The 230,686-nt window shown below is 62.0% G+C and carries 192 protein-coding genes, 2 pseudogenes and 1 riboswitch (1 of these 195 only partly in view); of the genes and pseudogenes, 114 read left to right on the top strand and 80 right to left on the bottom strand.

Annotation, left to right across the window (positions count from 1 at the left end; translation table 11 throughout):
- Positions 1 to 118, bottom strand: partial view of a manganese catalase family protein gene (locus ABQX22_RS06010; protein WP_349797491.1) — the 5' end (the start) only. 458 nt of this gene lie to the left of the window's left edge; 118 of the gene's 576 nt are visible here — the first part of the coding sequence; it begins with the start codon at positions 116 to 118; the stop codon falls past the left edge of the window.
- A gap of 273 nt (positions 119 to 391) precedes the next feature.
- On the opposite strand from ABQX22_RS06010, the gene ABQX22_RS06005 reads away from it, so the two are divergent.
- Genes ABQX22_RS06005 through ABQX22_RS05995 form a run of 3 tightly spaced genes read left to right on the top strand, consistent with a single transcriptional unit; the run spans position 392 to position 3,714 of the window.
- The gene (locus tag ABQX22_RS06005; RefSeq protein ID WP_349797489.1) at positions 392 to 712 is read left to right on the top strand and encodes a DUF485 domain-containing protein; all 321 of its coding nucleotides are present in this window, start codon (positions 392 to 394) and stop codon (positions 710 to 712) included.
- Positions 713 to 762: 50 nt separating this feature from the next.
- The gene (locus ABQX22_RS06000) at positions 763 to 2,574 is read left to right on the top strand and encodes a solute symporter family protein (RefSeq protein ID WP_349797488.1); all 1,812 of its coding nucleotides are present in this window, start codon (positions 763 to 765) and stop codon (positions 2,572 to 2,574) included.
- Positions 2,575 to 2,628: 54 nt separating this feature from the next.
- A complete protein-coding gene (locus ABQX22_RS05995; protein WP_349797485.1) occupies positions 2,629 to 3,714 on the top strand; it encodes a carbon-nitrogen hydrolase family protein in 1,086 nt (361 codons plus the stop codon).
- On the opposite strand, the gene ABQX22_RS05990 is transcribed toward ABQX22_RS05995, so the two are convergent.
- The 4 genes from ABQX22_RS05990 to ABQX22_RS05975 all read right to left on the bottom strand — a co-directional run bounded on the left by ABQX22_RS05990 (position 3,628) and on the right by ABQX22_RS05975 (position 7,262).
- A complete protein-coding gene (locus ABQX22_RS05990; RefSeq protein WP_349797483.1) occupies positions 3,628 to 4,533 on the bottom strand; it encodes a LysR family transcriptional regulator in 906 nt (301 codons plus the stop codon). The genes ABQX22_RS05995 and ABQX22_RS05990 overlap by 87 nt on opposite strands.
- A 288-nt stretch (positions 4,534 to 4,821) precedes the next feature.
- Positions 4,822 to 5,004 (bottom strand): hypothetical protein, encoded by a 183-nt coding sequence (locus ABQX22_RS05985; RefSeq protein WP_349797481.1) that lies wholly within the window; start codon positions 5,002 to 5,004, stop codon positions 4,822 to 4,824.
- Positions 5,005 to 5,071: 67 nt separating this feature from the next.
- Positions 5,072 to 5,941, bottom strand: a complete 870-nt coding sequence (locus ABQX22_RS05980) for an isocitrate lyase/PEP mutase family protein (RefSeq protein ID WP_349797479.1) — start codon at positions 5,939 to 5,941, stop codon at positions 5,072 to 5,074.
- Between the two features lie 187 nt (positions 5,942 to 6,128).
- Complete coding sequence (locus ABQX22_RS05975; protein ID WP_349797535.1) at positions 6,129 to 7,262, bottom strand: MFS transporter; 1,134 nt, start codon at positions 7,260 to 7,262, stop codon at positions 6,129 to 6,131.
- 222 nt (positions 7,263 to 7,484) lie between these two features.
- On the opposite strand from ABQX22_RS05975, the gene ABQX22_RS05970 reads away from it, so the two are divergent.
- Positions 7,485 to 8,237: a carbon-nitrogen hydrolase family protein gene (locus tag ABQX22_RS05970; protein WP_349797477.1), complete on the top strand. Its 753-nt coding sequence runs from the start codon at positions 7,485 to 7,487 to the stop codon at positions 8,235 to 8,237.
- A gap of 1 nt (position 8,238) precedes the next feature.
- Here the strand turns inward: ABQX22_RS05970 and ABQX22_RS05965 are convergent, their stop codons facing one another.
- The 3 genes from ABQX22_RS05965 to ABQX22_RS05955 all read right to left on the bottom strand — a co-directional run bounded on the left by ABQX22_RS05965 (position 8,239) and on the right by ABQX22_RS05955 (position 10,984).
- Entirely contained in the window at positions 8,239 to 8,640 is a 402-nt protein-coding gene (locus tag ABQX22_RS05965) for an ester cyclase (RefSeq protein WP_349797475.1), read from the bottom strand.
- A 257-nt stretch (positions 8,641 to 8,897) separates the two neighbouring features.
- Complete coding sequence (locus ABQX22_RS05960; RefSeq protein WP_349797473.1) at positions 8,898 to 9,380, bottom strand: GNAT family N-acetyltransferase; 483 nt, start codon at positions 9,378 to 9,380, stop codon at positions 8,898 to 8,900.
- A gap of 269 nt (positions 9,381 to 9,649) precedes the next feature.
- Positions 9,650 to 10,984: a Gfo/Idh/MocA family protein gene (locus tag ABQX22_RS05955; protein WP_349797471.1), complete on the bottom strand. Its 1,335-nt coding sequence runs from the start codon at positions 10,982 to 10,984 to the stop codon at positions 9,650 to 9,652.
- A 174-nt stretch (positions 10,985 to 11,158) separates the two neighbouring features.
- Between ABQX22_RS05955 and ABQX22_RS05950 the strand changes: the two genes are divergently transcribed.
- Together ABQX22_RS05950 and ABQX22_RS05945 are read left to right on the top strand one after the other, a co-directional pair.
- Positions 11,159 to 12,520: an MATE family efflux transporter gene (locus ABQX22_RS05950; RefSeq protein ID WP_349797469.1), complete on the top strand. Its 1,362-nt coding sequence runs from the start codon at positions 11,159 to 11,161 to the stop codon at positions 12,518 to 12,520.
- A gap of 20 nt (positions 12,521 to 12,540) precedes the next feature.
- A complete protein-coding gene (locus tag ABQX22_RS05945) occupies positions 12,541 to 13,200 on the top strand; it encodes a TetR/AcrR family transcriptional regulator (RefSeq protein WP_349797468.1) in 660 nt (219 codons plus the stop codon).
- 16 nt (positions 13,201 to 13,216) lie between these two features.
- Here ABQX22_RS05945 and ABQX22_RS05940 read toward each other — a convergent pair whose 3' ends face one another.
- The 3 genes from ABQX22_RS05940 to ABQX22_RS05930 all read right to left on the bottom strand — a co-directional run bounded on the left by ABQX22_RS05940 (position 13,217) and on the right by ABQX22_RS05930 (position 17,682).
- Positions 13,217 to 15,976 (bottom strand): glycoside hydrolase family 3 protein, encoded by a 2,760-nt coding sequence (locus ABQX22_RS05940; protein WP_349797466.1) that lies wholly within the window; start codon positions 15,974 to 15,976, stop codon positions 13,217 to 13,219.
- A complete protein-coding gene (locus ABQX22_RS05935; protein WP_349797464.1) occupies positions 15,973 to 16,215 on the bottom strand; it encodes a hypothetical protein in 243 nt (80 codons plus the stop codon). Before ABQX22_RS05935 ends, ABQX22_RS05940 begins: the two co-directional genes overlap by 4 nt.
- Positions 16,216 to 16,863: 648 nt before the next feature.
- Complete coding sequence (locus ABQX22_RS05930) at positions 16,864 to 17,682, bottom strand: DUF1206 domain-containing protein (protein ID WP_349797462.1); 819 nt, start codon at positions 17,680 to 17,682, stop codon at positions 16,864 to 16,866.
- Positions 17,683 to 17,853: 171 nt separating this feature from the next.
- Between ABQX22_RS05930 and ABQX22_RS05925 the strand changes: the two genes are divergently transcribed.
- Together ABQX22_RS05925 and ABQX22_RS05920 are read left to right on the top strand one after the other, a co-directional pair.
- Positions 17,854 to 18,063, top strand: coding sequence for a DUF2986 domain-containing protein (locus tag ABQX22_RS05925; protein WP_349797460.1), 210 nt, complete (start codon positions 17,854 to 17,856; stop codon positions 18,061 to 18,063).
- Between the two features lie 48 nt (positions 18,064 to 18,111).
- Complete coding sequence (locus tag ABQX22_RS05920; RefSeq protein ID WP_349797458.1) at positions 18,112 to 20,526, top strand: DUF3772 domain-containing protein; 2,415 nt, start codon at positions 18,112 to 18,114, stop codon at positions 20,524 to 20,526.
- 72 nt (positions 20,527 to 20,598) lie between these two features.
- Here the strand turns inward: ABQX22_RS05920 and ABQX22_RS05915 are convergent, their stop codons facing one another.
- Complete coding sequence (locus ABQX22_RS05915; RefSeq protein ID WP_349797456.1) at positions 20,599 to 21,474, bottom strand: SDR family oxidoreductase; 876 nt, start codon at positions 21,472 to 21,474, stop codon at positions 20,599 to 20,601.
- A 147-nt stretch (positions 21,475 to 21,621) separates the two neighbouring features.
- Here ABQX22_RS05915 and ABQX22_RS05910 point away from each other — a divergent pair, with 147 nt between their 5' ends.
- Positions 21,622 to 22,512 carry a LysR family transcriptional regulator gene (locus tag ABQX22_RS05910; protein WP_349797454.1) on the top strand — a complete coding sequence of 297 codons (891 nt, stop codon included), beginning with the start codon at positions 21,622 to 21,624 and terminating at the stop codon, positions 22,510 to 22,512.
- Positions 22,513 to 22,626: 114 nt separating this feature from the next.
- Here ABQX22_RS05910 and ABQX22_RS05905 read toward each other — a convergent pair whose 3' ends face one another.
- Together ABQX22_RS05905 and ABQX22_RS05900 are read right to left on the bottom strand one after the other, a co-directional pair.
- Entirely contained in the window at positions 22,627 to 23,040 is a 414-nt protein-coding gene (locus ABQX22_RS05905; RefSeq protein ID WP_349797452.1) for a response regulator, read from the bottom strand.
- A gap of 97 nt (positions 23,041 to 23,137) precedes the next feature.
- A complete protein-coding gene (locus tag ABQX22_RS05900; protein WP_349797450.1) occupies positions 23,138 to 23,668 on the bottom strand; it encodes a hypothetical protein in 531 nt (176 codons plus the stop codon).
- Positions 23,669 to 24,185: 517 nt separating this feature from the next.
- Here ABQX22_RS05900 and ABQX22_RS05895 point away from each other — a divergent pair.
- On the top strand, positions 24,186 to 24,776 hold the full coding sequence (locus tag ABQX22_RS05895; protein WP_349797448.1) for a cupin: 591 nt from the start codon (positions 24,186 to 24,188) through the stop codon (positions 24,774 to 24,776).
- Positions 24,777 to 24,839: 63 nt separating this feature from the next.
- Here the strand turns inward: ABQX22_RS05895 and ABQX22_RS05890 are convergent, their stop codons facing one another.
- The 3 genes from ABQX22_RS05890 to ABQX22_RS05880 all read right to left on the bottom strand — a co-directional run bounded on the left by ABQX22_RS05890 (position 24,840) and on the right by ABQX22_RS05880 (position 28,145).
- Complete coding sequence (locus tag ABQX22_RS05890; protein ID WP_349797446.1) at positions 24,840 to 26,477, bottom strand: methyl-accepting chemotaxis protein; 1,638 nt, start codon at positions 26,475 to 26,477, stop codon at positions 24,840 to 24,842.
- Between the two features lie 213 nt (positions 26,478 to 26,690).
- The gene (locus tag ABQX22_RS05885) at positions 26,691 to 27,812 is read right to left on the bottom strand and encodes a metallophosphoesterase (protein WP_349797444.1); all 1,122 of its coding nucleotides are present in this window, start codon (positions 27,810 to 27,812) and stop codon (positions 26,691 to 26,693) included.
- 96 nt (positions 27,813 to 27,908) lie between these two features.
- Positions 27,909 to 28,145 (bottom strand): hypothetical protein, encoded by a 237-nt coding sequence (locus ABQX22_RS05880; protein ID WP_349797442.1) that lies wholly within the window; start codon positions 28,143 to 28,145, stop codon positions 27,909 to 27,911.
- A 236-nt stretch (positions 28,146 to 28,381) separates the two neighbouring features.
- Between ABQX22_RS05880 and ABQX22_RS05875 the strand changes: the two genes are divergently transcribed.
- The gene (locus ABQX22_RS05875; RefSeq protein WP_349797440.1) at positions 28,382 to 28,645 is read left to right on the top strand and encodes a hypothetical protein; all 264 of its coding nucleotides are present in this window, start codon (positions 28,382 to 28,384) and stop codon (positions 28,643 to 28,645) included.
- Between the two features lie 409 nt (positions 28,646 to 29,054).
- Here the strand turns inward: ABQX22_RS05875 and ABQX22_RS05870 are convergent, their stop codons facing one another.
- From ABQX22_RS05870 to ABQX22_RS05850, 5 genes are all read right to left on the bottom strand, one after another.
- The gene (locus ABQX22_RS05870) at positions 29,055 to 29,846 is read right to left on the bottom strand and encodes an ABC transporter ATP-binding protein (protein ID WP_349797438.1); all 792 of its coding nucleotides are present in this window, start codon (positions 29,844 to 29,846) and stop codon (positions 29,055 to 29,057) included.
- A complete protein-coding gene (locus ABQX22_RS05865) occupies positions 29,843 to 30,859 on the bottom strand; it encodes a FecCD family ABC transporter permease (RefSeq protein WP_349797436.1) in 1,017 nt (338 codons plus the stop codon). The genes ABQX22_RS05870 and ABQX22_RS05865 overlap by 4 nt, the downstream gene beginning before the upstream one ends.
- Entirely contained in the window at positions 30,856 to 31,869 is a 1,014-nt protein-coding gene (locus ABQX22_RS05860; protein WP_349797434.1) for an ABC transporter substrate-binding protein, read from the bottom strand. The genes ABQX22_RS05865 and ABQX22_RS05860 overlap by 4 nt, the downstream gene beginning before the upstream one ends.
- Positions 31,870 to 32,009: 140 nt before the next feature.
- A riboswitch (cobalamin riboswitch) is annotated at positions 32,010 to 32,205 on the bottom strand.
- Between the two features lie 43 nt (positions 32,206 to 32,248).
- The gene (locus ABQX22_RS05855; RefSeq protein WP_349797432.1) at positions 32,249 to 33,421 is read right to left on the bottom strand and encodes an epoxide hydrolase family protein; all 1,173 of its coding nucleotides are present in this window, start codon (positions 33,419 to 33,421) and stop codon (positions 32,249 to 32,251) included.
- A 53-nt stretch (positions 33,422 to 33,474) separates the two neighbouring features.
- The gene (locus ABQX22_RS05850; protein ID WP_349797430.1) at positions 33,475 to 34,119 is read right to left on the bottom strand and encodes a TetR/AcrR family transcriptional regulator; all 645 of its coding nucleotides are present in this window, start codon (positions 34,117 to 34,119) and stop codon (positions 33,475 to 33,477) included.
- Between the two features lie 111 nt (positions 34,120 to 34,230).
- Between ABQX22_RS05850 and ABQX22_RS05845 the strand changes: the two genes are divergently transcribed.
- The gene (locus ABQX22_RS05845; protein ID WP_349797428.1) at positions 34,231 to 35,436 is read left to right on the top strand and encodes an MFS transporter; all 1,206 of its coding nucleotides are present in this window, start codon (positions 34,231 to 34,233) and stop codon (positions 35,434 to 35,436) included.
- A 15-nt stretch (positions 35,437 to 35,451) separates the two neighbouring features.
- On the opposite strand, the gene ABQX22_RS05840 is transcribed toward ABQX22_RS05845, so the two are convergent.
- Together ABQX22_RS05840 and ABQX22_RS05835 are read right to left on the bottom strand one after the other, a co-directional pair.
- Complete coding sequence (locus tag ABQX22_RS05840) at positions 35,452 to 36,015, bottom strand: nucleotidyltransferase family protein (protein WP_349797426.1); 564 nt, start codon at positions 36,013 to 36,015, stop codon at positions 35,452 to 35,454.
- A 62-nt stretch (positions 36,016 to 36,077) separates the two neighbouring features.
- Positions 36,078 to 36,968: a LysR family transcriptional regulator gene (locus ABQX22_RS05835; protein WP_349797424.1), complete on the bottom strand. Its 891-nt coding sequence runs from the start codon at positions 36,966 to 36,968 to the stop codon at positions 36,078 to 36,080.
- Between the two features lie 132 nt (positions 36,969 to 37,100).
- Here ABQX22_RS05835 and ABQX22_RS05830 point away from each other — a divergent pair, with 132 nt between their 5' ends.
- Complete coding sequence (locus ABQX22_RS05830; RefSeq protein WP_349797422.1) at positions 37,101 to 37,529, top strand: (R)-mandelonitrile lyase; 429 nt, start codon at positions 37,101 to 37,103, stop codon at positions 37,527 to 37,529.
- 355 nt (positions 37,530 to 37,884) lie between these two features.
- Here the strand turns inward: ABQX22_RS05830 and mapR are convergent, their stop codons facing one another.
- Positions 37,885 to 39,294, bottom strand: coding sequence for a GntR family transcriptional regulator MpaR (gene mapR, locus ABQX22_RS05825; protein ID WP_349797420.1), 1,410 nt, complete (start codon positions 39,292 to 39,294; stop codon positions 37,885 to 37,887).
- A gap of 158 nt (positions 39,295 to 39,452) precedes the next feature.
- Positions 39,453 to 39,938, bottom strand: a complete 486-nt coding sequence (locus ABQX22_RS05820) for a GlcG/HbpS family heme-binding protein (protein WP_349797418.1) — start codon at positions 39,936 to 39,938, stop codon at positions 39,453 to 39,455.
- A gap of 218 nt (positions 39,939 to 40,156) precedes the next feature.
- Between ABQX22_RS05820 and ABQX22_RS05815 the strand changes: the two genes are divergently transcribed.
- Entirely contained in the window at positions 40,157 to 40,852 is a 696-nt protein-coding gene (locus ABQX22_RS05815; RefSeq protein ID WP_349797416.1) for a tRNA (adenine(22)-N(1))-methyltransferase, read from the top strand.
- Positions 40,853 to 41,123: 271 nt separating this feature from the next.
- On the opposite strand, the gene ABQX22_RS05810 is transcribed toward ABQX22_RS05815, so the two are convergent.
- Entirely contained in the window at positions 41,124 to 42,212 is a 1,089-nt protein-coding gene (locus tag ABQX22_RS05810; protein ID WP_349797414.1) for an NADH:flavin oxidoreductase/NADH oxidase, read from the bottom strand.
- Positions 42,213 to 42,309: 97 nt separating this feature from the next.
- Here ABQX22_RS05810 and ABQX22_RS05805 point away from each other — a divergent pair, with 97 nt between their 5' ends.
- A complete protein-coding gene (locus tag ABQX22_RS05805; RefSeq protein ID WP_349797412.1) occupies positions 42,310 to 42,609 on the top strand; it encodes an ArsR/SmtB family transcription factor in 300 nt (99 codons plus the stop codon).
- Positions 42,610 to 42,689: 80 nt separating this feature from the next.
- Here the strand turns inward: ABQX22_RS05805 and ABQX22_RS05800 are convergent, their stop codons facing one another.
- Both ABQX22_RS05800 and ABQX22_RS05795 read right to left on the bottom strand, forming a co-directional pair.
- Positions 42,690 to 44,321 carry a methyl-accepting chemotaxis protein gene (locus ABQX22_RS05800; RefSeq protein WP_349797411.1) on the bottom strand — a complete coding sequence of 544 codons (1,632 nt, stop codon included), beginning with the start codon at positions 44,319 to 44,321 and terminating at the stop codon, positions 42,690 to 42,692.
- A gap of 156 nt (positions 44,322 to 44,477) precedes the next feature.
- Positions 44,478 to 45,443, bottom strand: a complete 966-nt coding sequence (locus tag ABQX22_RS05795; protein WP_349797409.1) for an endonuclease — start codon at positions 45,441 to 45,443, stop codon at positions 44,478 to 44,480.
- Between the two features lie 217 nt (positions 45,444 to 45,660).
- On the opposite strand from ABQX22_RS05795, the gene ABQX22_RS05790 reads away from it, so the two are divergent.
- A complete protein-coding gene (locus ABQX22_RS05790; RefSeq protein WP_349797407.1) occupies positions 45,661 to 45,975 on the top strand; it encodes an RcnB family protein in 315 nt (104 codons plus the stop codon).
- 30 nt (positions 45,976 to 46,005) lie between these two features.
- Here the strand turns inward: ABQX22_RS05790 and ABQX22_RS05785 are convergent, their stop codons facing one another.
- Positions 46,006 to 47,010 carry a LacI family DNA-binding transcriptional regulator gene (locus tag ABQX22_RS05785; protein WP_349797405.1) on the bottom strand — a complete coding sequence of 335 codons (1,005 nt, stop codon included), beginning with the start codon at positions 47,008 to 47,010 and terminating at the stop codon, positions 46,006 to 46,008.
- A 67-nt stretch (positions 47,011 to 47,077) separates the two neighbouring features.
- Entirely contained in the window at positions 47,078 to 48,040 is a 963-nt protein-coding gene (locus ABQX22_RS05780; RefSeq protein WP_349797403.1) for a site-specific integrase, read from the bottom strand.
- A 183-nt stretch (positions 48,041 to 48,223) separates the two neighbouring features.
- On the opposite strand from ABQX22_RS05780, the gene ABQX22_RS05775 reads away from it, so the two are divergent.
- Positions 48,224 to 49,237, top strand: a complete 1,014-nt coding sequence (locus tag ABQX22_RS05775; RefSeq protein WP_349797401.1) for a DNA-binding protein — start codon at positions 48,224 to 48,226, stop codon at positions 49,235 to 49,237.
- 461 nt (positions 49,238 to 49,698) lie between these two features.
- Here the strand turns inward: ABQX22_RS05775 and ABQX22_RS05770 are convergent, their stop codons facing one another.
- Both ABQX22_RS05770 and ABQX22_RS05765 read right to left on the bottom strand, forming a co-directional pair.
- On the bottom strand, positions 49,699 to 51,150 hold the full coding sequence (locus ABQX22_RS05770) for an MmgE/PrpD family protein (RefSeq protein ID WP_349797399.1): 1,452 nt from the start codon (positions 51,148 to 51,150) through the stop codon (positions 49,699 to 49,701).
- A gap of 73 nt (positions 51,151 to 51,223) precedes the next feature.
- Positions 51,224 to 52,714 carry an MmgE/PrpD family protein gene (locus ABQX22_RS05765; RefSeq protein ID WP_349797397.1) on the bottom strand — a complete coding sequence of 497 codons (1,491 nt, stop codon included), beginning with the start codon at positions 52,712 to 52,714 and terminating at the stop codon, positions 51,224 to 51,226.
- 107 nt (positions 52,715 to 52,821) lie between these two features.
- On the opposite strand from ABQX22_RS05765, the gene ABQX22_RS05760 reads away from it, so the two are divergent.
- From ABQX22_RS05760 to ABQX22_RS05735, 6 genes are all read left to right on the top strand, one after another.
- Entirely contained in the window at positions 52,822 to 53,733 is a 912-nt protein-coding gene (locus ABQX22_RS05760; RefSeq protein WP_349797395.1) for a LysR family transcriptional regulator, read from the top strand.
- A gap of 295 nt (positions 53,734 to 54,028) precedes the next feature.
- Complete coding sequence (locus ABQX22_RS05755; RefSeq protein WP_349797393.1) at positions 54,029 to 55,291, top strand: MdtA/MuxA family multidrug efflux RND transporter periplasmic adaptor subunit; 1,263 nt, start codon at positions 54,029 to 54,031, stop codon at positions 55,289 to 55,291.
- Positions 55,288 to 58,485: an efflux RND transporter permease subunit gene (locus tag ABQX22_RS05750; RefSeq protein WP_349797391.1), complete on the top strand. Its 3,198-nt coding sequence runs from the start codon at positions 55,288 to 55,290 to the stop codon at positions 58,483 to 58,485. Before ABQX22_RS05755 ends, ABQX22_RS05750 begins: the two co-directional genes overlap by 4 nt.
- Positions 58,482 to 61,607: an efflux RND transporter permease subunit gene (locus ABQX22_RS05745; protein WP_349797389.1), complete on the top strand. Its 3,126-nt coding sequence runs from the start codon at positions 58,482 to 58,484 to the stop codon at positions 61,605 to 61,607. The genes ABQX22_RS05750 and ABQX22_RS05745 overlap by 4 nt, the downstream gene beginning before the upstream one ends.
- Positions 61,608 to 63,029 carry an efflux transporter outer membrane subunit gene (locus tag ABQX22_RS05740; RefSeq protein WP_349797388.1) on the top strand — a complete coding sequence of 474 codons (1,422 nt, stop codon included), beginning with the start codon at positions 61,608 to 61,610 and terminating at the stop codon, positions 63,027 to 63,029.
- A gap of 850 nt (positions 63,030 to 63,879) precedes the next feature.
- Positions 63,880 to 66,000, top strand: a complete 2,121-nt coding sequence (locus ABQX22_RS05735; RefSeq protein ID WP_349797386.1) for a TonB-dependent siderophore receptor — start codon at positions 63,880 to 63,882, stop codon at positions 65,998 to 66,000.
- Positions 66,001 to 66,429: 429 nt separating this feature from the next.
- Here the strand turns inward: ABQX22_RS05735 and ABQX22_RS05730 are convergent, their stop codons facing one another.
- From ABQX22_RS05730 to ABQX22_RS05715, 4 genes are read right to left on the bottom strand one after another with little or no spacing between them, the layout of a single operon-like run.
- Positions 66,430 to 66,765 carry a DUF7693 family protein gene (locus ABQX22_RS05730; RefSeq protein ID WP_349797384.1) on the bottom strand — a complete coding sequence of 112 codons (336 nt, stop codon included), beginning with the start codon at positions 66,763 to 66,765 and terminating at the stop codon, positions 66,430 to 66,432.
- A gap of 39 nt (positions 66,766 to 66,804) precedes the next feature.
- Complete coding sequence (locus ABQX22_RS05725; protein WP_349797382.1) at positions 66,805 to 68,253, bottom strand: short-chain fatty acid transporter; 1,449 nt, start codon at positions 68,251 to 68,253, stop codon at positions 66,805 to 66,807.
- Between the two features lie 60 nt (positions 68,254 to 68,313).
- Entirely contained in the window at positions 68,314 to 69,252 is a 939-nt protein-coding gene (locus tag ABQX22_RS05720; protein WP_349797380.1) for an ornithine cyclodeaminase family protein, read from the bottom strand.
- Positions 69,253 to 69,276: 24 nt separating this feature from the next.
- Positions 69,277 to 72,702: a molybdopterin-dependent oxidoreductase gene (locus ABQX22_RS05715; protein ID WP_349797378.1), complete on the bottom strand. Its 3,426-nt coding sequence runs from the start codon at positions 72,700 to 72,702 to the stop codon at positions 69,277 to 69,279.
- Between the two features lie 99 nt (positions 72,703 to 72,801).
- Between ABQX22_RS05715 and ABQX22_RS05710 the strand changes: the two genes are divergently transcribed.
- From ABQX22_RS05710 to ABQX22_RS05645, 14 genes are all read left to right on the top strand, one after another.
- On the top strand, positions 72,802 to 73,719 hold the full coding sequence (locus tag ABQX22_RS05710) for a LysR family transcriptional regulator (protein ID WP_349797376.1): 918 nt from the start codon (positions 72,802 to 72,804) through the stop codon (positions 73,717 to 73,719).
- A gap of 216 nt (positions 73,720 to 73,935) precedes the next feature.
- Positions 73,936 to 74,664 (top strand): GntR family transcriptional regulator, encoded by a 729-nt coding sequence (locus ABQX22_RS05705; RefSeq protein ID WP_349797374.1) that lies wholly within the window; start codon positions 73,936 to 73,938, stop codon positions 74,662 to 74,664.
- Positions 74,661 to 75,422, top strand: coding sequence for an ABC transporter ATP-binding protein (locus tag ABQX22_RS05700; protein WP_349797372.1), 762 nt, complete (start codon positions 74,661 to 74,663; stop codon positions 75,420 to 75,422). The genes ABQX22_RS05705 and ABQX22_RS05700 overlap by 4 nt, the downstream gene beginning before the upstream one ends.
- Position 75,423: 1 nt before the next feature.
- Complete coding sequence (locus ABQX22_RS05695) at positions 75,424 to 76,194, top strand: ABC transporter permease (protein ID WP_349797370.1); 771 nt, start codon at positions 75,424 to 75,426, stop codon at positions 76,192 to 76,194.
- An 18-nt stretch (positions 76,195 to 76,212) separates the two neighbouring features.
- Entirely contained in the window at positions 76,213 to 77,196 is a 984-nt protein-coding gene (locus ABQX22_RS05690) for an ABC transporter substrate-binding protein (protein WP_349797368.1), read from the top strand.
- A gap of 29 nt (positions 77,197 to 77,225) precedes the next feature.
- A complete protein-coding gene (locus tag ABQX22_RS05685) occupies positions 77,226 to 78,230 on the top strand; it encodes a quinone oxidoreductase family protein (RefSeq protein WP_349797366.1) in 1,005 nt (334 codons plus the stop codon).
- Between the two features lie 92 nt (positions 78,231 to 78,322).
- Positions 78,323 to 78,745, top strand: coding sequence for a PaaI family thioesterase (locus ABQX22_RS05680; RefSeq protein ID WP_349797364.1), 423 nt, complete (start codon positions 78,323 to 78,325; stop codon positions 78,743 to 78,745).
- Positions 78,746 to 78,748: 3 nt separating this feature from the next.
- Entirely contained in the window at positions 78,749 to 79,537 is a 789-nt protein-coding gene (locus ABQX22_RS05675) for a VOC family protein (protein WP_349797362.1), read from the top strand.
- Positions 79,534 to 81,054, top strand: a complete 1,521-nt coding sequence (locus ABQX22_RS05670; RefSeq protein ID WP_349797360.1) for a class I adenylate-forming enzyme family protein — start codon at positions 79,534 to 79,536, stop codon at positions 81,052 to 81,054. The genes ABQX22_RS05675 and ABQX22_RS05670 overlap by 4 nt, the downstream gene beginning before the upstream one ends.
- A 47-nt stretch (positions 81,055 to 81,101) precedes the next feature.
- Positions 81,102 to 82,163, top strand: a complete 1,062-nt coding sequence (locus ABQX22_RS05665; RefSeq protein ID WP_349797358.1) for an ABC transporter substrate-binding protein — start codon at positions 81,102 to 81,104, stop codon at positions 82,161 to 82,163.
- Positions 82,160 to 83,467 carry an acyl-CoA thioester hydrolase/BAAT C-terminal domain-containing protein gene (locus ABQX22_RS05660; RefSeq protein WP_349797356.1) on the top strand — a complete coding sequence of 436 codons (1,308 nt, stop codon included), beginning with the start codon at positions 82,160 to 82,162 and terminating at the stop codon, positions 83,465 to 83,467. The genes ABQX22_RS05665 and ABQX22_RS05660 overlap by 4 nt, the downstream gene beginning before the upstream one ends.
- The gene (locus ABQX22_RS05655) at positions 83,464 to 84,222 is read left to right on the top strand and encodes an ABC transporter ATP-binding protein (protein WP_349797354.1); all 759 of its coding nucleotides are present in this window, start codon (positions 83,464 to 83,466) and stop codon (positions 84,220 to 84,222) included. Before ABQX22_RS05660 ends, ABQX22_RS05655 begins: the two co-directional genes overlap by 4 nt.
- Positions 84,215 to 84,991 carry an ABC transporter permease gene (locus tag ABQX22_RS05650; protein ID WP_349797352.1) on the top strand — a complete coding sequence of 259 codons (777 nt, stop codon included), beginning with the start codon at positions 84,215 to 84,217 and terminating at the stop codon, positions 84,989 to 84,991. The genes ABQX22_RS05655 and ABQX22_RS05650 overlap by 8 nt, the downstream gene beginning before the upstream one ends.
- 187 nt (positions 84,992 to 85,178) lie before the next feature.
- The gene (locus tag ABQX22_RS05645; RefSeq protein WP_349797350.1) at positions 85,179 to 90,389 is read left to right on the top strand and encodes a DUF4011 domain-containing protein; all 5,211 of its coding nucleotides are present in this window, start codon (positions 85,179 to 85,181) and stop codon (positions 90,387 to 90,389) included.
- Between the two features lie 123 nt (positions 90,390 to 90,512).
- On the opposite strand, the gene ABQX22_RS05640 is transcribed toward ABQX22_RS05645, so the two are convergent.
- The 5 genes from ABQX22_RS05640 to ABQX22_RS05620 form a co-directional block, all read right to left on the bottom strand.
- On the bottom strand, positions 90,513 to 94,388 hold the full coding sequence (locus ABQX22_RS05640; RefSeq protein WP_349797348.1) for a CHASE domain-containing protein: 3,876 nt from the start codon (positions 94,386 to 94,388) through the stop codon (positions 90,513 to 90,515).
- Between the two features lie 56 nt (positions 94,389 to 94,444).
- Complete coding sequence (locus ABQX22_RS05635) at positions 94,445 to 96,124, bottom strand: putative bifunctional diguanylate cyclase/phosphodiesterase (RefSeq protein ID WP_349797346.1); 1,680 nt, start codon at positions 96,122 to 96,124, stop codon at positions 94,445 to 94,447.
- A 476-nt stretch (positions 96,125 to 96,600) separates the two neighbouring features.
- Complete coding sequence (locus ABQX22_RS05630) at positions 96,601 to 96,951, bottom strand: hypothetical protein (protein WP_349797344.1); 351 nt, start codon at positions 96,949 to 96,951, stop codon at positions 96,601 to 96,603.
- 115 nt (positions 96,952 to 97,066) lie between these two features.
- Positions 97,067 to 97,987, bottom strand: coding sequence for a CDF family Co(II)/Ni(II) efflux transporter DmeF (gene dmeF, locus ABQX22_RS05625; RefSeq protein ID WP_349797342.1), 921 nt, complete (start codon positions 97,985 to 97,987; stop codon positions 97,067 to 97,069).
- Between the two features lie 18 nt (positions 97,988 to 98,005).
- The gene (locus ABQX22_RS05620) at positions 98,006 to 98,281 is read right to left on the bottom strand and encodes a metal/formaldehyde-sensitive transcriptional repressor (RefSeq protein WP_349797340.1); all 276 of its coding nucleotides are present in this window, start codon (positions 98,279 to 98,281) and stop codon (positions 98,006 to 98,008) included.
- Positions 98,282 to 98,528: 247 nt separating this feature from the next.
- Here ABQX22_RS05620 and ABQX22_RS05615 point away from each other — a divergent pair, with 247 nt between their 5' ends.
- Complete coding sequence (locus ABQX22_RS05615) at positions 98,529 to 99,116, top strand: LysE family translocator (RefSeq protein ID WP_349797338.1); 588 nt, start codon at positions 98,529 to 98,531, stop codon at positions 99,114 to 99,116.
- Here ABQX22_RS05615 and ABQX22_RS05610 read toward each other — a convergent pair.
- Complete coding sequence (locus ABQX22_RS05610; protein WP_349797337.1) at positions 99,058 to 99,918, bottom strand: helix-turn-helix transcriptional regulator; 861 nt, start codon at positions 99,916 to 99,918, stop codon at positions 99,058 to 99,060. The two genes, ABQX22_RS05615 and ABQX22_RS05610, sit on opposite strands and share 59 nt — an antisense overlap.
- 38 nt (positions 99,919 to 99,956) lie before the next feature.
- Between ABQX22_RS05610 and ABQX22_RS05605 the strand changes: the two genes are divergently transcribed.
- Positions 99,957 to 100,445: a GNAT family N-acetyltransferase gene (locus tag ABQX22_RS05605; RefSeq protein ID WP_349797335.1), complete on the top strand. Its 489-nt coding sequence runs from the start codon at positions 99,957 to 99,959 to the stop codon at positions 100,443 to 100,445.
- Between the two features lie 66 nt (positions 100,446 to 100,511).
- Here ABQX22_RS05605 and ABQX22_RS05600 read toward each other — a convergent pair whose 3' ends face one another.
- Together ABQX22_RS05600 and ABQX22_RS05595 are read right to left on the bottom strand one after the other, a co-directional pair.
- Positions 100,512 to 101,798, bottom strand: a complete 1,287-nt coding sequence (locus ABQX22_RS05600; RefSeq protein ID WP_349797333.1) for a CitMHS family transporter — start codon at positions 101,796 to 101,798, stop codon at positions 100,512 to 100,514.
- Positions 101,799 to 101,903: 105 nt separating this feature from the next.
- Positions 101,904 to 102,830, bottom strand: a complete 927-nt coding sequence (locus ABQX22_RS05595) for an SMP-30/gluconolactonase/LRE family protein (protein ID WP_349797331.1) — start codon at positions 102,828 to 102,830, stop codon at positions 101,904 to 101,906.
- Between the two features lie 316 nt (positions 102,831 to 103,146).
- Between ABQX22_RS05595 and ABQX22_RS05590 the strand changes: the two genes are divergently transcribed.
- The 4 genes from ABQX22_RS05590 (at position 103,147) to ABQX22_RS05575 (ending at position 107,573) form a co-directional block, all read left to right on the top strand.
- Positions 103,147 to 104,088, top strand: a complete 942-nt coding sequence (locus tag ABQX22_RS05590; protein ID WP_349797329.1) for a hydroxymethylglutaryl-CoA lyase — start codon at positions 103,147 to 103,149, stop codon at positions 104,086 to 104,088.
- The gene (locus ABQX22_RS05585) at positions 104,085 to 105,284 is read left to right on the top strand and encodes a CaiB/BaiF CoA transferase family protein (protein WP_349797327.1); all 1,200 of its coding nucleotides are present in this window, start codon (positions 104,085 to 104,087) and stop codon (positions 105,282 to 105,284) included. Before ABQX22_RS05590 ends, ABQX22_RS05585 begins: the two co-directional genes overlap by 4 nt.
- A gap of 85 nt (positions 105,285 to 105,369) precedes the next feature.
- Positions 105,370 to 106,689, top strand: a complete 1,320-nt coding sequence (locus ABQX22_RS05580) for an MFS transporter (RefSeq protein WP_349797325.1) — start codon at positions 105,370 to 105,372, stop codon at positions 106,687 to 106,689.
- Between the two features lie 119 nt (positions 106,690 to 106,808).
- Positions 106,809 to 107,573, top strand: coding sequence for an IclR family transcriptional regulator (locus ABQX22_RS05575; protein ID WP_349797323.1), 765 nt, complete (start codon positions 106,809 to 106,811; stop codon positions 107,571 to 107,573).
- On the opposite strand, the gene ABQX22_RS05570 is transcribed toward ABQX22_RS05575, so the two are convergent.
- Together ABQX22_RS05570 and paoC are read right to left on the bottom strand one after the other, a co-directional pair.
- The gene (locus ABQX22_RS05570; RefSeq protein WP_349797321.1) at positions 107,563 to 108,516 is read right to left on the bottom strand and encodes a LysR family transcriptional regulator; all 954 of its coding nucleotides are present in this window, start codon (positions 108,514 to 108,516) and stop codon (positions 107,563 to 107,565) included. The two genes, ABQX22_RS05575 and ABQX22_RS05570, sit on opposite strands and share 11 nt — an antisense overlap.
- A gap of 33 nt (positions 108,517 to 108,549) precedes the next feature.
- Complete coding sequence (gene paoC, locus ABQX22_RS05565) at positions 108,550 to 110,760, bottom strand: aldehyde oxidoreductase molybdenum-binding subunit PaoC (protein WP_349797319.1); 2,211 nt, start codon at positions 110,758 to 110,760, stop codon at positions 108,550 to 108,552.
- A gap of 374 nt (positions 110,761 to 111,134) precedes the next feature.
- Here paoC and ABQX22_RS26890 point away from each other — a divergent pair.
- Positions 111,135 to 111,272 (top strand): annotated as a pseudogene (locus ABQX22_RS26890) (MASE2 domain-containing protein); the annotation flags it as partial.
- On the opposite strand, the gene ABQX22_RS05560 reads toward ABQX22_RS26890, so the two are convergent.
- From ABQX22_RS05560 to ABQX22_RS05520, 9 genes are all read right to left on the bottom strand, one after another.
- On the bottom strand, positions 111,229 to 112,164 hold the full coding sequence (locus ABQX22_RS05560) for an alpha/beta fold hydrolase (RefSeq protein ID WP_349797317.1): 936 nt from the start codon (positions 112,162 to 112,164) through the stop codon (positions 111,229 to 111,231). The pseudogene ABQX22_RS26890 and the gene ABQX22_RS05560 overlap by 44 nt on opposite strands.
- A gap of 151 nt (positions 112,165 to 112,315) precedes the next feature.
- Complete coding sequence (locus ABQX22_RS05555) at positions 112,316 to 113,686, bottom strand: LLM class flavin-dependent oxidoreductase (RefSeq protein ID WP_349797315.1); 1,371 nt, start codon at positions 113,684 to 113,686, stop codon at positions 112,316 to 112,318.
- Positions 113,687 to 113,734: 48 nt separating this feature from the next.
- Positions 113,735 to 114,703, bottom strand: a complete 969-nt coding sequence (locus tag ABQX22_RS05550; RefSeq protein WP_349797313.1) for an ABC transporter substrate-binding protein — start codon at positions 114,701 to 114,703, stop codon at positions 113,735 to 113,737.
- Positions 114,704 to 114,711: 8 nt separating this feature from the next.
- Positions 114,712 to 115,545 (bottom strand): ABC transporter permease, encoded by an 834-nt coding sequence (locus ABQX22_RS05545; protein WP_349797311.1) that lies wholly within the window; start codon positions 115,543 to 115,545, stop codon positions 114,712 to 114,714.
- Positions 115,542 to 116,324, bottom strand: coding sequence for an ABC transporter ATP-binding protein (locus ABQX22_RS05540; RefSeq protein WP_349797309.1), 783 nt, complete (start codon positions 116,322 to 116,324; stop codon positions 115,542 to 115,544). The genes ABQX22_RS05545 and ABQX22_RS05540 overlap by 4 nt, the downstream gene beginning before the upstream one ends.
- Entirely contained in the window at positions 116,321 to 116,881 is a 561-nt protein-coding gene (locus ABQX22_RS05535; RefSeq protein WP_349797307.1) for a carboxymuconolactone decarboxylase family protein, read from the bottom strand. The genes ABQX22_RS05540 and ABQX22_RS05535 overlap by 4 nt, the downstream gene beginning before the upstream one ends.
- A gap of 161 nt (positions 116,882 to 117,042) precedes the next feature.
- Positions 117,043 to 118,641: an ABC transporter substrate-binding protein gene (locus ABQX22_RS05530; protein ID WP_349797305.1), complete on the bottom strand. Its 1,599-nt coding sequence runs from the start codon at positions 118,639 to 118,641 to the stop codon at positions 117,043 to 117,045.
- 26 nt (positions 118,642 to 118,667) lie between these two features.
- Positions 118,668 to 119,519, bottom strand: coding sequence for an ABC transporter permease (locus ABQX22_RS05525; RefSeq protein ID WP_349797303.1), 852 nt, complete (start codon positions 119,517 to 119,519; stop codon positions 118,668 to 118,670).
- Positions 119,516 to 120,505 (bottom strand): ABC transporter permease, encoded by a 990-nt coding sequence (locus tag ABQX22_RS05520; RefSeq protein WP_349797300.1) that lies wholly within the window; start codon positions 120,503 to 120,505, stop codon positions 119,516 to 119,518. Before ABQX22_RS05520 ends, ABQX22_RS05525 begins: the two co-directional genes overlap by 4 nt.
- Positions 120,506 to 120,844: 339 nt before the next feature.
- Here ABQX22_RS05520 and ABQX22_RS05515 point away from each other — a divergent pair, with 339 nt between their 5' ends.
- The 5 genes from ABQX22_RS05515 to ABQX22_RS05495 all read left to right on the top strand — a co-directional run bounded on the left by ABQX22_RS05515 (position 120,845) and on the right by ABQX22_RS05495 (position 128,408).
- The gene (locus ABQX22_RS05515; protein WP_349797298.1) at positions 120,845 to 122,023 is read left to right on the top strand and encodes an acyl-CoA dehydrogenase family protein; all 1,179 of its coding nucleotides are present in this window, start codon (positions 120,845 to 120,847) and stop codon (positions 122,021 to 122,023) included.
- Positions 122,024 to 122,208: 185 nt separating this feature from the next.
- The gene (locus ABQX22_RS05510; RefSeq protein ID WP_349797296.1) at positions 122,209 to 124,746 is read left to right on the top strand and encodes a TonB-dependent receptor plug domain-containing protein; all 2,538 of its coding nucleotides are present in this window, start codon (positions 122,209 to 122,211) and stop codon (positions 124,744 to 124,746) included.
- Positions 124,747 to 124,832: 86 nt separating this feature from the next.
- Entirely contained in the window at positions 124,833 to 125,999 is a 1,167-nt protein-coding gene (locus ABQX22_RS05505) for an LLM class flavin-dependent oxidoreductase (protein ID WP_349797294.1), read from the top strand.
- 170 nt (positions 126,000 to 126,169) lie between these two features.
- Positions 126,170 to 127,231, top strand: a complete 1,062-nt coding sequence (locus ABQX22_RS05500; protein ID WP_349797292.1) for an LLM class flavin-dependent oxidoreductase — start codon at positions 126,170 to 126,172, stop codon at positions 127,229 to 127,231.
- Positions 127,224 to 128,408: a JmjC domain-containing protein gene (locus tag ABQX22_RS05495; protein ID WP_349797290.1), complete on the top strand. Its 1,185-nt coding sequence runs from the start codon at positions 127,224 to 127,226 to the stop codon at positions 128,406 to 128,408. The genes ABQX22_RS05500 and ABQX22_RS05495 overlap by 8 nt, the downstream gene beginning before the upstream one ends.
- Here the strand turns inward: ABQX22_RS05495 and ABQX22_RS05490 are convergent.
- From ABQX22_RS05490 to ABQX22_RS05475, 4 genes are all read right to left on the bottom strand, one after another.
- On the bottom strand, positions 128,405 to 129,997 hold the full coding sequence (locus ABQX22_RS05490) for an ABC transporter substrate-binding protein (protein WP_349797288.1): 1,593 nt from the start codon (positions 129,995 to 129,997) through the stop codon (positions 128,405 to 128,407). The genes ABQX22_RS05495 and ABQX22_RS05490 overlap by 4 nt on opposite strands.
- Before the next feature lie 249 nt (positions 129,998 to 130,246).
- Positions 130,247 to 132,790 carry a TonB-dependent receptor plug domain-containing protein gene (locus ABQX22_RS05485; RefSeq protein ID WP_349797286.1) on the bottom strand — a complete coding sequence of 848 codons (2,544 nt, stop codon included), beginning with the start codon at positions 132,788 to 132,790 and terminating at the stop codon, positions 130,247 to 130,249.
- Positions 132,791 to 133,048: 258 nt separating this feature from the next.
- Entirely contained in the window at positions 133,049 to 134,281 is a 1,233-nt protein-coding gene (locus ABQX22_RS05480; protein ID WP_349797284.1) for an SfnB family sulfur acquisition oxidoreductase, read from the bottom strand.
- Positions 134,282 to 134,329: 48 nt separating this feature from the next.
- Complete coding sequence (locus ABQX22_RS05475; RefSeq protein WP_349797282.1) at positions 134,330 to 135,919, bottom strand: ABC transporter substrate-binding protein; 1,590 nt, start codon at positions 135,917 to 135,919, stop codon at positions 134,330 to 134,332.
- A gap of 399 nt (positions 135,920 to 136,318) precedes the next feature.
- On the opposite strand from ABQX22_RS05475, the gene ABQX22_RS05470 reads away from it, so the two are divergent.
- The 4 genes from ABQX22_RS05470 to ABQX22_RS05455 are packed head-to-tail and all read left to right on the top strand — an operon-like array spanning position 136,319 to position 141,124.
- Positions 136,319 to 137,245 carry an ABC transporter permease gene (locus ABQX22_RS05470; protein WP_349797280.1) on the top strand — a complete coding sequence of 309 codons (927 nt, stop codon included), beginning with the start codon at positions 136,319 to 136,321 and terminating at the stop codon, positions 137,243 to 137,245.
- A 3-nt stretch (positions 137,246 to 137,248) separates the two neighbouring features.
- The gene (locus ABQX22_RS05465; RefSeq protein ID WP_349797278.1) at positions 137,249 to 138,268 is read left to right on the top strand and encodes an ABC transporter permease; all 1,020 of its coding nucleotides are present in this window, start codon (positions 137,249 to 137,251) and stop codon (positions 138,266 to 138,268) included.
- Complete coding sequence (locus ABQX22_RS05460; protein ID WP_349797276.1) at positions 138,265 to 140,055, top strand: ABC transporter ATP-binding protein; 1,791 nt, start codon at positions 138,265 to 138,267, stop codon at positions 140,053 to 140,055. The genes ABQX22_RS05465 and ABQX22_RS05460 overlap by 4 nt, the downstream gene beginning before the upstream one ends.
- A gap of 46 nt (positions 140,056 to 140,101) precedes the next feature.
- Entirely contained in the window at positions 140,102 to 141,124 is a 1,023-nt protein-coding gene (locus ABQX22_RS05455; RefSeq protein ID WP_349797274.1) for an aldo/keto reductase, read from the top strand.
- Between the two features lie 143 nt (positions 141,125 to 141,267).
- On the opposite strand, the gene ABQX22_RS05450 is transcribed toward ABQX22_RS05455, so the two are convergent.
- Complete coding sequence (locus tag ABQX22_RS05450; protein WP_349797272.1) at positions 141,268 to 142,491, bottom strand: MFS transporter; 1,224 nt, start codon at positions 142,489 to 142,491, stop codon at positions 141,268 to 141,270.
- 389 nt (positions 142,492 to 142,880) lie between these two features.
- On the opposite strand from ABQX22_RS05450, the gene ABQX22_RS05445 reads away from it, so the two are divergent.
- From ABQX22_RS05445 to ABQX22_RS05415, 7 genes are all read left to right on the top strand, one after another.
- Complete coding sequence (locus ABQX22_RS05445; protein WP_349797270.1) at positions 142,881 to 143,873, top strand: ABC transporter substrate-binding protein; 993 nt, start codon at positions 142,881 to 142,883, stop codon at positions 143,871 to 143,873.
- Complete coding sequence (locus ABQX22_RS05440) at positions 143,866 to 145,590, top strand: FAD-dependent oxidoreductase (protein ID WP_349797268.1); 1,725 nt, start codon at positions 143,866 to 143,868, stop codon at positions 145,588 to 145,590. The genes ABQX22_RS05445 and ABQX22_RS05440 overlap by 8 nt, the downstream gene beginning before the upstream one ends.
- A gap of 25 nt (positions 145,591 to 145,615) precedes the next feature.
- Positions 145,616 to 146,038 (top strand): 2Fe-2S iron-sulfur cluster-binding protein, encoded by a 423-nt coding sequence (locus tag ABQX22_RS05435; RefSeq protein WP_349797266.1) that lies wholly within the window; start codon positions 145,616 to 145,618, stop codon positions 146,036 to 146,038.
- A gap of 61 nt (positions 146,039 to 146,099) precedes the next feature.
- A complete protein-coding gene (locus ABQX22_RS05430; protein ID WP_349797264.1) occupies positions 146,100 to 147,167 on the top strand; it encodes an ABC transporter substrate-binding protein in 1,068 nt (355 codons plus the stop codon).
- 106 nt (positions 147,168 to 147,273) lie between these two features.
- Positions 147,274 to 148,095: an energy transducer TonB gene (locus ABQX22_RS05425; protein ID WP_349797262.1), complete on the top strand. Its 822-nt coding sequence runs from the start codon at positions 147,274 to 147,276 to the stop codon at positions 148,093 to 148,095.
- 84 nt (positions 148,096 to 148,179) lie between these two features.
- Complete coding sequence (locus tag ABQX22_RS05420; RefSeq protein WP_349797260.1) at positions 148,180 to 148,899, top strand: MotA/TolQ/ExbB proton channel family protein; 720 nt, start codon at positions 148,180 to 148,182, stop codon at positions 148,897 to 148,899.
- Position 148,900: 1 nt separating this feature from the next.
- On the top strand, positions 148,901 to 149,302 hold the full coding sequence (locus ABQX22_RS05415; RefSeq protein ID WP_349797258.1) for an ExbD/TolR family protein: 402 nt from the start codon (positions 148,901 to 148,903) through the stop codon (positions 149,300 to 149,302).
- A gap of 146 nt (positions 149,303 to 149,448) precedes the next feature.
- Here the strand turns inward: ABQX22_RS05415 and ABQX22_RS05410 are convergent, their stop codons facing one another.
- Complete coding sequence (locus ABQX22_RS05410; RefSeq protein WP_349797256.1) at positions 149,449 to 150,066, bottom strand: TetR/AcrR family transcriptional regulator; 618 nt, start codon at positions 150,064 to 150,066, stop codon at positions 149,449 to 149,451.
- A gap of 116 nt (positions 150,067 to 150,182) precedes the next feature.
- Here ABQX22_RS05410 and ABQX22_RS05405 point away from each other — a divergent pair, with 116 nt between their 5' ends.
- The 4 genes from ABQX22_RS05405 to ABQX22_RS05390 all read left to right on the top strand — a co-directional run bounded on the left by ABQX22_RS05405 (position 150,183) and on the right by ABQX22_RS05390 (position 153,382).
- Positions 150,183 to 151,397, top strand: a complete 1,215-nt coding sequence (locus tag ABQX22_RS05405) for an MFS transporter (RefSeq protein ID WP_349797254.1) — start codon at positions 150,183 to 150,185, stop codon at positions 151,395 to 151,397.
- A 40-nt stretch (positions 151,398 to 151,437) separates the two neighbouring features.
- Positions 151,438 to 152,415, top strand: coding sequence for an alpha/beta fold hydrolase (locus ABQX22_RS05400; RefSeq protein ID WP_349797252.1), 978 nt, complete (start codon positions 151,438 to 151,440; stop codon positions 152,413 to 152,415).
- A gap of 14 nt (positions 152,416 to 152,429) precedes the next feature.
- Positions 152,430 to 152,942 (top strand): VOC family protein, encoded by a 513-nt coding sequence (locus tag ABQX22_RS05395; protein WP_349797250.1) that lies wholly within the window; start codon positions 152,430 to 152,432, stop codon positions 152,940 to 152,942.
- 146 nt (positions 152,943 to 153,088) lie between these two features.
- On the top strand, positions 153,089 to 153,382 hold the full coding sequence (locus tag ABQX22_RS05390; protein ID WP_349797248.1) for a YciI family protein: 294 nt from the start codon (positions 153,089 to 153,091) through the stop codon (positions 153,380 to 153,382).
- Positions 153,383 to 153,470: 88 nt separating this feature from the next.
- Here the strand turns inward: ABQX22_RS05390 and ABQX22_RS05385 are convergent, their stop codons facing one another.
- Positions 153,471 to 154,439 (bottom strand): AraC family transcriptional regulator, encoded by a 969-nt coding sequence (locus tag ABQX22_RS05385; protein WP_349797246.1) that lies wholly within the window; start codon positions 154,437 to 154,439, stop codon positions 153,471 to 153,473.
- Positions 154,440 to 154,541: 102 nt separating this feature from the next.
- Between ABQX22_RS05385 and ABQX22_RS05380 the strand changes: the two genes are divergently transcribed.
- The 8 genes and pseudogenes from ABQX22_RS05380 to ABQX22_RS05345 form a co-directional block, all read left to right on the top strand.
- A complete protein-coding gene (locus tag ABQX22_RS05380; protein ID WP_349797244.1) occupies positions 154,542 to 155,792 on the top strand; it encodes an MFS transporter in 1,251 nt (416 codons plus the stop codon).
- A 279-nt stretch (positions 155,793 to 156,071) separates the two neighbouring features.
- The gene (locus ABQX22_RS05375; RefSeq protein WP_349797242.1) at positions 156,072 to 156,494 is read left to right on the top strand and encodes a hypothetical protein; all 423 of its coding nucleotides are present in this window, start codon (positions 156,072 to 156,074) and stop codon (positions 156,492 to 156,494) included.
- A gap of 1 nt (position 156,495) precedes the next feature.
- The gene (locus tag ABQX22_RS05370) at positions 156,496 to 157,161 is read left to right on the top strand and encodes an amino acid ABC transporter permease (RefSeq protein WP_349797240.1); all 666 of its coding nucleotides are present in this window, start codon (positions 156,496 to 156,498) and stop codon (positions 157,159 to 157,161) included.
- Positions 157,142 to 157,801, top strand: coding sequence for an amino acid ABC transporter permease (locus ABQX22_RS05365; protein WP_349797238.1), 660 nt, complete (start codon positions 157,142 to 157,144; stop codon positions 157,799 to 157,801). The genes ABQX22_RS05370 and ABQX22_RS05365 overlap by 20 nt, the downstream gene beginning before the upstream one ends.
- Positions 157,798 to 158,559: an amino acid ABC transporter ATP-binding protein gene (locus tag ABQX22_RS05360; protein ID WP_349797236.1), complete on the top strand. Its 762-nt coding sequence runs from the start codon at positions 157,798 to 157,800 to the stop codon at positions 158,557 to 158,559. The genes ABQX22_RS05365 and ABQX22_RS05360 overlap by 4 nt, the downstream gene beginning before the upstream one ends.
- The gene (locus tag ABQX22_RS05355; protein ID WP_349797234.1) at positions 158,556 to 159,392 is read left to right on the top strand and encodes a transporter substrate-binding domain-containing protein; all 837 of its coding nucleotides are present in this window, start codon (positions 158,556 to 158,558) and stop codon (positions 159,390 to 159,392) included. The genes ABQX22_RS05360 and ABQX22_RS05355 overlap by 4 nt, the downstream gene beginning before the upstream one ends.
- Before the next feature lie 339 nt (positions 159,393 to 159,731).
- Positions 159,732 to 159,965 carry a MotA/TolQ/ExbB proton channel family protein gene (locus ABQX22_RS05350; RefSeq protein WP_349797232.1) on the top strand — a complete coding sequence of 78 codons (234 nt, stop codon included), beginning with the start codon at positions 159,732 to 159,734 and terminating at the stop codon, positions 159,963 to 159,965.
- Positions 159,966 to 160,027: 62 nt separating this feature from the next.
- Positions 160,028 to 160,378 (top strand): annotated as a pseudogene (locus ABQX22_RS05345) (ExbD/TolR family protein); the annotation flags it as partial.
- 23 nt (positions 160,379 to 160,401) lie between these two features.
- On the opposite strand, the gene ABQX22_RS05340 reads toward ABQX22_RS05345, so the two are convergent.
- Positions 160,402 to 161,811: an MFS transporter gene (locus ABQX22_RS05340; RefSeq protein WP_349797230.1), complete on the bottom strand. Its 1,410-nt coding sequence runs from the start codon at positions 161,809 to 161,811 to the stop codon at positions 160,402 to 160,404.
- Positions 161,812 to 161,855: 44 nt separating this feature from the next.
- Positions 161,856 to 162,545, bottom strand: coding sequence for a GntR family transcriptional regulator (locus ABQX22_RS05335; protein WP_349797228.1), 690 nt, complete (start codon positions 162,543 to 162,545; stop codon positions 161,856 to 161,858).
- Between the two features lie 294 nt (positions 162,546 to 162,839).
- Here ABQX22_RS05335 and ABQX22_RS05330 point away from each other — a divergent pair, with 294 nt between their 5' ends.
- Genes ABQX22_RS05330 through ABQX22_RS05285 form a run of 10 tightly spaced genes read left to right on the top strand, consistent with a single transcriptional unit; the run spans position 162,840 to position 174,353 of the window.
- Positions 162,840 to 164,126 carry an OprD family porin gene (locus tag ABQX22_RS05330; protein WP_349797226.1) on the top strand — a complete coding sequence of 429 codons (1,287 nt, stop codon included), beginning with the start codon at positions 162,840 to 162,842 and terminating at the stop codon, positions 164,124 to 164,126.
- A gap of 41 nt (positions 164,127 to 164,167) precedes the next feature.
- On the top strand, positions 164,168 to 165,898 hold the full coding sequence (locus ABQX22_RS05325; RefSeq protein ID WP_349797224.1) for an ABC transporter permease: 1,731 nt from the start codon (positions 164,168 to 164,170) through the stop codon (positions 165,896 to 165,898).
- A gap of 2 nt (positions 165,899 to 165,900) precedes the next feature.
- A complete protein-coding gene (locus tag ABQX22_RS05320) occupies positions 165,901 to 166,992 on the top strand; it encodes an ABC transporter ATP-binding protein (RefSeq protein WP_349797222.1) in 1,092 nt (363 codons plus the stop codon).
- A gap of 41 nt (positions 166,993 to 167,033) precedes the next feature.
- A complete protein-coding gene (locus ABQX22_RS05315; RefSeq protein WP_349797220.1) occupies positions 167,034 to 168,080 on the top strand; it encodes an ABC transporter substrate-binding protein in 1,047 nt (348 codons plus the stop codon).
- The gene (locus tag ABQX22_RS05310; protein WP_349797219.1) at positions 168,077 to 168,808 is read left to right on the top strand and encodes a class II aldolase/adducin family protein; all 732 of its coding nucleotides are present in this window, start codon (positions 168,077 to 168,079) and stop codon (positions 168,806 to 168,808) included. Before ABQX22_RS05315 ends, ABQX22_RS05310 begins: the two co-directional genes overlap by 4 nt.
- Positions 168,805 to 169,779, top strand: coding sequence for an ABC transporter substrate-binding protein (locus ABQX22_RS05305; RefSeq protein WP_349797217.1), 975 nt, complete (start codon positions 168,805 to 168,807; stop codon positions 169,777 to 169,779). Before ABQX22_RS05310 ends, ABQX22_RS05305 begins: the two co-directional genes overlap by 4 nt.
- A 29-nt stretch (positions 169,780 to 169,808) precedes the next feature.
- The gene (locus tag ABQX22_RS05300) at positions 169,809 to 170,963 is read left to right on the top strand and encodes an acyl-CoA dehydrogenase family protein (protein WP_349797215.1); all 1,155 of its coding nucleotides are present in this window, start codon (positions 169,809 to 169,811) and stop codon (positions 170,961 to 170,963) included.
- Positions 170,964 to 170,972: 9 nt separating this feature from the next.
- The gene (locus tag ABQX22_RS05295; RefSeq protein WP_349797213.1) at positions 170,973 to 172,301 is read left to right on the top strand and encodes an LLM class flavin-dependent oxidoreductase; all 1,329 of its coding nucleotides are present in this window, start codon (positions 170,973 to 170,975) and stop codon (positions 172,299 to 172,301) included.
- The gene (locus ABQX22_RS05290; protein WP_349797210.1) at positions 172,291 to 173,643 is read left to right on the top strand and encodes an MmgE/PrpD family protein; all 1,353 of its coding nucleotides are present in this window, start codon (positions 172,291 to 172,293) and stop codon (positions 173,641 to 173,643) included. Before ABQX22_RS05295 ends, ABQX22_RS05290 begins: the two co-directional genes overlap by 11 nt.
- Entirely contained in the window at positions 173,643 to 174,353 is a 711-nt protein-coding gene (locus ABQX22_RS05285) for an SDR family NAD(P)-dependent oxidoreductase (RefSeq protein WP_349797208.1), read from the top strand. Before ABQX22_RS05290 ends, ABQX22_RS05285 begins: the two co-directional genes overlap by 1 nt.
- A gap of 46 nt (positions 174,354 to 174,399) precedes the next feature.
- On the opposite strand, the gene ABQX22_RS05280 is transcribed toward ABQX22_RS05285, so the two are convergent.
- From ABQX22_RS05280 to ABQX22_RS26885, 3 genes are all read right to left on the bottom strand, one after another.
- A complete protein-coding gene (locus tag ABQX22_RS05280; RefSeq protein ID WP_349797533.1) occupies positions 174,400 to 175,023 on the bottom strand; it encodes a carbohydrate porin in 624 nt (207 codons plus the stop codon).
- A 312-nt stretch (positions 175,024 to 175,335) separates the two neighbouring features.
- Positions 175,336 to 176,082: a LacI family DNA-binding transcriptional regulator gene (locus tag ABQX22_RS05275; RefSeq protein ID WP_349797206.1), complete on the bottom strand. Its 747-nt coding sequence runs from the start codon at positions 176,080 to 176,082 to the stop codon at positions 175,336 to 175,338.
- Positions 176,083 to 176,297: 215 nt separating this feature from the next.
- Entirely contained in the window at positions 176,298 to 176,636 is a 339-nt protein-coding gene (locus ABQX22_RS26885) for a hypothetical protein (protein ID WP_441005245.1), read from the bottom strand.
- A 557-nt stretch (positions 176,637 to 177,193) separates the two neighbouring features.
- On the opposite strand from ABQX22_RS26885, the gene ABQX22_RS05270 reads away from it, so the two are divergent.
- Positions 177,194 to 177,493 (top strand): hypothetical protein, encoded by a 300-nt coding sequence (locus tag ABQX22_RS05270; protein WP_349797204.1) that lies wholly within the window; start codon positions 177,194 to 177,196, stop codon positions 177,491 to 177,493.
- A gap of 202 nt (positions 177,494 to 177,695) precedes the next feature.
- Here ABQX22_RS05270 and ABQX22_RS05265 read toward each other — a convergent pair whose 3' ends face one another.
- The 3 genes from ABQX22_RS05265 to ABQX22_RS05255 all read right to left on the bottom strand — a co-directional run bounded on the left by ABQX22_RS05265 (position 177,696) and on the right by ABQX22_RS05255 (position 181,216).
- Positions 177,696 to 179,096 (bottom strand): MFS transporter, encoded by a 1,401-nt coding sequence (locus ABQX22_RS05265; protein ID WP_349797202.1) that lies wholly within the window; start codon positions 179,094 to 179,096, stop codon positions 177,696 to 177,698.
- Between the two features lie 226 nt (positions 179,097 to 179,322).
- Positions 179,323 to 180,231 (bottom strand): NAD-dependent epimerase/dehydratase family protein, encoded by a 909-nt coding sequence (locus tag ABQX22_RS05260; protein ID WP_349797200.1) that lies wholly within the window; start codon positions 180,229 to 180,231, stop codon positions 179,323 to 179,325.
- Between the two features lie 37 nt (positions 180,232 to 180,268).
- Positions 180,269 to 181,216: a LysR family transcriptional regulator gene (locus ABQX22_RS05255; protein WP_349797198.1), complete on the bottom strand. Its 948-nt coding sequence runs from the start codon at positions 181,214 to 181,216 to the stop codon at positions 180,269 to 180,271.
- Positions 181,217 to 181,439: 223 nt separating this feature from the next.
- Between ABQX22_RS05255 and ABQX22_RS05250 the strand changes: the two genes are divergently transcribed.
- The 3 genes from ABQX22_RS05250 (at position 181,440) to ABQX22_RS05240 (ending at position 185,839) form a co-directional block, all read left to right on the top strand.
- Positions 181,440 to 182,513: a fumarylacetoacetate hydrolase family protein gene (locus tag ABQX22_RS05250; RefSeq protein ID WP_349797196.1), complete on the top strand. Its 1,074-nt coding sequence runs from the start codon at positions 181,440 to 181,442 to the stop codon at positions 182,511 to 182,513.
- Positions 182,514 to 182,567: 54 nt separating this feature from the next.
- On the top strand, positions 182,568 to 183,971 hold the full coding sequence (locus ABQX22_RS05245; protein ID WP_349797194.1) for an MFS transporter: 1,404 nt from the start codon (positions 182,568 to 182,570) through the stop codon (positions 183,969 to 183,971).
- An 80-nt stretch (positions 183,972 to 184,051) separates the two neighbouring features.
- On the top strand, positions 184,052 to 185,839 hold the full coding sequence (locus ABQX22_RS05240) for an IlvD/Edd family dehydratase (protein WP_349797192.1): 1,788 nt from the start codon (positions 184,052 to 184,054) through the stop codon (positions 185,837 to 185,839).
- 87 nt (positions 185,840 to 185,926) lie between these two features.
- Here ABQX22_RS05240 and ABQX22_RS05235 read toward each other — a convergent pair whose 3' ends face one another.
- Positions 185,927 to 187,093: a cystathionine beta-lyase gene (locus ABQX22_RS05235; protein WP_349797189.1), complete on the bottom strand. Its 1,167-nt coding sequence runs from the start codon at positions 187,091 to 187,093 to the stop codon at positions 185,927 to 185,929.
- A gap of 220 nt (positions 187,094 to 187,313) precedes the next feature.
- On the opposite strand from ABQX22_RS05235, the gene ABQX22_RS05230 reads away from it, so the two are divergent.
- The 3 genes from ABQX22_RS05230 to ABQX22_RS05220 all read left to right on the top strand — a co-directional run bounded on the left by ABQX22_RS05230 (position 187,314) and on the right by ABQX22_RS05220 (position 190,157).
- A complete protein-coding gene (locus ABQX22_RS05230) occupies positions 187,314 to 188,513 on the top strand; it encodes an MFS transporter (protein ID WP_349797187.1) in 1,200 nt (399 codons plus the stop codon).
- Between the two features lie 60 nt (positions 188,514 to 188,573).
- Positions 188,574 to 189,593: an MsnO8 family LLM class oxidoreductase gene (locus ABQX22_RS05225; RefSeq protein WP_349797185.1), complete on the top strand. Its 1,020-nt coding sequence runs from the start codon at positions 188,574 to 188,576 to the stop codon at positions 189,591 to 189,593.
- A 93-nt stretch (positions 189,594 to 189,686) separates the two neighbouring features.
- Positions 189,687 to 190,157, top strand: a complete 471-nt coding sequence (locus tag ABQX22_RS05220; protein WP_349797183.1) for a helix-turn-helix domain-containing protein — start codon at positions 189,687 to 189,689, stop codon at positions 190,155 to 190,157.
- Between the two features lie 29 nt (positions 190,158 to 190,186).
- Here the strand turns inward: ABQX22_RS05220 and ABQX22_RS05215 are convergent, their stop codons facing one another.
- The gene (locus ABQX22_RS05215; RefSeq protein ID WP_349797181.1) at positions 190,187 to 191,008 is read right to left on the bottom strand and encodes an NADPH-dependent oxidoreductase; all 822 of its coding nucleotides are present in this window, start codon (positions 191,006 to 191,008) and stop codon (positions 190,187 to 190,189) included.
- A gap of 217 nt (positions 191,009 to 191,225) precedes the next feature.
- Between ABQX22_RS05215 and ABQX22_RS05210 the strand changes: the two genes are divergently transcribed.
- The 4 genes from ABQX22_RS05210 to ABQX22_RS05195 all read left to right on the top strand — a co-directional run bounded on the left by ABQX22_RS05210 (position 191,226) and on the right by ABQX22_RS05195 (position 194,394).
- The gene (locus tag ABQX22_RS05210; protein WP_349797179.1) at positions 191,226 to 191,531 is read left to right on the top strand and encodes a hypothetical protein; all 306 of its coding nucleotides are present in this window, start codon (positions 191,226 to 191,228) and stop codon (positions 191,529 to 191,531) included.
- A gap of 177 nt (positions 191,532 to 191,708) precedes the next feature.
- A complete protein-coding gene (locus ABQX22_RS05205; protein WP_349797177.1) occupies positions 191,709 to 192,056 on the top strand; it encodes a hypothetical protein in 348 nt (115 codons plus the stop codon).
- A 117-nt stretch (positions 192,057 to 192,173) separates the two neighbouring features.
- Entirely contained in the window at positions 192,174 to 193,559 is a 1,386-nt protein-coding gene (locus ABQX22_RS05200; RefSeq protein ID WP_349797175.1) for a carboxylesterase/lipase family protein, read from the top strand.
- 163 nt (positions 193,560 to 193,722) lie between these two features.
- Positions 193,723 to 194,394 carry a hypothetical protein gene (locus ABQX22_RS05195; RefSeq protein WP_349797173.1) on the top strand — a complete coding sequence of 224 codons (672 nt, stop codon included), beginning with the start codon at positions 193,723 to 193,725 and terminating at the stop codon, positions 194,392 to 194,394.
- 115 nt (positions 194,395 to 194,509) lie between these two features.
- Here ABQX22_RS05195 and ABQX22_RS05190 read toward each other — a convergent pair whose 3' ends face one another.
- A complete protein-coding gene (locus tag ABQX22_RS05190) occupies positions 194,510 to 195,430 on the bottom strand; it encodes a LysR family transcriptional regulator (protein ID WP_349797170.1) in 921 nt (306 codons plus the stop codon).
- Positions 195,431 to 195,615: 185 nt separating this feature from the next.
- On the opposite strand from ABQX22_RS05190, the gene tcuA reads away from it, so the two are divergent.
- From tcuA to ABQX22_RS05170, 4 genes are all read left to right on the top strand, one after another.
- Positions 195,616 to 197,070 carry an FAD-dependent tricarballylate dehydrogenase TcuA gene (gene tcuA / locus ABQX22_RS05185; protein WP_349797168.1) on the top strand — a complete coding sequence of 485 codons (1,455 nt, stop codon included), beginning with the start codon at positions 195,616 to 195,618 and terminating at the stop codon, positions 197,068 to 197,070.
- Positions 197,057 to 198,214, top strand: coding sequence for a tricarballylate utilization 4Fe-4S protein TcuB (gene tcuB / locus ABQX22_RS05180; protein ID WP_349797166.1), 1,158 nt, complete (start codon positions 197,057 to 197,059; stop codon positions 198,212 to 198,214). The genes tcuA and tcuB overlap by 14 nt, the downstream gene beginning before the upstream one ends.
- 54 nt (positions 198,215 to 198,268) lie before the next feature.
- Positions 198,269 to 199,570: an MFS transporter gene (locus tag ABQX22_RS05175; RefSeq protein WP_349797164.1), complete on the top strand. Its 1,302-nt coding sequence runs from the start codon at positions 198,269 to 198,271 to the stop codon at positions 199,568 to 199,570.
- Positions 199,571 to 199,695: 125 nt separating this feature from the next.
- The gene (locus tag ABQX22_RS05170) at positions 199,696 to 200,979 is read left to right on the top strand and encodes an MFS transporter (protein ID WP_349797162.1); all 1,284 of its coding nucleotides are present in this window, start codon (positions 199,696 to 199,698) and stop codon (positions 200,977 to 200,979) included.
- A 24-nt stretch (positions 200,980 to 201,003) separates the two neighbouring features.
- On the opposite strand, the gene ABQX22_RS05165 is transcribed toward ABQX22_RS05170, so the two are convergent.
- Complete coding sequence (locus ABQX22_RS05165; protein WP_349797160.1) at positions 201,004 to 202,242, bottom strand: LysR family transcriptional regulator; 1,239 nt, start codon at positions 202,240 to 202,242, stop codon at positions 201,004 to 201,006.
- Between the two features lie 116 nt (positions 202,243 to 202,358).
- Here ABQX22_RS05165 and galB point away from each other — a divergent pair, with 116 nt between their 5' ends.
- From galB to ABQX22_RS05100, 13 genes are all read left to right on the top strand, one after another.
- The gene (gene galB, locus ABQX22_RS05160) at positions 202,359 to 203,099 is read left to right on the top strand and encodes a 4-oxalmesaconate hydratase (RefSeq protein ID WP_349797158.1); all 741 of its coding nucleotides are present in this window, start codon (positions 202,359 to 202,361) and stop codon (positions 203,097 to 203,099) included.
- Positions 203,096 to 203,812 (top strand): 4-carboxy-4-hydroxy-2-oxoadipate aldolase/oxaloacetate decarboxylase, encoded by a 717-nt coding sequence (locus tag ABQX22_RS05155; RefSeq protein ID WP_349797156.1) that lies wholly within the window; start codon positions 203,096 to 203,098, stop codon positions 203,810 to 203,812. The genes galB and ABQX22_RS05155 overlap by 4 nt, the downstream gene beginning before the upstream one ends.
- Positions 203,813 to 203,815: 3 nt before the next feature.
- Complete coding sequence (locus ABQX22_RS05150) at positions 203,816 to 204,892, top strand: 4-oxalomesaconate tautomerase (protein WP_349797154.1); 1,077 nt, start codon at positions 203,816 to 203,818, stop codon at positions 204,890 to 204,892.
- 127 nt (positions 204,893 to 205,019) lie between these two features.
- Positions 205,020 to 207,122, top strand: a complete 2,103-nt coding sequence (locus tag ABQX22_RS05145; RefSeq protein WP_349797152.1) for a TonB-dependent siderophore receptor — start codon at positions 205,020 to 205,022, stop codon at positions 207,120 to 207,122.
- A 399-nt stretch (positions 207,123 to 207,521) separates the two neighbouring features.
- Positions 207,522 to 208,271: a FadR/GntR family transcriptional regulator gene (locus ABQX22_RS05140; protein WP_349797150.1), complete on the top strand. Its 750-nt coding sequence runs from the start codon at positions 207,522 to 207,524 to the stop codon at positions 208,269 to 208,271.
- Between the two features lie 141 nt (positions 208,272 to 208,412).
- Positions 208,413 to 209,990, top strand: coding sequence for an ABC transporter substrate-binding protein (locus ABQX22_RS05135; RefSeq protein ID WP_349797148.1), 1,578 nt, complete (start codon positions 208,413 to 208,415; stop codon positions 209,988 to 209,990).
- 13 nt (positions 209,991 to 210,003) lie between these two features.
- A complete protein-coding gene (locus tag ABQX22_RS05130; protein ID WP_349797146.1) occupies positions 210,004 to 211,053 on the top strand; it encodes an ABC transporter permease in 1,050 nt (349 codons plus the stop codon).
- On the top strand, positions 211,050 to 211,892 hold the full coding sequence (locus ABQX22_RS05125) for an ABC transporter permease (RefSeq protein ID WP_349797144.1): 843 nt from the start codon (positions 211,050 to 211,052) through the stop codon (positions 211,890 to 211,892). The genes ABQX22_RS05130 and ABQX22_RS05125 overlap by 4 nt, the downstream gene beginning before the upstream one ends.
- Positions 211,889 to 213,562 carry an ABC transporter ATP-binding protein gene (locus tag ABQX22_RS05120; protein ID WP_349797142.1) on the top strand — a complete coding sequence of 558 codons (1,674 nt, stop codon included), beginning with the start codon at positions 211,889 to 211,891 and terminating at the stop codon, positions 213,560 to 213,562. Before ABQX22_RS05125 ends, ABQX22_RS05120 begins: the two co-directional genes overlap by 4 nt.
- 105 nt (positions 213,563 to 213,667) lie before the next feature.
- Positions 213,668 to 215,359 carry a GMC family oxidoreductase gene (locus ABQX22_RS05115; protein WP_349797140.1) on the top strand — a complete coding sequence of 564 codons (1,692 nt, stop codon included), beginning with the start codon at positions 213,668 to 213,670 and terminating at the stop codon, positions 215,357 to 215,359.
- Between the two features lie 11 nt (positions 215,360 to 215,370).
- Complete coding sequence (locus ABQX22_RS05110) at positions 215,371 to 215,580, top strand: hypothetical protein (protein WP_349797138.1); 210 nt, start codon at positions 215,371 to 215,373, stop codon at positions 215,578 to 215,580.
- Entirely contained in the window at positions 215,577 to 217,025 is a 1,449-nt protein-coding gene (locus ABQX22_RS05105; RefSeq protein ID WP_349797136.1) for an amidase, read from the top strand. The genes ABQX22_RS05110 and ABQX22_RS05105 overlap by 4 nt, the downstream gene beginning before the upstream one ends.
- A 15-nt stretch (positions 217,026 to 217,040) precedes the next feature.
- Positions 217,041 to 218,063, top strand: coding sequence for an alpha/beta fold hydrolase (locus tag ABQX22_RS05100; protein WP_349797134.1), 1,023 nt, complete (start codon positions 217,041 to 217,043; stop codon positions 218,061 to 218,063).
- Between the two features lie 235 nt (positions 218,064 to 218,298).
- Here ABQX22_RS05100 and ABQX22_RS05095 read toward each other — a convergent pair whose 3' ends face one another.
- Together ABQX22_RS05095 and ABQX22_RS05090 are read right to left on the bottom strand one after the other, a co-directional pair.
- The gene (locus tag ABQX22_RS05095) at positions 218,299 to 219,222 is read right to left on the bottom strand and encodes a carbon-nitrogen hydrolase family protein (protein ID WP_349797531.1); all 924 of its coding nucleotides are present in this window, start codon (positions 219,220 to 219,222) and stop codon (positions 218,299 to 218,301) included.
- 11 nt (positions 219,223 to 219,233) lie between these two features.
- Positions 219,234 to 220,493 carry an MFS transporter gene (locus ABQX22_RS05090; protein WP_349797132.1) on the bottom strand — a complete coding sequence of 420 codons (1,260 nt, stop codon included), beginning with the start codon at positions 220,491 to 220,493 and terminating at the stop codon, positions 219,234 to 219,236.
- 136 nt (positions 220,494 to 220,629) lie between these two features.
- On the opposite strand from ABQX22_RS05090, the gene ABQX22_RS05085 reads away from it, so the two are divergent.
- Positions 220,630 to 221,640 carry a LysR substrate-binding domain-containing protein gene (locus tag ABQX22_RS05085; RefSeq protein ID WP_349797130.1) on the top strand — a complete coding sequence of 337 codons (1,011 nt, stop codon included), beginning with the start codon at positions 220,630 to 220,632 and terminating at the stop codon, positions 221,638 to 221,640.
- A gap of 93 nt (positions 221,641 to 221,733) precedes the next feature.
- Positions 221,734 to 224,244, top strand: a complete 2,511-nt coding sequence (locus ABQX22_RS05080; RefSeq protein ID WP_349797128.1) for a PAS domain-containing protein — start codon at positions 221,734 to 221,736, stop codon at positions 224,242 to 224,244.
- 9 nt (positions 224,245 to 224,253) lie between these two features.
- Here ABQX22_RS05080 and ABQX22_RS05075 read toward each other — a convergent pair whose 3' ends face one another.
- Together ABQX22_RS05075 and ABQX22_RS05070 are read right to left on the bottom strand one after the other, a co-directional pair.
- Positions 224,254 to 225,396, bottom strand: a complete 1,143-nt coding sequence (locus tag ABQX22_RS05075) for a sensor histidine kinase (RefSeq protein WP_349797126.1) — start codon at positions 225,394 to 225,396, stop codon at positions 224,254 to 224,256.
- 62 nt (positions 225,397 to 225,458) lie between these two features.
- Positions 225,459 to 225,782 carry a helix-turn-helix domain-containing protein gene (locus ABQX22_RS05070; RefSeq protein ID WP_349797124.1) on the bottom strand — a complete coding sequence of 108 codons (324 nt, stop codon included), beginning with the start codon at positions 225,780 to 225,782 and terminating at the stop codon, positions 225,459 to 225,461.
- 705 nt (positions 225,783 to 226,487) lie between these two features.
- Between ABQX22_RS05070 and ABQX22_RS05065 the strand changes: the two genes are divergently transcribed.
- Together ABQX22_RS05065 and ABQX22_RS05060 are read left to right on the top strand one after the other, a co-directional pair.
- Positions 226,488 to 226,736 (top strand): hypothetical protein, encoded by a 249-nt coding sequence (locus ABQX22_RS05065; RefSeq protein WP_349797122.1) that lies wholly within the window; start codon positions 226,488 to 226,490, stop codon positions 226,734 to 226,736.
- Positions 226,737 to 226,795: 59 nt separating this feature from the next.
- Positions 226,796 to 229,498 carry a beta-glucosidase gene (locus tag ABQX22_RS05060; protein WP_349797120.1) on the top strand — a complete coding sequence of 901 codons (2,703 nt, stop codon included), beginning with the start codon at positions 226,796 to 226,798 and terminating at the stop codon, positions 229,496 to 229,498.
- A gap of 98 nt (positions 229,499 to 229,596) precedes the next feature.
- Here ABQX22_RS05060 and ABQX22_RS05055 read toward each other — a convergent pair whose 3' ends face one another.
- Positions 229,597 to 230,169: a TetR/AcrR family transcriptional regulator gene (locus tag ABQX22_RS05055; RefSeq protein ID WP_349797118.1), complete on the bottom strand. Its 573-nt coding sequence runs from the start codon at positions 230,167 to 230,169 to the stop codon at positions 229,597 to 229,599.
- Between the last annotated feature and the right edge of the window lie 517 nt (positions 230,170 to 230,686).

The following is a 230,686-nucleotide window of genomic DNA, read 5'->3' as shown; positions in this document are numbered from 1 at the left end:
CTTGGGTCAAATAAGCGATTGCCATCGGTAACTCGCCTTCACTGCCGGCAAATTGTTGAAGCAGAAGCCCGAACAATACTTCGTTAAAACCCCGTTGACGGGTTTGCTGGATGTCCATGCCTGTCTCCTTAGGCACCATTTATAAAACTGCTCACTTACTGTAGACGGGCAAAGTGCCAGAGGCACGTTGTGCCGATAAACGTTGAGCGCGTCCCCCCGCGCAAGTGGCATCGTGGCTTGCAAATCTGCAAGGGCCATTGCGCAATCCGCTGTTTTTCGCCCCAGGCCTTGTCCGTATGCTGAAACCAGAGCGCCCATGAAGGCGTCGCCCCCCGCACTGATACCCTCTTTCTAAAAAGCTGCCGTCACCCGATACCACTGGAGAGCGCCTATGGCCGCCCGTGACCCCGACGTCTGGCAGATCCTCGATCAAAGCGAAGCCCTGACCCGCATCAAGCGTGAGAAAAACAGCCTGTCGTTGACCCTGCTGCTGATCGCCACGGCGTACTACACGCTGTTGCTGCTGGGCCCGACTTCGTTGAAGGCCGTGTTCAGTCTGCCCCTGGCGGGCGAGTTGAACGTCGGCACCGTGTTTGCGCTGTCGCAGTATCCGTTCTGCGGGTTGCTGGCCTGGATCTACCTGCACAAGATGCGCGCCGTGGACCGTCAGGTCGCGTTGCTGGTCAAGCAGTTCAAGCAAGGGGATCTCTGATGAAAACGGTTCATTGGCGCGCGCTCGTCAGCGGAGCAGTCCTGGCCTCCGTGTCCTTACCATCGATGGCGCAAAGCAGCGTGGTCAGCAGTCAGTTTCGCGGCATGACCTTCGCCGTCTTCGGCGCGTTGGTAGCCCTCACCCTGGCCGTGACCTGGTGGGCGGCACGTCGTAATCGGTCGGTGGGTGATTTCTATACCGGCGGCGGCGGGATCTCCGGCCTGAAAAACGGCCTGGCGATTTCCGGTGATTACCTCTCGGCGGCTGCGTTTCTGGGGGTCTCGGGCCTGATCGCGTTGTACGGGTTCGACGGCATTCTGTACGTGGTGGGGTTTTTCGTCGGCTTCATCCCGGTCCTGCTGCTGATTGCCGAACCCTGTCGCAACCTGGGGCGCTACACCCTCAGCGACGTGCTGGCGTTCCGTAACGGCTTTCGTTCGTCGAAGACCGCCGGGGCGATTTCCAGCGTCTGCGTGGCGATCTTTTACCTGATCCCGCAAGTGGTCGGCGGTGGGGTGATCATCAAGGCGTTGGTGGGCATAGAATACGAAGTCTCGGTATTGCTGGTGGGCGCGTTGATGCTGGTCTACGTGCTGTTCGGCGGCATGCGCGCCACGACCTGGGTGCAACTGATCAAGGCCGTTTTGCTGATCGGCAGCTGCTTTTTGCTGGTGATTTTTTCCTGGGCGCCGTTTGGCTTCAACGTGCCGCACTTCATGGACGGGCTGTTGCACAGCGCTGCGCTGACCGCTCACATGCAGGGGATGTTTCCGGCGCAACTGGCAGGTGTGGATCTGAATCGGCATTTCTTCCAGCCAGGGCTGTACCTGAAAAACCCCATGGAGCAGCTGTCGCTGGGGATGGCGCTGGTGCTGGGCACGGCGGCCATGCCTCACGTGCTGATGCGCTTCTTTACCGTGCGTGACGCCGTCACGGCACGCAGCTCGGTGCTGTGGGCCATGCTCGGCATTGGCGTCTGCCATGTGTTGATCGTGTTCATCGGCTTTGCGGCGGCGTACTACATCGGCTCGCCCACCATCGCCAGCTTCGACAAGGGCGGCAACCTCGCGGCGCCGTTGCTGGCGCAATACCTGGGCGGCGGGACGGACAGCTGGGTCGGCAACTTCATGCTGGCGTTCACCGCCGCTGTCGCGTTTGCCACCATCGTCGCGGTAGTGGCCGGACTGACCCTGGCGGCGGCATCGGCGCTGGCCCATGACATCTACGTCGGGGCGATCCGTCAGGGCGACGCCACCGAACGCCAGCAGGCGATTGCCGCCCGGATTGCGACGCTGTTTGTCGGCGTGCTGGCGATTGTGGTCAGCCTGCTGGCCAAGGGGCAGAACGTCGCGCATCTGGTGGGCCTGGCCTACGCTGTCGCGGCTTCGGCGAACCTGCCGGCCTTGCTCCTGACCCTGTACTGGAAGCGCTGCAACACTTGGGGTGTGCTGGCCGGCGTGATCGGCGGCACGACGCTGGCCATCGTGCTGGTGCTGGTCTCGCCGAACATGACCTATCCCGCCCAGGTGCGGCAGACCGCCCTGACCAGTGTCGCGCAACTGCAGCAAGCGCTGGACGCACTCCCGGACGAGCATTCCCCCCAACGCAATGCGCTGATCATCCAGCAAGACCAGGCGCGTGCCACTGCTCAGGCCATCCCGGAAAACGCCACCAGCATGATGGGTCTGCGTGAGCCGCTGGTGTCGCTGCGCAATCCCGGGCTGATCTCGATTCCCGCGGGGTTCCTGCTGGTGGTTGTGTTCTCGCTGCTGTTCCGCGACCCGCGCTCGCAAGCGATGTGGGCGCAGATGTCAGTGCGCCAACACACCGGCATCGGCATCGCCAACGCCGAAGCACATTGATCCCTGCGCGGGTGCCCGTCGCCCGCGCCTTGTTTTCATTCCTGTGGAGTTCCCATGGCTCAATTGCCTTCGCTCAAAGCCGCCGCCTGCCATGCCGCGCCGGTGTTTCTCGACAAAACCGCCACCACCGCCAAAGCCCTGAACCTGATGCGTGAAGCGGCAGCCAACGGCGCGGACCTGGTGGTGTTCCCTGAGTCGTACATCCCGGCGTTTCCGGTGTGGGCGGCGTTGTGGGCACCGATCCTCAATCACGACCTGTTCGAGCTGATGGTCGAAAACAGCCTCTACCTCAATGGCCCGGAGATCGTCGCGATACGCGCTGAAGCCAAGCGCCTGGGCGTGTTCGTGTCCATGGGCATCAGTGAGCGCAGTCACGTCAGCATCGGCTGCATCTGGAACAGCAACCTGTTGATCGGGGACGACGGCGCAATCCTCAACCACCATCGCAAGCTGGTGCCGACGTTCTATGAAAAGCTGATCTGGGCACCGGGAGACGGCGAGGGCTTGCGGGTCAGTGACACGCGCATCGGCAAGATCGGGGCGCTGATCTGTGGCGAGAACACCAACCCGTTGGCGCGTTATGCCCTGATGGCCCAGGGCGAGCAGCTGCACATTTCCTGCTGGCCCGCGCTGTGGCCGACCCGTCGGCCGGACACCGGCAGCAACTTCGACAACGTCGCCGCAAACCGCATCCGCGCTGGCGCCCATTCGTTCGAGGCCAAGGCCTTCGGCATTCTGTGCGCCGGTTACATGGACGCCACCATGCGTGATTTCCTGGTGGACCGGGACGCTGACGTGGCGCAGATTCTCGACAACACGCCACGGGGCGCGACCTTGTTCGTCGACCCGACCGGGACCCAGATCGGCGAGATGCTGCAGCAGGAGGAGGGCATTCTGTATGCCGACATCGACCTGAACAAATGCATCGAGCCCAAGCAGTTTCACGACGTGGTGGGGTACTACAACCGTTATGACGTCTTCAATGTCAGCGTCACCCGCAAGCGCGACGAACCCGCCGTATGGAACGACGCCCCGGTTTCCCGGGAGCGGACGTCAAACGGGCTGGGCGAACAGCGGGTCCTTGAGCAACAGGTGTTCGAGGAAGCTGACCGCCGCCTTGACGCGGGGTACGTAGCGTAATTCCCGGTGCACGCTCAGCCACAGGTCGCGGGTGACGTGGATCTCATCGCTCAGTAACCGACGCAGGCCAAAGCGCTGGGCGTCGGCGAAGGCGGGAAGCAGCACGATGCCCGCACCGGCGGCGGCGGCGAACATCTGTGCCAGCATGCTGGTGGACTGGAACACGAGATTGGGTTTTTCCACCGCGTCCTCCAGCCAGCGCACCGCGTCGATCTGGATCAGATCATCGATGTAGCCAACAAACCGATGCTGGGCGAGGGCCTCAGCATTGGCTGGCTCGCCGTACTGTTCCAGGTAGCTGTCGGCGGCGTACAAATGCAGCGAAAACCGGCCCATGTGCTCGGCGTCCAGGCCCTTGCCGTGGGGCTTGAAAAACCCCAGGAACACGTCCGCTTCACGCCGGGTGACATACAGCTGCTGGGTCGAAGTCACCAACTCCACCGTCACCCCGGGGTATTGGCGATTGAACTCCAGCAGCCGACTGCTCAGGTACAGCGAGGCGATGCCCTCCATCGTCCCGATCCGCACCGGCCCCTGAAGCGCCGAAGACTGCTGATCCAGCGAGGCACTCAGCGCCGCGAAACCGTTGTCCATCGATTGCGCCGATTCCAGCAATTGCTGGCCGAAACTGTTGAGCGCCAGTCCCGTGTGGCTGCGCTCGAACAGACTCGCCCCCAAGGTGTATTCCAACTGAGCGATGCGCCGGCTGACCGTGGATTGATCGATGTGCAGCTTGCGTGCAGCCCTGGACAGATTCCCGAGCCTGGCCACCGCCAGGAAAATCCGCAGGTCATCCCAATTGAGTTGATCAAGTGACATTGAATGCGCCGACTGAATGAAGGAGGAGCGGCCTGTTGAAGGCTTGGCTGGGGGTGATGATAACTGGAGTCGTTGGTCTGGAGGGGCTGACGCGGCGTTTCACTCGCGGGCTAGGAAATATGAAAATAAATGTGACGGTAAATGGGGTTTTTCTTATGCAAAACCGGCCACGAAGCCCGTCATTCAAGGGGGCGCTTCACAGCGATGTGTGAAATCAAATGTGAACGCACCTCTGTCCAAAGGCATTTGATCATCCCGTGAATTGATCAATGCAAATCCCGCTAACCCTCAAGACTTGCCCGCCGGAACGCTCGGCTCCACCAGGCTCAGGTGCCAGCCGTCGGCGTCGTGCTGGTAGATGGCGACCAGGTAGCCATTTTCTTTGTGCAACTGACCGTTCTTGCCGGGCACCTTGACTGAAAAGCTGGACACCGAGTAACTGCCGTCGCCTTTGACGTGCACCTCTTTCACCGAGATGGCGTGGCCTTGGGCGCCGGAGGCGAAGCGTTTGACGTAGTCATCGTGCCCGGCGCGGTGACTACTCCTTCACATCCATGAATTCCCGGGCCCAGGCCACGTAGTTTTCAGGCTGGGTGTAGGTGTGGGTCAGTTCGGTCGCGCTCAGGTTCGAGGTGCTGTGGGTGAGCTGGCGCTGGGCCCGGAGGCTGTCGTACGTCGCCTTGATTGCCGCAAAGTACGCGGCATGGCCCGCCACGATCACCCGTACGCCCAGTTTGGCCAGACGCTGGCTGTCGTTGAGCTTGGGGTTGCCGTAGGTTACCAGCATCAGCGGCACGGTGAGCTTTTCCGAAATCTGCTCCAGGTGCTCGAAGTCGTCGATGCCGACGATGCAGATGCCGTCGGCACCGGCTTTTTCATAGGCCATGGTGCGCTTGATGATGTCCTGGACCGGCAGCACCCCGGCGTTGGTCCGGGCAATGATCGACAGCTCAGGATCGACCCGGGCCTCAAGGGCGGCCTTCACTTTGCCGATGCCTTCGTCGATGGTAATCAGGTCGGTGGACTTGCGACCGAATTGCGCTGGCAACAGCGTGTCTTCAATGGTCAGCGCAGCGACACCGGCGCGCTCAAGTTCTTCGACGGTACGCATGACGTTAAGGGCATTGCCGTAGCCGTGATCGGCGTCGGCGATGAAGGGCAACTGGCAGACGCGGCCAATCCGCGTGGCTTGCTCGACGAACTCACTCAAGGTGATGAGGGCGAAGTCTGGCGCGGCCAGGACCTGCAGCGATGCAACCGATCCGCCGAGAATGCCGACCTCGAACCCGAGGTCCGCAGCGATGCGCGCCGACATGGGATCAAACACCGAGGCGGTTTCTACACACGCCTGGGAGGCACACAGTGCTCGGAAATTGCGGCGCAGGGCGCAGTGGGAAATTTTGGGCATGTGGGTTCCTTGTTTCGGCCATCATCGAAGATAACAACAGAAGGTAACAATAAACGTCAATACAGCAGCGCGGCCAGACGCGCAGGCGTGAACCATGCGCTGATGACGCCGCAGTCTTAAAACCGACTGCAGCGATTCTGAAGGAAAACCGCGCGCAACGGGTGAATTCCCCGCCATCGCCTGCGCCTTATTCCCCGCCTTTCATCCTTCGTGCGATCAGGTAGACCCCAAGCCCGACCAGTGCCGTGGCGGCGCCGATATAGCCGGTACTGGTCCACCCCAGTCCTGCGCTGATGGCCATGCCGCCGAACCACGGCCCCAAGGCATTGGCCAGATTGAACGCAGCATGGTTGGACGCCGCCGCCAGACTGGGCGCTTCATGGGCGATGTCCATCAGGCGGATCTGCAGGGGCGCCGCCAGCGCCACCATGGTGCCGACCAGGCCGATCGCCAGCAACAAACTCCACAGCGAAGCGGCCGCAAAGGTGAAGAACAGCAGCACGGCCATGGACCACACCAGCAGGATGCCCACCGCGCGAAACTGCAGGCGGTCGAACAGTTTGCCACCGGCAATGTTGCCGATGATGCCGCCCAGGCCGAAGGCTGCAAGACCAAACGGAATCCACTGCGGCGTCACCTGGGTCACTTCCAGCATGGTCGGCGCCAGGTAACTGAACACGCAGAACATGCCGGCAAAACCGATGGCGCCGATGGCCAGCGCCATCCACACCTGGGGCTTGGTGAACGCGCGCATTTCCTTGCGCGGGTCGCTGCGCGGTTCGTCGCGACGGTCCGGGACGAAACGCCAGACCAACGCGAGGGTGGCGATGGCGATCAGTCCCACCAGGGCAAAGGCCGAACGCCAGCCCCAGAATTGACCGAGAAAGGTCGCGATGGGATTACCCAGCAGCATCGCCAGGGTCAGCCCCATCATCACCCGCGCGACGGCGCCGGCCCGTTTATTGGCCGGGACCATGCTGGACGCCACCACCGCTGCAATACCGAAGTAGGCGCCGTGGGGCAGGCCGCTGATGAAACGGAACGCCATCAGGCTGCCGAACGTGGGGGTAAACGCGGTAGCGAGATTGCCCAGTGCGTAGAGCGCCATCAGCACCAGCAGCATCTGTTTGCGCAACAGCTTGGCGCCGAGGATGGTCAGCAGCGGCGCACCGACCATCACCCCCAGCGCGTAGGCGCTGATGGCATGGCCCACTTGCGGTTCGGTCAAGTGCAGGTTGGTGGCGATGTCGGGCATGAGGCCCATGATGGCGAACTCGCCGGTGCCGATGGCGAAGGCACCCACGGCCATGGCGGCTTCCATTTTCGCGGCGGCGCGTGCGGGCAATATCAGCCCGGGGTTTTGCTGGAGGGACATGCGTCGTTCCGTTCTAGAAATGGCAGGGCAATTGCCGCCGATGCTAATCAAGCAACGGCGAAGGCGTCTAGAACAACTTTGGCGGGGAGAGTTCCGTTTACCCTGACATCCCGCGATGGTAAGCGATCCAGGGTCACGTTAGGATCATGCCCTTTTGCGGAGACGTTCATGTCGGCCCCCGTTTTTGCAGCCGCCCAATGCGCCGTTCAAGCCGGCGATCTCCCGGCCAATGTGGCGCTTCATCTGGCGTTCATGCGCCAGGCCCGGGAGCATGGGGTGACGTTCCTGCTCTTTCCCGAGTTGTCGCTCACCGGCTATGAACCGACCCTGGCTCAGGCGCTGGCGCAGGATATCGGCAGCCCGCTGCTTGCGCCCTTGCGAAGCCTCGCACGAGAAGCCTCAATGACGACGGTGGTGGGGTTGCCCTTGCGTCGAGCCGGTCGTGAAAAACCGCAGATCGCCGCATTCGTGCTCCAGTCCGATGGCGCCCTGGGGGTCTATACCAAGCAGCATCTGCATCCGGGTGAAGACCAGTATTTCAGCGCTGGCGAGGGAGGCGACCTGATGCTCATCGCCGATGTTCCGGTCGCCCTGTCCGTGTGCGCCGATTTCAGCCAGCCGGCTCATGCAGCGAGCGCGGCCGACCATGGCGCACAGGTCTATGCCGCCAGCGTGCTGATCGGTGAAACCGGCTACCCCCACGACAGCGCCTTGTTGCAGCACTACGCCCAGCGCCACGGCATGGCCGTGCTCATGGCCAACCACGGCGGCCCGACGGGCGGATGGGCAGCGGCGGGGCGGAGCGCGTTCTGGGACGAGCAGGGGCAATGCGTGGCTTCCACGGGCGGTGTGGGGGATCGCTTGCTGGTGGTGTCCAGAAAACCGCAGGGGTGGGCCGGGGTGGACGTCTGTCTGAAATAGCCTATTCAGGGTCCCCCGTTAACTGCTGTTCGACCGCCGCTTTATCAATGACCGACCACACATGGGCAATCTTTGCGTCGACGAATTCATAGAAAACGTTCTCGGAAAACTTCACCCGTCTGCCATTGATGGGCAGCCCGAAGAATTCTCCCTTGGGGGTGACGTTAAAGTTCAGGCGGCTGGCGAGGGTGGGGGGGGCTGACACCAGAAGCTGTATGCGGAAGACCAGGTCGGGGATCTCGCGAAAGTCCCTTTCCAGCATCGCACGATAGCCATCAAGGCCGACCGTGGTGCCGTTGTAGGTGACGTCATTGCCGACAAAGTGTCCAAGTTGCTGCCAGTCCTGGCGGTTGAGGCAATCGATGTAGCCGCGGTAGGTGTCGGCCAGTTCGTCTCGTGTCATGTTTGTACCCTCTCTTTTAGTGAAGACACACTACCCGCTCTGTAGGAGCGAATTTATTCGCGAGGCGCCGGTACAGATACTGAAGGTGTGTCGATTGCGAGGCCCTCTCGCGAATGAATTCGCTCCTACAGCGGCCTCGGCGGTTCATGAATCCCGTGCCAGCGGGCCTGTCCGCGAAGGCCCCGTGACACCCGGTGCACTGTTGTCGCCTGGCAGAGCTTTGCGATCACGTTCGCGCCTACAGGATTGATAACCGGTCAGACGCGCATTCCCATCTCCAGGGCGCGCGTTTCGAATCCGAGCTCCCCATACAGGCGAATCGCATGTTCGTTGAAGGTCCACACCGCCAGCCTGATGTCTTCGGCGCCTTGGTCGACTGCCCAGTCGCGGACGTGCTGGATGAGGCCGCGGCCGATACCGTTTCCCCAGAATTGTTCTGCAACGCACACCGAGCCGATGCGGACGAAGGGCAGCGGTTGCAGCAGCGGCCCGGTGCCGGACGAGAGGCTGGCGGTGATGAAGCCCGCCGGGCGCGCACCGATGTGCGCGATGAACACCGCGTGAGCCGGGTCAACCAGGGCATTCATCCAGTGCGGCAGGTCCCGCTGATAGTCGAGCGTCGCAGCAGTGTAGATATCCGGACGGGCCGCGTGATGGATCTTGTTGAGCAGTTGCCCCAGTTCGCAGATTGTCAGGGCGTCGGTTTCATTAGCGGTCCGGTAGCGAATGACGTTGTCCATTGTGTGCAGTGCTCCGTGCGTGGGTGGCCTTCACCGCCGTCTGCTCCAGTGGCGAGCTGAAAATCGTCGTCAGATCATAGAGCATGCGCCTCGGCAGCTCCTACTCGCGTCGTCCGTGCGCCACAACTGTGTGGGTTGACCCGCACCCGTGGGAGCGGACCTGTGCGCGAAGAGGGCGGTACGTCGACACAATTCCATCGGCTGAAACACCGACTTCGCGGGCAAGCCTCGCTCCAACAGTTCCAGATTTCACGTTTGATACATGGCCGTCAGGACGGCGTCGGCGGTGCCCCGCGGAAGGCATCTGCCCCGGTCACCCGCGCCAGTTGCACCGGTTTGCCGATCCGCGCTGATTCGTAGATCGCTTCCATGATGCGTTGGTCCTGCATACCTTCTTCCCCCGGGGTCCAGGGCTTTTTGTTAGTGGCCACGCACTCGGCGAAGTGGTCCATTTCCAGCGCGAACTGGTTTTTCGCTTTGGTGCTGATCTGCTCGATACCCGGCGCGACAAACGCATCGGTGTCCTCGGCGATGCGGCTGCGTTTGAGCTGCAGTCCCTGGTAGGCAAACGCCGGGTCCATGTCCGCCCAGCCCTTGTCGCCCAGTACCCGGTACCGTTTGGAGGTGAAGGTCGCGTAACTGCAGGTGCATTGCACGCGCACGCCGCTGGGGAAGCGCATTTGCCAGAGCATGGCTTCCTCCACTTCATCGAAGCGCGCATCGCCTTCGCTGCTGTACTGGCTGGCGGAGACTTCAACCGGCTCTTCACCCAACAGAAAGCGTGCGGTGTTCAAGCAATACAGGCCAATGTCGGGCAGGGCGCCGCCGCCAGCCAGCGCTTTGACGTGGCGCCATTGACGGACATTGTCCTTGGACTGGTTCTGACAGTTGGCCATGTCGATGAGCTTGATCTTGCCGAGCACCGATTCCCCACGGACCCACGCCATGACTTGCCGGTTAAGCGGTTCGTACTGGATGCGATAGGCGATCATCAGCAACCGGTTGGCCGCCGTGCAGGCGTCGATCATGGCCTGGCAATCGGCAACCGAGGTGGCCATGGGTTTTTCGCACAGCACGTGCTTGCCGGCCTGGGCAGCGCGCACCGTGAACTCCCGGTGCATGGCGTTGGGCAGCACGATGTACACCGCGTGGACGTGGGGGTTGTCGCGCAGCTGATCGAACGTCTGATAGTCGTAAATCGAAGATTCCGGGACGTCATACATGGCCGCGACGCGTTTGGCCTTGTCCCGGTCGCCGCTGACCAGTGCCGTGACCTTGCAGCGCTTGGACGACCCCAGTGCCGGCAGGATTTCCTCCAGGCTCAGGCGACCGAGGCCGACAATGGCGATGCCCAGGCGCCCGTCCTGGCCCAGTTGCACGGGCATGTCGGACTTCTCGGTCTTGTCTTCCTGCATGGCCGGCAGCTTGACGGCGTTGGGCAACGCTTTGGCGGGTGGCGCGGCGGCGGTGCCTGCCGGGGGAGCGGTGGCCGCCTGGACTGATTGGGCGGTCAGGCCCAAGACGCCGACGGCCGCCACGGCGGAGCCAGTCAGGCGCAGGAAACGACGACGTTCGGGGAGGCTTTTGGAATCTTCAGTGTTCATCGGATGATCCTGCCGGGGGGAGTGTGCTTTATAGAAGCGCACGGACCGCCTATCGTTCAGCGCATCTGCCGAGCGTCATGATGTGTGGTTTGCGCTGGCCCACCCGGCTAGAATCCCGCCCCATCAAGCTTCGTCACCCATTCGGGCGCAGCATCGGTGGTTTTGGGAGTGATGATGGTGAGTGCCCGCGCGACGTTTACCGAAGGTTCGGTAGTGCGCCATGTTCTGGTGATGAGCAGCACCAGCGCGTTGAGTCTGCTCGCGGTTTTTCTGGTGGACATCCTGACCCTGGTCTATGTCTCCATGCTCCACACGCCCGTGCTGCTGGCCGCGGTCGGAATCGCCAAAGTCATGATCTTTTTCAACAGCGCCGTGGGCACCGGGTTCATCATTGCGGCGGCGACGGTGCTGTCCGAGCGCATCGGTCACCGGGCGACGAAGGCGTTCTCGCGGCTGACGACCCACCTGATGGTCATGCTGATCGTGGCCTCGGGTCTGCTGGCCGGGTTGCAACTGGCCCTGGTGCCCCAGATCAGCCACTGGCTGGGCGCCGACGCCGCCACTTACGACGCCGCTCAGACGTTCATCTGGCTGACATTGCCGTTCAGCGTGCTGCAGTCGGCCATGCAGATGTCGGCGCAGATTCTGCGGACCACGGGGGACAGCCGCCGGGCCTTATGGGTGGTGCTGTCCGGCGCGGTGACGCTGGCAGTGGCGGACCCGTTCTTCATTTTTGTGCTAGACCTGGGCCTGACCGGCGCGGGACTGGCGTATGCCTTGTCGGCGTGCGTGTCGCTGGCGGTCGGGCTGTACTGGGTGCGCCAGCAGGTGGGCCTGGCGCTGCAGATCCACCTCAAGCTGTTGCGTCTGCACACCGCCCGCACCCTGAAAATCGCGCTGCCCGCGGTGATTGCCAATATGGCGACGCCGGTGGGGCTGGCGTACCTGGTGTCCACCATCGGCACCTACGGCACCTCGGCATTGGCGGCCATGGCGGTATTGGACCGGGTGCTGCAGTTCTGCTATTGCGCGTTTTTCGCGTTGCCGAGTGCCTTGGCCCCGGTGCTGGGGCAGAACATCGGCGCCCGGCGCGATGACCGGGTCAGGTCAGCGATTGCCTTCAGCCGCCGGCTGGTCGTGTCCTACGGTGTGGTGATCTGGGTTTTGTTGATACTGTTGGCCGGTCCCATCGCCGACCTCTATGAACTGGAGGGAATAGGGCGGCAACTGTTCCTGACTTTCTGCCAGGTAGGGGGCGGGCTCTGGGTGCTCATCGGCCTGGACTTCATCGCCATTGCCGTGTTCGTGACGATGGAGCAGTCCTGGCTGGTGGCGGTGTTTGCCTGGGTTCGGGGCACCCTGGGCACGGTGCCGTTCGTGTGGGCCGGCACGCATTTTTTTGGCGGCAGAGGGGCGTTCCCGGGCATGTTGGCCGGCAATGCCGTGATCGCGCTGACCTCGATTTCCCTCGCTGCGGTGATCGCCAACCGCTTTTTTGAACGCAGGGCCAGGCCCATGGGCAGTGGCACACCATGAATCAGGGCAAGTTGGAATCTATGTCAGTCGACGAATCAGGGATCGAATCAGACGCGCTCGACGCGCTCGACGCGCCCAAGCGGCGCCGCGCGCCCAAGGGTGAAATGCGCCGAACCGCGTTGCTGGACGCCGCAACGGTGATCTTCGCCCGGGACGGTTTCTCCAACGCATCAATGAAAGACGTCGCACTGCTGGCGGGGATTACCACGGTGGGCCTGCTGCATCACTTCCCCAATAAAGGCGCGTTGCTCGGCGCGTTGCTGGAACGTCGCGATCAGCGAGTAACGTCGCGGTTCAAGGACTTGACCGTGGAGTTGACTCTGGACGGGTTCATCCGGTTTCTGGAGATGGTCATCGGTTTCAGCGTGGCCGACGCGGCGGAGTGTCAGGCGGCGTTGCTGCTCAATACCGAAAGTCTGTCGCCTGCGCATCCGGCCTGGGCGTGGCACCGGGAACGGTTTCACATGACCCATGCTCACGCACGAGGGCATATAACGGCATTGATCGAGGCGGGGGAGATCAGGGACGATCTGGATGTGACGGCATTGGCCCAGGAGATCTTTTCAGTCATGGACGGTTTGCAGATTCAGTGGCTCAGAAGCCCTGAGGACGTGGACGTGAAAGCGGTATTCGGTCATTACCTGCGGCGGTTGCGCGCAGACATTCAAGCTCGTCCCTGAGCTTGAACGGTTCGGCTTAGTAGCGTTGCGCGGCTGAAACCTGTACCGCTTTACGCAACGGCACGGGCAGCGGGTTGCTGTCGGCCGTGGTGAGGTGTTCGGCGAACAGGGTGATCAGCGTGCGATCCAGCGGCAGGTTTTCCGAGTCCGGACCGACCAGAATCTTGAACTTGCCCGCGTCGACATCCCAGCTGTCGGTCTTCTCGACGTAGTGAGCCAGCGAACGCGAATCGATGGGAATGCTCACTGTCTTGCTTTCGCCCGGTTGCAGGTAAACCTTGGTGAAGCCCTTGAGTTCTTTCTCGGGACGATCAACCGAAGGCGCTGCGGGGTGGACGTAGAGCTGCGCCACTTCGAAGCCTGCCTTGTCGCCGGTGTTGGTCACCTTGAACGTGACGTCGATGGTGTTGCCCGGCGCCAGCACGTTGGTCGACAGCTTCAGGTCGCTGTAGCCGAACGTGGTGTACGACAGACCAAAGCCGAACGGATACAGCGGCTTCGCATGCTTCTTGTCATACCCGCGATAGCCCATGTACAGGCCTTCGCTGTAGGTCATTTCAGTCAGTGCGTTGTCGCCACGGTAAGCCGACGGGTCCGGGTAGGACGCATAGCTTGGGTTGTCTTCAATCTTCTTGTCGACGGTGATCGGCAGTTTGCCCGATGGATTGACCTTGCCGAACAGGATCTCGGCCAGGGCTTGACCGGCTTGCTGACCCGGGAACCAGGCCTGCAACGATGCGCCGACCTTGGTGGCCCACGGCTGCATGTCCGGAACGCCACCGCCGTGCATGACCACGATGGTATTAGGGTTGGCCTTGGTGGCGAAGCTGATCAGCTCAGCCTGTTGGTCAGGCATTTCGAAGCCATGGTCCGCGGCTTCGCCTTCATGCTCGTTGCTGGTGCCGGTGGCGATAACCACGGCATCGTATTTCGCCAGGTCCTTGGGTGGACGCAATGACGCCCAGCTCATCTGCACGCCCGCCAGGCCGCCCAGTGCCGGGGTGAAGTTGCTGCCGCTGCGGCTGTATTCAAGCTTCACGGTGTACGGCTTGCCGGCCACCAGTGCCGGGGTTTTACCCGAGGTGGTCAGGGCGTTCACGACATCCGGTGAAAACTGGACACCGTCGCTTTGCAGCACCAGCTCATCGTTGATCCACAGCTTGTACGGGCCGTCTGCGCGCACTTTGAACACGTGGGCGCCGGAGATCGTTGGCTTGATCACGGAGGTGAAGCGGGCCGAGAACGCGCCAGCGGTCGGTGTGAAACCGGACACGGTGGTGTTGCCGGCGTCAGTTTCGTTGGTGCTGGTGGTCCAGTTCAGGTTGACGCCGGGCTCGACACGGGTCAGCGCGGGGCTGCCGGAGAAGCTGGCATTGGCGTAGTACTCGGCCTTCACGCCGGCGTTGCTGACGGTGCTGTTGCCCGTGGTGGGCTGGTACCAGGCCGCGGTTTTCGCGTTCAGGCTCATTTCCGGCAGGAACGTGACATTCGTGCTGTTGGAGGCCAGTTGCTGCAAGCCGCTCAGTTCCGTCACGTAGCTGTCAGGCGGCGCGTTGGCGGTACCGAAGGGCGAGCCTGGCGCGTCGTAGGCCCAGTTGCCGATGACCGCGATCTTCGCCGACTTGGCCAGTGGCAACAGTGGTTTGCCTGCCGTGGTGTTGGCGTTGCGCAACAGTACAATGCCTTCCCGTGCGGTGTTCAACGCAGCGCGCTGGCCATACTCGGGGTGGTCCAGGGTCTGGGCGGTGTTCATGTTGTCTTGCAGGTCATAGCTGACGACGGCGCGCAGGTTGCGCTTGACCTTGTCATCGATGACGTTCTGGGTCAGTTGCCCGCTCCAGATCAGCGGCAGCAGGTTGGCCTCGGTGAATTGCAGGCCCGACGGCATGTCCAGGTCAGTGCCTGCCCATGCGCCCTTGAACGGATCGTGGACCGCGTTGAAGTCGCTGATCACGTTGCCCTGGAAGCCCCATTCGCCTTTGAGCACTTCGGTAATCAGGTGATGGTTTTCGCAGGCGTAGTCGCCGTTGATCTTGTTGAAGCCGCACATGATCGACGCCACGTTGGCGTTCTTGACCATCGACTCGAAGCCCGGCAGATACAGTTCGCGCAGGGTCCGTTCGTCCACCTTGACGTTGAGGCCCTGGCGATTGGCTTCCTGTTCGTTGGCCAGGTAATGCTTGCCGCTGGCCTGGATGCCTTGCGCCTGGATCGCGTTGACGATGGCGGGGGCGAGCACGGCGCCGAGGAACGGGTCTTCGCCGCTCACATACTCGGCGGCACGGCCGTTGTACGGGGTGCGGTACAGGTTGACGCCCGGGGAGAGCATCTGTTGCCCGCCCGAGATGCGGGTTTCATAGGCGATCGCCAGACCGAATTCCTTGGCGCGGTTGATGCTCCAGGTCGCGGCAATGGCGGGCTGCGACGGGTATTGCGCGCCGAAGGTCTTGTTGTTGACGTGCACGCCCATGGAGGAATCGTAGGCGACGGTGCCCTTGATGCCCCACTTGAGCAGCGACGGGACCATGTGGCCGTCGTTGACGCGGGTGAAGTTGATCTTTTCCGACTGGCTCATGTTGTCCAGGATGGAACTGACGCGTGCTTCAACTGCGTTGCCCGTGGCGGGGGTGACAGTCGCGGCCAGGGCGACGTTGGCCTGCACGACGCTGAAGGCCAGCAGGCTCAGGGCCATGGTGTGTTTCAAAGCTGACAAGGGCAGCGTCCTCTGTGGTCGGGTGCGCGCAGGCAGGCCGACGGGGTCGTGAAGGGTGTTCATGGTTTCTGCACCTGGGCAGGGGCGTCCCCGGTGTCGACCGGCGCATCCAGCAGAGCCGATGAAGCGTTGGCTTTGGCGGTCGGCGTGGTGACTTTGTCGACGCCGGAGATCTGATCCCGCTTGGCCTCGACTTGAGCGCGAGTGTCCTGGCCGGCTGATGAAGTGCCCGCCGCGAGGGCGCAGACGCTATAAGCGCCAATGGATAACGCACAGAAAAAAGACAACGTGAGTCTAGTCATCGATTGGATCTCGACTGAAGAGGTAGCAAGTTAATGAGTCAACAAAAGTGCCTGGGGAGTCAGGGCGGTTGTTAAGTCCGGAGAATCTACCCATAAGTTCAGCGTTTGAACATTTATTTATTTATTATCGATTTGCGCGAGAAATATAGTGGGTTTTTCGTGCGGAGAGGCGACAGCGGTATTCGCTTTTGAAATCAAAATACCGCATTTAAAGCAATTTATCGTCTCATAACGCCTATAAATCAGTATGAGTCGGCTATTTGTGATTCATAAAAGCTATTTTCATGACATCAGTAAACCTAATTGCAGTTAGGTTTAGTAATCTGGTAAGCTTCACGGCGGGCCCGGCCAGAGACGTTTCAATATCGGCTTTTATGATTGTCCCGATACATTTATTGGCGCCATTAGTTAGTGGGATGTTGTGCTCTTATTTTTAAATTTTGCTCATGAAAATCTGACTCATTAACTTCTTTACATAGCCCGTTGAAAGTTTCCCGTCCGCGGTTCATTGCATCGCTGTGTGCACGCGAGACTCGAAGCGGATTGTCGTGGTGCTGGCTTTTGATTCTGGCCGAAGGCCGTAGGAGCGCGGCTTGTCCCGCGATGGGCTCCTACAGCGAGTGCATGGGGGAGAGGTATTGATGGGGGCTAAACGGGCTGCGTCATCCCTGGCACGTCCATGTTGATCCGGCGCCAGGCGGCTTCGGCAAAGCTGTAGACCGAGAACGCGATCAGCCCCAGCGCCATCACCATCAACACGAACGCGCCGGCGGGCAGGTTTTGCAGCGCATTCAGCGCATCCTTCATGCCCGGTGGGTGCATGGCCTGATAGCTTGAACCGCTGATGGCCAGCAGTACGGCGATCTCGATGAACACCACGCCGCGCGCCATCAGGCCGAACCGTGAGACCGGGCGCACGTACTTCATCACCTCTTCATCCGCTTCGAAATACTTCTCGAACGACGCTTTCCAGCCTTTGATCAGGTGAGCAATGCCCACGCCCAGCGGAACGAGGGCGATGACGTAGACCAGCAGGTTCGAATACGGCCAGGACAAGATGTAGGCCAGTAAGTCTTCAGTCTTACCGCCGCCCGACCCGCCGGAAGATTTGAGGCCGCTGATCAGCAGGCCCAGCGCAAAAAATGCCAGGGCGCCGTTGACCACACCCCCTGCCAGCAGGCCTGCGCGAATTACCAGGCCTTTGAATTCCCGTCCGTGATGGTCGACATCACGGGTGGCCTGCAAAAAGCGCCAGGCGGCAAACGCCAGCAGACCGGCTACCACCAACCCCACCAGCACGTAGCCCAGCGGCTGGCTGAGCAAAGCTACCAGCCCGCTGTGGCTGTCTTTGGGCCGGGTTGAATCCTGAGCGGCCAGCAGCGCAAAGATGCCCATGATCAGATAAATAACGCCACGTGCGGCATAGCCACTGCGGGCAAGCAGCACAAGGCTGTGGTTCGGGGACATGTCTAGCTCCGGAAGAAGTAATAGACAAGCAGACCCGATGCGGCGCGAGGGGTTCGATGGTTTCGTCCAGAGCAAAGCGCTGGTGGGGGTTGCAGAGGGCTGAGGAGTGCTTATGGCCCATGCAGCCAAGCTGATATGATCCGCGCACTTGCACATTGCGTAGAACACACCATGAACCGTCGTAAAAAGCTCAATCAGATCCTGAGAACCAACGCCAAGAAGGCCAGCGCCAAACTGGCGCCAGCCAGCAAGAACCGCTACGTCAGCAAGGCGGACCGGGCAAAGCTGGCCGAGGAGGCCGTTGCCGACGATCAAGGTGGGAACGCACCGGGCGCCGTGCACACCCCTGTAGGAGCGCGCTTGCCCGCGAAACCCAAGTGACAGGCGATCAAATGCACCCGCTGCAACGCCCCCCATCAGGTAATGAGAATGCAGGACGTCATGCTGAAACGCTTTTTTACTGGACTGCTTACCCTGTTGCTGTTGTGCGGCGCCTTGCCCGCCCTCGCTCAGCCAACCCCGCCCCAGGCCGCCGACGCCGCCACGGCGCCGCTGCCCGAGGAGGGCGCGACGCTGGAGCAACTCAACGATCAGCTCGATTCGATCCGCCAGAAAGTCTCGGTCAAGGCCAACGATGACCTGCTGTCGAGCCTGCGTCAGGCGGCGCTGGAGGTACAGAAACAGGCTGACACGCTGACAGCCAGACAGGCCGTCGACATTGAGCACCTCAATGATCAACTGAACATTCTCGGCCCGGTGCAGCCTGACGAGCCGCAAACCATCAGCAGCCAGCGCAAAGCGTTGACCACGCAGAAGAACGCGCTGGTCGCCGACGAACGCCAGACCAACACCCTGAGTCAATCGGCCCGGGACCTGGCCACGCAGATCTTCAGCCTGCGCCGCAGCCTGTTCGATTCACAAATCACCACCCGCACTGCCAGCCCGCTGAGCACCGATTTCTGGTCGACGATGATTCGTCCCACCGACGACGACCTGGGCCGCCTGAACAACCTGCTCAACGACGTGCACAGCGCCGTCAGCACCGCGCTGGCTCCGGGCAAACGCCTGTTTTTCATCACGGTGCTGTTGGGTGCGGTGTTTATCTGGGTGGTGGGCCGACGCCTGATGGAACGGCTGCTGATCTGGCTGATGATCCGCTGGCTGCCGGAAGGCCGGCTTCGACGCAGCGCGCTGGCGCTGACCGTCGGGCTGTCCACGGTGCTGACCATCGGCGCTGCCACAGCCTTGCTGCGTTGGGGGATCGACAGCAATGCCGTGCTGAGCAACGACGTGCTCAATCTGCTTGACCAGATGCAGACCCTGATTATCTTCTGCTCCTTCATCGTCGGCCTCGGTCGCGGTCTGTTGATGTTGTCTCACCCGTCCTGGCGCCTGCCGCAGATCCCGGACCCAATCGCCTCGGCCATCGGACGTTTCCCGGTGTTCCTGGCGCTGGCGCTGATGATCATCGGCACCCAGGAACGGATCAACAGCGTGATCGCCAGCAGCCTGGCGCTGACGGTGGCGGTCAACGGCCTGACGGCCCTGGCGGTTTCGCTGGTGTTTTTCTACGCCTTGCTGCGCTACCGCCGCGCCCGTCGGCGTGCCGGGCTGGAACGTCTGCCCGGTTTCGCCGGTCTGGTCCCGTTCGTGGTCACGGTCTGGGTCGGGCTGAGCCTGCTGGCGTTGCTGGCCGGCTACCTGACGCTGGCGTACTTCCTGACGGTCAAGCTGCTGTGGATGAGCGTGGTGGCGGCCACCGCGTACCTGCTGATCGCCTGCTTCGGCGATATCTGCGAAACCCTGCTCTCGCCCAAGCAACCCGGCGGCGTGGCATTGGGCGCGGCGTTGGGCCTGTCCCCGCGTCACCAGGCCCAGGCCAGCACACTGCTGGCGGGGATCGGCTGTACGTTGCTGCTGCTGACCGCAATCCTGCTGGCGTTCATGCCCTCGGGTTCCAGCCCCGGCGAGTTGCTCGAAGGGTTCACCCAGCTGGATTTGGGCAATAAGCCCCTCGGCGGGCTGACCATCGTCCCCAGCGATATTCTGCTGGCCCTGGCGATTCTCATCGCCGGCATGCTGGGCCTGCGGGTGTTCAAGGAGTGGCTGGGGGAACGGCTGCTGCCGGAAACCAACATGGACGCCGGCATGCGCGCCTCGCTGGTGACCCTGGTCGGCTACATCGGCGCGGTGCTGCTGGGCATCGTGGTCATGTCCACGCTGCACATCAGCCTCACCAACCTGACCTGGGTGGTCAGTGCGCTGTCGGTGGGGATTGGTTTCGGCCTGCAAGCCATCGTGCAGAACTTCATTTCCGGCCTGATTCTGCTCACCGAGCGGCCGGTCAAGGTGGGGGACTGGGTCAGCCTGGCAGGCGTCGAAGGCGACATCCGCCGCATCAACGTGCGCGCCACGGAAATCCAGATGTCCGATCGTTCCACGGTGATCGTGCCCAATTCCCAGTTCATTACCCAGAACGTGCGCAACGTGACCATGGGCAATGCCCTGGGCGTGGTCGGCATTACCCTGACCCTGCCGCTGGACACCGACGTGCTGAAAATCCGCGAACTGCTGCTGGAAGCCTTCAGCGAGCACGAAGCCATCGTCGATGAACCGGCGCCGTCGGTGTCGTTCAAGGACCTGACCAACACCGGGCTGATCATCAGCGCCAGTGGTTACGTCAACAGCCCGCGCTCGGTGGGCGGCGCCCGCAGTGACTTGCTATTCACCGTCCTCGGGCGCTTGCGTGACCTGGGCATTGCTTTGTCGGCGCCGCAGAGCATGGTGCTGATCAATGACACCCTGGTCAAAGTGCCGGACGCCACCGACAACACGCCGGCATAACGCTCGCGATGACGGGGGCGTCGGGATACCGCCCCCGTCAACGCGTGACCGCCATCGCTCGTCCTGTAGCGTTCACGCCTGCCACTGCCGTGCGGTTTCTTCAGCGAAGGCGCGGTAGGTCCGAGGCGCGCGGCCCAGCAGTCCGGTCAGGCGCGTCAGGTCCTGATCGGATGCCACGGCGCCGTCCTGCTGGTAACGACGCATCATCGCGCGCATGTCGTAGGCCATCCACGACGGCGCCCACGCTTTAACCGCCTGCTCGAAACTGTCGAGATCGTCGCCTGCGTAGCGGATGTCGCGTTGCAGCACCTGGGCCCAGAGATCGGCCAACGCCGGGCCGGTCAGGGCATCGGGGCCGGACAGTTCGTAGGTTTCCCGTGGCAGTGGCGAAGTGGCACGCTCCCGGCGCAGCAACTCGACCACGGCGGCGTCGGCGATGTCGCGCACATCCACCATCGACACGCCCTTGTTGCCCACCGGCGAAACATACAGGCCGGCCTGTTGCAGCGGGTCCTTCAAGCCCGCATCGTTCTGGAAGAAGTAAGAAGGCCGCAGGACGGTGGCCGGCAGGTCCAGCTGCTCGATCATCATTTCAACCGCGTGCTTGCCAATGAAGTGCGAGACGTCGGTGAATTGCGCGCTGTGGGTGACGGACAGGTAGACGATGCCCCGGACGCCGGCTTCGCGGGCAAGGCCGAGGGTATTGATCGCCTGGGTCAACTCGTCGGCTGACTTACTGACCAGCAGGAACAGGGTGTCGACGCCCCGAAGTGCGTCGCGCATGGCGTCGGCGTCCAGCAGATCGCCTTTCACCGCACTGACGCTGTGCGGGAAGCGGGCCTTCTCAGGCGAGCGGGTCAGTGCGCGCACGTCAGCGCCGCTTTTGGCCAGTTGATTGATCACTTCAGTGCCGATACGGCCTGTGCTGCCAGTGACGAGAATGGACATGGTGTTCTCCAGAATAATCGATAGGGGTCGGAGCGCTTACGTCGCCTTGAGGGCGTGTCGCGCTGTCTGAGGCCTACGTTAGGAGTTCCTGATGTGTGCGCATAGCTGCTAATTTATGGACAGTTCGTCTCATAAATGGAACGGTTTATGGATTTGCAGGGCCTGGCAGGCTTCAATCTGGTGGTGCGGCACGGCGGATTCGGCGCGGCAAGCCGGGCCACCGGTCAGCCCAAAGCAACGCTGTCGCGCCGGGTGCGTGACCTGGAAGAGCACTTGGGCGTGCGCCTGATCGAACGCGGAGGTCGACCGTTGCGGCTGACGGAGGAGGGTGCGGTGCTGCATGCGCAGACGGACGCGCCGTTCGAGGTCATCAATGACGCGCTCGATGACATCCGGGCCGGCCTGGGTCGCCCGAGCGGGCGTTTGCGCATCAGCGCGCCGTTGCTGTTTGCCAGCACGGCACTGGGGCCGCTGGCGGCACAATTCGTCGCGGCCTATCCCGACGTTGTCCTTGAGGTCAGCACCGAGGACCGGTTCGTGGACCTGATGGCCGATAACCTCGACATCGTGATCCGCGCCAATCCGCGACCCGACGACACGCTGGTGGGGCGCTGTTTCATGCGCAACCGATTGGTCCTCGTCGCGCCGCCGGATCTTGCTCGCCCTACAAACAGGGAAGGTGACCCGGAACGCGTTACCTTCGCGGCGGTCATGCGCACCGGCACAGGGGACCACGATGTCTGGACGATCATCGACACGGATGACGCGGTGCCGAGGCTGTATCACCCCAAAGCCGTGCTGCGCCTGTCGTCACCGTTGACCATCCGCGATGCGGTCCTGGCCGGTGCGGGCGCGGCGCTGGTGCCGCGCACCGTGGTGGCAGAAGAACTGGCCAGCGGCCGGCTGGTCAGTTGGGGCACCGCCACCGGGCCCGAGATCGAAGTCTGGGTGCTGCATGCATCCCGGCGCCTGGTAAGCCCGAAGGTCACGGCCTTCGTCAATTTCATCTGTGACTACTTTGCCCCTGCAGGGGGATGACAGCGGCCAGTCTGCGCACGCTGGTTTTTGCATAGGGCGCCCCCGACACGCCGGGAGGGTCGGGGCTGCCGAAGGCCAGGGTATGCCGATATGCAGATTGAGATCGAGGTCCGGTCAGCGGGACTGGCGCACGACCAGCGCGTTGCGGATGCAGGTGACCATGTCGTGGTTCGCGAACGGTTTGCGGACAAACCACGCGGCGTGACCGATGCCAGCGCTTTGAAGGGTTTCCACACCTGACATGACCACCACCGGGATCGGCGGCCATGCGCGCAGGGCTATATTGACCAGGTCAGCGCCATCCTTGTCTCCAGGCATGTTGATGTCGGTCAGAATCAACGCCACAGCGGCAGATTCCTGGTGCAGAAAATCCAGTGCCAGGTCGGCGCTCTCCATGGATCGAGTGAGAAATCCTTCGCTTTCCAGTACCTCACACAACAGCTCTCTGATGATGTCCTCGTCTTCAACGACCAGTATGAGCAGGCCCTTTTGAAGCGCCATGTTGGCCATAGCCGCCTTTGTATGCATCGTTGGCGCCTTATTCGGTTGGCCTGTTAAATCAGGGTTATTCGTTTGAGTGGTAAGGGCTCAGCTAATTCAGCGTATTTACGGGGAAAGTGATGACTTATCGAACTGCCATGGCCGCTCTCGCAAAGCAGTCGATCGCCGCAGGGTCTTCGGCATTTGCCGTGAGCCGGGCGATGGGGTTACCCGGCGGAGAATAAATAGTCATCTCGTGATGGTTAAGGGGTTCAATCTCGATACGGGACCCGTCTTCAAGATAAAACGCCTGGTCTGCATACTTGCCCGCCATCTGTTGGTAGTAAGGCGGTGCACTTAAGCAGCTTCGCAACTTGCCGCTTTCATAGACCTCGACAAACAGGGTCCCGCCGGCCAGGCGCCCGCCCCACAGTTTCGCCAGGGTCTGCGGCGGCCGTGCGGCCTCCACCGATTGGTAATCGACCAACGACAGGCCCGGCGGGCGGGCGCAACCCGAGGTGGACAGCCCTGCGCTGATTAATCCGAGAATAACGACAGCCTTGATCCCTGAACTAAGTGCTGACATATGATTTTTCAGACTGCCTGAAACGGGAAATAAGAAAACCAAACCGGAATTGGCGTCGAACGCGCAGGATAGAACTAACAGGAGCGGCATTGAAAGCCTATGGCCACACTTCATGACCAGCGGCTTCTACAATCAGGATTGTTGTATAAGGATGAGCCATGAGTTGTACAACATCTCTGTTAGGAAACACGTAACTGCTCCATAAAAAGTACGCTGCAGATCGGTTAGTTGAAAATGAGCGGCAGACTAAAAGGTTTTTTCTTATGGGCGTGCACTGAATGAATCGGTTGGCCACTCAAAATGTGGCAGGTATGGCGAAAGGCTTACACGCAATCGAGTGCAATCGCCGTTTACAGGTCACGCGTGCTGGCGCAACCTGAGCTTGTCAGCCGCAGCACAAGCAGTGCTGGGGAGGTAACGGATTATGACCAGGGCCTGGATGGCCGCCAACAGGATGTTGGACTGGTTCTGATGAAAAAAACGACCCGCTTCGGCGGGTTTTTTTATGCCTGCCTTTTGTGCCGCACAGGCAACAGGTGCGATGCGCCTTGTTCAATGGCGCGCCGTTCATCACGCTGATGCTTTTACCGGAAAGGGGGTTCGAACCATGGCGCTGAACCGACGTCAGTTCAATACATTCACCCTGCTGAGCCTGCTCGGCACAGGAGCACTGACCATGAACCAAGCGCTGGCTGCGCCCGCTGTACAGACACTGCTGCTCAAGGCCAACGGCGGCATCCCCAATAATCCGACGCTGCCGGTGCTGATTTATCCCGCTGCGCTGGACGTGAACAGCAGCGACCCGGCGTCGTTGTTCGAACGCACGTTCACCGCCAATGGCTGGCCACCGCAATGGCGCTACGGGGTGTTCACGTATCACCACTACCACACCCGTGGTCACGAGGTGTTGGGCGTGTATGCCGGCAACGCGCGATTGATGCTGGGAGGGCCGGACGGCCACGTGATCGAGGTCAAGGCCGGGGATGTGTTGCTGCTGCCGGCAGGGACGGGGCACTGCAACCTGGGTTCCAGCGACGACTTCAGCGTGGTCGGCGCCTACCCGCCGGGGCAGGAGGGCGATATCAACCGCGACCCGGCCACCCCTGCCCAGATCCAACAGATCGCCCACCTGGGGTTTCCCCCCACCGATCCGGTGCTGGGGGACAAAGGCGGGGTCGTGGCGTATTGGCGTGGGTGACCGTGAACATCCGTGCGATTGATTATGAAGCGAACGGGGGACAACGCTTAGCCTTCGTAACGATCAGGCGCGCTTCGCAGCATTGAAGAACGCCACTTTCTGTGCCAGACGATCGGCCAGCTGAGTCAATTCGCGGCTCGCGGTGGCGACCTGATCGGACCCGGTCGCGGACTGTACGGTGGAGCTGTGAATCCGGTTGATGTTGAGCGCGACATCTTCGGCCACGGCGCTTTGCTGAATGGAAGCGCTGGCGATCTGTGCGTTCATGTGGTTGATCGCGCCGACTTCCTGACTGATTTTGGACAGCGCGCCCTGGGCGTTGCGTGTTTGCTCCACGGTGCGGCTGGCCAGTTCGCAGCTGTCGCGCATGGTCTGCACGGCGGTGTCGGTGCCGCTCTGCAGGGTGCTGATCATGTCTCGAATGTCTTGGGTCGACTGCTGCGTGCGGTTGGCCAGCGAGCGAACCTCATCCGCCACCACTGCAAACCCGCGGCCATGCTCGCCGGCCCGCGCCGCTTCGATGGCCGCGTTGAGGGCCAGCAGGTTGGTCTGGGAGGCGATGGAGTTGATCACGTCGATCACCGTTTCAATCTGCTCGCTCTGTTTGGACACTTGCTCGACGGTACGGGTGGTTTCCACCAGAGAGGTTGCCAATTGCTCGATGGCCTGCGTGGTGCCAGCGACCAGTTGGTTGCCGCTTTCGACTTCAGTGTCGGCCTGGCGTGCGGCGTCGGCGGCCTGGGCGGCGTAGCCCGACACCTCGCTGGCGGTGGCGGCCAGTTGCGTGATAGCGGTCGCGACCTGCTCGGCTTCCCGGGTCTGCAGGCCTATGTGTTCGTTGTTGGTGGTCGACGTGGCGGACAACAGCGTCGAGGAATCGGTGACTTCCTGGGCGGCATGACGCACTTGGGTCATGGTGTCGGCCAGGCGGCTGAGCGCGGTTTTCAGCACGCCCATCACGCTGTCGGGGTAGGGCGTCACGATGGTCTGTTGCAGATCGCCTGCCGCCAACCGCTGGATCGCCTGGGCGACCTCGGCAGGTTCGGCGCCGAGGGTGGATTTGACGAAGCGGATAATGACCACCGACAGAATGATGCTCAGCAGCAGCGCCACCCCGGTGACCAACAGCATCAGCCCCTGGAACTGGCTGGCGGTGGTCTGCACCGACCCCAGCTGGGATTTGATCGATGCTTCTTCGTAGTCGATCAGCGCGTTGGTGCGTTTGAGCCATTCGCTGTAGTTCGCCGAGGTCTGGCTCAGCAACAGGGCACGTGCCCCGGCGATATCACCGCCACGGCGCAGCGCGATCAAGGCGTCGGTGCTGGCCAGGGTCTGTTTCTCGATGTCCTTGATGCCGCGCAGCAGCGCCTGCTCTTGTGGGGAAACCCCCGGGCCCTGGAACAGCTGATCCATGGCGGTGGCCGACTCGATGTACGCCTTACCCAGCTCGTTGACTTCGTTCAGGTGCTGCTCAAGGTCTGCTGCGTTGTCCACCAGGATCGCATCACGAATGGCGATGGCACGGTTGTGCACGCTGCCGCGAAAGTTGATGGCGTAGCGCTGGACCTTCGCCGCGTTCTGGCTGACGTCTTCCAGCGTGGTATCGATGAACCCCACCCGCTGGATGCCGACGGCGGTGATCACGATGAGTAATGAAACAACGGCGGCAAAACCAAGGCCTATGCGAGCGCTAAGGGACACGGGGGTTTTCATGGGCAGGACTCGAGAGAGCACGAAGTGGAAGAGCGCGATATCAAAGCGCCAGTTTTATCGGACGACGCCACGGTAGAGGCAGGGCAGAACCACTGCCTAATTAATCGTCGCTACGGTAGACATAGCGAAGGGCTATGGAATTCCTTATGAATGGGGTCGGCCGGCGCAGCGTGAACATGAGGGGTCGCTGCGCCTGCCGCGTCAATCAGTGGCCCGATGCAACGTAATGCGGGTCAATTCCGACGGCCGGCCCAGCCGAATAGCAAATCCGGGCCAGAGCGCCGTGCCGTTGTTGACGTACAGCTGCATGCCATCGACTTGATAAAAACCGGACACGTAACCCGCGTTGGCCAGGGCGACCACGCGGTCAAGGCCGAGAATCATCCCGCCATGGGTATGACCGGACAACTGCACCGCGACGCCTTTGCTGGCTGAGAACTGCGCGTTTTTCGGCTGGTGGTCGAGCAGAATGATCGGCAGATCCTTCGGCGCGCCGTTCAGCGCCTGTTGAAGATCCGGTGCCGGGAAACCGGTGGCCGGAGCTGTCAGGTCGGTGACGCCGGCCAGCACCAGCTGTGCGCCGCCCCGTTGGAGCAGCGTGTGACTGTTCGCCAGCGGGACCATGCCCAGCGAGACGAAGTGCTGCATCCATGCCGCGTTGTCGAAGAAATACTCGTGATTGCCGGGGATCACGTACACCCCGTCCGGGGCACGCAGGTCACGCAAGGGCGCAATGTCCCGCGTGCGGTTCTCGATGGAGCCGTCGATCAGATCGCCGGTCACGACAATCAGATCGACGCCCAGGGCATTGGACTGCTCCACGACTGAACGCGTCCAGGGCTCATTGAACAGGCGGCTGATGTGCATGTCGGTCAGTTGCAGAATTTTGTAGCCTTCAAATTGCGCCGGCAGGTTTTTGATCACAAAGGCGATGTCTTTCACCGGCGGGACGCGCATTGCCTGCTGGACGCCGATGGCCGCCAGCATCAGCGCCGCCGTGCCGATCGCATAGCGCAAGCCTGTCGGTACGGTCAGCCACTGCTGGCGGATCAGCATCGTCAGCAACATCCCCAGGTCGACAATGATCTGCAGCACCGCGATCAACAGAATTGCGCCAAACCCCCAGTTGAAGAGCATCACGACGATGCGCGGAAATTCCGGGGAGAACACGCTGCCGGATGAAAATTTGGCGAACAGGTGATATTGCGAGGCGAGCAGGAGCAGCAGCGCCACGGCAATTTTGGTCGAAAGCGTCCACGGCATCGGCCAGATAAACCGGACCATGACGTACAGGCACGGCATGCTGAACATCACGTGAAACATCGGCGTCTTCCTTCTGTCATTGAACGTTTTCGGCCGCAGCGTCGCGCTCACCGATGCTGAATCGGCTACGCAGGCTGCGGCGGCAGGGAACAGGGATTATTGGCGGGCGCTGGCTTCGGCGGCCAGGCACTCCAGGGCGAACTGTTCGGTGTAGGTCATCTGAATCGGCGTGGTCTCGCCCTTGACGGTCCGTTCGCCCTCGAGGATGTACCGGATGCGCTTGTCGGTGACGCCGATGCGCTTGGCGATCCAGGAAGGTGTCTGGCCGATGCGCGAGATCAACTTGTCGGCGTACTCGGTGGAGGGGTTGTAGCGTTCTGCGTTGGGTGTCATGTGACGTCCGGATGAAAGGTGGGGGTCGCGGTGCGTGCGCAGAGTATGCCGCACCGCGCGCCGATGATTGGAGTGTTTCGCGACCGCCAGGCGCATTCCGACCGTGTGACTGCGCCTTTACCCCGCGTAGTGGTGGCCGTTGCGCCAGCCGCGACGCCGCTGGTCATCTCGATAGAACATCACGTCACTGCCCGGCGACAAAGGGCATATGCCTTTACATGAGCCCGGGGTTTGCCATGAACAGAACACTGATGAGCTGCACCTTCGCTGCATTGTGCGGCGTTTCCGCCTTGACGATGGCTCAGGGCGAAACGGATGACAAAGCGGCAACGCCCAACGCCGGGCCCAGCCTGAACAGCGCCAAGTCGCAGCCCGGCGAGGCTTCGCCGGGGGAAAAGCAGGCCGAGCGCCCGCAACTGCCAAAGGACCCCGGCGGCAGCGCGACCGGCGGCAAGGGTTCGGACGCTAAAAGTGAAGCCGGTAGCAACGCCGGCAGCTGAAATGGCCCGGCGCCACACTGCGGGGGCGGGTTGGAACAATAATGTGGGAGCGGACCTGTCCGCGAAGGCGGCGTTCAGGCGCTAGAGATGGGTTAATGCACCGGCCTCTTCGCGGACAAATCCGCACGGATTGGCGTCAGTCCGGGCGTCGGGGCATCGCTTTTGATTCTGGCCGCAGGCCGTGGGAGCTGACTTGTCTGCGATGGGCCGGGGTCGCGTCCGACCGCGAAGCGGTCCTGACGTCATGCGCCCGAGGTGTGTCAGGCAGACCGCGTTGACAGGGTTTGGGGGCAGCTTCGCGCCCCATCGTCGGCAAGCCGGACTCCCACGCCTTCGGCAGAAGCAGAGGCCTGACCGTTGTTGGAGCGAGCGGCAGCTCCCGCAATCGATCTTCATCCCCTCCAAACCATCAAACAGCCCGGAATCTCAGGATCTGCGTGCCGTCGTACGGGTCCGTCAGGTAATGCGCGTGCACGCCGAAGGTCGCCTGCAAACGCTGTGGGGTGAGCACGTCCATGGGTGTGCCGAGCGCCACCAGCCGTCCGCGTTCAAGAATCGCCAGACGGTCACAGGTCAGGGCCTGGTTGAGGTCATGCAGGGCGATCACGGTGGTCACCGGCAGCGCGTGGACCACGTGCAGAATGCCCAACTGGTGCTGGATATCCAGATGATTGGTCGGTTCGTCCAGCAACAGGATCTGCGGGCGTTGCGCCAGGGCGCGGGCGATGTGCACGCGCTGACGTTCGCCGCCGGACAGGCTGTGCCAGCTGCGGTGTTTCAGGTGGACCGCGTCGACGTCATGCAACGCTTGCTGAACGATGGCGTCATCCTCACTCGACCACGGGCTCAACGCGGACAACCACGGCGTTCGGCCCAGGGCGACGGCATCGAACACCGAAATGGCGTCCAGGGTGTCGGCCTGCTGTTCAACCACGGCCAGGGTTTGCGCGATGCTGCGCCGGGACAGGGTTTTGAGCGGCTGGCCGCCCAGGTGAATCTCGCCCCGGCTGGGGACGCGTACCCCCGCCAGCAGTTTGAGCAGGGTGGACTTGCCCGAACCGTTGGGCCCGACGACCCCCAGGGTTTCGCCACGTCGAATGTCCAGGCCGACGTCCTGCAACAACACAGCGTTACGGACCTGAAAGCCCAGGCCGGAACAACTCAAGACCGATTCCCCGCTCATGGGTGTGGCGTGATTCATCGGGCATTCCTCCGGCCGATCAGGATCAGCGCAAACACTGGCGCACCCACCAGCGCCGTGATCACGCCGACCGGGATCACCTGGCCTTTGATCAGCGTGCGCGACAGCACATCGGCGGCAATCAGGAACACCGCACCGCCCAGTGCGCTGGCCGGGAGCAGCCGTGTGTGCCGGGTGCCCAGCAGCAATCGCACGGCATGGGGAATGACCAGCCCGACGAAACCGATAGAGCCGACGATCGATACCATCACCGCGGTGACCAGGGCGGCGCAGCTGATCAGCAGAAATTGCACGCGCCGCACCGGAATGCCAAGGGAGGCGGCCGAGTCGGCGCCGAAGGTGAAGGCATCCAGCGCCCGCCGATGCCAGAGACACACCGCCAGCCCCGCCAATGCCACCGGCACCGCCAGCCACACCGACGGCCAGCGCACGCCGCTGAGATTGCCCAGCAGCCAGAACATGATGCCGCGGGCCTGTTCGGAGCTGGCCGATTTGGTGATGAGAAACGCCGTCAGCGCATTGAACAGCTGCGAGCCGGCAATCCCCGCCAGAATGATCTGGCCGTTGCCACCGGGTGACTGACTGGCGCGCGCCAGCAGGACCACCACGGCGAAGGCCGCCACCGCCCCGGCAAAGGCGCCCACCGACAGCGAAATCAGCCCCGCCCCCAGGCCCAGCAACGCGACCATCACCGCGCCGGTGGACGCCCCGGCGGAAATTCCCAGCAGATAGGGATCGGCCAGCGGGTTGCGCAGCAGCGATTGCAGGATCACGCCGCAGGTGGCCAGCCCTGCACCGCAGGCCGCCGCCACCAGGGCGCGGGTCAGGCGGTAATTCCAGACGATGCCTTCGTCGATGGGGTCGAGCACATAACCCGCCGCCCATAGCTTGTTGGCCAGCACCTGGAGCACGACCTGAGGGTCGATGCGGGTTTCACCGATGGCGACACCGGCGATCACGGCCAGCAGCAGGATCAGCAACGCCAGCAGCGTACGAGTCAGGGTCCCGGTCATTTCGGCAGGTCGTAGTCGTTAAGGGCCGCTGCCAGGGTTTCGAGGCCGTCGAACATTCTCAGGCTGGCCTGCATGGCCATGGCGTCGAGGATGATGATGCGGTTTTGTTTGACCGCGTCCATGTTGCGGGTCACGGGGTCGCTGCGCAGGAATGCCAGCTTCTTCTGGTAGTCATCGGCCGGGAAGCGGCGGCGGTCCATGCGCGCAATGATCAGGAAGGTCGGGTTGGCCTTGGCGATGGTTTCCCAGCCCACGGTCGGCCATTCCTCGTCGGACTGCACCACGTTACGCACGCCAAGGGTGTTGAGCATGAAGTCCGGAATGCCCTTGTGCCCGGCGACATAGGGGTCGATGTCCAGGCTGGCACTGGAGAACCAGAACAGCGCGCTGGTCTGCTTCAAATCGTTGGTTTTCGCCGTGGCGATGGACTTGGCCATGCTGGCTTTGAGTGCCGCGTTCAGTTGCTGGCCTCGGTCCTGCACATCGAAAATCTCGGCCAGCTGGCTGATGCTTTTGTAAATGCTGTCGACGCGGAACGCCTCCAGCCGCGTGCCGTCGGCACCGACCCGATTGTCCTTGGCTTCGCAGTCGGAAGGCATCAGGTAGGTCGGGATCTTCAGTTCGTGAAACTGCTCCCGGGTGCCGACCACGCCTTGCGGGCCCACCATCCACTCCAGTTCCACCGCCACCAGCCCCGGACGCTGCCCGATCACCGACTCGAAACTCGGTTCGTTGTCGGCCAGCCGCGGGATCTTGTCGTTCTCGGTCTTGTACGTGGCCAGCACGTCGTTGAACCACAGCGAGGTGCCCACCACCTTGTCGCTCAAGCCCATGGCGTAGAGCATTTCTGTGCCGGCCTGGCCGATGGTCACGGCGCGGGTCGGCGCCTGCTGGAAAGTCAGCGTGCTGCCGCAGTTCTCGACCGTCAGGGGATAGTGAGTCGGCGCGGCGTGGGCGAGGGTGGACAGGCCCAGTGTGCAGGCCAGGGTGACAAGGCGGGGCAACAACATGACGCAATCTCCGGTCGACCGTACAGGGCAGGGGTACGGACCGGAAACACATCATCGAACGCTGCCGTCAACGGCAGAGAAGTGCCGGTCACTGAGGTGACACACGGCGCAAGGATGTCCTTCCCGGACACCCCGCCGGTTAGTGATTTGCTTGGCCGGCAGGTCTCCTGACTGGTGCGTCGTCGCCTGGCTCCGGCCTTCCCGGAAGCGATTCCAGTGGCAGTTCAGGAGCAGGCTCAGCACCTACAGTTGCGGGGGCAGTTCCGTTTGATGCCGCGCAAGGCATCACGGATTCCCTATTAATCCCATGTGGAAACCGGCGCCGGCATGGTAGTCGATCGCAGTGTGTTTCACCATTCTTGCAGCCGTGTCTGGGGATTCATCGAGCCTGCGGCGCCTGATCCCGCAGCGGCCTGAAAAAGCGTCGAATCTCCTCGGCCAGCAAATCGGGCTGCTCCAGCGCCGCGAAATGACCGCCGCGCGGCAGGTGTTCCCAACGCTGCACATTGAACACGCGCTCCACCCAACTGCGTGGGGGCATCGGCAGCTCCTTGGGAAAGACCGCCACGCCCAAGGGGGTCTGTACGCGCTCATTGGCCGGGAACACCAGCGGGTTCAGGCGGTTTTCCTTGTACAGCCGCAGGCTCGCCTGAATGTTGCCACTGAACCAGTACAGCGAAATGTCGCTGAGCAGCGTGTCGAACGGCACCACCTGTTCCAGGTTGCCGGAGTGATCCACCCACGCCTGGAATTTCTCGACGATCCACGCCGCAAGGCCTGCCGGGGAGTCGGAAAGGGCGAACGCCAGGGTCTGGGGTTTGGTGGCGTGCAGCGCGGCGTAGGCACCTTCGCTGGCCGAAAATTGACTGCCGCGATTGAGGAAGTCCTGTTCCTGCTCGCTTAACGGTTGTTGGTCGTCCCCCAGGGGCGGCCTGAAACTGCCGGGGATGAAATTGAGGTGGGCGCCGATCATGCGGGCGCTGTGGCGGCGGGCGAGCCACATGGACACGCCGGCACCGATGTCCCCGCCCTGGGCGCCAAACCGGTCGTAGCCCAGCTCGCCCATCAGCGCTGCCCAGAGGTCAGCGATCTGCTGCGTACTGGTCCCGGCGCCGGTCGGGGCGGGGGAGCAGCCGTAGCCCGGCAGGGACGGCACAACCACATCAAATGCATCGGCTGCGTCACCGCCATATTTCGCCGGATCCGTCAGGCGCGGGAGGATGTCTTCCATCTCCAGGAACGAGCCCGGCCAGCCATGGGTCAGGATCAGCGGCATCGGTCTGGGCCCGACCCCGCGCTGGTGCACGAAGTGAATCGCCTGGCCGTCGATCTCTGCCATGAACTGCGGCAGCTGATTGATGCGCTGCTCCTGGGCACGCCAGTCAAATTCATCGGTCCAGTAACTCAGCAGCCGCTGAAGGAACACCGCGGCGGTGCCGTCATTCCAGCTGTCGCTGGTCAGCGTGTCGGGCAGACGCGTCGCAAGCAGGCGCCGATGAAGGTCGTCCAGTTGCTCGGAAGGTACGGACAGCGTGAAAGGACGGATGGCCATGTCAGCTACCTGGTGGGAGGAAAGAGGGTAGGGTCGGCAGTAACGTCTGGCAGTCAGGTTTGCTGACTTTCCACCGACAGTGGGCCGGTGACACGCAACGCATCCCATAAACCCATGAGCTGCGTCACTGCCTGGTCGATCTGCTCGAAAGCCACGCCGTCCCGGGCCAACACCGACATCCCCAGCATGAAACTGTCGTACACGCTGGCCAACGCGTCGGGCATCACGGTGGTCGGCAGTTCCCCGGCGGCAACGGCGCGCTCGACACAGGCCAGGATACCGGCCCGGTTATCGGCCCGGGCCTGCGCGAGCGGCGCGGAGATCGCTTTGCTCTCCTCGGTGCAGGCGCTCAAGAAACCCAGCGCCACCAGGCAGCCCTTGGGATGGCCGGCCTCCCACTGCATCTTCGCCGAGCGCCGGAGCGTGCGTTCGATGGCTTCCCGTGGCGGCAGGCTGCTGTCGAACAGGCTGTCGGTGACCCGGCCGTGGGTCTTCAGATACCGCTCCATCACTTCAACGAACAGCGCCTGCTTAGAGCCAAACGCCGCGTAAAAGCTGGGTGCTGTGATACCGCCGCCGATGTGGGCCTTGAGCTGGCTGAGCGAGGTCGCGTCGAAGCCATGCTCCCAGAACAAATGCAGTGCCTGATCAATTGCCACGTCACGGTCGAAGCTGCGCGGACGTCCCATCTGTGCCATGGAAAAGCCTCCTCTGAGTCATATAGATACTAGTCGATACATAAATGATTGACTACCCGGTGACCCCTCCCTATATTTATATCGATCGTTATATTAATGGGAGGAATTCGAATGACCACCGATGAACAGCAGGCAGAAACGCTTCCGCTGGGGGCCTTGTTGGCGCTGGCAATGACCGGCTTCATTTGCATCGTCACGGAGACCTTGCCGGCCGGTTTGCTGCCGGAGATCAGCAACGGGCTGGCCATCTCGCCGTCGTTGGCGGGGCAGATGGTGACGGTCTACGCGCTGGGTTCATTGCTGGCCGCCATCCCGTTGACCATTGCTACACAGAGCTGGCGCCGCCGGACCGTCCTGCTGACGACGATCGTCGGCTTTCTGGTCTTCAATTCCATCACCGCGTTGTCGTCCCACTACGGGGTGACGCTGGTTGCGCGGTTCTTCGCCGGCGTGTCGGCAGGGCTGGCCTGGAGCCTGATCGCCGGGTACGCGCGGCGCATGGTGACGCCTCGTTTGCAGGGGCGCGCACTGGCCGTGGCGATGGTGGGAACACCCATCGCCTTGTCGCTGGGCGTGCCGCTCGGGACTTGGCTGGGTGGGTTTATGGGCTGGCGCATGGTGTTCGGATTGATGTCCGGATTGACCCTGGCGCTGATCGCCTGGGTGCTGATCAAAGTGCCCGATTACCCCGGTCAGTTGGCGTCACAGCGCATGGCACTGCGTCAGGTCCTGTTCACCCCGGGGGTGCGCTCGGTGCTGGGGGTGGTCTTCACCTGGATGCTGGCTCACAACATTTTGTACACCTACGTCGCGCCCTTTGTGTCCAGCGCCGGGCTGACCTCTCACGTTGATCTGGTATTGCTGTCATTCGGCGTCGCCGCGCTGGCCGGCATCTGGGTCACGGGGCGGCTGGTGGACCGGCACCTGCGAAGTACGGTGCTGGTCAGCCTTGGCGCCTTTGCGGCGGTGTCGATTTTCTTCGGCCTGTTCTCAGCCTCGGCGGTGGCCGTTTACGCCGGGGTCTTCGTCTGGGGCCTGACCTTTGGCGGCGCTGCCACGCTGCTGCAAACAGCCCTGGCCGACGCCGCCGGCAAGGGCGCCGATGTGGCGCTGTCCATGAACGTCGTGGTGTGGAACAGCGCCATCGCCGGCGGTGGACTGCTGGGTGGCGTGTTGCTCGGTCAATTTGGCGTGGGGGCCTTTCCCGCGGTGTTGCTGGCGCTGCTGCTGATCAGCCTGGTCATTGCCTTCCGCGCACGGGACCACGGTTTTCCCCAAGGTCAACGGCATGGCACTCAGGTGGTTGCGGGGCATTGAGGTGTGGCGGGGTCGTCACGCGGGTGGCAACGTGCGTAACCACTCCCATCGCACTTGATAGCTCCGGGCTTTTTTGACGAACAGCTCGGGCTGGGGGAAATGCGAATTCATGCGCAGAATCCCTTGCTCAAGTTCCGCCAGCCCGTAAGGGGCATAGAGCTCGCCGCTGTCGATGTCCAGACCGATGCAGGTGCAGCTGATCAGGAAGCGGTCGATGCCTTCTTTCGCTGAATGCAGGGGAGGGTAGTCGCCGCCGAAGCGATCCTTGAACCACAGGTGCACCCGCGCCTGATTCCTCAGCTCCACCTTCACGCCCAGGTCCTGGAACAGCGCATCGGCGGCGACAATCACCGCGTTTTCGGCTTCCCAAGACAGGTCTTGATCGAAGTAGAAAACGTCGTAATCGTTCACCCCCGACGCCACCGGCCGATCCCCGATCCGGTTCCACACCGCCTGGAACAGACAGCCGGCGGTGAGCATGCATTGGTTCAGCTTCAGAGACGGCAGTCGCGAGACGATCTGTGCATTGATCGGGTTGGACATCGCGATATCGATGAGGGCGGGGACAGTCAATGTCATGCAACGCTCCTGGTGCGCGTTCGCCAACGTCGATGATTGGCTAACCGGCTTTCGCATACGAGTCAACCGCCACGCAGGGCGGCAATCACCCACCGCACCGCCAGTGAAGACTCGCGGCGGGTGGCATAGAACGCGTGGTGCCCAATGAACGTGGGAAACCAGTCCTCCAGCACCCAGCACAGGTTTCCCGCCTGCACCTGCGGTTCCACCAGAGCCTTGGGCAGGTATGCCAGGCCGAAGCCTTTGAGGGCGGCGTCCAGCATCTGGTAGGCATTGTTGAACACCAGCTGCCCGTTGACCCGCACTTCGGTGTGCTGCGTGCCGTTGCTCAGTTCCCACGGCATGAGTGAATCCCGGGTCGGCAGCCTGAGGTTGATGCAGTTGTGGGTCATGAGGTCCTGGGGTGTCTGCGGTGCTGGACGGCCTTGCAGGTAGGCCGGCGCCCCGACTATCGCCAGGGTTTCGTCGGCGGCGATGCGCACCGCGATCATGTCTTTTTCGACCTGATCGCCCAGCCTCACGCCAACGTCGATGCGCTCGGCGACGATGTTCGTCAGGCCGTAATCATTGATCATTTCCACGCGCAGTTCCGGGTGCTCGCGCAGCAGGCTTTGCAGCCTGGGCCAGACATACTGGTTGGCGGCGTAGTCGGTGGCGGAGATACGCACCGTGCCCACCGGCCGCTCACGCAGTTCGGCCACGGCCAGCAGTTCGGCTTCGATCTCTTCCAGTTTGGGCGCTACCGAATCCAGCAGGCGCTGGCCGGCTTCGGTGGGCGAGACGCTACGGGTGGTGCGGGTCAGCAGCAACATCCCGAGCTTGGTTTCCAGCGCGGTGACGGTACGGCTCAGGGACGACTGGGAGACGCCCAGTTGCGCGGCGGCGCGGGTGAAGCTGCGTTCCCGGGCCACGGTGAGGAGGGCGACCAGGTTGTTCAGATCGGGCGTGGCCATTTATCCGCCAGTGCATGAGTGTATGCACATTTTGCCACCTAGTGACGGAGTCATGAAAGCCTTAGATTGGCCGCCAGGCCTATCCAGGGGTTCGGCATGTGCGCCGGGCCCTCATTTTACGGAGTGACTTACATGACCCAGGCAGACCAGACCATCATCCGCGCCGGCAGCAAGCCCTCGGTCAAGGGGCCCGACACCTGGTTCACCGGTTCGGTGCGTATCGACAACATGTTCCAGGCTGTGGCGCCGGGCCGTGCCACAGGTGCCATCGTCACCTTTGAGCCTTCCGCGCGGACCTTCTGGCACGCGCACCCGTTGGGTCAGGTGCTGGTGGTGCTGACCGGCGTCGGCTGGACCCAGTGCGAAGGCGGCCCGCGCACCGAAATCCGCGCCGGTGACGTCGTCTCCTGCGCCTGCGGAAAACGCCACTGGCACGGCGCCGCCGACACCACCGCCATGTCTCACTTTGCCGTCACCGAAACCATCGACGGCAAGAACACCGAATGGATGGAGCCGGTGACCGACCAACAGTACCTGGGCGGCCCGCTGGTAACCGAATAAGGGTGCCAGCAATGGCTGTGTTTCAGCCGCCGGTAATGGGTTGGACGTGCGGGCGTCTTCGCGGACAGGCCCGCGCCTACGGCGCCGCCGTCTGCCGCTGATCCGCTTTTTTATCGTCATTCTGAGTCTGTTATCAAACGTGCCGCTGCCCGATCATCGCAGCGGTTTCCACGTGATCCGGACGCACGTTTCGACGTTGTTTCCTGCCTGCGAAACCGTTCCTGATACTCAACGACTCAGAGGTTTTCATGGGCAAACTCGCACTGTGCTTGCTTGGCTTTTTAGCGCTTACCATCGGGATTGGTTTACTCGCGACCATTCCGCCGGTGTGACCGGATCTGTGCGGGGACTGAGCTCAGAACGTGGCGATGAGCCTCCCCAGCACTGCCATCGCGTCCTCGCTGCGTTTGTCCCACGGGTGTCCGTAATTGAGCCTCACGCAGTGACCGAAACGCTCGGTGGCCGAGAATATCGGGCCCGGGGTGATGCTGATGCCTTGCGCCAGGGCCTGCTGATAAAGCTGCAGCGAATCCACCCGCTCCGGGAATTCAAACCATAAAAAGTACCCGCCCACCGGCTGGCTGACCCGGGTGTCCGCGGGAAAGTAGCGTGCGGCGGCAGCCAGCATGGCGCTTTGCTGGATCTCGAGGCTGTCACGCAGTTTTCGTAGATGACGATCGTAGCCGCCGTGTTGCAGGTAATCGGCAATGGCGGCCTGGGCCGGCACTGAAGGAGAAATCGTCGTCATCAGTTTCAGGCGGTTGATCTGTTCGGTGTAGCGCCCGCCAGCCACCCAGCCGATGCGGTAACCGGGCGCCAGGTTTTTGGAAAATGAGCCGCAATGCATCACCAGCCCCTCCTGATCGCAGCGCTTGACCGGGTGAGGCGCTTTGGTCCCGAAGTAGAGCTCGGCATACACATCGTCTTCAATCAGCGGGATCTGGTGCGTTTGCAACAACCGGTACAGCGCCTGTTTATCGGCCTGCTCCATGCTCGCGCCGAGGGGGTTCTGGAAGCTGCTCATGAACCAGCACGCCTTGATCGGCAGGCGATCAAAGGCGTCCTCAAGGGTCTTGAGGTCCACGCCGCCACGGGCCTGCACCGGTATTTCAACGGCTTTGAGTTTCAGGCGCTCCAGCACTTGAAGGCAGGCATAGAAGGCCGGCGCCTCGATGGCGACCAGGTCGCCTGGCTGGGTCACGCACTGAAGACACAGGTTGAGGGCTTCCATGGCGCCGTTGGTAATGACCAGCTCGGCCATCGGCAGTCGCACCCCGTTGATCATGTACCGCAGCGCAATTTGCCTGCGCAACTCGGCGTGGCCAGAGGTGATGTTGCTGATGAGCTCGGTCTGGTCCAGTTCGCGCACAGCCTTGGCCATCGAGCGCGCGAGCCGGGGAAGGGGGTACAGGGCCGGACTGGGAAACGCGGAACCGAAGGGCACGGTGCCAGGGTCTTTCAGCGAGGACAGCACCGAGTAGATCAAATCGCTGACCCTGACCTCTGCGCCATCACTGGGGTGGTGGATCGGTTGAGGTTCGGTCATGCCCTGCGACACGTGATCGCGCACGTAGTAGCCCGAACGGGCCCGGGCCTGGATCAGGCCCCGGTCTTCGAGCAGGTAATAGGCCTGGAACACGGTTGAGGGGCTGATCGCGTATTGCTGGCTGGCCAGCCTGACCGAAGGAATTTTATCGCCGGGTGCCAACAGGCCGTTACGGATCATCTCGGCGATGGAGGCGGCGAACTGTTCATAGCGTTTCATCGGCAGCCACGTCTGTTTTCAGGCGCACAGAATGAGCTACCCGCGATGAGATTACGATGGCTCGACGGCCGACAGCCGTCGGGCCATACGCTGATCCTGTGGCGGGCGACCCGCAGGGCGGATCGAAGCGGCCCGGCCCGCGCGGTCGCCGCCAGGCGTCACGGTTGCAGCGATTTCAACGCCGCCAGGGCGATTTCATCGTCGTGGGCCGGGGTGTCGGCGCTGATGCCGATGGCGCCTGCCACCTGGCCTTCAAGCCGAATGGGCTGGCCGCCTTTCATCATGACCAGGCCTGCGGTGATGGCTGCAGCACGTCCGCCGTTGATGCCTTTTTCCAGATCGTCGGACGGGCGTTTGAACAACGCCGAGGTTTTGGCTTTACCCTGCGCCAGGTCGACACCCGAGACCACCGGTGCGCCATCCATCCGCGCCGTCAGGATTGCCCAGCCGCCGTCATCGACCACCGCGACTGCGCACGGCCAGCCGTGTTCACTGGCGAATTGCTGCGCGGCCTGGACCAGATGGTTGGCGGTTTCCAGGTTCAAGGTTGCCTTGTGAGTAATGGCGGTGGCCGTTGACGCTGCACTGGCCATGGGGGCGACGACACCAGCCAGGATTAGCACGATAAAGGGTTTCAGGAACATGGTGGATCTACCTGCAATGGGTTGAACACCAGCTTAGCGCGAACCCACAGCAGGTAATCACAGTGATGCGGTCCTATCATTACCTCACAGGTAATACGACTTGGCTGGCGCGGGTATGGCCAGCACGCTGGCATAGAACCCGCGGGACCGGGCAGGATCGTGTATAACGCCTGCGGCCCAAACGTGGGCGGGGTTTTTCGGGCGGGAAGGGGCAGTCGTTGAACGAACACACATTGTCCAGGCGCCTTGAGCGGGTGGCGGCGCAGGTGCCTGAGGGGGCGCGCCTGGCGGATATCGGCTCCGATCACGGCTATCTGCCGGTAGCGTTGATGCGCCGGGGCGTGATCACGGCGGCGGTGGCCGGGGAAGTGGCGTTGACGCCGTTTCGGTCGGCGACGCGTACCGTGCAAGAGAACGGCCTGGAGCAGCAGATCAGCGTGCGTCTGGCGGATGGGCTGGAAGCGGTGGAACCGGCGGACGGAATCACGGCCATCAGCGTCTGCGGCATGGGCGGCGAGACCATTCGCGACATCCTCGACCAGGGCAAGACGCGCCTGAGCGGCCAGGAGCGGCTGATTCTGCAGCCTAATGGGGGCGAGCAGCCGTTGCGACAGTGGTTGATGGACCATGATTACCGCATCGTCTGCGAGGAGCTGCTGCGGGAGAACCGCTTCGATTACGAAATCATCGTCGCCGAACCTACCGGACCCGTGCAGTACAGCGCCGAGGCACTGTACTTTGGGCCACTGCAGATGCAGGCCCGCAGCCCGACGTTTTTGCGCAAATGGCAGCGGATGCTCAAGCAGAAGCAGCGCACGCTTGCCAGCTTCGCCCACGCGCGGCAGGCGGTGCCCGCAGAGAAAGTCCAGGAAGTGACCCAGCAGGCGCAGTGGATCCGCGAGTTGCTGGCCTGATCCGCCATTACCACCGGGTTGGCAGTGGGTCGCGATTAGCGCAGCGCCGTAGTTCAACCTGTGGGAGCGGACCTGTCCGCGAATAGGCCCGTCCATTCGACACCTCTCTGGTGACTAATGAATCGCCTTCGCGAACAAGTTCGCTCCTACAGAAGGTGCGTGTCTTGCGCAGGGACTGTTTATGGTTCCCGCGCTCTGTCTGCTAACCCGATCACGGCGCACCCACGCAGCGCGCGGGTACGATCAGAAGCGATGGACGCAGGCTTGCCTGTTAGTAACGCTCAAGCCAGTGGGCGTACGGCGCTGGCAGGGTCCAGGACGCTTTTTCGACGCCCAGTTCCTTGGCGGCAAAGTACGGCCAGTGCGGATCGGCCAGGTGGGCGCGTCCTACCGACACCAGGTCCAGCTGACCCGATTCGACAGCGGTGTGTGCCAGTTGCGGCGTGCCGAAACCCCAGGCGGACGTTACCGGCAGGCCGGTTTCGCGGCGCACGCGTTCGGCGATCGGGCCCATGAAGGCCGGGCCCCACGGAATGTTGGTGTCAGGGATGGTGAAGCCGACGCTCACGCTCAGCAGATCCAGGCCGCCGTCTTTGAAACGACGCGCCAGTTCGATGGATTCCACCAGCGTCTGCTCGTCGCGGCCGTCGTATTCGATCACGCCCAGGCGCGCGGTCAGTGGCAGGTTTTCCGGCCAGACTTCACGCACGGCCGCCAGGGTTTCCAGCAGGAAACGGCTGCGGTTGTCGAAGCTGCCGCCGTAGGCGTCGGTGCGCTGGTTGGAGTGCTCGGAGAAGAAGCTCTGGGCCAGGTAGCCGTGGGCAAAGTGCAGCTCGATCCACTCAAAGCCTGCATCCCGTGCCCGGCGGGCTGCGTCGACGAAGTCCTGACGCACGCGGGCGATGTCTTCCAGGGTCATGGCCTCTGGCACTTGCGGCAGGTTGGCGCCGAAGGCGATGGCGGAAGGGGCCAGGGTCTTCCAGCTGCGCGGGTCGGTGGCGGCCATGTGGTCGTCGCCTTCCCACGGACGATTGGCGCTGGCCTTGCGACCGGCGTGGGCGATCTGTATGCCGGGCACGGAGCCGGCGGCCTTGATCGCCTTGACCACGGGCACGAAGGCCTGGGCGTGTTCGTCGCTCCAGATACCGGCGCAGCCCGGGGTGATGCGGCCTTCAGGGGAAACGGCAGTAGCTTCCACCACCACCAGACCGGCGCCGCCGCGGGCCATGCCGGCAATGTGCACCTGGTGCCAGTCGTTGATCACGCCGTCGTCGGCCATGTACTGGCACATCGGCGGAATGGCGATTCGGTTACGCAGGGTGACGTCTTTGAGGGTGAACGGTTCAAACAGGGCGGACATCGTGTTACTCCGGAAGAAAGGGAATGATCAGTCATTTCGCTTGTTCGATAGTATTCGAAGTATGGCGTAAATTGAAACCCCTGTTATCATGCCGGCCATGCGCCCCTTCAAACACCCATCGCCCTCCGACTTCGCCCTTGAGCGTGTTCTTCTCGCCCTCAGCGACCCTGTCCGCCTCGAAATTGTCCGCTGCCTGGCGGCGGTCGCCGAGGCGTCTTGCGGCGAACTGGACGGCGGACGGCCCAAATCCAGCATGTCCCACCACTTCCGGGTGCTGCGCGACGCCGGGCTGGTGCAGACCCGCAACGTGGGCACGACGCACATGAACGCGCTGCGCAGTGAGGAACTGGAGGAGCGTTTTCCGGGCCTGCTGAACAGCATCCTCGCGCAAGCCTGAGCCAACCCGCTAAAACCAAACGCCCGCCATGAAGGCGGGCTTTTTTGTGGTGAATCACCTGAACGGTCGAGCAATCGCGCTTACGTTCTGAACTGCATGACCAACTGGTTGAGCCCTACCGCCAGTTGCGACAATTCGCTGCTGGCCGCCGACGTCTGGTTGGCAGCTGCCGAGGTTTGCATCGACAGGTCACGCACGCTGGTGAGGTTGCGATCCACTTCCCGCGCGACTTGCGCCTGTTCTTCGGTCGCGGCGGCAATGTTCAGGTTGCGTTCGTTGATCTGGACGATGGCCGCGGTGATCTCACCCAGCGCCAGGCCGGCGGCTTCGGCCACGTCCAGGCTGGCCCGGGCCCGGTCGCTGCTCTGACCCATGGCCGTCACTGCCTTGTTGGCGCCGGTCTGGATCGAGGCGATCATCTTCTCGATCTCGGCGGTGGACTGTTGTGTGCGGTGCGCCAGGGCCCGGACTTCGTCGGCCACCACCGCAAAACCGCGCCCTGCATCGCCTGCGCGGGCGGCTTCGATGGCGGCATTGAGCGCCAACAGGTTGGTTTGATCGGCGATGCTGCGGATCACGTCCAGCACGCCGCTGATGCTGCGCACTTCCGTGGCCAGCCCGTCCATCTCAACCGCCGAAGCGCCCACGGCTTCATGCAGTTCGTTGATCACGCTGACGGTTTCGTCCACCCGCTGGCGACCGTTTTTCGCGGCGTCGCTGGATTCCGTGGCGGCGGTCGAGGCAAGGGCAGCGTTACGCGCCACTTCTTCCACCGCTGCACTCATCTGATTGATGGCGGTGGCGGCCTGGTTGATTTCATCGTTCTGGCGCTGAACGCTGTGCAGGGAGTCGGCGGTCACGGCGGTCATTTCTTCCGACGTGGACGCCAGCTGATGAGAGGACTCGCCCAGCTTCTCCAGGGTGAGGCGCAGGTTCTGTTGCATGACCGACAGGGCCGCCAACAGCCGGCCCGGCTCGTCGGAGCCGTCCACGGCAATCGGTTTGCTCAGGTCATTGGACGCAATCTGCTGAGCCACGGTCAGCGCCTTGGCGATGGGGGCCACCAGGCTGCGGGTGAACACGGCCGCCAGGGCCAGGGTGGCGACGAGGGCGATCAGAATCGCGGCGATCACCACATTGCGCGCCTGGTCGTAGGTGTCGTCGGCTTCGGTGTTGGAGCGCTCCATCTTCAGCTTCGCCAGGTGGGAGATGGTCGCGATGTCCTTGGCCAGCAGATCGGCCGCCTGAGTCTGCTCGCCGGTGGGCTGGGTCATGGCGGTGATGAGGTCATCGCGATTTTGCGCCACCGCGTCCAGGAAGCGGCTATGTACGGCGAGATACGCCAGCATGTCGCGCTCCATCTCCTGGTAGGCGGCCTGGCCTGTTTCGGTGAGTAACAGCGGTTTGAGGCGTTTGACGTCGGCGTCGAGGACGCTGCGGCCCTGATTGATGCGAGCCAGGGAGCTGTCGGCCGACGCTTTGGTCTGCGCAGCCCGCAGGCCGGTGTTGCCCAGGCGGATGGTCAGCAGGTCGGTCTTGATGTCGGCGATGACCATCAGGGTGGGCAACACGTTGTCTTGCAGGCCCTGCCGCGCGTCCTGGAGCTTGGACGATTGCAGCAGGGAAAATAAGCCAAGGGCGGTGATGAGAACAGCGAAGAACCCGAAACACATCAGTGATCGGGGGGCAATGTTGAGGCTTCTGAGGTTCATGTTCGGGCGGTCCGTCAATATATGGATACCACGCTATCGACCTGAACCGTTTCAGCTTGAAGGCATATCGGCAACATTTTTGGCGCAAATGCACTTCGCCCCCCGAAAACGCTGCGCTACCGCCTGATCCCTTCGTATCTCATATCCGTTCGGATCTCATTTGCAGTTGCCGGCTTTCTGATAACCCGCCGCCCGCGCCGCCGCTTCGGAGCCGAAGCTCACCCGATTCTTTGCCGACACCTTGTCGTAACTGGGGCAGCCCACAGGCAGGTGGTACAGATGGCTGTTCTTGTTGCCGATGATCGCGGTACCGGCAGCAGAACTGACCACTTGCGGTATTGAAGCGGCGCCTGGCGTTTTGCCGGGCAGGGCGCTGACCACGCCTTCTCCCACGGGCTTATAGCCTTGAGTCCACGTCCGTTGGCCGGTCACGAACGGATTGCCATGGCCCATGATCGCGGCAATCCGCGTGTTTCGTTCCCGCTCCCAGGGCGTGGCCGGAAATTGCTTGTCCCAGGCCATGAGCAGCTGTTGCTGCTGGCGCGACATGTTCAGCTTGTACTGATCGAACATGTAGAACGTGGTCCGGGCGACCAGCCCTTTCACTTCGTCCCGAGGCTCGGCGGCGCGCTGCTGGAAATCAATCCGGGTCTTGCATTGGCCGTATTGCGGGGCCACGCCCGTGGCCATGCCGTAGTTGAAATTGTTGCGGTCGCCGTTCACTTCGCCCACGGCCGGGTACAGGTTGAACAGGTCGGCCTCCATGGCGCGAAAGACCGGGTCGTCCTGGTCGCAGTGCTCACGGCCGCCGTTCTGCCAGCATTGGCGCTGGTGACCGAATGTCCAGGCCGGCACGATGTGTTCCCATTCGGTGCGGTCTGAGCGGGTTTCCTGTTTTCTGGGCTCAAGCCCGCAGGAGGCGGGGTCGATACGACCGCCGGATTTACCCACCCACGTCCATTTGCACCCGCAATACAGATCGCCCATGGCGCTGCTGCCCTGGTCCGGATAGACCTTTTGTCGGGCGACGACCTTGGCTTCAGAGAAGGTGGCGGGGGGTGTGGCAAAGGCGGGGAGGATGACCGACAGCGACAGGGTTAACGCAAGCAGAAATCTGTTCATGGGGACCGCAGTGGCAAAGTGAGCCGCGCAGTATACCGGTGCCGTGGGCCATCGCTGGCCATTGTGTTTCAGGGTGGACTGTTCACGGCCCGTGCCGCAGGGGTGACTTCAGATTCAGGGAAACTTTCGGCACGGCAGGGGTCGGTAGGTGAGCAGGCCGGATCCGCGTGACGCGGTTCAGCCCTTCATCTAGCCAATCGAGCAAGGAACCCCCCTGATGACCCGTCAAAAACACCTTCCCCGTCTGGCGTTCGCCGCGCTGTGTGCCCTGAGCAGCGTCGTCTTCGCCGCCGAGCAGCCGTCGGTGACCATTGACCGTCCCGGCGCCGGGTTAAAAGAGTTGAAGAAGGGCGACAACCTGCCCGACCAGTACCAGCGCGAAAGCCTGGGGCTCAAGGATTGGCAAAAGCGCCACCTGAGCGCGCCCGGCAAGAACCAGCAGTGGGTCGAGGTGTACGACAAATACGCGCTGGTGGATGTCCCGACCGGCACCATCGTGGAAATGATTGAAAAGTCCAAAGCCGGCCATTGATTCGGCACCATCGTGCGCGCCGGCCGGGTGTCATGCCGTGCTCGGCGCTGCACTGCTGCTGCGCACCGCCAGGGTGAACGGCAGCACCACCCGCCGTTCGCCGATGTCCCGCCCCTCGATCAGGGCGATGAGCAGGTGCACCGCCTGTTCACCAAACGCCTCCGCCGGCTGGGAAACGGTTGTCAGCGGCGGGTCGCTGTAGGCTGCCATCGGAATATCGTCAAAGCCCACCACCGATATGTCCTCGGGCACCCGCAACCCGGCCTGCTTGATGCGCTTCAAGGCGCCGATGGCCATTTCGTCGTTTTCGCAGAACAGCGCCGTGGGCCGTGTCGGCAGCGCCAGCATCAGCGCGGCGCCTTCAAACCCGGCGTTGAGCGTGAAGTCACCGCGGCAGATCAGCGTCGGGTCCGGGGCAATCCCGGCCTGCTGCAACGCTGCCTGGTAACCGGCCACACGATCTTGGGTCAGGGGGCTGCTGATGGGCCCCTTGATCAGGGCGATCCGGCGGTGGCCCAGCTCAATCAGGTGTTCGGTCATCGCCTTGGCCGCAGCGTGGTTGTCCAGGGTGATGGTGGGGAAGGCCGCGTCCTTGACCACCTCGCAGGCATTGACCATGGGCGGCGCGCTCTGGTTGGGGGCGCTGCTGTCGAAGGGGTCCCGTGCCCGCAACTGGATGACGCCGTCGGCCTGATGGGCGTAGACCAATTCTGCAAATTGCCGCTCGATGGCGTCGCGACCCAGGGTGTCGCACAGCAGCAGACGATAACCGGCGGCCTGCGCGGCCTCTTGCGCGCCGCGAATCACTCGGGCGAAGAAGGTGTTGCTGATGTCCGGCACCAGAATCACCAGGTTGCCGGTCTTGCGGGAGCGGAACTGGATGGCCATGAGGTTGGGCCGGTACCTGGCCTGTTCGACGGCGGCATTCACTTTGTCCCGGGTCTCGGGCAGCACCTGCTCGGGGGACCTCAGGGTTCTGGACACCGTGGCCACCGACACGCCGGCCAGCCGGGCTACTTCGCGGATGTTGGACACGGTGACCTCAATCGCAAGGGATATGGCGCCGAGCTTACCTCAGCTTCAGCAAGGCTGTGCGGCCTGATCATTCGCCGCCCAGCGCGGGGTGCGGCGTTGCCACCTGTAGCGCCATGCCGCCGAACGAGGCGCTGGCGTCCACGTAGCGCAGCGCCGATTTCATGTCCTTCCAGCCGACGTAGGTCATCAGCGACTTGATGTCCCAGCCATTGGCCGACGCCCAGGTGGCGAATCCTCGACGCATGGAGTGACTGCTGTAGGCGGCGGCCGGCACCCCGGCCTGCTGGAAAATCCGTCGCAGCATCGGGATCAGGCTGGTGGCGTTGATGCCGGCGTCCCCCAGGTTGCCCCAGCGGTCTAGCTTTCTGAACACCGGGCCATGGGCGATGCCGGCGACGGTGATCCAATTGATATAGGCCGCCACCGGGCACAGCTTTTTCAGCGCCGGCGTGTGGAAGGTGGTGCCCCGGTTTTGCCGGTCACCTTTGCTGTGGGGCAGGTAGAAGGTGATGCCTGCGCCGGCCTGGGCCTGGATGTTCTCCACCTGCAACCGGGCCAGCTCGTCGCCGCGAAACCCCCGCCAGAAGCCGATCAGCACCAGAGCGATGTCCCGCCGGCAGCGCATCACGGTGTTTACATCCTGCTTGATCGACGCCGCCGCAGCCTCGCGCTCCAGCCAGGTCACCGCTTGGTCCAGGTGAGTCAGCAGCAGCGGGGTGGCCTGCTTTTGTTGAGCCGGGTGCAGCGCGCGAATGCCCTTGAGCATCCTTCGCACCGTCGGGGCTTTGGTCGGGTCCGGAAACCCTTGGCTGATGTGCCACTGGGCGAGGGCGGCCAGCCGCTGCCGAAGGGTGCTGATGGCGTGCTTGTCCGCGTATTCGGCCAGGTAGCGAACGATGCTGTCCCCGGTGGCCGGCAGAAAGCCGCCCCACGTCACTTCGAAGTGTTCCGCCGCCGCTTGATAGCTCTTGCGGGTGTTCTCCCGGGTGCCTGCTTCCAGGTAACGCGCTGCCTTGTTCGTTTCGCTCATTTTTCTTGGCCGTTTCGTTGATCTGTACGTCTGGGATCGTTGCGGAAGAGGTTTTTGCAGGCTAACACAGAATAACGCTTCATTATTTGCTGTAAGAAAGTTCTTCTTTTGGAGTGAGAAACTACGCTAACGTAGTACGTAAATACGTGGTACGTACCACATTACGAAATTGTAGGAGAGACCATGGCCCGTGGCGGCGTGAACAAGGCAACGGTGCAGACAGCGCGGGATTCGTTGCTGGCCCGGGGCGAAAACCCCAGCATCGACGCGGTACGGGTCGAGCTGGGAAACACGGGTTCGAAATCCACGATTCATCGCTATCTGAAGGAAATCGACGCCCACGATCCGCGTCCGAAGGGGTCTTCCCAGCAGGTCAGCGACGAGTTGACGGCATTGGTCAGCAGCCTGCTGGCACGCTTGCTGGAGGAGGGCGCCGAAGTCACCGCCCAGGCTCAGGCGCGCTTTGATCAGCAGCGCGTCGAGCTGGAAGCACAACAGGAAGAAGCCCGTGCCGAGTTGGCTGCGCTGCAAAGCCGGTTCGACGCGCAACGTGCCGCGCTGGACGTGCAGACCGGCGAACTCCAGACCTCGCAATCGAGCCTGCAATCGGAACTGACCCGCAACGCACGGCTGAGCCAGCACTGCGCAGACCTTGAAGTGCGGGTGCAGGAGAAGGACGAGCAGGTGCGCTCCCTGGAGGAAAAACACCTGCACGCACGGGATGCGCTTGAGCATTACCGCAACGCCGTCAAGGAACAGCGCGAGCAGGAACTGCGTCGGCATGAAGGTCAGTTGCAACAGGTGCAGGTCGAGTTGCGCCAGCTTCAGCAGATGCAGGTGGTCAAGCAGGACGAACTGACCCGCTTGAACCGAGACAACGAACGCCTGCTGGCCGAGGCGCGCCAGCAGGGCAAGGCCGTCAGCTCGCTGGAAGCCGCCAACCAGCGGCTGACGGGGCAGATCACCGCCCTGCAGACCACCGTCGCCAAGGCCGAAGGCGCCAAAGACATGCTGCAGGCACACATCGCGCAGCTCCGGGACGAAGCGAAAGCGCTGGCCACGGACATGGCGACGGAAGTGGCGCTGGCCAACGAAAAGGCCTCGGAGGCGGCGGCGCTGCTGGACTCAGCCAATGCTGCGCTGGAGACATTGCGGCAGGAGACGCCGGGTCAAGCGCGCCATGCACCAGACCTGTAGGCGCGGAACTGGCGACGTCATTCATCGCCTGACACGCCGCATCGCAGCCTTCGGCGGCTCGGCAGCTCCTACAGGGGAAATGTGTTCGCCTGACATATGGCTTCGCGAACAAGTTCGCGCCTGCGGGGAATGGGCGGCGCGGCGCAATCTGCGGCTGAACGCTGATCTCGTGGGAGCGGACCTGTCCGCGAAGAGGGCGGTACATACGGCGGATGTCTGTCGCCTGACACACCGGCTTCGCGAACAAGTTCGCTCCTACAGGTTTGTTGATCGTGCCCACGCTCCGCGTGGGCATGCAGTCAATGACGCGCCGCGTCACCGGGACGCGGAGCGTCCGGATCGCGGTTACCACGCAGAGCGTGGGAACCACCGCAGTTCCGCGCAGCGCCGTTGCCTGCGCCGGGCACAGAACCTGTAGGAGCGAACTTGTTCGCGAAGAGGTCGGTACAGGCGCCATGTGCTCAGCCGATCAGCAGCGCACGCAAGTCCGCCACGTCTTTGAGCTGTTCCAGGTGGTTGATCTGGTCGATCAGGCGCTCGGCGCGTTCCGTGCCGATGACCGGCGCAATCAGGTCCCGCACTTTGGCGTTCACCGCTTCCACCGATAACGGATTCTCCCGGGTGCCCGACGGGAAACGGGTGTGGTGGGTCACGACGGTGCCGTCTGTCCGGGTCACGCTGACCTTGGCGCCGCGTGGCGCCGCCGGGTCGTCCAGGGCAGGGTCGGCCAGCACTTTGATCCTGGCCCGCTGCGCCATCAGCGCCGGGTCGTGCATCAGCGCCAGGTCATGGCTGTCGGCAAACGACACCCGGCCTTTGACCAGGGCCAGCGCCACCATGTGGGCACAGTTCACGTCGGGCATGGCGCTGTCGCCGACGATCCCCACCGCGTCGCTGGGCACCCGGACTTCGACGCTCTTGACGTTGTCCGGGGTCAGCCCGTGTTCCTGGCGCAGGCTGAGCATGGCGTCGAGGGGCGACTGGATCGGGTAGCCGACCGAGTAGGTCTTGATCGCGGTGTCCACCACAAAGAAACGCTGGCCCAGGCCGTCCAGCAACTGTTGCGGCTGCGGCTGGGTGGACAGGGCGATCAGCAGATTGTGAGTGCCGTCCAGTACATCGGCCACGCCGGTCATGCCGGCCTGGACCATGGTCACCGCCTGGACCCCGTTGCGCGCGCCCATGCCTGCGAAGTCGAACGCCTTCTCGATGTGATCGTGATCCTTAACCCAACTCCAGAGCCCCGACTCCTGCTGCGCCGCGTAGGACAGGGCATAGCGCGTATTCATCTCGTCCAGCCCGGCCAGCGACGCCGCCGCACCGACCGCACCAAAGGTCGCGGCCGTGCCTTCAGCGCTGCGATGGGACCCGCGTACAAGGTCCGGCCCCAGGGCCATCAGCAGGCGACAGCCCGTGTCATAGCCCAGCGCCACCGCCCGCATGAACGCCTCGCCGCTGCTGTGCTGCGATTCGCCCATGGCCAGCGCGGCCGGGACCACGGAGCTGCCCGGATGAGCCTTGGTCACCGGCTCGAAATCGTCGGTCTCGTCGGAATGGGCACACATCGCATTGGCCAGCGCCGCATTGATGACCGTGGTCCGGAACTGAGAACCTACCACTGAGGCCTGTTGGGTGCCGCCCAGGCTTTCTACATAGCGGATGGCCAATTGTCCCGGACGCATCTGCGAGCCGGAAATCATGGCGCCGAGGGAATCGAGGATGTGGTTCTTGCAGGCCACGGCAACCGCCTCTGGCAGCGGCATCCCCCGTGACGCCACCATGTAGCGGGCCAGTTGCGCCGTGACGTCGCTGGGGGGATCGGCCGCCAGCAGCAACCGGCAAGGGGTCAACCCCACGGCGAGCAGCGCGCTGCCCTGTAACACCCGACGGCGGGACCACGACAGTTCGTTCATAAGCCTCCCATGCCCGCCGCATCAGGGCGGGACGAATTATTGTTGTGATGAGCTGCAACCTGATACGACTTGCTCAGACCGTTGCCGTCGCCCCCTTGGCAATCTCCGCAGCCGAGGGCAGCGTTTCGACGTCCCGGCACAAGCGAATCAATTGCTGAGCCTGGTTGTCGGCCAGGATGCCTTTGGCCAGGTCGAGGAATTTGGCTTCCAGCTGCGCATCGCTCATGGGCACTTCAACGCTGCCGATCGCATGTTCGATGAATTTATGCAGCGTGCGGCCATCGGTGAGGGTGATGGTCATGTCCACCTGTTCGGGCTTGATCGCCGGATCGATGGTCGCCACCACCCGGTCACGCACTTTGATCACGGTGGGGTCCAGCACTGCCTGATCGCTGTACTGCCGCTCGCCCGCCGCGCCCTGGACGAGGGCCACCGCCACCGAGTGGTAAATGCTGAACTTGCCTTCAAGTCCGATCTGCGGGGTTTTCTTGCCGGTGAGCTCGATGACCAACGGGTGCACCTTCAGCTCCACTTTGGCGATCTGGTCCGGGGTCAGTTTGTTTTCATTGCGCAGTTGAATGGCCGCATCGATGGACGGGTGAATGACGATGCCGCAGGCGAACGGCTTGTAGGTATTGAGTGTGGATTCGTAGTGGCTGCCCAGGCCGTCGGTGATCTGGCTGAAGTCCTGCTTGGTGCTGATGGTGTGGGCCCAGCCACGCTTGGCTTCGATCATGGCGTCGGAACTGGTGTAGTTCTGTTGCGCCAGTAGCGCCGCAAACAGCCCGTTGCTGGCCGCGCGCCCGGGGTTGAAGCTTTTGTTCATGGAGCCGAAGGATTCTCGCAGCCCCACCGGTTGCGACGCGGCAAGGCCCAGCGCCCAGACCATCTGCTGCTCGGTCAGCCCCAGCAGTTTGCCGGCCGCCGCGGCAGCGCCGAACACGCCGGCGGTGCCGGTGATGTGCCAGCCGACATCGTAGTGATTGGGGTAGACCGAATTGCCGATGCGCAGCTCGGTTTCAACACCCAACACCAGCGCGTTGAGAAATTCCTTACCGGTCACCGGCTTGTATTCCGACAGCGCCAGGATCGCTGACACCACGGGACCGGCCGGGTGGATGATGGTCTTCAGGTGCGTGTCGTCGAAGTCGAAGATGTGGCTGGACACGCCGTTGATGAAGGCGGCGTTCATGATGTCGAAGCGTTCGTTGCGGCCCAGCAGACTGGCCTGCTCCGGCCCGGAAAACGGCTTGAGCGCCGCGATGGCCCGCTGGACGGTTTCGTGGCGGGAACCGCCGACGGCCACGCCGACCCAGTTCAACAGGGTGCGGCAGCCTTCCTTGCGCACATTGGCCGGCAAGTCCTCGTAGCGGGCCTTGACCAGAAACGCAGCCAGGGTGCGGGTGACGCCTTTGCCGTCGGCTTCAGTGGAGCTGGCCGCAGCAGCGGCGTCGGGGGAAGCAGGTGTCTTGGCAAAAGCCGAGCCGACCAGGCCGGGTGCGGCGGCAGCGACGGACGTGATGGCGCCGGCCTTCAGCAGTGTGCGGCGGTTGAATGAACTCATGGGTGCTCCTGTGGTTGTGATTGTGGGATGCACGCGTGCTTGCGCACCGGTCGATCATGAGGCACAACTTCGCTTAAGTTAATTGCAATAATCTGTGGGACTTATGCATGGCCAACATGAATGTAGAGATGGGCGACCTGCGGGCGCTGGTGGCGGTGGCCGAGCTGGGCAGTTTCAGTGCGGCGGCCAGGGAGCTGCACCTGTCGCAGCCGGCGCTGTCACGGCGCATCTCGAAACTGGAAGCCAACCTGGGCGTGCGCCTGGTGGAACGCACCACACGCCGGGTTGAACTGACCGCCACCGGACGTGACTTCGCGCGCAAGGCCCGTCAGGTGGTCAATACCTTTGAAGAATCCTTGCTGGGCATCGGCGAGGGGACCGGCCGGATTCGCGGTGAAGTGACCGTCGCCTGCGTGCCGACTGCGGTGAAACAGTGCCTGCTGGACGTGGTGAAAGCCTATCGGCAGCGGTATCCGCAGATCCTGGTGCGGGTGCTGGACGACGGCGCCAGTGATGTGTTGTCCACCGTGGTGCGCAACGAAGCGGACTTCGGCATCAATTACATTGGCGTGCAGGAAGCGAACCTGGAGTTCATCCCGATCTTTAAGGAACAGTTCGTGATGGTCTGCCGCCATGACCATGCGCTGGCGTCCCGCGCCCACGTGACCTGGGCCGAATTGAAGAAGCACGATTACATCGCGGTGACCAAGGCCAGCGGCAACCGGCTGCTGCTGGACCTGGCGCTGGCCGATATCCCGGACTTGCCTGAACCGATCTGTGAAGCCCGCCACGTGCGCACCGTGGTCGACATGGTGGTCGCCGGGCTGGGCGTCGCGGCCGTGCCGGCACTGGCGGTCCTGCCGCATTTCGCCGAGCCAGCCCTGCGCGCCATTCCCCTGACCCGGCCCACCGTCCATCGCACCATCGGCCTGATCAAGCGCCGGGGCAGGGTGCTTTCCCCGGCGGCCGAGCGTTTGTATCAGATGATCACCGAGGCCACCGGCGAAACCGCGCGGTAATGCCCCTGAAACGCCCGTGCCCAGGGCCTGGCGGGCAGTGCCGGGGACGTCAGCAGTGTGTAAATAATCTGCAAAGGTGGCCGTGGCGGGTTGTTCGTTAAGGCTGCGCAAGGCTAAATGTCGCAACAATTCGAAACATCCTCCCGCTTGAATCCTGTGGCCTGCCCGGATCTGCGCCGCGGTGTCCGCTTAAAACGGCCGCGCGGTGCCGATGGTCGTGTGCCCAGCGTCAAGCCGTTGGCCGTTTCATCCAGAGTTTCTGATTCCTAGCCCTTTGCCCCCACAGAAGTATTCAATGACCCAGATTTCGGCAGCCCGCTCACGCAAGCGCCTTGTCATCGCGCTCCTGATAGCCGCAGCCATTGGCGCTGTCTTTGTCTACGTCAGGCACACCCCGTCCACCCCGGTCAGCACCCAGGCAGGCAGCGCCGCCGCCACCGCCAGCGCGCCGGGTGGTCGTCACGGCGGGCCGGGCATGACCGACCCCAATGCGGCGGTCAGTGTCGCGGTCGGTACGGCGGGCACCGCCGATGTGCCGGTGATCGAACAGGCCTTGGGCACGGTCATTCCCAACTACTCGGTCACGGTCACCAGCCGGGTGGACGGCGAATTGATGGCGGTGTATTTCACCGAAGGGCAGTACGTGAAAAAGGGGCAGTTGCTGGCCCAGATTGACCCACGCGCCTATCAGGCCACGCTGGATCAATATCAAGGCGACATGGCGCAGAACCAGGCGCTGCTCAAGAGTGCGCAGCTGACCGTCGAGCGCTACAAGCGCCTGTTCGCCAAGGATTCCATCGCCAAGCAGGACCTGGACACCCAGACCGCCACCGTCGGCCAGTACGCCGGTGCGGTGAAGGCAGATCAGGGGCAGATCGACGCCGCCAGGCTGAATCTGATCTACGCCAAAATTGTTTCGCCCATCGACGGCTACGTCGGCCTGCGACTGGTGGACCCCGGCAACATCGTGGCGTCCAGCAGCACCACCGGCATCGTCACCGTGACCCAGACCAACCCCATCGCCGTGACCTTCAGTTTGCCCCAGGCCCAGCTCGCCAGCCTGCTGCCCAAAGTACGCAAGGGCGAAACCCTGAGCGTTCAGGCCATGGACCAGTTGGGCAACACGCCGCTGGCCACCGGCACGCTGAAATTCATCAGCAACGAAATCGACACCGCCACCGGCAGCATCAAGCTCAAGGCGCTGTTCGCCAACCCGGACGAGAAGCTCTACCCCAACCAGTTCGTCAACGTGAAGCTGACCACCGACACCCTGCGCAACGCCGTGGTGGTGCCGTCGGCCGCCGTGCAACTGAGCAGCGAGGGCGAGTTCCTGTACGTGGTCAAGGACAACAAAGTCAGCCGCCGCAGCATCAAGGTTGGGCCGGTGATGGGTGAGCAAACCGTCGTCACCCAGGGCGTGGACAAGGGCGATCAAGTGGTCACGCGGGGCATCGATCACCTGCGCGAAGGCAGCACGGTCGACATCGAGAAACCGGCCAGCACCGACCTTGCGGCAGGAAAAGCCGCGACGCCGGCCACTGGCACCGTGGCCCCATGAACCCGTCCAGACTGTTCATCCAGCGTCCGGTCGCCACCTTGCTGCTGATGCTGGCGGTGATGCTGGCCGGCATCTTCGCCTACCGCTTGCTGTCCACTTCGGCGCTGCCGGAGGTCGATTACCCGACCATCCAGGTCAGCACGTTGTACCCGGGCGCCAGTTCCAGCGTCCTGGCGTCCGCCGTCACGTCGCCGCTGGAGCGCCAGTTGGGCCAGATGTCCGGCCTGTCGCAGATGTATTCCACCAGTTCGGCCGGGGCGTCGGTGATCACCCTGAAGTTCTCGCTGGACCTGTCCCTGGACGTGGCCGAGCAGGAAGTGCAGGCCGCGATCAACGCCGCCGACAGCCTGCTGCCCAATGACCTGCCCAACCCGCCCACCTACAAGAAGGTCAACCCGGCCGACACCGCCGTGCTGACCTTGGCCGCCACCTCCGACAGTCTGCCGCTGACCCGCGTGCAGGACCTGGTCAACACCCGGGTGGCGCTCAAGCTGTCGCAGATTTCCGGCGTGGGCATGGTCAGTCTGGCCGGCGGTCAGCAGCCGGCGGTGAAGATCGAGGTCAACCCGACGAGCCTCGCGGCCCACGGCCTGACCCTGGAAGACGTCTACGACAAGGTCAACGCCGCCAACGTCAACGGTTCCAAGGGTGGTTTCGACGGCCCGTCGCATTCCATCACCATCGACGCCAACGACCAGCTGCGCGATGCGGTGGAGTACGGCGAGCTGGTGCTGGCCTACGAAAACGGCGCGGCCCTGCGCCTCAAGGACGTCGCCACCACCGCCGAAGCGCCCCAGGACCAATACCTGGCCGCCACCGCCAACGGCCAGCCGGCGATTGTGATCTCGGTGCAGCGACAGCCCGGCGCCAACGTTATCGATGTGGTGGACAGCATCAAGACCAAGCTGTTGACCCTGCAGTCGGCCTTGCCAGACTCGGTCAAGCTCACGGTGATCAGCGACCGCACCCAGACAATCCGCGCCTCGATCAAGGACGTGCAGATCGAACTGCTGTTGTCCATCGGCCTGGTGGTGCTGGTGACCTTTGCCTTCCTCGGCAACTTCACCGCGACCCTGATTCCCAGCCTGGCGGTGCCGCTGTCGCTGGTGGGCACGTTCGGGGTGATGTACCTGGCGGGCTTCAGCATCAACAACCTGACGTTGATGGCCCTGACCGTGGCCACCGGGTTCGTCATCGATGACGCCATCGTGGTGGTGGAGAATATTTCCCGGCACCTGGAGGAGGGCGAAGACCCGATGACCGCGGCCTTCAAGGGCTCCCAGGAAATCGGTTTCACCATCATTTCCCTGACCCTTTCGTTGATCGCCGTGCTGATCCCGCTGCTGTTCATGGGCGACGTGGTCGGGCGCCTGTTTCGCGAGTTCGCCATCACCCTGGCGGTGGCGATCCTGGTGTCGATGGTCATATCCCTGACCCTCACGCCCATGCTCTGCGCCCACCTGCTGCGCCACGTGCCCGACGACGAGAAGGGGCGCTTTGCGGCCTGGGGCGATCGCCAGTACCAGAAGGTGCTGAACGGGTATGACCGCGGTCTGGTGTGGGTGCTGGATCATCAGCGCCTGACGCTGCTGGTGGCGGTCGGCACCGTGGCGCTGACGGCGCTTCTTTATCTGGTGGTGCCCAAGGGGTTTTTCCCGACCCAGGACACGGGCCTGATTCAGGGCTTCACCCGTGCCTCGCAAGACGTGTCATTCAGCGAAATGGCCCGCCGTCAGCAGGCCATGGTTGAGGTGGTGCGTCACGACCCGGCCGTGCAGTCGGTGTCGTCCACCATTGGCGTCGACGGCACCAACAACTCGCTGAACAACAGCCGGCTGCAGATCGACCTCAAGCCGTTCGAAGACCGGGACGACACGGCGACTCAGGTCATCACCCGGCTGGAGAAATCCGCCACGGCGGTGGCCGGTATCCAGCTCAATCTGGTGTCGTCCCAGGACCTCACCGTGGATGACCAACTGACCCCGAGCCAGTACCAGTTCACCCTGGACGATTCGGAAAGCGCCAACCTGTCGGCGCTGGTGCCCAGGATGGTGGAAAAATTGCAGCACCGCGCGCAAATGCGCGACGTCATCGACAACCTGCAGGACCAGGGCCTTGTGGCCTACGTCGAGCTGGACCGGGCTGCGGCCATGCGTTACGGCATCAGCGCCTCGGACGTGGACACCGCGCTGTACAACGCCTTCGGCCAGCGCCTGATTTCCACCATCTTTACCCAGTCCAACCAGTACCGCGTGGTGCTTCAAGTGCCGGGCACGTTCCAGCAATCCCTGGCAGCGTTCGACAACATCTACCTGGCGGCGGTGACCGGCACCACCACGGCATCGACCGCCAGCAGCGCTGCGTCAGTCACCAGCACGGCCACCACGGCCACCACCAGCAGCGCCGCGCAGATGGTGCGCCTGACTGACATCGCCAAGGTCGGCCAGCGCACCGGTTCGCTGTCCCTGAGCCGTCTGGATCAGTTCCCGGCCGTGACCCTGTCGTTCAACCTGGCCGACGGTTACTCGCTGGAGCAGGCACAACAGGCCATCACCGAGGTCATGGCGGAGCTGGACGCGCCGAGCAGCATCACCCTGCGTTACCAGGGCGCGGCGGATGCGTTCCAGCGCGCCACCGGCAACACGCTGTGGCTGATTCTGGCGGCGCTGGTGACCATGTACATCGTGCTCGGCATGCTTTACGAGAGCTTCATTCACCCGGTGACCATCCTCTCGACGCTGCCGTCGGCGGCCATTGGTGCCTTGCTGGCGTTGCTGCTGACCGGCACCGAATTCAGCCTGATCGCCCTGATCGGGGTGGTGCTGTTGATCGGCATCGTGAAAAAGAACGCGATCATGATGATCGACTTCGCCCTCGAAGGACGGCAACAGCAGCGCCTCAATGCGCGCGACGCCATCCACCGCGCGGCGTTGCTGCGCTTGCGGCCGATCCTGATGACCACCCTGGCGGCGCTGTTCGGCGCCTTGCCGCTGATGCTCGCCACCGGCGCCGGTGCCGAGCTGCGGCGGCCGTTGGGCCTGGTGATCGTCGGCGGGCTGTTGCTCAGCCAGGTGCTGACGCTGTTCACCACGCCGGTGATCTACCTGATGTTTGATGGCCTGTCCGAGCGGGCCAAGGCGCGGTTTACTCGGGGCCGTCATCGAGACAGCAACCGGGACAGGGCGCCGGAATGAACCTGTCGCGGCTGTTCATCCGCCGTCCGGTGGCGACCTTGCTCCTGAGCCTGAGCATCACCCTGGCCGGGATCCTCGGTTATAAATTGCTGCCGGTGGCGCCGCTGCCCCAGGTGGATTACCCCACCATCATGGTCAGCGCCTCGTTGCCCGGCGCCAGCCCGGAAACCATGGCGGCTACGGTGGCCACGCCGCTGGAACGCAGCCTCGGGCAGATTGCCGGCATCACCGAAATGACCTCCACCAGCAGTCAGGGCTCCACCACCCTGATCCTGCAATTCGAACTGGACCGCGACATCAACGGCGCGGCCCGGGACGTGCAGGCGGCGATCAACGCATCGCGCGCGCTGTTGCCCAGTTCCATGCCGTCGCTGCCGACGTACCGCAAGGCCAACCCGTCCGAAGCGCCGGTGCTTATGCTGGCGCTGACCTCGTCCACCCGCAGCCCGGGGGAGCTGTACGACCTGGCCTACAGCAAGCTGCAGCAGAAAATCGCCCAGGTGAACGGCGTCGGTGAAGTGTCGGTGCGCGGCGGCGCCTTGCCCGCCGTGCGCATCGACGTGCAGCCCAACCTGCTGATCCACGCCGGCATCTCCCTGGAAACCGTGCGCACCGCCATCAGCAATGCCACTCAGGCCAAGCCCAAGGGGATTCTGCAGGGCGGTGCCCAGAGCTGGGTCATCGACGGCAACGACCAGATCGACAAGGCCGCCGACTACCGGGAACTGGTGATCACCTACCAGAACGGCGCCGCGATCCGCCTGCGGGATGTGGCCAACGTCTATGACTCGGTGGAGGACACCTTCGTCGGCGGCTACTACAACGGCCAGCCCTCGGTGACCCTGGGCGTGACCCGCCAGGCCGGGGCCAACATGCTGCAGACCATCGACAGCATCAAGGCCCTGCTGCCGGAACTGCAACGGGAGATCCCCGGCGACGTGCAACTGATCAGCGTCATCGACCGTGGCCCCACGGTGCGCTCGTCGCTGCACGACACCGAAGAAACCCTGCTGATCGCCACGCTGCTGGTGATTGCCGTGGTCTTCGTGTTCCTGCGCAACGCCCGGGCCACGCTGATTCCGGCGGTGGTGCTGCCGGTGTCGCTGATCGGCACCTGCGCCATCATGTACCTGCTGGGCTACAGCCTCGACAACCTGTCGCTGATGGCGTTGATCATCTGCACAGGGTTCGTGGTGGACGACGCCATCGTCGTGCTGGAAAACATCGCCCGTTATCAGGAGCAGGGCATGCGTCCGCTGCGGGCGGCGTTGATGGGCACCCGGGAAGTGGGCTTCACCGTGTTGTCCATGACCTTGTCGCTGATTGCGGTGTTCATTCCAATCCTGCTGATGGGCGACATCGTGGGCCGGCTGTTTCGCGAGTTCGCCGTGACCCTGAGCATCGCCCTGTGCCTGTCGATGATCGTGTCGTTGAGCCTGACGCCGGTGCTGTGCGTGATGCTGCTGCGTCAACCGCCTCACGATGCCCGACAGCCACGGATTTACCGCTGGATCGAAACCGGGCTAGCGCGGATGCAGGGGGCGTACCTGACGGCGCTGACCTGGGTCATGCGTCACCGGGTGCTGACGATGTTCAGCCTGTTGCTGACCGTGGCGTTCAACGTCTATCTGTACGCCACCGTTGAAAAGGGCTTCTTTCCGGCCCAGGACACCGGGGTGCTGATGGGCGCGGTGCGGGCCGATCAGAACATCTCGTTCCAGGCCCTCAAGCCGCATCTGATGCAGATCGCCCATGACTTGGCCGCCGACCCGGACGTGGAAGCGGTGATGTCGTCCACTGGCAGCGGCCGCGCCGGTTCGCGTAACACCGGCGACTTCTTCATTCGGCTTAAGGATTACAAACAGCGCACCAGCAGCGCCGCCGCCGTGGCCAATCGGCTGACCAAAGCCAACAACAAGGTGGCGGGGATCCAGGTGTTCCTGATGCCGGCCGAGGACATTCGTGTCGGCGGGCGCAGCGCCAACGCCACGTACCAGTTCAGCCTGCAGGCCGACGATCTGGACCTGCTGCGGGTGTGGGCGCCGAAAGTCGAGGCGGCGCTGCGTGGTTTGCCGCAACTGACCGGGATCGATTCCGACTCGCAGACCGGCGGCCAGGAGATGAAGCTGCACATCGACCGCGCCGCCGCCAGCCGGCTGGGGGTGAGTGTCAGCGACATCGACAACCTGCTGAACAATGCCTTCAGCCAGCGCCAGGTCGCGACGCTGTACAAGACCCTCAATCAGTACCACGTGATCATGGGCCTGGACCCGGTCTACACCCGCGACGCCACCATGCTTGAGCGCATGTACGTGATCAGCAGCGACAACCAGCAAGTGCCGCTGACCGCGTTCGCCACCTTCAGCCCGGACAACGCACCGCTGGCAGTCGCTCACCAGGGCCAGTCCGCCACCAGCACCATTGCCTTCAACTTGCAGGACGGGGTGTCGCTGGATCAGGCCACGCTGGCGATCAATGCCGCCGTGGACAAGGTGGGCCTGCCAAGGGACATTCAGTACGGTTTCGCTGGCACCGCCCAGGCCTATGCGGCGCTGGCGGCGAGCATGCCGTGGCTGATCGGCGCGGCCTTGCTGGCGGTGTACATCGTGCTGGGGGTGCTGTACGAAAGTTACATCCACCCGCTGACGATTCTGTCGACTTTGCCCTCGGCCGGGGTCGGCGCGTTGTTGCTGCTCAAGGCGGTGCACATGCAGCTGACAGTGATCGCCTTGATCGGGATTCTGCTGCTGATCGGCATCGTCAAAAAGAACGCCATCATGATGATCGACTTCGCCCTGATGGCCGAGCGCAGCCGCAAGCTGTCGCCGGAGCAGGCCATCATCGAAGCCTGCCGCATGCGCTTCCGGCCGATCATGATGACCACCCTGGCGGCGTTCTTCGGCGCCTTGCCCCTGGCCCTGGGCAGCGGCGGCGATGCCGACCTGCGCAAGCCGCTGGGTGTGGCCATCGCCGGTGGCCTGGTGCTGAGCCAGTTGCTGACCCTGTTCACCACCCCGGTGGTGTACCTCTATCTCGACCGCCTGAGCCGTGCTACCCGGCATTTCTGGCACACGCGTATTCGCCGCACTCACGTGCCCGGCCGACTCAACAGGTTTGAATAAATGAACGCTTTTACGCCGTCCCGCCTCTGTATCGCCGTGCTGCTGGCCAGCAGCCTTTTGGGTGGTTGCATGGTCGGCCCCGACTACCAGACACCCACCGCGCCAATCTCCGCCACGTTCAAGGAAGCCCAGGGCTGGAAGGCGGCCAATCCCCAGGACGAGTTGCCCAAAGGACCGTGGTGGGCGCTTTATCAGGACCGGCAACTGGACGCGCTGGTGGCGCAGGTGCAGCTCAATAACCAGAACGTGGCGGTGTATGCCGCTCAGTACCAACAGGCCCTGGCTTTGGTGCGCCAGTCACGGGCCGAGGAATTCCCGACCCTCACCGGCACGGCGGACAGCACGCGCAGCCAGACGGGCTCCGGGTCATCGTCCAGCAGCAGCGCGGGCGGGGTGAGCAAGCAGCATTCGGCGTCCCTGGACCTGAGCTGGGAAGTGGACATCTGGGGCCGGCTGCGACGCACCAACGAGCAGGACCGCGCCAGCGCCCAGGCCAGCGCGGCCGATCTGGCCAACGCCACGCTCAGTGCGCAGTCGTCCCTGGCCCAGGATTATTTTCAAGCGCGCCTGCTGGATCAGCGCATCGCCCTGTACCGCGAGACCATTGCCGGGTACGAGCGCTACTTGCAGATCATCCAGAACAAGTACGACGAGCAGATTTCCTCCCGCGCGGACCTCGCCACCGGCAAGACCCAACTGCAGAGCGCCCAGGCGTCGATGCTCGACCTGCAATGGCAGCGCGCCCAGTACGAGCACGCCATCGCCTTGCTCATGGGCAAACCGCCGGCGGACTTCACGTTGGCGGCGGACGCCGGCTGGCAGTACCACGTGCCGACCGTGCCGCTGGGTGTGCCGAGCCGTCTGCTGGAACGCCGCCCGGACATCGCGTCCGCCGAGCGGCAGATGGCGGCCGCCAACGCCGCCGTCGGGGTGGCGACCGCGGCGTATTACCCGGATCTGACCCTGAGCGCCAGCGGCGGTTATCAGGGCTCGACGATCAGCAATCTGTTTTCGCTGCCCAATCGGTTCTGGTCCATCGGCCCGAGCCTGACCGGCACGATCCTCGATTTCGGCGCGACCCAGGCCAGCGTGGAACAGGCGCGGCATGCCTACGACGCCACGGTCGCGACCTATCGCCAGACCGTGTTGACGGGGTTGGGGGAAGTAGAGGATTACCTGGTGGAACTGCGCACCCTGGAGCCGGAACTGCAGGCCCGGCGCAATTCGGCGCAGTCGGCCGAAGAGTCGGCGGCGGTCAGCCGCGACCAGTACGAAGCCGGGGTGATCGATTACCTTGACGTCGCCACCACCCAGGCCACCAGCCTCAGCGAACGCCAGACCCTGCTCAACCTGGTCGCCACGCAACTGATCACCAGCGTGCAGCTGCAAGCGGCGCTCGGCGGTTCGTGGAGCGAACAATAGAACACCCCTCCCAGCACAGCGACCGGGCCTGTGGGAGGCAGCTTGCTCGCAATACTGATCGTTCCCACGCTCGGCGTGGTAACGCCTTGCTGTTGGAGCGAGGCTTTCGGCTTCCCGATCCACCGCGTTTGAAGGTTTTGCTGCCGGTCTCCGGCAGATCGCAGGCAAGCCAGCTCCCACGGCCTGCGGCCAGAATCAAAAACCAAACTGCGCCACCGAACCGCTTCTGATCGTTCCCACGCTCCGCGTGGTAACGTTTTTCATGACGCTGCGCGTCGGACGCGGAGCGTCCAAGGCTGCATTCCCACGCGGAGCGTGAGGAACGATCAACACGCCCATCTGACCGACGCATGATCGTTCCCACGCTCGGCGTGGTAACGCCTTGCATGACGCTCCGCGTCGGACGCGGAGCGTCCAGGGCTGCATTCCCACGCGGAGCGTGAGGAACGATCAACACGCCCATCTGACCGACGCATGATCGTTCCCACGCTCCGCGTGGTAACGTTTTTCATGACGCTGCGCGTCGGACGCGGAGCGTCCAGGGCTGCATGCCCACGCGGAGCGTGAGGAACGATCAACACGCCCACCTGACCGACGCATGATCGTTCCCACGCTCCGCGTGGTAACGCCTTGCATGACGCTCCGCGTCGGACGCGGAGCGTCCAGGGCTGCATTCCCACGCGTTGCGTGAGCAACCATCAACACGGCCATACCGGCGCGGATTTATCCGCGAAAGGGCTTATCTGCTGAAAAGATTCATCAAACCCCTGCGTTAATCTTTTGCGGCCACGTATAGTACGGATGCGAAGCATTCTCTTTAAGCATTAGGTACGGAGTCATCCCTGTGGTCATGTTGTTCAATCGGATTAACGCCTCGGTTCTGCTGTGTTCTGCACTTCCCACTGTGGCCATGGCCGCGCAGACCGCGACCGAGTTGCCGGCCAGTGTCATCCAGTCCACGCTGGACGCCGGCAATCCCTCCACCTACACCTCGACCGAGGGCAGCACGGCCAGCAAAACCACGACCCAGAACCGTGACGAGGCGCAAACCGTCAACACCGTGGCAGCACAGACCCTGAACGACTATCAGGTCAAGGACCTCAACGACGCCATGCGCTTTGTCAGCGGTGTCTCGCAGACCAACACCCTGGGCGGCACCAAGGACGCGGTGATCAAGCGCGGTTTCGGCAGCAACGATGACAACTCCATCCTGCGCGACGGCATCCGCTCGGCCGTTGGCCGCAACCTGGGCGCCACCACCGATCACGTGGAAGTGCTCAAAGGCCCGGCGTCGCTGATGTACGGCGCGCTGGAGCCCGGCGGCCTGATCAACGTGATCAGCAAACAACCGCAGTTCACCCCCAGCACCACGCTGACCGGCTCGGGCTTCAGCGAAGGGGGCGGGTCATTCGGCCTGGACACCACCGGCGCCCTGGGCGACACCAATCTGGCGTACCGACTGATCGCCGAGCGCAGCCACGAGGATTACTGGCGCAACTACGGCGTCGACGAACACACCCTCATCGCGCCGTCGATCGCCTGGATCGGCGACCGGGCCAGTTTCTCCCTGGCCTACACCTACAACGACTATGCCAGCCCCTTTGATCGCGGCACCGTGTTCGTCAATGGCGGCCCGGCCAACATCAGCTACCGCGACCGCCTGGATGAACGCTGGGCCAAGACCGTCGGCATCAGCCAGACCACGACGGCCAAGTTCGAATACCAGCTCAACGACGCATGGCGCAGCCGCCTGACCTACGGCTGGACCGAGGACCGTTACAGCCTGTCCATCGCCCAGCCGAGCACCTTGAACGGCAACACCCTGCGGCGCATCGCCAACGGCGGGCATTACGACTACGAGAGCCGTTACACCGCGCTGGACCTGATGGGCGACCAGCAACTGTTCGGCCAGCGCCACGAGATCGTGGTGGGCGTGGACAACGAGTCGCTGGACAAATACCGCGGCAAGACCTACCGCAACGCCAGCAGTACGGCCGGGAATATCAACCTGCAAAACCCGGTCTACGGCAGGCTCGCTGAGCCGGTGACCGTGAGCGCGGCCCAGAGCAACGCCGAAAACAACCGGGTGACCAGCTCGGTGTATTTCAAGGACAACTGGCACCTCAACGACCGCTGGATTCTGGTGTTTGGCGGTCGCCAGGAACATTGGGACCAATACAGCGATCAAGGCCTGGGCAGCGCCTATGCCAAGGGCGCCGACTCCAACGGCGACAAATTCATCCCGTTCGGCGGCATCGTGTACCAGCCCACCGACACGGTGGCGCTTTACGCCAACTACAGCCGCTCGTTCGTGCCCAACGATGCGGACGACGCGGGCACCAGCTTCAAGCCCACCGAGGGGCGCAGCTACGAAGTCGGCATCAAATACACCCCGGTCCAGGCCCTCAACGTGAACCTGGCGGTCTACGACATCGTCAAGAAAAACCTGGTCAACAGCGTGCTGCAAAGCAATGGCGACAGTATCGATGAGGCCGTGGGCAAGGCGCGTTCGCGCGGCGTGGAACTGGACATCACCGGCGAAATCACCCCGGACTGGAGCGTCATCGGCACCTACGCCTACGATCAGACCCGGGTGCTGAAAAACGACGAATCCCCGGAGCAGGAAGGCAACCGATTGCCCAACGCGCCGATGCACACCGCCAGCCTCTACCTCAGCCATCGCCTGGCCCTGCCCGCTGAAACGGGCAAATGGCACGCCGGTGCCGGCGCCCGTTACGTCGGCCAGCGCCCGGGCGACGATGCCAACAGCTTCTGGATGGACAGCTTCACCGTCGCCGACGCGTTCCTGCGCTGGGACCTGCCGACTCACGACTACAAAACCAGCCTGCAGCTGAACGTCGACAACCTGTTCAACAAGGAATATTACCCGTCCACCACCGGCAGCAGCACGCTGCAGGTCGAGGAGGGTGCATTGCGGACGGCGCGCATTACCGCCAGCGTCACGTTCTAGCAAAGGCGGGTGGAGGGCGGCAGCGTTGATCACACCATCTCCATGGGAGGGGACTCTGCGTCGGCCCGGCGTATCGCGTTAGCCAAGGCTTCTAATTCTGGCCGAAGGCCGTGGGAGGGAGCTTGCTCGCGACGCCTACAGCGATGTGTGTCGGGCAGGCGTATCGCGTTGGCCAAGGCTTTTGATTCTGGCCGAAGGCCGTGGGAGGGAGCCTGCTCGCGACGCCTACAGGGATGTGTGTCGGCCCGGCGTATCGCGTTAGCCAAGGCTTTTGATTCTGGCCGAAGGCCGTGGGAGCGCGGCTTGTCCCGCGATGGGGCGCGAAGCGGCCCTGAAAAAGGCGGCAGAGGTCAGTCTGTCGAAACCGCCTGGGCAGGGTGTGCTGCCGTCCCCGACAGATCGCGAGCAAGCTCCCTCCCGCGCCTGTGCCTACGTCACAAGTAGCCGTTGAAGCGTCCCGTGCTCCCAGGTCGACAGTAAAGCCACCGGGTCGGTGCCGTACCGGTTGCCCGGTTCGAATGACCAGCGCCGGCCATCCGGGCTTTCGCAGGCTTCACAGTAGTCCAGTGCGTCGCCGTCATAGCGGATCGAGAGGGACCAGCCGTCCACGTCCACCACGACGAGGCCGGCAGGCCTCTCTTCCCGCAGAGGCGGACGCACGCGGACCATGGCGCGACGGCCCAACGTGACATCGCGCAGCAGCTGGCCCACCTCCCTGGCGGTCAGCGGCGATGGCGCGTCTGCGCTGCAATCTTCTTCTGCCACGTGGCGCTCCTGAGCCTTGGGGGTGTAACGGCAAAACCGTTACGGCGTCGGCATCATAGGCGGGGTGTAGGCCAGTGTCATGGAGAACCCCCAGAGCATCACCAGCACCAGCGGGGTATGGACCAGCAACTGGGTGAAGGTAAAGCCGACCACGTCCCGGGCCTTGATCCCCAGCACGCCCAGTAACGGCAGCATCCAGAACGGGTTGATCAGGTTGGGCAGGGCTTCGGCTGCGTTGTAGACCTGCACCGCCCACCCGAGGTTGACGTGCAACTCATTGGCGGCCTGCATCACATAAGGCGCCTCGATGATCCACTTGCCGCCGCCGGAAGGAATCAGGAAGCCGAGCACCGCCGAGTACACGCCCATCACCACCGCGAAGCTGTCGCTGTCTGCCACCGCCACGAACAGCGAGGCGATGTGGTGCGACAGGGTCGCGCCGTCGACCCCTTGCGCTTTGGTCATCATGAACGCGATGGCGCCGTACAGCGGGAACTGGATCAGCACACCCGCCACCGACGGCACCGACTTGGCGATGGCGTTGAGAAAGCGCTTGGGTCGCCAGTTGAGCAGCATGCCCAGCATCAGGAACAGGAAGTTGTAAGTGTTCAGCGAAGAGATCGCGAAGATCGGGTCCTTGGTGGTGAACTCGTTGAACAACCAGATGGCACCCAGCGCCACCAGCAACAGGGTCAGTATCGGCGAGTATTCCAGCCATTCGCCGGGGCGCCGAGGGCCCTCGGCGGCTTCGTCGGTGACGCTGAGGTCAACACCCATGTCCTGGGCCGTGCGCGCCCGTTTGCCGGTGGGGGTGGAAAACCAGGCCACCAGCAAGGACACCACGATCAGCACCGCGGCCATGGTCATCGACTGCCAGAGGAAGATGGTTTGCGAGAACGGGATGACGCCGGTGATGTCCAGCAGCGATTTGGGCAGGCTGGCGGGGTTGGCCTGTAACTGCGCCGCTGCCGAACTCAGGCCCAGCGCCCAGGTGGCGCCCATGCCCAGATAGGCCGCGGCACTGGCCGCGCGGTAGTCCATGGACAAGTCGGTGCGACGGGCCATCGCCCGCACCAGCAGCCCGCTGAAGATCAGGCTGATCGCCCAGTTGAACAGCGACAACCCCATGCTGATGAACGCCACGAAGGTCACGGCGGCACGCGCCGATTTGGGCAAGGCGGCGAGTTTTTCGATCAGCACGGAGGCGGGGGGTGAGACGGCGACGACGTAGCCGGAAATGGCCACCAGCGCCATCTGCATTGTGAACGGGATCAGGCTCCAGTAGCCGTCGCCAAACGCGCCCGCCACCGACTTCACCGAAGCGCCCGTGGCCAGCGCGCCAAACGCCACCAGCACCACGGCCAGCGCCGCGAAGATGTACGAGTCGGGAAACCAGCGTTCCGACCAGTTCGAGACGCCGACTGCAATTTTTTCAAAAAAACCGAGGCTTTCTTCGGCCTCACCGGGGTGCAATACAGACTCTTTCATAATGTCTTCCTGAAGGTTCGGGGCGGAAGGCAGCAAGGGACATGCAGGGGCAATTTCTAGTTATTGTGCGTGTTGAACGTAAACCAGTTGGGCAGCCGCCAGGTCCTCCAGGGCCGTGCCTACCGCTTTGAACACCGTGATGTGCTGATCGTCGATGCGGCCCGGGCTTTTTCCTCGGCACAGGCTTGCCAGGTCCGCGCGAATGTCTTCCATGTGCAGCACACCGCTGTGCAGCGGGCTGAGCAGGTCTCCGGCTTTCATCGGCGCTTCGTCGGTGTCGATAAACACCTCGGTGCCATCGAAGCAGGCGTCGTCACTTTCGCGCATCTGCGGGGTGAAGCCACCAATCAGGTCCAGGTGAGTGCCGGGCGTCAACCAGGCACCCAGAATCAGCGGCGCCGTCGATAACGTCGCACAGGTGATGATGTCGGCCTGTTCGCAGGCGGCGGCCAGGTCGTCGACAACCCGGGCCTGGAAACCATCGCGCTGAAGCTGATCCACCAGCCGCGCGGCGTTTGCCGCGTCGATGTCCCACACCGCCACCTGCTGGATCGGACGGACCGCGCGATAGGCGTAGGGCAAAAGACTCGCCACCCGGCCTGCGCCCACCACCAGCAGCGAACGGGCGTCGGTTCGGCTCAGGTAGTCTGCCGCCAGCGCCGAGGCAGCAGCGGTGCGCCTGGAGGTGATTTCGTTGCCGTCGATCAGCGCCAGCGGCGCACCGGTGGTGGCGCTGTGCAGCATGTACGTGGAATGCAGGCCCGGTAACCCGGCTGCGGCGTTCTGCGGAAAAATGGTGACGGTCTTGATGCCGAGGAAGCCCTGGTCGTTCCAGGCGGGCATCAAGAGCATGCAACCCGGCGCTGAGGATTCGGGATGGAGGGCATGGTTGTGCCGCAGCGGGACGTGCACCTCTTCCCGGAACGCCGCCTTCAGGGCGGGAATGAGTTGCGCGAAGGGCAGCAGCGCCCGGGTTTGTTCGGCATCAATGATCAGCATGAGTCACCTTGGTTTTCACACATATCAAGCGTCCAGCGTCAGGGCGCTGGACGGAATCGCCTGGCAGGCCAGGCAGGTCGAGGGGGTATCCGGTTCCTGGCCGTGCAGGTGCATGACCTGGCCGTGCTGCATAGTGACGGCGCAGCTTTCGCACTGGCCCACGCGACAACCGCTGGGCAGGCGCACGCCCAGTTTTTCGGCGAAGGTCAACAGCGGGCCTTCGTCGGATGTCCACCGCGCCGTGATGCCGGAGCGACTGAACGTCACGTCGTGGGCCTGGCCCGGGGTGATCACGGGCTTGACCGGTGACTTGAAGGCCTCCTGCTGGATGTCGAAGCGTGGCACCCCGCGTTCAAGCAACGCACTGCCGACCTCGGCCATCATCGCGGCCGCGCCGCACAGGTAAATCAACGGACGCTGGCGCAGCAGCGCCTTGGGAACGTGTTCGGCGCTGACCCGGCCAGCCACGTCGTAATCCTCGCCCTGGCGGTCTGACGCGGCCGGCAGGCTGTAGAAATTGACGATCTTCACCTTCGGCAGCGCGTGGGCCAGGGCCTTGAGCCGCTCTTTGAAGGCATGGGTCTCGCCGTTGCGGTTGCCGTACAGCAACAGAATGCTGGGGGTGTCCGGCTGATCGTGCAGGGATTCCAGCAGGTTCAGGAACGGGGTGATACCGATGCCCGAAGCAATCAGCAGCAATGGCCGGCGACTGTGCAGCGGCAGAATGAAATGCCCCGATGGCAAGTGCGCCAGCAGCGTGTCGCCCACTTTCAATTGATCGTGAATGAAGCCCGAGCCCAGCCCGAGTTGCGGGCTGCCTTGGGCGTCTGTCGCCATCGCCCGGCGGACCGAAATCTGATAACCCCGTCGATCCTGCACCTGCGCGCGCCCGGTCATCGAATAAGAGCGCAACGTGGGTTCGTCGGGCGTGTTCAGCTCGAGAGTGATGTGCTGACCGGGCTGGAAGTCAGGCACGGCGCCGCCGTCGCTGGCCTCGAAGCTGACCGTGGTCACGTCGGCGGCCTCGGGGGTGAGGGCCGTGACCGTGAACAGGCGCAAACCCTCCCAGCGGCACTGTTGATCGTCACTGAGGGTGTCCCGTTGCACCGTGCAGCGATAGGCGCGCAAGGGCGAAGAACCGCTGATGGGGTCGAAGGCCGCGTCGCTGACCAGGCTGTTGAAGTTGCTGCCGTGGCGGCCCTGTACCGGCAGCTCGTCCTGACCCAGGGCTTCACAGCGTTGCCACCAACCGTATTCACCGACCACCACGGACGGGTGCAAGCCCTCGACGATGCTGGCGGAAAACTTCGCCTGGCCGCTGTCGGTGGTCACCAGCACGGTGGCGCCCGCATCGATCCGCTGTTGCGCGGCCAGCGCGGCCGAGATTTCCAGGACCGGGTGCAAGGCCTTGCGGCGCAAGGACGCCAGGCTGCGGTGTTGGCTGTGACAGAAATAGCCGTTCTTGGCCGAGGTCAGCACCAGCGGGAACGCCCGGTGCAGGGCTTCCTTGCGCGGGTCGTTGGCCAGAGCGCGTGGCAGCGGGCTGTAGCCGTGGCGCAGCAGTTTTTCCGAATAGAATTCCACCAGCCCGGTGGGCGTGTTGAACCCCTGATGCCGCGGTTTTGCGGCGTACTTGCGTTCCTGATCAGGGGTCTCGATGGACACGCCTTGAGGCTGGCGGCGCAAATGCTCGACGGTCAGGCCCAGGGGCTCGAGCATGTGGTTCCAGCCGGCTTCAAGCGAGCCGCCGAAGAAATCGTCGCCCATGCCCAGGCGGGTGGCGAGGTCGAACACGATGTCGCTGTCGGACCGGGATTCACCCCGTGGCGAGACCATCTGCTGGCGCAGTTGTACGAGTCGATCGGCCTCGGCGGAGATCTCGAAACCGATGCGCAGGCCTTCGCGCTCCCACGGCGTGTTCACCGGCAAAAAGATGTCGGCGTAGCGCGCGCTGGGGGATTCGAACAGGTCGCAGTGCACGTAGAAGTCCAGCTTCTCCAACGCCTCTGCGCCCAAGTGAACGTCGGGCTGGGAGAGCAGGAGGTTGGTGCCGAAGGCCATCAGTGTGCGAATCGGGTAGGGCTGTTCATGGACGATGGCCTGATACATGTCCCGCGCCGTGACCCAGCCCTGGGACGGCGGACCCAGCGGTCGCTCGCTCAGCCCCAGCGCCTTGGCGCGTTGCTCGGGGGCCAGCAGGTCGAATGACATCACCGGGTTGTAGGGCGGTTTCTGGTAAATCCGGTTGCCGCCGTTGCGGTCGAAACTGCCGGTCAGGGCGTACAGGCAGGCGATAGCGCGGTCGGTCTGCGAAGCGTTGTCCTGCTGGCCGACGCCGGACCAGGCGTGAAACGCGACCCGCGAAGACGAGCCGATCAACGCCGCCGCCTGCGCCAGCTGCTCGACCGGCACGTGGGTCAAGGCCTCGACCCGCTGCGGCGTGTACAGCGCGCATTCACGGGCATACAGCTCGAACACCGGCGAGCATTCCAGCGCCGCGCTCGTTTCTTCCAGAAGCAGGGTGAAGCGCCCGCGCACACTGGCCTGCTCGAGGACCTCGGCGCTTAAGGCCGAGGAGGCCTCGGGTGCGTTGAGCACGGCGTTCCACACCACGTAATCCTGATCACCGGCAATGCCGATGTCGGCACACCGCAGGAAGTGGCCGTTGTCGGCTCGCACCAGCAGCGGGGCGTTGCTCCATTGACGGACGAAGGCCTGGTCAAAGGTGTTGCCGGCGATCAACAGGTTGGCAAGGCCCATGGCCAGGGCCAGATCGGTGCCGGGGCAGACGCGGAGCCAACTGTCTGCCTGCCCGGCCAGGGCGGTCTTGCGCGGGTCAACCACGATCATGCGCGCCCCGGCGGCCTGGCCTGCACCGATGGCATCGGCCTGGGCCAGCCAGGTGTTGGTGGGGTTGTGGCCCCAGAGCAGAATCAGGTCGGCCCGACGGTAATCGGCGGTGGGCATGCCGCAGCCAAAGGTGAAGGCGTGGGCGTGATCCTTGTGCCAGTTGCAGATCTCGGTGGCGTAACAGGTGTTGGGGCTGCCATAGAGCCGGATGAAGCGCTCGATCCAGTCGATGCTGTCGCTCAACGGTGTGCCGCTGGGGGTGGTCACGGCAAAGGCGACCGATTCCGCGCCCTGTTCGCGTCGCGCCCGCTCAAGACGCCCGGCCACTTCGCTCAGCGCTTCGTCCCAGGAAATCACCTGCCAGCCGGGGTCCGGGTGGTTTTTCGGGTGGGTGCGACGCATCGGGTATAACTGGCGATCAGCGCTGTGCAGCAACTCGGGCGCTGCCTTGCCCTTCAGGCACATCGCCTTGCCGGTGGGGTGGTCAGTGTCGGGGCGCACTTCAATCAGCCGGTCGCCCTCGACGGTGTTCACCGTTCCGCAGCGGGAACGGCAGAGGGTGCAATAGCCCACCTTGTCTTGCCGTTGGGTAACGCTCATGGCTGATGCACCCTTGGAGAATGTTGTGGGTCGATGGTATTACTCTGATGGCTCACATTGAAAATTCAATGAGTGTGTAATGCGATATTGAGAAAACCGATGCTTCCGACCTTGAGACAGCTGCAGTACTTCATCGCCATCGCGGACACCGGGCAGGTGTCCCGTGCGGCGCAGCGCTGCCACGTGACTCAGTCGTCGATGACAGCTTCGCTCAAGGCGCTGGAAACCACGGTGGGCGCGACGTTGTTCACCCGTCACGCGGCGGGGGTGCGATTGACGGAGGCGGGGGAGCGCTTTCTGCGCCACGCCCAACACGTCGAAATCGTGATGCGCGAAGCCATGGACTCCGTGGCCTTGCGGCCGTCACCCGCCAGCGGCCCGATCAAGATCGGCGTGACCGAAACCATTTCAGCCTACGTGCTGTCGCCGGTCATGCGAGCCCTGGAAAAGAAATTCCCCGGGCTGGTGCCGACGTTTGTCGAGCGTGAGCGCAGTGAAATCGAGGCAGAGGTGCGCCAGGGCACGCTGGAAATGGCGCTGTTGCTGGCCTCTAACCTGCCTGCCGATGAATCCCTGGAATGCCAGCCCTTGATCCGTTCACCCCGGCAGCTGTGGGGGCCGCCGGAACATCCGCTGATGACTGCCGACCGTGTGGGCCTGGCCGACGTGGCCCGGCACCGTTACCTCCTGCTGGACATGGACGAGCACGTCTCGACCGTCGACAAATACTGGGGTGAGTACAACCTGAGGCCGGATGTGGGGTTTCGCAGTTCCTCGATCGAGGCCGTGCGCAGCCTGGTGGCATCGGGGCAGGGGATCACGATTCTGTCGGACCTGGTTTACCGTCCGTGGTCACTGGACGGTCACCGTATCGTGCGGCGGCAGCTGACCGATCCAGTGCCGTCCATGGACGTCGGCCTGGTCTGGGACCCGGCGCGGTCCCACTCCCGCAATTTCTTTGAAGTGAAAAATTACCTGTCTGCCGCGTTCAAGGACATGTTGAAAACCTCGGGTTAATCGGCTGCAGGCCGCGCAGTGCAACCCGTGAGGGATTTTGGCGGCCCGGCATTATCAGATAAATCTCGTCTGAGCCGCCTACGTTATGCGATGGCGGCATATTCATAGTGAAAACAAATCGTTCGGGAACGCGGGCGTTTGATCTAGCTTAACGGCCTTCGGTAAGCCCCACAGACACCCTCTGTGAGCTGCCCACTCGTTTCAGTGAGGCCCGCCATGTCAATCTGCTCTGCCGCTCCAGGCGCTGTGTTTGACACTGCCAGCCAAGGCGCCTGCGCCTATGCCCGCATTCGTCGGGACATCCTGTCGTGCCGCCTGATGCCGGGGGTGAACATCACCGAGCCGGGGTTGATGGAAAGCTACGGCATCGGCAAAAGCAGTTGCCGCATTGCCTTGACCCGGTTGTGCCACGAACACCTGGTGACCTCCCGCCCGCGAAAGGGCTATCAGGTCGCGACCATCACCGTCAAAGACGTCGAAGAAGTGTTCATGCTGCGCGTGCAGCTGGAACCCCTGGCCGCGCGGCTCGCCGTTGGACGGGTGGATATTGAACGGCTGAAAGCGCTGGAAGCGGCGTGCCGGGTCAGGCACCCGGTGCCGTTGCCGGATCAGATCGACGTGTTCATGGATGCCAACAAGGCGTTTCACCTGGAAATCGCCCAGGCCGCCGGCAATGAACGGCTGCTGCGCACCTTGTCCAGCCTGATGGACGAAATGAGTCGCCTGGTGGCGCTGGGCTTCAACGTCCAGGGCACCAAACCCGAAATCAAGCACGACCACAACGCCATGATCGCCGCGTTCGAGGAGGGCGACGCCAAACGTGTCGAGCTGATCGCCCGTCGCCACATCGAAACCTTCCAGGCCATGACCCTGGAAAAGGTCTACGCCAGCCTCAGCGAAGCCGGTGCGTCTCTGCCCTTGCTGGCGGCGAGGTTCGCGCGATGAATGCGGCACTGGAAGTCAAACGCGAGGCGGTCGCCCTCAGCCTTGAGGGCGTTGGCAAACATTTCGATGCCCTTGAAGTGCTGCGGGATATCTCGTTCGACGTGGCCAACGGCGAGATCGTCGCCTTGCTCGGCACCTCGGGCTGCGGCAAAAGCACGCTGCTCAACATCGTCTCCGGGCTGTTGAAACCGGACCGCGGCAGCTTCGCCATCGAGGGCGAACCCGCCGCGCAGTTCCAGGACTGGCAGCGCGTGGCGTACCTGTTTCAGGAAGACCGCCTGCTGCCGTGGCGCAGCGTCAAGGCCAATGTCGCGTTTGGCCTGGAAGCCACGTCGCTCGGCAAGCACGAGCGGGCAGAACGGGTGGCGCAGATGCTGCGTCTGGTGGACCTCGAAGCGTTCGCCAATGCCTGGCCCCATCAGCTTTCCGGCGGGATGCGCAGCCGCGTGGCCCTGGCGCGCAGCCTGGTGGTGCAACCGCAGATTCTGTTGATGGACGAGCCGTTTTCCAAGCTGGACCCCCACACCCGCAGCCAGATGCATGACGAGTTGCTGCGCCTGCAGGCGCTGACCTCGATGACCGTGCTGTTTGTCACCCACGACGTTGAAGAGGCGGTGGTGCTGGCCGACCGGGTGATCGTGCTGGAACCACGGCCGGGCCGCATCCGCGCGATCAAGTCCATGAGCCTGGCCCGGCCACGGATCCCGACCGATCCGGCCGTGACCGAGCAGGTTCGTCAACTGCGGCTGGAGCTGTGAGATGCACAACGCCAAACGCTATACCAGTCTGTTCTTGCAGCGCCTTGCCCTGATCGCGGTCTTCGCCGTGCTCTGGTGGTACGCCGCCGGGCGATTGCCGTCGTTCGTGTTGCCGGGGCCACAAAAGGTGTTCGCTGCGCTCAACGCTTTGCTGCACAGCGAAACGTTTTTGCATGACGTCGGCGCCACCATGGGTCGGGTGTTCAGCGGTTTTCTCCTGGCCGTGGCGGTGGGTACGCCGCTGGGCCTGGCGTTGGGCACGAGCCGGGTGCTGGCGCGTTTCTTCGAACCGTTGCTGGCGGTATTCAACACGGTGTCTTCGGCGATCTGGGCGATTTTCGCGATCATCTGGTTCGGTATTTCCGATGCCACCACCGTGTTCGTGGTGTTCATGACCGCCATGCCGCTGATCCTGACCAATGTCTGGCAAGGCGCCCAGACCGTGGAGCGGCAGTACGTCGAACTGGCGCGCTCGTTCCGCATGTCGCGCCTGCAGATCCTGCTGAAAATTTCGCTGCCGAGCATCCTGCCGTACTTCTTTTCCGGGGCGCGCCTGGCGTTCGGCTTCGGCTGGCGGGTGTCGCTGGTGGCCGAAACCCTGGGCGCCTCGGACGGCATCGGCTATCGCCTGCGCCAGGCGGCGGATCTGGTGCAAAGCGATCAGGTGTTCGCCTGGACGGTGCTGCTGGTGGCCCTGATGTTGTTGCTCGAAGCCGGTGTGCTCAAGCCGCTGGAACGCTGGCTGTTCCGCTGGAAAACCCACAGTCTTTAACCCATAAGGTTCCGACCCATGCGTAAATTGATCATTGTCGCCGCGCTGGCTGCGACCGCTGTGTTGTCCGTTGCTGCCCACGCGGCGGACAAGGTTCGGATCGGCTACTGGACCAGCGGCGTCAGCCTGGGCTACGGCTCGGTGCTGGAAGCCAGCGATTTCCTAGCCAAGCGCGGCATCGAGGCTGAGTTCTTCCACTTCCCGGACGTCAATGCGCCGATCCGCGCCCTGGCGGCCGGCTCCATTGACCTGGCGTTCGGCGCGCCGCTGGCCGGGGTGTTCAGCTCGGCGGCCGAAGGGGTGCCGATCAAGATCTTTGCCGCCACCCAGCCGGCCGATGTGCAGTTTGTGGTCCCGGCCGACTCGCCGATCAACTCCATCGAAGCACTCATGGGCAAGAAAATCGGCATGTCGCCCGCCGGGTCTTCGGTGGCGGTGATCGCCAGCGCCGTGCTGGAAGGCAACCACGGGATCAAGGTCAACGACTTCTCCCTGGTGGGCGGCAACGAAGCACGCCTGGCGCAGTTTCTCGCACAGAAGCAAGTGGACGGCGCCGCCTTGCGCTCCGTGACCATCGCGCAACTGGGTGACGAGCTCAAGCTCAAGCGCCTGGGCAGCTTTGCGGACGAATGGAAAACCCTGACCAAGTCCGACGCGGTGCCTTACATCGGCGTCGGTGCGGTCAGCGCCAAACTGGTGGACGCCCATCCGGAAACGGTGGCGCGGGTGATTGCCGCCCTGCGCGACACCCTGGCCTGGGGTGACGCACACCCCGATGACGTGGTCGCGATCCTGAAGAAAAGCGCCAACCTCCCGGAAAACGATGCACGGGTGTACGTCGGCCAGTGGAACGCCATGAACCGCCTGGCGTTCGAGCCCCAAGACCTCGACACCCTGCGCCGCGAACATCAGGTGTTTGCCGACAGCGGCCTGATCAAGGGCGAGCTTACGGCCGACCTGTTCGCCACCGAACCGTACGCCCAATCCAAGAACCTCAAGTAATCACGGAGACAACGACTGTGAGCAAAACCATGAAAGCCCTGGTACTCGACGAACACGGCGACCTCGACCGGTTGCACGTCGTCACCAACAAGCCGGTCCCGGCCGTCAGCGCCGGGCATGTACTGATCCGCGTGGGCGCCTCGTCCTTCAACTATCACGACGTGTTCACCGTCAAGGGCATGCCCGGCATCAAGGTGCCGCTGCCGGTGGTGATCGGCCTGGACCTGGCCGGTACCGTCAGCGAGCTCGGCGACGGCGTCGAAGGCTGGCAGGTGGGCGACCGGGTGCTGATCAACCCGCTCAAGCCTGACGTCGGTCTGATGGGCGAAATGGTCGACGGCGGCATGGCCGAATACACCCTGGTCGATGCCCGTCAGTTGATCCGCCTGCCAGAGGCCGTGAGCTTCGAGCAGGCCGCCGCGCTGCCGGTGGCCTACGGCACGGCACACCGCATGCTGATCACCCACAACACGGTCAAGGCCGGCGACAAGGTGTTGATCCTCGGCGCCAGTGGCGGCGTCGGCACCGCCTGCGTGATCCTCGCCAAACTGCTGGGCGCCGAAGTCATCGCCTGTGCCGGCAGCGACGAGAAAGGCGAGCGCCTCAAGGCGCTGGGCGCCGACCACGTCATCAATTACCGCGACACCGACTTCTCCAAATGGGCCATCGGCCAATACGGCAAGCCGCAACGCCGCAACCACGAAGGCGGCGTCGACGTGGTGATCAACTTCACCGGCGGCGACACCTGGCTGCCATCACTCAAGTGCATCAAGCGCGGCGGCACCTTGCTGGTCTGCGGCGCCACGGCCGGCCACGACCCCAAGGAAGACCTGCGTTACGTCTGGAGCTTCGAGCTGAACATCAAGGGCTCCAACAGCTTTTACGAGGACAACCTGGTCGGTCTGCTGGACCTGATCGCCGAGGGCAAAATCGACCCGATCATCGACCGCGTCCTGCCCCTGGAACAGGCCGCCGAAGGCCTGGCACTGATCCGCGACCGCGAGGTGCTGGGCAAGGTGGTGGTCACGCCTTGATCGTCTGATCGCCACGCAATTCACCCGTACCGCCCGCGCTCGACCCCGCGCGGCCGGTGCCGGACCTTCTTGCTATGAAAGGAACCACTCTCATGACCGACAACACGCTGCCCACCGCTGAAGAGATCCAGGCCCGCTTGCTCAAGGCGCCGTACCACCAATGGCTTGGCCTGCACGTGCTTGACGTGGGCGAGGGCACCATCGAGCTCAGCGCCACCTGGCGCGAAGAATGGGTGGTCAACGTCGAGGGCGGCTACACCCACGGCGGCATTCTTGCAGCGCTGGTGGATTTGACCGCCGACTGGGCGCTGGTTTCGCGCACCGGGAAAGGCGTACCGACCATCGACCTGCGCGTCGATTACCACCGCCCGGCCAAAGGCGACCTGCGGGCCAGCGGCAAAGTGATCAGGTTCGGCAAGCAATTCTCGGTGGCCGAGGCGCAACTGTTCGATACCGAGGGCAACCTGGTGGCCAGCGGTCGCGGCGTGTATTCCACCCCCGTGGCGAAGGCCTGAACCATGAGCGCCGCACTGGACCATCTGGTCATCAACACCCGTTTCGACACGGATGCCGCTGCGACGCTGTTCACGCAGCTGGGCTTCACCCTCACGCCCCGTGGCCATCACTCCCTGGGCTCGATCAACCACCTGATGATGTTCGCCGAAGGCTATCTGGAACTGATCGGCTTGCCGTTGGGCACCGACACCCTGCGCCAGGAAGTGCTCGACAGCCCTCGGGGCATCGACGGGCTGGTGATCGCCACCCACGACCCGAAATCCACTCATGCCGAACTGGTGCGCGAGGGTTTCCTGGTGCAGCCGGTGCAGCATTTCTCCCGCCCCGTGGAGATCGACGGCATCAGCCGTAATGCGCGGTTCGGCACGGTACGCCTGGCGCCCGGTCAGTTCGCTGCCGGCCGCGTGTACTTCTGTCATCACGAAACACCGGAACTGGTCTGGCGCCCGGAATGGCTGGGCCATGCCAACGGTGTTACGGCTGTCGCGGGTTTGACCGTGGTCAGCGAAGACCCGGAAACGACCCGTCAGCAGTACGCCAGACTGGGCACGTTCGATGAGCGTTTCCGGCTGGACATGGTGGACGCCTCGGCGCTGGCCCTGCGTTTCGGTGACTTGGCCAGTCAGCAAACCCAGCGCCCCGAGCGCTTCGCCGCGATCACCTTGCGTGGCGCTGACCTGGCGGGGATTGCCCAGCGCGCAGCGAACCTGGGCCTCGCGCATCAGCGGGACAGCGAGCGGGTCGTGCTTGCCATTCCCGCCTTCGACACCTTGCTGGAGTTCATCCCATGATCGACGCCATTCGCAACCTGGGCGATGTGGTCGGCGCCCACAGTCCGGCTGATCAGCTGGCGTTCATGGGGCTGGACGCCGACCTGCGCGAATCGCCTTATCGCTTCGACCAACTGGATGAACTGGCCAACGGCGTGGCCCGAGGACTCAAGGCCCGCGGTTATGCGCAGGGCGACCGCATCGCGCTGCTGGGGGCCAATTCGGTGGAGTTCATCGCGGTGGTGCTGGGGATCATGCGCGCGGGTCTGGTGGCGGTGCCGGTCAATCATCGGTTCCCCAGGGCGCTGATCGAGTACGTGGTCGGCGACAGTGGCGCGCGCCTGCTGTTCTGCGATGCGGCCCATGCTGCGCTCGCGCCGGGCGATGTGCCGCAGGTGTCGTTGGTGCGCGGCAGCGGGGAAGGGCTGGATCAATTCATCGAAGCCGGTGCATTCGACTCCTTTCAGCCGGTCGAGGACGAACCGGCGATGATGCTGTACACCTCCGGTTCCACCGGCAAACCCAAAGGGGTGATCCTGAGTCATGCCGCGCATTTGTGGGTGGTGCGCACCCGCTTGCACGCAACGCCCCTGGCGCAGGAACGCGCCCTCATCGCCGCGCCCCTTTACCACATGAACGCCTTGGCCCTGGCGCTGTTGTCCCTGGCCAGCGGGGCGAGTGCCGTGCTGCTGCCACAATTCACCGCCAGCGGCTACATCGACGCCATCGAACGCTACCGCTGCACCTGGCTGACCGCCGTGCCGCCGATGATCGCCATGATGTTGCGCGAGCAGGCGCATCTGGCCCGGGCGGACCTGAGTTCGGTGCGGGTGGTCCGGATGGGGTCGGCCCCGGTCAGTGCCAGCCTGCTGGGGCAGATCCATCGTTTGTTGGCCACTGCGCGGGTCATCAATGCCTACGGCACCACCGAAGGCGGCCCGGTGGTCTTCGGTCCGCACCCGCAGGGTTTGACGAGTCCGCCGCTGTCGGTGGGCTATGCCCATCCTGACGTGCAACTGCGCCTGCGTGACGAGCACGGGCAGCTCAGCGACGAAGGCGTGCTGGAGCTCAAAAGCCCGGGCCTGATGTCCGGTTACCACAATCGGCCGGACCTGCGTGCGCCGTTCACCGACGACGGTTTCTACATCACCGGTGACGTGTTCAGCCGCGACGGCAACGGCTTCTACACCTTCGTCGGCCGGCGTGACGACATGTTCGTCAGCGGCGGCGAGAACATCTACCCCGGCGAAATCGAAAAATTGCTGGAGCGTCATCCCGCCGTGCAACAGGCCTGCGTGGTGCCGGTGGCCGATGAAATCAAAGGCTTCAAACCCATGGCGTTTGTGGTGCTCAGTGCAGGCGCCGAGGCCAGCGAGGCGCAGATCAAAGCGTTCACCCTCGAACACGCGCCGGCCTATCAACACCCCCGGCGTATCTGGTTCGTCGACGCGCTGCCGCTGGCCAGCACCAACAAAATCGACCGGCCGGCCCTGTTGCAGGACGCCACCCGGCGCCTGCAAGCCGACGCATCGGCCTGACACCCACTGCTCGTCTTTCGATAACCCTTCGGATCAAGGAACCCGACATGCGCCTGACTTATCTGCTGCCGTTGACGCTGGCTTACGCCGCTTCGGCCCACGCCCTGGACGAAGTGACCGTCGCCCTGGCCATCCCGCCGGCCGTGCACGACGGCGCGCCGTATGCGGCGGCTGAAGCACTGGGGCTGTTCAAGGAGCAAGGGCTGGCGGTCAACGTCGTGGTGTTCCAGGGCGCCGGCGCCTTGCTGCCTCAGGTGGCCAGCAAGCGCGTGACCTTCGGCTTTCCCGTGGCCGAGCCGGTGATCTCCAGCTACTTCAACGGCAAGAACCCGCTGCCGGTGCGCTATTTCTACAACGGCGTGCCGAGCCAGACCCTGGAATACGCGGTGCTGGCGGACTCGCCGATCAAGACGCTGGCGGATTTGAAAGACAAGAAAATCGGCGTGGGCGCGCTGACCTGGGGCACGCTGCCCAACAGCCGCGCCGCGCTGAAAGTCGCGGGGCTGACGCCGGGTGAAAACGTCGAATTCGTCGCCGTCGGCGCCCTGGGCGCAGGCTTTCAGGCGCTGCGCAGCAAGCAGGTGGACGCCCTGAATTTCAACAGCAGCTGGGATGACATGCTGGAATTGCCGGGCACCGCCATTCGCCGCATCGCCTACCCGCCGGTGTTTCAGGAGAATCCGGGCAATGGCTTTATCGCCCACGAGGACACCTTCAAAGACAACCCCGACCTGATCCGTCGCTTCGGCCGCGCCTACACCGAGGCGCAGTTCGTGTGCGAGGTCAATCCGGCGTTCTGTGTCCAGGCCTTCTGGCGTCAGCACCCCGAGAGCAAACCGGCCGACGCCGAGGGCAAAGGGCTGGAAGACGCCAAAACCCTGTTGACGCGACGCCTGCAGCGGACCCTGTACCGAGCCGATGGCAGCGCCCGGGCGCCGGGTGAATACAACCTCGACGTGATCCGCCAGGCCATCGCGGCCATGGCCAGCACCGGTGAGTTCCCCACGGCCGAGGTGCCGGTGGAACGCATCTTCTCCAACGAATTCGTGCCGGCGTTCAGCGACTTCGACAAAGCGGCATTGCGCCAACGCGCGGAGGCCGCCCAATGACCCTTCGTTTGCTCATTGATGTAGCCGACGGGCTGATCGACCAGCCGCGGAAAATCACCGCGTCGGGCCTGGCCGCCGGCATCGCGACACTCACCACGACCCTGGCGCATCCCGACGGCAGTCACTGGCGTAGTCAGGCGCAGTTCTTGATGGCGGCGGACGGCGTGCTGGACGTTAACCGGCAGACGCCGCAATCGGGGGACTGGCACGAGCCCGAGCCCATGGCCTGCGTGTGGGCCATGCGTCAGTTGAGTGCCCCGGTGGCGCCGGCGCTCAGCGAAGGCGTCGCACCGCTCACGGTGGAGGTCGAGCTCGAAGACGCCTCGGGCGCGCGGGCGTCGGCGGCGTTCATTCAGCGCTTTCAGCCGTTTGCGGTAATCCGTCGGGAGATCCTTGATGAGGGGTTGTCCGGCACGCTGTTCGTCCCGGCCGGCGACGGGCCGCACCCGGTGGTGATCGTCCTCAATGGTTCGGGCGGTGGCACGCCGGAACAGCGGGCCGCGCTGTATGCGGCGCACGGTTACATCGGCGTTGCCCTGGCCTACTTCAAGGCGCCCGGGCGCCCGGACCACATTTCTGACACGCCGCTGGAATACTTTCAGACGGCGCTGGACTGGGTCAGCCGTACGCTTGCGCCCAAACACGGCTTTATCGCGGTGGCCGGACTGTCCCGGGGCGGCGAACTGGCGCTGTTGCTGGGCGCGACCTTTCCCGAACGCGTGTCGGCAGTGATCGGCTACGTGCCCAGTGCGGTGGTCCACGGCACCTTGCGTGCAGGCCGCCCCGAGCAACCCCGGGACGCCGATGCCTGGACCTGGCAAGGACAGCCGTTGCGCAATGTCTGGCGCGGCAATCCCCACGCCGACTGGACCGCGTTTGATCATCCACCCACGGTCGGTGCGCCGATTCGCCAGGCCCCGGCCTTCAGCCAGGTTGAACAGGGCGCGGCGTTTGTCGCGGCGGCGCGGATTCCCGTGGAGCGCATTGCCGGGCCGGTGCTGTTGATTTCCGGCACAGACGACGGCTTCTGGCCCTCCACCGCGTACAGCGAGCGCATTGCGGCTCAGATGAAGGCGGCCCACCATCCATGGCCGGTGGAACACGTGCGCAACGAAGGGGCAGGGCACGCCATCGGTTTTCCGTATGTGCCGACGACGGTGATTGCCAGGCTGCATCCGGTGGCGGGCGTGGTCATCAGCGGCGGGGGCACGGCGCACGCCAATGCCCAGGCCAATCGCCTGAGCTGGGCGCGGGTGTTGGATTTTCTTGCCGCCGCCGTCGCCGCCAAGGGAGCTGACTCATGAGCGCGGCGTTGGCGTTGCGCGACGTGGGCCTGACCTACGCCACCCGACGCGGCGAAATCGAGGCGCTGGCGGACATCGACCTGAGTATCCAGCCCGGGGAATTCGTCGCGCTGCTGGGGCCGTCCGGCTGCGGCAAATCCACCGTGCTCAAGCTGGCAGCCGGTTTGCTGGCGGCGTCTCGTGGGCAGGTGGAACTGGCGGGGAACGCGGTGGCTGGGCCCAGTCGACACACCGGCGTGGTGTTTCAGAAGCCCAATCTGTTGCCGTGGAAAACCGTGCTGAACAACGTCCTGCTGCCCGCGCGGACCCTGGGTCTGGCGCGGCAGCCGGCGGTGGAACGGGCGACGCAATTGCTGGAGCTGGTGGGCCTTGGGGCCTTCGCCAACGACTACCCGTTCGAGTTGTCGGGCGGCATGCAGCAGCGTGTCGGCATCGCCCGCATGCTGTTGCACGACCCGGACCTGCTGCTGATGGACGAACCCTTCGCCGCGCTGGATGCCCTGGCCCGGGAATCCCTGACCCTGGAGCTGCAACGCATCTGGAGCCAGCAACGCAAGTCGGTGCTGTTCATCACCCACAGCAGTCAGGAGGCGGTGTTTCTTGCCGACCGGGTGCTGGTGATGTCCCCGCGACCGGGGCGGATCATCGACGAACTGATCATCCCGCTGCCTCGGCCTCGTACGTTGGAAACGCTGGTCGACAGTCAATTCACCGGGCTTTGCCAACACCTGCGCAGGCACTTCACCCATGAATAGATTCCTCTCGCTGCTGTATCCGCTCATCAGCCTGGCGGTGCTGATTGTGGTCTGGGGCCTGGCGGTGAAGCTGCTGGCCATCCCGGATTACGTGCTGCCACCGCCCTTGGCGGTCTATGACGCACTGGCCAGCGGCTTTGCCAGCGGCAGCCTGTGGCCGCACATCGGCGCGACCCTGGGCGAGATGCTCAGCGGCTATTTGATCGGCTGCGTGCTGGCCATTGCGCTGGGCGCGCTGCTGGCCGAATCCCGGACGTTCGAGCGCTTTGTCTACCCGTTGCTTATCGGCCTGCAAGCCACGCCCAAAGTGGCGCTCGGGCCGATCATTCTGGTCTGGTTCGGCTTCGGCCTGGCCTCGAAAATCGTGCTCGTGGCGCTGGTGTGTTTCTTTCCGCTGTTCGTCAACACGGTCAACGGCATCCGCCGCACCGATCCCGAGCTGCTGGACGCCTGTCGCGCATTTTCGGCGTCGCGCCTGTACCTGCTGATGCACGTCAAGCTGCCCGCGGCGGCCGGTGAAATTTTCGCCGGTCTGCAAATCGGCGTGTCGCTGGCGCTCATCGGCGCGGTGGTGGGGGAGTTTCTGTCGGCGCAGCGCGGCCTGGGCTACATGATCGCTTCAAGCTCGGTGAGCATGAGCCTGGCCACCATGTTTTCCGGCGTGGTCCTGCTGGCCGTGATCGGCCTGTGCGGCGCGCAATCGGTGCGCTGGCTGCAACGCCGGGTGATTTTCTGGGAACCGGGCGCGGCCCGGCGCAGCAAGCGGTAGGGGAGGCCATTCTCGGTAGCCGACATTCGCGAACACGTTCGCTGCTACAGAAGAGTTGGGGTGTGGTGCATTCAGCGCGTCGCATTTGCTGATAAACACATTCCCAACCATCGATTACTCGTGGACTATAGGCGCCATTTGGCGGCCTCTGCGTGAGGCCAGCGCTCGCAGCTCCAGGAGCCCGTGGATGAACATCAAGATTGAGGCGCTGATCGCCCGCAAGATCGGCTTTGCCTCGCACCAGAATGCCGTTCCGCTGGTGCGCGAACTGAGCCTCTGGAATCAGGAACAAACCCCCTTTGAAAACTTGGTGCTGACGTTAAGCACCGACCCGGATTTCGTCGACCGCAAAACCTGGCACATCGACCGTCTCCAGCCGGGTGACCGGCTCAGCATTGCCGAACGCGACATCACCCTTAACGCCGCGTACCTGTCGGGCTTGAGTGAAAGCCTGAGTGCCGACGTCATCCTGCGCCTGTCCCAGGGCGACACCCTGCTGGTGGAGCAGCGTTTTCCCACCGAACTGCTCGCGCGCACCGAATGGGGCGGCCTGAGCGCCATGCCGGAACTGCTGGCCGCGTTCTGCATGCCCAATGACCCGGCCGTGGACCGGGTGCTCAAGGCGGCGTCCGAGGTCTTGCGCCGCGCCGGCAAGAAAGACGGCATCGACGGCTATGAAAGCAAATCCCGCACCCGCACCTGGGAACTGGCTTCGGCCATCTGGTCCGGGGTCTGCAGCTTTCAATTGAGCTACGCCTTGCCCCCGGCCAGTTTCGAGCAACAGGGGCAGAAGATCCGGCCACCGAGCGTGGTGCTGGAAAACGGCGTGACGACCTGTCTGGACACCGCGTTGCTGTTCGCCGCGGCGTTGGAGCAGGCAGGGTTGAATGCCCTGTTGATCATGACCAAGGGGCATGCGTTCGCCGGCGTCTGGTTGCAGCCGCAGGAGTTTTCCCAGCTGTTGACCGATGAAGCATCGGCCGTGCGCAAGCGGCTGGACCTCAAGGAAATGGTGGTGTTCGAAACCACCCTGGCCACCCAGGCCCCGGCGCCGGGCTTCAGCCAGGCGGTGGCGGCGGCCGAACGGCAGCTGGATGACGAGCAGTTCATCATGGCCATCGACCTGCACCGCGCCCGGATGCAGAAAATCCGCCCGCTGGCCCTGGTTTCGGTCGTGAATCCGGTCGATGCCAGCGATGACGCACCGCCGGTCGCCCCTGGCCTGGAGGAAGCGCCGGCGCTGCCGGGGTTCGACGTCGAGATCAATGAAACCAGCGACGGGCCTGCCGGCAAGCTGACGCTGTGGCAACGCAAACTGCTGGACCTGACCACGCGTAACCGCCTGCTGCACCTGCCGGACAGCGCAAAAGGTGTGCGGCTGGTCTGCCCGGACCCTGCGGCGCTGGAAGACCTGCTGTCCAGCGGCGGGCGGATTCGGGTCCTGCCGGTGCCGGACCTGAACACCAGCGGCCGTGATGAGGCGTTGTACGAGCAACAACATCACGAAAACCTGCTCAACGAAGTCGCCCGTCAGGCACTGGCCCGGGGTGAAGTGCTCGCCAGTCTGGAAAAGGTCAAGCTGGAGTCCACGCTGATCGATCTGTTCCGCAAGGCCCGCAGCGATCTGGAGGAGGGCGGTGCCAACACCTTGTACCTGGCCATTGGCTTTCTGAAGTGGAAGAAAACCGCCGACGACCCGAAAACCTACTCCGCGCCGCTGATCCTCTTGCCGGTGAAGCTGGAACGTAAAAGCGCGCTGTCCGGGGTGACGTTGACCCTGCTGGACGAGGAACCCCGTTTCAACCTGACGCTGCTTGAATTGCTGCGCCATGACTTTGAGTTGCTCATCCCCGGGCTCGACGGCGACTTGCCCAGCGATGAAAGCGGTATCGATGTGCAGGGCATCTGGAACCTGGTGCGCCGCGCAGTACGCGACGTCCCCGGATTCGAGGTCAGCACCGAGCTGGTGTTGGGCACCTTCTCGTTTGCCAAATATTTGATGTGGAAAGACCTGAACGCCAACGCCGCGCAGCTGCTGCAAAGCCCGTTGGTCAAGCATCTGCTGACGCCCAATGAAGCGGGCGAGGGCTTTTCCGGATCGGACGAGTTCCCCCGGCCCGAGCGCTTGGACGCCACCGTCACCCCGGCGCAACTGTTCGCGCCGTTGCCGGCGGACTCGTCGCAGCTGTCCGCCGTCGTGGCCTCGGCCAGCACCCACAGTTTTGTGATGGACGGGCCGCCCGGCACCGGTAAATCGCAGACCATCGCCAACATGATCGCCCACAACCTGGCGCTGGGCCGCCGGGTGCTGTTCGTGGCAGAAAAGCGTGCGGCCCTGGACGTGGTTTATCGGCGTCTGGCCGAGAAGGGCCTGGGCGAATTTTGCCTGGAGCTGCATTCCAGCAAGACGTCGAAAGTGGAAGTGCTCAAGCAGCTGGATCGCGCCTGGGACGTGAGGGATGCATTGAGCGCCGAGGAGTGGGAACGCGAAGCCGCCCGGTTGCAGACCTTGCGCTCGCGCCTCAACGAACTGGTTGAAGTCCTGCATCGACGTGCAGGCAACGGTCTGTCCCTGCATCAGGCGATTGGCCGTGTGGTGCGCGACCACAGCCCGCAAACGCCGCGCCTGGTGTGGCCGGCCAACACCGGGCACGACGCCGCCGCGTACGGCCAGCTCCTGGACCTGGCACGTCGCCTTGGGCTGAACGGTGCGGCCGCCCGGGAGCTTTCGCCCCTGTTCGGCCTGCTGGCACAGACCCAATGGTCGAACGCCTGGCAGGCGCAGATCGCCAGCGCGGCGCGGGAATTGCCGCTGGCGCTGGATGCGCTGAATGCCGCCAGCGAAAGGCTGTTGGGCCTGACCCAACTGCCGTTGCCGGTGGCTGAAGTGATCCAGGTCCAGCAGCTTAACGATCTGCTCGCGCTGGTCGTTGAATCCCATGGCCTGAACCTGTCATTCGCCTTTGCCCCCGACGCGGCCGCGCGTATCGAAGCCGCCCGGCGTGCCTGTCAGTTGCTCGAAAGCTATCGGGAGCTTGAGCAAAGCCTGTCGCTGGATTACGCCGACGAAGCCTGCCGGCGTATTCCCTTCGCACAGCTGCACAGCGACTGGCGTGACGCCGAAGGGAAATTCTGGTTCCTGGCGACGCTGGCCAAGAAAAACGTGGCGAAAAAACTCGCCTCACTGGGTGGTGCGGCGGGGCTGCCGGACACCCTGGGCGATCTCGCGATTTTCGAGCGCCTGCACGCGCAGCTTACGGAACTGGACGCATTGGCCAGCGACCTGCAGTCGATTCCCGGCTGGCAAAGCCTGGCCAGCGACACGGCCCGTATGCTGCGCGCGGTCTCTCTGGCCGAGCGTTTGCGTGGCGTGCTCGTTGGCCTGGCCGACTCACCCGAGCACCTGGTGTCATTGCGCGGCGCCGTCGCCCGGTTGGTCATCGATGCCAATGACATGCTCGCGCCCGGCGGGCAAATCGGTGCCGCGTTATCGACGTTGCAGCAGGCCTTGTCCCGCTACGACGAGGCGGCTCGGCTGTTCGCCGGATTGGCGGCCATCGACACCGAGATCCGGCCGTCCGTTGCCGCATTGCGAGCGACCTCGCTGTCGATCCAGCAGCACGAGCAACAGCTCAAGGCCTGGTGCGACTGGTGCCGCGTCCGCGAACAGGCGAGCGAGGCCGGTCTGGGGAGCCTCGCCCACGGGCTGGAGTCGGGCAGTCTGTTGCCGTCCGCCGTTGAGGACACTTTTCTCACGGCCTATGCCCACTGGTTTGCGACCCAGGGCATCGACGCTGAACCGCTGCTGAGGACCTTCGTGGCGGCCGAGCACATGAGTGACATCGGTGCATTCGTGCGCTTGGATGACGAAATGGCGACGCTGACCGTGCGCTACATCCGGGCGAAGCTGTGCGGCTTGATTCCGTCCAAGAACGACATCCCGAGGAACAGTGGCTTCGCCATTCTCAAGCACGAGTTGCAGAAGTCGCGCCGGCACAAACCGGTCCGCCAGTTGGCCATCGAGATGGGCGATGCGCTGAATCGCCTGGCCCCGTGCATGCTCATGAGCCCGCTGTCGATTGCGCAGTTCCTGCCGGCCGATCAGCCGCCGTTTGATCTGGTGATCTTCGATGAGGCGTCACAGATTGCGCCGTGGGACGCCATCGGTTCCATCGCCCGGGGCAAGCAGGTGGTGATCGCCGGCGACCCGCGGCAGATGCCGCCTACCAACTTTTTCAACCGCGGCCCGAACGCCGGCGACGACGACACCGCCGAGGACATGGAGAGCATTCTGGACGAATGCCTGGGGGCCGGGGTGCCGAGCCACAGCTTGAGCTGGCACTACCGCAGTCGCCATGAAAGCCTGATCGCGTTCTCCAACCACCGCTATTACGACAGCAACCTGATCACCTTTCCGGCGGCCGAGACCCGCGCCAGTGCCGTCGAATGGCGCCGGGTCGAGGGCGTCTACGCCAAAGGCAAAGGCCGTTACAACCAGGCCGAAGCCGAAGCCATCGTCAACGAGACCGTCAAGCGCCTGACTGATCCTGCGTTTGTCGCGGCGGGCCATTCCATCGGGATCATCACCCTGAACGCCGATCAGCAGACGCTGATCAACGACCTGCTGGACAAGGCACGTCAGCAATACCCGGAGATCGAGCCGTTTTTCCAGGACAGCCAGACCGAACCGGTGGTGGTCAAGAACCTGGAAACGGTGCAGGGCGACGAGCGCGATCTGATCATGCTCGGGATCGGCTACGGCCCCACCGAGCCAGGCTCGCAGGTCATGTCGATGAACTTCGGGCCGCTCAACAAAGACGGCGGCTGGCGCAGGCTGAACGTAGCCATCACCCGCTCTCGCCGAGAGATGCTGGTGTTCACCTCGTTCGACCCGTCGATGATCGACCTGAACCGCACCAATGCCCGCGCCGTGCGGGATCTGAAGCACTTCATCGAGTTCGCCCAGCGCGGTCCGAGGGCGCTGGCCGAAGCGGTACAGGGCTCGGTGGGCGGTTACGACTCGCCGTTCGAGGAAGCGGTGGCCCAAGGGCTGCGGCGAATGGGTTGGCAAGTTGTGCCGCAGATCGGTGTGTCGCGCTTCCGCATCGACCTGGGGATTGTCCACCCGGACCGTCCCGGCGATTACCTGGCGGGTGTCGAGTGTGATGGCGCCACGTACCACAGCGCGGCGACTGCCCGGGACCGGGACAAAGTCCGGGGCGCGATTCTCACCGGCCTGGGCTGGCACCTGGTGCGGCTGTGGTCCACGGAATGGTGGGTAAACAAGGAAGGTGCCCTGCAAAAACTGCACACCGCGTTGAATGATCTGCTGGAGCAGTCTCGCCTGGAAGCAGCGGCCAGCCCGGAGGAGGAAGCGTTGGTTGTTCAGGCGCAATAGCCAGCGAAGAAAATCGGCATGCTCGCCTGAAGTTAAGATTTTCCTGTCGCGCTGAAGGAAAACTGCGCGAACAGCGCACCCCACAGGACCGCTCTGGCGAGCGGTCTGCCGTGTGCGGGGGGGTTATCGACCGGTGCCATACTCGGATTCCAGCCGGGCAACGCTGAGCATCATCAGTGATTTCAACTCGCTCAACCTGTGGGCCGTCAGCACCTCGCCAGGCACCTGGTTTCCTGCCTCAAGCAACTGAGCCTCCAGGTGCGCGACTTGCCGTGACAGGGCCATGGCGCCCATGGTCCCGGCACTGCCACGGATGGCGTGCAGGACTCGTAATACGCCGGTCGCGTCATGGCCGGTGAGTTGTTGTTCAAGGCGTGCGAACTGCCTGTGCATTTCCGGCGCGAAATGCTGCAAGCCGGTTCTGATGAACTCCAGATTGCCGCCCATGCGTCGAGCAATCGACTGCCTGGGTTCCAGGACGCCGTCGTCCGCTTCCTCTGGCTGCATGACCTGCCCTTCAAGGGTTTTTCCGGTCTGCGCCAACAGGGTGGCGACCAGTTGTTCGAGGTCTATCGGTTTGCCGACATGCTCATTCATCCCCGCAGCCAGACAGAGGTCACGATCCGTCCTGGAGGCGTTTGCCGTCATCGCCACAATGGGCAGCTTCGCGAAGGCCGGGTCTGAACGGATACGCCGGGTGGCCTCAAGACCGTCGAGGTCAGGCATTTGCATATCCATCAGGACAGCATCGAACACTTCGACGCCCGCGAACACACGGTTGACGCCTTCCATGCCGCTCTCTGCCAGGTCAACGATCGCGCCTTCGCCGCTGAGCAATGCCTGGGCTATCTGGCGATTGATCATGTTGTCATCAACGATCAATAAGCGAAGCCCTGCCAGTCGCTTCCCATGCAGGGAGGCGGGCAAACGATGGCCAGGATGCGGCGTGCGGATGCCCGAGATCGCCGCCTCAAGGGTGGTCGCCAGTTGTTGCGGCGTGACGGGTTTGGTCAATAGCCCGACAAAGGGCGCGCTGCCCTCGTGGTAAAGATCATTAAGCACCTCGCGGCCATGGGCGGTGATCATGATCACCACAGGAGGAGGGTGGTGGTGGATGTTCTGGCGATGAATGATTTCAGCGGCGCTGAGCCCGTCCAGTCCCGGCATCCGCCAGTCCATCAGCACCACGCTGTACCCTCGACCCTGTTCCCGGGCCTGGCGGACGCGCTCGACCGCTGAAGCACCTTGCGTCACGCAGTCTGCCTGCCAGCCCAATGCATGGACGGTGCGCATCATGATTTCGCAGGCGATCACGTTATCGTCGGCGATCAGGATACGCATGCCTGAGTGTGCGGCTCGTTGGCGGTCCGGCGCTGGCAGGGTGTCCGCGACGCTGAGTTCAATATCGAACCAGAAGCGGCTGCCCGAACCTTCGCGGCTTTCTACCTGCAGCACGCCGCCCATCAGCTGGACCATCTTGCGGCAAATCACCAGGCCCAGCCCGGTACCCCCGAAGCGGCGTGACGTGGACGCTTCGGCCTGGGTGAAACCGTCAAATATGCGTTCCAGCTGCTCGGGCGTGATGCCGATCCCGGTGTCGGCTACCGCGATGCGCAGCAGGATGCCACTGGCGGTCTCGTTGAGTTTTTTAACGCTGACGACCACCTGGCCGCTTGCAGTGAATTTAAGCGCGTTGCCGGCCAGGTTGATGAGGATTTGCTGCAGGCGCAGGCTGTCTGCAATTAACACTGGAGGCAGTCCGACATCGATGTCGAACATCACTTCGACGTCTTTGGACGCTTGATTACCGGCCAACACCACGGCGAGGTCACGTAGCAGGACTTCCAGCTCGAAGGGGTGCAGGTCCAGCTGTAACTTGTCGGCCTCGATCTTGGAATAGTCGAGGATGTCATTCAACAATCCCAGCAATGACTTGGCGGCCGTCTGGGCGTTGGTCACGTATTCATGTTGACGAACGTTCATTTCCGTTTGCAGCAACAGCTGCAACATGCCCAGTACCGCACTCATCGGCGTCCGGATTTCGTGACTCATATTGGCCAGGAAAGACGACTTGGCAGCATTGGCAGCATCTGCCTGCAGCTTGGCCTGCATCAGGCTCGATTCCATTTCGCGGCGTTCGGTGATGTCGATCGCAATGCCCAGATAGCCGCTGAGCTGACCGTTATCATCGCGCATGGCCGTCACCACCAGCATCACCGGAAAACGCGAGCCGTCTTTGCGCACGTAATGCCACTCATGAGTTTGCGCCAGGCCTTCGACTTCAGCCCGGTAAACCAGCGCCTGAAAACCCGTGACAGACGGGCCCGATTCCTCGCTCAACTCAGCGCCGCGTCTGGCGACCTCTTCCGGCACATGGATGATGGCGGGCGTGTGACGATGGATCATCTCTTCGGCGGTGTAACCCAGCAGGCGCTCGGCGCCCTTGTTGAACACCTGGATGACGCCATCGAGATTGGTGGCGATGATCGACATCTCGGACGCCGAATTCAGCACGCTGGTCAGCAGCAGGTTGGATTCGTTCAACTGCGAGGTGCGCTGGATGATCTGTGATTCGAGGTTTGAGTTGAGTTCGAGAATCTTCGCCTCGGCGGTCTTCTCGGCCGTTATATCCCGGATGGTCTTGGAGGCTCCGATGATGATCCCGGTCTCATCGTGGATCGGGGAAATCGTGACGGAGACGTCGAGCAGGGTGCCGTTGCGACGCCGACGCCGGGTCTGGAAACTGGCAATGTGCTCACCCCGGGCAATACGCGCGAGGATCTCCAGCTCTTCCTGCTCCTGATCAGCGGGAACAATCAGCTGGAGCAACGGCTGGCCAACGGCCTCTTCAGAGTGATAACCAAACAGACGTTCGGCACCTTTGTTCCAGCTCGTGACGATGCCTTCCAGCGTCTTGCCGATGATGCCGTCGGACGAACTCTCGACAATTGCCGACAGCCACGCCTGGCGGTCGGCCGCCAACCGCCGCCGCTGGCGGCTTACGTTGCCAAGACTCACCAACACGGTGACCAACAACGCGATCATGGCGCCGAGGAAAAACACCAGTCCGGGGGAGATCAGGTTCAATGCCTGAATAAAGGCGGGGTGAGCGCTGAACTCGATCTGCCAGTGACGGCCGTACACCTGGAGCTTGCCGGTGTAGGTAAACAGGTCTTCAGGGTGCGATGAATCGGAGGCGTTGTCGTAAAAGGTCACGGGCTGCCCGGGCACCGTAGTGTCGGTGAGCCGGATATGAATTGACGCGTTCTGCCCGGGCAAGCCTGCCAGCACTTCGGCGATCACCAGTGGCGCGACACTCAAGCCGAATGCGCTCTGCTCACGTTCGGCAACGGTTGCCGGCGTCAGTGGCTCTCGATAGACCGGCAGCAGCATGAGAAATGACTGGTGCTGCTGGCCGTCCGCCTGAACCAGTGTGATCGGCGCGGTCAGACGGGCAGCGCCGCTGTCGATGGCGTCCATCGCCGCGGCCCGGCGACTGGGTTCAGAGGCGATATCCAGGCCAATGGCCTGGCTGTTTTCAGACGCGGGCTCCAGATACTGGACAACCAGGCGGTCGTGGGCTGTCGAGCCTAAGGCCTTGATGGCGAAGTCGGGTTGAGCGTCGGCCCTGGCCTCTGCCATAAAGGACGTTTCCTGTGCGATAGGCACCCGGCGGACAAAACCGAAGCCCCTGGCACCGGGAAACTCGACGGCCAGGTCGCGCGTTTGGCTGTAACGGCGAAACGCGTTGCGTGTAATCAGCTGTTCACCGGCTGTCAACACGATCCCTCGCACACCGCGCAAACCATATTCATACAGCTTCAATCGACTCGATACTGCATCGGCGGCTTCAAGGGCTTCAAACTCGACGGCGGCACGCGCCTGACGGTCGTTGGTCCGACTGAATCCCCAGGCGCATAAGCCCGCTGCCAATAAGCCGATCAACAGTGTGGCGACAACGGCGGTGTTGAGATAAGGGCCTGCACTTTTCTCATTCATGGCGGACAGCTCCAAGTGAACCCGACGGCTTTGCGGTCATTCAGGTAGGTGCCCGGTTACATTGTCTTTTCGAGGAGCAACGGTATATCGGCGAACGGCACGGGGCGTGAGTACAGGTAGCCCTGCATCAGATTGCACCCCAAGGCGATGAGGGCCAGCGCCTGTTCTTCGGTTTCGACACCCTCGGCCACCAGGCTCAGCCCCAGCGACTGTGCAAGGGTGATAATAGTACTGACGATAGCCGCGTCACTTTTGTCCTCAAGCATGGTACGGACAAAACTTTTATCTATTTTCAGGACGTCCACCGGCAGGTGCTTGAGGTAGGCAAGACTCGAATACCCCGTGCCGAAATCATCCACCGAAATACCCACGCCAAGGTCCCTGAGTGCCGACAGTGTCTCGCGCGTGCGTTCGATATCCTTGACCAGCACGCCCTCGGTAATTTCCAGCTCCAGTAACCGAGGCTCAAGACCGGACTCGGCGAGGAGCACTTTGACCGTGGCAAGAAATGACGGCACCTGGAATTGCCGGGGGGAGATGTTGACGCTCACTGCAATGGGGTGGCCCCGATCACACAAGGATTTCGCGTCCAGGCAGGCTCGTCTGAGCACCCATTCCCCGATGGGAACGATCAAGCCGTTTTCTTCCGACAACGGAATAAAGGTGTCCGGCAGAATCATCTGATCGCCGATAAAAAGACGAACCAAGGCTTCCATTCCCACCATTTGTCGCGTTCTGCCATCCACCTTGGGCTGGTAGAAAACACGAAAGCCATCGTTTTCAAGGGCCCCGCGCATCTGCATATCAAGTTGATGCCTGGCGCGCATGTTGATTTCCACTTGCGCCGAAAAGAAACAGTAACGATTCCTGCCTTGTTGCTTGGCTTGATACATGGCGGTGTCGGCGTGCCAGTACAGCGACTCCAGCGTATCGCTGTCGTCCGGATACAGCCCGATGCCGATACTTGCCGTCACCTGGTAACTCTGGTTTTCAATACAGACCGGGCGGTTAACGACAGTCAGCAGTTGAGTCGCGAAGTCTGCGACCGCATCGAAGTGCTCGACTTCAGGCATCAGGACCATGAAGGCGTCACCGCCCTGACGACTGACGGTGTCTATCGGGCGCACAAAGGCCTTCAGGCGGCTGGCAATGGTTTGCAGGACGACATCGCCTGTGGTGTGGCTGACCGCATCGTTGAGCGCCTTGAAATGATCGAGATCGATCAGCAACAACGCCACTTGCCCATGGATATGCCGGGCCTGCTGCAAGGCCTGCTCGGTTCGGTCATGCAACAGCGTGCGGTTGGGCAGGCCGGTCAATGCGTCATGGTTGGCCAGTTTCCTGGCTTCCGCGCGAAGTGCCAGATGCGCTTTGATGTGCGCGCGAGCGACGGGGATGTTCAGCGGCTTTTGCAGAAAATGGACGCCCCCGAAATCAAGCGCCCGCAGTTCGTTTTCCGTCTGGGTGTGGGACGTCACGAAGATCACTGCACTGTCGCAGGTCTTGGGGTCAGATTTGAGCGCTTTGCACACCGCGAAGCCATTCATGCCAGGCATCTGGATGTCGAGCAGCACCACGTCCGGCCGCCAGCGCCGCGCAGCCTCGAGCGCAGAGCGGCCGTCAGTGGCGAGATGGACGTGCCCCAGGTCGCGTACGGCTTCAATCAGGATCCTGACATCGGTCGCTTGATCATCGACCACCAGGATCACGGCATCACTCAATAGCTTGTTATACATTCCATTGCTCCCGAGGCTGGTCCGGGGCCCCGGAGGTGTCCCTGACGATCAGCGTCGATGTACAGAGTGGCCCGGCAGGGGATTGGTCAGCGCTTTCCGGATGATGTCATTATGATTGCGCTTTTCTCTGAGCGCCATGATTAGCACCTTGCGCTGTAAATGCATAGGTCCGTGCGAATCACGTATTCACTGCTGTAAAAAAACAGGTCTTAGATGCATTAACACTGATTAACGTGCTGCAGTCAGTTCGTTCAGCATATAGACGTCTGAAAGATGCCCGTCAACGGATCTTTAGTCGGAAATGGCGGCTTCCCTATAGCGATAAAGTTAAGTCCATCCATTCGGGTCTTTAGATAAAAAGGCCGATGATCGAACGTTACATGCACTTTGTTATTTACCCGGACGCCATAAAGGAACAGAGCGTTATCCACCCCGCTTAGTTCGTATTCCGGCAACGGATTATCGACGCTATACGGTTACTTCAACCGCAGCGCCCAGTTTCCCCCATGCTGCTGCTGGCACTCCTGTTCTGAATCGAACATCACGCAGCGGCTGGCGTTGATGGGTTGTACATCCGCATCGCTCAGTGCCGCCAGGGTCAGCTCACGCATGCGCGCGCCGTGCCCGTTTGCCAGCGCGAGTTCCTTGCTGGTTCGGGAATCGAAGACCCAGATCACCCGCAGACTGTCGGGAAAAGACCCGCTGTCCACTTGGTGGGTCAGCCATTCGAATCCGGGGATTTCAGCTTTGGCGGTCTCGCAGGCGTGGGTGAGGGATGCAACCAGACGACGCTCGATGCGTGCCTGGTCGCGCTTGCTGAGTGGCATGGAAGCACTCCAAAAGAGATGAAAGTCATGACCGCTGTCAGGTCCAGGCCTGCTGTTGTCCGCTCATGAAGCTGACATCGATGAGCGAACGCGGGGAAGGCCGTTGAGGGCAGGGCTAGGTTGCGTTGATGCGGCGGAACTCGACGGTCAGGTGACTGACTTCATGGACCGGTTTGAGCCGCTCGCGAATGCGGTCGCCGTCCAGGCTCGCGCTGCCCAGCACGCTGACGATGGCGGCATGGGCTTGCGGCCCTACACGCCACACGTGCAGGTCGGTGATGGTCGCGTCGCCCGGCCGTTCAACCAGATCCCGAATCTCTTTGGCGACTTGATCGTCGGTCTGATCCAGCAGCACGCTGGCGCTGGCCCCCATCAAGGTCCACGCCCAGCGCCCGATGACAATGGCGCCGACGATGCCCATGGCCGGGTCCAGCCAGACCCAGCCCAGATACCGGCCTGCCAGGAGTGCGGCGATGGCCAGGACCGAGGTCAACGCATCGGCGATAACGTGCACGTAGGCCGACCTCAGGTTGTTGTCCTTGCCGTGAGGGCTGTGATCGTGATCGTGATCGTGGTTATGGCTATGGCCGTGGCCCAGCAACAGGGCGCTTGCGAGGTTGACCAGCAGCCCGACCACGGCAATGAGCGTCGCCGTGCCGAACTGCACCTGGGTCGGTTCAAACAGGCGGATGAGCGATTCGACGGCGATCCCGAGTGAAACCAGGCCCAGGATCAGCGCCGAGGCGAAACCGCCCAGGTCGCCCACTTTGCCGGTGCCAAAGCTGTAGCGCCCGCTGGAGGCGTGACGCCTGGCGTAGGCATAGGCTGCGGCGGCGATGCCCATTGCGCCGGCATGGGTCGCCATATGGAAGCCGTCGGCGAGCAGGGCCATGGACCCGGTGAGGTAACCGGCGGCGATTTCGCCCACCATCATCACCACGGTCAACATCACGACCCACAGCGTGCGCCGGGCGTTTTCATCGTGGGCCGAGCCGAGGAACACGTGGTCGTGTGCGAGGTGTTCAGCATTGTTCATGGGCGTCTGCCTGAATGATTACCTGGAATAACGCCGGATCGCTTCAAGAAGCTCTTCGACGCCCTTGCTGCGCGCTTCTTCGCTGAGCGAAGGATGGGCGACGTGCGCCCGGGCATGTTCTTCGATGATCTCTTCCATCAAACCGTTGATGGCGCCGCGCGTGGCGGCCACCAGATGCAGCGTCGTGCCGCAGTCCTGTTCGGACTCCAGCGCTCTTTCAACCGCCTGTAGTTGGCCGGCGATCCGCTTGACGCGCTTGATCAGGCTGTCTTTGTTTGAACTTACGTGACCCATAGGATACCCCCCTTACCTATGGCGAGCCTGACAGGTGCGTGGTGTGAGGACAATGCCCGTTGGGCCGGAAAGGGCAGGCGAGCCGCTGCAGACGTCCATATTCACCCCCAGCCAGGCGGCGGGCGCCTAGGTATCAGCGCCACAACGATCCAGCGGTTCAATCTGACCAGCAGGGTAATTTCCTTCAATACGGTCCTGTCGTTTCACCCTACCTTCAGCGCTCACTGACACGCATTGAAGGTTCCTCATGAGCATTGCTTTGTCCATGGCCGCGTTTGCCCTGGCCTGTTCCATCAGTCCCGGCCCGGTCAATATCGTCTCGCTGGGATGTGGCGCACGTTACGGCCTGCGCGCTGCGCTTCCCCATGTCACCGGTGCGACATTGGGTTTCATCCTGCTGCTTTTGCTGATCGGTCTCGGTCTGCATGAGGTGCTGCGCCAGTGGCCATTGCTGACCCAGGTGATTCGTATCGCGGGCGTGTTGTACCTGCTGTATCTGGCGTACCAGCTGGCCAGGGATGACGGTCAACTGAGCACCGCGCAGGGTCAGAAAATCCCCTCTGCCCTGGGCGGCGCACTGATGCAGTGGCTCAACCCGAAAGCCTGGCTGGCCAGCCTCGCGGGCATGGGCGCTTTTGCGGCCGACGGCGACGTGCGCAGGGTGTGGATGTTCTCGCTGCTGTATCTGGTGATCTGCTGGTTGTCGCTGGCCAGCTGGGCCTGGGCCGGCGCTTCGCTGCGAGGCTACCTGAAGGATGCTGGCGCAATACGCGGGTTCAATCGGGGGATGGCCGCATTGCTGGCCGGCTGCGCGGCGTATCTGTTGCTGGAGTAATCGGACCCCGATACTGCCCGGGGGTGGCGGCCAGGCTGCGTTTGAACAGCCGCTGCAGATGCGCTTGATCGGCGAATCCGGACTGGGCTGCGACCTCGGCAATGCCCTCGCCCCGACGCAACCCTTCACGGGCAAACTGCAGACGGCAGTCAATCAGGTAGCCATGGGGCGTCAGGCCATAATGCGCCTTGAACGCACGAATCAAATAGGACGGGGAAAGCTGCACCGCTGCGGCGATCGCCTCCAGAGGCAGGGCCTGGAGGCAATGCGCGCGGATGAAAGCGGCGGCCTGAGTCATCTTGCACGGTGTGCCCGGCAGATGATCGTTCGCTGTCTGCAACCGCGCCACCAGCCATAGAAAGAAATTCAGCACCGCCGCCTGAAGGGTCTCAAGGCGGGTGCCGGGTGCTGTCAACGCGACGTACAGGTTGTCCAGTTTGGCAAACAGTGTGGAATCGGTGCTGTAGTGCTCGGCAAACGGAACGAAGCCGTCTTGGCCGCCCATACCTGCCTGACGTTGCACCGAAGCCAGCCAGGCTGCATCAACATAGAACATGCGATACGCCCAGGGTTGGTCGTGCAATGGATTGCACGCATGGACCACACCCGGGTTCATCAACACGACGCTGCCGGCCGAAATGTCACGCCTGCTGTGACCATTGAGGTAGGCACTCTTCCCGGCCATGATTGCGCCGATGGAGAAGGTCGCATGAGAATGGCTGCCATGGGTGAAGGTGCGGCCATCCTCGACATTGCGGATCTCGATGTGGGGAACCGCGTAGTGACGCCAGTAATGGGACATTTCTTCAGTCCGTCAAAGACAAGCAGGAGCTGTAAAGCATGGGTGACATTAGCATTGATCGATATGCGCCAGGCGATGAAAAAGACGTACTGGCCTTGATCGTGCCTATTCAGCGCGAGGAGTTCGGCATTGATATCTCGGCGGAGGATCAGCCGGATCTGATGCAAATCCCGTCGTTCTATCAGACCGGCACCGGTGATTTCTGGTTAGCCCGCAGACAGGGCGACGTGATCGGAACGATTGGTTTGAAGGACATCGGCCAAGGCGACGTCGCGTTACGCAAGATGTTCGTTGCAGCCCCTTGGCGAGGCCGGGAATCAGGCGTGGCCCGCCGGATGCTTGAACACCTGATTGACACCTCCAGAGCGCGCGGGGCGAAGCGGATCTTTCTGGGCACCACTGAAAAGTTCCTGGCGGCCCATCGCTTCTATGAAAAGCACGGCTTCGAGTCCATCGAACAGCAGCACCTGCCAGCCAGCTTTCCGTTAATGAAGGTCGACACGCGGTTTTATGCGTTGGTCTTGTAGCCTGCGGATGGCGCGACCGCGTGCGAGTTCATTGGACGGTGATGCTGGGGGCACCCTAGCTGATCGTCAGTTGACCACAGTGATCGCGCCGACGGCGATCGCCGCGACCAACATGACCAGCACCGTGCCGAAGGTCCATTTCAACGAAATGCGTTGGTTGTCGCCGTAATCAATGTCCAGCAGTCCGCACAGCAGATAAGTCGATGCGACCAAGGGGCTGAGCAAATGCACGGGTTGCCCGATGAGCGAGGCGATCGCCATTTCATTGGGCCCGATACCGTAGTGTGCGGCGGTCTCGGCCAGGATGGGGAGCACGCCGAAGTAAAATGCATCGTTGGTCAGCACATAGGTGAACGGCATGCTCAGCAGGGCGGTAATGACCGACATGTAGTGGCCCGCCTGCTCCGGCAGAATCACGATCAGGTTGTCCGAAATCGCCTTGATCATCCCCGTGCCGCTCATGATCCCGACGAAGATACCCGCTGCGAAGATCAACAGGGTCACGGCCATTACGTTGTCGGCGTGCCGCGCGATCACTTCTTTCTGTTGCTTGAGACTGGGGTAGTTCACCAGGCATGCGAGGCCAAAGGCGACCATGAACAGGATCGGCAGGGGCATGAGGCTGAGCATCATGCTGCTGATCAGCGCAATGGTCAGGACGACGTTGAACAGGAACCGGGGATCGCTGAGACGGATGTGTGCATAGCCTTTGAGCACGTCATCCTCGCTGACACTGACCAACCCGAGACGCCGGTACTCCATGCGACCCAGCCACCAGGCCGCGAAGATCACCCAGACCGCCCCGGCCGCCATGATCGGTGCCATTTCCAGAAACAGTGCGGTGATGTCCACGTGCATGGCGCTGGCGGCTCGGGAGAAGGGCCCGGCCCACGGCAGAATGTTCATCACGCCGATGGCCATCAGCAGCACGGTTGCCATCACCTGCAAGCGGATCCCGGTCAGCCGGTACAGCGGCAGGAAGGCCGCGGTCGCGATGATGTAGGTCGTGGCCCCATCACCATCGAGCCCCACGCACAGTCCCAGTACCGCCGTGCCCACGACAATCTTGCGCGGATCGCCTTTTACCAGCCGCAGCAGCACTTTGATCAACGGGTTGAACAACCCGGCGTCGGTCATCATGCAGAAGTAGAGGATGGCGAACGTCAGCATGATGCCGGTGGGGGCAAGCATTTTGACCCCGTCGTACATCATGGCGCCCAGCTCTGTGGCGAAGCCCCCCAGACACCCGAACACGATGGGCACGAGCAGTAGCGCTACCAGCGGCGACAGGCGTTTGCTCATGATCAGGTACATGAAGCATACGATCATCGCGTAACTCAGGAAGATCAACATGTGCATCCCTTTTATTGATTTTGTCGGGGCAAGCGGGTTGTGCTCGCTTTCTTCAGGCCGAACGACGCCCTTGCGCAGGGCGCAACGGGTTGAGCGTTTTATCGGTTAGCGGTGAGAGAACATCGGCTGGCCGGCCTGTTCGAGGTCCGCCACCAGGATCGTGCCGGTGGAGGCGTCGGTGATGAACAGCTGCTTGTTGTCCTGACCGCCGAAGGCCAGGTTTGTCAGGGTTCGGCCCTCGGTGCATGAGCGGATCCGGTACAGCGGGACCGCGTGGGGGTCGAACACCCAGACGCAGGCATTGCCGGCATCGCAGACGTAGAGGTTACCCTGCACGTCCAGCGCCATGCCGTCAGCGCCGCTGACGCCACCGGCCATCGCGGTGAAAATCCCGACCTTGCTTGTGCCGCCGTCTCGCTGGATGGGCAGGCGCCAGACAGCGTTGCCGCGGGTCATGGCGACAAACAATGCGTTCTGCGCCAGATCCATGACCAGGCCATTGGGGCTGGGGCCGTTGTTGATCAGCAGCGTGAGGCGGTCTTTCTCCAGGTCGTAGGCAAACACCCGCCCTGTCGGGTCCTGCTGTCCTGTCTGCCCTTGATCGGTGAAATACAGCGTGCCGTCGGCGTCGAAAAACAAGTCGTTCACGCCCTTGAAGCCTTCGCTGCGGCTATGGGTGAGGAAGGGGGTGACGGCGCCACGCTGGGGGTCCAGCAGCACAATTCCACGTTTGTAGTCGGCAATGAAGATCCGACCGTCCCGGTGGATTTTCAGGCCGTTGGGCCAGCCGTCGTACTCGGCGACCAGTGACCAGTCGCCGCCGGCGTCGATGCGGAACACCCGGCCGTAAGGGATATCGGTGACATAGAGGTTGCCATGGCGGTCGAAGGAGGGGCCTTCCAGAAAACTTTTGACCTTCTGCCCGGGTTTATTGGCGCGCACCCAGTCGGAGTCTCCGTCTCGGCAGAACCGTTCTGGCAACCGGGTGAACACACGCGTGGGCAGATCACGGGGTGGGGGGTAAAGGCTCACAGATTCATCTCCTGCATGGCGAAGTCACCGGCGAACCCATTCTCCGGGTACGCAAAGCTTCTCGGTCTGTTGTTTTTGTTCTGCCTGATAGAACTATGTGTTTTCAGATAGAACAAATGTCGACGCAATTTCGCCCAGTGTCAACCCGGCAAATCAGCAAATGTCCACGGGTTTTGTCGACAGATCTCAACGGTTAGCCATCTTCACTTGTCCTGATGGACCGGCATTGACACGACAAAATGTTGCGCCCATTATTTATTTCAGAACTGCGTTCTGACAGACAGAACAAAATAACAATCAGCCGGGAGAAACGGCGATGAACCCTAAAAATGACATCGATATTCTGATCAGCGAGGTTGGCCCGCGCGATGGGTTGCAGAGCGTCAGCACGACGATGCCGACCGAGCTGAAGCTCATGTGGCTGACGGCCTTGGCGGACTCCGGACTCCGGGAAATCGAAATCGGCTCCTTTGTCTCGCCCAAACTGCTCCCGCAAATGGCCGATGCCGCGCAGCTCGTCGCCCATATGCGCCAAAGGCCAGAGGTGTTCGTCACCGCGCTGGTCCCTAATCTCAAAGGCGCTCAAGCGGCCTTCAGTGCCGGCGTGCAGAAAATCACGATGCCTGTCTCCGTGAGTGAACCGCACTCACTGGCCAACATTCGCAAGACCCACGAGCAAGTCTACGAAGAGGTGCGTACGGTCATCGCGCTTCGCAACGCCCAATTCCCCCACGTAGAGGTTGAGGCCGGGTTGTCGACCGTGTTCGGCTGCACGATCCAGGGGGAAGTGCCCGAAGATGATGTGATCCGTATGGCCTTGCGCATGGCCGAGCTGGGTGTCGATGAAGTCGGTCTGGCCGATACGGTCGGCTATGCCAATCCGACCCAGGTTCGCAGCGTGTTCACGCGGCTGCGCAATGAAATAGGGTCCAAAGCGGGCAGCGCGCATTTTCATAACACCCGGGGCCAGGGCCTGGCGAACGTGGTCGCGGCCCTTGAAGCAGGTGTCACTACCATTGATGCGTCACAAGGCGGTATCGGCGGATGCCCTTACGCGCCGGGGGCCTCCGGCAACATTGTCACGGAAGACCTGGTTTACCTGCTCGAATCCATGGGGCTGCGCACGGGTGTCGACATCGACAAACTGGTGGCCGCACGGGCGTGGCTCAAGCAAGGACTGCCCGGCGAGCCGCTGTATGGCTTCATTCCGGACGCCGGTGTCGGTAAGAACTTTCACTACGCCGGGGGTGCACGATGAGCACGCAGAATCCGAATACCCAGGACTTGCCACTGGCAGGCGTACGCGTCATCGAGTTCGTGCACATGGTCATGGGGCCGACCTGCGGACTGGTCCTGGCCGATCTGGGCGCAGAGGTCATCAAGATAGAACCTACGCCGCAAGGCGATAACACCCGCCGTCTGACCGGTTCCGGCGCCGGCTACTGGATGACCTACAACCGCAACAAGAAAAGCTTCGCCGTGGATATCAAGACCGAGGAAGGGATGGCCGCGGTGCGCAAGCTGATAGAAAGCGCGGACGTGGTCACCGAGAACTTTCGCCCGGGTGCGATGGAGAAACTCGGGCTGGGCTACGAGCAGGTCAAGGCGATCAACCCCGATGTGATCTACAGCTCCATGAAAGGGTTTTTGCCCGGGCCGTATGAACATCGCACGGCGCTGGATGAGGTGGTCCAGATGATGACCGGCCTGGCCTACATGACGGGCCCGGAAGGACGTCCGTTGCGGGCAGGGGCGTCGGTCAACGATGTCATGGGGGGCATGTTCAGCGCCATCTCCATCCTCGCCGCCCTGTGGCAGCGCAAGGCGACCGGCGAAGGCCAGTTCGTTCAGACCGGGCTGTTCGAGAACTCGGCGTTTCTGGTCGGCCAGCACATGATGCAAATGGCGACTACGGGCAAACCGGCTGCGCCGATGCCCAGTCGCCTGTCGGCGTGGGCCATCTATGACGTGTTCACCACTTTGAACGACGAGCAGGTGTTCATGGGCGTCGTGAGCGACAACCAGTGGGTCAGCTTCTGCGCCGTGTTCGGGTTTGAAGAACTCGGCAGTGATCCGGCGCTTGCCAGCAATATCCAGCGCGTTCACGCACGCGCAAAGATCCTGCCGGTGGTCAAAGCGCGGCTGGTCGCCCTCAGCAAGCAGGATGTCATGCAGATGTGCGAGCAGGCCGGCTTGCCGTTCTCACCTATCCAGCGGCCGCAGGATCTGTTCGAAGACCGCCATCTCAATGAGTCCGGTGGGCTGGCTCATCTTGAACTGGAGAACGGCGACGCCGTGAAAGTACCGATGCTCCCGTTCGAGATGAACGGGCATCGTTTCGACACGCGCCTCAACGTTCCTTCACTGGGTAGCCACTCGCAAGAACTGCTTCAGGAAATGGGCTATGGGGCAGGCGATATCGATGCGCTCCGTGGTCGAGGGATTGTTCGCTAGTAGATGCCAGGCAGGCTTTCTGAACCCTGTTGCTGACGGGTTTTTCCACCGTCAGCTTATAAAAATAAAAGTCGAGGAAAAGGTCATGGCTACTGTCACGACATCTCAGGAACAACCCACACCGGCGACAGCGCTGACGCTCAATGCGGAGCAGACCCGGGTCTTGCACAAGGCGGCGTGGCGCCTGATACCGCTGTTGGCACTGGCATATTTTTTCAACTACCTGGACCGTACCAGCGTGGGTTACGCCGCCCTGCAGATGACCGATCAGCTCGGCCTGACGGCCACTCAATTCGGGCTCGGTGCCGGGATCATGTTCTTTGGCTACTGCCTGTGCGAGGTGCCGAGCAACCTGGCGATGTATCGCTTCGGCGCGCGCTTGTGGATGTCCAGGATCATGATCACCTGGGGGCTGGCAGCGGCAGCCACGGCGTTAGTGGTCGGGCCGTACAGCTTCTACGCCGTCAGGCTGATCCTGGGCATTGCCGAGGCGGGCTTCTTCCCCGGGGTGATTTTCTTTCTGACGTTGTGGTTTCCGGCTCAGTACCGCACCCGCGTGCTGGCGTGGTTCACCGTGGCAACCCCGATCTCCTTCCTCGTCGGTGGCCCGCTGTCTGTCTGGCTGCTGCAGATGCATGGTTTTCTGGGGCTGGCGGGCTGGCAGTGGATGTTCATCATTGAGGGCGTGCCGGCCTGCATCCTGGGGCTGATCACGTTCAAGGTGTTGACCAACCATCCTGCTGAAGCAACGTGGTTGTCACCCCAGGAGCGTACGACCCTGACCGATATGCTCGCCGACGAGCAAAGCAAGGGCGATCACAGTCATGGTTTCAGGGCCGCCCTGAAGGATCCGCGGGTGTGGATTCTCAGCTCCATCACCTTCAGTTTCACCCTCGGATCGTACGGCATCGGGATCTGGTTGCCGCAGATGCTCAAGGCCCATGGCGTTGAACTCAGCATGATCGGCTGGGTGGCCGCCATTCCGTACTTCTTCGCGACGGTCGGCCTGCTGGTCTGGGCCAAATACGTGGACCGCACGGGTAAAGGCATACTGAATCTCACGCTCGCCATGCTGTTGGCCGGGGTGGCGTTGATTTTTGCGTTGCAGATGGATGCGCTAATACCTGCGCTGGTCGGGATCACGTTCGCGTTGGTGGGGACGATTGCCGGCAAGACGATCTTCTACACCCTGCCGGGCAAGTTTCTGCGCGGGCAGGCAGCGGCGGGCGGTATCGCCTTGATCAATTCCATTGGCGCGTTCGGCGGTTTTGTAGGGCCGTACCTGATGGGCTTCTTGAAGGACTACACCGGCTCGTTCACCGCCGGACTGATGGTCATGGGCTGCATCATGTTCATTGCAGCCGCCATGGTGGTCTCGTTAAGGCTGTTCCTGCGCGAACAGTGACGCACTGGTTCTCACACCCCTCAACGGGTATCTTGAGCCCACTATAGTTGTCGTGCCGACACCCGGCGGCGTTCCAGTCGCCGGGGTCAATGGTCGCCCCGACTTGACATTGAGTGGCTATGAAAACCGATCCCGAATCCAGCATCTCCGAGCAATCCCACAGCGGCGAAGGCGGCGTCGCCGCCGTTGATCGTGCCTTCGCAATACTGTCCGCGTTCCAGGCAGAGCAGAGCAGTCTGAGCCTGGCTGAACTGGCCAGACGCACGGGGCTTTATAAAAGTACGATCCTGCGCCTGATAATGTCGTTGGAAAAAGCCGGGTTCGTCCGCCGTCTGAGCGATGGCAACTATTCTGTGGGGCCTGAACCGCTGCGGTTGTCCCAGCTTTATCAAGCGTCGTTTCGTCTGCGCGACGTCATCCATCCCCTGTTGGAGTCGATCGCCGAGGAAAGCGGAGAGACCTCCTCTTTCTATGTGCTGGAGAACGGCAGCAGGGTGGTGTTATTTCGCGTCGAGCCCAAGCGAGCAGTTCGTGTGTCAGTGCTCGAAGGCGCGCGTTTCCCGCTCAACGCCGGCGCTTCGGGGAAAATCCTGCGTGCCTTTTCGCGCCAGCCAGACGTCGCGCTGACTGACATACGTGAGCAGTTCTGGGCCAGTTCCATCGGTGAGCGCGACCCGGAAACCACGGCTGTTTCCGTGCCGGTCTTTTCGACGGGCTACGAACTCAAGGGCGCATTGACGCTTTCCGGGCCCTCCGACCGATTGCTCAAAGAACACCTCCATCATGCAGCGTCCATTCTGTTGCGCCACGCCGCCATGGCGACCAGCGCCCTGGGCGGGAGCAATGTCGAGCTGCGCCATGCGCTGAGCCGACTCAACCCGTGACTGGGAAAGAGGGCGGGGCACCGAGGGGGCAGGGCAGTGGCCCCATCGGCTCCAGTTCGCGGATGAGGTCAATGAGCAGACGAAGACCGACTGGCACCTGTCTGAAGCTTGAGTAATAGATGTGAAAACCCGGGTCGTGGTGAGTCCAGTCCTCCAGGACGCGCTGCAGGGTGCCTTCGGCGATCTGTCGTTCCACGACCGCCGCCGGTACGTACATCAAGCCGGCCCCACGCATCGCCATCGCGAGACCGACGCGGGTTTCATCGATGGTGATGGCGCCGGGCACGTCGATTTCCATCTGTTGATCCTCTTTCGAGAATTGCCAGTGGTAAATGCGGGCGTTGCCCAAGCGCACGCGCAAGCAACGATGTCGGTGCAGATCGTCCGGATGTTTCGGGGTACCGAACCGCGCCAGGTAATCAGGCGCTCCCACAACGGCCCAGGCGACATCGGGAGAAAGTCGTTGAGCGATCATGTCTTCGGGCACCGTCCCACCAAAACGAATGCCCGCATCATGCCCGTCGCCGATGATGTCGACCATGCGATTGGTCACGGTGACGTCGACCTCGATATCCGGATAGCGATTGACAAACACCGGCAGGACGGGGCCCAGCAGCAGTTTTGCGCCGTCGCTCAAGACGTTCAGACGGATACGCCCGGCGGGCTCGTTGCGCAGGCGGTTCAGGGTCTCCAGCGCTTGTCCGATATCGTTGACCGGAGCGCTGATGAGCCCCTGCAGCTCTTCGCCAGCGGCCGTGAGGGTCACGCTGCGCGTGGTGCGATTGAGCAGCCGAACGCCAAGCCGCGTCTCAAGTCCTTTCATGGCATGGCTGAGCGCTGAGGCGCTGATTCCCAACTCTTGACCGGCCTTTCTGAAGCTTTGTTGCCGCGCGATGGCGAGGAAATAAACAATGTCTGCCAAATTGGTGCGGCTGAGCTGCATGGATGACTCCAAAACCACGTCAATGAAGGGTAATCAGCCCAGAGCGGGCAACTGGTCGATGAGTTTATCGAGCGTGATGGGGTAATCGCGAACCCTTATGCCCGTCGCGTTATAAACCGCGTTGGCAATCGCCGCTGCCGCGCCGGATATGCCGAGCTCGCCGACACCTTTGGCTTTGAGAGGCGTCGCGTAGGGGTCTGGTTCATCCAGGAAAATCACCTCCTGATGGGGGATATCGGCGTGCACCGGCACTTCGTAGCCCGCCAGATCGTGATTGACGAAGAAACCCAGTCGAGTGTCCACAACCATTTCTTCCATCAGCGCAGCACCGGCGCCCATGGTCATGCCCCCGATGATCTGACTGCGGGCTGTCTTGGGGTTGAGTATTCGGCCCGCTGCGCACACGGCCAACTGCCGGCGAATGCGGATTTCCCCTGTGGCGGCATGGACACCCACCTCGACAAAATGCGCGCCAAAGGTCTGCTGAGCGTATTGTTTTGCCAAGTCACCGAACTCCATCGTGTCTTGTGCCACCAGGTCGCCGTCCACCGCAGCGTCTGCCAGTGGGCGGTTGTTTAATCCGTCACGAACGTGGCCATCGATGAATTCGGCGCTCGTCGGATCTAATCCCAACCGGGTCGCGATGGCTTCCCTGAGTTTCACACAGGCAGCGTAGACGCCGGCGGTGGATGAGGCGGCTCCCCATTGCCCGCCGGAACCCGAAGACTCCGGGAACCATGAATCCCCCAGGTGGACGGTCACCTTATCCATGTCGACGCCGAGCATCTCCGCCGCGGTCTGGGCAATGATGGTGTAAGAGCCGGTGCCGATGTCGGTCATGTCGGTTTCGACAGTGATCATACCGTTGCGATCCAGCCGAACCCGAGCAGCCGACTTTGTCGTGGGTGCGCCCCGAATCGCAGACGCCATCCCGACGCCGACCCACCAGCCGTCATGCAATTCCTGAGCGGGATGGGGGTTACGCCGAGCCCAGCCAAAATGATCGGCGCCGGTGTTCAGGCACTCTATTAACTGGCGCTGAGAAAACCGGCGATCAGGTTGTTCCGGGTCGACCTGGGTGTCGTTGATGACGCGAAACTTCACAGGGTCGATCCCCAATTTCTCAGCCATTTCGTCCATGGCGATTTCCAGCGCCATCATGCCTGGCGCCTCACCCGGCGCGCGCATGGCACTGCCTTCGGCCAGGTCCAGTTGGGCAAGGTACAAGCGGGTCATACGGTTGGCGCCCGCATACAACGTCCGGGTCGATGCAGTGGCGGCTTCAGTCCGGCCGCCGCGCAAATTGCCGGACCAGCTCTCGTGGCCGATGGCGGTGAGTGTGCCATCCGGATTGGCGCCGAGCCTTATTCGTTGAATCGTCGCGGGCCTGTGGGTCAGGTTGTTGAACATGAGCGGGCGGGGGAGTGCGACCTTGACCGGGCGCCCGGCTTCTCTGGCTGCCAAAGCCGCCAGTACGGCGTCGCACAGGATGGTGCCTTTTCCACCGAAGCCGCCGCCGATGTAGGGCGAGATCAGGTGAATGTTGTCTTTAGGAATACCCAGCGTTTTAGCCAGGTCCCTGACACCCCAGTTGATCTGCTGGATGGAAGTCCAGAGCGTCAGCTTGTCGCCCTGCCACTGAGCAAGGGTCGCGTGGGGCTCCATCATCGCGTGGGCGTGATCCGGGGTGGTGTAGTGGCCTTCGAGCGTGAACGGAGCCTGCCGGAACGCGTTGTCGAAATCCCCGATCGAGGTCTGTGGAGGAGGGCCGAACGCACCTGGCGCGGGCGTCGTGGCCGACTGTCGCTGCGCTGCCAGATCGAAAGCGCCAGGCTCTCTGACATAGGAGATCCGGAGCAAAGCCGAAGCAGCCCTGGCTTGTTCGAACGTGTGTGCGACGATGATGGCAACTGCCTGGTGATAGTGATCGACCGTGGGGCCGGCCAGCGCGCGATCAACGTAAAATTCGCCCCGGTCCAGTGGACCTGCGTTCTCATGGGTGACAATTGCGATAACGCCGCTGGCCTGGCGTGCGTCGCTCGAATCAATCGAGGAGATCCGCCCCTTGCTGATGGCTGAACCCACGATATAGCCGTAGGCCGGGGGGCTGACAGCGGCCTGCTGTTCGTAAGCGTAGGTCGCCGTGCCGGTCGTCTTCAGCTTGCCTTCAACGCGATCCTTGGGTTGACCGATCACCTTCATTTGATCGATGGGATTGGTACTCGCAGGCGTATCAAACTTCATGAGGCTTACTCGTGGTCAATCGTGGGATTAGCGCCAGCCAGCTTATGGCTTGCTGCATCGTTCGCGCCCGTCAGAAAGGTAAGCTGGGCGAGTTATGCCGGGATTTGTTAACCGGGGACTGCTGACTGCTCCTAGTGGCAGCCTAAGGCAACGGTATACGGCTGTTAACCCACGATCTCATAATGAATCCATGAGGGTCGCTCAGCAATCGCGGGCAGCTTGGGCACCAAACAGACGCGGCTGCGATTCAACGCTCACGCTCATACCTGCTTTATTTTCTTTCCCGAACGCATTACATCACCGTCGGTCATACTGCATAGCACAGTGCCACTAATGCCCAGTTAGTATGCTGCCCCCACGACCTGTGATGAATAATGTCCCCCAAAGCCATCTCCTTCGCCAAGCGCATCTACCTGCCTAGAGTTCTGGGGTCAGCGGTCGGGTTTTGTGCAGTCGCGGCCGTTCTGTTTACCGTACCGACGCCAGCCTGGGTGTGGGTGCTTCTGATATTTCACGCGTTTGCCTGGCCGCACGTGGCTTACCTTCTAGCGCGACGGGTGGCGGTGCCTTTCCAAGAAAATGCAGCACAGCAGCATTGAAAAAATCTGGGTCCTGAATGAAGGCGAAGTGACTGACATTGGGCAAGATCAGCAGTCCTGCGTGGGGGATGGTGGAAGCAACATATTCAAGGTGATCACGCTTGATGGCTTCATCATGATCGCCGTCAACGATCAGGATCGGTGAGCTGATTTTCTTCAGGTCGGCATCGGTCCAGTTTGGCTGGCTGGCCCACATGTGGCTGATCTGCTCTACGAAGGCGTCGTAATCCCTGGGCGTCGGTGACAGGTGTGCGTATTCCTTGCCGGCACGCTCGATGAAAGCGGCGAAATTCGGATTTTTATCAACGTTGTCCTTCACCCCGGAAGTCAACGTGTTGGGGGCGAAAGCAAACACCTTTCCGATGCGTTTCGGGTATCGGATCGCTAGGTCCAGACCGATGATTGCGCCGTCGCTCCAGCCCACAATGTCTGCGCGCGGGATCTTCAACGTGTCCAGCACGGCAACCACATCATCGCTCATCAATTCATAGCCGAAGGGCTGTGAATCTCTGGAGCTGCGGCCATGGCCCCGGCTGTCGAGGGTGATCACTGTGTGTTTTGCAGCCAGCGCCTGGACCTGCCTGCCCCAGTAATCGGAGTTCGACAAACCGCCGTGCAGCAACACCACCGGCGAGCCATGTCCGCTGATGGCGTAGTAGATTTTTACAGCGTTGACCGCAGCGTATCCTGTTTTGGCGCCGGTTACCGGGGCGGGAGTCGGAGGTAGGGTTTCCCAGCGTTCGACTGCGTTTGCGGCGGCAGAAAGCAGGAGGCAAAACAGGGCAAAGATTAAATGGCGCGGCATGGCATGTCCTTGCTAGAAGCGATGATAGGGCCTCAAAGCATCGCCGATGACTCATGCCCGTTGCTACCAGAATGAAAGCATAAGGCTATGCCCAACGGTTATTTTCGCCGCGAAGGTTGAACCGATCCCCAAAGCCCGTTCCGACTACCGCTCACGGCCTGCCGACGCGGTACTGGTAGCCCGAATGGGTTGTTGCCAATCCTGGCCCTTTTCCCAATAGCTTCTCACGCAGGGTCCCCGGCGTGTAGGCAGCCTTGTAAGCGCTACGTTTCTGCAGTTCGGGTACGAGCAGTTCAACGATGTTTTTGAAAGTCCGGGTGGACTCGACATAGGCCAGATTGAAGCCATCGATGCCGGTGTCGTCCATCCAGCTCTGCAACGCATCGGCGACTTCCTGCGGATTACCCGCGACGACAGGGCCTCGCCCGCCTAGCGCAACAAACTCCACAGCATCTTTGACGGTCCAGACGTGTGTAGGGTCGAGCTTGCTGAAGGAGGCGAGGGCTGATTGTCCGGCTTCGGTGTCGACATAGGTCAGCGTGTCCCCCGGCGCATAGCGAGACAGATCGATGCCTGTCCAGCCGGACAGCAACGCCCGGGCACCTTCGTAACTGATCCGGCCTTGCAGCTGGGCCAGACGTTGCGCCGCAAGAAGGCTGGTGGGTTCAACGATGACCGTAAACATGGCGAAGAAGCGCACGCTGTCGGCAGGTCGACCCTGCGCTGCAAGCGCCAGACGCAATTGGTCGACACTGCGTTTGAGGCCGTTGCGCGTTGGCGCGCCGACGAAGATGCATTCGGCGTGCGTCGCCGCGAAGGCTTGCCCTCTGCGTGACCCTCCCGCCTGAAACAACAGCGGCGTGCGCTGCGGCGACGGTTCGCACTGGTAGACGCCTTCGCTTCGGTAGTAGGGGCCGTTGTGCTGGATGCGATGGACTTTCCCAGGGGCTGCATACTGTCCCGCGTCGCGGTCGATCTGCACCGCGCTGTCTTCCCAGCTGCCTTCCCACAGTTTGTAGCACAGCGTCAGGTAGTCGTCGGCGCGCTCGTAACGATCGTCGTGGCCGACCTGTGCATCAAGCCCCAGACTGCGTGCGCCACTCTCCAGATAAGACGTCACGATGTTCCAAGCCACGCGGCCACGTGTCAGGTGATCGAGGGTGGTTAATCGCCGCGCGAGCAAGTAGGGCGGCTCATAGGTCGCCGACGCGGTGATGCCAAACCCTAGATGAGTGGTGACCTGGGACATCAGTGGTATCAAAGGAAACGGATCATTCATCGGCACCTGCGCGGCATTGCGCAGCGCAGGCTCGGCCGATTGCGAATCTACGTCGTAAACCCCCAGCACATCCCCCAGAAACAGCGCGTCAAACAGACCGCGCTCCAGCAAACGAGCCAGCTCAGCCCAGTAATCGGGGTCCAGATAACGAACCGAGTCATCGCCGGCGGCGGTCCATTGACCGGGAGCCAGGTGTCCGACGCAGTTCATCATGAAGGCATTGAAGCGGATCTCTTTGCTCATGGGTTTTCCCTGGCGCCTGACACCGGCAATCGTGGCAGGCGCGTTCACTCAATAGTGCTTGGCGGCCTGCTGGTCCGCCCACTGCAGATCGATCCAGCTTTGGTCTTTGGGCACCTCAGGCAGATTGCCCAGATCGACCTGGGTTTGCAGCGCGTCTTGCAACGCCTTGGGCTCGACCGCAACCGATTCTGCGAACACGCCGTCGCTGATCAGACGCAGCACTGAGGCGCGTACCACGGCAGCGTCCAGATTGGGGAACAGTTTCAGGCCGCTGGCGACTGCCGCCTCAGGATCGTTATGAATGGCTTTGAGCGCGCGATCGATGCCGCTGACCAATTTGTGCGACACCTGCGGATCGATGTCCTTGCGGGTGGAAATCGCCGAGAAGGTGTAGGGACCCATCTGTTTGGAAAAGGCCGCCACGACCTTGTAGCCCTGGGCTTCGGCCTGGGACGCGCCGGGTTCATAGAGCACGGCGCAGTCGGCCTGGCCGGAACTGAGCGGACCGATCTCGTTACCCATCGGAACTTCCAGCAGCTTGATGTCTTTCTTCGGGTTCAACCCGGCCTGCTGCACCAGCCGCAGGAATGCCGAGGTGCTGGTGGTGGGCATAGTGCCGGTGGAGATAGTCTTGCCCGCCAGGCTGGCAAAGCCGTTGAACGGCAAGTCGGCCTTACAGGTCAGCCACACGCCTAGACGATTGAGGGTGCCGCCGATGATTTTCACTGGAGCGCCCCGGCTAAAGGAAATGGCTGTCCACTCAGGGCCGTGCAGGGAAAAGTCGGCGCTGCGCGAGATCACCGAGGCCAGTGCATTGGTCGAAGACGATGCGACATCGATGCGCACATTCAGGCCTTCGTCCTTGAAGTAACCGTGCTCCTCGGCGAAATACACCGGCAGGTAAAACACGGATTTGAATGCTGCGGAGACCACGGTCTGGTCTTCGGCGAAGGCGCTCAAGGACAATGAAGAGGCCAGGGCCAGAGTTGCCAGTTGAGCAGGCAGGGACAATTTCATGCTGATTCCTAAAGTTTGAAATGAGTGGCGTAGGTCTGGTCTTTCCAGCGCAGCAACTTGCGCTCGGCGAGTTCAACACCGGCGTAGAGCACAAACCCCAGCGCCATCAGGCTGAAAATCCCGACCCAGACGGTGTTCAGGTCGTACAGCGAAGACGCGACGAAAATCACATGGCCGATGCCGTAGCTGGAAGAAATGAACTCGCCGACCACGGTGCCGACCAGCGCGAAACCAATGTTGATGCGGAAGGTACTGATCACGTAGGGCAGAGACGAAGGCACGACCACTTTGGTGAATATCTGCCACTTGCTGGCACCCAGCGAGATCAGCATTTTCTGCAGATCCGGGTCTGTGTCTTTGGCCGCCTGAAACGCCGCCAGCAAAGCCACGATCGAGGTCAAAGAAATCGACAGCGCGATCTTGGAGATCAGGCCGGTGCCGAACCAAAGAATCACCAACGGCGCGAAGGCTATTTTTGGCACGCTGTTGATGGCCACCAGGAAGGGCTCGATCACTCTGGCCACGTACGGGGAATACCACAGCAGCAAACCTGGCGCGGTGCCTAATACAGTGCCCGCGACGAAGCCGACAATCGAAGCCCACAGCGTGTAATACGCGTGTTCCCACAGTTCGCCCGATTGAATCAGCTTCCAGCCCGCCAACACGGTGCCGCTGGGAGAGCCGAACAGAAAAGCAGAAATGAATCCCGCCCGTACGCCGTACTCCCATGTACCCACGACGATCAGCAGAATCGCCAGTTGCACCAGTCCCACGGGGATACGTTGAGGCGGCGCTGGTGGGGCCTTGATCGGCAGGGTCGCAGTTGAAGATGACTGGCTCATGAGGCGTGGGTCCTGGCAGCGGTCTGGATGTCCAGTTCTCGACATAGCAGGTCGAAGTAACCGGCAAAGCGGGGATCGTGGCGCGCTTCCAGCGGGGAACGGGTTTGCAGATCGATACGTTGCTCGCTTTTGACCCGGCCGGGACGCGCGCTGAGCACGTAGATGCGCTGGGAAAGGGCGATGGCCTCATCGATGTCGTGAGTGACCAGCACCACTGTTTTGCCTTGCTGGCTGGCGGTGTCCACTAACATGGCTTCCAGATAGAGACGGGTCTGGTAATCCAGCGCCGAGAACGGTTCGTCCAGCAGCAGGATGTCGGGATCGGGCAACAAGGTTCTCGCCAGCGCCACACGCTGACGCATGCCGCCGGACAGCTCTTTGGGGTAGCTGTTCTGAAAGGGCAGCAGACCGAAATTCTGCAGATACTCACGGGCCCGCTCGACGGACTCCGCTCGTGGCGTGCCCTTGACCTCCAGACCGACGATTACGTTTTCCAGCACCGTGCGCCACGGCATCAACAGGTCGCGCTGCAGCATGTAGCCGACGCGTCCGCGCAGATGAGGCACCTCTTGACCGTCCAGTGCGATACGTCCGCTGTCGTGTTCAAGCAGGCCAGCGAGGATATTGAACAGGGTTGACTTCCCGCAGCCGGAAGGGCCGATGATGCTGACAAACTCGCCGGCCTGGACCTGCAGGTTAATGTCGTCGAGCACCGGTACGGCCTGAGCGTTAGTGTTGAAGGTTTTGCACAACTGACTTATCGCCAGTTTGGCCGTCATGCCGAGTGATCCTCATGCAGCTCGGCGGCGACGATGTCCTCGTTCGGCACTTCCAGGGCTTCGTTGAAACGCTTGAAAAAACTGCACAGGGCGATGCGGATGGTCAATTCCACAACCTGTTCTTCGCTGTAGTACTCGCGCAGTCGGCGATGCACATCATCGCTGATCCGGTTGGGTGTCAAGGTGACCAGCCGCGAGTAATCGCGCACCAGCAGGTCCTGTGCGTCCAGGCCGGGTACTTGCTCATCGAGCAAGTGCTCGATCGCCTCAAGGCTGATGCCCTGCGCCGCAAGCTTGGGTTCATGCAGGGTGATGCAGTAATGGCAGGCATGGGCCTTGGACGCGGTGAGCAGGGCGATTTCCAGATGCCGGGGTGAAATCAGCCCATCGCGCTTGGACTGAACCAGATACCCGAACAAATGTTCCAGCGCTGGAGGGCGATGGGCGAATGCGCCGAGCAGACTGGCGTATGGGCCATAGTCTTGTAGCAGGCGATCAAGGGTGTTGGCAGTGGTGGGTTCAAGGTTCTGGCGATCCAGGACGGTAAGGCGAGACATCGTGACGTCAATCCGCGAACAATAGGGGAGGCGATTCTAGGTAGCGCATGGCCAAGTGCTAAATACCGAGTTGGAATGAGCTTATACGTTTGATTTTAAGCCCATCGACGCAGTGCACAGCCAACGTTCGCCCATTTACACGACCCATTAGACCGCAGCTGTCATGCCTTGAAGTATATCTGCGCCGCATTACCACCCAGCCCCTCGGCCCCGACAAAGAAGTCGCTCACGCGTTTGTCGTAGACGATGGGGTTGACCACGGTCGAAATGCCCAGATCGGGCAGGTCCTCGACAATGGTTTTCTGGAACTCGGAAAACAGCGCAAAACGTTTGGACACATCGGTCTCCACCGCAGCCGCTTCCAGCAGCTGGTCGACCTTCGGATTGCTGTAGTGAGCGCCGTTGGAGAACGGCACGCCGGGCTGGAAATTCTTCGACCAATACAGCCGCTGCACGCCCACGGTCGGATCAAACAGGTTGCTCATGCCGTTGAGGGTGAAATCGAAATCGCGGTCGGTGTAGACGCGTTTCACGTAGGTCGCAAAATCCTGTGAGCGCAGGGTCACCTGAATGCCGATCTTCGCCAGCGCTTGCTTGATGTAGTCGGCGGTGCGTCGATAGGTTTCAGGGCCAGGCAATGGGTCCAGCGTAAGCTTGAAGCGTACGCCGCTGCCATCGCGGGCAAATCCCGCGTCGTCGAGCAACTGATTAGCTTTGGCCACGTCGAACGCGTAACGCGGCAAGTCCGGTGCATAGAACGCTTTCATGTCCGGGCTGATCGGCCCGTAAAGCGGCTGCCCGTAGCCAAGGAAAATGGTCTTGCGGATGAACTCAAGGTTGATCGCGTGGGCAATGGCGGTGCGCACCTCATGTTTTTGCAGGTACTGATTGTCGAAGTTGAATTCCACGCGGGTGATGCCGTTGATGTACGGCTCGCCGCGATCCTCGATGCTCAGGCGCGTATTGCTTTTGATCCGGTCGATATCACTGAGCGGCACGCCGCCGGTCGAGATATCGATTTCACCGGCCTCCAGCGCAGCAACGGTGGCCGCCGAGTCGGCAATGAAACGCACGATGATGCGATCGAGATACGGTTTGGGCGCGTCCCAATAGTTGGGGTTGCGCTCCAGAATCACATGGCTGCCGCGCACCCATTCCTTGAACACGAAAGGCCCGGTGCCGATAGGCGCGGTGGCGTTGGCGTGGGTTTCCGGGCGCGCGTCGCCGTACACGTGTTTGGCCACAATCGGCGATTCGCATGCAGCGAGTGCCGTGAGCAGATACGGCGCAGGCTTGCTCAGCTTGAGCTGCATTAGATGCGGGTTGATTGCCGTGACGCTCGCGACGTTGGCGAAGGTCGCGCGGCCTCGCGGGTTGGAGGCCTTCAGGGTTTGCAGCGAATACACGACGTCGTCGGCGGTAAAATCCTGACCGTCGTGCCACTTCACCCCTTCGCGCAATTTGAAGCTGTATTCCAGGCCGTCATCGCTCACGGTCCAGGCGGTGGCGAGTTGCGGCAGCGGCTTAAGGTCCAGATCGTAGGTCAACAAGCCTTCGGTGACCTTGCCGGTGATGTACACCGCAGCGCCCGCCGTGTGCGTCAGGTTTACCAGAATCGGCGGTTCGATGGCGATATGCATTTTCAGGGTGCCGCCGCGCACGGGGGTGTCGTCGGCGAACGAGAAGCGCGGCGTCAGTTGCAGGAGGGTGCCGCTGGCACCGGCGTAGGCCAGCAGTTGGCGTCGAGTCAGGGTCATCATGGGTTTCCGTCAGGGCTGGGCCGAAGTCATTTACGGCCTTGAGCGTGAGTGGGATTGAACGCGTCGGTGAGGCCGTCGCCGATCAGGTTGAAAGCCAGTACCGTGAGAAAGATTGCAAGGCCGGGGATCGCCGTGAGGTACCAGGCGGTACGAATCTGTTCGCGACCGCTGCCGATCATGCTGCCCCAACTCACCTGATTCGGATCGCCCAGGCCCATGAACGACAGTGCCGATTCCATCAGTACCGCCGAGGCGACCATGATCGAAGCGGTGACGATCAGCGTCGGCAGAATGTTCGGCAGGACCTCCAGCACGATGATCCGCAGGTGCGTGTAACCAACGCTGCGGGCGGCGAGGATGTACTCGCGTTCGCGGATCGAGCGCACTTCGGCGCGCACCAGACGGGCTACCGTGGGCCAGGAAATGATGCCGATGGCGAAAATCAGGGTCGGCACTGAAGGCTGCGCAATCGCGACCAGCGCCACCATCAATACGAAGCTGGGCATGGTCTGGAAGATCTCGATCAGGCGCTGCAGGCTGTAGTCGATCTGGCCACCGAAATAGCCGGCGAGGGCGCCAATGCTCAACCCCAGAGCGACGCCGAACAGGCTCGCCAGAATCCCTACCTGGAGCGACACGCGCCCGCCGTGAACCACACCGGCCATCACGTCGCGGCCCAACGCGTCGGTGCCCAGTGGGTAATGCCAATCTTGTCCCGGCCAGAGCAAGGCGTCGGCTTCCATACTCAGCGGATCACCGGGGTAGAGCAGGGGCGCAAACACGGCGAGGGCGGTGATGGCAATCAGGAAAATCAGCCCGGCCACTGCGGTGGGGTTACGCACAAAGCGCTTGAAGGCAGGGCTGCGGCGCGAACTCATCGAGGGCTCCGGATGCGCGGGTCAAGCCAGGTTTGCAGCAGATCCACGAGCACGTTGGTGATGATCACCAGCAGTGAGGAGATCAACAGAATGCCCAGCAGCACGTTGTAGTCACGCGCCATCACCGCGTCGTAGGCCAGGCGTCCGAGACCCGGGAGGCTGAACACGGTTTCGATCACTACCGCGCCCCCCAGCATGCCGCCAAAATGTAGTCCGGCCATGGTGGTGATCGGCAACAGCGCGTTGCGCAGTACATGCTTGAACGTGATGACCCAGGGCGACAGGCCCTTGGCGGCAGCAGTGCGCACGTAGTCTTGAGCGCCTGCTTCGAGCATTGAAGCGCGGGTTAGCCGCGCGTAGATCGCGATGTAGATCAGCGCCAGGGAGCTGGCCGGCAGCGCCATGTAGCGCAAGGTGTCGAGGATGCCCGCCCAGCCGTGCAGGTCTGCGCCGATCGTGCCGGCTCCGCCTGTGGGCAACCAGCCCAATTTGACCGAGAACACCACGATCAGCATCAGGCCGATCCAGAAACCGGGCACTGAATAAAAGAACTGCGAACACACCGACAGCACGCGATCGGGCCAGCGCCCGTGCCAGTGGGCCATGAGCATGCCCAGCGCGATGCCCAGCACCAGCGAGAAAAACAGCGCCAGCAGCATCAAGGTCAGGGTGGTACCCAGACGCTGGGAGATCAGGGCTTCGACGGTTGAGCCGTAGCGTGGCGAATAACCCAGGTTCAAGTGCGCCAGATTGTTCAGGTAATGCCAGAGTTGCACGGGGATCGACTGGTCCAGACCAAACTGGGAGCGCAGTGCGGCGAGACTTTCTTTGGTCGCTGATCCGGATTCGCCAGCCATGACGTCGGCTGCATCGCCGGGGGCCAGTTGCAACAGAAGAAAGTTGATCAACAGAATACCGAGCATGGTCGGCACGGTGTGCAGCAAAGTGCGCCAGACGGCGTTGCTTAATGTCAGCAATATCTTCATTGAATGATCCCGGCAAGTGCGGCGCTATTAACTATTTGCTTATAACCTTTGTCAATGAATGAAAAAGTAATAACGTTATGCCTTTGCACTTATCTAAGCATAGATAAAAAAGATATACCTTGGTCAATGCCCGGAGATTGACGGGCCGCAGTCGGATCATTACTGTCGGCCTCCAACCTGTTACATGCGCTGTACAATTTTCGCATATTCCGAAAAGTTATAGGGGCCACCAAAGTGGGTGGAACGCTTGTCCCTGCTTAATTAAATGAGGCTAGTGTGGCGCTTAATCATTCTATTGATGTTGACTCGACCCGTTTCGACACTTCGCCCGCCGACCGTTTGCAGCGTTTGCTGGCAAAAGTACCCGAATTGGTCGAAGAAATAGCCAAAGACGCTTCCCGGCGTGATCTGGAGCGGGAACTGCCGTTTGCAGCTTTCAAACTGATCAGCGCTGCCGGGCTTGGCGCGTTACGGGTGCCTGGAGATTTGGGTGGCCCAGGCGGCGGTGTCAGTCAGTACATTGAGCTGATCGCCACTCTGGCAAGCGCCGACCCCAATGTTGCACACGCGCTGCGCTCACACTTCAATTTCAGCGAAGCGGTGATCCATAGCCCTGATAGCCCGGAAAAACGCGATTACATCAGCAAGATTCTTGACGGCAAGCTTTTCGCCGGCGCACACACTGAAGTGGGGGCGCCGCTGGGGACGATTCTGACGAGGCTGACTCAGGACGGCGCCAATTACCGTCTCAACGGCAAGAAATGGTACGCCACGGGCTCTGCGTACGCAGACTTTCTGTCTTTCTCCGCCACCGACGACAGCGGCAAATTGATTTCAGTGCTGCTCCCCGCTGACAGGGCTGGCATTCATGTGTTGGACGACTGGGACGGCATGGGGCAGCGCCTGACGGCCAGTGGCGGTGTGCTGCTCGACAACGTCGAGGTGTTCGCCAGCGAGATCAAGACCCGCAGCCACAACGCCGACGTCGGACGCCATTGCTCAAGCCTGCGCCAGTTGCACCTGGCAGCCTGTGCTGCGGGCGTAGTGCGCAACATTCGCGAGGACGCAATCAGTTATGTGCGCAAACAGGCCCGGGCCGCTATGCACAGCCCGGCGGATATCGCCCGCGACGATCAGTTCGTGCAACAAGTCGTCGGCGAAATAGCCGCTAATACCTATGCTGTGGATGCATTGATTGCCAATACCGCGCGCATTCTTGATCAAAGTTCGGTTGCGTTGTTTGTTGCTCCAGCAACACTTGATCAACAGTTGATAGATGCATCGATTAGCAATGCGCAAATGCAAGTGGTGGTTGCCAAACTGGCCCTGCGTTCCGCTGAAGTGTTGTTTGAAGTGGGCGGTGGGTCCGCCACGTCACGTAAATACAATTTTGATCGGCACTGGAGAAACATTCGGACAGTGCTCAATCACAACCCGTTATTGCACAAAGCCCGCGTTGTGGGTGACTACTACTTGAATGACAACACCACACACTTGCGCGAAGGACTGGTCTTTTAGGTCCTGATCGGCGTCTAAGTGCAACACCGTTCAATGTTTCAACCGGTTCACCGTATCAACACCGTGTCAGCTGAAAACTATAAACGCGCAAGACCCCGCCAGGTACCGCTCTTTTAATAATCCTTGTTCGATGGCCAGGAACGTCCACCACGCCAGCAATAAATCGATTTTTTGCAGGTAGTCGCATGAATGCTCGTTTGAATACCCCACGCTCGCCCCTTGGACTGATGGTGTCCATCGGCGTCATGACGCTGTGCGGCAGCGCCGCCGTGTTTGCCGATGACGCCAGTGCCCCCCGCAACTCCGCCCAGTCCGGTAAAGGCGACGATGCCCTGGAAACTGTCGTGGTCACCGGGTCCCGCGCCGAGAAGCGCACCGTGGCGCAAAGCCTTGCGCCGATCGATGTGATCAGTGCCGAGGACCTGGCGCGCTCAGGCAAACAGAACTTGCGCGATGCATTGGCCGCGCAAGTGCCGTCGTACACCAACGACGCGGGTTTTACCGGTGCCAGCGGCATCGCCGTGAAGTCAGCGACCCTGCGTGGGCTGGGTGGTAACGCGGTGCTGGTGCTGGTCAACGGCAAGCGCCGGCACAACACCGCGCAGATTTTTCACCAGTCTTCGGCCACCTCCAACGGCCAGTCACCGGTAGACCTGGACCTGATTCCAATCAGCGCGGTCGATCACATTGAAGTGCTGCGAGACGGTGCCGCGGCCCAGTACGGTTCCGATGCGATCGCAGGGGTGATCAACATCATCCTCAAACGCAACAAAAGTGGAGGGCAGGCCACCGCGCTCTATGGCCAATACGGCGAGCGGGAAGGGCACAAAGGGTTTTACGGGGCCACCGGTCAAACCTCGCTCAATCAGGGTTTCGAGCTGCCCAACGATGGTTTCTTCAGCTTGAGCGGCGACGTCAAAATCCAGGAGACCAGCAACGCGGCGGGCTCTGTGCCCGATCGCACCAAGATCTACGCCGGCAACGACCCGCGCGAATACGGTGAAAGTCGCTACCGGCAGACCATGGGTCAGCCGCGGGTTCAGACTTATAACGCCGCTTACAACATGGAGCTTCCCCTCAACGACGAGCTGGATTTCTACTCGTTCTCGACCTTCAGTCACCGTGATTCCACAGGCTTTGGCACATTCCGTACTGCGGTCTCGGCGCAGAACGTTCCAGAAATCTATCCCGATGGTTTCCAGCCGAAATTTCGCTCGGTAGAAGATGACTTTCAGGGCGCGTTCGGCCTCAAGGGCAAGGACGTCCTGGGGTGGGACTGGGACGCCTCGACCAACTGGGGCCGCAACGACGTCAACCTGCGTAACGACGACTCGCTCAACGCCTCGTTCGGACCCGCCAGCAAAACCGATTTCGATAACGGCGATGCCATTTTCAGCCAATGGACCAACAATCTCGACATCAATCGTGGCTTCGACACGGGCGTTTTCAACGATCCGCTGCGTGTCGCAGCAGGTGTGGAATACCGGGTCGACACCTATCAGATCCGCAAAGGTGAATTCCAGTCCTATGCCGATGGCGGCTACGTGTACCCGGTCGGATCCCCGAATGCCGGCAAACGCCCCAACTCGGGCTCCGCAGGATGGGGCGGCTTCAGCCCCGCTGCCGAGGGCAGCTGGGACCGCAGCAACACCGCAGGTTACGTCGATTTCACGCAGAAGCTCACCGACAAATGGGAAGCAAGCCTGGCCGGGCGCTTCGAGCATTACAGCGATGTGGGCGACACGACCAGCGGCAAGCTGTCCACGCGCTATCAGCTGACACCTGAGTTCGCCTTGCGTGGCGCGATCAACAATGGCTTCCGTGCACCTTCGCTGCAGCAGCAACACTTTTCGTCAAGCACCTCGGCCTGGGGCGTAAGCCCGATCACCGGCCAACTGCAGCAACAGGTCACCAATTACGCCGTGCCGGGATCGGTGGCCGCCTCGGCGCTGGGCTCCAAGGAACTCAAGCCCGAAAAGTCGCGTAACTACAGCGTCGGTTTCGTGGCGACACCGACCAAGAATCTGGACCTGACGGTCGATTTCTACCAGATCGACATCAAGGACCGCATCCTTCAGACCAGCTCCCTGAGCGGACTTAACGACCCCAATGTCGCCAGTCTTCTGGCCGCCGCCGGTTTGAGCACCAGCCAGGCAGTCTCCTACTACGGCAACCTGGCCGACACCCGCACTCGCGGTATCGATCTGGTTGGGGATTATCGGACCGATTACGGCCCCTACGGTCGGGGCAAGTGGACCCTGACCAGCACTCAGAGCCTTCAGGAAATCCGTGGCATCAATGAGCCCGACACATTGGCGGGTACCGGCGTGAGCGTGCTCGGTCGCGACAAGCAGGGCAACCTGACCAGCGCGTTCCCGAAGAACAAGACGGCATTGCAGCACACCTGGTTCATCGATGACTTCGAGGTCACGCTCAAGGAAACCCGCTATTCGGCGGTGACTGGCAAGAACTACTACAACGAAAACCGCGACGAGAAGATTCGGCCCGCATTTATCACCGATCTGGACGTTGGGTTCAATGTCAGCGACCAGATGAAAGTGTCGATTGGCGGCCTGAATATTTTCAACAAACGGCCCGAGCAGCTCTCCGAACAGGCCAAAGCCTATTACCTGTTTCCGGTGGATAACCCGGCCTACAGCTGGTACTCGCCCTACGGCGTGGACGGCGGCTATTACTACGCGCGACTCGACTACTTCTGGTAATCGCGGCGGCGGTCGGGTCTATCCAGACCTGGCCGCCTCAGCCTTTCATTCGCGCTCTTTCAACCGATCCAGAACAGGACACCGAAATGGCTCAGCCACAACTCAACCCAACGTTTGAACGGTCGGCCTTTCCTACACCGCTGGATCATGCCGACAGCCCGTTGAGCAAAGCCCTCAAGCAACCGTTGTTGCTGGGGGTGTTTCTCAACATGCAGGACATCCGCCTGACCAATCACCCGACGTCCAACACCTGGACGTTCGACTACAACGCCAAAATCGTTCAGCAGGCGGAAGCGCTCGGGTTCGAGCTGGCGTTCAGTCGCACGCAGTGGCTGCCCAAGGGCGGTTATGACGGCGAAGCGTCGCTGGACTCGTTCATTGCTCTCGGGGCCATGGCGGCGATCACCAAAAGCATCATGCTGGTCTCGACCATTCATGTGCTGTACGGACCGCTGCATCCGCTGCACATCGCCAAATACGGCGCGACGCTGGACCACATCGCCAAGGGCCGCTGGGGCATCAATATTGTTACCGGGCACCGGCCTGTGGAGCATGAGATGTTCGGTCGTCCGCAAATCGAGCACGACCAGCGCTATCAGCTGGCGGGTGAGCTGTTCGACGTGTTGAACACGTTGTGGAGCAGCAACGAGAATTTCACCTACGAGGGGCAGCACGGCTGGAAAATCAAGGACGGGTTCATCACGCCCAAGCCGTTGTATGGCCGACCGATACTAGTTACTGCCACCGGTTCCGAGGCGGGCATTGATTTCGCTACCAGCCAGTCCGACCTGATCTTCATCACCAATTCATCCGGTTCGGGCATTCGCGAAACCTTGGAAGACATCCCGGCCCACGTGCAGAAGATCAAGGCCCGCGCCCGTCATTTTGGACGTGAAGTGCGCACGATCATCAATCCGATCATCGTCAGCCGCGACACCGAACAGGAGACCCGGGAGTACCTGGAAGGCATCGTCGGCAACAAAGTACCCGGCGCGTTCGGCAACCACAAGGCGTACGCCAGCGACGCCCACGCCTGGCGCGGCCGCGCGGAAGGCTCGCGCAATACCGGGTTGGGGCTGGGCGGCAACATCGAAATCGTCGGCACCCCGGAGCAGGTGGTCGAGCAACTGGTGGCGCTCAAAGCGGCAGGGATCGACGGCGTGCAGTTGAATTTCCACGACTTCGCGGTGGACCTGAAGCACTTCGGCGAACGCATCTTGCCGCTGCTCAAGGAAGCGGGTTTGAGGGTGTGATCATACGGGTCACAGCGGCGCAGCTGAACTGTAGGAGCGAACTTGTTCGCGAGGCGGTTTTGGCTGAATGACCATTTCCAGTCGCCTCGCCAACGAGTTGGCTCTACAGAAGATGCGGCGGCGGTGATCCACTGAAAAATGGTCAATCATCTATTCATCAGGAGCACATCATGAGTCTGGAGTTCATCGGCCATACCAGCAGCCGCAGCGGTGCCGAGGTGATCGGGGCCAGCGGCCCGATCATCGACAAGGCGTATATCAAGAACCTGGCGCAGATTGCCGAAGCCAACGGTTTTGATCGCTTGCTGATCGGCAGTTTCGCGACCTGGCCGGACAACAACCAGATCGCCGCCTACGTGCTGCACAACACCGAACGGCTGGGGGTGATGCTTGCCCATCGGCCGGGCTTCGTCGCCCCGACCGTGGCCGCGCGGCAATTGGCAACGCTGGATCAGTTCAGCGACGGTCGGCTGGCGGTGCATGTCATCAGCGGCGGCACCGATGCCGATCAACAGCGCGACGGTGATTTCCTCGCCCACGACGAACGTTATGCGCGCACCGCTGAGTACCTGACGGTGGTGAAAAAGGTCTGGCACAGCGATCAGCCCTTTGATCATCAGGGCGATTACTACCGCGTGAAAGGCGCGCTGTCGACCGTCAAACCGGTGCGTCCAGAGGGCGTGCCAATCTTCTTCGGCGGTTCATCGGCAGCCGCGTTCGAGGTCGCAGGCCAGCATGCCGAGGTGTATGCGTTGTGGGGCGAGTCCCTGGCGCAAACGGCGGAAACCATCGCCAACGTGCGTAGGGCGGCCGCCAGATACGGACGCGAGGATCAGATCAAATTCCTGCTGGCGTTTCGGCCGTTGGTGGCTGACACCGAAGAGGCCGCCTGGGCCCGCAGCCGCGAGCTGTTGGCTGCGGCGAGGGCCAAATATCCACCGGCGCCGACGCTGAATGAAAACGTCGGCTCCCAGCGATTGCGCGACGCCGCAGCCCAAGGCGCGGTACTGGATCAACGCCTGTGGACCGAATTTGCCGCTGCGACCGGCGCCCACGGTAACTCGACCGCACTGGTCGGCACCCCGCAGCAGGTGGCCGATGCGTTGCTCGAATACCACAAGATCGGCGTCGATAAATTCTTGATTCGTGGTTTCGATCCGGTGCCGGACACGCTGATTTTCGGCCGTGACGTGATTCCTCTGGTGCGCGCCGCTGTGGCCAGACATGCCTGAAGCAAGCCTGATCGATCAACTGTTCGGCGTCAGCAGGCTGATACCCGAAGGCGCAGCGTGGCCGTCGTCGATTCGGGTCAAGCATGGGCCGTTGAGCCGACTGCCGGCGCTGTTTCAACAGCCGCTGTTGAACAGCCTTGAGTCTTTGGCCGACCGCTACCGAGGCCCGTTGTCGTTTGGTCGTGGTTTACGCTCGCCGCAGACCTTTGACAGTCATGCCAACGCCGCCAGCCTGCTGCAATTGGGGCTCACTGTTTTCCTGCAGGACGTGGCTGGCACCCTCAATGGCGCGCCAGCTTTTCTGCGTGAACTGGAGCGTGAACTCGGGGTCGCGGCCGGCAGCGCCAGGCTGAGCGCGTTCGCCTCTGCGGGTGACGACGGCGTGTCCTGTCACTACGACGCCGAAGAAGTGATTTCCATCCAGCTGCTGGGGCGAAAGACCTTTCACTTCGCGCCCATGACCGAGATCCCGTTGCCCTATGGCGCCCAGTTCGGGCCGGACATGGTGGCCGTGGAAAACCTCTACGAACAGGCTCGCGACGGCTTTCCCGATCCTGCGCACGTGACCTTCGAAACCCAAGAGATGCAGCCAGGCTCGGTGCTGTATCTCCCGCGCGGGACCTGGCATAAAACCGAGGCTCAGGCGCCATCACTGTCGCTGAGTATCGTGATCCGCCCGCCCGTGGTGGCTGAGGCACTGCTGGGCTGGTTAAAGCCGTGGCTGATGGGAGATCCGCGCTGGCGTCTGCCGCTGTATGGCGACGTCGACAAAGCTGACGTGCAAACGCTGTTCTCGGAGCTGGCAGGGCGATTGAGCGAGAACGCCGTCACCCCTGTTTTGCGCTGGAACGCAGAGCCTTCGGCCGAGGAGTCGGAATTACTGCGAGTGCCTGGCTCGCATCTCACGTGGACCGACAGCCCGCAGGCGTCAAATGGGTTGTTGCGACCGCGATTGCAGGTCACTGCCCTTGATCAGGACTGGCGCCAGCGCGTCACTTTGGACAGTGAGATCCCGTATGCGCTGCGGCCTGCCATCGTTTGGCTGCAGCAACGACAAACCGCGTTCAATCTGCGCAGCCTCAGTGACGGGTTGCCACAGATCGCCGGTCGCGATCTGCGGCAGTTGCTGGACCTCCTGATCAAGGCCCACGCGCTCAGGGCATTGGTGCCGCGTTAGGCCAGGCGCACTTCAGACAAATTGCCAATGAAGCCGCCGCCGGTGGAGTCCGTCAGGTTGAGCACGGTGCTGCGCGCCAGCAATGCGTCTTCGCTTGAGATGATCGGGATGCGCGGCAGGTCCTCCAGCACTTTGGTCTGCACCTGGTGATAGAGATCCCAGCGGCGTTTCGGGTCGTTGTCGACCTGTGCCTGCTCCAGCAAACCATCGACTTCGGCGCTGGAATAGTGGGTGGCGTTGGAATACGCAACGCCTGACTGGATGTTTTTGGACCAGTAAAAACGCTGCAGGCCGATGGCTGGGTCCGGCGCGGTGGAGGCGGGGGACAGGTTGGTATCGAAGTCATAACGGCCGTAAACACGGTCGATGAACTGCGCGTAATCCTGATTGCGGATCTCCAGCTTGATGCCGATCTTGGCAAAGGTGCTGCGCAGGAAGTTCGCGGTCTGTTGATACATCGCTGAAGGACTGGGGTCATTCCTGATGCGCAAGCGAATGCCGTCCTTGTCCTTTGTCAGGCCGGCTGCTTCCAGCAGCGCTTCGGCACGTTTCAGATCGAAGGGGTATTGCGGCACATCGGCGCTGTAGAACTGCGGGAAATTCTTCGGGATCGGCGAGTCAGCGGTGGTGCCTTGCCCCAGCAGGATATTTTTCAGAATGAACTCCTTGTCGATGGCGTGGGCGAAGGCCTGACGGACGCGAATATCCTGGAATTCCGGCCGTTGCAGGTTGAATTCCAGCGCCATGATGCCGGTGCCGCCGTAGGTGTTCAAACGGTCGTAAACAGTCAGTGCCGGGTTGGTTTTCAGGCGTTTGATTTCGCTGTTGGACAGGGTGTCGGCGTAGGCCACCTGCACGGCGCCGGTTTCCAGCGCGGCCGATACCGAAGACGGGTCAGCGATGAAGCGATAGATCACCTGATCCAGCAGCGGTTTGCCGACCTGCCAGTAATGGGGATTGCGCTCCAGGGTCAGGTAGTTGCCGCGCACCCATTCCTTGACCCGAAACGGTCCGGTGCCGATGGGTGCGGTGTTGGCCGGATTGTTGAGAATGTCGGTGCCAGCGTAAAGATGTTTGGGCAGCACTTGCGAGTCGCGGGCGTTGAGCGCACTCAGCAAATAGGGGGTTGGTTTGGACAGGTTCCAGACGGCGGTGAGCGGGTCCGGGGTGTCGACGCTTTGCACGTTGGGGAACGCCGAGCGGCCCCGGGAGCTATATTTTTTCCATACCTCCATGACCGAGAAAGCGACGTCCGCTGAAGTGAACGGCTTGCCGTCGTGCCAGAGCACGCCGGGGCGCAGCTTGAAGGTGACCTGCAAGCCATCGGGGCTGAAACTCCAGCTTTCGGCGAGCTGGGGCTGCGGGCCGTTGGTGGGGCTGAGGTAGAGCAGGCCATCGAAAATCTTCGGCGAAATTAGCTGAGTTGCCGGCGCCGTGGTCAGGCCGGTCGTCAACACCGTGGGTTCAGGGTTTTGCGCAATGATCAATGTGCCGCCTGCGCTGTCAGCGAAAGCCAGGCGCTGTCCGAGCAAACCGACCGCAGCGGTGGAAGCCAGCGAATAGCCGAGAAATGTACGTCGCGTCACCATGTGGATTGATTCCTTATTTCATCGTTAGTCATGACGTTTCTGCCCGACGGGCGTAGCAGCTGTGTTTCTCGTCTCAGGCGCGGAGCGGCCCCAAATCAAGACGCCTCAGTTGCACCCGACCTAACGCAAATCCGGTTGGAGCGAGGCTTGCCCGCGAAGCTGGAAACGCGGTTTACCTGATACACCGTGCTATGGACTTCGCGGGCAAGCCTCGCTCCACAGAAACCCGTTGACCGTCGCTAACAGCACTTACCAGTCGTAGCTCACCCGTGCGTAATAGAAGCCGCCGCCAATACCGTACGGCGTGTTGCGGTTGGCGTAAGGGTCTTCGTGGTTGATGGTGGAGGCGAGGGTGTCAGGCTGATCCGGCGCCCGTTTGTTGAACAGGTTGTTGGCCCCAAGGGTCGCTTTCACGTTGTCGGTCACCAGATAACTGAGGCTGGCATCGGTAATGAACGAGTCACTGGTGGTCGAGTCTTGCGCGCTGTTGAGCACGTTGTTCACGGCGCGGGTCTTGGAGTAGTAATGCTCGGTCAACTGCACCTCGAACTTGCCCAGTTGCCAGTCCAGCGAAGCACGCACGATGTTCTGCGGCAGCGCCTGTTCCAGCAAGGTGATGCGCTCGCGATCCAGCAAACTCAGCCCTGCATTGGTCAGCACCGCAGGGTCGTCGACGCTTTTCACCTTGTTCTTGTTGCGCGCATACGACAGCCCCCAGTGCGCCCTGCCGAACTGATCGTAATCGGCGTCGTAGTCGGCCTTGAATTCGATACCTCGCGTCTGGGTATCGCCAAAGTTGGTGAAGTAACGCACCTGCTGTTGGCTGGTCAGCCCCGCGTTGGTCAGCGCTTGCGCCACCGCCGCGTTGTTGAAGCCGTTGAAGGCGCCGGTGAGAAAGATCCGGTCACGGATGTCGATCTGGTAAACGTCCACCGACGCCGAAAGTCGGTCGGTGGGCGTGAACACCAGGCCGAAGCTGACGTTGGTGGATTTTTCCGGCTTGAGTTTCTTCGCGCCCAATGCCTGGGCGGCAGGAGAGTCCGGGCGCAGCGTGTCGTAGTAATAGGAAATGTAAGACGTGTTGGTGATCGGGTCGTTGACCGGCTGCACCGTCGCGCTCTGGTAGTTCTGCTCGGCAAGGGACGGCGCGCGGAATCCGTTGCTCAACGTGCCGCGCACCGCGACCTGGTCATTGAACTGGTAACGGTTGGAAAACTTGCCAGCCACCGCCGAACCGAAGTCCGAATAATCCTCATAGCGCACCGCCAGACCGGTGTCCCACTTGGCGGTGATCTTCTGCGCCAGATCGATGTAGTACGCGGTGTTGTGGCGCGACTCGTCGAACTCGAACTGCGGGCTGAAACCGGTAAGGAACGCCGAACCCGCCCCGGCCAATCTGCCGCGCAAATTCACTGCCGGGTAATCGTTGGGGTAGCGATAGCCTCCACCGGCATAGGAGTAATACTCACCGGCGCCCAGTTCCAGGCTGTCATAGCGATACTCGGTGCCGACGGTCACGTTCAGCGGCGAGACGAACAACCCGGTGTCGAACGCGCGCTGTCCGGTCAGCGAGAGAATGCTCTCCGAAAACTTCAGGTCCCCGGCGTGCATGTTCTGCAATGGCAACAGCGCGCCGAAAGAGGGGTTGGTGGTGTTGAGGATATTGATGTCCGCGCGGTTCTGGCCGTAGCTCAGTCCCGCATCCCAACTCCAGCCCAGAATGTCCTCGGCCTTGATGCCCAGGTTCAGTTGCAGGTCGTCTTCCTTGGTCTGCAATCGCGAGCTGTAACCGCCGGGCGTGGTGACGATGTTGGCGGTGGCGTTGGTCTCGGAGCGGAACGAGCCCTTGGCTTCCGATGTGCGCGGGCTATAGGTCGCGAAGGAGTACAGCGAAAGGTTGTCATTGAGCGGCAGGCCAAGGTTATAGGCAAAGCTGGTGCTTTCCTGAATCGGCACGACTTCGTAGTTTTCCGGCACGTTGCGATCGGCGGTGGCCTCACGGGGATCGCCGGGGGCGGCGTAGATTTGCCAGATCGATTGGGTCGGTTGCTTCCACGGCCCGACGGTATGGCTGTCGCCGGTTTTCAGGTACGACAGGCTGAGGTTGGCAAACCCGCCGTTTTCCCCCAGCGCAAACCCTGAGTTCAATCCGCCGGTGTAGGTGGCACCGGCATCGCCGAGGTTGCCGACCTTGGATACATCGTGGTTGTACTCGCCATAGGACACATCCGCCGAGCCGCCTGAGGAGGCTGACTTGAGGATCACGTTGATCACCCCGGCAATCGCGTCGGAACCGTATTGGGCAGCGGCCCCGTCGGTGAGCACTTCAACCCGTTCAACCGCCGAGATCGGAATCAGGCCCAGATCAGCTGCGGAAGAACCCAGGGTTGCGCCGCCGCTGTTGTTGATCATCGAGGTGCCGTGCCGCCGCTTGCCGTTGACCAGCACCAACACCTGATTGCCTGAAAGGCCGCGCAGGGAAGAGCCGCCGACGTTCTTGGACAGGGCGCCACCGTTGCTGTTGATGTTGGTATAAGACGGCGCGACCTGAGACAGGGCCCGGCGCAGATCGCTGGCACCGGTGGCGCGCAACGCGTCGCCTTTGATCAGTTGCACTGGAGCCAGAGCTTTGAGCGCGGTGGTCTCGACCCTGGAGCCGGTGACGACCACGGTTTCAAGTCGTTCTTTTTCGTAATCGGTTTCGGCTTTTACGCTGTCGATCGGCGCAAGGCTGACCGCGCCCATGGAAAATACAACGCCTAGGGTGTGTCGTCTGGACTGGAGTGAAGACATGTGTGCGTGCCTGGTATTGCCTCTGCATTCTGGGCTGTGTGTGCAGTAGTGGTTGGACGCTGGCTGGTTTGAGCCTGGCAAATGGGAGTGGTGTTCGTATGTGCCGCTTCGAGTGTTTTTTCGGGTGGGTGTCTCCTTGTTGATGTGCCACGCTACCTGTAGGAGCTGACGAGCAACGCGAGGCTGCGATCGCGGTGTTTCAGACAAACCGCAGAGCCAACTTCACGGGCAAGCCTCGCTCCAGCAGAAACGCGTTTTTTAGTCCTGCCCAAGCAAATGGTATTTGCCGATCAGGTTGAATTTCCACGCCACTGGGTCGTGAACGGTGTGAGTACGGGCATTGCGCCAGTGGCGGTCGAAGCCGTATTCAAGGCGCGTGGAGCTGGCGCCCCCAAGTTGGAACAGTTTGTTGCTGGCCAGCAACGCGGCTTCGGTGGTGAGGATTTTTGCCGCCGCCAATGCCGAGGACACCTTCGCTGACGGCCCCGGTCCTTGCGCGGCCGTGACCTGATCAAACAATGCCGCCGCTCGTTCCAGCACGGCTTCTCCAGCATGAATCCGGGTGTGCAGGTCACCGATGATTTCCAGCACATACGGGTCCTGAGCCACATCGCTCACGCCAGTACGCGCATATGGCCTGGCATGCTCGCGGACGTAACTGAGGGTGTCGGCAAACGCAGCGCGGGCGATGCCCAGGTCCAGCGCGCTGTGAAAAAGGTCAGGAATACCGTAGGTATTGCCCTGGTTTTTACCCAGTTCGGTGTTCAGTACATGGCTGTGCTCGACGCGTACGTTGTCCAGCAGCAGTGTGCCGCTGGCAGTGGTGCGCTGACCGAAACCATCCCAGTCATCGATGATGGTCAGGCCAGGGGCATAACGGTCCAGCACGGCGGTTTTCGACAGACCATCCTCGTCCACACAACCGATGGAAATCAGCTGCGAAAACAGCGCCCCTGTGGAATACGCCTTCGAGCCATTGACCCGGTAGTGATCGCCTTCGCGAGTGATCTGCGTGCGCGTAGTGCCCGCCGGCAGGCTGCCGCCCTCCGCATGGCCATTGCCCCAGCGATAGCCCTGGAGAATCTTGCCAAAGAACAGCTGCTTCTGTTCTTCGCGGCCCACCGCTTCGATCACGCTGCACGCCAGGATAATGCTCAGTAGCAACTGGCCAATGGAGGCGTCGGCCTCACCGATGATCGCCACCACTTTGGTCAATGTCAGGTACGAGACTTCAACGCCGCCATAGGCACGCGGTACGCGGATTGCCAGCAAGCCGCTGCGCGCGCAGTCTTCCAGTTCCTGCCACGGCAAATGGCGCTCGACGTCGCGCACCTGCGCAGTGGTTCTGAACTGCGCAGCCAAACGCTGGGCGATTTCCACCGCCTCATTCTCACTGACAATCACGTGCGCCGCCGTTGTCGGTGCAACAACCGGTCGGTGCTGCGGTTCGGAGGATATAAAGCGTGGTGCGGCAAATCCGGTATCGGTCATGGGTGAGTCCTGTTCCTTGGGAGCATCGACGGTTCAGCCGCGGATCATTCAAGCCTGATAACTCGCGTCGGCGAAATTGCCGTACAGCGCTTCTGATGAGTTGAAAAAATCTTTCAATTGCTTCTGCGTGACCACCACCACGGTGGGGGATACGAGCGGGATCTTCGGCAGGTCGGTGAGCACGATCTGCTGAAATTCGCCGTACCAGGCTTTGCGTTTGATTGGGTCCAGTTCGGCCTGGCCCAGATCGAGTAATTGATCGACCCTGGGGTTGGCATAACGCGCGCCGTTGGAGAACGCGATACCGGGTTTGAAGTTCGAGGAGTGATAAAACCGTTGCGTGCCCATCACCGGATCGGGCCCGGCGGTGGCGCTGATCAGCGTGGTGTCGAAGTCGCGGCGGGTGTAGACGCGATTGACGTACTCGGGGAAGTCCTGGGAGCGAATCACCAGCTTGACTCCAATCTTCGCCAGATTGCTGCGAAGGTAATGGGCGATCTGCTGGGTTTCATTGGCTGGGTTGGGGTCGTTGAACACGGTCAGGCGTATGCCGTCGGCGCCTTTCTTCAGGCCTGCTTCTTCAAGCAGGGCTTCGGCTTTGGCCAGGTCGAAGGGGTAACGCGGCACACTGTCGTCGTAGAAGTCGCTCATGCTGGCGGGGATCGCGCTGAACGCTGGCTGGGCAAAACCGAAGTAGATATTTTTGACGATGAAATCGCGGTCCACGGCGTAGGCAAACGCCTGACGCACCCGCACGTCCCGGAACACCGGCTTTTCCAGATTGAATTCGAAGCCCACCAGGCCGGGTGAGTAGGGCGCGCTGATTTCGCTGACCTGCAACTGCGGCACCCCGCGCAGGCGCTTGACGTTGCTCAGTGCCACCGACGCCAGTTGCACGGCTTGGGTTTCCAGTGCCGCCGATGCCGCCGTCAGGTCGGGAATGATGCGGAAGATCAGCGCGTCCAGATGCGGTTTGCCGGTGTCCCAGTAGTCTTCGTTTTTCACCAGATTGATCGATACGCCACGGTCCCAGCGCTCGAACTTGAACGGGCCGGTGCCGATGGGTTTGATGTTGTTGGGGTTGGCCAGCGGGTTGCCGCTGTCGTAAAGGTGTTTGGGCAAGACTTGTGCGTCGGTCGATGACAGCGCGCTGAGCAGATAGGGTGCAGGCTTCGATAGCGTCAGGACCACCTGCAGTGGCGTCGGCGTTTCGACCTTGCTCACCGGAGCAAACGTAGTGATGCCCCGGGAGTTGAATTTGCGCCAGATATTTTGCAAAGAAAACGCCACGTCCTCGGCACCGAAGGGCTGGCCGTCGTGCCATTTCACCCCTTGTCGCAGGTTGAAGGTGTAGACCAGGCCATCGGTGCTGACCTGCCAGTCGGTGGCCAGTCGCGGTACGGGCTGGCGCTGCGCATCGTAGGACAGCAGGCCGTCGAACAGCTTGCTGGTCACGGTGTAAATGGTCCCGTCAGTGGTCAGTGCGTTGGTCAGGACAGTGGGTTCAGGGTATTGCGACACCACCAGCGTCTGTCCGCCGTCGACAGCAGCGAACACCCCAGACACATGCCCCGACATTCCCATACCGGCCGCGAGGATCATCGAGTCCTTGATAAACGTCCTTCTGGTTAACGACATGCTGCACCTTTGGTAAAACGATTAGTAAGAAGCGCACGGCTATTCAGTTCCAGGGTTAGAACCGACGCGGCGTTTAATAAAAAGGAGGGGTCGGGCGATGTTCTGTTGGGCGTCAGAACAGAATAGCGAGCCTAACGGATAGTTTCAGCGTTATTCAAGTACGGTCTTATAACGTTAAGTGCAGTCTCAATACCTGAAGCGATAATAAGTTTAGAACTTTTTTGCTGGTGTTCGGCTTATTGAAATCCTGTATTAGTGTTGGCCGTTAACAGTACCCACTCAATGCGATTGTTTGTAGAGAACCCGATGCCGGCCAGCACTTTCTATCAGCGTGTGACTTACATCCTCCATTCAGGATTTCGTGGACCCTTGTTCCGGGCTGTTCCAACCGCGGTTGGGGTGATTGTTCTCAACTTCATCCTGCTCCAGATGGTGCCGGGCGATGCGGTGGACGCACTGGTGGCCGAAGCTGGCTCGGCGACGGCGGAAACCACAGCCTTGCTGCGCCAGCAATACGGGCTGGACAAGTCTTCGCTGGCCCAATTTGGTGATTACCTCAACCAACTCGGCCATTTGAGCCTCGGTGATTCGCCGCGCTATGGCATCCCGGTGATGGACGTGATCACCCAGCGACTGCCCAACACCCTGTTGTTGATGGGGCTGGCGCTGGTGATCTCGTTGGTGGTGGGTGTCTGCCTGGGTGTGGTCATGGCGCTGTGGAAGGGTAAATGGCCGGATCGGGTGCTGTCGTCGATCGCATTTGTACTGTATTCGACACCGGGCTTCTGGATCGGCCTGATGGCGATCGTGCTGTTCGCGGTCAAGCTTGAGTGGCTGCCCAGCGGCGGCGACGGCACTATCGGCGCGGGCCTGACCGGCGTGGACAAGTTTGTCGACAAGTTGCAGTACGCGATTCTCCCGGCCTTGACCCTCGCCAGTTTCTTCGTCGCCATTTACGCCCGTCTGACCCGCGCCTCGGTGCTTGAAGTACTGACCCAGGATTACGTGCGTACCGCGCGGGCCAAAGGGTTGTCGCCGTGGCGTATCACCTGGCGGCACGTGTTGCGCAATGCCCTGTTGCCCTTGACCACCGTCGCCGGCGCGCACCTTGGCGGGTTGTTGGGCGGGGCTGCGGTGGCGGAAACGGTATTTGGCTGGCCGGGTATCGGGCGGCTGACGCTCGAAGCCGTGCAGGCACGCGAATACAAGGTGCTCCTGGGTATTCTGCTGATGTCGTCGTTCATTGTGATCGTCGCCAATATTCTGGTGGACCTGCTCCACGCCCGGCTCGATCCGCGCATCGCCGCCCGCTCAAAGGGGGCCTGATCGATGAGCGCTCACACCCCCAACCCGATTCTCGACCGCGCGCCTTCTGCACCGGTCCGGCTGCCGGACAGCTCATGGCGCCAACAGCTGAGTGCGACGTTGCTCGGACGTTTCGCGCCGGCCGGCAAAGGTTCGTCGACCGAAGATGATTCGCTGGCCCAGGAACAGCGTTCGCCCCAGAGCCGCTGGCCGATCACCTACGCGTTGTTGCATTCACCTGGCGCGGTGGCGGGCATCAGCGTCCTGACCCTGATCGTGCTGGTGGCGCTGGCGGCAGGCTATCTCTACCCCGGCGATCCGCTGGACATGGCCGCGCAACCGCTGTTGGCACCCGGCGAAGACTGGCAGTTTCCACTGGGCACCGACGCATTGGGACGTGATCTGGCGGCAGGCCTGGCCCACGGTGCGCGTGTTTCGCTGCTGGTTGGCGTAACGGCGGCGCTGGTCAGCGTGTTGATAGGTACCCTGATTGGCGCGCTCGCCGGTTATTTCGGAGGACGGGTCGACCGCGCGCTGACCTGGCTGATCGAGCTGTTCCAGACCACCCCCTCGTTTTTGCTGGTCGTGGTGGTGGTCTCAATTACCCAGTCGACCGTCAGCATCATCGCGGTGGTGATTGGTCTGACGTCCTGGGACACCGTCGCCCGACTGGTCAGGGCCGAGTTTCGTGCGCTGCTCAGTGCCGATTTCGTCCTGGCAGCGCGCACGGTGGGTTACAGCACCCGCTGGATCATCTTTCGTGAAGTCCTGCCCAACGCATTGCCGCCGATCATCATCACCGCCTCGGTGATCGTGGCGTCTGCGATTCTCACCGAATCCTCGCTGTCGTTCCTGGGCGTGGGCGATCCGAACAAAATCAGTTGGGGCAGCATGATCGGCAGCGGTCGGGACATGCTGCGTAGCGCGCTGTACCTCACCGCGATCCCCGGCCTGACGCTGGTGATCACTGTTTTTAGTCTGAATCTGGTGGGTGACGCCCTGATCAGCGCCCTGAACCCAAGACTGCGCGGGAGAACAGCATGAACGCTGTAGCCAATATCGATGACCACCGTCAGCCGCTGCTGAGCGTTTCCGATCTGCGCGTCAATTACGGCGACTATCAGGCCGTCAAAGGCGTGAGTTTTACGGTGGCGCGTGGTGAAACCCTGGCGCTGGTGGGCGAGTCCGGTTGCGGTAAATCCACAACGGCCATGGCCATCATGCGCCTGCTGGGCGGGCGCGCCGGGATCTCGGGCAAGGTCGATTTCGACGGGCTGGACCTGTCGGTGATCAGCGATCCGGTGATGCGTGGGCTGCGCGGCAACGACATTTCCATGGTCTTTCAGGACCCGATGACCTCGCTCAATCCGGTGCTCAGCGTGGGCGAGCAGATCGGCGAAGTGTTGCGTCGCCATCGTGGTCTCTCGCGTAAAGACGCACGCATCGAAGCCCTGAGTCTGCTGAAGAAAGTGCGCATTCCCAACGCGGCGGCGCGTCTGGATGACTTCCCGCACAATCTGTCGGGCGGGCAGCGCCAGCGGGTGATGATCGCCATTGCCGTGGCGTGTAACCCGCGCCTGCTGATCGCCGACGAACCGACCACCGCGCTGGACGTCACGGTGCAGGCGCACATTCTGCAATTGCTCAAGGAGCTGAGCGAAGAGTACGCCATGGGCCTGCTGCTGATTACCCATGACCTGGGCGTCGTCGGCCAGTGGGCGGATCGGGTGGCGGTGATGTACGACGGCCTGATCGTCGAGTCCGGGACCACGGAAGCGATCTTCACCGCGCCGCAGCACCCGTACACCAAAGGATTGCTGGGTGCGTCCCTGCGGCTCGACACCGACTCGCACTACGCCAATGCCTCGCTGCCGGAAATCAACGTGCGCAAGGGTAACAGCGGCATCATCGAGTTCGATCTGCACAGCCATCCGCGCTATTTCACTACCCGTGACGCCCACACCGGGGCGCTCGACCGGCCAATTCTGGAGGTGCGCAACCTGCGCACCGAATACAAAACCAGTCAGGGCGTCGTGACGGCGGTGGATGATGTGTCGTTCCAGATACGGCCGGGCGAGACGCTCGGCCTGGTAGGTGAGTCCGGCTGTGGGAAGTCGACGCTGAGCAAAACCATTTTGGGCCTGATCCGCTCAAGTGCCGGGCATATCTTGCTCAATGGCACCGATATCGCTCACTTATCCGAGAAACAGCTGCGTACACACAGGCCATTTGTGCAAATGGTGTTTCAGGACCCCTATGGATCGCTCAACCCCAAGCACAGCGTGTACCGCATCCTCGACGGCGTGCTGAGAAACCACGGCGAAAAAGAGGCGCAGACTCGCAGTCAGCGCATCTTCGACATCATTCATCGCGTGGGGCTGCCAGCCTCAGCGGTGTGGAAATATCCCCACGAATTTTCCGGCGGCCAACGGCAGCGCATCGGCGTGGCGCGGGCACTGATTCTGCGGCCTTCGCTGGTGATTCTCGACGAAGCGGTGTCTTCGCTGGATGTGTCGGTGCGCGCGCAGATTCTCAATCTTCTCGCCGACCTCAAGCAGGAATTCGGCCTGTCGTACCTGTTCATTTCCCACGATCTGTCGGTGGTCAAGTACATGGCCGATCGCGTGCTGGTGATGCACGACGGCAAGATTGTCGAGGAGGGCGCCCATGACGCGATCTGGAAGAACGCCCGTCACGCCTACACCCAAAAACTGATTGGCTCGGTGCCCGTGCCCCGTTACTCGGTGGCTGACGAAGAAACCGTGCCCTATGCCGATTCGGCTTGGCAGGAACTCCCGGTGGCGATGTTGCTGTCACGTTTTGCGATTTAGTTGTGTTGCATTCAATAAACGATGAAAAACCATTAAGGGAGTGAATATGAGCACTATCGAGTACCGAAATCTGGGCCGCAACGGCATCAAGGTCTCGCCCATTACCCTGGGCACCATGATGTTCGGTGGGCAGACCGACGACAGCGTTGCCAAACGCATTGTCGACAAGGCGTATGAGCAGGGCATCAACTTCATCGATACCGCCAATGGCTACAACGGCGGGGCCTCCGAGGAAACAGTCGGGCGCCTGATCGCCGACCGCCGTTCGCAGTGGGTGCTGTCGACCAAGTTTGTCAACCCCAATCCTGGCGCTCTGGGCCCGAATGATCGCGGCGCTTCGCGCAACAACGTGATCCAGTCCGTGGATGCCAGCCTCAAGCGCTTGAACACGGACTACATCGACCTCTTTTATCTGCACCGCGAAGACCACAGCACGCCGGTTGAAGAAACCTTGCGCGCGCTGTCGGACCTGATACGCGCGGGCAAGATCCGCTCTTACGGTCTGTCCAACCACCGTGGCTGGAAACTGGCGGAGTTCAGCCGCACCGCGGATCTGCTGGGGATCGAGCGCCCGGCGGCGAGCCAGCCGTTGTACAACCTGGCCAACCGTCAGATCGAAAACGAGCACTTGCCGGCCGCCGAGTACTACGGCATTGGTGTGGTGTCCTACAGCCCGCTGGCCCGTGGCGTGCTTACCGCCAAATACGACCCGAACCAGCCGCCGTCCGAGGGCACACGTGCCGGTCGCAACGACAAGCGTCTGCAGCAGACCGAATGGCGTCCGGAGTCGTTGAACCTGGCGCAGCGCGTCAAGGATCACGCCGAGGCCCGTGGCATCACGCCGGGTCAGTTTGCGCTGGCCTGGGTCCTGAACAATCAGCTGATCACCTCAGCCACCGCCGGGCCGCGTACCGAAGAGCAATGGAATGACTACGTACCGGCGCTGAATTACGCGTTCACCGCAGAAGATGAAGCGTTCATCGACGATCTGGTCATCACCGGGCATTCATCGACACCGGGTTACAACGACCCAAGCCACCCGTTTGCCGGCCGTAAATCGCGGGTTTAATGCGCCTATCACAATCGTTCCCGCGCGTTCGGGAACGGTCCCTCTGTAGGAGCCAACTTGTTGTCGAGCGCTTGACGCGGTGTGTCAGGCACAACGCCTCGCGAACAAGTTCGCTCCTACAACGCTTGCGCAGACTCACACACTCAGGCTTTTGCCAGGTTCCAGCCGCGCCACTGCGGTTGTGCCAGAAGCAAGCTGGCAATTGTGACTGCCACCAGACCCCACAAGGCAATGGTGGTGGCCACTCCCAGGTGATCGGCCATGTAACCGCCGAGCAGCGTTGCCAATGGCTGCAAACCAAAGCCGATTATGCTGAACAACCCCATCAATCTTCCGCGCATGGCTGGCGGCGAAAGGATCTGCACCATGCTGGTACAGGTCACCATGGCCTGGGACGTTGCAAGCCCGAACATGAACAGCGCGATCAACTGCAAAAACAGCCAGTGCGTCAGCGCTGACACCACCAGCCACGCGCCCATCCAGATCAGGGTAAACGACAGCGTCAGGCCCATGCGCTTGATGTGGCTGATCACCGGCGACAGAAAAAACGCGTACACCAATGAACCGGAGGCAGCCGCGGCCAGCAACAGGCCGGTGCGTTGCGGATCTCCATGCGCCACGGCGGGCAGCAGTGCCAGGGTGCCCAGGCCAAACACGGTCAACGCCGCGCAGCAAATGTAGATATTGCGCAAAGTCAGGGTGTCGCGAATGTGCCGGATGGCTTCGCCGAGGGTCGCCTGCTCGCTGCCATTGGGACGGGTCTGCTGGATGGCATGCAGCGACAGCAGAGAAATAATCACCACCCAGTAGGAAAAGCCATTGGCCCAGAACGCGGCGGACATCCCCACCTGGGCCACCAGATAACCGGCCAGGGTCGGCCCCAGCGTTCGGCAGACATTGAGGATCATCGAGTTGATGCTGATCAGCTTGCGAATGTTGTCCAGGCCCGCCAGATCGAACAGAAAGGCTTGCTGCGTCGGGAAGTACACCGAGTTGACGCACCCCATCAGAAAGGCGAACACAAGCAGATGGCTCAGTTGTACCTGCTCGGTGTGAATCATCGCGGCGATGATGAAGGTCAGCGCGATTTCCAACACGTGACAGCCAATCAACAGCTTGCGGCGATCGTAGCGGTCCGCCAGGCCGCCGGTGAACATGCTGAACAACAGGATCGGCACGCTCGAACACAGCGCGCTGATACCGAGCGCAAAAGCCTGCCCACCGGACAGTTGATACACCAGCAGGGCCATGGCGGTCTGCTGCAACCAGATACCGACCATGGACACTGCTTGTCCCGACAGATAAATGCGGGTCGGCGCAGAGCGCAAGGGAGCGAAATTGTTCAGCCACAGCGTGAGGGCAGACATGTAATCATTATATCCGGCAGACGACACAAGAAAGTTGCGGTATTAACCCACTATTGTTGATCTGCTGTTCAGCCAGCAACACTTTTGGGTCTTATAGTTCACGGTGTTTGTATTCGGCGAACAGGCTGCTCAATGAGCGGGGCACTGTCAATCAACGCGCCGACATAAACTCATAACGTAACGATCTATGTAGTCTAAATTAGTTTGCATTACACTCGCTGAACCTCGCGCGGGGCTTAGAATTATTAGTTGAAATATTATTAAGCCCCTCATCAATGTCGTGCGACCACGTCCGTCATTAATAATAGTTTGAAAGTTTCAGTTCAGGCCGCTTTAGCGGGACCTGCCGTGACTGTTTACGTAATCATTTTATTGAATGGCGCCCACCCATGACGGACCTTAATCTCTGGTACACCCGCTGCCCGACGCCGACACCTCTTGGTCTGGCGGTGAAGTTGGGATTTCTGGAAACGGCACTCTCCCGGCATTCGGTCGGGCTGCAGTCACTGCAAAGCTCGACCGACGAAAAGGTCCGGGCCAGTCATTTCGATCATTCGCAACCCTGGTCATTTCGCCAGGGCGGCAACATTCCGCCGATTCATGCCCGCGCCAGTGGACGCGACACGCGCCTGGTCGGGATCAACTGGATCGACGAATTCCAGGCCGTGATCACCTTGCCGTCATCATGGCTGCGTGATGCATCGGATCTGGCTGGCAAGCGTCTGGGTCTGCCTCGACAACCGCCCGGCATCATCGACTTCCAGCGTGCGACGTCACTCAAGGGTTTGCTGTCGACCCTTGAGGCGGCGGGTATCCCCCGCGAGCGTGTGACCTTCGTCGATATCGTTATCCAGGCCCCGCAGTTAGGCGCCTCAACCCCGGGGTACCCCGCCGAAATCAAGCGCCGGTTGCCCTATGCCGCAGAGATCACTCAGCTGATCAAAGGCGAGATCGATGCGTTCTTCGTCAAGGGCGCGGAAGGTCTGAGCGTCGCTCACCAGTTTGGCGCGATCATTCTCAGCGAAACCGGCAATCACAGTGACGCCGCGATCCGCATCAACAACGGCACCCCGCGCTTGTTGACGGTGGACGGTACGCTGTCCCGCGAACGGCCGGACCTGGTGCAAGTACTGCTGGCGTCGGTGCGTGAAGCCGGGCAGTGGGCGGCGCAAAACCCTGATCAGACCCGACGCTTCGTCGCCCAGGAAATCGGCGTCTCGGAAGAGTCCGTCCAGGCCGCTTTCGGACCTGAGCTGCACCTGAAATTCGGCACTTCCCTGGAATCACCCGGTGTCGAAGCCATCGACACGTTCAAGGACTTTCTGCTCAGAGAAGGTTTCATCGATCACGACTTTTCGGTCGAGGACTGGCTGCATGTCTGAGGTGTCGACCCCGTGGGACGTGATTGTGTTGGGTGGTGGCGCGGCAGGTCTGGTGGCGGCGTTTCATGCGCGGCAGGCCGGGGCCTCGGTGTTGGTTGTCAACAAGGGGTTGGTCGGTCGCAGCGGTGCGACGATTACCTCCGGTGGCGGGGTGTCGATTGCCGGTGAAAGTCTGCGGGCGATGGGGCTTGATGCCGACGCCAGCGATACCGAAGAACGGTTTTTGCAGGACACCATCACCGCCGGTTCATGGCTCAACGATCAGCGCCTTGTGGAAAGTATGGTCACCGGTATTGGTCCGGAGCTGAATCGCCTGGTGGACTGGGGTATCAAATTTACCGTCAATCGCCGCGCGCCCGGTCACAGCAGTGGGCGCGGGGTGCAAATTAGCGGTGTCGACATGCAGCGCGCGTTGACGCGGATTGCGGTGCAGGCAGGCGTCAGCTTTCGTGAGGACTTTCAGTCCACCCAATTGCTGCGTCGCGACGGTGCGGTGATTGGCGTCCTCGGGCTGGACAGGCGTAGCGGGGTAGTTGAAAGCCTGTTTGGCCACAGCATGGTGCTCGCCACTGGCGGCGCGACGTCCAACTGGAGCCTGCGCACCGCGCCCGAGGAACTGTCGGGGGAGGGACAGCGCATGGCGGTGGAAGCGGGCGCTACGCTGATCGACATGGAGATGATGCAGTTTTTGCCGTGCTGCCTGGCCGCCCCGGCGATTTGGCGCGGCCTGCAGTTCCCCTGGATTCTCGGCCCGCAGAGTGGCGTACATGCCTGGCTGATGAATCGCTTCGGCGAACGCTTCATGGCGCGCTGGGACCCGGCGCGCATGGAGTTGGCAACCCGCGACATGGTGTCGGCGGCCTGCGCCACTGAAGTCTACGAAGGACGGGGCAGTCCCAATGGCGGCGTGTACCTGTCCTGGAAACACCTGCCCAACGACATCATCGACAACTTCCCGGCCTCGTCGCGTTCCATCAGCGCCGGTTGGCAGTGGGAAGGTTTTGATATGACGCCATTGGTGGAGCGCATCAAGCAGGGCTATGCCATCGAAGTCGCGCCTGCCGCGCATTTTTCCCTGGGCGGCGTGCGCGTTGATCCGGGCGCCTGGACCGGTGTGCCGGGATTGTTCGCGTGCGGTGAAGTGACCGGGGCGCTGCACGGTGCGAACCGGTTATCCGGCAACGCCGGGGCGCAGGTGTTGGTGCAAGGGCGGATTGCCGGTCAGGCGGCAGCGCTGGATGCATTGCAGCGCAGGTCTCAGGATCGCCTTGCCGATAACGCTGACGCCGCGTTCGCCGTGACCGTTGCGCCCTTTGAACGCACGCACGGGATCGCGCCATTCGAGCTCAAGGAAACGCTGTCTCAGCTCGCCGAAAAATCCCTCGGTCCGGTACGCACTGCCCAAGCTCTGGACGAGGGGCTAACAACGCTGGCCACGCTGAAAAACGATGTGCTGCCGAAATTGGCGTGTCGCACCCGGGACCGCATGTGGAACCGTGACTGGAGCGATGCGCTGGAGTGTCAGGCCGCTTTTACTGTTATCGAATCGGCGCTGCTCGGCGCTTCCGGGCGCGATCATTCCATCGGCGCGCACCAACGTCACGACCACAAAGGCGTGTACACCGGGGTACTGAGCCATTCATTGGTGAGCCTGAAAGCGGGTGTACTGGCGCGTCAAGTTGCACCCGTGGCCTTTCCTTTTCTGGCGCGGCCATGAGCGATTTTTCTTTCGGGAGTTTCCAATGCTGATGCACCTGACGCTGTTCCGCGAAGGCCAATTCCGGCAACTGGACGTGCAGCTTCCGCCCCCGGCAGGTTTGGGCTTGGGCATCGACAGTTGGGAGGGCGCGTCGGTCAGCACCGCGCTGCAATACGCGCAGCGGGTGTTCGAACCGAACCTGGGTTACTCGCTGTCGTGCCGACGCGGGCTGTGCAAGCTGTGTGCGATGCGCATCGACGGCGAAGTCAAACTCGCCTGCACCGTTCCACTGCATGATGGCATACGCATCGAACCGGCCAAGCCCAAACTTGCGCTCCATGACACGGTGGTCGAACTAAGTCTGGTCCGCGTCAAACCGTCCCGGGAGAAACCGGCGGCCCCTGTTTTCCGGTCGGACAGCGACACCGGCACGCCGACGATTGCCTTTATCCCAACAACCACCTGACTGCGTGTCGGGCTTTGCCTTTTTTTTAACGCCAAGCGAACCCATTCAGGAGTGTGACCCCATGTCCGAAGCACTGCTTAAAGAAATATCACAGACCTCAAACGAAGCCGCACCTACCACCCTCTGGTACACCCGCTGCCCAGTGCCGACCACGTCCGGCATCGCTCAGCACAAACACTGGCTGCAAAACGAGTTCGCGCGTCACGGCATCACCCTGGATTCGATCCGTGCCTCACAGGATCGCGCGGTGCGTGAATCCCATTTTCGCCACAGTCTGGCGGGCAGCTTCCGTGAGGGCGGTAACGTGCCGCCGATCTGGGCGCGGGCGCAAGGCCAGGACACCGTAGTGGTCGGCATCACGTGGGTCGATGAGGAGCAACTGGTGTTCGTGCGCGGCGACAGCGATATCAAGACAGTCGCTGACCTGCGCGGTCGCAAGCTCGGCGTGGTGCGCAAGGCTGCCAGCGATCTGGTGGACGTCGGGCGCGCCGAAGGTTTGCGCGGGCTGTTGACCGCATTGCACCTGGGCGGCGTGTCCCGGGATGACGTTGAGTTCGTCGATATTGCGGCACCGGAGTGGGACCTCGAAGAGGTCACTAATACCCGTGAAGACCACCACGCCATTCCGACCCTGGCATTGCTCAATGGCACCGTAGACGCGATTTTCATCAAAGGTGCTGGCAGCGCCCGGGCGCTGGCTCAAGGCTTGCGGCCGATCATCAATATCAACGAGCAGGAAGATCCGCTGCTGCGCCTGAGCGCAGGTTCTCCACGGCCGATCACAGTGGATCGCCAGACCCTGATCGACTCGCCAGAAATCGTGGCGCGATACCTTGCCGTGCTGTTGAAGACGTATGAGTGGGCCAGCGAGCATCCGCAAGAAGTCGTGACCACCATCGCCGCTGAAACCTCGACGGATGAAGAAAGCGTTCTGCTGGCGTTCGGTAGTCAGCTGCATTTGTCATTCGAACCCAAGCTGTCCGAGGTGTATGTCGAAGGCCTGCGTCGGCAAAAGGATTTTCTGCTGGCCGAAGGATTCATCGACAAGGACTTCGACATCGACAGCTGGATCGATCCGCTGCCATTGCAACAGGCGTGGGCGATCAAGGACGAAATCGAGTTGCGTTGACGTTATCTGGCAGCTGGGGCTCGCCGGCACAAAGGTGTGTCGGCGATCAGCTCCGTTGCGATGCTGGGATTTGAATACTGATTATGACGTTGCGCAGGAGCATTCGATGAATAACGCCAAGGCCGCACCTAAGGTGCGCTGGCAGCCAACGCCGGGCGAGTTGCTCGATCTCGGCCAGGTGTTTCGTGAGCCGCTTGGGGCTTTGCGCTTGCACACTACTCCCAAAGGCGTACTGAGCCGTCGTGAAGCCGTGTTGCTGGGCGTCTTCGCGCTGGTGCTGCATGGCGCGGTGATCTACTGGGTCAACAGTTCGCCGACCCCGGCGCTGCCCATAGTGCCGCCAGAAATTCCACCGATGACCATCGAGTTTTCTCAGCCCGCGCCGCCCGTGGTGCCGGTGGTGGAACCGCCACCGCCCCCGCCTGAGCCGACCCCCGAGCCAGTGGTCGAACCGCCGCCGCCCGTGGAAGACGAACTGGCGATCAAACCGCCACCGCCCAAGCCGATTCCCAAGCCAAAGCCTAAGCCCGTCGTGAAACCGGTGCCCAAGCCTGTCGCCAAACCGGTCGAGCAACCGCCGACGCCGCCCGCTCCGCCACCACCGGTTGCCACGCCGGCACCGCCCGCACCCCCTGCACCGGCGCCAGTGACACCCGCCTCGGCCAACGCCGGTTACCTGCACAACCCGGCCCCTGAATACCCGGCGCTGGCGATGCGTCGCAATTGGGAAGGGACGGTGTTGCTGCGGGTGCATGTGCTGGCCAGTGGTAAACCCGGCGAGGTGCAGATCCAGAAAAGCAGTGGTCATGAACAGCTCGACGACGCTGCATTGGCGGCGGTCAAGCGCTGGAGTTTCGCCCCGGCCAAACAGGGTAATAACCCGATTGATGGCTGGGTCAGCGTGCCGATCGATTTCAAGATCCGGTAATGCTCAACCTATCGATACACCGCGGGCCACCTGACAAAAGGCGCATCGCTCCAAAACATTTTGATCCCCAGTTGGAGAACTCACATGAACCTCATCGCTTCCCCCTTTGATTCCATCGAACACGCGGTCATCTGGCTGCTGATTGTTTTCTCCGTCGCGACCTGGGGCCTGGCCCTGCTCAAGGGCGTGCAGTTCACCCGCCTGAAGACGCAGGATCGACGTTTTCATAAACAATTCTGGGCCGCTTCTAGCCTTGATTCCGCCGCCGAGCTGGCCCAGAGCAAACCGGGGGCGGCTGCTCGCGTGGCGCTGGCCGGATATGCCGCGATTCAAGTGCCGGACGGTACGCATGCCAATGATTTGAGCCAGTCGATCAATCATCAGGATCGCCTTGAACGCTCTCTGCGTCAGCAGATCGTGCGCGAACGCCGCTCGCTGGAAACCGGCCTGGCGATCCTCGCCAGTATCGGCAGCACCTCGCCCTTCATTGGTTTGTTCGGCACGGTGTGGGGGATCATGTCGGCGCTCAAAGGGATCAGCGCGGCAGGCTCCGCGAGCCTTGAAACCGTGGCTGGGCCGATCGGTGCGGCACTGGTCGCCACCGGTGTCGGTATCGCCGTGGCCGTCCCGGCAGTGCTGGTTTACAACTACTTCTTGCGTCGCCTGAAACTCACCGCCGCTGATCTGGACGATTTCGCCCATGACTTTTACAGCCTGGCGCAGAAGAGCCAGTTCCGCGTGCTGCTGCATCCGGTGCTGAACAAAACCGCCGCGACCGGCCAGAAAGTGAAGGAGGCGTCCTGATATGGCTTTCTCGACCCAGGACAACGACGAAGTCATGAGCGAAATCAACGTCACGCCACTGGTGGACGTAATGTTGGTGCTGCTGGTGGTGTTTATCGTGACCGCGCCGCTGCTGACCAATTCCATCCCGATCAACCTCCCGAAAACCGAAGCCGTCGCGCCGCTGGAGCAAAAAGATCCGCTGGTGGTCAGCATCGACGATAAGGGCAAGCTGTTCATCAACAAGGACGAGGTCCAGCCCGATCTGCTGGAAATCAACCTCAAGGCCGCCAAAGACAAAAACGCCGATGTGCGCGTGCAGCTGCAAGCGGATAACGGCGTGAACTACGGTGAAGTGGCCAGGGCCATGGCTTCCATCGAACGAGCGGGGATAACCAAATTGTCGGTAATAACCGCCAAGTAAAACTTGGCTGGTCTTATGTGGGGCAGACCTGAAACAGGATCGACCATACGACGTTCTAGTTCATCTGGCTAAACAAAGGGTTATAGCCGGCTGAACAGCTAATGGGATACCAATTGGTGCAGATTTGCACCACCCCTTTCATTGGTTCATGCAGACACTTCGGGTGAGACGTGGTCGCGCAACATCAACGAGTCGAGTCCTGCTGCTGCGTTTTTTGCGACGGCAATAAGCCTTTCTTCGTCCCATCCCTCACGTGCCGCCGCCGATAGGCCGAGCATGGTTAAGGCGACATAATCCAGCACCCGTGCAGGCGCTGGGATTTCGTTTGCCTTGAGAAACACCAGCACTCGGTCCCGGTTCTCCCCCGCAATTTGTGTAGCCGCGATGCCCCATTCGTTTTTCCCGGCCTTCGCATGTTCGAGGATAAAGCAGCCACGCCTCCTGGGATGGGCGGCATAGGCACGTGCCGCAGCAATAAGCATCTCGCCAAGGGCTGTCCCAGGGGGGTTGCCTGGGATCAAGAAGCGGTCCAGTGGCACGACGGTGGCTGAGTAGCGTCTCAATGCATCCAGAAAAAACGCGCCTTTGCTACCGAACGCAGTATAGAAGCTAGGCGCAGTGATCCCGATCGCTTCGGTCAGAGTAGCCACACTGACATTTTCATATCCGTGCTCGTGAAACAGATCCTGTCCGACCTGGATAGCCACGTCGAGTTCGAACTCGCGCGGCCGCCCACGCGATCGCCTATTTACGTTAATGGCCATTATATAAACCTTTACTTCCAGGAATTCCGAATACTATAGTGGTTACTAACGTAAATAACCACATCCCTGACAGCCATGATTACCGGCAGGGATTCCATCTGACCAGAAGGACAACCATGCAACCTTCCCAGTCACCAAGCCTTGCCCAAAAGGCACCTGATGCGAGCTCGGCTCTACCGATCGCGGCACTGTCCGGTCTCGCAGCCAGTGGCTTCCTGTGCATCGTTACCGAGACGCTCCCCGCAGGTTTGCTGCCCCAAATCGCCTCCGGCCTTCAGGTCTCAGAAGCGATCGCGGGCCAGCTTGTTGCCGTTTATGCGCTGGGATCTCTGTTGGCAGCGATTCCACTCACGAGTCTGACGCAGGGCTTTCGCCGAAGACCGGTGTTGCTCGCGTCCATTATCTGCTTTGTGATCGGCAACACGTTGACAGCGATGTCGGAATCAATAGCCGTCGTGTTGATCGCGCGCTTCATCGCGGGGTGTGCAGCAGGGCTCGCTTGGGGAATGCTCGCTGGTTACGCGCGCAGCATCGTGCGTCCGGACCAGACTGGGCCGGCAATGGCAGTCGCCATGGTAGGCGTGCCCCTGGCGCTATCGCTGGGTGTTCCCTTGGGGACGTTCCTGGGGAGCTTCGTAGGGTGGCGCGGATCATTTTTAATCCTTACGGCGCTCGGTGTGCTGTTGATCGCGTGGATCATCGCGAAGGTACCCGATGCCCCGGGCCGGACAGGCGACAATCGCCCCTCGCTTATTCGCGTTGTCTGTACGAAGGGCATCATACCGATCCTGCTTGTCATTCTGACGTGGATGACAGCCCACAACATCCTCTACACCTACATCGCGCCGTTCACAAAAGCTGCGCAAACGCGTGTAGATCTCGTCCTGCTGGCATTCGGAATCAGTTCGCTCTTTGGTATCTGGATCGTCGGACGGCGAGTAGATCGGATGCTGCGCCGCTTGATACTTCTCGCTATCGGCTCGTTCGCTTTAACTGCCGGCATCCTGGCTATCGCTGGGGAACACAGCATTGTTGTCTACGCCGGAGCGGTGATCTGGGGCCTGGGCTTTGGTGGGGCTGGCGCCATGATGCAGACCGCGTCGGCTGATGCCGCCGGAGATGGGATCGACTTGGCGCAGGCAATGGTGACCACCGCGTGGAACTTAGCGATCGCAGCTGGTGGAGCGCTGGGGGGAGTGTTGCTCACGACTGGAGGGGCGCAGATGCTCCCGCCCGCGGTTGCCGCGCTCGCATTGCTGGCCTTCGTCATTGCACTGTCCGCCCGTCGTTTCGCCTTTCCTCCTGGCCCTCGCCCTCAGGCAAGTCATTGACCTGCTTTTGATTTACTGTCCATAAAGAAGGTAAAAAAGAATGAAGTCATACGCAATGGCGCTTGCTCTTGTTGCACTGGTAACAATCGGAGCGCCGATTCAAGCAGCGTCGCGCCAAGCCACCCCGATCGCGCAGGAGGAATTTCCGCTTCCTGACGGATTCACCGGGAGATACGAGAGTGTTGACGGAGTGAACTTGCATTTCGTGCATGGTGGTAAAGGCCCGCTCGTGCTTCTAGTCCATGGCTTTGGGCAAACATGGCATGAGTGGAGTCTCCTCATGCCGCAACTCGCGAAACGCTACACGGTAATAGCAGTCGATCTACCCGGCCTTGGACTGTCGGATGCTCCGCAAACGTCTTACACCGGAGTGGATATCTCTGAGTATCTCCACAAACTTGCTAAGCGCCTCAGTCCTGACAAGCCTTTCTACCTTGTTGCACACGATATAGGCATCTGGAATAGCTATCCGATGGTCGCGCGTCATCCAGCGGATATCGTTAAGGCAGCCTTCATCGAAGCGACAATTCCAGACGACACACTTTATTCACTACCAGCCTTTGCCGCGAACGGAGAAGCCCCAGGCTGGCACCATAGTTTCTTCGCGGCCTCCGATCAGTTGGCTGACGCAATGGTTAAAGGGAACGAGCGGTTATTCCTGACGCATTTCATCCGTCACCATGCGAGCAACCAAGAAGCGCTCAGCGATGGACTGATAGACAGCTACGTCCGCTCCTACTCGAAGCCCCAAACCTTCCACCACGCATTTGAATACTATCGCGCGCTCCCCCAGTCGATTGCGCAGAACGCAAAATTAGCGATGACCAAGGTGACTATTCCGGTGCTTGCGGTAGGCGGGGGTGGCAATGGCGGATTCGGAGCCCAGCAGCCGGAAAATATTCGGCGCTACGCGACTAACGTCGAAGCACACGTCTTACCAGGATGTGGCCACTGGGTTCCAGAGGAGTGCGCGCCGGCGCTAAACCCTCTAATCAGCTCCTTCCTGGATCGGCCATGAAGCAGGAGGGCACCATGTCCAGCACAGTACGTGGGATAGATCATATCGGCATTACGGTTCCGGACATCGAGGCGGCGACCAGGTTTTTGCGAGAGGCATTCGACGCAGCTATAGTTTACGACACTGTCATCGATGGCCACCCACACCGATCACCCGAGGACCTTGCCGCGACGGTCGCGTTGAAAGAAGACCAGTCGATCGTGGCAACGCGCATGATGCGTCTCGGCGATTCCGCCAACATCGAACTGTTCGAAATCGATCATCCAGGGGCGGGTGTTGAAGGGATCGGCGCGCAGGGGCTTCAACACTTTGCCGTTTATTGTGATGACCTCGCCTCGGTGCTCCGTCGGGTGCTGGCGGCGGGTGGTACGCAACTGCGCGGGCCGAACGCCCTGTTCGGAGTAGAAGAGGGGCCGGGCAATTCGATGCATTATATCCGCGCCCCCTGGGGATCATTGATTGAGCTGATTTCAGTCCCGGCTGATACAGGGCCAGGACGGGAAGTGAATCGTTGGAGACCCACCTGAGCTACATCTGACTGCGCGATAGCGCTGAGGGTGTGGGCATCAACAACCGATGCAAGGGCGCAAGCGGACTTCAGGCGCAAGCAATGAGCCTCACGCCTAAGGTTTGATAGTCTGCCCGATTCTAATAACCGCTAAGGAAGATTCTCATGCAATTTGCCCTTGTTGCGTATGACTTTGGGGATGAAAAGGCACTGGAGCGTAGACTGGCTTACAGAACTGACCACTTAGAGGGGTTGAGAACCTTGGCCGCTCGCGGTCAATTCATTAGTGGGGGAGCCCTCGTGGACGAAAGCGGCCGTATGGTGGGCTCCCATGCGCATTTTTCATTTGATAGTCGCGAGGAAATGGATGCGTGGTTACGAGATGAACCGTATGTCGTAGGACAGGTTTGGGAAGTGATCAACATTCAAGAAGTGCGACTGTTCGATCCGACCTCTTAACTGGCCATGTAGCCACTAACTTCATCACAGACAAGCTTGCCAAAAACGTTTGGTTGAATTGCCACTCGTACGCAGACCCCATTGGACGTCAAGTAACAGCGGGCTGCCTCAACTTACGACTTAAACCAGGTGTTCTGCCCGTAATGCGCTTGAATGCGCGACTGAAAGCGGCCTGAGATGTATAGCCCAAGCGCTGTGCTACCTCTTCAATCGATAACCTTTCCAGGGTCAGCCACTGGCTTGCAAGGCGCATTCGCAGTTCGGTGACATAGCGCAGCGGCGTCATGCCAATCGTCACCTGGAACCGGTCCGCGAAGGCCGAACGTGAGGTATTGCAGTGCTCTGCCAACTGCGCAACGGTCCAGTCGCGACCCGGCTGTTGATGGAGCGCAAGCAGTGCACCGGCCAGGCGTGGATCGCGCAAGGCGGCGACCAGGCCGGAAGCATTCCCGCAGGCGCACTCCACCCAGCCGCGAACGACCATGGCAGCCACCACGTCCGCCAAGCGCGCAAGGATTCCGGCGAAGCCTACGCGTGCGGCGCTTACCTCGCGTTCCATCGTGGTGAGAATCGGTACCAGCCCGGGGTAACGCTGGCCGCCGGTATCAATGAGCATTAGGCCCGGCATCAGCCGGCCCAGGCCATGAATACTGCCCAGTTCAAACTCCATACAACCACTAAACAAAAGAGTGCTCGGCGTGGTGCTGGCACCGGTTCCGGTATCCACCGCGCTGATGGTGTCGCCTAGCGGCGCGCCGTCAAGATGGTCGATGTCTTGCACAGGCTCGTCGGGATGTGAAGACAGTTTATGAGAAGCGCCATGGGAGATGAACACGGCGTTGCCGGCAGACAGCGCGTAGGTGGTGCCGTCCTCCATACATAGCACTGCATTGCCGACGGCCATGAAGTGGAACCAGGCATGCCCAGGTTTTTCCATAAAGCCCAAACCGAAGGTAGGGCCCGCTTGGATTCGCCGGTATTGGACACCACGCAGGCGCATGCCGCGTAACAGTTCGTTGATGAGGTCTGAGGAGCGAGCAAATTGATCAGCTGACATAATCCAGGTGTTTTAGTCAAAAACTAGAGATGTTCGATCATAGATCATCCAGATTCCACAGCCTAGACTTCGGCTCCTCATGAAGATTGGGAGATCCGTACGATGAGCGACTGCGTATGTAATACCGTGCCCGACCGCCATACCGGCGTTGGCTTGGATGTTGAGCCAGCGTCCCCCGCGTGGATGGCGGTCTTCTCGTTGGCAATGGGGGTGTTCGGGCTACTGACCGCTGAGTACCTTCCGGCCAGTTTGTTGACGCTGATGGCCACTGACCTGGAAGTGTCCGAAGCGCTGGCTGGCCAGGCGGTAACAGTGACAGCAGTAGTAGCGCTGTTCGCCGGTTTGCTGGTGCCAGGCCTAACACGTGGCATCGACCGGCGTTGGGTGTTGCTGGGATTTTCCACGTTGATGGTCGCCTCCAATCTGTTGGTCGCCGTTTCATCCAGCTTCGCGGTGCTGTTGTTGATGCGCATCTTGCTAGGTATTGCCCTAGGCGGGTTCTGGAGCATGGCGGCCGCGGTTGCGATGCGCTTGGTGCCAAGTGCATTGTTGCCCCGGGCACTGTCGATCATTTTCAGCGGAATCGCCATTGGCACGGTAGTGGCAGTGCCGCTGGGCAGCTATCTGGGCGGGCTGTATGGCTGGCGCAGCGCGTTCTTTGCAGCGGCGGCGGTGGGCATGGTCACCTTGGTGTTTCAGTCGTTTACTTTACCGCGCCTTACGCCGCGCCACCCGGCAAGACTGCGCACTGTTTTGGAGGTATTGCAGCGCCCAGGCATAGCCGTGGGGATGCTCGGTTGCGTGCTAGTGCACAGCGGGCACTTCGCGATGTTCACCTATGTTCGGCCATTCCTTGAGGGGGCTACCGGCGTTGGCTCGCAAGGACTGTCACTGATGTTGCTTGGGTTCGGTGTGGCCAACTTCGTGGGCACGCTGTTGGCGGGGAGGCTGCTGGAGCGCCACCCGCTGGTCACTCTGGTGCTGATGCCCGCACTGGTCGGCGTTGCAGCACTGGCGTTGGTGCTGTTGCCGACCTCGTTGCCGGGGCAGGCGCTGCTGCTGGCAATCTGGGGCCTGGCGTTTGGTGGGGTGCCGGTAGCGTGGTCGAACTGGGTCGCCAGCGCAGTACCTGATCAGGCGGAAAGCGCCGGAGGCATGGTGGTGGCATCTGTGCAGTCTGCCATCGCCATGGGCGCCGCCGCTGGCGGCGCAATGTTCAGCCTCGGTGGCAGCGCAGGCGTATTCGTCGCGGCAGCGGTGCTGATGCTGCTCGCCGCGTTGCTGATTGCGCTACGTGTCCGTGTCCCTTCTGTCCAGGGCGTTCGCCAGCCCAAACCCGCGGTGCACCCTTGATTCGTTTTGCCACACCGCCGCCATCCGTCCGTTACCGGGAAATTCCTGATGAGCAAGGGCCGATCTGTCACTGATCGGCCAGCTCACAGAGTTCACTGTTGTTGCAGCAACATCCGATTAGCAGATCACATCAAAACAAACACTTACGATCCTTTTAGCGCCGACGCCAGGCTCGTTTTAGCGATTGTTGCCGAGTGGCATAAAGCCTGCAATCACTGATGAACCAAGCTGACGCTGCGATCTTCTGCCGGGCGTTACAGCGATTTTTCAGGAGTCATTGTGTCCGCAGCCATTTCACCTCAACCCCGAACCATCCCTCAGGCGGAAAGGGCCGCACCAATCGATCAGTTTTCCACGCCGTCGATGAATGTCAGCGAGCCGGTGCAGTCTAAGAACCTCACCAGGGGGGAGGCGGTGATCGTTGCGCGTCAGGTCATCGATGAGGAGGGCGCAGATGTCGAAGTCGGCGCGTCTCCCGACGCGTTTCCGGTGGTCAGCGAAGAGGCCGAAGCCAATGCCACGCTGTTGAAAATTCGTCAGGGCATCGGTCCCGATGCCTATCTGTGTTGGGCTCGAAGGTGGGTAGAGCAGGGCGCAAGCATCGGCGGCGGCAGCAGGGGCATCGGCCCCGAGCACATCGCCCGGCTAGACGGTGACCTGCTGCCAGGCGCCAACGCCACTCTGTCGCAAGGCAACGGATGACATGAATTTCGATGTTGATTTCGCCTTGTCCACGCTGCCAGCGTTCCTCGTTGCAGTTGGCGTCACGCTCCAGGTTGGTCTGATCGCGATCGCCACCTCGCTGTGCGTGGCGCTGATCAACGCGGCGATTGCGACGTTTCGCGTTCCGTTCCTGCAACCGCTGGTGCGTGTCTACGTTGAGCTGGCACGCAACACGCCGCTGTTGATTCAGCTGTTTTTCATCTACTTCGCGCTGCCTGTGCTGGGCATCAGGATCTCCGGGTTCGCATCGGCGATTATCGCCATGACCTTTCTGGGCGGCGCGTACCTGACCGAGATCCTGCGTGCCGGGATCGAGGCTGTGCCCAAGTCGCAGATCGAGTCGGGGCTGTCGATTGGCTTGTCGCGCTGGCAGCTGCTGCGTCACTTGATCCTGCCTCAGGCCGGGATTCTCAGCCTGCCGGCGCTGTTTGCCAACTTCGTGTTCCTGCTCAAGGAAACCACGATTGTATCGGCTGTGGCGGTGCCGGAAATTCTCTACACCACCAAGAGTTACATCGCTCTGTACTACAAGACCTACGAGATGCTCACGGTCATGACGGCGCTGTGCGTCCTGCTGTTCGTGCCGCTGTCGTTGCTGCTGCGGGTTGTGGAAAGGAGGCTCCAGCATGGCCAGTTCGGGTCTTGAGTTGTTATGGGTGTCAGCGCCGCAACTGGCGCAGGGCATCGGTCGCACGTTAGGCATTTCCTTGCTGGCGATTGCGTTCAGCAGTGTCGGCGGTCTGATCTATGGCGTGTTGCGTAATCTGGGGATCCGCTGGATCGACTGGGTGCTGCTGGTGTATCTGGAGTTGTTCAGGGCGATCCCGGTGCTGGTCTGGCTGTACCTGTTCTTTTTCGGTTTGCCGATTTTCTTCGGCTGGAGCATTCCGGGTTTCTGGTGCGCGGTGCTGGTGCTGTCGCTGTGGGGCGCCAGCGAAACCGGCGAAGTCGTGCGCGGCGCTTTGCGTTCGATACCCCGTGGCCAGCGCGAGGCGGGTCTTTCAATCGGTCTGGGGCTGGTGCAGCTCTACAGTCGCGTATTGCTGCCCCAGGCGTTGCGGCGGATGACACCGCCCATGATCAACGTCTTCACCCGGCTGATCAAAACCAGCTCGCTGGCGGTGCTGATCGGCGTGGTAGACGTGATCAAGATCGGCCAGCAAATCATCGAACGGACCTACGAGTCGGTATTGATCTACGGCTTCCTGTTTGTGTTTTTCTTTCTTGCCTGCTACCCGCTGTCGGCGGCGTCGCGGGTGCTTGAGCGGCGTTGGAATCATTCATGAGCGCATTGATAGAACTGTCCGGTTTCAGCAAGAGCTTCGGCTCGGTGCCGGTCTTGCAGGACATCGACCTGAGCGTCCGCGAGGGCGAAGTGGTGGTCATTCTTGGCCCCAGCGGCTGCGGCAAAAGTACCTTGCTGCGCTGCCTCAACGGGCTGGAGCTGGGGCAGGCCGGGCATTACCGTTTTGCCGGTCGCGAGCTGCCGGCCGATACCGACTGGCGTCTGGTTCGCCAGCAGATCGGCATGGTGTTCCAGAGTTATCACCTGTTCCCGCACATGACCGTGCTGGACAACATTCTGCTGGGGCCAGTGAGCGTGCAGAAGCGCTCCCGCGCCGACGCGCTGTTGCAGGCCGAAGCGCTGCTGACGCGGGTCGGCCTGCTGGACAAACGCGACGCGTATCCCCGCGAACTCTCCGGCGGCCAGCAGCAACGCATCGCCATTGTTCGTTCGTTATGCATGAACCCCAAAGTCATGCTGTTCGACGAAGTCACTGCCGCCCTTGACCCGGAAATGGTCAAGGAGGTGCTGGAAGTCATTCTAGACCTGGCGCGCACTGGCATGACCCTCTTGATCGTTACTCACGAAATGGCCTTTGCCCGTGCGGTGGCGGATCGAATCCTCTTCATGGATGGCGGCCGAATCGCCGAACAGAGCGACCCTGAAACATTCTTCAGCTCCCCGCAGACCGCACGCGCGCAGCAGTTCCTGGAGAAGTTCTCTTACATAGCAAACATGCCAAAAAGGAAAGCATCGTGACGTTTAAAACTGCCCTCGTTCTACCTCTGCTTGCCCTCGGATTGCTGGCCGGCACTGCCGCCGCCCATGCCGAAGGCTATCTGGACAAAATCAAGGCCCGCGACAAGCTGATCGTCGGTGTCTTCAGCGACAAGCCTCCGTTTGGCTTCGTCAATGAAAAAGGCGACTACGTCGGCTTCGACACTGACCTGGGTCGTCGTTTCGCCAAGGACCTGCTGGGCGACGAGAAGAAAATCGAGTTCGTCGTTGTCGAACCGGCAAGCCGCATCCCGTTCCTGCAAAGCGACAAGGTCGACCTGATCCTGGCCAACATGACCGTGACCCCGGAGCGTGCTCAGATGGTCGACTTCACTCACCCGAACCTGCGCGTCGCCGTGCAGGCGCTGGTGCCTGAAAAGAGCGACGTGAAAAGCCTCGACGACTTGGCGAAAAAGACCACCATCGTCACCACCGGCACTACCGCTGATATCTGGCTGACCAAGAATCACCCGGACTGGAAGCTGCTCAAGTTCGAGAAGAACTCCGAGTCGCTCCAAGCCCTGGCCAACGGTCGTGGCGATGCCTACGCCCAAGACAACCTGGTGCTGTTCAGCTGGGCCAAACAGAATCCGGGCTACCGCGTGCTGGCGCAGAAACTGGGCGACGAAGCGCCGATTGCCCCGGCGGTGAAGAAAGGCAACACTGAACTGCGTGACTGGGTGAACACCGAACTGGCAACCCTGGGCCAGGAGAAATACCTGCTCAAGCTCTACGACCAGTACGTGCGCCGCCAACTGGCTGAAGGCACCGACCCTGCGGCAGTGATTGTCGAAGGTGGCGCCTGGAAGCCGTAATCGGTTTTAGGGTTTGAGCCCGTCACAGAACGCGTGACAGAACGGCCTGTCGGTAATGGCGCTTTCAATGGCGCCATTGTCGGCAGGCCGTTTTCGTTACGGCTTGTGCGAAGCGCGCCAAGCATCGCGACAACATTTCCCTTCAGGCGTCTTCGGTTCAGATAGCCGTATCCCGCTTCCTGCGTTTGAAACGATGACTGCATCGCTGGCACCAGAAGGGAGTCAAGCCGCTTGCTTGGGCATATCGAACGCAGCGGGAGCACTGGGAGACAGGGCGGCGTACTACGTCGGAAGCTGGCTGGTGTTACATCGAAGTCCTGTTGAGAATGGTTATAAACCGTGGCCGGGCCGATTGGCGCGGCACTGGTGGCGACCGGCGTCGGTATCGCTGTCGCGGTGCCGGCGGTGCTGGTTTACAACTACTTTCTGAGTCGCTTAAAACTGACCGTTGCAGACCTCGATGACTTCGCCCATGACTTCTACAGCCAAGCGCAGAAAAGTGCGTTTTGCGTGCTGCTTCGCCCGGTACTGGGCAAGTCCGGCGCTTCCGTTGCTGGGCGTAAAGTGAAGTAGGCGTCTTGAGATGGCCTTTTCCACACAAGACAGCGATGAAGTGCTGAGCGAGATTAACGTTCACCCCGCTGGGGGACGTGATGCTGGTGCTGCTGGTGCTGTTCATCGTGACGGCGCCGCTGCTGACCAATTCGATCCCGATCAACCTGCCCAAGACCGAATCGGTCGCGCCGGTGGAGCGGAAGAACCCGCTGGTGGTAAGCATCGACGACAAGGGTGTGCTGTTCATCAACAAGGATCAGATACAAGCGGATCTGCTGGAGACCAGCTTGCGCGCGGCGAAGGAAAAAAACGCCGATGTGCGCGTGCAGCTGCAGGCAGAAAACGGCGTGAATTACGGGGAGGTGGCGATGGCGATAACCTTGATCGAGAAGGCCGGGATCACCAGGTTGTCGGTGATTACTGCCAAATGATTGCCTTGTGTCCTGCAGTTGTTCTAACGATTTGAATCGGGCCTAACTGAAGGGCCGATCGCTTCACAGGTACGAAGTTGGTCAGATGGCTCCGGCGTTAACTGATCCATTGCGCCGGAATCCGCCTTGAACGGGCCCAGCGGCAGGAAAAACCAGACTAAGACGCCCAAAGAAAGCGACCCAATCTGGAACGCCGTCACGCTCAAGAGCAGGTCGAGCAGGCCATTGTTTTCAGCCGCTATAGTCGGTGGCTGCTGAGTACCTACGTAAATGGCACCCACCAAAACGGCGCCCATCGCCTGGCCGACCAGTCGTGCGGAACTCAGCAAGGCAGCGCCCCGGGCGATATGCTCCGGCAAAACGTTGGTAAGGATTTCTCTATTATTCGGAGACTGGAATAGCCCAAACCCGCCACCACAGATTGCCGTGCGCCACAAGATGTCCAGCGGCGAAGGGCTCGACGGCAGGATGGCAAGCAAGGCAACACCTGTTGCGAATACTGTGATGCCGAGAAGAGCCATGAGGCGCGGGCTGTTCTGGTCAGCATATTTTCCCGCCCAAGGGCCAACGATGGCGGTCACCAACGGCCAGGGCATGAACAACGCTGCCGCCGCAAGCGGGCTGTAGCCCATGTGTTGTTGAAAAACCAGAGGCAGCGCGATGAATACGCTGCTTTGGCCGGTAAAGGCGATGATTGAAGCCAGCAAGGCGTAGTCGAATCGTGCATTGCCAAACACGCTGAGCGGCATGATCGGCCAGCGTGCCTGATATTGGTGAAGCACGAAAAGGAGCGTGGAAAGAGCCGCCACGGCGCCGATCCACGAAAACGAGGGATACAGCGACCAGCCGAGAAAACTCGCTGCGGTTTCGGTCAGCAACAGGGTCCCGATCCAGTCGAAACAACAACCTTCCAGACGCTTGTCAGGCAGGCAGATTCTCCCGATCAACAGCGCAATCAACGCGAGCACAGGGCTGAGCGCGAATAGCCAGCGCCACGACAGCGAGAACAGGATCAATCCGCTCAAGGCGGGGCCAGCGGTAGTCGCGACAGCAATGAACAGTGCATTGATTCCCAATGCTGCGCCCAGCCTGTTACGAGGAAAAATTTCGCGAACCAGCACCAACGTGCTGCACATGATGGCGGCACCTGCGCAGCCCTGCAGGGCTCTCAGCGAGATAAGCAAGACAAGATCGCTGCTTAGCGCGGTCAGTGCCGAGGTTGTGGCAATGGTGAAAAGGCCAACGTTCAGCATCTGGCGATGACCAATCACATCGCCCAGCGCCGCGCACGGCAGGATCGCGATGGCGCACGCGATCAGGTTGGCTTTGCTCAACCAGAGTGCATCACGGATGTTCAGTCCCAGATCTTTGGCGATCGAGGGTAATGCAAGGTTGATGGCGCTGATGTCCAGCACCGCAATGACGGTGGCCAATATCAACGCTGAGAATGCCCATCGTCGTTGGGGTGGCGACAGGCTCACTTACCCAGCCAGATCTCTGCCCCACGTTCGAGCAGCCCTTCGGCGGTCTGCAAAAAATGCGTGCCGATGAGTTCCACTGTCAGATCGGCATTGCGGCTGGTCACCGCGTCCAGCAGGTGCTGATGCTCATCATCCAGGTCACGCTCGCCGTGGTGAATCATCGAGGCGGCGATCAGCCGATAGCGTTCACTCTGAATATGCAGCTGGTCGCGCAACTTGAGCAGCCAAGGGCTGTCGCACGCCGAGACGATGGTGTCATGGAAGTGATTGTGCGCCCCGTACCATGCAGCGGATGGCAGCGCCTGACGGTGGCCGTCCCGTGCCGGGGTGTGCATCAGTCGATGGTAGGCGCCGACAACGGCCGACTCCCATTCGATATTCCCCAGGCTCAGGGAGCGGCGAATACACAGCCCTTCGATGTCGATCCGCACTCGCGTGAGGTCCATCAGCTCGGCGGCGGACATCGGCGCAACGCTGAATCCTCGCTGCGGGGTGGCAACCACCAGATTTTCGGCGCTCAAGCGCGTCAGTGCCTCGCGCAATACACCAGTGCTGACGTCCATTTCCTGGCTTATCTGGCTGATTTTGAGCTTTTCGCCGGGTTTCAACTGACCTGTCACTAGCCTGACGCGCATGTGTTGGTACACGGTTTCAATGACCCCAAGCGGGGATTTCGTAATGGTCATTCTTCGCTATCCGTGTCTGGGTCGCTGTTATTGGCCGTATGAGGAGACGGCATCTCGACGTGCATTCTGCCTCAGTCGTCCGACGCAGGCTCCTGCCAAAATGACATATGCTAAGAAGAAATAAACATTTTCTAAAAAAATTAATTTTATTTAGAGTCACCTCCTGCCACTTGTGGCACTCGACCTAATTAGCCTATTCGACAACGGAACGCTCAGGTCAGCTACCCATCAGGAAGTTGGAGTGATCCGTTGAGCAAGTATTTCCCCGCAATAATTTTTTCCGGTGCCGCGGTGATGGGCATCGATCTCCAGGCGCACGCCGCAGGATTTCTGGACGATAGCACCGCCAATCTGGAGCTGCGTAATTTCTATATCAACCGTGATAACCGAAGCGGTACCGCCAACCCCTCCAGACAGGCGGAGTGGGGGCAGGGCTTCATTCTCGATTACCGCTCGGGCTACACCGATGGTCCTGTAGGGTTCGGTGTCGATGCGCTGGGCATGCTCGGTGTGCATCTTGATTCCGGCAAAGGCACTCATTACAACCCTACGAGCAGCAGCCGCGGCGGACAGGTGTTTCCAACTGACAGCGATGGCCGCGCGGTCAATGAATTTTCCAGCCTGGGCCCAACGTTCAAGGCGCGAATCAGCAAGACCGAGCTGAAGATCGGCACCCTGCGCCCGACGTTGCCTGTCGTGACCTACAACGACGGTCGCATGCTGCCGCAGACGTATGAGGGTGGCCAGTTCACCACCCGTGATATCGACAAGCTCACCCTGACGGCGGGCAAACTGACCCAGGCCAAAGGGCGTAATTCTACTGACAATCAAGGCTTGTCGATCCTGGGCGCGAACAATGCAACCACCGGCCAGTTCGTCAACAGCTTCCTGTTTGCAGGTGGAGATTACGCAATCTCCAAAGACCTCACCGCGCAGTACTACTACGGCAAGCTGGAAGACTTCTACACCCAGCATTTCCTTGGTCTGACGCACCGCGCTCAGTTGCCCGTCGGATCTCTGAAAACGGACCTGCGCGCCTTCATCAGCGACTCCACCGGCAAGAATGCCAGCCAGGCCGGCCGCTCCGAAGGTTACGTCGGCAATGGCTATGGCAACGATGGCGAGATCAATAACCGCGCCTGGAGCGCGGTGTTCACCTACTCACTCGCAGGCCACTCGTTGGGGCTGGGCTACCAGCGTCTGACCGGCAGCAGTGACGCGCCGTTCCTCACCATGGGCGATGGCGTCCGCGCTTACCTTACCACCGACCGCAGTCTTAATACGTTCCAGCATGCTGGCGAGCGCACCTTGATCGGCACCTACAGCTACGATTTTGCTGCTGCCGGTATACCGGGACTCAAGCTGTCGGCGGACTATCTCAAAGGCCAGCACATCGCGACCGCTACCGGGGACAGCCACGAGTGGTATCGCGGTACCACCCTGGAATACGCCGTGCAGACCGGGACGCTGAAAGGGCTGAATTTCGCGTGGCGCAACGGTTCCTTCCGCACCGCCCTAAGCAACTCGCGAGACGTGGACGAAAGCAAAGTCATTGTCAGCTACACCTTGGCGTTGCTGTAACGCCCAACCTTTTTCATCGCCACTTTCACTGAGAGCAACAGATGCCGATTTCCAACCCCGTCGCATTGCGGCACTCGCCGTCACGACAGGCTAGATACCTGACGCTCGAGGGCGTGCTTTATGGCGCGTTGGTGGTGGGCTTTCTGGCGCTGACACTGCTGCCATTGCTGGCGGTCATTCAAGGCAGCTTCGAAAGCCAGATCGAGGGCGCGCAGTCCTTCACGCTGGACGGGTGGAGGGCGCTTCTGCATGAGCCAAGGATTTTGGGTGCACTGGGCAATACGCTCAGCCTGACCTTTGCCAGTCAGCTGATTGCCTTGCCGGTCAGCATTGGCCTTGCCTGGTTGCTCGGGCGCACAGACTTACCGGGTCGCGGCTGGCTCGAGTTTGCGTTCTGGGTGTCGTTTTTTCTGCCGGCGCTGGCGGTCGTTCAGGGCTGGACCCTGGTGCTCGATCCCAACAACGGCCTGTTCAACCGCTGGTTGATGCAGGCGTTCGGGCTGCGTGAAGCGCCACTGAATATCTACAGCTGGGGCGGCATCGTCTTCGCGCATCTGGCGACGACCACCGTTTCCGCCAAAGTGATGATGCTGACGCCTGCTTTCAAGAGCATGGATTCACGCTATGAAGAGGCTGCGTTGATTGCGGGCGACAACCGCTTCAAGGCGCTGTGCAAGGTCACGTTGCCGCTGCTTAAACCCGCGCTGATCGTGACCGCGATCATGGGCGTGATTCGCGCCCTGGAGTCGTTCGAAATCGAGTTGGTGCTCGGAGCCCCTAAACGCATCGATGTCTACAGCACGCTGATTTACGACATGACCCGATACGACCCGATCAATTTTGCCAGTGCATTCGCGCTGGGCATTTTGATCGTGGCGATCATGGGGTTGCTGGCCATCGCTTCACGCAAAAGCACCCGGCAGGGCCATCACGTCACAGTCTCCGGCCAGGCGAAAACGGCGGTCATGGACCTTGGCAAATGGCGCTGGCCGTTGGGGCTGCTGGTGAGTCTCTTCGCGCTGTTGCTGACGGTCGTACCCTTGGGCTTTTTGATCACCAGCAGCCTCATGCGTCGCTTCGGTTTCTTCAAACTGGATCAGGTCTGGACGCTGGAGCACTGGCGCAGTGTGGTCGGCGATCCGATATTCATGGGTTCGGTGGTGAACACGCTGACCATTGCTGCGGGCAGCGCCGTGTTCGCCGCAGTGTTGAGCATGGTGGTCGCCTACACCATCGTCCGCTCGCGTCGCGCTGGCCGGGCATTGCTTGAGTTCGCGGCCTGGATTCCCTTCAGCATTCCCGGCGTACTCGCGTCGCTGGCAATGCTCTGGCTGATTCTGCACAGCGGGCTGGACTGGCTTTACGGCTCGACGCTGAGTCTGGTCATCACCGTCGGGCTGGCTTCGGTGACGCTCGGCGTTCAACTGATTCGCAGCCAGTTGCTGCAGATCAACGGTGAGCTTGAAGAAGCCGCCTGGATCAGTGGCGCATCGGCCTGGAAAGCCGTGCTCAGCATCGTCATCCCGCTGTGTGCGCGCTCGATCGTCGTGGTCACTGTCATGGCGTTTGTTTCGGCGGCGAGAGACATCAGCCACCTTGCGCTGCTGGTCAGCAGCGACAACCGCCCGCTTTCGATGCTGCAACTCGAATACATCGCCGAGGGCCGTAACGAAGCCTCCGCCGTGGTCGGCGTGATCATCTCGCTGATCGCTATCGCGGCGGCGCTCGTCGCTCGCCGCCTGGGTTATCGCCCTGAAAACAGACAGGTCTGAATATGCTGGAGATTCGTCACATCGTAAAAACGTTCGAGGGCAAATGCGTCCTCGACGACCTCTCGCTGGAGATTCGTGAGGGTGAGATTTTTACCCTGCTCGGCGCCAGCGGCTGTGGCAAAACAACGTTGCTGCGAATTCTGGCCGGCCTCGAAACGCCGGACCAGGGGCGATTGTATTTTCGCGGCCAGCCGTGGATAGACACCGAGACCAGCACGTTCCTGCCACCGCAAAAACGCGGGGTGGGGCTGGTGTTCCAGAGTTACGCCGTCTGGCCGCATCTGAACGTGTTCGACAACGTGGCCTATCCGCTGCGCAACTTGAAAATCCCGCGTCCGCAAATCCGCGAGAAAGTCTTGAATATCCTCGCCTCCGTCGGGTTGGCCGGCTATGAACAGCGCGCCACGCATCAACTGAGCGGAGGGCAGCAACAGCGCGTGGCCATGGCCAGAGCGCTGGTGAGCGACCCCGCGCTGCTGTTGCTCGATGAGCCGTTTAGCAATCTGGATGTGGGCCTGCGCAAACAGCTGCGCCAGGAACTCAAGGACCTGCAAAAACGCTTGGGCCTTACCGTCGTACTGGTGACTCACGACCAGGAAGACGCCTTCGCTTTGTCTGACCGAATTGCCGTGCTCAGGGCCGGTCGCGTTGAGCAGATCGGCAGCGCCGAAGACATTCACGACCGTCCGGCCACCTCGTTCGTCCAGGGCTTCGTCGGCCGGGGCACGCAACTGCGCGCACGCCTGATGGGCAGCGGTGACCGGGCCTGGATGGCAGACGGCGTCGTGCCGCTCGCCGAAGCCATTGCCCACGCAGTCGACTCGCCGTTGACCGTTTGGGTACGTCCCGATGCGGTCGCGCTCGAAACTGAAAAAACGGCATCGTCCTCGGGCTCAGGATCAGGTGTACGAGGTGTGGTCAGCCACAGCATCTTCGCTGGCGATCGCTACGAAACCTACGTCGATCTCAGCGACGGTCAACAACTCATGGCCTATCAACTACGGCATCAGCTCAGCGTCCCCGGAAGCTGGGTCAACGTGATTTTTTCTTCCCGTCCGCACGCCAGCCTGCTGGCTCCTCAGGTGTCATTTTGATGAAGTCGATCAAACGTTCATGGATCATGGGGAGCGCCATTATGGCGTTATCTCATCTCAGCATCAGTCAGGCCGAAGACTGGAATCAAGTCGTCGCGGCAGCGGAAAAGGAGGGCAAGCTGACGATTCTGGGGCCGGTCATCCAGCCTTATCGCCAGGCCATCGAGCAGTTCCAGGCGGCTTACCCGAAAATCCAGTTGCAATACACCGGTGTGACGTCACCCGAGTTCGAAGCGCGGATTCGCAACGAGCGCCGGGTCAATCGTTACCTGTGGGACGTCACCGTGCTCGGCTTCAGCGGTTCGGCCTTCACGCAGCAACTGCCTGAGGGCTGGTACGACCCGATCAGGCCGCTGATCGTCAAGCCGGAAGTGCTGGCAGACAAGAACTGGCTGGGTGGTTTTGCGGCAGGTTTCCTGGATAAGCAGCAGAAGTACATCTATGCGTTCCAGGCCGGCAAGCAGAACAATGTTAATGTGGATCGGAGTGTCGTTTCCGAGTCTCAGCTCAGCTCACTGGAGGATCTGCTCGACCCGAAATGGAAGGGCAAGATTGCCATCCTCGATCCACGCACCCGTGGCAGCGGTCACCTGATCACCCTGTTGCAGACGACGTTGGGCGCGGACAAGGCGCGCCAGTTCCTGACCGAGCAACAACCGGTCATCGCGTCCACTAATCGTCAGTTGGCAGACTGGGTTGCCCAGGGCGCTTACCCGATCACGTCTGGCCTGAGCCCGTCGGAAATCGCCACGCTCAAGGATCAAGGGCTGGCCAAGTCGGTCGAGGCCCTGAAGACTCCGCCTGAACGCACTGCCTGGACCCCAGGTTGGGGCGCAATTGCGCTGTTGCATAAGCCGCCGCATCCAAATGCGTCCAAGGTGTTCGTCAACTGGTTCCTGTCTCAGCACGCCCAGGCCGATTGGGCCCAACGCGGTTTCGTCAATTCCCGCCGTACGGATGTCGCCGCCGGGTTGCCTGCCAGCGCACTCACGGCCGAAGCCTTCGAGAAGGGCCTGACGTTCAACTCCGAAGCCAATGCGGACAAGGCGCAAGATGCGACGACTTTGGCGCAGAAGGCGCTGCAATGAGTGAGCATCCGGCCATTCTGCGCGAGCTGGCGATTGCCAACCGTATCTTGGCACATGAGCAGGTGTTCGACAGTTACGGCCATGTGAGCGTGCGCCATCCGACTGATCCGACGCGGTTTCTTCTGTCGGCATCGGTCAGCCCTGAACAGGTACGCGCCGGGGATATCCTGGAGTACGGCCTCGACGGGCAACCGACGCAGGCCACGACCAGAGCGCAGTATTCGGAGCGCTACATCCATGCCGCGATCTACGCGCGTCGACCGGACGTGAACGCGGTGGTGCATGCACATACCGAATCGGTGCTGCCGTTTACCGTCAGCGCCACCCGATTGCAGCCGCTGCTGCATGTGGCAGCGATCATCGGGTACGACATTCCGGTGTGGGACATGCACAACGATTTCGGCGATACCGAACTGTTGGTGATCAACCCCGACCATGCGGCCTCGCTGGCCGAGACCCTTGGCAGCGGGCGCGTGGTGCTGATGCGCGGGCATGGATTCACGGCTGCCGCGGCTTCGCTCGAGCTGGTCGTGCGCGTAGCGATTTACCTCAAAGTCAATGCGCAGGCCCAGTCCGCCGCCACGGCGTTGGGCCCGGTGAAGTTTCTCAGCGAAGGCGAGGTCGCCGCCGCCGATGCGCGCATGGGCAGCCCGAAAGCCACGAGCAGGGTCTGGGATAACTGGGCACAGCGCTGCGGTGCGGATCTCGATGCGCAAGGTCTGTCATGACGCAGGCGCTGACCATCGCTTTGGCGAACTTTGATCGCCACCTGCCGTTTTTTCTGGGCTGGCTACCGCCGGCAGACGGCTTCCATCTCAAGGCGCTGGACGTCGGCATGAGTCCACCCGGACGCGATGGGGGCGATCGTCACGGACGCATGCTGCGTGACCGGGAGTTCGACATCGCCGAGGTGTCGCTGGCGTCTTATATTCTGGCCAGGGACCGGGGCGAGGCTTTCACTGCCGTGCCGGTGTTCCCGCGACGCCTGTTCAGTGCCAATCACATTTACGTGAACGTAGCATCAGGCATTCAGACTCCTGCAGACCTTCGCGGCAAGCGCATTGCCATTCGCGGTTGGCAGGTGAGTTTGTCGGTTCTGGCAAAGGGCGATCTGAAAAGCCGCTTCGGCGTCGATTGGCGGGATATCGAATGGGTCACCCAGGATGCCGAACAGATCGCCTTCGCCGACCCGCGCGTACGCGTGAGCCGCATGCCGGACGGCACCAGTGGCGCACAGCAGCTGCTGTCCGGCGAGGTCGACGCCTTCATTGATCCCAAGCCGCCCAGGTCCGTTCTGGAGGGGAAGGGCGGTGTGCGCAACCTGTTCGCCGACCAGCGCCAGGCCTGCATCGATGACTTTCGTCAGCGCCGATGCTTTCCCGCGATGCACGTGCTGGCGATCCGTGACGAAGTCGTCGAGCAGTTCCCTGAGCTGCCGCGTTACCTCATGTACGCCTGGGAAGACGCCCAGGCCAAAACCCGTCAGATCTATGAAGACTACGCCTACACCTCGATGCCATTGGGGCGTCTGGCGTGGGAGCAGAGCCAGCGCGATTTCGGCGATGAGCTGTTTCCCGCCGGCCTCGAAGCCAATCGCGACAACCTTCGATGGTTCATCGATTACCTCGTCGACCAACTGCTGTTGCCTGAACCGATCGAAATCGATCGCCTGTTTCACGCCTCGGTATTGCGCAGCTGATGCGCGCCTTTTCTTATCTGGAGACACCCATGTCGGAATACCTGCAACTGCGCGATGCCGTCCCTCAATTGTTTGCCCTCGGCGAGGAATTTCGCGCGGAAGGTACGCGCGCCGACCGTGAAGGCGTCGCGCCCAAAGCCAACTTACAGGCACTCCACGCGAAGGGCCTGCTGCACGTGACCCATTCGGCGGCGTTGGGCGGCCCGGATGGCAGCCTCAAAGGCACACAGCCTGAGTTGTTTCTGAACATGCTGCGCACGATCTGCCGTGCCGACAGCGCGACTGGTCACTGCTTTCAACTGCACAACCACGCGCTGTGGCAGCTGGAACAGGTAGGCACCGCCGAGCAGATCGAGCTGTTCCTCAAGCCGTCGCTGAAGAAGTTCAGCATCTTCTCGGCCGTGGGCAGCGAACCAGGCCGGATCAACATGTACGAGATGAAAACCCGCGCGACCCGCGTCGATGGCGGCTGGCTGGTCAACGGCGTGAAGAACTTCGTCACCAACGGCACGATTGCCGACCTGATCATCACCTCGGTGGCTCTGGATGGTGTCGAGGGTTATCTCGATAACCTCCAGATGATGCTGATCACCCCGGACATGCCGGGCGTGACGTGGGATGACGCGTGGTATCAGCCCCATGGTATGCGTGCTGCCCGCAGCCCGATCATGCATCTGAACAACGTGTTCGTGCCGGATAACCATTTGCTGGGCGAGCCAGGCGCATTTGCACGTCAACGCTGGCAGGGCCGTTTTCATTTGGGCTTCGCGGCCAACTACCTGGGCACGACCGAGGGGTTGTTCGACTGGTACCTGGCGTATCAGCGCGCCCGTCAAAAGGGCAACGATGCCTACACCCAGTTGCGCGTGGGTGAAGTGAAAATGCAGATGGATGCCGCCGCAGCGATGTTCGACAGTGCCGTCCAGGGCTGGCGAGACGCCGATGTGGTGCAGGCCGAATTACGCTCCATGAGCGCCAAATCCACTGCCGCACGCACCGCCTTCAGCGCGCTGCAAAGCGTACTGCTTTCCGCCGGTGCCACCGCGCAGTTCGAGGAGCACCCGCTGGGTCGCATCGCGCGCAATATCGAAACGTTCGTCGTACACGCGGGGCATGACAAGACCGCACAAATCATCGGGCAGGCGCAATTGGGCGCCACCTTCGACTCCACTTTGCAGCGCTGAGGAGACGTCATGCCTCGTCAACTGCATCTGGGATTATTTATCCAAGAAACCGGGCACCACATCGCGGGCTGGCGGTCACCGCTTGCCGCCGCCGGTGCTGCACGTGACTTTCGTCATCAGGTTGAGCTGGCGAAACTGGCGGAAGCCGCCTGTTTCGACCTTTTGTTCATCCAGGACTCCTGCGCGATGCGCGGTGCCAATGACATTGATGCGCTGCAGCACACGGCGCGTGCGACACATTGGGACCCGGTCACCGCGTTGTCTGCCCTGGCGATGGTCACCGAGCGCATCGGCCTGGTGGGCACGGCAACCACCACCTACAACGAGCCCTATTCACTGGCCAGGCATTTCTCGTCCCTGGATCACATCAGCCAAGGCCGGGCCGGCTGGAATCTGGTGACGTCCAACAACGAAGCCGAAGCGATGAACTTCAGCCGCGATCAGCACGCGGTGCACGGTGATCGTTATGCTCGCGCGCAAGAGTTTCTTGAGGTAGTCAAAGGGCTGTGGGACACCTGGGAGGACGATGCCTTCGTCGAGGACAAAGAGGCCGGGCAGTTCTTCGATCCGGCCGGCCTTCACGTGCTCGATCATCGCGGCGAGCACTTCAGCGTGAAAGGGCCGCTGACCCTGGCGCGCCCGCCCCAAGGGCATCCGGTGCTGGTTCAGGCGGGCTCGTCGGAGACCGGAAAACGACTCGGTGCGACAACGGCCGATGTGATTTTTTCCGCTCAACAAAACCTTGAAGCGGGACAGGCCTTTTACGCGAGCATGAAGGCGTTGGCCGTCGAAGCCGGGCGCGATCCCGATCAACTGCTGATCATGCCGGGCTTGCTGCCTGTGGTTGCGGCAACCGAGGCCGAGGCACAGGCCAAGTTTCAAGCGCTTCAGGACAGCGTGTTGCCTGAGGTTGGGCTGGCGACGTTGGCGACCACGCTTGGAGAAGTCGACCTCAGCGGTTACAACCTGGACGGGCCGCTGCCAGACCTGCCGGAAGCCAACGGTCCGAAAAGCCGTCGTCAGTTGTTGATCGATATGGCCCGCCGGGAAAACCTGACGATCCGCCAGTTGTATCAGCGGGTGGTGGGCGCGCGTGGTCACCTGACGGTTGTCGGCACCCCTGAGCAGATCGCCGACGTCATGCAGCAGTGGCTGGAAGAACGCGGGGCCGATGGCTTCAACATCATGCCGGCGCACTTGCCGGTGGGTTTGCGCGACTTCACCGAGCTGGTGGTGCCCGAGCTGCAACGGCGAGGGCTGTTCCGCACGCACTATCAGGGCAAAACCTTGCGCGAGCACTTGGGGCTCGAACGCCCGGCCAGTCGTTATGCCGTCTGAGTCGGTCACCTCGCGCATTGCCCGTGCGGCACTGACTCTGACATATCAGGAGCTGCCAGCCTCTGTGATCGACAAAGCGCGGCTGCTGATCACTGACCTGCTGCTCGTCGCGGCGGCGGGCAAGGGACAGGCAAGCAGCATCGCGATGGGCAAGGCGGTCGCGTCCTCTTCCGGTCGCAGCCATGTGTGGTTTTCGGATCGGCAACAGATGTGCTCGGCGATGGACGCCACGTTCCTCAATACCTTGCATGCGGGCGCGCTGGATTTCGACAGTCTCAACAGCGCGGTGCACGCGGACCTCGTCACCTTGCCGGCCGCCTGGGCCATGGCCGAGGAGTGTGGTCGCTCACCGCAAGATATGATCACCGCCTTCGTGGCCGCGAGTGAGCTGGTCAGTCGCTTGTCCCGATGTGCATCTGGCGTGTCGAAAGGCTGGTCAGGTACTTCCGTTTACGGCGGCATCGGAGCAGCCCTTGTCAGCGGGCTGCTGATGAGGCTCGACGCGGCACAGTTGACCCACGCCCTGGGCCTCGCCGCCGTGCAGGCCGCCGGTAGTCAACAGGCGAATGTCGAGCAAACGCTGGCCAAACGGCTGCAGCCGGCTTTCGCCGCTCGCAATGGAGTGTTCGCGGCAAAGCTGGCCGAGGCGGGCGCTACGGCACCGGCGCAGGCGCTGGAAGGCAAGTTTGGTCTGCGCGTGCTGTATCAACCGGGGGATGACCGGGGCGTGCTTGAAAACTGGGGCGGGGACTGGCAGATACTCGACACCTCGATCAAACGCTTCCCAGTCTGTGCGTGCAGCCATGCCGCGATACAAGCATTGCTCGATCTGAACGCCGAGGTCCCGTGCGCCGCTGACGATGTGGTGGAGATCGTCGCGACGATTTCGCCGTTCATGCATCGCCTAGTGGGAGGCGACTTCAACGTGGAGGGCGATCTTGAAGTGGTCGCGCAGTTCAACCTTCGCTATCACCTCGCGTCGGCCTTGTTGCGCGGGCCCATCAGCCTGACGGCATTGACCCCTGAAGCGGTGCTGGATGACGCGGTGCTGGCCATCGTGCCTCGAGTTCGTCTGATCGTCGATCCCGCCAACACTCACGAACTGGCCCCGGCGAGCATTGCTGTGACGCTGAGCGATGGTCGAACCCTCCAGCGAACCTGCGACGTGATGCCGGGTTCCGCTCGGGCGCCGATGCCGCCGCAGCAATGGCAGGACAAATTGAATGCGTGTGCCGCGCACGCCAAACCTTCACTTGAACCTTCGACGCTGGTGAATCTGCAGAGCGCGATCGATGCGTTTGCACACCTCCCCAGCCTTCAATCCGTATGGGAAGCCTCGTGATGGAACTGCAACAGCAAGTGATCTGGATCACCGGGGCCTCGGGTGCGCTGGGTCATGCAATCTGCGAACACCTGCACCGCGCGCGCGCTAGGATCATTGTCTCCGGTCGCACCCTCGACACACTCCCGTCAGCGCGTGACGGGCTGGAACGGCTCGCGCTGGACGTGACCGACAGGCTCGCCGTGGACGCCGGGGCCCAGCAGATTCTTGACCGTTATGGCCGGATAGACGGCCTTGTGACCTGCACCACCATTCCCCGTTTCGGCGATTTCCTCTCGCTGCAGGATGACGACTGGAGCGACGTGCTGAATGCCAAGCTGCTGGGCTCCATTCGGCCTGCCCGATCAGTCATCCCGGCGATGATCAGCCAGCGGGGCGGCAGCATCGTGTTCATCACCGGTCGTGGCGGCACTGTCCCGCCGCCAAAACACCTGCCGGGTTCATGCGCGAATGCTTCGTTGAACCTGCTTGCGCAGGGACTGGCGACCGAATACGGTCAGCACGGTATCCGGGTCAACGCACTGGCGCCGGGTCCCATTCAGTCGCCCCGGCTGGAGGCCATGAAAAGTGGCGTCGCCAATGCTAGGTCGGCATTGGGCGGTCCCGGTCGCCCGGACGATGTGGCCGCGGCGGTGAGTTTTTTACTGTCTTCACAGGCGCGGCACATCACGGGTGTCTGCTTGCCAGTGGACGGCGGTCGAGCAAAATGAATCAAGCGCAGGCATCGGTTCGGTCGAAGGATACTTCACAGCTGCTCTAGGCGAAGCCCACCACCGCGTGAGGTACGTACGGCGCTTCAAGTTGAGCAATCTCAGTGGCACTGAGCGTCAGTTCAAGCGCCGCCAGTGCGTCGTAGGTGACCCGAGCGAGGCTCCCACGATACTCGCCGGGCAGCTGGTTGACCTTCGGCGCCCAGACCAGTTCGACCGGAAACAATGTGCCTTTGGTGCCCGAGCCGTTGAGCCTGAAGCCGTTGTCGTTGTCCAGGTCCGAAGGGTTGATGTTGAACGCGGCGATCTGCGCGTACACATCAGGGGTCAAACGGTACCTGACCCGTGCGGCCCATTGGCTGATCGGGCCGTTGTAAATGCTGTCCACGTAGTTGCCTGGCTGCGAGCCGCAGAATGCCAGCGCCTGGAAGTTACAGTCTTCAACCGCGAAGTCATCGCTGACGGCAAAGCGGCCGGCCTTGATGTTCAGCGCATTGTCGAACCAGCTCTTGCTCACCCATAACTCACTGAGCCGGGTGACCGCGCCACGCCCCTGGATTTCTTGGGTAGAGCCCAGGCTGGTGGCGCGCGGGTCGCTGATCTTGTCGTTGATGTTGTCGCCGTTTCGGTTGGTGATCGACAGGCTGAACGCGGCGTCATTCCAACCCAGAAGTTTTTCCAGGTTGATGTCAGCGCCCAGGTTGAACTGGTCAGGCCGTCGACCAATTGCTTTTTGCCGTAGCGCTTGACGGTGTAGCTATAGGGTTCGAAGTCAAACGGCAGGAAACGCCAGGCCATCCCGGCCCAGTGTGTGCCCGAGCCGCCAACGTTGTAGCCCAATTCGTTGAGGTTCCAGTCGCGGGTCGGCAAGGCGGTCTGCGTACGGTTGTTGCGAAAGGTGGTGGTTTCGATGGAAGGGGGGCGAAGCAGACTGCGGCGGGTGTCCCAGCGCAACTCATCGGTGTCCACCGACGGCGGGAAATCAGTGGCGGTTTCGACCCAGGGGCCACGTTCGATCGCGACCACGTTGAGTCCGGCGCGGGTCAGTTCTTCGGCGATCAGTGACCAACAGGCCGGCTGCGCGTTGATAAAGCACGTCGAGAAATTCCCCCACGCGCTGTTGATGGGCGTGGTAGAGCAGGCAGTTTGTCAGTAGCAGCACATGCCCTGCATTCGCCCCGACCCACTGACTGAGCAAGCGCCCGGCACTGCGACCCGCCACGCGGTTATCAATGCCAATGAAGGTTGCGCCATCGAGCCCGGACAGACTACTGGTCAACAGGACCACCGGCACGCCCTGGCTGATCTGCGCCTGCAGGGCCGCGCGGATGGTCGGCGTGTCGTGGGCCACAACAATCAGCCCTTGGCGGGCCGTGCGTGGCCGGGCGATGAAATCAAGCAGTTGTTCCGGGTTGTGCTCGTCCCAGGTCTGGGTTTGCAGCATCAGGCGCGAGCGCATCATTTGCCCCTGGAGGGTGAAGGCTCGGGTCAGACGGCGGAAGTGGTCGGCGCTGCTTTCCACCATCAGCAGATCGAAACGCAACAGCCCGTGCACCGGCGACGGCAGCAAGCGTTTGAGCCCCAATGCCCGCGCGGCATTGAGGACCTTGCGACGCTTGTGGTCCGAGACGCTTCCGCGTTCATTAAGCACCCGGTCAACCGTACTCAGGCTTACCCCTGCCAGATCGGCAACTTTCAACAAACCGGCCCTGCGATTCTCGCTATCCACGTCAAAACCTTCCGTACCCAGCCGAGAAGTTACAGCGAGGCTGGCGGGACATTCTAGCCAGAAGCTGTCGCACGCAGGAGGCATTTGTCGTTGCCAGAACGTACGGGCCGGCGCGCGCTCGCAGTGGTGCAGCTGCTGGAGAGGCGCTGACGACACCGGCTTCTTCGCGGACAGGTCCGCTCCCAATGGTTCGACAAACGGTTCCAACTCGATGATCAGCATCTGGTCGCGCATGTGAAGTGACGCGCTGAAATATCTAGACCCAATCGTAAGTCGCATCGGATCGCTTTCAGCCCCGGGAGGGCGGGTGCAAAACTGAGTGATGAGCAGAACCTGGTCGTGGGGTGACAGCCCAGACAGCCCTGTCCCGGCAGTCCGCCGCTTTCGATCCCTAACGCATACAGTTTTTCGCTCATCTGCTGGATGCAAAGTGGATCACCGGAAAGCGCCATGAGCACTCCATGCGGCTGGAGTGCGCCCGGAACTCGGATTGGCTCCTGCGCGCAGCCCGCGAGCGCAGCTTCAAGCGCGGTATCAATGCCGGCGCCATGCATGTAACCAGTCATTTTGCCACTGCAGTAGTGTTTCATTCGGGGTCAATAAGAAGGCTTTTTAAGCGCCCGGGGCACACCAAGAGGCTGGGGAAGGTGAAGACCAGGTGGACGTGCAGAGTATGCGGGTTGCAGCAATGGTGCGGCATGTGGACTTGAATGCATATGGGCTGATTGAGGGCCGCAGTCTGATGTCCCGTTCAGCAGATGCAGTCCTGCACCATACAGGAGAAACTACCGGCGGCATGGTAAAACTCCGCCACGTCAGAACAGCCTACAGTTCGGAAACCGAAGAGAACGATCCGATCCGTATCTGGCGCATCGACAGGCCGCTTCGGGTCGAAAACAGCCGGTCAGTTACCAGCGCTCAACGGGACATATCCATTGAAGTGTGGCTAAGCCGGTAGGCTTTACATGCGACAGCAACGTAATCTGGTGACGCGCCCTCAAGCTGAGAGTAGTGTGTCAAGGCTAAACTGCATGAAAAATGCTACGTTCGTCTGAAATTCTACTCTCTGCCGTCCTGTGGCAGCCGGTCACGCGTCAACCGGCAGAGCCCAATGACTACCCAGCCTAGCGTCAACCTTGATAACTGTGACCGTGAGGCTATTCAAATCCCCGGCAGCATTCAGCCGCACGGTTGCCTCCTTGCCTGCGATGCTTCGGTCAGCATCGTCATGCGCCAATCCGCAAATGCGCCAAACATGCTCGGCGCAATGGGTGATTTACGGGGGCAGCGGCTGGAAGCGGTGCTGGGTGTCGATGCCATTCATGCCATCCGTAATTCCCTGGCACGCACCAAAGACGCATCCCGGTCTGCGCTGACATTCGGTCTACGCCTGCCTTCAGGTCGCTCTTGACATTGGATACCAGACCAACACGACCCTGACACATTATTTAACATAATATACGTTATGCGAACCTTGACATATTCCTCCTGCCCCGTTCCCCAGCTCAACTAAAGAGTCATTTAGTTGAGCTAACGAATAATGCGCTTAAGCCGTCGCCTGTCGCTGTCTTCGCACCCAGCGTACCGACGACGACCACTTCTACGTGCCAGCGCTAAGGCGTAAGCCGCAGCTCCGTCTGGACCGCCTCGGTCTGCTTCAAAGTCTGGTCCACGTGGCGCCCTAACATCGCCTTGGGAATCGATAAAATCAGCGCGGCACTCACGAACAAACATACGCCCAGTACGTACGTGCCGTTGTTGATATTGCCGGTCAGGTTTTCGGCCACGGCTGTGATCATCGAGCCCGTAAAGCCCGACAGGTTGCCTATGGCGTTGATCATGCCAATCCCCGCAGCGGCCGCTACGCCCGACAGAACAGTCCCTGGCAAGGTCCAGTAGATCGGCATCAGGCTCAACACGCCCGAAGCCGATACGCTGAGAAACAGGATCGACAACACAACGTTGCTGGCGAAATAGGCGCTGAGGATCAGGCCAATGCCACCGATGATTGCCGGGATCGCCGCGTGCAAGCGACGTTCGCCGGTCTTGTTGGAATGGCGGGCGTTCAGTGTCATGGCGATCACTGCAATGCCGTACGGGATGGCGGTCAGCAGGCCGATGTCGAACGGATTGGAAACACCGGCGCTCTTGATGATCGACGGCATCCAGAACGCCAACCCGTAGAAACCGGTGTTGAAGGTCAGCAAGATCAGCACCAGCAGCCACACCCGGCCGTTAAGAAACACCTGACGCAAGCTCGTCGCCTTGCCTTGGCAGTCCGTTTCAAGGTTGGCCTTGAGCATCGCCTTTTCTTGCGGCGACAACCATTTGGCCGCGTCGATGTTGTTCGACATGAAGGCCAGCACGACAAACGCCATGACCACTGACGGGATGCCTTCGATGATCAGCAGCCATTGCCAACCCGCCATGCCCTGCACGCCTTGCATTCTTGTCATCAGCCATCCGGAAATCACACCACCCAGCGTCAGACTGATCGGCATGGCCATCAGGAAGCCGGACATCACGCGGCTTTGACGACGGGTCGGGAACCAGTAGTTGAGATACAGAATGACCCCCGGAAAGAACCCTGCCTCACAGATGCCAAGCAGGAAACGCAACACGTAGAACATGGTTTCCTTTTCGACATGAAAGAAACTCGCCAGCGGGACGGTGAATGCTACAGCCATGGAAATAATGGCCCAGCTGAACATGATCCGTGCGATCCAGAACCGCGCGCCTAGACGATGCAACAGCAAATTGCTCGGGACTTCAAAGATGAAGTAACCCCAAAAGAACATACTTGCACTGAGGGCATACACGGTGTTGCTGAATTGCAGATCGTTAAGCATGTCCAGCTTGGCGAAGCCTATATTGACGCGGTCTAGATAGGCAGCCATGTAGCACAGGAGCAAGACAGGCAGTATGCGCAGAATGACTTTGCGATACGTGCGGTCTTCGAATGAGGTTTGTAGTGATTCTGGGGACGTGGACGGACCATTGGATGCAGCTGCCATGGAAAACCTCCAGGCACTCGAAGTACCCGTATTGTTGTTATAGAGGATTAGGACGCTGCCGATGTTAGCGATACAACCTGCGCTAAACCATTCGAAATGCGATTACTTCAATGACATTTATCGATCTATCAATAATGTGGGGTTATCACTACTTGGGCAAGTTATTATCCGGCCCGGCTTTTGCCACGTCCGCCCTGCCCCGTTGGCATTAAGAACAAAGCGCTGCCTATGACACGTGACGGTATACGTTGTCGTGCGGTACATAGCCCAGATGCACCTTGGCGCTTTGAAGATCCCAGACAGAGTCGGTGTTAGCCGACACACCATTGACGACCACTGACGGCGTTGGCCAATCGACCTCGCTGGCCGTTAACGCTGCGAAGAAAATACCTTCGAGGTCTGCGTTCGACAGCCACATGTCCCGAAACCACTTCAGGTTGCGTTGCGCTTCGACGTCATGGGCTGACGGCGTGGCTGCGTCGGTCGGTGCGCCGGCATGGCTTATCTGGGCAGGGTCGTTGGCGCCCGTCAATGCCCACCCTACCCTGACCGATACGCAGCTAAGCCGTCCGCCCGAAGCCTGAGCGACCGTGGCGCATATCTTTTCACTCAGGACCTTGGATGTCCCATAGGCCAGCGAGTGAACCTCATGAGTGCCGTTGAACCAACGTGTTCCCGGCGCGGGCGCAAGGTCTGCTGTTAGCAAGCCGGGGCCCATCTGCGACGCCAGCGGTTCGTCCTTGTAAGCGCCCATCGCATGGTTGGACGAGGCGAAAACAAACCGGCTGACGCCGGACAATACCGACGCCTGGAGTACGTTTTCAGTCATGTCGACGGAGGCCAACGCCTCTTCCCAGCTTGAATCCGGCAGCGGGTTGGCCGCCGCAAAGTGAATCACCGCATCGACCGCCTTGAACGCGTGCAACCAGTGCGCCTCGGTCTGGGTGAGGTCGGCCTGAATCAGGTCCAGTTTCGCCAGCGCCCGCTCGGAAAAGTGCGCGCCGCCCACCTTCCGATCCAGGCCCACGATTCGTTCGCACCAATCGGTCCGCGCCAACGCCTCTATGAGCTTGGCACCGAGGTTGCCTGTAGCGCCGGTAATCAGCACGGTACGTGGGTAGTGTTTCGTTGACATCGTCATCCCTCCTTCAATTGGGTATCAACGGTGTGAGTTATTCCGTTTCCCTGTCCGCTCGCGCGTGTTCCAGCAAAATCTGCGCAAACTCCAACGCTGCACCCGACAGCGGTTCGCCTTTGCGTGTCAGGATTCCGTAATCCTGAGGCGCCAGATACAACGGCGTGTCCAATGGCCTGAGCAGGCCGCTGTCGATATGCGACCGGACCATGGACTCGGGCAGCATGGCGATCATCGGGCCGGTTTGCAGCACCTGGAGAAATGTCTGCATGGAGATCGTGTCGACGGTGTTCTTAGGGGTCGCAATACCGGCTTTCGCGAACGCCAGCTCCATACGGGCGCGGATGGGTGTGCCGACCGGGTACAAGATCCACGGCCATTTGCCTAGCTGTTCCAGTGGTGTAGGCCCCGCATCGCACAAGGGATGCCCACTGTTGACCACGATCTTGAACGGCTCCGGTGCCAGCGCCTGGAAGTCATAGCGATGTTGCTGCACTTCATCGGTGAAGCGGGCGACGGCCAGATCCAGTTTTTTTTCTTCCAGCATTTCCATCAGGTGATCGCTGGTTTGCTCCACGACTTCAATGGAGAGCAGTGGCCAATGCTGTTTGATTTCAACGATAGCGCGTGGGAGCGAGACAGCTGTCGCGGCGAAAATGCCGCCCACCCTCAAGTGGCCATGCCCGCCCTCGCGCAGGCTGATGATCTGCTCCACGAAGATGCTCGCATCGCTGAGCGAAAGTTTTGCATAACGCACCACGTGTTCGCCCAATGCCGTGGGCGGCATGCTCCGGGGAAGACGTTCGAACACTGCAAAGCCCAGCAGACTCTCCAGCTCCTTGAGCATTTTGCTGACGGCCGGCTGGCTGAGGTTCATTTGTTCGGCCGTCAGGTGCATGTTGCCCGTGCGCGCCAACGTGTCGATCAAGGTCAAGTGCTTGAATTTCAGCCGGCCACAGAAGCTGGAGAATGACAACGCAGACATAAACACTCCTCAACACACCGATAGCGTCACGTTATCAGTTGTTATGTATTTGTCATTGGAATTTATCAGTAGCGCGCTCTAGCGTGAGGGTCTCGCCGATCAGGTACTCATAATAATGCCAATAACACTTACTCCCGCGAACACCCTGCCGGCTGATGGCCTGGCGGGCACGCTTGTCGGCCGGGCATGGGTTCCCGGTCCTGTACCAGGCCCCTCGCCCGTCGTGATTCGCCCCGAAGGCGTGTTTGACGTGTCCGAGCGCTTTGCAACGCTGACTGATCTACTCGAACTGTCCGCACCTGCTGACGCCGTGCGTGAAACCCAGGGCCAGTTCGTCGCCACGATCGAGGACGTCCTGGCAAACTCCGGCACCGCCTGTGACCGTTCAAAGCCCTACCTGCTGGCGCCGGTGGATCTACACGTGATCAAAGCCGCGGGGGTGACCTTCGCCACCAGCATGATCGAGCGTGTGATCGAGGAACAAGCCGGCGGCGATGCGGCAAAAGCCCAGGCGGTGCGTGCGGTGGTGCAGGACGCGATCGGCGGCAGCCTGCGCAGTATCGAGCCTGGCTCTGAGCAAGCATCGCGGCTCAAGGCTTTATTGATAGAGCAAGGCATGTGGTCGCAGTACCTTGAGGTGGGGATCGGCCCCTACGCCGAGATTTTCACCAAGGCGCCCGTTCTGTCCGCCGTGGGCAGTGGCTGCGAAATCGGTATTCACCCTGAGTCCCAATGGAATAACCCGGAGCCGGAAGTGGTTCTGGCCGTCAACAGCCGCGGCCAGATCCAGGGTGCGACCCTGGGCAATGACGTCAATCTGCGTGACTTCGAAGGCCGCAGCGCGCTGCTCCTTGGCAAGGCAAAAGACAACAACGCGTCCTGTGCAATCGGCCCGTTTCTTCGTCTGTTTGATGACACCTTCTCGCTGGACGATGTGCGCCACTGCGTGGTGAACCTTGAGGTGCGTGGCGAACATGGCTACGTGATGTGCGGATCCAGCTCCATGGACCAGATAAGCCGTGATCCTGCAGATCTCGCCCGCCAGACACTCAACGCCAACCACCAATACCCGGACGGCTTCGTGTTATTTCTCGGCACATTGTTTGCGCCCACTGAAGATCGCGATCACCCCGGTGGCGGCTTTACACACAAGCTGGGCGATCAGGTGAGCATCAGCAGTGCGCTGCTGGGGGGCCTGCACAACCAGGTCGTCTACAGCGGCGACGCTCCCCCCTGGACGTTCGGCGTCAGTGCGCTGTTGCGCAATCTGGCGGCGCGAGGCCTCCTGGCCACTTGATGGACTCGGTAGGTCACAGCGTCACACCACTATAAAAATAAAAGCGAGGCCACCATGAACGTCCCTGCCAGCGCGTCAGAATCATCCACCCCCGACACCCGACAGTTGCGACGCGCTATCTTCACGGGCGCGGTTGGCAGCGCCCTCGAATACTACGATTTCGCGCTGTATGGACTCGCTTCAGCGCTGGTTTTCGGCAAGATATTCTTCCCTTCGCTCGGTACCACCGGTGCACTGCTTGCCAGTTTTGCAACCTACGGCGCAGGGTTTTTGGCGCGTCCGTTTGGCGGTCTGTTCTTTGGTTCGCTGGGTGATCGCAAAGGCCGCAAGCTGGTGCTGCTCCTGACGATCGGCCTGATGGGCCTGGCGACCACGCTGATCGGTGTGCTGCCTACCGGCAGTGCAGGCGCGGTCCTGCTGGTCATTCTGCGCCTGTTGCAAGGGTTCGGTGCCGGCGCAGAACAGTCAGGCGCCGCCACCCTGATGGCGGAACTGGCGCCACCCAAACGCCGCGGCTTTTATGCTGCGCTGCCCTTTATCGGCGTGTTCAGCGGCCTGGCGCTGGCGACCATCACTTTCCGGGTCATGCAGGCGTTGCTGACGCAGGACGAGATCCTGGCGTGGGGCTGGCGTCTGCCTTTTCTGGCCAGCATCGTGTTAATCGTCCTGGCGATCTGGATCCGCCTCAAACTCAAAGAAAGCCCGGTGTTCAAGCAATTGGCGGAATCAAAAAACGTCATCCAGTCGCCCATGCGTTCGGTGCTGCGCGGTGGCCGAAGGCCTCTGTTGGCGGCAAGCCTGATGCGGCTGGCGGAGACCGGCTGCTCAACGCTGTACACCACGGTTTCCATCGCGTTTCTCACCGGCTTCGCCATCAAACACAGCGCCGACAGCGGTGCCAATTACGGCACCATTGGCACCAACGCGGTGTTGTGGGCCAGTCTTGTCAGCATCATCACCACGCCGTTATTCGGCGCACTGTCCGATCGGGTGGGGCGCCTGATGGTGTATCGGGCGGGTGCTGTTTTCACCGCCCTGTGGGCTTTTCCCGCGTGGTGGATGATCGACACCGGCAACCCGACACTGGTGGCCATCGCGACCGTGGGCGGTTTCGCCGTGGGCGCCAACAGCATGCTCGGGGCGCAATGCGCGCATTTCACCGAGCTGTTCGGTAATCGCTACCGATATTCCGGCGTGGCGTTATCGCGGGAAGTGGGCGCCATGTTATCCGGCGGCCTGGTGCCGATTCTGGGGATCTTCCTGGTGGGCATCGCCGGCGGCGCCTATTGGGTGTTGGCCGCTTATACGGTTGTACTCGCGGCACTGACGATGGTTGGCACGCTGTTGTCCACCGAAACCCGAGGCCGCAGCCTGACCGACCTGACCGATGCCATCGGCAGTGGCGCTGTATTGAGCGAAGACGAACGTCGTTCGCAGCAGGCGGGCGCAGCGGCCTGACACTGTTTTTTGCGCATCGCGGCCATCTTCGACGATTCAACGGACCGCCAATGCGTCAACCTATTAGAGAGAAACGGAACATGAGCGAGACACCGAAACGCCCCTTACGCAGCCAGCAGTGGTTCGACGACCCTGAACACGCCGACATGACGGCCCTGTACGTTGAGCGCTACATGAACTACGGCCTCACTCGGGAGGAATTGCAGTCAGGTCGACCGATCATTGGTATCGCGCAAACCGGCAGCGACCTGACCCCTTGCAATCGCCACCACATCGAGCTGGCGCAACGGGTAAAAGCCGGCATTCGCGACGCGGGAGGCATCCCTATGGAGTTTCCGGTGCACCCCATTGCCGAGCAATCGCGGCGTCCGACGGCGGCCCTTGACCGCAATCTGGCGTACCTGGGCCTCGTGGAAATTCTGCACGGCTATCCCCTGGACGGCGTTGTGCTCACCACCGGCTGCGACAAAACCACGCCCGCGTGCCTGATGGCCGCAGCGACGACGGACTTGCCGGCCATCGTGTTATCTGGTGGGCCGATGCTGGACGGTCATTACAAAGGGCAACTGATCGGCTCGGGAACCGTGCTCTGGCACGCCCGAAACCTGATGGCGGCCGGTGACATCAATTACGACGGTTTTATGGAAATGACCACGGCGGCCTCGCCGTCGGTAGGCCACTGCAACACCATGGGCACGGCGCTGTCGATGAACGCCCTGGCCGAGGCGCTGGGGATGTCGTTGCCGGGGTGCGCCAGCATTCCTGCGCCGTATCGCGAGCGCGGACAGATGGCTTACGCCACGGGTAAACGCATCTGCGAATTGGTGCGCCAGGATGTGCGGCCGTCGCAGATAATGACCCGCGAGGCGTTCGAAAATGCCATTGCGGTCGCGTCGGCCCTGGGCGCCTCCAGCAACTGCCCGCCGCACCTGATCGCCATCGCCCGTCACATGGGTGTCGAGCTGAGCCTGGATGACTGGCAGCGCATCGGTGAAGACGTGCCGCTGTTGGTCAACTGCATGCCGGCCGGCAAATACCTGGGCGAGAGCTTTCATCGCGCTGGTGGCGTTCCTGCGGTGATGCATGAGCTGCAAAAGGCCGGGCTGTTGCATGAAGACTGTCAGTCCGTTTCGGGCAGGACCATCGGCGACATCGTGCGCAGCAGCGTCGCCAGTGACCAGGATGTGATCTACCCGTTCGAGACGCCGTTGAAACACCGCGCCGGCTTCATCGTACTGAGCGGCAATTTTTTCGACAGCGCGATCATGAAGATGTCAGTGGTGGGCGAGGCCTTTCGCAAGACCTACCTGTCTGAGCCTGGCGCGGAAAACAGCTTCGAAGCGCGAGCGATCGTATTCGAGGGGCCGGAGGATTATCACGCCAGAATCAATGATCCCGCGCTGGAGATAGACGAGCGCTGCATCCTCGTCATCCGTGGGGTCGGCAATGTCGGTTACCCCGGTAGCGCCGAGGTCGTCAACATGGCCCCTCCTGCCTCCATGATTAAAAGCGGTATCGACTCGCTGCCCTGCCTGGGGGATGGCCGCCAGAGCGGTACATCGGCCAGCCCGTCCATTCTGAACATGTCGCCCGAAGCGGCGGTGGGCGGTGGTCTGGCGTTACTCAAGACCAATGACCGCCTGCGGGTCGACCTCAATGCTCGCTCGGTCAATGCGCTGGTCTCTGACGAAGAAATGGCTGAGCGAGGTCGTGCCTGGGCGCCCAGCTATCCGGCATCGCAGACCCCGTGGCAGGAGCTGTATCGTCAACTCGTTGGCCAGTTGTCAACCGGCGGCTGCCTGGAGCCGGCAACGCTGCACCTCAAAGTCATCGCCCGCAGCGGCGGAGAGCCGCGTCATTCGCACTGATCTGGTCTGTTCAGCGTCTGCGGCCCGCACTGTGCTGTGACGAGGGGGCATCCTCTCAACGACAGTGCGGGTTCGGCTGTTGCCACACTACCCCACTTGGCCGAAGGCCTGCGCCAAATCAGCAATCAGGTCGTCGGCCGATTCCAGCCCCACGTTCAAACGCACCAGCGGCCCACCGAAGTCGGACTTTATTCGCGCAAGCTTGGGGTAAGCCATGACCAGGCTTGTGGTGCCGCCCCAGCTGAAGCCGAGCTTGAACAGGTCGAGCGCTTCCACGAAATGCTCCACACGTTCGGCGTTGAAGCTGTCGGCGAGGATGAAGGAAAACACGCTGGTGGACCCGGTGAAGTCTCGCGCCCAAAATTCGTGCCCGGGACAGTCAGTGAACGCCGGATGCAGAACCTGCGTCACGTCCGGACGCGCCTTGCACCAGGCCGCGACCTTCAACGCGGTGGCCTGCAACCGTTCAAGCCGTACGCCCAGTGTCTCCAGGCCACGCAGCGCCAGCGCACAATCGTCAGGCGACACCGCCAGCCCCAGCACCCGATGGGTCTGGCCAAGCCGCTCGTGCATGGCGGGGTCTTGGCTCGATACCGAGCCCAGCAGCAAATCGCTGTGGCCGCCGATGTATTTGGTCAGCGCCTGAATGCTGATGTCGACCCCGTGTGTGAAGGCGTCAAAGTACACGCCCGCTGCGTACGTGTTATCCAGCGCAACGGGTACGCCCGCGGCATGCGCAGCGGCGGTGATCGCGGGCACATCCTGAACTTCCATGGTGATCGAGCCGGGACTTTCACACCAGATCAGGTGCGTATTGGGCCTGATCAACCCGGCAATGCCTGCGCCGATCAACGGATCATAGGGTTCGACTTCAATCCCCAGACCGCCGAGCAAACCTGCGGCCAGTTCGCGGTTGGGTCCGTAGGCACTTTCCGGCAACAGCACATGGGAGCCAGCGCGGCACAGGCACAGATAAACCAGCAGAATCGCCGCCTGGCCGCCCGGTGTGATGAAGCAGCCATGGGCTTTTTCCAGCTCCGCCACGCGCAATGCCAACTCGCGAGTGGTCGGTGTGCCATACAGCCCGTAGCTATAGCGGTCCTGATGCCAATCGTCCGCCGCATCCTTCAGGCGCGGAAACACCACGGTCGAACCTCGGTGCAACGCCGGCGCCAGTGAGCGAAATCCTGGCGGCACCTGGACTTGAGAATGCACTAACGTGGTGTGCCAGTGCCGGTTGTCTGGATCATTCATGAGGGCGTCCTTCTGTCTCGATGTGACCAACAGACGCAATGCGCCCAAGGACGTTCATCAGGACTGCCATACGGCGCCATGGAACATGACGTTGCCTGCGCCCTGCCCCAGTGTCGACGGCATAATTAGTGAATTGGATTCTGCGTATTACGGATTTTTGAGCCGGGATACATCCTGAATTCTCCAATAACCTAGTTGAAACCAGATTGGAGAAATACCTATGCAGTCCTCACCCGTGGCAGACGCCACAGCGATACCCGCAGCGGCGCAGTCACGTTCAGGGCTTCAGATCCTGATCATGGCGGTCGCAGCCTTTATCATCGTGACCACTGAGTTTCTCATCGTCGGTTTGCTGCCTGCACTGGCCCGTGATCTGAACATCTCGATCACCCTGGCCGGTCAGGTCGTGACCCTGTTCGCGTTCACCGTGATGCTGTTCGGGCCGGTGTTGACCGCCAAACTGGCCCATGTGGAACGCAAGAAACTGTTCGTCATCATCCTGATGGTGTTCGCCGCCTCCAATATGCTTGCTGCGGTAGCGACCAACATTTGGGTGCTGGCCCTTGCCCGCTTCATTCCAGCGCTCGGGCTTCCGGTGTTCTGGGGCACGGCCAGTGAGACCGCCGGCCAGCTGGCCGGGCCGGGCAAATCCGGCAAAGCGGTGGCGAAAGTCTATCTGGGCATTTCGGCGGCGCTGGTGTTTGGCGTGCCGTTGGGCACCGTGGCGGCAGACACCGTCGGCTGGCGCGGCAGCTTCTGGATTCTCGCCGGTCTGGCGTTCTTCATTGGCATCCTGATGCACTTCGTGATGCCCAAGCTCCCGGTCTCGGGCGGCTCACACCCTGACCAGAAGCAAACCGCGATCCTGCGCGAACCACGCTTCCTGGCCCATGTGCTGTTGTCGGTACTGACGTTCACCGCGATGTTCACCGCTTACACCTACCTGGCGGACATCCTTGAAACACTGGGCGGCGTGCCTGCTGGCCAGGTGGGCTGGTGGCTGATGGGCTTCGGTGCCGTCGGCATGATCGGTAATTACCTGGGCGGCAGCATGGTCGACCGCAAACCCCTCGGCGCCATGGTGGTGTTCCTGGTGATTCTCGGCGGCGGCATGCTCGCGGCCGTGCCGTTGGCGTCTCAGCATATCTGGCTGATTGTGGCGCTGGCGGCGTGGGGCATTGCGTACACCGCGCTGTTCCCGATCTGCCAGGTCCGCGTCATGCATGCCGGAGCCAAGGCCCAGGCGCTGGCCGCCACCATGAACATCTCTGCAGCGAACGCCGGCATTGGCCTGGGCGCCATCTTCGGCGGCCTGGGTATCGGCCACTTCGGCCTGGATTCCCTCGGCGTCATCGCCACCGCCATTGCAGCGCTGGCGGTCATCGTCGCGCTGCTCATGATGCGCGGCACACGCCAGTAAACAGGCCAGTGACAGCCGCCCCTTCGGCGGGCGGCTGCCACCCTTAATGAGGACACCCCCATGAGACTCAGCATTCTTGACCATTCCCCCGTGGATTTCGGCGGCACGCCCGGCGACGCCCTCTGGGCCACCACTCGCCTGGCGCAGAAAGCCGAAGCATTGGGCTACGAGCGTTGTTGGGTCGCCGAGCATCACCAGTCCGATGTCCAGGCCGGTAGCAGCCCCGAGCTGCTGATGATGCAGATCGCCGCCCACACCCGGACCATCCGGGTGGGCTCCGGCGGCATCATGCTCCCGCATTACAGCGCCTACAAAGTGGCCGAAACTGCCCGCGTGCTGGAAGCGTTATACCCCGGCCGTGTTGACCTTGGCGTCGGTCGGGCCCCAGGCGCGGACCGCCGTGTGACTCACGCACTCAACGACGAGAAAGGCCGTCTTCTGCCCTTCCCCGTCAAACTCAACGACCTCAAGGGTTTGCTCCTCGATGACCTTGACGGGACAAGCCTTGAGGCCAGCTCGATCCATGCGGCGCCGCGAATCTCGACGCTGCCCGAGCTGCACGTGCTGGGCGCCAGTGGCAGCACGGCCGAACTGGCCGCCAGCGAAGGCTTCGGCTTCACCTTTGCGCACTTCATCAACCCCCATAACCAGGATGGCGCCGCGGCGGCCGATCATTACCTGAGCCATTTCAGGCCGTCGAAACTGCACGCCGAGCCCAGCGTTATCGTGACCATTTTTGCCGTCGTGGCCGAAACCGACGCACAGGCGCAGACGCTGGCCATCAGTTTTGACGACTGGCTGTTGCAGGCAGAGTCGGCCACCCCGGCGCACTCGCTGATGCCGCCTGACACGGTGAACCCTGCCAGGTACACCGCCGAAGAGCGAGACCGCATCCGGCTCAACCGCAAGCGCGTCGTGATCGGCGACGGTCCGTCTGCCCTCGAGCAGTTGCGAAGGGTCGCGGCCCAATACCAGACCGACCAGATCATGGTGATCCCGATGATGCCGGGCGAAGACAATCGCCAGCGAGCGATTGAAGTGCTCGCCGCGGCGAACCGTGAATCACAGTGTGCTGCCTGATATTAAGTGTATGGTGGGGCGTAGACACCCGTACGAGTGCCCTTCCCTCAGCAGGAAGTTCGTGTCCGAACCCTCATTCCAGGACGCCGGGCAGTGTCCGTCGGCGTGGACGTGCAGGAGTATCACGTGGAAGGCATTGGCAAGCGCATCAGGCTTGAAAGATTGAGACTAGGCCTGAGTCAGGCAAAGTTTGCGCACATCGGAGGCGTCGCTGCCAACGCGCAAGGGCATTACGAAAGTGGCTATCGCAAGCCCAAGGCCGATTACCTGTTCAAACTGGCGGGTGTGGGCGTCGACATCAGTTTTCTGGTGACGGGAAGTCGACCTGCGTCAGCGGCGGAGTTACAGCTGGCCAGGACGAGAAGTCTGTATCCCCAGGCAGACACTCCTTACCCGGCAGCCGATCAGTACGAAGCCAAAGCCATCGAGCACCTGCACCAAAGCCTGTGGACCATCGCCAGTGCCTTGGTCGATCTTCATCAACTGAAGGACCATGACGACCCGCGTACCCCCGAAGACCACCTCCGGGAATACCTCGCGGTGCTGGATGCGGAGGCCCGTTGAGTTGAACTGTTACCCAAGCTGAAACGCACTCAGCGCAAGCCGAACCCCAGTCGTTTCAACTCCGCCACCAACGCCTCGCGACCATGAAGGTTGCTGACGCTCTGTAGCCGGCTGATCACCTGCCCGGACCAGCCGGACGCCTTCATGCCTTCTTGCCGGTAAAACGCCCCCAGCCTCTCATCGTATTGTTCGATGGCGACGGCCTCGGCCTCCACCGAATACGTTTCGTTGTGCAAGACCGCCGCCTGCGGCAACCGCAGTTTGACCTTGGCCGGTCGATCCGGGTCTGGACAACCCACGCACAAACCAAACACCGGGTACACCTGGGGCGGCAGTTCCAGGACTTTGGCGACGCTGTCGATGTCATTGCGAATCGCGCCGATGTAGACACTGCCCAGCCCCAGCGACTCCAGCGCGACCACGGCATTCTGTGCGGCCAGTGCGGCATCGATGGTGCCGAGGAGCAGGCTTTCCAGATACGGCACCGCCTGCAATTCGACGCCCTCGCGCTCGGCTATCCGGCTGACTCTGGAGAGGTCCGCCAGCCAGACCAGAAACAGCGGCGCCTGCAGAATGTGCGCCTGATTGCCCGCAAGCTTGGCCAGGCGTGCCTTGCGATCAGGGTCCTGGACGGCCACGACGCTCCAGACCTGCAGGTTCGACGAACTGGCGGCGGACTGCGCCGCGGCGATCATCGCCTCCAGCGTGCCCTCCGGTAACGGCGCATCGGTGAAGGCGCGCACGCTGCGATGATCGAGCAACTGGTCGATCATCGGGCTCCAGCTGGCGGGCGCCTGAATGTCTGCCTGGCCGTAACGCAAGGCCAGGCGTTTTTGCGTCGAGTCGGTCATGGGTCAGTTCCGGGAAAGAAGGCCCGAAGCATAAAAGAATTGGGCACCGCACTGGGCTTCCTGAATTTTTCGTCATGTCAGCGGCGCGGACCTGACCGTTCATCGCGCGGCCAGCAACGTTCGAAGCATTTCCAGCGCGGCCAGAAGTCAGAACGCAAGAGTAACGGCACAACGCCCGCTTTTACGCTCTGTTAACCATGACGAAGAGGCTCACTACATGAATAAGAAACTGAGTTACACGTTAGCAATGGCCAGCCTGACCTGCGCGCTGTCCATGCCTTTGATGGCTGCCTCCAACACCAGTTCAAGCAGCTCGAGTGACAGTGCTGGAGAGTCCTCTCGCCCTGCCGGCACCAACGGCGCCAACACCACCGGCACCGCACTGCCGGGCTCCGGCGGCGAAGCCGGTAGCGGCGGCAATTCGAGCTCTGGCAATCGCACCCCGTCCGGGGCCGGTTCCAGTGCCAACAGCACGGGTGGTACGGAAAGTCCGAAACCCGGTGCAGGGGCCAGCGCTCCGTAAGCGGTCGTTATCCCTCTGGCCAGGTCCGGCGCCCGCCTGACTTGGCCAACTCCCCCCGTTGAACTGCTACATTCCCTCCCCAGTGCGCTGCACGCGTGCTCACCGTTCAAACAGCCTGCCGAAGTGGCTCAGCGCACCCTGTGTCATCCCCCATCCGTTAAAAGCACTAGACCGTCCATGCCTGCATTGAACAAGCATCAGCTCGGTGAAACCGGCCGTTTGAGCTGGGGAATACTCACCTTCACCCACCCGATGCTGAATGCGCATGCGCCCAAGCAACGCGAGAACCGGGTGGTCAACAATTTCTTCAAGGTCGAAGCGCCCTTCAGCGCATGGCTGTATCTGGAGGTGGCCGCCGGGGAGGAAGTCGCAGCCGGTCAGCGCCTGGGCGTGTTCAAGGACCTTTTCGGTGCCCCGCAGGCCGAGTTGGTGGCGCCGTATGCCGGGCTGGTCCTGATGATCGTCAACCACCCGATTGTCGAGCAGGGTGAATGGCTGATCAGCCTGGCGCCGCTGGAGCGCTGACCGAGCACGCTGCGCCCCCTCTCCTGCTTTATTCGCACCCGCCGGCCGTTCAGCGCCGTTGGAACTTGGCACACCGGGGTTGATCCCATGGGGCCCGAGTACCGATGAGGAGTTGCTGTGAAGTACGTGAAGTCGCTGTCGAGTGTGGTGTTGATGACGGCCCTGGCCAGTCAGGTGGCGCAAGCCGCTGTGGCGGTGCAGACCGAAGCGGGCGCCGTGGCAGGCGTGGTGAACAAGGGTGTCGAAGCGTTCAAGGGCATCCCGTTCGCCGCCGCACCGGTGGGCCCGCTACGCTGGCGCGCGCCTCAGCCGGCCACGCCCTGGACCGGGGTCAAAACCGCCGATCGCTACGGCAGTGACTGCATGCAGAAGCCGGTGGCCAATGACGCCGCGCCGTTGGGTACACCGCCCTCGGAGGACTGCCTGTACCTGAATGTGTGGAAACCCGCGCAAGCCGCCAAAAAACAACCGGTCATGGTCTGGATCTATGGCGGCGGTTTCCTGAATGGCGGCGCGTCGACACCGGTCTACTCCGGCGAGCCGCTGGCCAGAGAAGGCATCGTCGTGGTGAGTTTCAACTACCGCGTCGGGCGCTTCGGCTTCTTTGCTCACCCGCAACTGGACAAGCAGCGGGCCGGCAAGGAACCCATCGGCAATTACGGCTTCATGGACCAGATCGCCGCGCTGGAATGGGTCAAGCGCAACATCGCCTCCTTTGGTGGCGATCCGGACAACGTCACGCTGGTGGGCGAATCGGCCGGCGGCATGTCGGTGCACACGTTGCTGACCTCGCCCAAGTCCCAGGGGCTGTTCCAGAAAGCCGTGATCCAGTCCGGCGGCGACGGAAACTTGATGATGAGCGACCTGAACACCGCGCAACAGGCCGGTACGGCGTTTGCCCTGTCGCAGGGCATCGCCGCTGATGATGCGCATGCGGTCGAGAAGCTCCGCGCGCTGCCGGCCGATGCCATCCGGGGCAACCTGAACATGATGACCCTGTTCCAGAAGCCATCCGGACCACCCACCTTCACCCTGCCCCTGTACGACGGTCACCTGGCAGTCGACGCAGTAAAGGCCTACCACGCCGGCGATTTTGCCCACGTGCCGGTCATGGTCGGCGCCACCACCGATGACTTGCTGGGTCCGGACGGCGCCATGGTCAAGGGCGCCAGGTCGGTGGCCGACCTGCTGTCGTCCAAGGGCGTTCCCGTGTACCGCTATCGCTTCGGCTACGTGGCCGAGTCGCTCCAGGCGCAACAGCCGCAGGGCGCCAGACATGCCAGCGAGATTCCGTATTTCTTCGGCACGGCGGCCACAAAGCTGGGCGAGAAAATGACTGAACGTGATCGCAACGCGAGCCAGATCGCCAACGGTTACCTGGTCAATTTCATAAAGGCTGGCAACCCCAACAGCGGACTGCTGCCGGACTGGCCGGTGTACACACCAACGTCCCGTTCGACGCTGGATTTCACCGCACAAGGCAGCGCGTCGGCGTCCTGGTAACCGCTGAACCCGGGGGTGGACTCATGGGGTCCTCCCCTCCCGGTTCCTAAAATGAATTTCATCGATGGCGGTTATTAGTCAAAAAAACGTGAAATATTTGTGAAAATGGTTTCCCCTTGTGGCCCCCTCGTTGTACTTCCTTGCCACAGTCGGAGCCTAAGTTTTGCATTTAGTATTAAAAGATTTAAAAACAGCCTCATTCGGCCTGCTGCTCAGACTGGCGCTTACCGCGTTTGCGTTCTGGATGGTGTGGCTGGACATCGCGGTTTTTAAAACCCAGATTCTTGAGATTTCGTTTACCGAAGTCACTCAGGAAGCGATGTTGTTCATCTGCGCCCTGCTCTTCTGGTTTTCGCCGGCGGCCGAAGGCCAACGAGGCTTCAACATCCTGGCCGGCGGCTTCTTCGCATGCCTGCTGGCCCGAGAGCTCGACGGCCTGATGGACCCCATCAGCCACAGCGCGTGGTGCTGGCCGTTTATGCTGATCGCGATCACCACGATTGCGATGGCCTTCAATCGCAAGAACCGCACCGGCACGCTTGAAACCCTGGCGGCGTTTACCAAGACGCCCGCGTTCGGTGCGTTGTCCACCGGGCTGTGCGTACTGGTATTTTCCCGGGTCTTCGGAATGGGCTCGCTGTGGCATCTGGTTCTGGACGACGGCTACGCCAGGCTGGCCAAAACCACGGTAGAGGAAGGGGTTGAACTGCTGGCCTATGCCATGTGGCTGGCCGCCAGCGTCGAGTACTACCTGCTCCAGCGCACGTCGAGCGTTCGCCTGCCGGTCGCTCACACCTCCCGGTCACAGCGTGTCGGGATCGGCTCCAGCGTCTGAGTCTACAAAGGGGCTGGGCATACGTGAGTGACGTGCCCGGCCCCTTTTTTTGTCTGCGTTTTGGTTCTGTGCGGTTCGCAGCTGCGGACTGCTCATCGGCCCGCCGCAGGCGCCTTCACAACAACGTCGCCCCCGGCCACTGGCGGTGTTCCACCAGCTCACGGACCACGTCGCGGATCACCACGCGGACCGCCAACGCCGCCGGTGACAGTTCTTCGTCGGGCAGGCTGGCCAGGGTGTTGCGGCGGATCAAGTGGCGTTCGTGGATGTGCACCACGCACAGCCCGGCGTCCATGGAGCGTGCCGCCGCCGCGCCGGGCTGCAGCGTCGCCGCGACGCCGTGGCGGACCACGTCCATCAGGGTCGCCAGACCGTCGATTTCCATGACCACGTTGAGCCGCGTACCGGCCGCTTCGAAGGCGTTGGCCAGGGTCGCGCGCAATCCGTGGCGGCTGCTGGGCAGCACCAGGGGGATGTCGCCGATCTGCGCCAGGCTGAGGGTGTCCCCCGGCGGGATACCGGGAAACCCGGGGGCGTGGATCAGCGTCACCGCCTCATCAAGCAACGGAATAACCGTCCAGCGCCGTGCCACGTCGGCCTGAAACACCACCGCCAGGTCCAGCTGGCGCGCGATGAGCTGGCTGGTCAGGTAACCGGACAGCATTTCCACCAGGTGCAGCTGGATCTCGGGGTAGCGTTCGCGCATGGCTTCGATCAGCGGCAAGGCCAGCACGCTGGCTGTCGTGGGCGCCAGGCCGACGCTGACATCGCCGCGCATCCGCCCTCTTTGCGCCGCCTGCACCGCGGCGTCGGCCTGGCGCAGGGTCAACTGGGCGTGATGCAGAAACGCCAGGCCCGCCGCGGTCGGGCTGACGCCGGTGGAGCTGCGGTTGAGCAAACGGGTGGCCAGCTCGTCCTCAAGCTTGCTCATCTGCTGGCTCAGGGCTGAGGTCCCCACCCCCAGCTCCAGCGCCGCGCGGCCCAGGCTGGTCATCTCGACCACTTTGACGAAATAACGAAGTTGACGCAGTTCCACGGCGCTTCCCTGGATGAGGATCAACCGCCAGCTTCGGCGCTCGCGCGAGGCGTTGCAAGACACCCTTTACTAAAACTAAAGCCCCCACGTCCAAACCGGCCTTTCGCCCTGCACTGCCCGCCACTACCGTGAGCCACCCTGTCAGCGGCCACCTGTGCTCGCCGTTGATGAATCAAGGAGACACGATGCTTGACGTTTTGGTGATTGGCGGCGGCAATGCGGCCCTGTGTGCCGCGTTGATGGCGCGGGAGGCCGGCGCCAGCGTGATGCTGCTGGAAGGCTCGCCCAAGGTCTGGCGCGGCGGCAATTCGCAGCACACCCGCAATCTGCGCTGCATGCACGATGCCCCCCAGGACGTGCTGATCGAGGCCTACCCGGAAGAAGAATACTGGCAGGACCTGCTCAAGGTCACCGGCGGGCTGACCGATGAAAAGCTGGCGCGCATTGCGATCCGCGCATCATCGTCCTGCCGCGACTGGATGCGCTCCCACGGCGTGCATTTTCAGCCACCGCTTTCCGGCGCCTTGCACGTGGCGCGCACCAACGCGTTTTTCATGGGCGGCGGCAAGGCGTTGATCAACGCCTATTTTCGCAGCGCCGAACGCTTGGGCATCACGATCCGCTACGACGCTCAGGTCACCGACATCGAACTGGATGACGGGCGTTTCGTCGCGGCGCACATGGGCGAGCGCGAGGTGGACGGTCAGCGCCTGCCGGCCGAACGCATCGAAGCGCGGACCTGTGTCCTGGCCGCCGGCGGGTTCGAATCCAACCGCGAATGGCTGCGGGAAGCCTGGGGCCAGAACGAACGCGGCGAGTGGCCGTCGGACAATTTCCTGATCCGTGGCACGCGCTTCAATACCGGCGTGTTATTACGCCGCATGCAGGACCTGGGCGCCGACATCATCGGTGATCCGACCCAGGCGCACATGGTGGCCATCGATGCCCGTGCGCCACTGTACGACGGCGGCATCTGCACCCGCATCGACTGCGTGTCCCTCGGGGTCGTGGTCAACCGGGACGGCGAGCGCTTCTACGATGAGGGCGAGGATTTCTGGCCCAAGCGCTACGCCATCTGGGGCCGACTGGTGGCCGGTCAACCCAACCAGCAGGCGTTTTCGATCATCGACCAGCAAGCCATCGGCCGCTTCATGCCTCCGGTATTTCCCGGCACTCGCGCCAACACCCTGGAAGAACTTGCGGGCCTGCTCGATCTGCCGGAAGCGACCTTCGTCAAGACCGTCGAGGATTACAACCGCGCCTGCCAGGTGGGGACCTTCGACCACACCGCGCTGGATGACTGCCACACCGAGGGGCTGACGCCGGCCAAGACCCACTGGGCCCGGCCGCTGGTCAAGCCGCCGTTTTACGCCTACCCGCTCAAGCCCGGCGTGACCTTCACCTACCTGGGCCTGGCCACCGACGAAACCGCCGCCGTGCATTTTCAGGGCAAGCCCAGCCCCAACCTGTTCGTGGCCGGCGAGATGATGGCCGGCAACGTGCTGGGCAAGGGCTACACCGCCGGCATCGGCATGGCCATCGGCACCGCCTTCGGGCGCATCGCCGGCGTCCAGGCTGCCGCTTCTGCGGGCTTCGGCCCTGTTAATGTGAATTCGGAACTTAATCATGCAACTCTTTGATCCTAAAGCATCCAGCGCCCTGATCCCGGTCCTCAATCTGCAGGAAAGCGAAGTCGAGCGGCAGATGACCATCTGCAACGCCTGCCGCTACTGCGAAGGCTTTTGTGCGGTCTTTCCGGCCATGACCCGTCATCTGGAATTCGGCAAGGCCGACATTCATTACCTGGCGAACCTGTGCCACAACTGCGGCGCCTGCCTGACGTCTTGCCAGTACGCAGCACCACACGAATTCGCGGTCAACGTGCCGAAGGCCATGGCCAAGGTGCGGCTGGACACCTACGTCGAATACGCCTGGCCCCCAGCGCTGGGCAAGCTGTACCAGCGCAACGGCCTGACCTTGGCGCTGGCCTCCGGCGGCGGGCTGGCGCTGTTTCTGTGCCTGACGCTGATGATCATGGGCAACCTGTCCACGGCCATGCCGGGGGGCAACTTCTACGGGATTTTCCCGCACAACACCCTGGCCCTGATGTTCGGCGCGGTATTCGGCTTTGCCGTTCTGGCGTTGGGGATTGGCGTGCGGCGGTTCTGGCGCAACGTTTCACCGGCGCAGTCGACGTTACCGCTCAAGGCCAGCGCCGCGCTGGAAGCCACCGCCAACGTCGCCCAGCTCAAATACCTGGACGGCGGTCACGGTGAAGGCTGCACCAACGCCGATGACGCGTTCACCCAGTGGCGTCGACGCTTTCACCACTTCACCTTCTACGGTTTCATGCTGTGCTTCGCCGCCACCTGCACCGCCACGCTGTACCACTTCCTGCTGGACTGGTCCGCGCCCTACCCGCTGTTCAGCCTGCCGGTGTTGCTCGGTGTCTTTGGCGGCGTCGGCCTGTTGATCGGCCCGGCCGGCTTGCTGTGGATGAACCTGCGGCGCAACCCGGACCAGGGCGACGAAAAACAGAAACCCATGGACCGCGGCTTCATCGCCCTGTTGCTGCTGGTCAGCGCCAGTGGCCTGGCGTTGCTGGCCTTTCGTGAAAGCGCCGCGCTCGGCCTGCTGCTGGCGGTGCACCTGGGGCTGGTCATGGCGTTCTTCCTGACCATGCCTTACAGCAAGTTTGCCCACGGCATCTTCCGCAGCGCGGCATTGCTCAAATACAGCATCGAAAAACGCCAGCCCAATCCGATCAATGCCGGCAGTGACTGAGCCCGGCACCGATCCCTGTTTATCCCGATAACAATAAAGAGTCCTGAGCCCGCCATGATGAACACAACCCCCGAAGCCACGCGATCCCGCGCGTCGAAGTTTGGCGCCATCGTCAGAGTCACCAGCGGCAATTTTCTCGAGCAGTTCGATTTCTTCCTGTTCGGGTTTTACGCCACTTACATCGCCCAGACCTTCTTCCCGGCCACCAGCGAGTTCGCCTCGCTGATGATGACCTTCGCGGTCTTCGGCTCCGGCTTTCTGATGCGGCCGTTGGGGGCCATCGTGCTGGGCGCGTACATCGACAAGGTCGGCCGGCGCAAGGGGCTGATCGTGACGTTGTCGATCATGGCCTCCGGCACTGTGCTGATTGCGCTGGTGCCGGGCTACGCCAGTATCGGCGTGGCGGCACCGATCCTGGTGCTGCTGGGCCGCCTGCTGCAGGGCTTCTCGGCCGGGGCGGAACTGGGCGGCGTCTCGGTGTACCTGGCGGAGATCGCTACGCCGGGCCGCACCGGCTTTTACACCAGTTGGCAGTCTGCCAGCCAGCAGATCGCGATCATCCTCGCCGCTGCGTTGGGCTACGGCATCAGCACCTATTTGCAGGCCAGCGAAATCGCCGCCTGGGGCTGGCGCATCCCGTTCTTCATCGGCTGCATCATCATCCCGTTCATCTTCATGATCCGGCGCTCGTTGCAGGAAACCGAAGCGTTCAAGGCCCGGCTGCATCACCCGACCACCCGCGAGGTGTTCCGCTCCATGCGCGACAACTGGCGCACGGTGCTGGCTGGCGGTTTGCTCGCGTCGATGACCACCACGACGTTTTACCTGATCACGGTCTATACCCCGACATTCGGCCGGACCGTGCTGCACCTGAGCACCACCGACAGCCTGGTGGTGACGCTGTTCGTGGGGCTTACCAACTTCATCTGGCTGCCGATCGGCGGCGCGTTGTCCGACCGCATCGGTCGACGTCCGCTGCTGCTGGGCATTTCCCTGCTGTGTATCTTCACCGCTTACCCGGCGATGCACTGGCTGGCGGCTGCAGCGAGTTTCGAGCGACTGCTGGCGGTCCTGCTGTACTTCTCGTTCTTCTTTGGCATGTACAACGGCGCGATGGTGGCAGCGCTCACCGAAGTCATGCCCCAGGAAGTGCGGGTGGTGGGGTTTTCGCTGGCGTTCAGCCTGGCAACCGCGGTGTTCGGCGGTTTCACCCCGGCCATGTCCACCTTCCTGGTGCAGGTCACCGGCGACAAGGCCTCTCCGGCGTTCTGGCTGATGTTCGCGGCGCTGTGCGGACTCTCCGCAACGCTGGTGCTGTATCGCCAGAAACGTCCGGTCGCGGCGCAGTTGCTCTGAGCGGGAGGAGATTCGCAACGATATAAACAGAATCGAAGGCTCGATAAAGATTTCGAGCCATTGGCGCACTGCGATCCCAGTACCCTCCTGACTTACTGTCATAAAAAAAATAAAGGGTCATGCATATGCGACTGGGATGGTATTCCGATCTGACGTCCACCGAAAAACGCACCTACTGGGCGTGCTTCGGTGGCTTCACCCTCGACTCGATGGACGCAACGATCTTTGCGCTGATGATGCCTGTCCTGATGACAGTGCTCAGCCTGAGCAAATCCGACGCCGGGCTGCTCGGCTCGGTGTCGTTGATCGGCAGCGCTCTGGGCGGCTGGGGCGCCGGCATGCTGGCCGACCGTTACGGCCGGATCAAGGTGATGCAGGGCACGGTGTTGTGGGTGGCGTGCTTCACCTGCATGGGCGCGTTCTGCACCGGTTTCTGGACCTTCCTCCCGGTGCGCTTCCTGCAGGGCATCGGTTACGGCGGCGAAGCGGTGGTCGGCGCGGTGCTGATCAGCGAAGCCATCAAGCCCGCGTTGCGCGGTCGGGTGGCGGCCTCGGTGCAAAGCGGTTATGCAGTGGGCTATGCCATCTCCCTGGCGACCATGCCGGTGCTGTTCAACTTCCTGCCCGAAGACGTGGCCTGGCGTGCGTTCTTCGCCATCGGCCTGCTGCCGGCCCTGCTGATCTGGTTCATTCGCCGCCTGGTGCCTGAATCCGCGGCTTTCACCCAGACGCGGCACGCCGCCAGGCGCGTCGACGTGCGCGCCATCTTCGCCGCCGAGCATCGCCGGGTCACCATCATCAGCACGGTACTGGCCAGCGGCATCTTCGGCGGGGCCTACATCATGATCACTTGGCTGCCGACCCTGATGCGCACGGTCCTCAACCTGCCCATCGCCTCGACGTCCGGCTACCTGGCGGTGAACATCGTCGGCTCGTTGCTGGGGCCGTTCATTTATGGCCGGCTGAGCGACCGCATCGGCCGGGGCCGGGCATTCATGCTGTTTCTGGTGTGTCAGACGCTGGTGGTGTCGGTCTACATGTTCGCCAACATCAGCATGAGCGCGATCCTCGCCTTGGGCCTGCTGCTGGGCGCCTTTCAGGGCGGACTGGCGTCCGGGCTGCCGCTGGCGTTTTCCGAGCTCTACCCCACCCGCATGCGCGCCAACGGCGCGGGCTTCTGCACCAGCTTCGGTCGCGGCTTTGGCTCGATCATGCCGGCGGCCGTGGGTTTTGCTTCGGTGCACATGAGTTTGCCGGTGGCCATGGGCTCGTTTGCCATCGGCTCCTACCTGATCGGTTTCATCGCCGCCTTGTGCCTGCCGGACGCCACCGGTGCCGACCTGACCACGGTGGAAGGCAGCCTGCCTGAGCCTGACCCAACCCCTGCGCCTGCCCTCTCCCGAAGCTGATTTCGCCTTATCTTGGCAGTTGGCCTAGTTGCCCGCAGGCGACGACCGAGCCACGCCGTCGTCTGCGCCACTGTCAACCTCCCGCGCCACCTCCCTGATCTTGTCGATCAGGGCCTGGGCGGCCGGTGAATGCAGCCCGGTGCTGCGGTAGATCAGGCCGATGGCGCGTTGCGTGTCCTCCAGTTGCAGGCTGAGCCGCTGCAGCTCGCCGGAGGCCATTTCGTATTCCAGTTGGTGTTCGGAGACGATGGCCAGCATGTCCGAGCGCATCAGCAGCCCCCGGATGATGGCCATGTCGCCGGTCTCCACCACCGGCTCCGGGGACGCGCGGCCCAGGCGCAGGAATTGCGCCTCCAGCAGCAGCCGCGCGGGGGTATCGGCCCGGGGCAGGACCCATTTCACGTCACTGAAGTCATCCAGGGTGACCGCCCGTTCCAGCCACGGATGGCCCCTGCGGACCAGAATCACCATCTCTTCGGTCAGCAGCCGTTCGCCGTGCAGGTCGCTGGCGTAGTCCGGTGCGCGCAAGGCACCGAGGACAAAATCCACGTCACCGGCGCGCAGTTCCAGGGCCAGCAGATTGAACGGACTTTCGTTGGTGGCCACGCGCACGCCGGGATGATCGGCCACCAGGCGCACGATGGCCTCCGGCAAAATGTGCGTACGCCCCAGGGGCAGCGCGCCGACGGTCACCAACCCCTGCAATGAACCGGTGATCAGCGCAACGTCGGCGCGGATGTGGCGTAACTCGTTCAAGGCCCGGCGCACCGGGTACAGCATGTCCCGGGCCGCCCGCGTGGGTTGCAGCCCCCGGGCCGTGCGTTCGAAGAGGGTTTTTCCGGCACCGTCTTCCAGCACTTTCAACGCCGCGCTGATGGCCGGCTGGGTCAGCTCGAAGGAACGGGCCACGGTCTGCATGTGCTGGGTCTCGCACAGCTTGACGAAGATCTGCAGGCGCCGGGTGTGCAGCAGGTATAGCGGATCGTGGGGCGCGTGGCCGAGCATCGCCGGGATCGATTCCAGTTCGGCCATCACCCGCCGGGCCCGGGGCAGGATGGCCTTGCCGTAGGGGGTGAGCAACATGCCGCTGGCGTGCCGCTCGAACAACGGCACGCCAAGGCTGGCTTCCAGATCGCGGATCGATCGGGTCACCACCGACTGGGCCCGCAGCAGCACTTCCGAGGCACGGGACACGCTGCCGTGCTCGGCGATCCGGATGAAGGCGCGAACCTGCATCAGGTGAACAAGCGGTGGGTTTGCCATGGGTGCGCGCGGCCGTCTGATAAATAAAAGGTATGGGCGCGCTAGCCTTACGTATTAGTCGCCCCGGGACAAGCCTGTCAGCATTCAGGGACATCAATAAGGGAGTCGTCCCCACCATGAATGCGTCCATCAGCAAGACCGGGCTGGTCGTCAGCGCCCATTCCGCCGATTTCGTCTGGCGTGCCGGCGGCGCCATTGCCCTGCATGCCGCCCAAGGCTACGCCATGCACATCGTCTGCCTGTCCTTCGGCGAACGCGGGGAATCGGCCAAGCTCTGGCGCAAAGGCGCGCAGATGACCGAAGCCATGGTCAAGGACGCTCGGCGCGAGGAGGCTCAGGCCGCTGCCGACATCCTGGGCGCGACCGTGGAGTTTTTTGACATCGGCGATTACCCGATGCGCGCCGACCAGGACACCCTGTTCCGCCTGGCCGATGTCTTTCGCCGTGTGCACCCGGCGTTCGTGCTGAGCCACTCGGTCAAAGACCCCTACAACTACGATCACCCGCTGGCGGCGCACCTGGCCCAGGAAGCACGGATCATCGCCCAGGCCGAGGGCTACCGGCCCGGCGAGAAGATCATCGGCGCGCCACCCTTCTACAGCTTCGAGCCCCATCAGCCCGAACAATGCGACTGGAAGCCCGACGTGTTGCTGGACATCACCTCGGTGTGGGACAAGAAGTACGCGGCCATTCAGTGCATGGCCGGGCAAGAACACCTGTGGGAGTACTACACCCGGGTCGCCTTGCAGCGCGGCGTACAGGCCAAGCGCAATATCGGCATCACCGCCAACAAGGACATCATCTACGGCGAGGGTTATCAAAGCCTCTTCCCCCGCGTCACGGAGAACCTCGGATGAGCAACCTCACCGGCCGGACCGGCATCGTGGTGCGCACTATTCAGCGCGCCGCCCCCGCGCTGATCGACGAACTGACCCGCTACGGTGTCGCCACCGTGCACGAAGCCCAGGGCCGCAAAGGGTTGATGGCGCCGCACATCCGCCCGATCCAGCAGGACATCGCCATGAGTGGTTCGGCGGTGACCGTGCTGGTGGCGCCGGGTGACAACTGGATGTTTCATGTGGCGGTGGAACAATGCCAGCCGGGCGATGTGCTGGTGGTCACGCCCAGTTCCCCGTGCACCGACGGCTATTTCGGCGACCTGCTCGCCACCTCGCTGCAGGCCCGGGGCGTGCGTGGACTGGTGCTCGACGCCGGCGTGCGCGACACCCGGACCCTGCGTGAAATGGGTTTTCACGTGTGGTCCCGGGCGGTGCATGCCCAAGGCACGATCAAGGAAACCCTCGGCTCGGTAAACATTCCGGTAGTCTGCGCAGGCCAACTGGTCAATCCCGGCGACGTGGTGCTCGCCGACGATGACGGCGTGGTCGTGGTGCGCCGCTACGAACTGCAACGGGTGGTCCAGGCCAGCCGCAAGCGTGCCGATCTTGAAGAGCAAAAGCGTCTGCGCCTGGCCGCTGGCGAACTGGGCCTGGACATCTACAGCATGCGCGCGCGCCTGCAGGACAAAGGGCTGAGGTACGTGGACAGCATCGATCAACTCGAGGACTGAAACATGGGGCAGGTTCGCATCCCCTGCATGCTGATGCGCGGCGGCACCTCACGGGGTGCGTACTTCCTCGCCGCCGACCTGCCCGCCGATCAAGCGGTGCGCGACCGGGTGTTGCTGGCCGTCATGGGTTCTCCTGACCCGCGTCAGATTGACGGGCTCGGTGGCGGGCATTCGCTGACCAGCAAGGTGGCGATCATTCGTCCCTCACAACGGCCCGGGGTCGACGTTGACTACCTGTTCGCCCAGGTGTCGGTGGCCGAGGCACGGGTGGATTACGGTCAGAACTGCGGCAATATTCTGGCCGGTGTCGGTCCCTTCGCCCTCGAACGCGGCCTGGTGACGGTTCAGGGCGAGCGCACCGCCGTGCGGATTTACATGGAAAACACCGGGCAAACCGCCACCGCTATTGTGCAGACGCCAGAGGGCTGCGTCTGCTACGAGGGCAGTGTCGCCATCGATGGGGTGCCGGGCACGGCGGCGCCGGTGGTGGTGGCGTTCGATGACATCGCGGGCTCCAGCTGTGGCGCCCTGCTCCCGACCGGTCATCCCATCGACCGATTGGACGGCATCGACGTGACCTGCATCGACAACGGCATGCCGGTGGTGCTGATTCGCGCCGCCGACCTCGGGCGCACTGGCTATGAACGCTGTGATGAACTCGAGGCCGACACCGACCTCAAGCAGCGCCTGGAATCGATTCGTTTGCAGGCCGGTGCACTGATGAACCTCGGCGACGTGAGCCAGCGCACCGTACCGAAAATGGTGTTGGTGGCGCCTGCTCGCCAAGGCGGCACCGTCTGCACCCGCAGCTTCATTCCGCACCGCTGTCACACGTCAATCGGCGTGTTCGCCGCCGTCAGCGTCGCCTCCGCCTGCGTGATCACCGGCACCGTGGTCGACGGGCTGGTGATCGTTTCCGACGCCGACATTCAAGACCTGTCGGTCGAACATCCCGCTGGGGCCTTCAGCGTGCAACTGCGCCTGGACCAGGGTCGGCTCACCGGTTGTGCACTGGTGCGCACGGCACGGCTGATTTTCGATGGGCGGGTTCATGTCCCAGGGTCAGTGCTTACGGTGTGACCGGTGTGAAAAAAAATGAATGAAATGTGAAAAATTTGTCGAAAATCCGTAACTAAATGTATATCTTTCTCATTCGCACTCCTATTCATTATCGAATCCTCGTTAACACCCTCTTAGGAACGTCACTGTGAAAGCCCGTCTCCCCGCCCATCTTTTGTTTGCCGGCGCCTGCAGCGCCCTGCCTCTCGCTCACGCCGCCGACGAAATCACCTTGCCGGTGACCGAGATCCAGACCACCACCAACGCTCAAGGCGATGAACCCAGCGTCGGTTATCAGGGCAAACCGGCGAGCAGCACCACACGTCTCGGGCTGACGGACAGAGAGACACCCCAGGCGATCACCACCATTACCCGCAACCAGATCGATGACTTCCAGCTCAACGGCGTTCGCGACGCCTTGCGCGCAGCGCCTTCGGTGACCGTCGAACAGATCGAAACCGACCGCACGGTGTTCACCTCCCGCGGGTTCACCATCGACACCTTCGAATACGACGGCATGGGCATGCCCTTCGCCTCCACCACTCTGGTGGGCGAGCAGGACCTGGCCGAATACGAACAGATCGACGTGCTGCACGGCGCCAACGGCTTGATGAGCGGCACCGGTAACCCGTCCGCTACCGTCAACTTCGTGCGCAAGCGCCCCACCGACACCTTCCAGGCGAAGATCGGCGCCACGGTCGGTTCGTGGGACAACCGTCGCGTGGACGTCGACGTGTCCGGCCCGCTGACCCCCACCGGCAATGTCCGCGGGCGGTTCATCTACGCCCATGACAAGGGCAATTCCTACCTCGACCGTTACAGCCACGAAGTCAACGTGGCGGCGGGCCTGCTGGCGTTCGATCTGTCTGACGCCGACACCCTGACGGTGGGTTTCTCCCAGCACAACAGCGACGCCAACGGCAACAGCTGGGGCAACCTGCCGCTGGTGGACGGCAACGGCAACGCCATCCATTACAGCGGCCGCAGCTCCAACATCGGTCAGTCGTGGAACTACTGGAACCTGCACACCCAGCGCGCTTTCGCCGAGCTGAACCACGATTTCGGCAACGGCTGGAACGCCAAGGTCACCGCGACCGGCATCACTCAGTACCAGGACGCGGACATCTATTACATCTCCGGCGTGACGGACGACCTGGGCGCTGCCTACGCCACCGACACCTCCAGCAAGGAACACCAGTTGGTGGGCGAGGCGAAAGTGTCCGGCCCCTTCAGCCTGTTCGGTCGCGAGCATGAACTGACGTTCGGCGCCAACTATGGCCGCACCCATCACAAGGAAACTGCCTACAACCTCAATGATTACGGCTATTACGACGCTACGCTGTCCGATTCACTGGCCGGCCGTATCCCGCAACCGGGGCTCAACTACACCGACGCCAACAACATGGGCAATTTCAGCGACAGCCAGAAAAGCCTGTACGCCGGCGCGCGCTTCAGCCTGATGGACGACCTGCACTGGATCGCCGGCGCACGGATGCTCAGCGCTGACGGCAAGGGCGAGAACTACGGCGCCGCCCATGACACCCGCGAACACGGCAAGATCACGCCCTACACCGGCCTGGTCTACGACCTCAACAGTGAGTGGTCGGTCTACGGCAGCTGGACGCAGATTTTCACCCCGCAATACGTGCTCGGCACCGACGGCAACCTGATCGATCCGCTTGAAGGCACCAGCACCGAGCTGGGCATCAAAGGCAGCCTGATGGACGACCGCCTGAACCTGACGGCGGCGGTGTTCAAGACCAAGCAGGAGAACGTGGCCGAGTACGCGGGCCAGTTGGGCAGTCAATACCTTTACAACGGCGTGGACTTCAAAAGCCGAGGCATCGAGCTGCAAGCGTCCGGCGAAGCGCTACCGGGGCTGGACCTGCTGGCGGGTTACACCTACGTGCACATCGAAAACGCTGACGGTGATGAAGCGCGCAAGTACGTGCCGACCCACAGCTTCCGTGGCATGGCCACGTATCGCCTGCCGGGTATGCCGAAAGCCCGGGTCGGTGGACGCCTGAGCTGGCAGAGCGGGATCGAGGCCGACACCACCAGCGTCGCGCGGCAGAACGCCTACGCCCTGGTTGACCTCATGACCAGCTACGACATCGACCAGCACTGGAGCACTTCGCTGAACCTCAACAACCTCACCGACCGCAAATACCTGATGTCCCTGCAAAGCGGCACCAGCGCCAACTACGGCGCACCGCGCAACCTGACCGCCTCGGTGAGCTGGAAATACTGATATCGCGGTGGGAGAACGGCAGGCCGTGACTGCTTTTTGCAGGCGCGCGCTTGCCTACCAAAGCATGGGTTCAGGCCGTCAAGATGCTGCGGATGTCCTGGCCTCATCGCGGGCAAGCGCGCTCCTACAGGTCCCGTGTTCGCCGCCGGAGCGGATCTGCGGCGAATAAAATCCCTGTAGGAGCCGCCAAGCCCGAGCGAGGCTGCGATGCGGCTTGTCTGACCCACTGCAAACCCCAGGCAGCAGTCGGCAAAACCCGTTCGCCACGTTGCAAGCCTGTGGGAAGTCTGTAGGCGGGCCGTAAGAAAATGCCCGCGATCATTGACATCATTTTCGATTACACTTATATCTGGTCCAACAACTGGACACCAGGCGGCAACGTCGGTGCCAATAAAAATCATGCCTTCATTTGAACCCGTCAACGTGACCCGCCTTTATAGAATGATCGCCAATCAGATCATCGAACGGATCACACTTGGACAATTTCTGCCAGGTAGCCGACTGCCCTCGGAACGCGAACTCTCTGAACAGCTCTCTGTCAGCCGGACGTCCGTGCGCGAAGCCTTGATCGCGCTCGAGATCGAAGGCCACGTGGAAGTCAGGGTCGGCAGCGGTGTCTATGTTCGTGACAGCGAACCCGGCCGCCACCCCGCATGGAAAGGCCTGGTGCCGAGCCTGGACATTCAGGCGTCGGGCGAACACCCGGTCCATGATGTCGGTGCCTTTGAACTGCTGCGCGTGCAATTGCTGGTGGAGCCGGAAGCCGCGGCCATGGCGGCGTCCAACGCCACCGAAGAACAGATTCAAGCCATCGAGGTGGCGGCTCGCGCCATGGAAAACTCCGACACCCCTCGCCTGCACAATCGCCTGTTTCACCTGGCGATCGGTGAAGCGACCGGGAATGCGGCCATGGCGCTGACCATCAAGCTGTTCTGGGATATCCATGATGAAAGCGTGATGTTCAACAACCTTGAACAGCACGTGGTGAACCGAGAAGCGTGGGAACGGGCCGAGCATGAGCACACCGACATTGTCGATGCCATTCTTTCCCGGGACCCCAACGAAGCGAAACGGGCAATGCGCACACACTTCCTGGAAACCCGACGACGCTTGCGTCAAGAGTTCCAGGTCGCCAAGGACATGAACTGAAACAAGGGAGCGTTTCGTAAACGCTCTTTTTTTGGACTTTACTGGTCCAGCCACTTGGCCACCCTACCAATCCGACGACCGCAGGCTGTGGGACATTTACTTTTGGGTGATGTGCTCAGACGCAAACAGACAGGAATCAGTATGAACCGGACTACGTCCCGAAAGGCCCTGAAATGGATGACCGCCGCCGCGCTCACCGTCAGCGCGTTGAGCAGCCTGCCCGCCCTGGCAGGCGGCACCCTCAATGCCATCGTCCAGCCTGAGCCCTCGATTCTGGTGCTCGGGCTGAACGGCCAGTCCCCCACTCAATACGTGGGCAGCAAAATCTATGAAGGCCTGCTCACGTACGGCGCGGACCTCAAGCCGCAGCCCGGCCTGGCGCAATCCTGGACGATCTCACCGGACGGCCTGGTCTACACCTTCAAGCTGCAGGAAGGCGTCAAGTGGCACGACGGCAAGGATTTCAGCGCCGATGACGTGGTATTCAGCACCGACAAGTTCCTGCGCAGCGTTCACCCTCGCGTGCGGCCGATCATCAACAAGTACCTGGAATCGGTGACCGCCAGCGACCCCGCTACCGTGGTCTTCAAGCTCAAGGAACCGTTCGCGCCGTTTATCTCGCTGTTCGGCACCGACAACATGACCATGGTGCCCAAGCACATCTACGACAACGGCACCGACTACGCGACCAATCCCGCCAACCAGCACCCCATCGGCACCGGCCCTTTCATGTTCGACAAATGGGATCGCGGCTCCAGCATCGTGCTGGTGCGCAACCCCAACTACTGGAAGAAAGGCCTGCCGCACCTGGACAAGATCGTCTTCAACGTGATCCCGGACTCCGCGTCGCGGGCCGTCGCGTTTGAAAAAGGTGACGTGCAGGTCCTGCGCGGTGGCGACGTCGACAACGTCGATATCAAGCGTCTGGAGAAAATGCCCGGCGTGGAACGCACCACCCAGGGCACCGAGATTTACTCGACCATCACCTCCATGGTGATGAACGAGCGCAAGCCGCCGTTCAACAACGTCAAGGTCCGCCAGGCCGTGATGTACGCGCTCAACCGCGAGTTCATCGTCAAGAACATCTTCTTCGGCATCGGCAAGGTGGCCACGGGACCTGTGTCCTCGACCACCATGTTCTACGAGCCGAACGTCACCGCGTACAAGTTTGACCTGAAGAAAGCCAAGGCCCTGATCGAAGAATCCGGTGTGGACGTCAGCCAGTACCCGGTGAAGATCCTCGATTACCCGTACGGTTCGGCCTGGAGCCGTCTCGCTGAATACACCCGCCAGTCCCTGCAGCAACTGGGCTTCAAGGTGGACATCGAAGCCACCGACGCCGGCGGCTGGGCACAGCGCGTGGCTAACTTCGACTTCGACCTGACCTTCCACTTCACCGATCAGTTCGGCGACCCGGCCATTGGCGTGTCGCGCCTGTTCGTGAGCAGCAACATCGTCAAGGGCTCGCCGTTCGTGAACAACGAGGGCTACAGCAACCCGACCGTGGATGACCTGTTCGCCAAGGCCTCCTCCGCCACCTCCCTGGAAGAGCGCCAGAACCTGTACTCGCAAGTGCAAAAGATCCTCGTGGACGACGTCGCCAACGGCTACCTGTTCGAGAACCAGAACGTCACGCTTTACAAAGGCAACGTGAAAAACCTCATCACCAACGGCGTAGGCACCAACTCGAATTTCGAGTCGGTCACCGTCGAGCCCTGACAGGTAAACGCCCGTGGCCGCCGATGAGGCCACGGGCTCCCGGGATTTTGCTGCAGGTGTCCGCGTGCTGAAAACACTGACTTACTCGCTTTCAAAACTGATCAAGGCACTGGGCGTGATTCTCGCCGTAGTCGTCGTCAACTTCTTCCTGATCCGGCTGGCACCGGGCGACCCCGCTTCGATCATGGCCGGTGAAGCCGGTGCCAGCGATCCGCTTTACGTCGAACGTCTGCGTGAGCAATTCGGCCTCGATCAACCGCTGTGGACCCAGTTGTGGACCTACATCAAGGGCGTGGTGCAATTTGATTGGGGGTTCTCGTACCGCATGAAAGTGCCGGTGCTGGACCTGATCCTCGACCGCCTGCCCGCGACGTTGCTGCTGATGGTGGCCGCGTTTATTTTCTCCATCACCCTCGGCGTGCTGCTGGGCGTGCTGTCGGCCAAAACCCGTTACACCGGCAAGCGTCGCTGGCTCGACAGCCTGATCGTGTCCGCCGCGCTGGTGCTGTACGCCACGCCGCTGTTCTGGCTGTCGCTGCTGGCGATCATTCTGTTCTCGGTCTACCTGGACTGGCTGCCGGCCTTCGGTATGCAAACCGTGGGCGTCGATCTGCACGGCTGGGCGCACATCAAGGACGTCGCGCTGCACCTGATCCTGCCGACCCTGTCGCTGGGCACGTTCTACATGGCGATGTACGTGCGCCTGACCCGCGCCTCGATGCTCGACGTGATGGGCATGGATTTCGTCAAGACCGCGCGGGCCAAGGGCGTTTCCGCGTCCCGGGTGATCCGTCGCCACGTCCTGCGCAACGGGCTGCTGCCGGTGGTCACGTTTTCCGGCATCCAGCTGGGGCAGATGGCCGGGGGCGCGGTGCTGACCGAGACCGTGTTCGGCTGGCCGGGCATTGGCCGGCTGATGTTCGACGCGCTGATGCAGCGCGATTATCAGCTGTTGCTGGGCATCTTCCTGGTCACCTCCACGATGGTGGTGATCTTCAACCTGCTGACCGATCTGGTTTATCGCCTGGTGGACCCGCGCATCGTATTTGAAGGTGGCAAATGAACGACTTCACCCGCCGATTCATGAAGAACAAGGGCGCGGTCGCCGGACTGTTGATCTTTGCCCTGGTCGTGGCGGTCGCCCTCTGCGCGCCGCTGTTATACGACGCCTCGCCGTGGATGATGGTGGCCGAGCCGCTGCTCACGCCGTTTCAGGACCCGGCCTACCCGCTCGGCACCGACATGCTGGGCCGCGACATCGGCGCCGGCATGGCCTACGGCGCCCAGGTGTCGCTGATCATCAGCCTGGTGTCCACCGCCGTTGCGGTCGTGGTCGGCGTGGCCATCGGTGCGGTCGCCGGTTACCACGGCGGCTGGATCGATGACCTGCTGATGCGCATCACCGAGTTCTTCCAGACCATTCCGCAACTGGCGATGGCCGTGGTGCTGGTCGCGATCTTCACCCCGTCGCTGTATTCCATCGTCGGCGCCATCGCCCTGGTGTCATGGCCGCCGGTGGCGCGCCTGGTGCGCAGTGAATTCCTGACCCTGCGCCAGCGCGAGTTCGTGCAGGCCGCCGTAGTCATCGGCCTGCGCCCCAGCCGGATCATCTTCACCCAGATCCTGCCCAACGCCATGTCGTCGATCATCATCACCGCCTCGCTGATGGTCGCCACCGCGATCCTCACCGAGTCGGCGTTGTCGTTCCTGGGCCTGGGCGATCGCAACATGATGAGCTGGGGATTCATGATCGGCGCCGCTCGCACGATGCTGCGCGAAGCGGCGTGGATGAGCATCCTGCCGGGGCTGGCGATTCTGCTGACCGTGCTGGCGATCAATCTCATCGGCGAAGGCCTGAGCGACGCACTCAATCCGCAACTGCGCAACCGGGGTGAACAATGAACCCAACCACCGACCACATCGAGCCTGTTACCGACGACGGCGCCGCGCTGCTCAGCATTCGCGGGCTCAGCGTGCGCTTGCCGGGCAACGGTGAGCGCAGCCACGCGGTAAAAGACATTTCCTTCGACCTGCGCCGTGGCGAAATCCTGTGCATCGTCGGCGAATCCGGCTCGGGCAAATCCATCAGCGCCAACGCCATCATGGGCTTGCTGCCGGACTATCTGCGCCCGGAGCAAGGCCAGATTCTGTTCGCCGGCAACGACCTGCTGCAGCAAACCGAAGACCAGCTGCTGGCACTGCGCGGGCGCAAGATCGGCATGATCTTTCAGGAACCCATGTCGGCCCTGAACCCCACTATGCGCATCGGCCAGCAGATTGCCGAAGTCATGGAAACCCATCAGGTGGGCAACGCGGCCCAGCGCCAACAGCGGGTGATGGAGTTGCTGAACCTGGTGGGGCTGCCTGATCCGGAGACGCTGCAGCATGTCTACCCGTTCCGGTTGTCCGGCGGGCAGCGCCAGCGGGTGATGATCGCCATGGCCCTGGCCCTCGAGCCGGACATCCTGATCGCCGACGAACCGACCACGGCGCTGGACGTCACCACCCAGGCGCAGATTCTGGCGCTGATCCAGAAAATCCAGCGGTCCATGGGCATGGGCGTGATGTTCATCACCCATGACTTCGGGGTGGTGGCCGACATCGCCGACCGCATCATCGTCATGGAAAAAGGCCTGCTGGTGGAACAAGGCAGCGCCGAGCAGATTCTGCACAGCCCGGCGCACCCGTACACCCGGCGCCTGATCGCGGCTGTGCCCCATGGCAAGCCCGAAGCGACGCGGCTGGAAGATAACCCGGCGCCGCTGCTTGAAGTGCGCAACCTCATGAAGACCTACGTCACCGGCGGCATGTTCAGCAAAGGCCGCGTGGTGCACGCGGTGAACAACGTCAGCTTCAACGTGGCCCGTGGCGAAACCCTGGGCATCGTCGGCGAGTCCGGCTCAGGCAAAAGCTCCATCGGCAAATGCCTGCTGAAGCTCCAGGGTGTGGACTCCGGCGAGATTATCTTCGCCGGGCAGGACATCGTGCCGCTGTCGCAGAAGGCGTTTCGCGGCCAGCGCGCCAAGCTGCAAATGATTTTCCAGGACCCGTTCGCCTCGCTCAATCCTCGGCACAAGGTCGGGCGCATTCTCATGGACGGGCCGGTGGCCAACGGCGTCTCCCCGGCCCAGGCCGAGCGCCGCGCAAGGGAGCTGCTGGCCCTGGTGGAACTTGAGCCCAGCGCATTCGACCGCTACCCGAACGAGTTTTCCGGCGGTCAGCGGCAACGCGTGGGCATCGCTCGCGCCCTGGCGCTGGACCCTGATCTGCTGGTGGCGGACGAGTCGGTGTCGGCGCTGGATGTGTCGGTGCAGGCGCAGGTCCTGAACCTGCTGCAGGACATCCAGCTGCGCCTGGGCGTAGCCATGGTCTTCATCACCCACGACCTGCGGGTCGCGGCGAAGATCTGCCACAAGGTGGCGGTCATGCACCGGGGGCAACTGGTGGAATACGGGCCGCCCGAGCAGATCCTCGGCAACCCGACCCAGGCGTATACCCAAAGCCTGATCGACGCCATGCCCGGCAAGGAATGGGACCGCCGCCGCGCCCTTGAGCCCGGCGCTTCGGTGTGAACCCCTGAGCCTGTCGCCCGCACTCACGCAGTGCGGGCGACGCCTTTTTTCCTGTGCCGGCGTGCCGTCCGACGGACCGCGCTGGCCCCTATCGGGTCAAGATCCTTGAATACCACTACCTTCGACTTTATCGTCATTGGCGCGGGCGCCGCCGGTGCCATCCTGGCCCACAGGCTGAGCGAGGACCCTTCGGTGTCGGTCTGCCTGCTGGAAGCCGGCCCGCCGGATACGTCGCCGTGGCTGCGTATTCCTGCGGGCTTCATCAAAGTCATCGGCGACCCAAAGTGGACCTGGCAGTTTCGCTCCGAGCCCACCGCCCATACGGCCAATCGCCCGATCAACCTGCCTCAGGGCCGGACGCTGGGCGGTACTACGTCGATCAACGGCATGATCTACAACCGGGGCCAGTCCCAGGATTACGACCAGTGGGCCGCCCAGGGCAATCCCGGCTGGAGTTACAACGAGGTGCTGCCGTACTTCAAGCGCAGCGAACGTCATCTGGGCCCGGTGGACAGTAAATTCCACGGCACCGATGGCTTGCTGGGCGTGTCGCGCCTGCAATGGCATCACCCGGTGGCCGAGGCCTTCATCGCCGGGGCCAATGCGTCCGGACTACCACGCAACGAGGATTACAACGGCGCGCAGCAGGCCGGTGTCGGTTATTTCCATCGCACGATTGCCGGCCGCTGGCGTTCCAGCACGTCCCGCGCGTTTCTGCGCCCTGCCCTCGCCCGCCCGAACCTGACCGTGTTGACCGACGCGCAGAGCGTCCAATTGCTGATGCAGGACAAGACCGTCACCGGCGTGCGCTACATGAACGCCCGCGACCCTGCCCGCCTTGGCGAAGTCCAGGCGCGACGGGAAGTGGTGGTGTGTGCCGGCGCATTGAACACGCCCAAGCTGCTGGAGCTGTCGGGCATTGGCTCTCCGGCCGTGCTGGAGCGAATCGGCATCGCCACCCGTCACGCCCTGCCCGGCGTCGGGGAAAACCTCGGTGATCACTACTCGGTGCGCGTCGTCGCCCGGGTCAAGGGCATCGCCACCATCAACGAGATCAGTCGCGGACCGCGTCTGGTGCGCGAGGTGTTGCGCTGGCTACTGGGGCGCCCGAGCCTCCTGGCGGTCAGCCCGTCGCTGGTGCACTGGTTCGCCTCCACCGACCCGACCGCCAGCCGGCCGGACCTGCAAGGCGTGTTCACCCCGGCCAGCTACAAGGAAGGCTCCATCGGCCAGCTGGACAGCTTTGCCGGCATGACTGCCGGCGTCTGGGTCCATCGTCCCAAGAGCCGTGGCCACGTCCACGCCCAATCGCCGGACCCGCTGCAAGCGCCACTCATCCAGGCCAATTACCTGTCGCACCCGGAGGATCGCGCGTTGTTGCTCAAAGGGATTGCCCAGGCCCGCACACTGCTGCGCAGCGCCGCCTTGCGCGAGTATTTCGACGAGGAAGTGCTGCCCGGCGCCAGCGTGCAAAGCGACGAGGACGTGTTGGCCTTCGCCAGTCGCTACGGCGGATCGGCGCAACATCTGGTAGGCACGTCGAAGATGGGGCCGGCCAGCGACCCGATGGCAGTGGTCGATCACGAACTGCGGGTCCATGGCCTCAACGGCCTGCGCATTGCCGACGCCTCGGTCATCCCCAGCAGCCCCTCGGCCAATACCTGTGCGGCGAGCATGATGATTGGTGAAAAGGCTGCGGACCTGTTGTTGGGTCGTGGGCCGCAACCGGCCGGCACTGAGACCGAAAGCTTGCTTGCGGACCTCTCTGTGCAACTGACGCAACCCGTCCATTCGTGAGGGACAACCTGATGCCCACCAGCCTGATCGATCAAATTCTCGGTAACGCCAGCCGCGCGGGGCTGACCATCACCGACCAGCGCGCCGAGCAGATCGCCTCGGCCGTGCGACCGCGACTGGAAGCCTTCGCCCGGATTCGTCCGCGCCTGTCGTTCGACGACGCGCCGTCCTTCGAAAGCGAGTTGCTGGCTGCCCGTCATGTGCCGGAGCCTGGTCAATGAACGCTCCTTCCGATCCGCTGGACCTGAGCCTGACTGCAGCCCGCGCCGCGCTCGCTGCGCGCGAGGTGTCATCGGTAGAACTGACCCAAGCCGCGTTGGCCCGGGCTCACGCCCTGCAAGGGGATTTCAATGCGTTCATCCGTTTCGATGACGAGAGTGCCTTGCGCCAGGCCCGCGCCAAGGATGACCTGTTGGCCGCAGGCTGCACTCACGCGCTGACCGGCATACCCCTGGCGTTCAAGGACATGTTCTACCGTGAGGGACAGGTCTCGACCTGCGGCTCGAAGTTGCGTGAGCACTGGAAGGCGCCGGTCACTGCCCAGGTGCTCGATTGCCTCGATAACGCCGGGGCGGTCAGCCTCGGCACCCTGAACATGACCGAATTCGCCTACGGTCCCACCGGCCAGAACGCCTGGACCGGCGATGCGCGCAACCCCTGGAACCGCGACTACATCAGCGGCGGCTCTTCGTCGGGGTCGGCCATTGCCGTGGCGACGCGCATGGCGTTCGGGACGCTGGGTTCGGACACCGCCGGCTCCGTGCGCATGCCGGCGGCGCTGTGCGGTGTCACCGGGATGAAAACCACGTACGGGCTGGTCTCGCGCTTTGGCTGCATGCCGCTTTCGTCGTCACTGGACACCGTCGGCCCGCTGACCCGTAACGTGCAGGACAACGCGCTGCTGCTGTCTCTGATCGTCGGGAGCGATGCCCGGGACCCGGCAACGCTTGCGTTTGGGCAGGTCCCGCCGGGCAATTACCTGAGCAGCGCCGCAGCGCCCACCGTGGAAACACCGTTGGCCGGGCTGCGCATCGGCATGCCCAGCGGCTATTTCGACCGCCATCTGGATGGCGCGATCGGGCGCATTCTGGCTCAGGCCAGCGCCGTGCTGGCTGACGCCGGGGCGCTACTGGTCAGCGTGCCGATGCCTGCCGAGATGGACGCCATCAACGCCGCCGGGGTGTTGCTCAACTGGGGTGACGTGATCAGCCTGCACGGCGCGCACCTGCGTGGGCACATTGAGCAGCTCAGCCCGCAGACCCGTGGGCGGATGGAAGTGGCGCTGGGCGCGACGGCTCAGGATTACCTGGACGCACAACGGCTGCGCGGCGTGATGCTCAAAGCGTTCTGTTCAGACGTGTTTGGCGCTTGCGATGTGCTGCTCGCACCGGCACTGTCGATGCCCACCCCGCGCTTGAGCGATGTGGACGTCAACGGTGGCCCGGCGATGATGACCGTTCTCGATGAAATCACCCGCCTGACCCGCCCGGCCAATGTGCTCGGGCTGCCGGCGCTGACCCTGCCCTGCGGTGCGCTGGAAAACCGGCTGCCCGTGGGTATGCAGCTGATGGGCCGGCCGTTTTCCGAAGCGTTGCTGTACCGGGTCGGCGCCGCCTTTGAGCAGCGGACCCCCTGGCACGCACGCTCGCCCCTGTCTTCCCTTTAATACGGAGCCCTGAACATGGAACTGGACTACTCGACCTTCGCCGCCGGCGACGTGGTGCTGCAATCAGGCCGCACATTCCGCAACCTGACCCTGGCCTACAAAACCTACGGCCGTCTGAACGCCGACAAAGACAACGTCATCGTTTACCCGACGTCCTACGCCGCTCAGCATCCGGACCTTGAGCACATGATCCAGCCCGGCGGTGCACTGGACCCCGAGCGCTACTTTATCGTCATCCCCAACCTGATCGGCAACGGCCTGTCGAGTTCGCCGTCGAACACACCGTGGCCCGACACCGGCGACCGCTACCCCCATGTCACGTTCTACGACGCCGTGCAGGTGCAAAAGCGCATGCTCGCCGAGCTCTGGGGGATCGAGCGCATCGCGTTGGTCTATGGCTGGTCCATGGGCGCGATGCAGGCTTATCACTGGGGCGCGCTGTTCCCCGACGCAGTGGAGCGCATCGCGGTGGTCTGTGGCGCGGCCCGTTGTTCCCCGCACAACAGCGTGTTCATCCAGGGCATCGAACACGCCTTGAAAGCCGACCCTCACTGGAACGATGGCGCCTTCACCGCTCGCCCGGTTCGCGGGTTGCGGGCGATGGGGCGCATCTACGCCGGCTGGGCGCTGTCGCAGACGTTCTTTCGTGAGGAAAAATGGCGTGTGCTGGGGGCCAGTTCGCTGGAGGATTTTCTGATCAACAACTGGGAAGCCAGTTTCTCGCGCCGTGACGCCAGCGACCTGCTGGCGATGTTCTGGACCTGGCGCCATGGCGACATCAGCGCCAACGACCTGTACGGCTCAGACCTGCCGAAAGCATTGAGCGCCATCAAGGCCAAAACCCTGCTGATGCCCGGCGACCACGACCTGTATTTCCAGACCGACGACAACATCGCGGAGATGGCGCACCTGAAAAACGCCGTCCTCAAACCCATCCCCTCGATCTGGGGCCACCGCGCCGGCAACCCCTCCGCCACCGCCCAGCCCGAAGACCGGGCGTTCGTTGAAGCGGCGATCCGGGCGCTGCTGGAAGATTAATGCCCGACGTGCACATCACCCTGTGGGAGCGGACCTGTCCGCGAAAGCATTCGCACATCCTGCCGAGGTGCGTCGAATGTACCGCCCTCTTCGCGGACAGGTCCGCTCCCACGGTTGAACTGCGGCGCAGCGCTGATCGCGAGCAAGCTCCCTCCCACCACGTCCTGCGGCGGGCACGTATTCTCTGTAGGCGCTGCCGAGGGACGAAGGTTGCGATGGCTAAACGCCCTGCCCCTTATTCGAAACTCACCGCCTTCATCGGCTTGACGTTGACTTTCAGTTCGAAGACATCCGGGCGGGCGTAGTGGCCGCACACGTCCATGTCCTGGTTGCCCTTGTTCAGCAGCGTCATGTCCAGGTCGGCGTACAGTTCGGTTTCGCAGTCATGCACCGGGCCGGCGAGCACTTCCCCCAGGGGGCTGACGATCATGCTGCCGCCGCGCATGATGTAGTCATCGCCCTTGAAGTCGAGTTCGAAGGCGGCCCGGTGTTCATCCGAGTATTCGTTGAGCTTGATCGCCTGGCAGGCGGACAGCACAAAGACCCGGCCCTCCAGCGCAATGTGCACCATCGAACTGGGCCAGGAGACGCGGTCATCGGCGGTGGGCGCGCAATACAGCTCGACACCCTGGGCGTACATCGCCTGACGCAGCGCCGGCATGTAGTTCTCCCAGCAGATGACACTGCCCAGCACGCCGATGTCGGTGTGCACCGCCTCGAGAGTGGAACCGTCGCCAAAGCCCCAAATGATCCGCTCCTGCCCGGTGGGCATGAGCTTGCGGTGATAACCCGCCACACCCCGTCCCGGAACCAGGGTCACGGCGGTACAGTACAAGGTACGGCCAAAACGCTCGATGATCCCCACAACCGCAGTCACCCCGGTTTCATCGACGCAGGCCGACAGCGTATTCAACTGCGGGCCGTCCAGTGTCACGGCGCCTTCGACATAAACGTTGTACTGCTGCCGGCCCGTCGGGCTGCGGTTGCCCACCACACTGCCGAAACCGAGGCCCTTGGGGTAACCGCCGATGAACGCCTCCGGGAATACCGCCAGCGTCGCACCCTGGGCCGCGACCCGGCGCAGGATGTCGCAAGCCTTGTCGGTGCTGGCCGCTGGGTCATGAGGGATGGATGCCGCCTGGATCACTGCTACTCGCATCACGTGTTCTCCTAATAGTTGCTGATGTCGTTGTCTTTGGTTTCAGGCAGGGTTCGCCACAGCACCAGCAGGCACACCAGTGACACGCCGGCCAGGTACCACGCCGGGACGTCGGGGTTGCCGGTTTCGCGAACCAGCGCAGCGGCAATAAAGGGTCCTGGGCCCGCCAGCACGGCCAGCGCAAGGTTGTGCCCGAGGGCGGCGCCGGTGGAGCGGATCGACGCCGGAAAGATCTCCACCAGCAGCACCACGTCCATCACCGCCGTGATGGCGACCAGAATGCCGAGCACCGTGAGCCCGAACAGGATCGCCCACAGGTTGCCGGTGTTGAGCAGCACAAAGATCGGATAGGCCAGGACGGTCAGCCCGGCCGCCGCGCCCAACAGCAGTTTGCGGCGACCGAATGCGTCACTCAGCCGTCCGATGATCGGATGGGCAATGCAGTAGATCACCAGGGCCAGGCTGCATAGCCACAACGCCGTGCTTTTCGGCAAACCGACCGTGGTCACCAAGTGGTTGTTGGCGTAGGTGATGAAGAAATACAGCGAAACCCCGAACAGCGCGGAGAAGGCAAACGTGGTGATAAACGCGTTGCGCTTGACCGCTCCGGACGGCGCTTGCACCGTCGTGGTGCCGCGCTGCCGGACCATCGCCTCGTAGACCGGTGTGTCGCCCAGCCGACGACGGATGTAGATCGCGATCCCGGTCATGATGATCGAGGCCACGAAGGGCAGACGCCAGCCCCATGAAATCAATTGCTCATCGGTCAGCACGTTCGACAGCACCGCCGCGGTGAACGTCCCGAACAGGAAGGCGCAGCCGGCGGTGCCGGTGATCACGGCCGCTGCGGTGGCCCGGCGGTTGGCCGGGGCACTTTCAACGATGTAGATCCCGGCGCTGGACCATTCGCCGCCCACCATCATGCCTTGTATGAAGCGCAGCGCGATCAGCATCACCGGCGCCAGGATGCCAATCGTGGCGTAACCCGGGAGCAGGCCGATCAACGTGGTGCAGATGCCCATCCCGAACACGGTGATGATCAGCACCGCCCGGCGGCCAAAGCGATCGCCGATGGGGCCGAGGATCAACGCCCCAAAGGGTCTGGAGACAAAGCCCACGGCAAACACGGCCAGCGATGACAGCAGCGACACCCCCGGCGCGCTGGACGGGAAGAACAGCGTGCCGATGATCGCGGCAAAGTAGCCGTAGATCGCAAAATCGAACCATTCCATGAAGTTGCCGATGCCCACCGCCACGGCACGCTTGCGCATGTCTACGCTTTGGCTGGAATGGAACTTGCTGCGGCTTGATGCCTGATGTGTCGTGTCCACTGGATAACCCCTGACCGCGCTGGTAATGGGCCAAGCCTAGGAACGATGAAGCCCGCCTGACAAACGATTAGAAAAGATGACCCGGATTAACGTACGTAATATCGCCCGCATCGACATGAACCTGTTGCTCACTTTTCATTGCCTGATGACCGAGCGAAGCGCGACACGGGCCTCGGCCGTCCTGCATGTCACCCAGGGCGCCGTCAGTTCGGCCCTGCGCCGCCTGCGCGAGCATTTCGATGACGAACTGTTCGTCCGCACCCCGTCCGGCATGCAACCGACCCGCAAGGCCATGCTGCTGGCGCCCACCATCGCGCAGGCGCTGACGTCGATTTCCGGGCTGCTCACCGGCGAGCTTGAATTCTGCGCCGAGCAATCCAGCCAGGTGTTCAACATCGGCCTGTCGGACGACATCGAGGCGTATCTGGCGCCGCAGATCGTCAGCGCCGCCGCGTCCAGTGGTCTGGGGGTCAGCTTCGCTTTTCACCAGACCAACAGTTCGTTGTGGAAACAGGCCTTGCAGGACCCGGACATGGACCTGGTGCTGTGCTGCGAACCCAAGGACTTCACCACCCGCTATTCCTCGCAGGTGCTGTTTTCTTCGTCCTACTCATGCCTGTACCGGCCGCGACCGGATGGCGACGAAGCACCCATGGGGCTGGAGGACTACTTCGAGGCCAGCCATGTGCGCGTGTCCTACGATGGCCGACGCGGCTTCATCGATGACATGTTCGAGCGCGCGGGACGCAGCCGAAAGGTCATGGCTTCGTTCAGCCATTTCGCCGGCGCCTTGTCGACCCTGGCCGCCAGCCAAGGCGTCCTGACGCTGCCCACCTTCGCCGCCATCACCTATGCGCGGATGATGAACCTGACCGTGTGCCCGGTGCCGCTGGCGGTGCCCTCGTTCAGGTGCTTCACGGTCTGGGACAACATCCGGCACAACGAGGCGCATCACCTGTGGCTGCGCCAGTTCATCAGCGACGTGGTGCAAAGAGGCGACCCGGCGGTGAACCCGGCGCCGGCCATGGCAACCGCCTATGACCCGCGCGCTGACGCCCTGACCATCGTGCCGGCCCGGGCCGGTTGAAACGGCGCAAACAGACGCCCGAGAAGCGCTTCCCCCGCTGAACCACGCACTCATCGACAGACGGTTACATCAATTCGAATGAGTGAGTGTGCGGTGATTGGCCGTGATGACATCATGCACGCCATTCGCAAAGAGTTGTGGGGCGTCATGCTGGATATTGAAGTAACACCGGGTAGCGCTCCGCGCATCGACCTGCCCCGAGGCGGCGGCGAGATGGGGCGTCAGCTGCGGGAAAAAGACTGGTCCGGCTCTCCCCTCGGCGCCCGCAGCACCTGGTCTCCCGCACTGCTGACCACCATGAGCCTGATGCTCAACGCGGCAGACAGCGTCTATCTGGTCCTGGGCCCGGAGCGCCTGCTATTTTTCAACGATGCCTTCCGCGCCGTGCTGCCGGGCATCCCCGCCCATGTGCTGGGGCGCCCGGTGACCGACGTGCTGCGCACCGCCTGGCGTGAGATATCACCGTTGGCCGACAAGGCCTGGCGCGGTGAAAGCGTTCGCATCAACAAGCAGTTTCTGACCGTCAGCCGTAATGGCCGCAGCGAGCATTCATGGTGGTCGCTGTCGTTCAGCCCGCTGTATGACGACGAAGGCCGGGTGATGGGCCTGTTTTGCCAGGTCGACGAAACCACTGAGCACATCCGGACCGAAAAGCGTCTTGACGAGCACGAAGCCTTCACCGACCGGGTTCTGGCCAGCCTCAACGACTGCATCAAAGTGCTGGACCTGGACGCCCGGCTCACGTTCATGAGCGAAGGTGGGCAACGCATCATGGAGGTCACCGATTTCAACGCCATTCGCGGCTGCCCCTGGCCGGACTTCTGGCAGGATCAGGGCAACGCCGACGCCAGGGCGGCAGTCGCTCAGGCCAGGCTTGGCCACAACGCCTCGTTCATGGGGGCGGCGCAGACCTTTGGTGGCACCCTGAAATGGTGGCACGTGCAGGTCAGCCCGATCTTCGGCACAGACGGCAAGCCCGAAAAAATCCTGTGTGTCTCCCGGGACATGACCAGCTTGCGCGAAGCGGAGGAATCGCTGCGCACGCTCAACGAGTCCCTGGAACAGCGGGTGATCGAGCAGACCCAGGACCGGGACCGCATCTGGCGCCTGTCCGCCGACCTGATGCTGATCGTCAGCTTCGACGGGCAGATATCGGCGGTCAATCCGGCCTGGACTCAGCTGCTGGGCCACGAGCAGGACGCGCTGATCAACACCTCCATCGCGGCGCTCATCCACCCCGAAGACTGGGCCAAGACCCGGCGAGCCATGGACGAACTGCGCACCGGCAAAAGCTTTTTCGGGTTCAAGATTCGCTACCGGCACGCCAATGGCAGTTACCGGGTCATTGCCTGGTCGGCGGTGCCGGACAAAGACTTCATCCATGCCGTGGGCCGCGACATCCAGGTCGAAGAGGACGCCAAGGAAGCGCTGCGTCGCTCGGAAGAAGCCCTGCGCCAATCCCAGAAGCTGGAAGCCATCGGGCAGTTGACCGGGGGCGTGGCCCACGACTTCAACAACTTGCTGACGGTGGTCAAGTCCTGCGCCGAGCTGTTGCGGCCCGCTTCCCTGCCCGAGCCTCGCCGCCTGAAGTACGTGGAAGCCATCTCCACCACGGTTGACCGCGCGGCGCGCCTGACCAGCCAGTTATTGACCTTCGCCCGGCGTCAGACCCTGCGCCCGGAAGTGTTCAACGTCAGTCAGAACGTGCTGCACGTCGGCGAGATGATGGACAGCCTGACGGGCGCCCGGATCCGGGTCACGATCCAGACGCCTGACGAGCCCTGCTTCATCAACGCCGACGGCAGCCAGTTCGACACCGCCCTGGTGAACATGGTGGTCAACGCCCGGGACGCCATGGCCGGCGACGGGCAGCTGACCATCACGGTCGCCAGCGCCACCAGCCTGCCCTCGGTGCGTTCACACCCGCTGCGCACGGGCGACTACATCACCATTTCCCTGACGGACACCGGCACCGGCATCCCGCCTGAAAAGCTCGGGGTAATTTTCGAGCCGTTCTACACCACCAAGGGCGTCGGCAAAGGCACAGGCCTTGGGTTATCGCAGGTCTTTGGTTTCGCCAAGCAGTCGGATGGCGAAGTGGTGGTACAGAGCGAATTGGGCCAAGGCAGTACGTTCACCCTGTACCTGCCCCGGGTCCAGGAGCAATCGGTGGAGACCCGACACGAGGCGCAGCCGTCGGGGCTGTCCGGTTCGGCGTTGTGCGTGCTGATGGTCGAGGACAACGAAGACATCGGGATTTACATCTCGCAGACCCTGGAACAGATGGGGTTTGAAGTGATGTGGGTGCCCAACGGCCTGGCGGCGCTGGAGGCACTGGAACGCCACCCGGCCAGCTTTCAGGTGGTGTTCTCCGATATCTCCATGCCGGGCATGAGCGGGGTCGAGTTGCTCAAGCAAATTGAAACTCTGTACCCATGGCTGCCGGTGGTGCTGACCACCGGCTACACCCAGGAACTGGCCCACCCCGATGAAGCCGATCTGCGGCGCTTCGAGTTGCTGCGCAAACCGTATTCGGTGGAAGAACTGTCGGCGTTGCTGCAGCGCATCGTCAGGGATCGCACCGCCGACGCCGTCCAGGGCTGAGGGCCGTCGTCAGGCAGGTTCGGCCGCGGTCAGGCTCCGCGGCAGTGTCACCTTGAACACGGTGCCCGACTCGGTCGTGGATGACACTTCAATGCTGCCGCCATGGGCGGTGGCAATCTCGGCGGCGATGAACAGCCCCAGCCCCAGACTGGCCAGCGGCCCCTGCTCGACGGCGGCATGGGGCGAATAGCGGCCCATCGGGTTGAAGATGGACGGCAGCACCTCCGCCGGTATGGGCTGGCCATCGTTGTGCACGCTGAACACCAGCGCGTCTGCGCCGCCCTCCAGCGAGACGACCACCGGGGCGTGTCGCGCGCCGTGCTGCACCGCATTGCCGATCAGGTTGGAGAACGCCTGCTCCAGGCGAGCGCCGTCAAAATCACCCTCGGTCACGCCTGATGCCTGGAAACGGATGTCAGCCTCGGGGTGGACGGTGCGCGATTCATCCACGATGCGCTCGCACACCGGCGCAACGTCCAGGTGCGCGCGTTTGACCGGGATGCCGGGGCCGACCTGGGAACGGGTGAAGTCCAGCAGGTCGCCCACGATCTGGTTGGCGCGCTTGACGCTGGCGTAGATCTTGGAGGTGATCTTGGTCGCCCGCTCGCCCAGGTCGTCGGTGCGCAACAGCACATCGGCGCCCAACAGGATCGCGCTCAGCGGCGTGCGCAGGTCGTGGCCGAGGATGCCGAGAAAGATATTGCGCGAGGCCTGCACCGCGTCGGTGTAGCTGGCAATGGACTCGGCAAGCGCCTGATCGATGGCTTCGTTGAAGCGAATCAGGTCATCCACTTCAAAGGTCGCGCCGGTTTTGATCTGGCCCATCCAGTGACGCACCACACTGGCCCGCAACGCCCGGAATTCAGAAACGATCTGGTTGATGGAGAAGCCTGCCACCAGCCGCGTGATCGCGTGGGACTCGGCGGCCGTGCCGTCAGCCGCGGGACCTCGGCCCTGGGATTTATCGACCTGCTGGCGCGACGATTGCTCGGTACCCAGGTCAGCGGCGATGGTTCTCAGCATCCGCTGCGCGTGGTCACGCAGTGCGGTAGCGTCCAACGGCTTGTCAGGGACCGCCATGGTCTGGGCGAAGTCTTCCCATTCCTGCAGGATGGGTTCGATGTTCTCGATGATGAGGCGGGAAAGGCGCATGAGTGTTCGGTCCTGGAATCAATCGCGTGCCCTCTCTGGAGCACGTCGAGGCTTGAGCTGGCTTATCGGATATGGCGACCGAGCACCACAAATAGCTGGTTGACGCCGGCGCGGTCTTCCCGGGTCATTCGCCGCAGCGTCGCCACAATGCTTTGCTCGTTATGGGTGAGGTCGGACGGGTCGGTGACACACCGTTCGCTGGTGATCAGATACGCCACATCGATCAACTCCGATATGGCCAGGAGGTAGTCCACTTTGGGGAGGCGCAAGCCACTTTCGTAATGACCCTGAGCATTGGGCTGCACGCCGCCCAATTCAGCCAGTGCCCTCTGCGTGAGCTTGTGGCTCACTCGTTCTTGTCTTAACCGACTGCCAAATGAGCCCATGATTCCATCAACCTTGGTCAGCCTCAGAAATGAGACCGATGCGGCAGCATGGGCGCGATCCACCCAAATAGATACGATTTGCGGGAAAGCTTATCCAAAACTGCAGGTGCCCACGTATTCGCGAGGCGTCGTGCCTGACACCCCGCGTCCGCCGCCTCGGCAACGCGTTGACGCCTGTGAAGCGGCGAGCAGTTTCCTTCAACACGCTCGCTCTCAAGCTTGGGGTAGCCATTCCTTCCTGTTTATTGACGTCAACTAACTGTGCACCGTTTTATTGGTTTAATTCAGTTATGCCTGCGTTCAGAGCGCTGCAGTTCTGCGGGGCAAAGCTTCAGTTCAGCGCAGGGAAAGCTGATATCAAAACGGCCTTCACCCTTCAGAAATCATGTTTTAACAGAGTTAAAATTCATCGAAAACAGAGCGCGTACTCTGTAATACGTAAAAGACGGATAATAGCGATAAACTTTTTTTTCGCGGCTTAAAATTCTACTATTATAGAATTTAAGGACATTTATCACACGTTCTTAGCTGAATAACGAGACCGAGATAACCAAGATTCAAGACTTTTAACGGCTTTTACTAATCAAATCATTACCCTCCCATAACTTTTACATTCACTATATGGCCTTAATACCCGCAACCGGCTCCGTGCTTGCTTGCCGGTGTTACCGCCTGACTCCCCTTTTCTATTTGGAGATACTCCCAATGGCTAGAAGCTTGCTGCCCCTTGCCGCCAGTTTGCTGATGGGCTTTACCGTGTTGTCCGTGTCAGCCGCCCAAAACGCCAGTCCCCTGCCTGCCACTTCCAGCGACGTGCATCAGGACGTTGACGCCAAGCGCGAGCAGATCACCGGCGCGGATGCCGCCGCCACTCCGCACACAGGCGGTGCGCAACCGGTGCTCGACGCGCCGATCGCCACCGACGATGCCCCCGAAGGCAATGACAGCAAATAAGCCGTCGGTTGACGCGCAACGCATCACTGCACTGATTGAACGAAACGAGGAGTAGCTGCATGTCCCTGATCAAACAAGGCCTTGGCCTGAGCCTGCTCGCACTGAGCATTTCTCAGGCGAGCGCCGTACTGGCTGTCACCCCGATGACAGGTAATGAAGTCGAAGCGCGGGTTGGCGCGATGCTGGACAATATGTCGCAGTCGGAGAAGATCAACTTCTCCCGCGTCGATGACGGGCGAATGATTCCGAAACTGGACAAGTTCAACCTCAACGGTACGGTCGCCTACGATTCGTCCATGGGCGTGCTGGTCAACGGCAAGACCTTTGGCGCGCAATTCCCGTCCCCGTCAGCCCTTGCGGCGACGTGGAGCATCAACCGCGCCAAGGAGTTCGGCCTGGCGATTGGTTACGAAACCCGCATCGCGGGCGGTCAGCAGATGCTTTCACCCGCCGTCAACCTGTACCGCACCCCGTTTAACGGGCGTGCAGGCGAGTACATGAGCGGCGAAGACCCGTTCCTCGGCGCGGTATTGGCACCGGCCGTCACCAACGGTATTCAGGTTCAGGGCATCCAGTCCGCCGCCAAGCATTTCCTGATGAACGAGCAGGAGGCCAACCGTCATTACCTGAACGTCAAGATTGACGAGCGCTCCATGCAGGAGCTGTACCTGCCCGCCTTCGAATCGCTGGTGAAAAACGCCAATGTCGCCTCGGTCATGTGCGGCTACAACAAGATCAACGGCGATTACGCCTGCGAAAACCACCACCTGATCACCGACATCCTGAAAGGCCAATGGGGTTTTCAGGGCAACGTGATGAGCGATTTCAACTCGGTTCAGGACGCCTTCAAGGGTGCATGGGCCGGCACCGACATCGACATGCCCAGCGGCCTGCAATTTACCGAAGCCAAGCTGCTGCCCTACGTCTGGAACGGCCAGCTGCACCAGAGCGTGATCGACGACAAAGCCCGCCGCAACCTGCGCGCCCTCGTCAGCTACGGTTTCGACAAGGGCGTCAACAAAGCACAGCCCCTGGCGCACACCGAATACGGTCAGACCGCTGCGCTCAACATCGCCCGGGAATCGATCGTACTGCTGCGTAACGAACCGGTAGACGGGGCCAAACCTCTGCTGCCGCTGCCGAGAAACGCAAAAGTTGCCGTAATTGGCGATCTGGCCGTGCAACCGCCGACTTCGCCGTTCGGCACGCCGTACTCTGTGCCTTCCAGCTACGTGACCGAACTCAGCGGTCTCAAGCAGTTGGCGTCCAGCAGCACCCAGGTGGATTACCTGCCGGCGTTGAGCCTCAACCCCATGTCGTCGGTCTGGTACCAGCCGAGCCAGGCCAAGGGCAAGAATGCGATCAGCAACGCCGGTGTGAAAGCCGAGTATTACGCCAACACCACGCTGTCGGGCGATCCGGTGGCGACCCGCGTCGAGCCGGGCGTGAATTTGAACTGGGTCACCAGTAACAACGTCACCGACAACGGCAGCACCACGGTCAGCGGCTACAACCCGGCCGCCGGCGCGTTTTCCGCACGCTTCACCAGCAAGATCAAGCCGACCATCTCCGGCCCGCAAGTGTTCAAAGTCCGGGCCGATGGCGCCTACAAGCTTTGGATCAACGATGAGCTGGTGCTGGAAGACCAGGACAAGCAGGTGTCGTTCGACCTGATCCCCGTCGTCCCGCGCACGGTCAAGACGGTCAACCTGAAGGCCGGCACCGAGTACAACGTCCGTCTGGAATACCGTCGCACCAAGGGCAACTACACCCCGGTGCTGGGCGGCATGAATGGCGTGCAGATGAGCTGGGCGTCGTTGCGTCCACCGGCGAATCTGGCCGATTACGACGCGGTGGTGGTCGCCGCCGGCAGCAACTACGAGTACGAAGGCGAGTCCCTGGACCACCCGTACGAAATGCCACAGTTCCAGTCCGAGCTGATCAGCTTCGTGCAGCGTGCCAACCCGAAAACCATCGTCGTGATGCATGGCGGCGGCGGGATGGACATGCAGCCGTGGGCCAACAAGGTCGCCGCCTCCCTGCACGCCTGGTTCCCGGGCCAGCAAGGCGGTCAGGCGCTGGCCGAGATCCTCTATGGCAAGGTCAACCCGTCCGGCAAACTGCCGATCACGCTGGATAAAAAGATCGAGGACAACCCAAGCTTCCCGTCCTTCTCCGACCCCGTGCCGTACTACTTCAGCAGCGCCAATCCGCCGACTGAAATGACCTACAGCGAAGGCCTGTACCTGGGCTACAGAGGCTACGACAAGAAGCACACCAAACCGCTGTACCCGTTTGGCTTTGGTCTGTCGTACACCACGTACGCCTACAGCGACCTGAAACTGTCGAGCAACGTGCTGGCACCAGGCGCCACCATCAAGGCGACCTTCAAGGTGACCAACACCGGCGACAAGGCAGGCTTTGAAGTGGCTCAGGTGTACGTGCAGCCTTCGCAGCCGAAAGTGGATCGCCCGGAAAAGGAACTCAAAGGGTTCTCGAAGGTGTACCTCAAGCCGGGCGAGAGCAAGACCGTGACCGTCGCGCTGGACTCGCGTTCGTTCGCCTACTACTCGCCTGAGACGGTGAGCTGGATCGTCGACCCGGGCAAGTTCAAGGTGCTGGTGGGCAAGGATTCCGAAGACCTCGCGCTCAATCGCACCGTCGTGGCGCTGTACCCGGAAAAGCTGACCACGCGTGATTCCAACCCGCTTCCCGTTCCGCTGCGCAACGCAGTGCAAGTCAAGCCAGAACAGGCTTACTGATGGGTAGCGATCGGCGGCTGCAATAGCCGCCGATCGCTGTTCGGCGCCTCACACGTTCTACCATCCCCGCTGACACCTCCCCCCCCGCTGCGCCGTCGTTACGGTCGTGCCAGGTCCACCGCCAGTCGCTCCAGGAATCGGGCGAACGCGCGATGGATGGGCACTTCTTCAGGTGAACGAAGCCACTGGATCTGCATGCCGTCCATCATGCCTGCGATCTCGACGCTGACCTGTTTGACGTCGGTGTCTGCCCTGATCTCGCCTGCCTCCATTAGCGCATTGAGTTGAGCCTGGATGTGGCCGTGCACAATGCTGAAGCGGTCGCTGAACCAACGATGGGCCGGATGGGTGACCGACAGGCTTTCCGTGTTGATGATCATCAGCGCCTGGCTGACGGAAGCGTCTTCAATGCTGAAGCGCATGATCCGGTTGAGAAACGCGAGAAAACCCTCCAGCGACGCCACCTGTTCGGCGTCTTGCAAGCGCGTGGCGATGTAGTGATCGCGATGCTCCAGCACGGCGTGCAGCAGCGCCAGTTTGTTGGGGAAGTGATGCAGCAGCCCCACCTGCGACAGCCCCGCCACCTTGGCCACATTGGTCAACGACGCACCCGCAAAACCATCCCGGGCGAAGATCACCATCGCCGCTTGAATGATTTCGAGCTTGCGCACCTCGCCTTTGGGCAGGCGGCGCGGTTTGGGGGGAGACGTTGACTCGGAAATGGGGGCGATCTCAGGGCTGGGGGCGGGTCACACCAGGGGCCGTGGGCAGGTGAGCGACGGAACATACCATGCACGCGAAGCGCCCACAAATACGGCGCCAGGTGGATCGTGTGGAGTTTTGGTTTTTGATCCTGGCCGCAGGCCGTGGGAGCTTGGCTTGCCAGCGATTGGCTGCGCAGCAGTCATCAAACCAGGCGACCGAGGTGTTTCAGGCAAAACGCATCTGCCGGATTTACTGCCGGTGCCCGGCAGATCGCGGGACAAGCCACGCTCCCACGCCCTTCGGGCAGACGCGGATCGTGTCGAATGTGGCCTTTGATGATCGTGCCCACGCTCTGCGTGGGCACGCAGTGGCTGACGCTCCGCGTCCGGTTTTTGATGCTGGCCTCAGGCCGTGGGAGCTTGGCTTGCCAGCGATTGGCTGCGCAGCAGTCATCAAACCAGGCGACCGAGGTGTTTCAGGCAA

The organism is Xanthomonas sp. WHRI 1810A, assembly GCF_040202885.1.
In the GTDB taxonomy this organism is placed as follows: Bacteria; Pseudomonadota; Gammaproteobacteria; order Pseudomonadales; family Pseudomonadaceae; genus Aquipseudomonas.
This window is presented reverse-complemented; position numbering and strand designations above follow the sequence as displayed.

What these genes read in the sequence shown, in the direction of transcription:
- ABQX22_RS06005 (WP_349797489.1), top strand. Translation starts at nt 392, where the DNA reads ATGGCCGCCCGTGACCCCGACGTCTGGCAGATCCTCGATCAAAGCGAA.
- ABQX22_RS05995 (WP_349797485.1), top strand. Translation starts at nt 2,629, where the DNA reads ATGGCTCAATTGCCTTCGCTCAAAGCCGCCGCCTGCCATGCCGCGCCG.
- ABQX22_RS05990 (WP_349797483.1), bottom strand. Translation starts at nt 4,533, where the DNA reads ATGTCACTTGATCAACTCAATTGGGATGACCTGCGGATTTTCCTGGCG.
- ABQX22_RS05980 (WP_349797479.1), bottom strand. Translation starts at nt 5,941, where the DNA reads ATGCCCAAAATTTCCCACTGCGCCCTGCGCCGCAATTTCCGAGCACTG.
- ABQX22_RS05975 (WP_349797535.1), bottom strand. Translation starts at nt 7,262, where the DNA reads ATGGAAGCCGCCATGGCCGTGGGTGCCTTCGCCATCGGCACCGGCGAG.
- ABQX22_RS05970 (WP_349797477.1), top strand. Translation starts at nt 7,485, where the DNA reads ATGTCGGCCCCCGTTTTTGCAGCCGCCCAATGCGCCGTTCAAGCCGGC.
- ABQX22_RS05965 (WP_349797475.1), bottom strand. Translation starts at nt 8,640, where the DNA reads ATGACACGAGACGAACTGGCCGACACCTACCGCGGCTACATCGATTGC.
- ABQX22_RS05960 (WP_349797473.1), bottom strand. Translation starts at nt 9,380, where the DNA reads ATGGACAACGTCATTCGCTACCGGACCGCTAATGAAACCGACGCCCTG.
- ABQX22_RS05955 (WP_349797471.1), bottom strand. Translation starts at nt 10,984, where the DNA reads ATGAACACTGAAGATTCCAAAAGCCTCCCCGAACGTCGTCGTTTCCTG.
- ABQX22_RS05950 (WP_349797469.1), top strand. Translation starts at nt 11,159, where the DNA reads ATGGTGAGTGCCCGCGCGACGTTTACCGAAGGTTCGGTAGTGCGCCAT.
- ABQX22_RS05945 (WP_349797468.1), top strand. Translation starts at nt 12,541, where the DNA reads ATGTCAGTCGACGAATCAGGGATCGAATCAGACGCGCTCGACGCGCTC.
- ABQX22_RS05940 (WP_349797466.1), bottom strand. Translation starts at nt 15,976, where the DNA reads ATGAACACCCTTCACGACCCCGTCGGCCTGCCTGCGCGCACCCGACCA.
- ABQX22_RS05935 (WP_349797464.1), bottom strand. Translation starts at nt 16,215, where the DNA reads ATGACTAGACTCACGTTGTCTTTTTTCTGTGCGTTATCCATTGGCGCT.
- ABQX22_RS05930 (WP_349797462.1), bottom strand. Translation starts at nt 17,682, where the DNA reads ATGTCCCCGAACCACAGCCTTGTGCTGCTTGCCCGCAGTGGCTATGCC.
- ABQX22_RS05925 (WP_349797460.1), top strand. Translation starts at nt 17,854, where the DNA reads ATGAACCGTCGTAAAAAGCTCAATCAGATCCTGAGAACCAACGCCAAG.
- ABQX22_RS05920 (WP_349797458.1), top strand. Translation starts at nt 18,112, where the DNA reads ATGCAGGACGTCATGCTGAAACGCTTTTTTACTGGACTGCTTACCCTG.
- ABQX22_RS05915 (WP_349797456.1), bottom strand. Translation starts at nt 21,474, where the DNA reads ATGTCCATTCTCGTCACTGGCAGCACAGGCCGTATCGGCACTGAAGTG.
- ABQX22_RS05910 (WP_349797454.1), top strand. Translation starts at nt 21,622, where the DNA reads ATGGATTTGCAGGGCCTGGCAGGCTTCAATCTGGTGGTGCGGCACGGC.
- ABQX22_RS05905 (WP_349797452.1), bottom strand. Translation starts at nt 23,040, where the DNA reads ATGCATACAAAGGCGGCTATGGCCAACATGGCGCTTCAAAAGGGCCTG.
- ABQX22_RS05900 (WP_349797450.1), bottom strand. Translation starts at nt 23,668, where the DNA reads ATGCCGCTCCTGTTAGTTCTATCCTGCGCGTTCGACGCCAATTCCGGT.
- ABQX22_RS05895 (WP_349797448.1), top strand. Translation starts at nt 24,186, where the DNA reads ATGGCGCTGAACCGACGTCAGTTCAATACATTCACCCTGCTGAGCCTG.
- ABQX22_RS05885 (WP_349797444.1), bottom strand. Translation starts at nt 27,812, where the DNA reads ATGTTTCACGTGATGTTCAGCATGCCGTGCCTGTACGTCATGGTCCGG.
- ABQX22_RS05880 (WP_349797442.1), bottom strand. Translation starts at nt 28,145, where the DNA reads ATGACACCCAACGCAGAACGCTACAACCCCTCCACCGAGTACGCCGAC.
- ABQX22_RS05875 (WP_349797440.1), top strand. Translation starts at nt 28,382, where the DNA reads ATGAACAGAACACTGATGAGCTGCACCTTCGCTGCATTGTGCGGCGTT.
- ABQX22_RS05870 (WP_349797438.1), bottom strand. Translation starts at nt 29,846, where the DNA reads ATGAATCACGCCACACCCATGAGCGGGGAATCGGTCTTGAGTTGTTCC.
- ABQX22_RS05865 (WP_349797436.1), bottom strand. Translation starts at nt 30,859, where the DNA reads ATGACCGGGACCCTGACTCGTACGCTGCTGGCGTTGCTGATCCTGCTG.
- ABQX22_RS05860 (WP_349797434.1), bottom strand. Translation starts at nt 31,869, where the DNA reads ATGTTGTTGCCCCGCCTTGTCACCCTGGCCTGCACACTGGGCCTGTCC.
- ABQX22_RS05855 (WP_349797432.1), bottom strand. Translation starts at nt 33,421, where the DNA reads ATGGCCATCCGTCCTTTCACGCTGTCCGTACCTTCCGAGCAACTGGAC.
- ABQX22_RS05850 (WP_349797430.1), bottom strand. Translation starts at nt 34,119, where the DNA reads ATGGCACAGATGGGACGTCCGCGCAGCTTCGACCGTGACGTGGCAATT.
- ABQX22_RS05845 (WP_349797428.1), top strand. Translation starts at nt 34,231, where the DNA reads ATGACCACCGATGAACAGCAGGCAGAAACGCTTCCGCTGGGGGCCTTG.
- ABQX22_RS05840 (WP_349797426.1), bottom strand. Translation starts at nt 36,015, where the DNA reads ATGACATTGACTGTCCCCGCCCTCATCGATATCGCGATGTCCAACCCG.
- ABQX22_RS05835 (WP_349797424.1), bottom strand. Translation starts at nt 36,968, where the DNA reads ATGGCCACGCCCGATCTGAACAACCTGGTCGCCCTCCTCACCGTGGCC.
- ABQX22_RS05830 (WP_349797422.1), top strand. Translation starts at nt 37,101, where the DNA reads ATGACCCAGGCAGACCAGACCATCATCCGCGCCGGCAGCAAGCCCTCG.
- mapR (WP_349797420.1), bottom strand. Translation starts at nt 39,294, where the DNA reads ATGAAACGCTATGAACAGTTCGCCGCCTCCATCGCCGAGATGATCCGT.
- ABQX22_RS05820 (WP_349797418.1), bottom strand. Translation starts at nt 39,938, where the DNA reads ATGTTCCTGAAACCCTTTATCGTGCTAATCCTGGCTGGTGTCGTCGCC.
- ABQX22_RS05810 (WP_349797414.1), bottom strand. Translation starts at nt 42,212, where the DNA reads ATGTCCGCCCTGTTTGAACCGTTCACCCTCAAAGACGTCACCCTGCGT.
- ABQX22_RS05805 (WP_349797412.1), top strand. Translation starts at nt 42,310, where the DNA reads ATGCGCCCCTTCAAACACCCATCGCCCTCCGACTTCGCCCTTGAGCGT.
- ABQX22_RS05800 (WP_349797411.1), bottom strand. Translation starts at nt 44,321, where the DNA reads ATGAACCTCAGAAGCCTCAACATTGCCCCCCGATCACTGATGTGTTTC.
- ABQX22_RS05795 (WP_349797409.1), bottom strand. Translation starts at nt 45,443, where the DNA reads ATGAACAGATTTCTGCTTGCGTTAACCCTGTCGCTGTCGGTCATCCTC.
- ABQX22_RS05790 (WP_349797407.1), top strand. Translation starts at nt 45,661, where the DNA reads ATGACCCGTCAAAAACACCTTCCCCGTCTGGCGTTCGCCGCGCTGTGT.
- ABQX22_RS05780 (WP_349797403.1), bottom strand. Translation starts at nt 48,040, where the DNA reads ATGAGCGAAACGAACAAGGCAGCGCGTTACCTGGAAGCAGGCACCCGG.
- ABQX22_RS05775 (WP_349797401.1), top strand. Translation starts at nt 48,224, where the DNA reads ATGGCCCGTGGCGGCGTGAACAAGGCAACGGTGCAGACAGCGCGGGAT.
- ABQX22_RS05770 (WP_349797399.1), bottom strand. Translation starts at nt 51,150, where the DNA reads ATGAACGAACTGTCGTGGTCCCGCCGTCGGGTGTTACAGGGCAGCGCG.
- ABQX22_RS05765 (WP_349797397.1), bottom strand. Translation starts at nt 52,714, where the DNA reads ATGAGTTCATTCAACCGCCGCACACTGCTGAAGGCCGGCGCCATCACG.
- ABQX22_RS05760 (WP_349797395.1), top strand. Translation starts at nt 52,822, where the DNA reads ATGGCCAACATGAATGTAGAGATGGGCGACCTGCGGGCGCTGGTGGCG.
- ABQX22_RS05755 (WP_349797393.1), top strand. Translation starts at nt 54,029, where the DNA reads ATGACCCAGATTTCGGCAGCCCGCTCACGCAAGCGCCTTGTCATCGCG.
- ABQX22_RS05750 (WP_349797391.1), top strand. Translation starts at nt 55,288, where the DNA reads ATGAACCCGTCCAGACTGTTCATCCAGCGTCCGGTCGCCACCTTGCTG.
- ABQX22_RS05745 (WP_349797389.1), top strand. Translation starts at nt 58,482, where the DNA reads ATGAACCTGTCGCGGCTGTTCATCCGCCGTCCGGTGGCGACCTTGCTC.
- ABQX22_RS05740 (WP_349797388.1), top strand. Translation starts at nt 61,608, where the DNA reads ATGAACGCTTTTACGCCGTCCCGCCTCTGTATCGCCGTGCTGCTGGCC.
- ABQX22_RS05735 (WP_349797386.1), top strand. Translation starts at nt 63,880, where the DNA reads ATGTTGTTCAATCGGATTAACGCCTCGGTTCTGCTGTGTTCTGCACTT.
- ABQX22_RS05725 (WP_349797382.1), bottom strand. Translation starts at nt 68,253, where the DNA reads ATGAAAGAGTCTGTATTGCACCCCGGTGAGGCCGAAGAAAGCCTCGGT.
- ABQX22_RS05720 (WP_349797380.1), bottom strand. Translation starts at nt 69,252, where the DNA reads ATGCTGATCATTGATGCCGAACAAACCCGGGCGCTGCTGCCCTTCGCG.
- ABQX22_RS05715 (WP_349797378.1), bottom strand. Translation starts at nt 72,702, where the DNA reads ATGAGCGTTACCCAACGGCAAGACAAGGTGGGCTATTGCACCCTCTGC.
- ABQX22_RS05710 (WP_349797376.1), top strand. Translation starts at nt 72,802, where the DNA reads ATGCTTCCGACCTTGAGACAGCTGCAGTACTTCATCGCCATCGCGGAC.
- ABQX22_RS05705 (WP_349797374.1), top strand. Translation starts at nt 73,936, where the DNA reads ATGTCAATCTGCTCTGCCGCTCCAGGCGCTGTGTTTGACACTGCCAGC.
- ABQX22_RS05700 (WP_349797372.1), top strand. Translation starts at nt 74,661, where the DNA reads ATGAATGCGGCACTGGAAGTCAAACGCGAGGCGGTCGCCCTCAGCCTT.
- ABQX22_RS05695 (WP_349797370.1), top strand. Translation starts at nt 75,424, where the DNA reads ATGCACAACGCCAAACGCTATACCAGTCTGTTCTTGCAGCGCCTTGCC.
- ABQX22_RS05690 (WP_349797368.1), top strand. Translation starts at nt 76,213, where the DNA reads ATGCGTAAATTGATCATTGTCGCCGCGCTGGCTGCGACCGCTGTGTTG.
- ABQX22_RS05685 (WP_349797366.1), top strand. Translation starts at nt 77,226, where the DNA reads ATGAAAGCCCTGGTACTCGACGAACACGGCGACCTCGACCGGTTGCAC.
- ABQX22_RS05680 (WP_349797364.1), top strand. Translation starts at nt 78,323, where the DNA reads ATGACCGACAACACGCTGCCCACCGCTGAAGAGATCCAGGCCCGCTTG.
- ABQX22_RS05675 (WP_349797362.1), top strand. Translation starts at nt 78,749, where the DNA reads ATGAGCGCCGCACTGGACCATCTGGTCATCAACACCCGTTTCGACACG.
- ABQX22_RS05670 (WP_349797360.1), top strand. Translation starts at nt 79,534, where the DNA reads ATGATCGACGCCATTCGCAACCTGGGCGATGTGGTCGGCGCCCACAGT.
- ABQX22_RS05665 (WP_349797358.1), top strand. Translation starts at nt 81,102, where the DNA reads ATGCGCCTGACTTATCTGCTGCCGTTGACGCTGGCTTACGCCGCTTCG.
- ABQX22_RS05660 (WP_349797356.1), top strand. Translation starts at nt 82,160, where the DNA reads ATGACCCTTCGTTTGCTCATTGATGTAGCCGACGGGCTGATCGACCAG.
- ABQX22_RS05655 (WP_349797354.1), top strand. Translation starts at nt 83,464, where the DNA reads ATGAGCGCGGCGTTGGCGTTGCGCGACGTGGGCCTGACCTACGCCACC.
- ABQX22_RS05650 (WP_349797352.1), top strand. Translation starts at nt 84,215, where the DNA reads ATGAATAGATTCCTCTCGCTGCTGTATCCGCTCATCAGCCTGGCGGTG.
- ABQX22_RS05645 (WP_349797350.1), top strand. Translation starts at nt 85,179, where the DNA reads ATGAACATCAAGATTGAGGCGCTGATCGCCCGCAAGATCGGCTTTGCC.
- ABQX22_RS05640 (WP_349797348.1), bottom strand. Translation starts at nt 94,388, where the DNA reads ATGAATGAGAAAAGTGCAGGCCCTTATCTCAACACCGCCGTTGTCGCC.
- ABQX22_RS05635 (WP_349797346.1), bottom strand. Translation starts at nt 96,124, where the DNA reads ATGTATAACAAGCTATTGAGTGATGCCGTGATCCTGGTGGTCGATGAT.
- ABQX22_RS05630 (WP_349797344.1), bottom strand. Translation starts at nt 96,951, where the DNA reads ATGCCACTCAGCAAGCGCGACCAGGCACGCATCGAGCGTCGTCTGGTT.
- dmeF (WP_349797342.1), bottom strand. Translation starts at nt 97,987, where the DNA reads ATGAACAATGCTGAACACCTCGCACACGACCACGTGTTCCTCGGCTCG.
- ABQX22_RS05620 (WP_349797340.1), bottom strand. Translation starts at nt 98,281, where the DNA reads ATGGGTCACGTAAGTTCAAACAAAGACAGCCTGATCAAGCGCGTCAAG.
- ABQX22_RS05615 (WP_349797338.1), top strand. Translation starts at nt 98,529, where the DNA reads ATGAGCATTGCTTTGTCCATGGCCGCGTTTGCCCTGGCCTGTTCCATC.
- ABQX22_RS05610 (WP_349797337.1), bottom strand. Translation starts at nt 99,918, where the DNA reads ATGTCCCATTACTGGCGTCACTACGCGGTTCCCCACATCGAGATCCGC.
- ABQX22_RS05605 (WP_349797335.1), top strand. Translation starts at nt 99,957, where the DNA reads ATGGGTGACATTAGCATTGATCGATATGCGCCAGGCGATGAAAAAGAC.
- ABQX22_RS05600 (WP_349797333.1), bottom strand. Translation starts at nt 101,798, where the DNA reads ATGTTGATCTTCCTGAGTTACGCGATGATCGTATGCTTCATGTACCTG.
- ABQX22_RS05590 (WP_349797329.1), top strand. Translation starts at nt 103,147, where the DNA reads ATGAACCCTAAAAATGACATCGATATTCTGATCAGCGAGGTTGGCCCG.
- ABQX22_RS05585 (WP_349797327.1), top strand. Translation starts at nt 104,085, where the DNA reads ATGAGCACGCAGAATCCGAATACCCAGGACTTGCCACTGGCAGGCGTA.
- ABQX22_RS05580 (WP_349797325.1), top strand. Translation starts at nt 105,370, where the DNA reads ATGGCTACTGTCACGACATCTCAGGAACAACCCACACCGGCGACAGCG.
- ABQX22_RS05575 (WP_349797323.1), top strand. Translation starts at nt 106,809, where the DNA reads ATGAAAACCGATCCCGAATCCAGCATCTCCGAGCAATCCCACAGCGGC.
- ABQX22_RS05570 (WP_349797321.1), bottom strand. Translation starts at nt 108,516, where the DNA reads ATGCAGCTCAGCCGCACCAATTTGGCAGACATTGTTTATTTCCTCGCC.
- paoC (WP_349797319.1), bottom strand. Translation starts at nt 110,760, where the DNA reads ATGAAGTTTGATACGCCTGCGAGTACCAATCCCATCGATCAAATGAAG.
- ABQX22_RS05560 (WP_349797317.1), bottom strand. Translation starts at nt 112,164, where the DNA reads ATGCCGCGCCATTTAATCTTTGCCCTGTTTTGCCTCCTGCTTTCTGCC.
- ABQX22_RS05555 (WP_349797315.1), bottom strand. Translation starts at nt 113,686, where the DNA reads ATGAGCAAAGAGATCCGCTTCAATGCCTTCATGATGAACTGCGTCGGA.
- ABQX22_RS05550 (WP_349797313.1), bottom strand. Translation starts at nt 114,703, where the DNA reads ATGAAATTGTCCCTGCCTGCTCAACTGGCAACTCTGGCCCTGGCCTCT.
- ABQX22_RS05545 (WP_349797311.1), bottom strand. Translation starts at nt 115,545, where the DNA reads ATGAGCCAGTCATCTTCAACTGCGACCCTGCCGATCAAGGCCCCACCA.
- ABQX22_RS05540 (WP_349797309.1), bottom strand. Translation starts at nt 116,324, where the DNA reads ATGACGGCCAAACTGGCGATAAGTCAGTTGTGCAAAACCTTCAACACT.
- ABQX22_RS05535 (WP_349797307.1), bottom strand. Translation starts at nt 116,881, where the DNA reads ATGTCTCGCCTTACCGTCCTGGATCGCCAGAACCTTGAACCCACCACT.
- ABQX22_RS05530 (WP_349797305.1), bottom strand. Translation starts at nt 118,641, where the DNA reads ATGATGACCCTGACTCGACGCCAACTGCTGGCCTACGCCGGTGCCAGC.
- ABQX22_RS05525 (WP_349797303.1), bottom strand. Translation starts at nt 119,519, where the DNA reads ATGAGTTCGCGCCGCAGCCCTGCCTTCAAGCGCTTTGTGCGTAACCCC.
- ABQX22_RS05520 (WP_349797300.1), bottom strand. Translation starts at nt 120,505, where the DNA reads ATGAAGATATTGCTGACATTAAGCAACGCCGTCTGGCGCACTTTGCTG.
- ABQX22_RS05510 (WP_349797296.1), top strand. Translation starts at nt 122,209, where the DNA reads ATGAATGCTCGTTTGAATACCCCACGCTCGCCCCTTGGACTGATGGTG.
- ABQX22_RS05505 (WP_349797294.1), top strand. Translation starts at nt 124,833, where the DNA reads ATGGCTCAGCCACAACTCAACCCAACGTTTGAACGGTCGGCCTTTCCT.
- ABQX22_RS05500 (WP_349797292.1), top strand. Translation starts at nt 126,170, where the DNA reads ATGAGTCTGGAGTTCATCGGCCATACCAGCAGCCGCAGCGGTGCCGAG.
- ABQX22_RS05495 (WP_349797290.1), top strand. Translation starts at nt 127,224, where the DNA reads ATGCCTGAAGCAAGCCTGATCGATCAACTGTTCGGCGTCAGCAGGCTG.
- ABQX22_RS05490 (WP_349797288.1), bottom strand. Translation starts at nt 129,997, where the DNA reads ATGGTGACGCGACGTACATTTCTCGGCTATTCGCTGGCTTCCACCGCT.
- ABQX22_RS05485 (WP_349797286.1), bottom strand. Translation starts at nt 132,790, where the DNA reads ATGTCTTCACTCCAGTCCAGACGACACACCCTAGGCGTTGTATTTTCC.
- ABQX22_RS05480 (WP_349797284.1), bottom strand. Translation starts at nt 134,281, where the DNA reads ATGACCGATACCGGATTTGCCGCACCACGCTTTATATCCTCCGAACCG.
- ABQX22_RS05475 (WP_349797282.1), bottom strand. Translation starts at nt 135,919, where the DNA reads ATGTCGTTAACCAGAAGGACGTTTATCAAGGACTCGATGATCCTCGCG.
- ABQX22_RS05465 (WP_349797278.1), top strand. Translation starts at nt 137,249, where the DNA reads ATGAGCGCTCACACCCCCAACCCGATTCTCGACCGCGCGCCTTCTGCA.
- ABQX22_RS05460 (WP_349797276.1), top strand. Translation starts at nt 138,265, where the DNA reads ATGAACGCTGTAGCCAATATCGATGACCACCGTCAGCCGCTGCTGAGC.
- ABQX22_RS05455 (WP_349797274.1), top strand. Translation starts at nt 140,102, where the DNA reads ATGAGCACTATCGAGTACCGAAATCTGGGCCGCAACGGCATCAAGGTC.
- ABQX22_RS05450 (WP_349797272.1), bottom strand. Translation starts at nt 142,491, where the DNA reads ATGTCTGCCCTCACGCTGTGGCTGAACAATTTCGCTCCCTTGCGCTCT.
- ABQX22_RS05445 (WP_349797270.1), top strand. Translation starts at nt 142,881, where the DNA reads ATGACGGACCTTAATCTCTGGTACACCCGCTGCCCGACGCCGACACCT.
- ABQX22_RS05440 (WP_349797268.1), top strand. Translation starts at nt 143,866, where the DNA reads ATGTCTGAGGTGTCGACCCCGTGGGACGTGATTGTGTTGGGTGGTGGC.
- ABQX22_RS05435 (WP_349797266.1), top strand. Translation starts at nt 145,616, where the DNA reads ATGCTGATGCACCTGACGCTGTTCCGCGAAGGCCAATTCCGGCAACTG.
- ABQX22_RS05430 (WP_349797264.1), top strand. Translation starts at nt 146,100, where the DNA reads ATGTCCGAAGCACTGCTTAAAGAAATATCACAGACCTCAAACGAAGCC.
- ABQX22_RS05425 (WP_349797262.1), top strand. Translation starts at nt 147,274, where the DNA reads ATGAATAACGCCAAGGCCGCACCTAAGGTGCGCTGGCAGCCAACGCCG.
- ABQX22_RS05420 (WP_349797260.1), top strand. Translation starts at nt 148,180, where the DNA reads ATGAACCTCATCGCTTCCCCCTTTGATTCCATCGAACACGCGGTCATC.
- ABQX22_RS05415 (WP_349797258.1), top strand. Translation starts at nt 148,901, where the DNA reads ATGGCTTTCTCGACCCAGGACAACGACGAAGTCATGAGCGAAATCAAC.
- ABQX22_RS05410 (WP_349797256.1), bottom strand. Translation starts at nt 150,066, where the DNA reads ATGGCCATTAACGTAAATAGGCGATCGCGTGGGCGGCCGCGCGAGTTC.
- ABQX22_RS05405 (WP_349797254.1), top strand. Translation starts at nt 150,183, where the DNA reads ATGCAACCTTCCCAGTCACCAAGCCTTGCCCAAAAGGCACCTGATGCG.
- ABQX22_RS05400 (WP_349797252.1), top strand. Translation starts at nt 151,438, where the DNA reads ATGAAGTCATACGCAATGGCGCTTGCTCTTGTTGCACTGGTAACAATC.
- ABQX22_RS05395 (WP_349797250.1), top strand. Translation starts at nt 152,430, where the DNA reads ATGTCCAGCACAGTACGTGGGATAGATCATATCGGCATTACGGTTCCG.
- ABQX22_RS05390 (WP_349797248.1), top strand. Translation starts at nt 153,089, where the DNA reads ATGCAATTTGCCCTTGTTGCGTATGACTTTGGGGATGAAAAGGCACTG.
- ABQX22_RS05385 (WP_349797246.1), bottom strand. Translation starts at nt 154,439, where the DNA reads ATGTCAGCTGATCAATTTGCTCGCTCCTCAGACCTCATCAACGAACTG.
- ABQX22_RS05380 (WP_349797244.1), top strand. Translation starts at nt 154,542, where the DNA reads ATGAGCGACTGCGTATGTAATACCGTGCCCGACCGCCATACCGGCGTT.
- ABQX22_RS05370 (WP_349797240.1), top strand. Translation starts at nt 156,496, where the DNA reads ATGAATTTCGATGTTGATTTCGCCTTGTCCACGCTGCCAGCGTTCCTC.
- ABQX22_RS05365 (WP_349797238.1), top strand. Translation starts at nt 157,142, where the DNA reads ATGGCCAGTTCGGGTCTTGAGTTGTTATGGGTGTCAGCGCCGCAACTG.
- ABQX22_RS05360 (WP_349797236.1), top strand. Translation starts at nt 157,798, where the DNA reads ATGAGCGCATTGATAGAACTGTCCGGTTTCAGCAAGAGCTTCGGCTCG.
- ABQX22_RS05335 (WP_349797228.1), bottom strand. Translation starts at nt 162,545, where the DNA reads ATGACCATTACGAAATCCCCGCTTGGGGTCATTGAAACCGTGTACCAA.
- ABQX22_RS05330 (WP_349797226.1), top strand. Translation starts at nt 162,840, where the DNA reads ATGGGCATCGATCTCCAGGCGCACGCCGCAGGATTTCTGGACGATAGC.
- ABQX22_RS05325 (WP_349797224.1), top strand. Translation starts at nt 164,168, where the DNA reads ATGCCGATTTCCAACCCCGTCGCATTGCGGCACTCGCCGTCACGACAG.
- ABQX22_RS05320 (WP_349797222.1), top strand. Translation starts at nt 165,901, where the DNA reads ATGCTGGAGATTCGTCACATCGTAAAAACGTTCGAGGGCAAATGCGTC.
- ABQX22_RS05315 (WP_349797220.1), top strand. Translation starts at nt 167,034, where the DNA reads ATGGCGTTATCTCATCTCAGCATCAGTCAGGCCGAAGACTGGAATCAA.
- ABQX22_RS05310 (WP_349797219.1), top strand. Translation starts at nt 168,077, where the DNA reads ATGAGTGAGCATCCGGCCATTCTGCGCGAGCTGGCGATTGCCAACCGT.
- ABQX22_RS05305 (WP_349797217.1), top strand. Translation starts at nt 168,805, where the DNA reads ATGACGCAGGCGCTGACCATCGCTTTGGCGAACTTTGATCGCCACCTG.
- ABQX22_RS05300 (WP_349797215.1), top strand. Translation starts at nt 169,809, where the DNA reads ATGTCGGAATACCTGCAACTGCGCGATGCCGTCCCTCAATTGTTTGCC.
- ABQX22_RS05295 (WP_349797213.1), top strand. Translation starts at nt 170,973, where the DNA reads ATGCCTCGTCAACTGCATCTGGGATTATTTATCCAAGAAACCGGGCAC.
- ABQX22_RS05290 (WP_349797210.1), top strand. Translation starts at nt 172,291, where the DNA reads ATGCCGTCTGAGTCGGTCACCTCGCGCATTGCCCGTGCGGCACTGACT.
- ABQX22_RS05285 (WP_349797208.1), top strand. Translation starts at nt 173,643, where the DNA reads ATGGAACTGCAACAGCAAGTGATCTGGATCACCGGGGCCTCGGGTGCG.
- ABQX22_RS26885 (WP_441005245.1), bottom strand. Translation starts at nt 176,636, where the DNA reads ATGCATGGCGCCGGCATTGATACCGCGCTTGAAGCTGCGCTCGCGGGC.
- ABQX22_RS05270 (WP_349797204.1), top strand. Translation starts at nt 177,194, where the DNA reads ATGACTACCCAGCCTAGCGTCAACCTTGATAACTGTGACCGTGAGGCT.
- ABQX22_RS05265 (WP_349797202.1), bottom strand. Translation starts at nt 179,096, where the DNA reads ATGGCAGCTGCATCCAATGGTCCGTCCACGTCCCCAGAATCACTACAA.
- ABQX22_RS05260 (WP_349797200.1), bottom strand. Translation starts at nt 180,231, where the DNA reads ATGTCAACGAAACACTACCCACGTACCGTGCTGATTACCGGCGCTACA.
- ABQX22_RS05255 (WP_349797198.1), bottom strand. Translation starts at nt 181,216, where the DNA reads ATGTCTGCGTTGTCATTCTCCAGCTTCTGTGGCCGGCTGAAATTCAAG.
- ABQX22_RS05245 (WP_349797194.1), top strand. Translation starts at nt 182,568, where the DNA reads ATGAACGTCCCTGCCAGCGCGTCAGAATCATCCACCCCCGACACCCGA.
- ABQX22_RS05240 (WP_349797192.1), top strand. Translation starts at nt 184,052, where the DNA reads ATGAGCGAGACACCGAAACGCCCCTTACGCAGCCAGCAGTGGTTCGAC.
- ABQX22_RS05235 (WP_349797189.1), bottom strand. Translation starts at nt 187,093, where the DNA reads ATGAATGATCCAGACAACCGGCACTGGCACACCACGTTAGTGCATTCT.
- ABQX22_RS05230 (WP_349797187.1), top strand. Translation starts at nt 187,314, where the DNA reads ATGCAGTCCTCACCCGTGGCAGACGCCACAGCGATACCCGCAGCGGCG.
- ABQX22_RS05225 (WP_349797185.1), top strand. Translation starts at nt 188,574, where the DNA reads ATGAGACTCAGCATTCTTGACCATTCCCCCGTGGATTTCGGCGGCACG.
- ABQX22_RS05215 (WP_349797181.1), bottom strand. Translation starts at nt 191,008, where the DNA reads ATGACCGACTCGACGCAAAAACGCCTGGCCTTGCGTTACGGCCAGGCA.
- ABQX22_RS05210 (WP_349797179.1), top strand. Translation starts at nt 191,226, where the DNA reads ATGAATAAGAAACTGAGTTACACGTTAGCAATGGCCAGCCTGACCTGC.
- ABQX22_RS05205 (WP_349797177.1), top strand. Translation starts at nt 191,709, where the DNA reads ATGCCTGCATTGAACAAGCATCAGCTCGGTGAAACCGGCCGTTTGAGC.
- tcuA (WP_349797168.1), top strand. Translation starts at nt 195,616, where the DNA reads ATGCTTGACGTTTTGGTGATTGGCGGCGGCAATGCGGCCCTGTGTGCC.
- tcuB (WP_349797166.1), top strand. Translation starts at nt 197,057, where the DNA reads ATGCAACTCTTTGATCCTAAAGCATCCAGCGCCCTGATCCCGGTCCTC.
- ABQX22_RS05175 (WP_349797164.1), top strand. Translation starts at nt 198,269, where the DNA reads ATGATGAACACAACCCCCGAAGCCACGCGATCCCGCGCGTCGAAGTTT.
- ABQX22_RS05170 (WP_349797162.1), top strand. Translation starts at nt 199,696, where the DNA reads ATGCGACTGGGATGGTATTCCGATCTGACGTCCACCGAAAAACGCACC.
- ABQX22_RS05165 (WP_349797160.1), bottom strand. Translation starts at nt 202,242, where the DNA reads ATGGCAAACCCACCGCTTGTTCACCTGATGCAGGTTCGCGCCTTCATC.
- galB (WP_349797158.1), top strand. Translation starts at nt 202,359, where the DNA reads ATGAATGCGTCCATCAGCAAGACCGGGCTGGTCGTCAGCGCCCATTCC.
- ABQX22_RS05155 (WP_349797156.1), top strand. Translation starts at nt 203,096, where the DNA reads ATGAGCAACCTCACCGGCCGGACCGGCATCGTGGTGCGCACTATTCAG.
- ABQX22_RS05150 (WP_349797154.1), top strand. Translation starts at nt 203,816, where the DNA reads ATGGGGCAGGTTCGCATCCCCTGCATGCTGATGCGCGGCGGCACCTCA.
- ABQX22_RS05140 (WP_349797150.1), top strand. Translation starts at nt 207,522, where the DNA reads ATGCCTTCATTTGAACCCGTCAACGTGACCCGCCTTTATAGAATGATC.
- ABQX22_RS05135 (WP_349797148.1), top strand. Translation starts at nt 208,413, where the DNA reads ATGAACCGGACTACGTCCCGAAAGGCCCTGAAATGGATGACCGCCGCC.
- ABQX22_RS05125 (WP_349797144.1), top strand. Translation starts at nt 211,050, where the DNA reads ATGAACGACTTCACCCGCCGATTCATGAAGAACAAGGGCGCGGTCGCC.
- ABQX22_RS05120 (WP_349797142.1), top strand. Translation starts at nt 211,889, where the DNA reads ATGAACCCAACCACCGACCACATCGAGCCTGTTACCGACGACGGCGCC.
- ABQX22_RS05110 (WP_349797138.1), top strand. Translation starts at nt 215,371, where the DNA reads ATGCCCACCAGCCTGATCGATCAAATTCTCGGTAACGCCAGCCGCGCG.
- ABQX22_RS05105 (WP_349797136.1), top strand. Translation starts at nt 215,577, where the DNA reads ATGAACGCTCCTTCCGATCCGCTGGACCTGAGCCTGACTGCAGCCCGC.
- ABQX22_RS05100 (WP_349797134.1), top strand. Translation starts at nt 217,041, where the DNA reads ATGGAACTGGACTACTCGACCTTCGCCGCCGGCGACGTGGTGCTGCAA.
- ABQX22_RS05095 (WP_349797531.1), bottom strand. Translation starts at nt 219,222, where the DNA reads ATGCGAGTAGCAGTGATCCAGGCGGCATCCATCCCTCATGACCCAGCG.
- ABQX22_RS05090 (WP_349797132.1), bottom strand. Translation starts at nt 220,493, where the DNA reads ATGCGCAAGCGTGCCGTGGCGGTGGGCATCGGCAACTTCATGGAATGG.
- ABQX22_RS05085 (WP_349797130.1), top strand. Translation starts at nt 220,630, where the DNA reads ATGACCCGGATTAACGTACGTAATATCGCCCGCATCGACATGAACCTG.
- ABQX22_RS05075 (WP_349797126.1), bottom strand. Translation starts at nt 225,396, where the DNA reads ATGCGCCTTTCCCGCCTCATCATCGAGAACATCGAACCCATCCTGCAG.
- ABQX22_RS05070 (WP_349797124.1), bottom strand. Translation starts at nt 225,782, where the DNA reads ATGGGCTCATTTGGCAGTCGGTTAAGACAAGAACGAGTGAGCCACAAG.
- ABQX22_RS05065 (WP_349797122.1), top strand. Translation starts at nt 226,488, where the DNA reads ATGGCTAGAAGCTTGCTGCCCCTTGCCGCCAGTTTGCTGATGGGCTTT.
- ABQX22_RS05060 (WP_349797120.1), top strand. Translation starts at nt 226,796, where the DNA reads ATGTCCCTGATCAAACAAGGCCTTGGCCTGAGCCTGCTCGCACTGAGC.